We start from the raw sequence: 225,681 nt of genomic DNA on the forward strand, positions 1-225,681 counted from the left end.
GTGGTGGATCGTTCCGACCTCGATCAGCTCGGCGTCGATATCGGCCAGACCGCCACCATCAACGGCCATCAGGTGCGCGTGGTCGGCATCAGCAGCGGGCTGCGCGCACTCGGTGGCGTCAACGTGCTCTGCTCGCTGGATACGGCGCGCCGTCTCGACAGCGATGCCGAAGATATCGGGCCGACCTATCTGGTGGCCAAGCTGCGCGATCCGACCCAGGCCGATGCGGTCGCCGCGCGCCTGCGTGGCGACACGGCGTTCGGTCCGTACACGACCTGGAGCGCCGACGACTTTGCCGCCATCTCCGTGCGCTACTGGATGTTCGACACCGGGGCGGGCGCCGGCGTGCTGTTTCTGGCCGGCATCGTGTTTCTGGTCGGCGCGGTGATCACCAGTCAGACGCTGATCGCTGCCGTCAATGGCTCGGTGCGCGAGTACGCTACCTTGAACGCGCTGGGCGTGGGCGTGGGTGCCTTGCGGCGGGTGGTGCTCGAACAGGCTTTCTGGGTCGGCGCGCTGGGACTGCTTGGCGCCAGCGTGTTGGGCGTGCTGCTGCTGTTGCTCGCGCGCGGCCAGAATGTCCCGGTGGTGTTGAACGTGCCGGCCGCGCTGGGCTGCATTGTGCTGGTGATGGGGCTGGCCGCGGTTTCCGGCCTGGCCGCGATGCGCAGCCTGCGCGCCGCCGATCCCGCGACCTTGTTGAGGTGACGCGATGAACCCCGCGATCCAATCCCCCGCTGCCGTGCTCAGTGCAACGCCGATGGTTGCCCTGCAGGCCGAGAACATCAGCAAGGCGTTCGTCTCCGGCAAGCAGCGCACGCAGGTGCTCGACGGCCTGTCACTGCACATCAATGCGGCCGAGCTCACCCTGATTTCCGGGCCGTCCGGCTGCGGCAAAAGCACGTTGCTGGCGGTGCTCAGCGGCCTGCAGAAACTCGACAGCGGTCGCGTGCTGGCACTCGGTAGCGATCTGGGACAGCTCGATATGCGCGCGCTGGAGCGTTTCCGCCTGCAGCACACTGGCTTCGTGTTTCAGGGCTTCAACCTGTTTCCGGCGCTGAACGCCTTCGAGCAGGTCGAGCTGCCGCTGAATCACATGGGGCTGTCGCGCAGCGAAGCGCGCGAACGTGCGCGAGCCTCGCTCGAAGAAGTCGGCCTGTCGCACCGCGTGAAGCTGCGTCCCTCGGAGCTGTCCGGCGGCGAAAAGCAGCGCGTGGCGATCGCGCGCGCGCTGGCCAAAGAGCCCGAGCTGCTGTTCGCCGATGAGCCGACCAGCGCGCTGGATGCCGCCAACGGCCAGATGATCATCGACATCCTGCATCGCATTGCCCGCACCCACGGCACCACCGTGCTGTGCGTCAGCCACGACCCCCGTCTCGTCGTCCACGCCGATCGCGTGCTGGCGATGGAAGATGGCCGCATTCTCAGCGATCAGCGCAACCACGCGCCGGTCAGCGCCAGCAAGGGAACACACTGATGAAACCGCTCGCTCTCCACTGGCCATCGTACGCATGCCGCGCGATGCCGGCGCGTTCGGCCCGATTCGCGCAAATCGCCCGATCGGGCGGCCTGGCGATTTGCGCGTCGGTGCTGCTCGGCGCCTGCTCGAAATCCGCCGATGCCCCGGCGCCGGCCGCCGCCGCGCCTGTCCCGGCGTATGCCGCGGTGGCACGGGGCAAGGTCGATATCGAAGGCGGCCTGCTGACCTTGTCGATGCCGCGCGAGGGCACGCTGGCCAAGGTCGCCGTGCACGAAGGTGATCACGTCAGGCAAGGCCAGCTGCTGGCCTCGCTCGATACCGAGCCGTCGCAGCTGGCGATCGACGCGGCCCAGGCCCAGCTCGAACAGGCGCAGGCGCAGCTGAAGCTGCTCGCCGTCAAGCAGGCCGCGGCCAAGCAGCGCGCGCAGCGTCTGACGGCTGCCGTGGCAGCGGGCGCCGGCGACGGCCAGAGTGCCGACGATGCGCGCGAAGCCGCCGCACAGATCGATGCCGAGCAGGAAACCGACCGCGCCTCGGTGAGCATGGCCAACCAGAAGCTGGCCGAAGCGCGCTATGAGCTGAAGCAGCGCAGCCTGATCGCACCGTTCGATGCCGACGTCATCGAAGTGTCTGCACAGCCCGGCGCCACCGTGTCGCCGTCCTCCGGCCCGCTCTTTACCCTGCTGCCGCGCAAGCCGCGCATCGTTCGCGCCGAGCTCAACGAAAGCTTCGTCGGCCTGATCAAACCGGGCATGGTTGCGGAAGTCTCGGCCAATAACGATGCGTCGAACAATCACTGGAGCGCCCACGTGCTGCGCGTCGGCGGCGTGTATGGACCGGCCACGCTGGAAAACGACCCGCAGGTGCGCGCCAATTCACGCACGGTGGAATGCGTGCTGGCCTTCGATCAGCCGGATTCCGATCAAACGCGGAGCCTGCGCATCGGCCAGCGCGTGCTGGTGCGCTTTGCGCCGGCCGACGGCAAGGCACCGGCTGCGAAAGACTGAGGAAACTGCCGTTTGCCACACTACACGGTCACGAATGACGGCACTGAACCGCCGCCGTTCATCAGGTACGGGGCCATCGCGTGATCCAGCAGACTGATTTTTTCTTCGAGGGCGGACGCAGCGGCGTACTGCTGATCCACGGCCTGACCGGCACACCGATGGAGATGAAGCTGCTGGGCAAGGGCCTCAATCGCGCCGGTTTCACCGTGCACGGCATGCAGCTGGCCGGCCATTGCGGCAACGTCGAGGACCTGCTCGCCACCGGCTGGCACGACTGGTACGCCAGCGTGGAGAAAGCCGCTGACGAGCTGCGCGGCAAGGTCGATCACCTGTTCGTCGGCGGCCTGTCGATGGGCGCGCTGCTGGCGCTGAAGCTGGCCGCCGAACGGCCCGAGCAGGTCTGCGGCGTCGGCGTCTACGGCGCCACCTTCCGCTACGACGGCTGGAGCATTCCCGCCGTGGCGCGGCTGTCCTTTCTGCTGCCGCTGCTCAAGAAATTCGGCATCGGCCGCAACCGCAGCTTTATGGAAGCGCCGCCTTACGGTATCCGCGACGAGCGCCTGCGCGCCCAGGTCAGCACCGCCATGCTCGGCGGCGACAGCGCCGCCGCCGGCCTGCCCGGCAACCCGTGGTATTCGCTGGCCGACATGTACGAACTCGCCGCCGACGTGCGCCAGCGCCTGTCGCAGGTCACCGCACCGTGCCTGGTGGCACATGCCAGCGAAGACGACGTGGCCAGCGTGAAAAACGCCGAGCTGGTGATGCGCGAAGTCAGCGCGCCGGTCGAGCTGCTGCTGCTCAAGGACAGCTACCACATGATCACCATCGACAAGGAACGGCGCACGCTGATCGAGCGCTCGGCCGCCTTTTTCGAAGCCATCGCCGCCGGCGAAACCGCGCCCTGCATCGCGGCCTGACTGTCACTCACGCATGCCGGTCTCCACGCCCATCACTCCGCTGATCGCCACGCTGTGGTTGCTCAACGTGATCATCGATACCGTCGGCCAACTGGCGTTCAAGGCGGCCGCCGGTGATGAGGCGGCCGGCGATGGTCTGGCGCGATGGATCTATATGGCCCGGCGCCCGTGGATCTGGATCGGCATCGGCAGCTATGTGGTCGAGTTCCTGATCTGGATCGCCTTTCTGTCGCTGCTGCCGCTGTCCGAAGCGATCCTGCTCGGTTCGATCAACATCGTCGCGATCATGGTGGCCGGTCACTTTCTGTTCGGCGAAAAGCTCACGCGCCTGCGCCTGAGCGGCATTTTGCTGGTGACCCTGGGCGTGGCGATCGTCGGAGCGGTGGGATGAGGCGCGGCACGTTTTACCTGCTCGGCTTTGCGCTGCTGATGCTGTTCGACAGCGTCGGCGCGATCAGCTTCAAATACGCCGGCGAGCATGCGCTGCCGGTCGAGGCCAGCGTGGCGTGGCTGCTGCGCATCTTCGCTCACCCGTGGGTATACGGCGCCGTGATCGGCTACGTCGGCGCGTTTTTCACCTGGATGACCCTGCTCAAGCACGCGCCCATCGGCCCCGCGTTCGCCGCCTCGCATCTGGAAGTGGTGTCGGTGATGCTGCTGTCGGTCTGGCTGTTCAACGAACACCTTACGCTGGGACGCGTGCTGGGCGCGCTGGCGATTCTCGCCGGCATCGTCTGTCTCGGCTTTGCCGAAAGCCATGAGCATGTGCCCGAGCCCGAGGAAGTCGACTCGGCCACACGCCGCTGAGCTCGCGCGCTACCCTGCCCGCATGCTGCCGACTCGCCCCCAGGAACTGCCGCCCACCGCCGGGCTACCGCTGACGCTCGCCGATCTGCGGCCGGGACGTGCGACGCTTGCCGCCGATATAGCCGTCCAGATCGATGTGCCGGCGCTGCAGTTGGAATGTTCCGGCACCGCCTGCCTGCTGGTCACCCTGATCGCACTGCGCGAGCTGCAGCCGCAGCGCTGTCGCGTCGTGGTGCCGGCGTTTACCTGCCCGCTGGTCGCCATCGCCGTGCACCAGGCCGGGCTGGAACTGCAGCTGTGCGACGTGCGCGCCGGCCATTTCGATCTGGACCCGGCCGCGCTGCGCGCCGTGTGCGACGAACACACGCTGGCCATCATCCCCACGCATCTGGGCGGGCGCATCGCCGATGTCGCTGACGCCGTCGCCGTGGCGCGCCAGGTCGGTGCCTATGTGATCGAAGACGCCGCGCAAACGCTCGGTGGTCGTATCAACGGAGCGAGCATCGGCCTCACCGGCGACGTCGGTTTCTTCAGCCTCGCCGCCGGCAAAGGCTTGTCGATTTACGAAGGCGGCCTGCTGCTGGCGGGCGATCCAACGCTGCGCGAGCATCTCAAACAGACGTCCAAACGCATCGTGCCCCGCCGCCTCGGCTGGGAGCTTCGCCGCACCGTCGAGCTGCTGGGTTATGCGGCGCTGTATCGCCCCAACGGTTTGCGCATGGCTTACGGCGAGCCGCTGCGCCGTGCGCTGCGTCGGGGCGACCCGGTCGGCGCTGTCGGCGATGATTTTCCGCTGACGGTTCCGCTGCACAAGGTCGGCCGCTGGCGCCAGGCGATCGGCGCGCACGCCGCCGCGCGGCTGCCGGCTTTTATCGATCAGCTCACCGCCCAGGCCAAACGACGCCTGCCGCGGCTGCGTCAGATCAACAGCATCGACGTGCTCGACGATGCATCCGGCGAGAGTGGCACCTGGCCGTTCCTGCTGCTGCTGCTGCCGGACCAGACCCGGCGCGACGCGGCAATGTTCCAGCTGTGGCAGGCTGGCCTCGGCGTCAGCCGCCTGTATATCGACGCGTTGCCCGATTACGCCTATCTCGCCGAGATCGTGCCGCGCCAGCATGTGCCGAACGCGCGGGACTTTGCCGCGCGCAGCTTAAGCATCAGCAACAGCCCGTGGGTGACGGACGACGATTTCGAAACGATCTGCCGCACGCTGGAAACCATCGTCGCCTGAGCATCGATCTCAGTTCGAGCGCGCGCCGATGCCTTCGAGCAGCTGCAGGTTCAGCGCATGCTGCTGCGCCTGCCACTCGGCGAGCATGGCCGGATCGATTTCCGGCTGATCGTCCATCGCGGAAAGACGGCGCTTCCACCAGGTTATGTAGCGATAGTGCGATACCTCGCCGTTGATGTCGCTGCCGACCAGGCCGTTGCGCAAGCTGTCGATGATCGCCAGCGCGTGATCGACCTGCAGCTTGCCCTGATCCCAGTTGGTATGCGCCACGTTGGGTGCGAAGGCGTCCTTGTCGATCGACAGGTAGCTGGGCAGCGCCTGCGTGCGCTGCAGCTCGACGAACGCGTCGACCATCGCCTCGGGCGTGTCGAAGCCGCGAAACGCCCGGGCAATGCCCAGCTTGCGCGCCCAGCCCGTGTCCACGCCGATGTTCCAGTAGGTGAGCTTGCCCTGCTTCAGCGGCGTGAGGTAGTTTTCCCACGCGTGCCCGGCGCCGATGTCCGCCGAGGTTATGCCGAGCACGTGCACGTGGCTCACCGACGGCAGCATCGCCACGCGGCGCACCCACGAACCGCAGTGCACGCCGAACGGAAAGCGCATGTTGTCCGGATGGTTGTCCAACACCACGATCTGAATCGACTGATCGGTCTGCAATCGTTCGATCAGCGGCCAGCTCAGGTGATGGAAATCGCCGCTACCCATGAACACCGTGCCGTACTGCTGCGGCAGCAGCTCGTCGAGCATGGTGCGAAAGCGTTGCATGGTCGCGAGCGAGCAACCAAAACGAATCGACTCCTGCCAGTGTTCCAGCGGCAGCACCAGCCGCTGCGGCAGCGGCCCGACCGAGCGGTCGATATCGAGCACCACAGGGCGATGATCAAGACTGTGCATCAGCGGCCTCCGTCGTAGCCTGCCATTGGCGATCGCTTTCAAAATGGCTGCCGAGCCGGCGCAGCAGCGCGCGCAGCAGCGGATTTCGCGCATACACCGCGTGGCGCGTAAACGTCATGCGCGCACCGAGAAACGATTTCACCTGCGGGTCGGTCCAGCCGGCCACGTAATGGGTGAGACCACGTTGCCGCGCGTAGTCGAGATTGTGCATCCAGCTCACGAAATACAGGTTGTGCTCGCGCGCCTGCGGGTAGGCAAAGCCGATGTACTTGTCGATGAGCTTGCCGCCCTCTTCATAACAGAGGTTCCAGCCGATCATCTGGCCCGCGTGGCGATAGACGAACACTACACCGTTGCTTTGTGCATCGCGCAGCAGCGCGCGAAAAAAATCTTCGCTGAGGCGATCGAAGTGGATTTCACTCTGCGCGTAGACGTTGTCGAACAGCGTGTAGAACGCGCGCAGCGTGGCCTCGTCGTCGAATCGCGCATCGCCTGTGTGCACGATCTCGATATCCAGATCGACGCGCGAGCGCAGCTTGCGGCGGATGTTTTTCCGCCGACCCGATGAAAGCCGCGACAGGTATTCGTCGCCGCTGGCGAAATCGATCGGCACCCACGCCAGCGCCTGCCCTTCCAGCAGCACGTAACCCTCAGCCTCGCAGGCGCTGGCGAAGGCGCTGGCCTGGGCGTTATCTGCGTCGCTGAGCAGCGGCGAATCCTGCGCAATGTCCTTGACGATAAGCAGCTTGCAGTCGCTCGCGTAGGCGCCTTTGAGACCCTGAGCGAGCGCGATCGGCGACACGTTGCGCGGCAGCGGCGCGTATTCCGACACGGTGGTGCCGGCAAAGCGCGTACGCCAGCGCAGCGCCCGGCCCCACCATCGATACAGCGGCAGCGCAGCCACGTGCCGACGCAGATCGTCGTCTGCGGTGGTCAGCAAATCGAACGGGGCCACAAAGCACGGCATGCCCTGCGGCGACATCTCCACGCCAAACCCGATCGGCGGGTGGCTCATGAAGTGCGTCAGCAGGGCATCGGGTTCGAGTTGGGCGATGAAAGACATATGCAAGCGATAATGCCTAAACTAATGAGACCAAAATGTTTGCATCGGCAATGTTGCCGCTTGCCACCAGGAAACCACGCGCCATGAACGATTCGACCCAGCAGCAGGTGTTCGAGATCATCGCCAAACAGGCCAAGATCGACGTGACCACCATCACCCCGTCATCCACCTTGAAGGATCTGGGCATCGAATCGCTGGAGGCGATCGAATTGATCTTCGACATCGAAGAACATTTCGACATCACCTTCCCCGACCAGCAGGGCGCCAACTTCGACAGCGATACCGCGCAGAGCCTGGTCGACGCCGTGCAAACCGCGCTGGATGGCAAGGCGGCTGGCGAAGGAAGCAAGTAATGCCCAACGTTTCCACGCGCCGTGTCGTGATTACCGGCATGGGCGCGATCAGCGCGCTGGGCGTCGGTGCGGATGCATTGTGGCAGGGGCTGAGCGAAGGCCGTAGCGGTATTGCACCGCTGCGGCATCCCGACGCCGATCGCCTTCGCGTCAAGGTCGTCGCGGCGCAGGTACCGGCCAGCTACGACCCAACCGCGAACATCGACGAACGCGTGCTGCCTCAGCTTGATCGCACCGCATCGTTCGCGCTGCACGCGGCGCAGGAAGCCATTGCGCAGTCGGGCCTGGTTTTCGATGAGAGCATCGGCGCACGCACGGCCACCATCATCGGTACCGGCGTCGGCGGCGAGCATTCGCACGACGACCAGAGCCGTCGCCTGTACGGCGAAAATGCCGTGCGGGTGCATCCGCTGAGCATTGTGCGGGTGATGGCCAACGCCTCGGCCAGCCAGATCAGTCTTGCGCACGGCCTGCGTGGGCCGACCTTTGTGGTGTCCAGCGCCTGTGCCTCGGCCAATCATGCAATCAGCCAAGCGGCGCAGATGATCCGCTTCGGGCTGGCCGATGTCGCATTGACCGGCGGCACGGACGCCTGCATGAGCTATTCGGTTTTGCGCGCCTGGGAAGCCATGCGCGTGATGGCCGACGACACCTGCCGCCCTTTCAGCATCAACCGTCGCGGTTTGGTACTGGGCGAAGGCGCCGGCATCTTCGTGCTGGAATCGCTGGAGCATGCCCAGTCCCGCGGCGCCACCATCCTGGCGGAGCTGGGCGGCAGCGGCATGACCGCCGATGCCACGGATATCGTGATGCCCAGCGCCACCGGCGCTGCTGCGGCGATGACGCAGGCGTTGTCCGAAGCCGGCCTGAATCCGGCCGACGTCGACTACGTCAATGCCCACGGCACCGGCACGCAGGCTAACGACAGCACCGAAACGCGTGCGATCCGCCTCGCCTTTGGCGCCGACGCCGACCGGCTGGTCGTATCGTCGACCAAGTCGATGCACGGTCATGCGATGGGGGCCTCGGGCGCGCTGGAGCTGGTCGCGGTAGTCAACGCGATCCGCTACGGCATCGTGCCGCCGACCGCCAATTTCGATCAGGCCGATCCGGCCTGCGACCTGGACATCGTGCCCAACGTGGCCCGCGAGATGCCGGTGCGCGCTGCGCTCAGCAACTCGTTCGCGTTCGGCGGGCTCAACGCGGTGCTGGCAATCAAACGCGCGCCCTGACACGCTTTTTTGACGCGACAAACAAAAGAACCCGGCGAGCGATCGCCGGGTTCTTTTTGCGCGCGTGGTGCGCGCCTCGGACATCAGCCCTTCTTGGCTTTGGTCAGCAGCTGATCCAGCAGGGAAATGGCCAGGTCGATCTCTTCGTGGGTGATGTTGAGCGACGGCGCGAACGTGATCACGTTCTTGTACCAGCCGCCCACGTCCAGCACGAGGCCGATCTTCTTGCCGTTGTGCTCCAGATCGCCGGCCAGGCCGATGTCGACCATCTTGTCGAGCAGCGCCTTGTTCGGGGTGAAGCCGTCGTCCGTGCAGATTTCCGCACGCAGGGCCAGACCCAGGCCGTCGACGTCGCCGATTTCCTTGTGCTTCTTCTGCAGGTCGCGCAGACCGTCGAGGAAGTGGGCGCCCTTCTGCGGCACCGTGGTCTCGTAATCCAGCTCGTAGCCCATCTTGATCACTTCCAGACCCAGCGAGGTGCCCAGCGGGTTGGAGTTGAAGGTCGAGTGGGTCGAGCCCGGCGGGAAGATCGTCGGGTTGATCAGCTCTTCGCGCGCCCACAGGCCGGACAGCGGATTGAGGCCGTTGGTGAGCGCCTTGCCGAACACCAGGATATCCGGCGTCACGCCGAAGTTTTCGATCGACCACAGCTTGCCGGTGCGCCAGAAACCCATCTGGATTTCATCGGACACCATCAGGATGCCGTACTTGTCGAGCACCTTCTTCAGGCCCTTGAAGAAGCCCGGCGGCGGAATCACGTAACCGCCGGTGCCCTGGATCGGCTCGACGTAGAACGCGGCGTATTCGCACTGGTTCGTCTTCGGGTCCCACACGCCGTTGTACTCGGTTTCGAACAGGCGCTCGAACTGGCGTACGCAGCTGTCGGAATACTCTTCCGGCGTCATGCCCTTCGGGCGACGGAACGGATACGGAAACGGCAGGAACATCGCGCGCTCGCCGAAGTGGCCGAAGCGGCGGCGGTAGCGGTAGCTCGACGTGATCGACGAGGCGCCCAGCGTGCGGCCGTGGTAGCCGCCTTCGAAGGCGAACATCAGGCTCTTGCCGTTGCAGGCGTTGCGCACGACCTTCAGCGAATCCTCGATGGCCTGCGCTCCGCCGACGTTGAAATGCACGCGACCGTCCAGACCGAATTTCTTTTTCGCGTCGACGGCAATGGTCTTGGCCAGCTCGATGCGGGTCTGGTGCAGATACTGGCTGGCCACCTGCGGCAGCAGGTCGATCTGGTTCTTCAGCACATTGTTGAGGCGCTTGTTGGCGTAGCCGAAGTTGACCGCCGAGTACCACATCTGCAGATCGAGGAACGGCGTGCCCTCGGTATCGAACATGTAGCTGCCTTCGCAGCCGCGGAAAATCTTCGGCGGGTCAACGTAATGCACGGTATCGCCGAACGAGCTGTACTTGGCCTCGTCGGCCAGCAGCTGAGCGTCGTCGATCACGACCTGGGCGTTCTTGTCGAATGCGTTCATGGGCGGAGAGTCCGTGATAATGCAGTGGGAAGATATTTAGAAGGTGTATCGGTACAGAAGTTCAGCCAGTTTCGTAGGCTTGCCGGATCAGTACGGCACACTGAGCGCCGGCTGCGGCGCGTGATCTTCCAGCAGGCTGCCATCGAGCAGGCGCGGCAGCAGGTCTAGCGCGTCCTCGAAACCGGTGATCGGCGCGTAAGGAATACCTGCCGCCCGGCAATGCTCGATCAGGCGATGCTTGGCAAACACGAAGTCCACGCGATCCGCCGCGCAGAAATCCGACGCGCCGTCGCCGATCAGCAAGGTTTTCGTACCCGGGCCAGCAGCCCGAGCCTGGGCCACGCAGGCGCACTTGCAGGTGCCGCTGCGGCAACCGGCCGTCTGGAACGGCGAGGTCAGCTGCCACTGCTTCGGCGGCGGCGCCGGGGCCAGGTGGTTGGCGGCCAGCGGCAGATCGTCCAGGCCGTAGCGGCCGAGAATCTTGTGGATTGCATAATCCAGACCGTCGCTGACCACGCGGATCGGCACATTGAGCGCGCGCGCCTTGGCCACAAAGCCCGGAAACGCGTGATCGATCCACAAACCGGCCAAATGCACATCCAGCTCGTCGCGGGTCATCTTCAGCAGATCGACCTGGCCGGACATGCACTCGCGCGATCCGATGCGGCCCGCGCGCCAGTCCTGCTCCAGCACTTCCCAGCCCGGCCTGCCGAAACGGTCGAGCAGGGAGTCGATGACGTCCTCGACGGAAATGGTGCCGTCGAAATCACACAGGATGGTCCAGTTGGACAAAGGCATGTGTTGTTCACTGTTGTCGATCATCCGTGAAGGATAGAAACACTCCCTTTCGGCCTCCTTTCTCAAATTATTAACGAAAGGTGTCCATGCGTGCGGAGGCATGCATCCGTGCCGGTGAACAAATCACCTATGCTTGCCAGCCCTTGCTGCGCCTGCCTCCCCGACGTGCCCTCCCTCGCTGTGTACAAATTGCCACACCAGACCCTGCCCATCCGGCATATTCAGTTACCTGCAGGTTTGCTCGCTGCCTGCTTGCTGATGGCCCTGTTCTGGCCGCCCGAGAGCCATGCCGACAACAGCGACGAAACCACCGACCCGAACGCCATCACGATGGCGCTGGGAGCGGGCGTGGAGCGCTTGCCCAGCTTCGCCGGAGCCAAAGTCGACCGTGCCGAACCGATCCCATACGTCGATTTCGAATGGCCAGACCACGTCAGCCTATCCACGCTCGACGGCCTGCAGGTCGACCTGATCGGCGGCAGCGTGCTGCACGGCGGCTTTTTTGGCGACTACCAGTGGGGCCGCGATACCGAGGACCTGAGCCCGCGGCTGCGTGAAAAGCTCAACCCGCTTTCGCCACGGCTGACCGCCGGCGGTTATCTGGAGTGGCAGCTCACCAAGCAGATCGACATCGGTACCAACCTCAGCCACGACACCAACGGCGCCGGCGCCTATCTCAATGTCTACGCCGAATGGGATCTGCCCAAGGTATGGCTGATCGAGCATTCCCTGCAGGTGCGCTGGCAGGCGATGAACGGCTCGGCCATGAGCCGCTTTTTCGGCATCACGCCGAACCAGGCGAGCCTGCTCGATGTGCCGTCCTGGCATCCCGGCAGAGGCAGCCAGCTCGCCGATCTGGAGTACGACGTTTTCGTGCCGACTAGCCAGCACACCGGCGTGGCGCTGGCCCTGACCTATGGCCGCCTGCTCGGCAACGCTGCAGACAGCCCGCTGGTCACGCGATTCGGCTCAGCGACGCAGATCTCCGAAGCGCTGGCGTTCGTCTATCACTGGTAATCGGCAACCCGCCGTTATTTGCAGAAAAAGCGCCGCCGCGCGAAACCCGGCACCGATCAGGCCATGATTTTTGGCACAAACCTGCGGTAAATCCGCTCCATCAAAAACCACATCAGCAGGCCGAACACGGCGCCGCCGACCAGCCACAGCCCGGCAGATATCGCGATAAACCGTGCGCTCAGATCATCGCGATGGACGATAAACGTCATCACGATAAACATGGTCAGGCCATAGGACAGCACACCCCTGAGCAGCACGAAGCGTGTCATTCCGCCGGCCCGGGCTTTTTCCCAATGTCGAAAGCCTCTGGCTTTCACGCACGCCCCCATGCAGGTTCAGGCAAAAGCCGTTCAATACGTGTTCGATTCCGGATCATAGATGCCCCGGGCAGAGCCGCCTTAAAACCCCGAAGGCCGCTCGTCCGCAACGTTCATCGCCTGCTCCAGCGCCACGCCGGCCTGGGCTATCGTGCCTTCCTCAAATAGACGTCCAATCAAGGTCACGCCGTAGGGCACGCGGCGCGGTGGCGAAAAGGTGGGAAGCGGATGCTTGGGATCGGGTGCCCAGTCGCTGCGCGCCTGGGATACCTCGACGAAACCGGTGCGCAAGGTCAGCGACGGATGGCCGGTGTTGTTGCTGATCACCAGCATCTCATCGCGCAGGGACGGCACCAGCAGCAGGTCGACGGTGGCCATCACGCGAGCCATTTCGAGGGCGACCTTGCGGCGCAGCCGGTCGGCCTGCACGAAATCCACCGCTGACAGAAAGCGCGATTCGCGAAACAGGTTGGGCCATGCGTCCGGCACCTGCATGCTGAGCTCGTCGGCCTTGCCGCTGAGCGTGAGCTCTTCAAAGGCGGCAGCCGACTCGGCAAACAGAATGAGATTGAGCGAATCGTACGGCCAGTCCGGCAGGCTGACTTCGGTCGGCACCATGCCGAGCTTGCGCATCGCTTCGAGCGAGGCGCGGTCGACGTCGGTAGCCGGGTCTTCCTTCATCCACTTCGGAAAGTAGCCGACCTTGAGGCCCTTGACCGAGGCGCCTGCATCGTAGGCCAGATGGCTGGGCACGCCGGCCACGTCGATGCCATCCGGCCCGCTGATGGCGTGCAGCACCAGCATGGTGTCCTCGACCGAGCGCGTCATGGCGCCGAGTTTGTCCAGGCTCCAGCACAGCGTCATCGCGCCGGTGCGCGGCACGCGTCCGTAGGTCGGGCGCAGTCCGGTGACGCCGCAGCGCATCGACGGACTGACGATGCTGCCGCCGGTTTCACTGCCGATGGAAAAACCGACCAGCCCGGCCGCTGTGGCGGAGCCCGGCCCGGCGCTGGAACCGGACGCGCCTTCCTGCGGCAGCCAAGGGTTCATGGTCTGGCCGCCGAACCAGATGTCGTTGAGCGCCAGCGCGCCCATGCTGAGCTTGGCGATCAATACCGCGCCCGCGTCGCACAGGCGCTTGACCACGGTGGCGTCTTCCGTCGGCACGCGATCGCGGAACGGTTCGGCGCCGTAGGTCGTGCGAATGCCTGCGGTGTCGAGCAGATCCTTCACGCCAAACGGAATGCCGTGCAGCGGCCCGCGGTACTTGCCTGCCGCGATCTCCCGATCGGCCTGCGCAGCCTGGGCCAGCGCCTGCGTCTCCAGCAAAGTGATAATGCAGCGCAGCTGCGGATCGAATCGCTTGATGCGCGCGAGATAAATCTGGGTCAGCCGGGTCGAACTGAGCTGGCGCGTGCGCACCCAGTACGACAGGTGCGTCACCGGCGCAAAGGCGATGTCCTCGTCCTTCGCCGGCAGCGGACCGGGGTTGCGCTGGCTCGGCGAGAAACGATCCTTCGCCGGGCCGGAGGTATGGCCGGGCAGCGTCGGATTCCACACCGTGGCCGGCGGCAGGTTGTCCGGCAGCGCGACCTTGCGCGGGCCCGTGCGTCGCTCGAGCATGCTCGCCATCGACGTGCGCCAGTTCGCCGCCGCCATCGCGCGCTGTGCCGGGGTGAGCGTCACCTGCTCCAGCTTCTCCGCCTCGGCAAACGTGGCCGGCGTGACCTCGGGGCCAACCGCCGGCGCGGTATTGAACGCGCCGGGCGTGCCCGGCGGCGGCTTCACATCGTCAGCGCCCTTCGCCTCGATGCGCGATGCCACAGCAAGACCCAGCAAGCCCAGTGGTGCCTGAGCCAGAAAATCGCGACGCGTCTTCATGATGTCCCCTTCAATAAGATCGATACGCGCACTCAGGCGCCAAACGAGTCCATCCGTCGAGTATTACTTGCTGGAAGAGATAAAGGCCAGACGCGAGCTCAGAAAATTAGAGTCCTGCGACCATATGACAAGGAGCGAATTCAGTATAGGCCAGCTCGTACGAGAGCCGACGAGAGAAATAGATTGCCCAATCGCTTTTCCACCGTGCTGCAAGCCAGTATCTGCTGCCGTGCAGATCACACCCATGAAGAGTCGTTAGATGTCAGGTACCGTGTGATAAAACGGCAACACGGCCACATCAAGGCGCGCTATCGTGGCTTAACCAAAAACGGCGCGCTGGTGCTGACGCTGTGTGCGCTGAGCAATCGGTGGATGACCAGCCGTTGTCTGCTGGAAAAAGAAAGAATAGGTGCGCATGACTGGCGCATCGTGGCAGCAGTACGCGGCCAAGTGGGGCTAGAAGTCGCCGGGTACTTGCGCGGCTGGGGCTCACCGAAGCAATGCGTCAAGCGGCAAAAGGAGGGCGATTACGAATGCGGGTTAATCAGACCATCCCTAGAAATCCTGCGCTTGCGCCATATCCATGCGTCCATACATGGCGAACATCTGAGCTGACTTCATACACTGGGTCATCAACGCCACGTACCTGTAAGTCGAGGCTTATGCTCGTCGCGAGCGGGTGAGTTCAGGGGCTGTCGCAAGAGCTGAGCTGAAATGCAGAACACCTAATTTCGGCACTGCGGCGTCCAATGCAAGCGTTCTCATTGAACGTTCCGGCAGACGCTGTCGTAATGACCAAATAGTGCTTGGACTGGATATCGATGCGCCAACTAGCGCGCCATCCCGGGACTGGCTTGCTGCGGGTTTAGCTGAGCAGCTTGCTGCTGTATTTGCTGCTGAGCCTGCTGCTGCAACTGCTGATTGATCTGAGCCATCTGTTGCGAGCTGTGCTCGATAGGCGTGTGGACTGCCTGCATGGTGTCTACTCTAGCGAAACTGGTAGAACCGATCCTGCCATCTTTCTCAACAGCGAACGCGTTGGCGCCATCCTCGCTCAGAGCGACTACGTCGACCTGTCTTAAACCTCTCGCCTTAGCTTCGACCGTCAAAGCGCCGGCCAGGTTTAAGCTATGGTGATCCGGCACGCGGCCATGTTCGGCATCGACTTTCTTCACACCGTCATAGGCTTGCTGAAACAGTCGATGATCGGGATGTGCGGGATCATTAAGCAGAGGCGTGTGCGCAGACCAACTTTCCGGGCGTCTCTGAGCATAGGCCTCACCGACCGCTACAGCCCCCGCCTGAGTGCCCTGAGAAACCTCCTTTGCAACGTGTTCGGCAGCATGCGCCGTTGCTTCAATGCCACGTGAGGTGGCATCAACGACGGCGTCATAACCTTTGACCGTTTCGTGCGCAACATACCGCGCTCCGTGCACTGTCGCTTCAATGCCACGCGAGGTAGCGTCGACGGTGGCGTCGTACTTCTGAACGGCTTCATGCTCGACATATTGCGCAGCATGCACCGTCGCCTCAATGCCACGCGAGGTGGCATCAACAGTGGCCCGATACCCTTTGACCGTTTCATGTTCGGCGTATTGCGCCGCGTGCGCCGTTGCTTCAATGCCACGTGAGGTGGCATCAACGGCCCCGTTGTAGCCCTTGACCGCTTCGTTGCCGACGTATTGCGTCGCCCGTTCGACAGCGTGGGCGCCATCCACCGCCTTTTCACCGACGAAGCGGCCTGTTGCCATCTCAAGCTCGACAGCCTTTTTTTCTACCTCCCATCGAGCAGAAATCACGCTTCGCGCGACCAGGACATCGTGACGATACTGGTCGAACATGCCTTTGTGGGATTCGTATAGCGCCTCGTTCTCCTTGGAAATGATGGAGTGACCGAGACGCGGGTTATCCGGAAGGAAATTGGTCGCGCTATGTGCGTCCAAGTCCACACCTTTGATCGGCACGCGCGGACTCATCACACCGTTATCGTTGTGGTAGCCGGCCTTCTGAAGCCGTTCGATGTCTTGGGGGGACGCATAAATATGTGTCTCCCCAAAATGCTGACTCCCAGCACTGACCACATCGGTGGCGCGCACATAATTGATTACTTGATGACCACCCTCCGGAACGCCTTGGAAAAGGCCCGCCGCTCCATACGCGTTGAACGTTTCTCCGTGCAGGTGGTATTGATAGGCCGTTATTTCGGCCAACGTGCCGCCGAGCGAATGGCCGGTGACCGTTGCATGGAAAGGCAAATGTGATTGCTCGTCAAACTTCTTTCCTAGCTCCAGAGATTTCTTTGTAAATGCCATCGCGTCGAATGTCTGTGCGTTTACACCGGCAGTGACCATGCCAGCATCGGTCGCGATGTCTTGGTACTTCATCCGAGCGGTATCGGTTCCGCAGTGAGCGATGACGACATCACCAGTATCCTCTCGCACATAGGCCGTGCCCTGATACCCAGTCACCCGATCATGGACTTCGTTTATCACCTTGTAGTGAATCCCGCCCAGGGTAACCTCCGCACCAGGTACGTGGGTGTTGTAAGCGTCTGCGGCCAACATCGCATGGTCTTCGGTGCTTACCGTCATGGCATCACCTTCTTGGAAGACAACGTGATGACGAAAAAGTCACTCCTATGTTTTTTTATAGTGTCGGACAACTCCAGTCCGCCATCACCGAACGTTTGGGCACTGTCGTTTGAGAGGGCCACAATCGGTAGATAAAGATCCACAGACTTTTGAGCCAGCACGTCACTCAGACGAATACTCGGCGCAAAATCTGTGCCGTTGCCGTTGATTTTGAAAGTGGCCAAGGCTGACGACATGATCCAGTGACACACGCCCATGCCGTAATAGTCGGCATCGAGAAAATAATCCGTAACCACCGTTCCCTTGTAGGTATGCTCGTCCACCTTTCTTAGCTCGAACGGGATGAACTGCGCCAAATTACTCTGGTGCCCGCTTATCGGGTCTGGACGGACGCAAGTGCTGTTGTTCTGCACCTCGTAGATCATCGTTCCCTTGGCCGCGTCGAAGCCCCTGGGCGCGTCATGAATCGTAACGGTGATCTCGTAACGCTGCTTGGCGTTGGGGTTTTGCTTGATGTCAGGAGTTTTCATCGTCGAGGCGCCACATCCGGAAGTAATCAGGGTCAGAGAAAAAAGCAGCACGGCGTTCACGCGGCTAAGCATAGATTTGCAGCCTCTGTAGAAAGTCTTGATGAAGGTGGCGATTGGCGACCGCCTGGACACGGCTGGACTGTTCACAGCTGGGCGGCGCGTTACCTGGTTCAGCCATATTTCGGCTATGCATACTCGGCGCTCCATGCTCCGTTGACCAGAGTCTAGCGCCAAATTCAGGATCGTGTCTCTGCGGTCGTCACGCTCTATGAGACCGGGCCACCCTACTCTTCGCGCATGGGCAGAGAGCTTTACCCGATGGATTTACCGTGCGGTTGCGCCAGAGTCAGTATCCGTTGCCGGAGTTCAACGTTTCGATCCAGTCGCGTCGCAGAGGGATGCGCGCTGGCACGCATGCCCGCGATCGCCAAGGGACACCGATCACTAAACTCCTTGTCGATCATATGCCGCGCCAGCCCGCGCGCCGGTGCGCTCACCACTTTTTTCGCAAGCCATTCTCGACGAACTCGTTCTCGAGCACCCGCTCGGCCAGCCGCTTCTTCAGCCACCCGTTCTGGGTTGCCAGCTCCGTCAGCCGCTTAGCGTAGGGCACGGTCATGCCAACAAATTTGCTACGCCAAAGTTAGTACGAAGCCTCGCTGAAGCCGTGCTTGCGGCACATCTCCTTCCGGCATGCCCGCTTCGACCTCGCGCAGGCAGGGCTGCCGTTCAATGAGGACATTTCAAATAATGATGTAGCGTTTCTTTATCAGACGAAAATGAACACGGACGATACTCCAGCGACTCCGTCAACGATCATCTCTCGTCCAAATCGCCCCATCCTCTTCCTTCACCGGAAAGCTCGCAATCGGTTCGTAGGCCGGCGGCTTGGTGACGTTGCCGGTGCGCAGGTCGAAGCGGGCGCCGTGGCGGGGGCATTCGACTTCGAAGCCGTGGACGTCGCCGCCGGCGAGCTCACCGCCGTCGTGCGAGCAGATGTCTTCGATGGCGTAGAGGGCGCCGTCGATGTTGTAGACGGCGATGGCGGTGTCGCCGTCCCACACGACCTTGAACTCGCCGGGCAGGATCTCGCTGCGGGTGCCGACCTTGATCCAGCCGTTCATGCGGGCTGCGTCGGAAAGGTTTTTACCAGCACTTCGAAGCGCAGGTCCGGCCGGCGAGGAATGCCGAAGCGCTCGTCGCCATAGGGAAACGGCTCGTATTCCGCTGTGCGCAAATAGCCGCGGCGCTCGTACCAGGCGATGAGTTCGTTGCGCTGCTCGATCACCGTCATGCGCATGGCGCGGCACTGCCAGCGCTCGCGCGCCAGTTGCTCCGCTTCGGCCAGCACGGCCTTGCCCAGGCCGCCGCCCTGCTGCGCTGGATCGACGGCGAACATGCCGAAGTAGCCGAACTTGCCCTGGCGTTCGACGTGGCAGCTGGCGATCAGACGGCCGTCGCGTTCGGCCAGCAGCACGCAACTGTGCGGGCGCTTGATGACGGCAGCGACGTCTTCGTTGTTGGTGCGCCGGCCGTCGAGCAGGTGCGATTCGGTGGTCCAGCCGCGCAGGCCGGATTCGCCGCGGTAGGCGGACTCGACCAGCGCGACGATAGCTGGAATATCGGCCGCTTCAGCGGTGCGAAAAGAGAGATCGACAGAGGTATTCATCTGTCGATGATAGTGCGGGCGCGGGCGGTTCCACCATGCACCGCCGCAGGTCTTGTCGGGCGCCTGGCGCCCGCTCAAAAGCCGCACCCATGACCTTCGACACTGTCTGCCCACTGCCCCGGTTGACTACGGTCGGGGGCTTGCTGCCCGAGCCCGGGCGATCGAAACGCGCCACGGCGCAGAGGGGAAATCCATGACGTACCGATTCGTGAAACCGCTGGCCCTTGCCGTGGGCATGGCCCTTTCCATCAACGCGGTGGCCGCACCCACCGCATTCGACGTGAAAGAGCTCGACAGCAGCATCAAGCCCTGCGCCGACTTCAACGGCTTCGTCAACGCCAAGTGGGTGGCGAGCCACCCGATTCCCGCCGATCGCACGCGCTGGGGTTCGTTCGACGCGCTGCGCGAGGACAGCCTCAACGTGCAGCACAAGATCGTCGACGCGGCCGCTGCCAATGCGGCGAAGGCAACGCCTGGCTCGATCAATCAGAAGATCGGCTACCTCTATGCGTCCGGCATGGACGAAGCCAAGGTCAATGCTGCCGGTTTCGACCCGATTAAACCCCAGCTGGCGCAGATCGACGCGCTGAAGAACGCGGGCGATATCGCCGGCTATATCCGCAACAGCTACGCCAGCGGTGAGCCCGTGCTGTTCCGCTTCGGCGGCAGCGGCGATTTCAAGGATTCCAGCCAGGAGATCGCGTACGTCGGCCAGGGCGGCCTCGGCCTGCCCACGGTCGATTACTACAGCAAGCCGGAGTTCGAAAAGATCCGCACCGCCTACGTGGCGCACATCGCCAAGCTGCTCACGCTCACCGGCGTCAGCGCTGCGGATGCCCAGCAGCAGGCAAAAAATGTGCTGGCGTTCGAGACGCGCCTCGCCGCCGCCTCGCTGCCGCCGGTGCAGATGCGCAAGCCGGAAAACCGCTATCACTACGTCAGCATCGCCGATGCCGACAAGCTCACGCCCAGCTTTGACTGGGCGGCATTCTTCAAGTCGCAGAATGCCGATGTGAGCCAGGGCTTCTCGTTCTCGCAGCCGGCGTTCTTCACCGAAGTGCAGAAGATGTTCGGCGACGTGCCCGCCGCGCAGTGGCAGGCGTACTTCCGCTATCACCTGATCTCCAACGCGGCGCCTTACCTATCCACGCCGTTCCAGCAGGAGGATTTCGCGTTCGAGAACCAGACTCTCAACGGCCAGAAGGAAATGGAGCCGCGCTGGAAGCGCGTGCTGGCAGCCACCAACGACGGCATGGGCATGGCGCTGGGCCAACTCTATGTGGCCGACAATTTTTCGCCGGTAGCCAAGCAGCGCGCCGAAGAACTCGTTGCCAATCTGCGTGCGGCCTACAAGACGCGCATCGAGCATCTGGCCTGGATGAGCGACGCGACCAAGCAGAAGGCGCTGGAGAAGTGGGCCACGTTTGTGCCGAAGATCGGCTACCCGGACAAATGGCGCGACTGGTCCGGCCTCACCCTGATGCCGGACAACTACTACGCCAACGTGCAGGCCGCCGAGAAGTTCAACTACGACTACCGCATCGCCAAGATCGGCAAGCCGGTCGACCGCAGCGAGTGGGGCATGACGCCGCAAACGGTGAACGCCTACTACAACGCGCAGCAGAACGAGATCGTGTTTCCTGCGGCGATCCTGCAGCCGCCGTTCTTCGACGCCAAGGCGGATGACGCGATCAACTACGGCGGCATCGGCGCGGTGATCGGCCACGAGATGGGCCACGGCTACGACGATCAGGGCAGCAAGTTCGACGCCAAGGGCAACAACGTCAACTGGTGGACCGACGCCGACCGCAAGGCGTTCGAGTCGCGCACCGACAAACTCGCCGCGCAGTTCGACGCCTACGAGCCGCTGCCGGGCAAGCACGTCAACGGCCATCTGACCATGGGCGAGAACATCGGCGATCTGGGCGGCTTGAACGCGGCCTATACCGCCTTGCAGATGGCGCTGTCGAAGAACCCGGCCGAAGCCAAGCGCAAGATAGACGGCTATACCGAAGACCAGCGTTTCTTCCTCAACTGGGCTCGCGTGTGGCGCGGCAATATTCGACCCGAGGCGCAGATCACCCTGCTCAATACCGATCCGCACGCGCCGGCGCAATTCCGCGCGATCGGTGCACCGTCGAACATGCCGGAGTTTGCGCAGGCCTTCCAATGCAAGGCCGGCGATGCGATGGTGCGTTCGCCCGAGACGCAGGTGAAGATCTGGTAATCACGCTCCACGCCATCGTTGAAACGCAACACCCAAAACCGCAGCCTTCGGGCTGCGGTTTTTTCATGCAGGGAGGACAATGGTCTGTCAGCTCTGGAGGCATCATGCAAAACTCAGCACCAGCGGTCACCGCTGCCGATCCATCGATCACCATCGTGAGCATTCGCGGACTCGGCAAGGTCTACGCCTCCGGCCACGTCGCCCTGAAGCATATCGACCTGGATATCCGTCGTGGCGAAATCCTCGCCCTGCTCGGACCCAACGGCGCCGGCAAGACCACGCTGATCAGCATCATCTGCGGCATCGTGCGGCCGACCAGCGGCACGGTGCTGGCAAACGGCCACGACATCGTGCGCGACTATCGCGCCGCGCGCGCGCAGATCGGGCTGGTGCCGCAGGAGCTGTCCACCGATGCGTTCGAGTCGGTGTGGTCCACCGTCACCTTCAGCCGCGGCCTGTTCGGCAAGGCGCCCAACCCGGCGCATATCGAAAAGGTGCTGCGCGACCTGTCGCTGTGGGACAAAAAGGACAGCAAGATCGCCGCGCTGTCCGGCGGCATGAAGCGCCGCGTGCTGATCGCCAAGGCGCTGGCGCACGAGCCGCAGATCCTGTTTCTGGACGAGCCCACTGCCGGCGTCGACGTGGAGTTGCGCCACGACATGTGGGTGATGGTGCGCGCGCTGCGCGAGAGCGGTGTCACCATCATCCTGACCACGCACTACATCGAGGAGGCCGAAGAAATGGCCGACCGCATCGGCGTGATCAACAAGGGCGAACTGGTGCTGATCGAGGACAAGGACGTGCTGATGCGCAAGCTCGGCAAGAAGCAGCTCACGCTGCAGCTGCAGGTTCCGCTGCAGCAGGTACCTGAAGCGCTGGCCGACCTGCCGCTGGAGCTTGGCGACAACGGCGGCGCGCTGATCTACACCTTCGACGTGCAGGGCGAGCAGACCGGCATCGCGCCGCTGCTGCGCCGGCTCGGCGAGCTCGGCATCGACTTCAAGGATCTGCATTCCAGCGAGAGTTCGCTGGAAGAGATTTTCGTCAGCCTGGTGCATGCCGAAAAACCGTCCGCCCCTATCGGAGCCCGCGCATGAATATCCATGCCATCCGCGCCATCTACCGTTTCGAAATGGCGCGCACGTTTCGCACGCTGACGCAGAGCATTCTCTCGCCGGTGATTTCCACGTCGCTGTACTTCGTGGTGTTCGGCACGGCGATCGGCTCGCGCATGGGGCATATCGGCGGGGTGAGCTACGGCGCCTTCATCATCCCCGGCCTGGTCATGCTGTCGCTGCTCAACGAGAGCATCTCCAACGCCTCGTTCGGCATCTATCTGCCGAAGTGGTCGGGCACGATTTACGAGCTGCTGTCCGCGCCGGTGTCGTATATCGAGGTGGTGCTCGGCTATGTCGGTGCGGCGACGACCAAGTCGGTGCTGCTTGGTGTGCTGATTCTGATCACCGCGCGGCTGTTCGTGCCATACGAGATCGCGCACCCAATCTGGATGGTCGGTTTTCTTGTGCTGACCGCCATCACCTTCAGCCTGTTCGGCTTCATCATCGGCCTGTGGGCGGACGACTTTCAGAAGCTGCAGGTGATTCCGCTGATGGTGGTGACGCCGCTGACCTTTCTGGGTGGCGCGTTCTATTCGATCAGCATGCTGCCACCGCTGTGGCAGAACATCACCCTGTTCAATCCTGTGGTGTACCTGATAAGCGGCTTCCGCTGGAGTTTCTACGGTGTCGCCGACGTCAACGTGGCGGTAAGCCTGGGCGCGACGCTGGGCTTTATGGCGCTATGCCTGATGGCGATCGGCTGGATTTTTCGCACGGGTTACAAGCTCAGAAGCTGAGCTTGACGCAAAGAACGGCAGCCATTCACGTCGCTGTTTTCAAGCAAAAGGCCGAAGGTTTGCACCTTCGGCCTTTGCGGGTAGCGGCTCTGCGTTCACCGGCACAATTCATGTACGGCCGGCGAACGGCAGCGATACATCAATCGCGGCGCGCGAAGAGCATGCCCAGCACGAAGGCGACGCCGGCAGCGATAAGCACGGTACCCACCGGCTTCTCGGCGGCGAAATCCCGCACCTCGTCAAGCACCTCGCCAGCCTTGGCCTGGGCATTGCCGGCGACCTGACGCGCCTTGCCCTTGATCTGGTGCTCGGTATCCCCGGTGAGTGCACCGGCGGCGTCTTCGATCTTGCCGGCGACGTTGCGGATGGTGCCTTCAACTTCGTTCTTGTCCATGGTTTTATGTCCTGCAGTAGTTGAGTTGAGTGATGATTCAAAGGTGATTCAACCGAGCAGCGCGGGCGCTTTACCAGCGGCCGCGCCGGTCGGATGCGAAATTATTTCTTCAGCGTGTCGCGCACCTTGTCGGCCGCTTCGCCGGCTTTGACCTGCGCCTTGCCGACCTGCTTTTCGGCCGCACCCTCGAGCTGGGTTTTCTTGTCGCCGGTCAGCTTGCCGATCGCTTCCTTCACCGAACCCTTGACCTGCTTGGCGGTGCCGTCGATACGATTCTTGTCCATCGTCATCTCCTCGTCAGTCGAATGGTTGCCGGCAAGCCTTGGTGCTGCCGGTCTGATGATCAGGATGCGGGAATCGACGTGAAGGAAAAAGCACCATTTGAACCAAATGAATTAGTGCATTTGCATGCTCTGATGGCGGCGGTTAAGCCAAATGGAATCAGCGCACGCGGCGCGGCTTTTTCTTGGCCACGGCGCGCTCGCCCCTGTGACCAAACACGCCTCGCTCGCGCGCCCAGATAATGGCCTCGCTGCGGCTGTGCACGTCGAGTTTGGAATAGAGAGCGGCCACGTGGTTGCGCACCGTGTTGGGCGCCAGGCTCAACCGCGCCGCAATTTCCTTGTCGGCCAGACCTTCGCACATCAGCCCGAGCGTATCGCGCTCGCGCGCCGTGAGGTCGGCCAGCTCGGCGCTGGCCAGTTCACTCGGCGCGTTGGCGCGACGCACATTGGCCATTTTCTCGATCAGCGTCTGGCTGAACCATGAGGCGTCCTTCATCACCGCTTCGATCGCAGTAACCAGCTCCATTTCGCTGCGCTTGCGCTCGGTGATGTCGAGCAGGACCAGCAGGTAGCACGTGGTGCCGTGGATGCTGACCGTTTCGGCGGAGAGCAGGCAGTCCAGCAGCTCGCCGGTTTTCTTGCGGATGGCGTACTCGGTGTTTTGCAGGCTGCCCACCGTTTCCAGCAGCTTGCCCAGCTGGGTGTTGGCATGGCGATCGTCGAGCAGGCCGATTTCCGCGATGGACTTGCCCAGCACTTCCTCGGGCGCGTAGCCGGTGGTGCCCACGAAAGCCTCGTTGACCTCGACCACGTGGAAGCGATCCGAACTGCACACCAGCGTCGCCACCGGCGACATGCGGAAGGCCTTGGCGAAGCGCTCCTCGCTCTGGCGCAGCGCGTCTTCGGCCTTGCGCCGCGGCTCCAGGTCCATGAAAGAAAACAGCATGCATGCCTCGTCGCCGACCTCGATCGGCTGGCCGGCGACCACGACAAATTTGGTGCCACCTTCGGGCAGCTTCAGCTCCGCCTGCATCTGCGGAATGGTGGCGCCTTCGCCGAGCCGCTCGATCGCCAGCTCTTTATTTTCGGCGCGTTCCAGCACGTCGAGCTCGTACACCGAATGACCGATCACCTGCTCGCGCGTGTAGCCGGTCATTTCCATGAAGCCTTGGTTGACCTTGATATAGCGCAGGTCGCTGAGGCGGCAGATCACGGCCGGCGCCGGATTCGCGTTGAAGGTTCTCTCAAAGCGTTGCTCGGCGCTGGCCCAGTCGGTGGCATCGGCGATGATCAGCACCAGGCAGTCCGGTGCGCCGTCCGCATCGGTCAGCACCATGCTGCGCACGCGGTGCACCCAGCGCTTTTCTTCATCGGCGGTTGCCACCACTTCGACCACCACGTCGGTAAACGACTCGCCGGCGATCACCCGGTCAATCGGGTAATTGCCGGCGGCGAGGCGATGGTTGTTGCGGTAGCGCAGCTGGAACCGTTCGCGGTACTCGGTCACCGTGGCGCCGAGTTCGGCCACCTCGGTAATACCGTGCATGTCCAGCGCGGCCTGATTGGCCCACATGATCGTCTGATCCGGCTCGATCAGGATCACTCCGTCGCTTAGCCCGGTGATGATTTGCTGCAGCTGGCGGCGGTCGGTTTGGGTGCGGAGAACGTGGTCGGTCATGGAAGTAACTCGTGAGTAGCCGCCACCGCAGGCGGAATGGGAAGCGTGTTTTTGGCCCCGCCCGAACCTGCGCCGGCTTGAGTGCCTGGGCAGGTGCAGGTGCAGGTGCAGGTGCACCAAGAATATAGCCCAGCACCAGCAGAGCTTGAGACGAATGCACTAATCGCACTGGTGCATTTGCAAGGCGACGAGGCCTTACGCGACGCGCAAAATGTTCCCCCAGTCATCACACGATAGCTGTATTTGGACACCTAGACTGCCGCGCGCCCCGCCCGCCACCAGCATCCTGGGGACGCTAAGCGGCCGTGTTATCGCTCACATCGATCGCTCGACGGCAAACCCTGTGACCCAACTTTTCACATCACTTTTTCCACCGCTAAATCCATCTCAACTACAAGGAACTCGCATGGCCGCCTATGTAAACCCCCAGCCGCAACCGCGCATTTCATGGGGCGCGATTTTTGCCGGCTGCTTTATTTCGCTGGTCACCTACCTGGTGCTGAGCGTACTCGGCACCGCCATCGGTGCCAGCGCCATCGACCCACTCGGCGACGCCAACCCGCTGAGTGGTTTCGGCAAGGGCACAGGTATCTGGCTGGGTGTCACGACGCTTATTTCAATCCTGATCGGCGCTTTCATCGCCGGTCGCTCTGCACCTGGCCAGGGTGGCCTGCACGGCGTGCTGAGCTGGTCGCTGACCACGCTGATCACCACCTACCTCGTCGCCTCGCTGGCTTCCGGCGTCGCCGGTGCCGCGACCGGCGCCATCGGCAAGGGCCTGTCGCTGGCTGGTGACGGCGTCGCTGCCGCAGCTCCGCACATTGCTTCCGGCGTCAAGGACGAACTGCAGAAGAACGGCATCAGCTTCGATCCCAGCGAGCTGCAGAATCAGCTGGATACCCTGCTGCGCCAGACCGGCAAGCCGGAGCTCGACCCGTCCAATCTGAAGGCCACGACACAGCAGGCTGCTGCTGACGGCAAGCAGACCGCGCAGCAGACCGCTGCTACCCCGCAGCAAACCGACCAGCAGCTCAGCGATTGGTTTGCCCGTGTGAAGCAGGAAGGCCAGCCGGCCCTGAATGCCGCCGACAAGGATGCGCTCGTCAACATCGTGGCCGCCCGTACCGGCAAGTCGCACGACGAAGCGCAGCAGATTGTCGACAACTACGCGCAGACCTATCAGCAGGCGATGGCCAAGTTCCAGCAGCTGAAGCAGGAAGCCGAGCAAAAGGCTCGCGAAGCGGCCGATGCCACCGCACGTGGCGTGTCGAAGGCCGCCTGGGGCGCGCTGGTGCTGCTGATCATCGGTGGCCTGATCGCCTTCTTCGCCGGTGTGTTTGGCTTTGCCCGTCGCCCGGTGACCGCGGTGGTGGTGAAGCGTCCTTACGAAGTCGACTAAGACCTCTAGGACAACGATGGCGCTGACGCTTCGGCGCGGCGCCTAGTGCAAACGGCGTTGAAGCTATCGCCTTAAGACATCGCCCCGACGCTCACGCATCGGGGCGATTTTTTTGGGGTATCAAATACGGACTGCGGTTTACCGTGAACGCATGCTGCCAATCTGCGCATCCTTGTCCGCCCACAAGGTGTTGACCCAGGTCTGGAAGCTGGCGCGGAACGCGGGATCGGCCTCATAGTCGCCGCGCAGTGCCGAGGTGATTGGAAGCTCGCGCACGTGCACGCGAATTTCGCTGACCCGGCCGGCGATCAGATCCATCATCGTGTAAGGCCCATCGGGATAAACGATGGTGACGTCGAGCATCGCATCGAGCGCGTCGCCCATCGCATCGAGCACGAATGCCACGCCGCCGGCCTTGGGCCGCAGCAAATACTGGTAGGACGATTTCTGCCTGTCGTGCTTGGCCGGCGTAAAGCGCGTGCCTTCGACAAAGTTCATCACCGATACCGGCATGTGCCGAAATTTTTCGCAGGCGCGGCGCGTGGCCACCATGTCCTTGCCCTGCAGCTCCGGATGGGCGGCGAGCGTATCCTTCGAATAGCGCTTCATGAAGGGGAAATCCAGCGCCCACCACGCCGGCCCCAGCAGCGGCACCCAGATCAGCTGGCTCTTCAAGAAGAAGCGCAGGAACGGAATGCGCCGGTTGAAGATTTTCTGCAGCACCGGAATATCGACCCAGCTCTGGTGGTTGCACAGCACCAGATAATTGCCGTCGTAACGCGAGTTCCTCAGCCCTTCGAGCTCCCAGCGCGTTTTCGTGAACCCGTCGAACATCGCGCTGTTGACCGCGATCCAGCTCTCCGCGATCAGCACCAGGCCGCGCGACAGACCCAGTCGGATAGCGCGAATCGGCAGGATCACCTTGAACAGGGTGAGCAAAAACAGCGGCGTCACGTGCACGATAATATTCAGTGCAAGGAGCAGCATCACCAGCGGTACACGGATGAAACCAGGAAGCTTTGCGAACATGGAAGGCCAATCGCTCGGGAACAAGTTGCTGCAGAGTAACGCCACCATGTGACTGTGCGAAACCTGGCGTATCGCAACGCGCTACATCAGCAGCTTGCGCACCTTGATCAGCGCCGCAATAAACGCGTCGATTTCCTCGCGCGTGTTGTAGAACGCAAACGACACGCGCAGCGTGGCCGGCACGTTGAAAAACTGCATCAGCGGATGCGCGCAGTGATGGCCGGAGCGCACGGCCACACCCTGCAGATCGAGCAAGGTGGCCAGGTCGGTCGCCTGCGCGCCCTCGATCAGAAACGAGATCACCGCCTCTTTCTCGCTGGCCTCGCCGAACAGGCGCACGCCGGGAATCTCGCGCAGCCGCTCGGTGGCGTAGTGCAGCAGATCCTGCTCCTGCGCGTGGATGGCGTCGAACCCAATCGACTCGTAGTAATCGATCGCCGCACCGAGGCCGATAAAGCCCACGATATTCGGCGTGCCGGCCTCGAACTTGTGCGGCGGCGGCGCAAAACTGCTGCCGCTGAAGCTGACTTCGCGGATCATCTCGCCACCGCCGAAGAACGGCGGCATCGACTCTAGATGCTCGCGCTTGGCCCATAGCGCGCCGGTGCCGGTCGGCCCCAGCATCTTGTGGCCGGTGAGCGCATAGAAATCGCAGCCTAGCGCTTGCACGTCGACCGGCCGATGCGGCACCGCCTGCGAACCATCGACCAGCAACGGGATACCGCGCTTTTTGCACTCGCGCGCAATCTCGCGCACCGGATTGACCGTGCCCAGCACGTTCGACACGTGCGCCACGCAGGCGAGCTTCACCTCAGGCGTCAGCATGGCGACAAACTGCTCCACGATCAGCTCGCCGCTCTGATTGATCGGCGCCGCCTTCACCGTCGCTCCCGTGCGCGCCGCCATCAGCTGCCACGGCACGATGTTGGCGTGGTGTTCCATCACTGTAGTGAGAATCGCGTCCCCCGCTTTCAGCTGCGGCAGCACATAGCTGTAAGCGACCAGATTGATCGACTGCGTCGTACCCGACGTGAGGATCAGCTCGTTGCGCGACGTGGCGTTGATGAAGCGCGCCAGCTTGTCGCGTGCGCCCTCATATGCCGCCGTCGATTCCTCACCCAGCTGATGCACGGCGCGCGCCACGTTGGCGTTGGTTTCGCGGTAGTGCCGGTTCATCGCCTCGATCACCGCCTGCGGCTTCTGGCTGGTGTTGGCGTTGTCGAAGTACACCAGCGGCTTGCCATCGTGCACGGTACGCGAAAGCACGGGAAAATCCGCGCGAATGCGCTGGATATCGAACATGGGCGGCGTTTTGGGCTGTGCGTTCATGAGCAGGATGTCGTCTCTTTCAATGCGTGGGCAACTGCGCGATCAGCAGCTCCGCCAAATGTTCGCGCAGCGCGTCGTTCGGCAGATCGTCGAGCACGGCGCGACAGAAGGCGGTAGTCAGCAGCGCGCGCGCCTCGGCGAGCGGGATGCCGCGCGAGCGCAGATAGAACAGCGCACGCTCGTCGAGCTGGCCGACCGTGGCGCCGTGCGCGGCCTTGACTTCGTCGGCGTAGATTTCCAGCTCGGGCTTGGTGTCGATTTCGGCGTTCGGCGACAGCAGGAGATTCTTGTTGCTGAGGCTGGCGTCGCTGCCATCTGCGCCCGGCGCCACCACCATCGCGCCGCGAAACACGCCGCGCGCACGATCGCTGGCCACGCCGCGCCAGTTCGAGCTCGACCGCGTGTTCAGCGCCTGATGGCGAATCGCCAGCTGCGTATCGATATGCTGACGACCGTGCGGCATGAACACACCGCGCGTATCGAGCTGCGCGTCGTCACCGATCAGCTCGGCCTGCAGATCGTGGCGCACCAGCGCGCCGCCAAGCTCCAGCACATGCAGCGTGGCGTGCGCTTTCGCGTGCAGACGAAGGCGGCTCTGGCGAATCAAGGTGTCAGTGGCACCAGCGTTCTGCAGCAGCACGTGATGCAGCAACGCGCCTTCGCGCAGTTCGATATCGCTGACCAGCGTCGCCAGATGCGACGACTCACCGCCGCCGATGTGCTGTTCGACCAGACTCAGTTCGGCGTTGTCACCAAGCTCGATGACGTTGCGCAGATGCCACGCGACAGCTGTTTCGGCGGCCGCGCCGATAAACACCAACTGCACTGGAGCGGCGATTTTCTGATTGGCAGCCACGCGCAGCACTACGCCATCGGCTGCACTGGCAGCATTGATATGCGTGAACGCATCGCCGGCATCGTGCACGTGCGACGTGGAACGCGACAGCGCGAAACGCAGTGGCTCGGCATCGCCCTTCAAGGCTTGCGACAGCGGCTGCAACGTCAGCCCGGCCGGCAGCGCATTGATCGATGAAAGGTCAGCGCGAAACGCGCCGTTGACGAATACCAGCCGCGGACCATCAACGCCCGGTAAGGCCAGCATCGATGCGTCGACCGTGCGCGTCTGTGCGTCGGCATCGCCGGACACAAAACGGCGCTGCGACAGCGCGCGCAGGGCGGTGTACTTCCACGCTTCGACGCGCGTATCGGGCAAGCCGCCGGCCGCAAACGCCTCGCGATTTTCCTGGCGCAAGGCATCCAGCCACGCTATGCCGCTGGACGGCAACGGCGAGTCCAGCAGTGCATTCACCAGCGGCAGGTGTGCCCGCTGGTTCATGCCGACGCTCCGGCGGGGTGGCGCTCGGCAATGCCGGCGTAACCCTGCGCTTCGAGCTTCAGTGCCAGCGACTTGTCGCCGCTTTCGACGATGCGGCCATCGGCAAGCACATGCACAAAATCCGGTACCACGTAATCGAGCAGACGCTGGTAGTGGGTGATCATCAGGAACGCGCGCTCGGGCGAACGCAGCGTGTTCACGCCCTGCGCCACCTGCTTCAGCGCATCGATATCGAGACCCGAATCGGTTTCGTCGAGAATTGCCAGCTGCGGTTCCAGTACGGCCATCTGGAAGATCTCGTTGCGCTTTTTTTCGCCGCCGGAAAAACCTTCGTTGACCGCGCGATGCAGCAGCTCGTCGGAAATCTGCATCACCTTCAGCTTCTCGCGCACCAGCTTGAGAAACTGCATGGAGTCCAGCTCCTTTTCGCCGCGCACCTTGCGCTGCGCGTTGAACGCGGCGCGCAGAAAGTAGGTGTTGTTGACGCCGGGAATTTCCACGGGGTACTGAAACGCCAGAAATACGCCGGCCGCGGCGCGCTCTTCCGGATCCAGCGCCAGCAGGTCGATGCCGTTGTAGATCACCGAGCCGGCGGTCACTTCATAGCCGTCGCGACCGGACAGCACATTGCCCAGGGTGGATTTACCCGCGCCGTTCGGCCCCATGATGGCATGCACTTCGCCCGCGTTCACGGTAAGACTGAGGCCCTTGAGAATTTCCTTGCCCTCGACGCGGGCGTGCAGGTTTTCGATTGTCAGCATGCTCATTACTTTGATCCCACGACGGCCATGGAACACACGCCATGACCTTGCAATTGTTGGTAACCACCGATGCCACTGCTCACCGCCGATGACTTCAAGTCACAGATGGCGATGATGGGCTCGTCCAGTACAAATCCGTTTCCTGCAGTGTCCGACAACCAGCCGGCGCGCATCGGCTCGCCGTTGACGGAAAAACTTAAACCCCACGGCACGGGCCGATCACCGACATGAGATATCCATGCAAAACGGCGTATCGGCCCGATCTGAAAATGTCCTCTGGCGTCAGCGACAATGTCCAGAGTCTTCGCCTTCGCGAGGACGTGCCCGGACGCGTCAAGCCTGTCGCTCAGTTGGATATGCGCATGGGGTACCGGCGCACCGAAATTCTCGATACTGCCGATGATTTCGGGTGCGCTCAGCTCATGATGCGGCCACGGCACGCAGGCGCTCAGCGACGGCGCCGCGGCGCAAAGCAGGCTGAATCTGACGAGGCTCCGTTTCGCGCTCATGGTTTTGACGCTGCCGCAACTTTGAGCTTGCAGGGACCCATGCCGACGGCGGCGACATCGCCCTCGATCGTGCTGGATCTGCTTTCGGCCGCGAGATCGCACTCTGCGCTGACCGTCGCCTTCGGCACCTCGCCCAGCATGTCCGGATCGGACGCCCAGCCGACCTGCCAAGTTTGGCCGTCTTTCGACACGCGCAGGCCCCATGGCACGGTGTGCTGATCCACTTTGAGCAGCGGGTTGTCGACCCGATGCGCCAGCTGCTTGATCGGTCCCAGCGTGAAGTGGCCCTGTGCATCGGTCACTGCTTCCCGCGTCTGGGCTCCAGGCTGCGGTTCGCCCGTTGCATTCAATACGTCAACCAACTGCATGTGCATACCTTGCACCGGCTGGCCCGCACGCGTCACGGTGCCGCTGATCTGCGGCGCGATGAGGACCTGATGCTTGATCGGCACACTGCACCCGGTGGCGCCGGCGGCGGCGAGTACACACAGCAAAACCCTTGAATACGACGTCATGCCGCGATCCTTCTGAAGACTGAATGCATGATGGTTTTGAAACTCACGGCGACGTCTCGTCACTGGCGTAACTCGCTGCCAGCGCCTCGATCGCCTGGCGGCTCATGCGACAGGCGAGCCACTCGCGCATGACGTCGGCGCCCAGTGACTCATAGAACGCGATGGACGGCGCATTCCAGTCCAGTACCGACCACTGCAACCGCGACAAGCTTTCATCGATGCAGCGCTGTGCCAGATGGGCGATAAGCGCCTTGCCGACGCCGTTGCCGCGAAAGGCGGGCCGCACGAACAGGTCTTCCAGGTAGATGCCTGCGCGGCCGAGAAAGGTCGAGTAGTTGTAGAACCAGAACGCCATGCCGGCGACTTCGCCGTTCCACATGGCGATGTCGCAATGCGCGCGGGGCGCGGGGCCGAACAGGTCACGCGTGAGATCCGCTTGCGTCGCGTCGACTTCGTGCAGCAGCTTTTCGTAGTCGGCCAGCTCGCGGATCAGCGACAGAATCTCGCCCACATCCTGCGCGTTTGCCGGCCGCAGCTGCAGCCGCGATTCCGTTTTTTCCGCCACGACGCTCATCAGCCCACCGCGCCTTCGAGCGACACTTCCAGCAGCTTCTTCGCCTCTACCGCGAACTCCATCGGCAGCTCGCGGAACACCTGCTTGCAGAAGCCGTCGACGATCATCGACACGGCGTCTTCCTCGCTGATACCGCGAGCGCGGCAGTAGAACATCTGGTCATCGGAAATTTTCGACGTGGTCGCTTCGTGCTCGACGATGGCGGTCGAATTTTTCACTTCCATGTACGGGAAGGTGTGCGCGCCGCACTGCTTGCCGATCAGCAGGCTGTCGCACTGGGTGTAGTTGCGCGCACCGTCGGCGCCCTTCTCCATCTTGACCAGGCCGCGGTAGCTGTTGGAGCTGCGCCCGGCACTGATGCCCTTGGCGACGATCTTCGACTTGGTGTGCTTGCCGATATGGATCATCTTGGTGCCGGTGTCGGCCTGCTGGTGATGGTGGGTCAGCGCCACCGAGTAGAACTCGCCGACGGAACGATCGCCGCGCAGCACACAGCTCGGATATTTCCACGTGACCGCGGAACCGGTTTCCACCTGAGTCCAGGAAATTTTCGAATCGTCGCCGCGGCAGTCACCGCGCTTGGTCACGAAGTTGTAGATGCCGCCGACGCCGTTCTCGTCGCCGGGATACCAGTTCTGCACGGTGGAGTATTTGATTTGCGCCTTCTCCAGCGCGACCAGCTCCACCACGGCGGCGTGCAACTGGTTCTCGTCCCGACGTGGCGCGGTGCAGCCTTCCAGATACGACACGTGGCTGCCTTCTTCGGCCACGATCAGGGTGCGCTCGAACTGCCCCGTATTCTGCGCATTGATGCGGAAATACGTGCTCAGCTCCATCGGGCAGCGCACGCCCTTGGGAATGAAGACAAAGCTGCCGTCGGAGAACACGGCCGAGTTGAGCGCGGCGAAGAAGTTGTCGCCGGTCGGCACCACGCTGCCCAGGTACTGCCGCACCAGTTCGGGATGTTCGCGAATCGCTTCGCTCATCGAACAGAAGATCACGCCAGCTGCAGCAAGCTCCTTGCGGAATGTGGTACCGACCGAGACCGAGTCAAACACCGCGTCCACCGCCACGCCGGCCAGCTTGGCGCGCTCGTGCAGCGGCACGCCGAGCTTCTCGTACATTTCCAGCAGCTTGGGGTCGACTTCATCGAGCGACTTCGGGCCCGCCTTGGGCGCGGCGTAATAGCTCAGCGCCTGATAGTCGACCGGCTCGATCTTCAGCTTCGCCCAGTCTGGCGTCGGCATGGTCAGCCAGTGGCGATAGGCATCCAGGCGCCAGTCGGTCATCCACTGCGGCTCGCGCTTGATCGCCGAGAGCTGGCGGATGATGTCCTCGCTCAGCCCCGGCGGCAGGCTGGTCATCTCGATATCGGTGACGAAGCCGGCCGAATAGCTGCGGCCGAGCGCCTCGGCCACATCGGCGTTTTCGCGCAGCGCGGTGCTGGTGCTGTCGTTGGTCATGGTCTGGTTCATTCGGTGGTGACCCCGCGGGAGTTTGACCGGACTGCCGTGTTATCGACGGCCGTTGCGGCAATCCGCCGGGGTGCTGTTTTTTTGGGCGACGGCGGGTTGCTCAGATCGACAACCGGCAGGCGCGTTTTGAGCATGTCGGCCAGGCTAACCGCGCGCAGCGCGCTGTCCAGCACGCTGTTGACCTGCTGCCAGCTGCCGCGCACGCCGCACTGCGATTCGCGATCGCAATGGCCTTCGGCCAGACTGCACTCGGTCATGCCGATCGGGCCTTCCAGTGCCTCCACGATCTCGGCCAGCGAAATATCCGCGGCCGACCGCGCCAGCCGATAACCGCCGTTGACGCCACGAAACGACTCGACCAGCGAGGCGTGCCCGAGCGCTTTCAGCAGCTTGCTCACCGTCGGCAGCTCCAGCCGGGTTTCGTCGGCGATCTGACCCGTGGTGAGCACGTCACTCGGATGCGCCGCGATGCAGGTCATCACCACGGTGGCGTAATCGGTGAGTCGGCTGACGCGTAGCATAAGTGCGGTCTGGCCTGGAGGAATCGAATCGGGACTAAAATGGTACTGATTCAACCGGCTTGAGTCAATCGAGGCCGCCTGCCGCTGTTATCCAAGCGCACCATTGACAGGCAATGGCCGTATAGCGTTGCACGCTTTCGGTGCGCTCCGCATACCAGAAATCGCACGCATCGGCGCCGTGCCGGGGTGCAGCGGCCGACACGGCGTGGCATGCATCGTGCTGAATGCAACTATCCCAGTGCGAGAACCCAACATGAAATGGATTACGGCCATCATCAAACCGTTCACGCTGGACGACGTGCGCGAAGCCTTGAGCGAGGCCGGCGTGCAGGGCATGACGGTGACCGAAGTGAAAGGCTTCGGCCGCCAGCACGGTCATACCGAGCTGTATCGCGGCGCGGAGTACGTGGTCGATTTTCTGCCCAAGCTGAAAATCGAAGTGGCGGTGGCGGACGACCGGCTCGATCACGCCATCGAGGCGATCACCGGGGCCGCACGCACCGGCAAGATCGGCGACGGCAAAATCTTCGTGGCCGAACTCGAACAGGCGGTGCGCATCCGCACGCAGGAGGTCGATGGGGATGCGCTGTAGACAACAGCGAGAGCCAACGACGCAAGCTGCGTTGCCGACTACGGCCTTACCGCCGTGACTTCGATCTCGACCAGTGCCGCCGGAACCACCAGTGCGGCCACCTGCACGGCCGAACGCGACGGCAGATTTGGCTGCTCCTTGGTGCCGAAGAACTGCGTATAGCCGTCCATAAAGCCGGCGAAGTCGAGCTTGTCGCCCTTGTTCTTGTCGGCTACCAGAAACACCTGCATCTTCACCACGTCGCCCATCGTCAGATGCATGCCTTCGAGCTGCTTCTTGATATTGGTCAGCGCCGAGATGGTCTGCGTTTTGGTATCGCCCATCGACGCAGGCATACCCTTGCTTGCGCTGGCGTCCTTTGGCATCTGCCCCATCTGGCCGCTGAGATAGACGATGGCCTTGCCAGCCGGCACTTCGACCGCGGCCGAAATGGGAAAGGTGCTGTTGGGCAGCTTGTAGCGGATCACGTCGCCGGCGCTGGCTACGATCGGCAGCGTGCACAGCAGCAGGGGCAGAACGGTACGAGAGAGGCGATGCATGGGGTGTCCTTGTCAGTGAATGCCGCTGATGAAATCGAAAGATCTACGGATGCAGCGCCTTGACCTCGGCCGCCGTGACGGTGTCCTTGTAGTGGTTGCCGAAGTGCGTGCGGATGTAGTTGATCACGCTGGCGATCTGCTCGTCGGTGAGCCAGACCGGATCGATAAACGACTCGCTCTCGCTGTCGCCCGGATCCTTGGGCGCGAATGCGGGCATGTTGCGGCGGCCGTGCAGAATGGTCAGCGCCATATACGACGCCGATGACATCGTGGGGTTGTGCGCGAATGCCGGATAGTACCCTGCGCCGATGGCGCCCTGCCCGTTCGGCATGTGGCAGCCCTGGCAGATATGCGCGTAGATCTGTGCGCCGCTGTCGGTCTTCAGCGAGGCGTCGTTGCGGATACCCGCGCTGTCGGCAAATGCCGGCGTCGTGCTGAGCAAAAGCAGCGCGGCAAATGCGGAAAGTTTTGCGGTTGTGGCATGGCTGATTTTCATGCCGTTGCTCCCGCCGCTGCCGCGCGCTGATGCAGCCGACCGATCGCATCCAGCGCCGAGGTCACCGCGCCTTCCTGCCACGCCGGCAGGAGCGACGCATGCTCGCCGGCCAGCACGATGCGGCCATCGAACTGGCACAGGTTGTCATAATGCTGGGCGCGCGCCTGCTCCGACCACTGGGCGAAACAGCCGAGGGTGAAGGGCGAGCGATGCCAGGCGACCGCCATGCCGTTGTCGAACTCCTTGCGATACTGCGGGTGAATCTTGCTGCCCTGCTCGAGCGCGCGCTGGATGCGCTCGGCCGGCGACATCGCGGTAAACTCCATCGCATCCAGGCCCCAGATATACGCGCCGAGCAGCACGCCCTTGCCGCCGCTGAAATAGCCGGTGCTGGGGTAGCTGATATTGGTGATCGCCTGATCGGTGTAGCTGATGCCGCCGTAGATTTGGTCATCCTCTTCCCAGAAGCGCCGTTTGAACTGCAGGCCGACCTTCACTGCCGCCGCATACGGCACGGCGGCAATCGCCTCGGCCATCGCCTGACCCACGTTCATCGGAATCTGACCGAGGATCGACAGCGGCAGCGAGCATACGCACCAGTCGGCGCTCGCCGTGTGCTTGATGCCCGGTGCGGTGGTGTCTTCATAGGTCGCGGTGACGCCGCGCTCGTCCTGCTGGATCGCCGTCACCTTGGCGTTGTAATGGATCAGCGGACCCAGCTCGCGCGCAAACGCCTGACCGATCACGCCCATGCCGCCAATCGGCTGGAACAGCGTGGTCTGCATTTCGTAGTTGTCGCCGACCGGCAGGCCCTGCCACAGCCTGGAATCGAGGATGTCCTTCAGCGCAAACGGTTCCGACGGAATGGGATGACCACTCAAGCCACCGCCGGGATCTTTTTCGTAACCGCGCCGGTTGCTGCTCAGCTCGCCTTTGGCATAGGCATAGTTCCTGTCGAGCGCGCCCCAGCTGCGCAGCGAGTGCAGCAGTTTTTCCTGATCCTCTTTGCTGACCAGCGTATCGAGCTGATTCGCCTGCGTGGTCTTGGCCAGCAGCTCGGCAACGTGTCCCTGGTAGTCGGCCTTGACCGCGCGGAAGCGCTGCGGCTTGCCATCGAATGCTTTTGTGCTGTGCAGGTAGGCGTTGTAGTTGACCTGCACGAACGCTTCCAGCGGCACGCCGAGCTGCTTGCAGTAATGCAGGATGCCGTGATGGTGATACGGCAACCGCCAGGGACCGGGATTGATGTACAGGCCCTTGTCGAACTCGCAATGTTGCGTGGCGCCGCCGAGCTCGGTGTACGTATCGCCACCGCGCAGCGTCCAGTTGCGGCCGCCGGCGCGCGCGTTGTACTCGAGCACCTGCACTTTGTAGCCGGCCTGGCGCAATTCGTACGCCGCCACCATGCCTGCAATACCGGCACCCAGCACCAGCACGGAAGCACCCTTGGGCACACCGCCCACTTTCAGCGGCGCCTTGTACGGTGATTCAGCGGCAAAGCCCAGCCCGCTCATCGCCTGGTACATCGCCGCGCTGCCGGCCGTCATGCCGATCATGCGCAGCAGCTGGCGCCGGGTCATCGAGAAACCGCTGTCACTTGCGCCCATTCAACTCCCCTCGTTGGTTGCCCCGGAAGCCGTGCCTGCACGGCTTGCTGTTATTGAATGCACGCTCCCGTGTTGTGCTCCAAACCCATCGCTATGCCCTTATAACTACCACAGGCTGCTGCGCCGCACCAACGCCACCCGTGATCGCGATGCCGCTCACGTTGATCGGCGCAAACCATTAAGCTGATGTGCCGCCCTTCCGCATGAGTTTCATGGAACCGCACGATCGCGCCGCCGCCCGCCTCGCCTGGACCCGGGCCACCTTGCACGATGATTTGCTGACGCTCGAATCCGCGTCGGCCGATGCCAGCTTCCGCAGCTACTGGCGCACGTATCATCAGGGCCGCAGCTGGATCGTGATGGACTCGCCGCCGGCGCTGGAAAATCCGCGTCCGTGGCTGGCGCTCGGCGCCAAGCTCGCTGCCGCGGGTCTGCACGTACCGGCGGTTTACGCGCACGATGTGCAGCATGGTTTTCTGCTGATCGAGGATCTGGGAAACCGGCTCTATCTGGCCGAACTGCGCGACGACAACGTGGACGCGCTTTATGGCGCCGCCATGGATGCGCTGCTGCGGATGCAGGAACGCATCGACACCACCGACCTACCGCGCTTCGATCGCGCGATGGTGATGCAGGGCCTGGAGATCATGCCTGCGTGGTTTCTCGAACGGCATCTCGCAAGCGCACCGAACGACTCCGAAAGGGCCATCCTGGATGCCGCGTTCGAACTCATCGCGCGCAATCACGAAGACCAGCCGCACGGTTTCGTGCACCGGGATTTTCACAGCCGCAATCTGCTGGTGATCGAACCCGACAACGCGCAGGAAAACATCGGCGATCGACTCGATCGTCAGGGGATTATTCCCGATGGGCTCTTGAGCCCGGGAATAATCGACTTCCAGGGCGCCCTGCACGGCCCGCTGACCTATGACCTCGCCTCGCTGCTGCGCGACGCCTATATTGTGTGGGCACCGGCGCGCGTCGATACCTGGGTCGAGTCGTACCGGCAGTATCTTCTGGCCGCCGGGCGCCTCGACCGCAGCGTGGATCAGGCGCGCTTTCTGCGCTGGTTCGACCTGACCGGGCTGCAGCGCCATCTGCGCGTGCTCGGCCAGTTTTACCGGCTTTGGTATCGCGACGGCAAACCCGGTTATCTCGCCGACGTGCCGCGCGTTTATGACTACGTGATCAGCGTGTCGAAGCGCTATCCCGACCTCGCCGACCTTGCGGAATTGCTGCAGCGACGCGTCGGCGGTCGTGATCTTCGTACGGCGGAAGGTTTGTGAGACACGCGCTGATCTTTGCCGCCGGCCTCGGCGAACGCATGCGTCCACTGACCGACCACACGCCGAAGCCGCTGCTGCCGGTTGGCGGCAAACCGCTGATCGAATGGCATCTGGAAAAGCTCGCCGCGGCCGGCGTGCATTACGTGGTGATCAACACCTCGCATCTGGCCGACCAGTTTCCCGACGCGCTGGGTGACGGCTCGCGCTGGGGCCTGCGCATCCGCTACGCCTACGAAGGGACCACGCCGCTGGAAACCGGCGGCGGCATGCTCAACGCGCTGCCGCTGCTGGGCAGCGCGCCGTTTATCGCGGTCAATGGCGATATCTGGACTGACGCCGACTTCTCTGCCCTTCCCGCTGAACCTGCCGGCTTCGCGCATTTGCTTTTGGTCGACAATCCTCCGCAGCATCCGAATGGCGATTTCATGCTCGATGCGCAAGGCCTCGCGCACGGCGATGGCACGAGAAAACTCACCTTCAGCGGCATCGGCATGTACCGGCACGCGCTGCTGCAGAACTGGCGCGCGGTGATTGGCGATGCGCCCGGCGCCGCCATGAAACCGCCACGATTCAAGCTGGCGCCGCTGCTGCGCGCCGCCATGGCACAGGGGCAAATCAGCGGCAGCCATTATCGCGGCGCCTGGACGGATGTCGGCACGCCACAGCGGCTGGCGCAGCTGGCGTCCGAGCTGAGCCACTGAGCGTCGCAACGCCTTCGTCGCCAACAAAAAGCCCCGCACTCAGGCCTAATGCTGTTCACTTAAGCGGAGCAGCCTTTCGATTCACGGGGTAGCGAGTCTTGGATATTTTGACGGACCTTGGCCTGGAAGGCCGAGGTCGTCTATCCAGAAACAGGTTGCCGATTCCGGCCCTGAGTTGAGCCAGTCGCACTCCGGTGCGTGATAGAGGTTGCGCTGCCGCCATGACAATGAGTTGGGCGGCGATGTATTGATAGGCGAACTTGAAGCGCACTCGGGCTGGCTCTTGGCCGAGCGCCACGGCGGCCTGACTGGCCTCGCGACGGATCACGTTGTAGCCCAGGAGCAAACCCCAGACTTCCTGATAGATCAACGCGACGGTCTTGCTGCGCAGCGTGACGGCATTGTGTTGCAGGGAGCTCTTGATGTCCCGGAAGCCTAACTCGATTTCCCAGCGCTCCCGATACAACTGTGCAACGGCTTCGCTGGAGTAATGCTCGGCTGGCAGCGAGGTGTAGACCGTTCTTCGCTGTCCCTTGTGCATGTAGCTCACGGCTCGCACTTCCCAGACCGCAGGCAGTTCGGGGTTACGTTTGCGTGCCTGCGGCGAGACCTTCATCTGCACCCACTGATCATCGGCGTGGTAAGTCTCCCGTGTCTCGAACACCAGATTTTTGCGAGCAGGAATCAGCCAATGCCGTTGTTGGCCGCCACCGGCCAGACGCAGCAGCAGGTCAGCGCTCCAGAAGCCCTTGTCCAACAGGGTGATTGAGCGGTCCGGTATGCGGTCGATGAACTCATCGGCCAAGCGAATTTCGCTGCGCCGATAAGGACTAAGCTGGGCATCCAGCATGACGTGCGAACGGACATTCATCAGGGCGACCAGTCGCATCATCGGGAACGGTGTCTGGCGATCGGTGCCGGTATTGCCCGAGCCGAAGTGTTCACGCAATGCCGGGGTGTCCGGGGTGCGCAACACCGCGCCATCGGCGGCCAGCACCTGCAAGCCGTGCCAGTCATCGCCGGGATAGCGCTCCTTGCCCCAGCACTCGCCGGTCTGACGGAACAGGCATTGCAGCGGCTCGGCGCCAAGGCGCTGACGCGCCTGAGAGACGCCACTGCGCGCCAACAGACTGTCGCTGGCCAAGCCTTGTGCGCAGATGTTCAGCCGACGAGCCACCTCCGAGATCGACTCGTTACGAAACAGTGCCATGCCCAGCACCAGCCACAGCACTTGATCCGACGGCAAACGCCGGCGGCGAATTGTGGCCGAGGAGGAAAGATCCAGCGCCGAGGCTACCCACTCGACCGGAATGTGCTGCGCGAAGGTACTCAGATCAGAGAACGAGTGCAGCTCATCGATATCAAACAGAACACTTTGCAGGGACACAAAAAAATCCGGCCTTCAACACGTGAAGGCCAGATTCTTGGGACGCCTTGGCTACGATGCAATGCTTAAGTGAACAGCATTACGCACTCAGGCCGGGCTTTTGATGCTGAGCGATGCCGCGGCTCAGGGCCGACGCGCCAGCTCCGGATTCTCGCGCGTCACCGGCATCAGATCCTTTTTCGACACGCCCAGCCACAGCAGGATCGGGCTGGCCACAAAGATCGACGACAGCGTACCGACCAGAATGCCGATCAGCATGGTCACCGCGAAACCGTGCACCGCGGTGCCGCCGAAAAAGAACAGCGCGGCCATGGTGATGCTGGTGAACAGCGAGGTGATGATGGTTCGCGACAGCGTGTTGTTGATCGAGCGGTTGAGAATCTCCTCCGGCTCGGCCTTGCGCGCCAGGCGGAACAGCTCTCGGATACGGTCGAACACCACCACCTTGTCGTTGATCGAATAACCGATCACCGCCAGCACCGAAGCCAGCACGGTCATGTCGAACTCGCGCTGCACCAGCGCCAGGATACCCAACGTCACCAGCACGTCGTGGAATTCGGTCACGATGGCCGCAAAGGCGAAGCGACGCTCGAAGCGGATGCCCAGATAGAAGCCGATACCCAGCACCACGAACAGCGCCGCCCACAGGCCGTCGGTGCGCAGCTCCGCGCCAACCTCGGGGCTGATGAACTGCCTGTCCTTTACCTTGGCGTCCGGTCGAGCCGCCTGCAACATCTTGGTCACATCGGCCGATATGCGATCGAGATTGACCTTGCCGTCGGCCTGCTGCGCCGCCGGATCGTCCTTGGGCTGCATGCGGATCGACACTTCGCGCGTGCCGCCAAGGCTCTGCACGATCGGATTCTCGACGCCGCCCTTGGCCAGCGCCGCGCGCACGTCGGTGATCTGCACCGGCTGGTCGTAATCGATGGTGAGCGACACGCCACCGTTGAAATCCAGGCCGTAGTTGAGCCCCTTGGTCACGATCAGCGCGATCGAGGCAATCATCAAAAACGCAGCGATCGCGATGCTGTACTTGCGCATGCCAAGGAAGTTGACATTGCTGTTGTGATTGAAAATTTCCATGGTGATTCCTCAGACCGACAGCGTCTTGAGCTTGCGGTGGCCGTGGATCATGGCGGTAAACGCGTGGGTCAGCGTCACCGACGTGAACAGCGAGGTCAGGATGCCGATCATCAGGGTCACGCCGAAGCCCCTGATCGAGCCGGTACCCATGGTGGTCAGCGCCAGCGCGGCGATCAGGTGGGTGACGTTGGCATCGAGAATCGTCGCCCAAGCCTTTTCATAGCCGGCGCGGATCGACGCATGCGGGCTCGATCCGTTGCGCAGCTCCTCGCGTATGCGTTCGCAGATCAGCACGTTCGCGTCGATGGCCATGCCCAGCGTCAGCACGATACCGGCGACACCAGGCATGGTCAGCGTGACACCAATCAGCGACATCACCGCCACCAGGATCACCAGGTTGAAAAACAGCGCGATATCGGCCACCAGGCCGAACAGCTTGTAGTAGATCGCCGCGGCCAGCAGCACCAGGCCCAGGCCCAGCATCACCGCCAGAAAGCCCTTGTTGATGTTGTCCGCGCCCAGGCTGGCGCCGATCACACCCTCTTCGACGATGTCGACCGGCGCGGCCAGCGCACCGCCCTTGAGCAGCAGCGCAAGATCGGACGCGTCCTTCAAGCTGGCCAGGCCATTGGTCTCGAACTGCCGGCTGAAGGGGCTGGAGATGGTCGCGTCGTTGATCACCGACTCGGTGTCCTTGGACGTGCGCACTTCCTTGCCGTCGACGATCTTGGTGTCGGTGACGCGCTCGACGTAGACCACCGCCATCGGCTTGCCGACGTTGGCGTTGGTGAAGTCGCCCATCTTCTTGGCGCCCGCCGCGTTCAGGGTCACGCTGACGTTCGGCGTGCCGTTGCGCGTATCGGTACCCGACGACGCATCGACCAGCTGGCTGCCCGTGACGATCACGCGCTTGCTGACAAGGACGGGGATCCGCGTGTCACGCATGTAATAGAGGTTGGCATCCGGCGGAACGCTGCCCGTGCGCATGGCTTCCTGGGCACGCGGATCACCGGGGAAGCCAATGCCCGCGCGATACTCCAGCGTCGCGGTGGCGCCGATCAGCTTCTTGGCTTCGGTCGCGTCCTGCACGCCGGCCAGCTCGACCACGATGCGGCTGTCGCCCTGCTGCTGGATCAGCGGCTCGGACACGCCGAGCGCGTTGATGCGGTTGCGCAGTGTACTTAGGTTCTGCTGGATCGCGCTGCGCGAGAGATCGCGCAGCTTGTCCGGCTTGATCACCGCGTTGAGCAGAAAGCGATCGCCGGTGCTGCTGCCGTTGGACACGATGAGGTCGGTGAACTCGTTGGCGATGGCATCGGACGCCTTGCTGCGATCGTCGGCCGAACGCAGGATCACGGCGATGCCCTTACCGGCGACGGGATTACGCGCCACCGACTCGTATCGGATGTTCTTCTGCTGCAGCAGGGCGCGGATGTCCTCGGCGTAGCTCGTTTCCTGCTTGTCGACGATGCCGCTCTGGTCGACCTGCATCAAAAAGTGCACGCCGCCCTGCAGATCCAGGCCCAGCGGCATCGAGCGCGCACCGATCGCACGCAGCCAGCCCGGCACGGTGGACTGCAGCTTGAACGCTGTGGAATAACCGGTGCCCAGCGCGGTCTTGATCGCGTCGGCGGCGCTTTTCTGCGTATCGCCGTTGCCGAAGGTGGCGATCAGGTTGTCGCCCTGCACGCTCACGCTGGTGGCGGCGATGTGCTGCGCCGCGAGCGCCGCGGTCACCTTCTGCTGAATCGACTGATCGATCGGCGCGCTGCCGCGGTTGGCGCTGACCTGCACGGCGGCCACCGGGAAAAAAGCGTTCGGCAAGGCGTAGAGGACGCCGAACAGCATCACTATCGCGACCAGCGCGTACTTCCAGCGGGGAAAATCACTCATGCCTTGCATCCATCAGATAGCGTCCATCGAAGCCGCAGCAACCAGCCGGCGGTGTTAGCGAACATCGGAAAACATCCCGTGAAAAGCAGCCCCAAAAGCGGCCGGACCGAAGCCCGGCAACCGCCGATCAGACGGACTTCAGCGAGCCCTTGGGCAGCACCTGCGACACCGAACCCTTCTGTACCTTGACCACTACGTTGGTGGCGATCTCGACGCTGATAAAGGTGTCGCCGACCTCGTCGATACGGCCGGCAATGCCGCCGTTGGTCACCACTTCGTCGCCCTTGGCCAGCGCCGACAGCATGGTGCGCAGCTCTTTCTGGCGCTTCATCTGCGGGCGGATCATCAGGAAATAGAACACGCCAAACAGCACGATGATCGGCAAAAACGTGAAGATCGGGTTGCCACCAGGCGCAGCAGCCGGCGCGGCCTGGGCAAGCACGAACGGAATCGAAAACGTCATTAGGATCTATCTCGCAAGTAGTGGCGCAGCCCGAGAAGTCAGCTGCCGCCGGTCAAAGATCAACGATTATGCCATGCACCCCCCAGCCGTGCACGGCAGGTCACGACCGGAGCGGCTTCGGTACCGGGCACACCGACCGGGCGATGGCGAACCTTCCAGCCCAGCGGGCGCTCGCCGGACGTGGCATTTCCCTGCGACTCAAACCAACCGCAAAAGTTCGCCAGCCACGAGCGCCCGGCGGTTCGGTTACGCGGCGGCCGGGCGGCGCCTGGCGTAAAACTCGGCGGTGAACGCGTCCAGCGTCCCGTCGGCAATGGCCTGGCGCAGGCCGGCCATCAGCCGCTGGTAGTAGCGCAGGTTGTGCATGGTGGCGAGCTGGCTGCCCAGAATCTCATTGCAGCGGTCCAGGTGGCGCAGATAGGCACGGCTGAAGCCGCCGGCGCAGGCGTAGCAGTCGCAGCCCTCCTCGATCACCCGGGTGTCCAGCGAATATTTGGCGTTGCGGATGCGCAGCGTGCCCTCGGCGGTGAACAGAAAGCCGTTGCGGGCGTTGCGCGTGGGCATGACGCAGTCGAACATGTCGATGCCGCGGCGCACCGCCTCGACGATATCCTCCGGCCGACCCACGCCCATCAGGTAGCGCGGTTTGTCCTGGGGCAGCAGCGGCACGGTGAAATCCAGCGCGTGGTTGCGCTCGGCCTCCGGCTCGCCCACGGCCAGCCCGCCAACGGCATAGCCGTCGAAGCCGATGTTGATCAACCCTTCGGCGGAACGCGTGCGCAGGTTTTCGTACACGCTGCCCTGCACGATGCCGAACAGCGCGTTGGGATTCTTCAGGTCGTCGAAGCCGCGGCGCGAGCGCTCGGCCCAGCGCAAGCTCAGCTCCATCGAGTCGCTGGCGACCTTTTCCGTGGCCGGATACGGGGTGCACTCGTCGAAAATCATCGCGATGTCCGAATCCAGCGTGGTCTGGATCTGCATCGACACTTCGGGCGACAGAAACACTTTCGAGCCGTCCACCGGCGAGGCGAAGGTCACGCCCTCCTCGGTGATCTTGCGCTTGTGCGCCAACGAAAAAACCTGAAAGCCGCCCGAGTCGGTGAGGATGGGTTTGTCCCAGCCGATGAATTTGTGCAGGCCACCGAACTGCTCGACGATCTCCAGCCCCGGCCGCAAAAACAGGTGAAAGGTATTGCCGAGAATGATCTCCGCACCGATGTCCCTGACGTCGCGCGGCGTCATTGCTTTCACCGAGCCGTAGGTACCGACGGGCATGAAGGCCGGCGTTTCCACCGTGCCACGGTCGAACGTGAGGCGGCCGCGGCGGGCCGCGCCGTCGGTGGCGGAAAGCGCAAAAGTCATGGAAGTCATCCGGCCGATTATACGGGGCGGCAGTGGCCGGGCGACCGGCCTGCGCCCAGGGTCAGGCCGGACGCTTCATTGCAAAGCGATCGCGCGTGGTCGAATACCAGCTGCCGCTGAGGCGCCCGACTAGATCGAGCTTGGCCGGATCGACGTGCCGATCATCGGCCATCACCGCGTCGTCGATATGCGCCAGCCGCACGCGGGCAAAGATCAGAAACTGGCGCGGATGTTCCGCCGGGTACGGAATCACTTCGGCCAGCGTGCACTCGAACGCCACCGACGCGGCGGCGATGCGCGGCGGCTTGATCCGAACGCTGGGCAGCGTGGCGATGCCGACCGCGTCGAACTCGCTGTCGTCGTGCGGCAGCGTCGCCGCGGTGGCGTTCATATGCTCCGCTTCGGCCTTGCTGACCAGATGAATCACCAGCTCGCCGGTGGCGCACGCGTTACGCAAGGTGTCTTTCAACTCACCGTTGGCGCGCAGCCCGACGTTGATCATCAGCGTCGCCGGATCGTCGCAGATCACCTGGAAAAAACTGAAGGGCGCCAGGTTGGTGATGCCGTTGGCGGACACCGTGGACACCCAGGCGATCGGCCGCGGCGTCACCGTCGACGACAGCCAGCGGTAGGATTCGGCGGCGTCGAGCTGGCTGAAATCAAGCTGCATGGTGTTCCCTGCTCATTCGGTTCGAAAAGTCAGAGCCGCGCGCTCTAACGAAAGATTGCCCGTCATTGTGCACACGGCACGTCGACAGCGCGTTGGCGAGCGCCGATAGTGACGCCAATTCTTCCGGGAGCACCGCATGAAAAAACTGACAGGTATTCGCATGGCGTTCGCTGCAGCGCTGCTTTGGTTCGGCACCTCGCTGGCCGACCCACCCGACAACGGCTGGCTCAGCGCGGCGGAAGTCACGCAAAAGCTCGACGCGCAGGGTTTCAAGCATGTGCAGGCCCTTCAGGCCGTGCACGGCCACTGGGAGGGCGAGGCGTTCCAGAACGGCCAGCTGGTCAAGTTCCACGCCGACGCCAAAACTGGTCAGGTGACGTTTGAAAAAGCCAAGGACAACGCCAGAGGCAACAACTGACGCGTCGACTTACCTGCCCTTCGGCAGAATCAGCATCGCGTCGCCGTAGGAGAAAAAGCGATAACGCTGCGCCACCGCATGGCGGTAGGACTCCAGGATGAACTCGCGTCCTGCCAGCGCCGATACCAGCATCAGCAGGGTCGACTGCGGCAGATGGAAATTAGTCACCAGCGCATCGACGCTGGTGATGCGGTAGCCGGGGAAGATGAAGATCTGGGTTTCGCCCGCAAATGGCTGAAGTTCGCCATCGCGGGTCGCACTCTCCAGCGCGCGCACCACCGTGGTGCCCACGGCCACGACGCGGCCGCCGGCGGCGCGCGTGCGGCGGATCTTTTCCACCAGCGCTGCACCCACGTTGAGCCACTCGCGATGCATCACGTGATCGCGCACGTCGTCGGCGCGCATCGGCTGAAACGTGCCCGCGGCTACGTGCAGAGTCACGTAGCCGAAGTCGATGCCCTTGTCGCGCAGCGTCGCCAGCATCGCCTCATCGAAATGCAGGCCGGCGGTGGGCGCCGCCACTGCACCGGGCTCGCGCGCGTACACCGTCTGATAGCGCTCCATGTCGCTGGCGTCAGCATGCCGCTCGATGTATGGCGGCAGCGGCATCTCGCCCAGCTTCAGCAGCAGCTTTTCCAGCGGCTCGGGCGATTCGAAGCGCAGCCTAAAGAACGCATCGTCCCGCCCCAGCACGGTGGCGAAACTGCCGTCGGCCAGCTCGATCCGCGCGCCCTCTTTCGGCTTTTTGCTGACGCCCAACTGCACCGTGGCCTCGTGCGCGCCGGTGACGCGCTCGATCAGAATCTCCACCGCGCCGCCGGTGCCCTTGCGGCCGTAGAGGCGCGCGGGCAGCACGCGGGTGTCGTTGAACACCAGCAGATCGCCCGGCCGCAGAAAGTCGGGCAGCTCGCGAAACAGGCGATCCTCGCGCGTGCCGTTCTGTGCATCGAGCAGCAGCAGGCGGCTGGCCGAGCGTTCGGCCAGCGGCGCCTGCGCGATCAGCTCGGGCGGTAACTCGAAATCGAAATCGGACTTCTTCACGGTATGGACATTCTCAGGCGCGCGGCCGCTGGCAGAAAGGCGACGCCACGTCGAGGACGAAGCGTTTGCAGCGCGCCATTATCGCGCAGCCGAAGCCGTTCGTCTTTTGCACGCGCGATCAGGCCGGCGCGCGCCGGCGGCGACGGCGCAACCACCAGCCAACCAAGCCGGCCAGCACCAACACGAACGCAATGATTTCGACCGGCAGCCAATGCCGGATGAAATGCTTCGCCTTGACGATGCGCTGATGCCGCAGCAGCTGCCGCGCACGCTCGAAGTTCGGCGCTTGGCAATCGGCGCCGAAATTGTCGTTCCATTCCACGTAGGCGCCCTGCTTGATGTAACGCTGGTAATAGGTTTCCACGCGACGCTGCGCTTCCGATGGTCCGGTCGGCTTGGTGTCGCTATATCCCTGATAGTGGTCGTCGTAATCGGGCGGGCCTTCGCGCATCCAGCTAGCCGCTTTGCACAGCACGGCCGCGAAAGCTTGCGAGCGCGGCGGCAGCAGGTCGGCCGCGGCAACCGCCTCGTCGGCGGCTATATAGCGATAATGAAAACGCCAGTTGAGCTTTGCGGCGCTGTCGGCAAAGCGCTGGCGCTCGCCGTCGGTGACAAAGGTTTGTTTCAGGTCGGCGGCCGAGTGCCCGCTGCCACCCTGAAGGCCACCGCCGTTGTCCGCATAATCGGGGCCCTGCTCGAAGCCGAGCAGCTCCATGCCGTTTTCGCGGGCGATCACAGCGGCGGCATAGCGCGCCTGCGCCTTGCCGATATCGGTCCAGGCGCTGTCGGCATGATGAAGGTCATTGGCGTATTCGCTGGCCTTGGCGCGCAGATCGACGTCGCCGAAGCGCGGATCGCCGCTGGCCGGAAAATACGCCTGCGCCTCGTCGTAACGCTTCGCCCGCATCAGCCGGCGCGCCAGCAGCCAGCGCAGGTTGTCGGCCAGCGTGCCCGAGCCGTAGTGGTGATCCTTGTCCTTGCTCGGGGCGGGCACGGGCGTCGCGGCAGCATGCGCGTCGACAAAAGCCTTCAGTTCGTCGATGGTGAGCACGCGCTCGGCGACATAAAACGTGTCGTTGCCGTAGCCGATGCCGCCATCCTCGTCGGTATACGTATTACCGTCGCCGCCGGCGCGACTGGCCGCGGCATAGAGATGATCCATCGCCTCAACGTATTCACCGCGCGCTAGCGCCAGCACGCCCTGCTCCCCACCCAACAGCAGCACGTTGCTCGGCTCAATCGCCGCCTTGGGATCGTCCGATGCAGGAAAGGCTTTGGCAGCCTCCGCATAGGCGGCGGCGGCAGCGGCAAGATCGCCCTTGTGCAAGGCGAGTTTGGCGTCGACCCAGCTGGCCAACGGGCCCGGCGCCTTGGCCGCCAGTGTTGCCGCCAGGTCATAGCGCCCACTGCCATAGGCCAGCGCAGCCAGACGGTCGGCGCCAGCGACATGATCGAGACCCTGCTTTTCGATGGCCTGCACCAACGCCGGCAATACCGGATTGGGCTTGGCCGAAGCGCTCGTTGTCGCGTCGCTATCCGCGCCGTCGCCTACGCGGGCGAGCGCATAGGCCACCAGCAGGCGCTGCGAAAGCGGGCCATCCACCAGCGCGGCAGCGCGGTCGTCGTCACGCAGCACGTTATTGGCGAGAGTGGCCAGCGACTGCACCGCGCTATCCGAACCGTGCCCGGCCTGCGCCGCGTAAAGCGCGATCGCGTGCTTGAGATCGGCCACGGCGATGCCTGTGCCGCAGTCGTTATCGTCGACGTAGAGACTGGCCCAGCTGCACTGCTGTTTGCCGTTATACAGATACAACCGCGCCTCCTCGCCGAAGCTGGAGACGGCCAGCCCTTGCGTGTCCGTAGCGCCGGCGACGGCGCGAGTGCGCGCCAGCTGAAACGCCTTGGCAGCAGCCTCGCGCTCACGCTTGAACGCCGCCGCGTCGCTGATCGCGGCATTGGCGCGCTGCGCATGAATACGGCCCAGCGAATAAGCCGCCCACACCGAGCGCAGCGTCGCCTGGTCCGGCGGCAGCGCCAGCACTTTCTCGAAGCTGGCGATGGCCAGGTCCATTTTTGCCTGATCGGGTTTGTCGCACGCGGTGGTCGCGGCGGTCGCCGCCGTGGTGGACTCGGCGGGTTTCGACGCCGCGGCACACGCTTGATTGGCGGCGGCGTAATCCACTGCGCCGGCCACATACAGGCGCAGGTCCTCGGGCAGATCCTTGCCATCGTCATATGCCTTGCTGCCGCCCGCCGACCGCCGCAGCGCCAGCACGCGCTGCCACTGCGCCGCCGTCAGCCCTTGCGAGGCAGCGTCGTCGGCGGGCTTGGGCGCGTCGTAGGACGACACGTCCGATTCGTGCGCCTGCAGCTTGTCGGTGGCGGGCAGCAGATGCGCAGCTTCCCAGGCAAAGCTGTTCTGCGGCGTGGCCTTCAGCGTGGCATCGCGATGATCGAGCAGCTGACTGGGGAAATCCGGGCCGCACGCCCACACGGCGCCTACGGTAATCGCAGCGACAGCGCACACCACGCAAACCCCGTTACGGTTCCACATGCAGCTGCACTCCCTGTGTGGCGCAGCGGGCCCACCCCATGACCCGTTGCCCGTGTGCCCGCAGCAACCCCGGCTGCAAGCGTTCGATGCGTAGTGTGTCGCGACCGGCGTCCAGTGCATAGCCGTTGACGCCGTCGGCCAGCGTGCAGCCCTTGGGCAGCAGCGCCGCCGCCGGCAGCGGCTGGTCCAGCTCGCCCGCATTTTGCAGGATCAGATCGAGCGTGCCCGCCGTACTGCCGGGCCGCGCGCTGGCCGTCACTTCGCCGCGCAGCGGCTGCTGACGCATCACCGCCAGCCATGTCGGCAGGCTCCAGGCGCGATCATCGCTGGCGGTGGGCAGGCGGAACCAGACGATGCCGGCCAGGTGCGCCGGCGGATCGCGCTGCAGCCGCGCGAGAAAGTCGGCGATCTCCTGCGGCGTGGCGAGCAGCTCCCGGCTGTCGTCGCCGGCATCCAGCACGCCGGCTTCGCTCTGTACGCTGACCAGATGGCCCTGAGCATCCCAGCTCACGCGGGAGCCATACGTCGGCAGCGCTACGCGAAACGGTTTGCCGCTGCGCTGCGCGTAATCGTCCACCCAATGCAGGGCAAGCGTGCCGTCGAACAGCCCCGCCCGCGGATTGCGCACGGCATGCACCTGCAGCACCGACTCATCCACTTGCGCCAGCACGGCCGCGAGGTCCGGCGAATGCAGCCATGCCGGCAACGCAGTAATCGACAGCCTCACGCCTGGCAGCTCTGAGCGTAGCGCAGCGAGATAGTGCGCGTAGGCCGGCAGCCTCGCCGTGCCGCCGTCGTGATCGATCTCCAGCCCGGCGACGCGCATACCGTACCCCTGCCAACTCGTCCACAGCGCCAAGGTATCAGCTAGCAGCAGCGCCTCATTCCACTGCACCAATTGGCCGTCTATACGCACAACCAGAACGATCGGCTTGCCGCTGCTCGACAGCGCGGAAACATCCGGATGAAACACCTGCAGCCGCCCAGCGCGATCGGTCTGCGCCGCCAGCACGCGCCACTCGCGGACATCGGCGGCACCGTCATGCATCGCCTGCGTCACGGCCGGCGTCCATACGCGCTGCCAGATGTAGGCGTCGTTTGTCAGCGCGTCGGAACGATGGGTGCAAGCCACCAGCCACATCGACGCGACCAGGAGCGCGGTGCGAAAAAGCGCAGCGAGGCGAAACCGGATAACGATCATCAACCCCATGCCCCTGCACCGCCGTGCGACGTGAAGCTCATTCTAGCGATCCTTGGGCGAGTCACTTATCCACTGCAACGGTATTCTGCGAGGCAAATTTTTCAAGCACAAAAAAACGCCGCTCACGAGGAGCGGCGCCGCTTGCTGCAAACCCAGGGGTTGCCTGGGCTTCATCCTTTCACGCACAGCACCTGACGCAAGGTGTGCACCACCTCGATCAGATCGGTCTGTGCCGCCATCACGGCGTCGATCGACTTGTACGCCGCCGGCGACTCGTCGATCACCGCCGCGTCTTTGCGGCATTCGACATGCGCCGTCGCTTCACGATGCTGAGCCAGCGTGATCTGCTGACGCGCCGCGGTACGACTCATCACCCGACCCGCACCGTGGCTGCAGCTGTGGAAGCTGTCGTCATTGCCCTTGCCACGCACGATGTAGCTGCACGTGCCCATGCTGCCCGGAATGATGCCCAGCTCGCTCTCGCGCGCACTGACCGCTCCCTTGCGGGTCACCAGCAGTTCGTCGACACCGTGCGTCTCCTTCTGCACGTAGTTGTGATGGCAGTTCACCGCCATCTTGGCGAGCTGGAATGTGGGCAGGCGGTGACGCATTTCCGCCAGCACCCGCGACATCATCGCCTCACGATTGGCGCGGGCGTAATCCTGCGCCCAGGACACCGCTTCGACGTAGTCATCGAACAGCGCCTCTCCTTCCATGAAGAATGCCAGGTCCTTGTCCGGCAGATGGAATCCCAGCACCCGATGCGTCAGCTGCTCGCGCGCCCTCTCGATGAAGTAGCTGCCGATCAGGTTGCCGGTACCGCGCGAACCCGAATGCAGCATCACCCACACGGCATCGGACTCATCCAGACACACCTCAATGAAGTGATTGCCGCCGCCGAGCGTGCCGATCTGCTTGTCGACCTTGTCGGTGCGGATCTTGCGGTGCTTGGCCTTGATCAGCTCCAGCCTGGCAACCAGCCCGGACTGCGCCAGCCGCGTTTCGATGCTGTCGGGCATGCGCCCGTGATCGCCGCCGCGACCGTTGCCGACCGGCACGCCACGCTCAATGCTGGAACGCAGTTGCGCCAGGCTGTCGGGCAGGTCCTTCGCCGTCAGCGTGGTCCGCACCGCGGCCATGCCGCAGCCGATATCCACGCCGACAGCGGCGGGAATGATGGCGCCTTTGGTCGGCACCACGGAACCTACCGTGGCGCCCTTGCCCAAGTGCACGTCCGGCATCACCGCAACCCACGGACCGACGAACGGCAGCGCGGCGATGTTGCGCAGCTGCTGCATGGCGGATTCTTCCAGCGGCACGCCGTGCACCCAGCCCTTGATCGGCGTGGTGCTGCCTTCGGCGTGCAGCAGTTCATAGTTTTGCTTCATCATGACTCTTTCCTTGCATGATTCTTTCCTTGAATGAAATCGTGGGGATCGCGTCCGTGCGATCGCCACGCGGTGTTTACTTCAGACTGACCAGCTGGTTCAGCACGCCATCCAGGCCGCCGAACACGGTCAGCTTGTCGATCTTCTCGGTAACCTTTTCCAGCGCCTCGAGCTCCTTGAGGCGCATGAGGGTCGGGCTCTCCTCGATCAGGCGCGCGGTGTTGAGCAGCGAACGGGTGGCGTTGGACTCCTCGCGCCGACGGATGACGTTGGCCTGGGCGGCCTTCTCCGCCTGCACGACGCTGTTGAGGATGGTCTTCATCTCGCCCGGCAGGATCACGTCCTTCACACCGACACCGAGTACCTCCAGGCCCAGCTCGCTGACACGGCTACGCACGTAGGCAAAGATGTCCGCATCCAGCGACGCCTTGTCGCCGAGCAGTTCGTCCAGCGTCTTGTCCGAGACGGCCTTGCGCAAGCCGTACTGCAGCTCGCGATACAGGTAGTCGCCGTACTTGGCCACCTTCGTACGCGCCGCAACCGGATCGATCACGCGCACGCTGGCGGCCAGGTTCACCCGCAGGCTGACCTTGTCGCGCGTCAACAACTCCTGACCGGACACCTCCAGCGACTGCACGCGCAGCTCGATCACCTCGGCCGCCACGTTCTTCTGGAAATTCCAGAACGCGTAGGCACCGGGTGCCAGCGTACGCAGCAGCTTGCTGTCGACGAACAGCAGGCCCGCCGACTCCACCGGTACATCCACCGTTACCGCCACCTTGGCCAGCAGGCCAAGCTGACGCAGACGACTGGCCACGCGCGCATCAACCTCCAGCGAATCGGCCAGCGACACCGCCTGCACCTCGACCGGCACCAGACCCTTCCAGTACAGCTTGCGCGTACCCGGCGCGAGCACGTCTTCAAGCTTGCCGTTCTTCAGCACCAGACCGACTTCTAAGGTGCCAATGTCGGCCACCGTGAAGCATTCGGACAGCGGGCCATCCATTTGCGCCATCAGCACATCGGCATCCGCACCGGCGTACCCGGGTTTGGCCAGGTTGTGGATAGTTACGGCTACGCGGTTGCGCGGATCGAAGATCCGGTAGACGCCAGCAGGCAGGACGCGCTCGAAACGACGGTTGCGATACAGCAAACCGCGCTCGCCGTCGCCGATCACGATTTGCTTGAGCCAGAACATGATGATTCTCCTTTTTGGTTATTCTGGTTTCGATCCGATAGATAATCCGTAAGCGCCGCCGGATCGTTACGGCGCATACGTCGATTTGATAATCGGTAGATCCACGCAGGGATCTCCCTTTCGGGATAATCGATTCGCTATTAATAACGAATTGATAAAAAATAAGGTGGAAACGCCTCTTGACGTCAGCGAAGCGAAACCCGCATGCTTTCGCGGGGAATCGGTTATCTCGCCGAAAGCGTGCAATATTCCGCAGAGGCATCCGTCGCAATACCCGATCGCCCGGTTTCAGGACGTGGGTCCGGCTTCGCCTTCGCTGCCCTGCAACGCATATCGCCTTCCATGGCGTGTATGCCCTGCAACGCACGAGGCGTTTCCTGGTCGGAACTTTCGTTCCTGGTGTCATGACGCAACAGGTCATGGTGTTGGAGCGGGATTCGAACCCGCGACAATCGGTTTCTCAGGACCGATGCTCTACCCATCTGAGCTATCCAGTGGTTGACGTGCCGGAGTCGAACCGGCGGCCAGCAGCCGCGAGGCTGCCGCTCTACCTCTGAGCTAACGTCAGCTTGCGGAACACCGCCTGGCAGGCTCTGGCATACGCTATCGGCATGGCCGCGCGCACCGGATGGGGCTTAAACCCATACCGCGGGAACCTGCTGGTTCGATGCTCCGTATTGCCGGCTGTCGCCAACCGGCAATACGTGTGGACAAACGCGCCGCCCATTCGGCTGCACCTGTCCTATCCGGTGAATCCGTTTCCCGCACAGCCCGCGCGATAGAGCCTGTTCGGCACATCGGGACGCAGCGCAAAGGCGCCCGTCGCAGCTGCGCCCCTGCCTCGGCTGGGAGCAGCCGGATGCTTCAGGGCGAAACGCATTCCTTAAACGTTGGTCGATCCACGACTTTCCTTGCGAACGCCAAAAACAAAACGCCCCCGGGTAGCGACCCGAGGGCGTTCGCGTTGCCTCGGGAGATCGGGGTGACCGATCTCCACGAACGGAATCAGTCTGGTGAGTGAACGAAATCTTTTCCTGCCACGTATTCCGGGCGCGCGCGCCGGCCACCATCGCGCATTAGCGGCGACGTATTTGGCTGGACGACGATGGCGATATGGAATGACATGAATAAATGACTCGGTTATCGCCGGGAGTGGCGAGGTGACGGAGAATACGCGCGTTTATTTTCAATCGCAAGCGTTTTTTATAAATGGATTCGATTTATCTAATCTGGATTATTCAGAGCCAGCCTTTCTGTCGCGCCATGCGATACGCCTCGATGCGATTGGCCACGCCGAGTTTGCCGATGGCTTCGGAGAGATAATTGCGCACGGTGCCGTGCGACAGGTTCAGCTGGGTGGCGATATCGCTGGCCGACTGGCCTTCGCCGGCGAGGCGCAGCACCTGGCGCTCGCGATCGTTGAGGGGATCGGCTTCCGACCACGCTTCCAGCGCCAGCTGCGGATCGATGGCGCGGCCGCCACGATGTACGGTGCGCAGCGCTTCGGCCAGGTTCTCGGCCGGCGCGTCCTTCAAGAGATAACCGCCCACGCCGGCATCCAGCGCGCGACGCAAAAAGCCCGGGCGCGCGAAGGTAGTGACGATGATCACCTTGATCGGCAGCGCGTGCCGCTGGATCCGCTGCGCCAGCTCCAGCCCGGTCAGGCCGGGCATTTCGATGTCGGTGACCAGCACGTCGGGCTTCAAGCGCTGCAACTCGCGCCACGCAATTTCTCCATCGGCGGCCGAGCCGAGCACGTCGATATCGGATTCGAGGTTGAGCAGCGCAAACAGCGCGCCGCGCACCATCGCCTGATCTTCGGCCAGCAGCACGCGGATCACGCGATCGCCTCGTGGACTGATAAAAGCAAAGCAGGCAGCGATGGATTCATGCGGCGGGATTCCCGGATGCGTTGGCGTTCAAGGTTGGCCCCAGCGAAAGATCCGACGGGGCGCGCGACGTTTCGACCAATCGAAGAATCGGCACGGGAGCCACGATGCGAAGTTTCGTGCCGTGGCCGCGGGGCGACTCGATGGTGAGTGTGGCGCCCAGCGCGCGAACGCGTTCGCGCATACCGCACAGGCCATTGCCATCGCTGCTGATGCCGCCGCGGCCGTTGTCGCTGATCAGCATGCGCACGCTGGCATGCTCGCGGATGATCTCGATTTTTGCGGCGCTGGCTTCGGCATGGCGCGCGATATTGGTGGCCGCTTCGCGCACGATCAGCGAAAAGCCGCGCTCGATGTCGGCCGGCAGATCGGTCGGCAATTCGCTGTAATCGAAATGCACCCGCGAGGATTCCAGCAGCAGTCGCGCCGATGCCAGTTCAGCAGCAAGGTCGGTAGCACGTATGCCGCTGACGGCGCTGCGCACTTCGGCCAGCGCATGACGCGCGACTTTCTCGGCCTCCTCCATCTCGCGCCGCGCGGCTTCGCTATCGCGATCGAACAGTTTGCGCGAGAGCTCCAGCTTCAGCGTGATCAGCGATAAGGTGTGGCCAAGAAGATCGTGCAGATCACGGCCTATGCGCTCGCGCTCAGCCAGGCCTGCCAGACGACGCACTTCATCCTGCGATAGCGCAAGCATGGCGTTGCGCTCCTTGCTGATGCTCTCGACCATCACGATAGTACAGATGATGAAGATGGTGCCGGGCATGATCACAATCATCACAAGCGGATAGTCGAGCGACCAGGCCTCGCCCACAAAAATCGCGTTGATCGCCAGAAGGCCGGCCATATACGCGCGCCGGCTCATGTGGCAGTGGTAAAGCATGATGCAGCCAAAAACGAGATAACTCACGCTACTGGCGTACCAAGGCATCGAAGCAAAGCACAGCGCCACCATGGCCAGCGGGTACCAAAACAATCGTCGGCGGCTGACCAGCTGCACCTTGATGAACAGGTAGAGGAACAGTGGATAGGTGATGAACGTCATAAGCAGCCAGCGGCTCGTGTAACCGGTGAGGCCGCGCTCGAACATCGGTGTCACGAAAATCCACAGCGACCACAACAGGTGCACGCTATCTGCCAAGGGATTCCGGCCCCGACGAATGTCATCGGCATAACCCGAGTCCGGCGCGGGCGCAAACCATCTCGCAAGCAGGTTGGACTTCATGCGCCGGCCATCCGTTGATGTCTTGTTATCCACCATGCTACTTCAACCGACACGCCGCAGCTGACGTATGGCCAACAGCAGGAGGATGACGGTGTATCCCATCAGCGCCAGCACGTGCGGCAGCAGCGCGCCGTTGTTCAGGCCCACGGCAGATAAGGTGAGCTGATTGAGGTGATAGCTGGGCCAGATCGGCGCGATCTTCTGCAGCACCTGCGGCAGCATCGTCAGCGGGAGCCACAGGCCGGAGAGAAAGGCCATCGGCAGGTAGACCAGGTTGAGCAGACCCGGCGCGCCCTGCCCCTTGATCAGCGTGCCGACAAACATGCCCAGCGCGCAGAACGGCAGCACGCCGAACGCACCGGTCAGCATCAGCCTGGCTATCTGCACGGCGCTCAGAGTCACGTGCGCCAGAAACACGCCGATCAAAACCAGCAGCACGGTAACGATGGTGGCCGCAATCATCGCCATCATCATCTTGCCCAGCAGGTAAGCACCGGGCGGCATCGGCAGCGCGCGCTTGAGCGTAAGCAGGCCGCCGTCGCGTTCGCTCGCCAGCGACACGCCGAAGCCGAACAGTCCGGGTCCGATGATGCCGAACGCGCTGTAGCTGGCCAGCAGATAACGCGACGCTTCGCCGTGATTCAACAGCACGCCGAACATCAGATAGAACACGGTGGAAAACAGCAGCATCGGCAGTATGAAGCCCGGCGCGCGCATATAGCGCAGGCATTCGCTGCGTGCCTCAGCCACATAGGCGCCGAACACGCGCTGCCACGGCATCGCGCTGGCAGGTGCGGAATCATGGATCGACAGGACGGTTTCCATATCAGGCAGCCTCGCGCTGGTGGGTGGTGGACGACTGATCCGCATCGCGGGTGAGTTCGGTAAACGCTTCGGCGAGGCCGGCACGCTGCACCTCCAGCTCGCTGAGCTGTGCGTCGGCGTCGAGCAGTCGGCGTACCACGGCTTCGGCTTCGGCCGTGGTGACATGCAAACGCTCGTTATCGCGGCGTACGTCGGTAACGTGCTGCCAGCTGCGCACCAGTTCGACATCCAGCGCGCTGATGCAGCGAATGCGCTTGAGCGACACCCGCGAACGCAGCGCCTCGACCGTGCCTTCGTGGATCATCCGCCCGTGCGCCATCACGCAGACGCGATCGGCCAGCGCCTCGGCCTCTTCGAGGTAATGCGTAGTGAGCAGCACCGAGCAGCCTTCGGCGATCAGCTGGCGAATCGCCGCCCACAGCTTCTGACGTATCTCGATATCCATGCCGACGGTCGGCTCGTCCAGAAAAAGCAGCTCGGGATTGCCGCACAGCGCCAACGCAAACTGCACGCTGCGCTGCTGGCCGCCGGAGAGCTTGGCGTACGGCCGCGACAGCAGCGCGCCGATGCCGGCCAGCTCGGCGGTTTCGGCCAGCGATCGCGGCGACGGGTAATAGCTGGCCGTGAGCCGCAGCAGTTCACCGACGCGCAAGGTCGGCGGCAGCGCCGCGCTCTGCAGCATCACACCGATGCGGCGGCGCGCGTCGATGCGCTGCGGATTCTGCCCGAACAGCTCGACCTTGCCGCTGTCGGCGCGAATCAGGCCCAGCAGCAGCGCGATGGCCGTGGTCTTGCCCGCACCGTTGGGGCCGAGCAGCGCCAGCAGCTCGCCGCGGCGAATCTGCAGATCGGCGCCGTCCAGCGCGGTAAGCCGACCGTAGGTTTTGATGACGCCATCGAGGCGGGCGATCGGGGCGGTGATGTTGGGCATGAGTGCTCCTCCTGTGCTGCCCATGCTGGGCGTTGCCGCGCCTGATAAGCAGTCGCCAGCGTCAGTGATCGGGGGTGACAGCCGTCATGCAGGGGGTACCGGACCACCCCCTGCTCGCGCTATGCTCGACGCCTGCCTGAGCCCGCCAGCCCTTGTGCGGCGGTGCATCAGAGGGCTAAGAGCCCACGAGAAAGGGGCCGGGAATGCGCATCTGTTTCGGTGCAGCACACCCAACCCAGCGTCCGTACCAAGCATTGAAAAACCTGGCGGCCTGCTTTGCGTTCGGAGCGAGGCGCCGACGGGGTGAGGAGAAGCGTCATGCGTATGATTGAACAGCTGCGTGAACTGCGCGAATTCGGCGGCAAGCCACGTACCGCCGGCCTGGATGACGCCAGCATCGAGCGCATGGCCGCGATCGATCCCACCCTGGTCGAAGCGATCGCTGAAGCGGTGGTGCGTCACCGCGAACTGCGTACCGAGATGGCCGCGGCCGGTATGGGAGGTTTTCTCAAGCTCGATGAAGTCGAGCAGCTGGCGCAGGCGCAGGCCGGCTTCATCAATTTCTACCCCGACGACGCGATCAACCCCTACCTGCCTGCGGCGGCCAGCGGCCCGTGGGTGGTGACGCTGAAAGGCGCCGTGCTGCACGACAACGGCGGCTACGGCATGCTCGGCTTCGGCCACAACCACCATGGCATTGCCGCGGCCATGGCCAGGCCGCAGGTGATGGCGAATGTCATGACGCCGAGCGTGGCGCAAATGCGCCTCAGCAAGGCGCTGCAGCGCGAGCTGGGCCACACCCGCGGCGGCAGCCCGTACACGCACATCATGTGCCTGAACTCCGGTTCGGAAAGCGTGAGCCTTGCCGGCCGCCTGGCCGACGTCAACACCAAGCTGATGACCGACGAAGGCGGCCCGCACGCCGGCCGCAAGATTCGCCGTATTGCCGTGCGCGGCGCCTTCCACGGCCGCACCGAGCTGCCGGCGCTGTATTCGGACTCCACCCGCAAGACGTACATGCAGCACCTGGGCAGCTTCAAGTATCACAACGACCAGCTGCTGATCGTGGAGCCATACAACGTCGAGCAGCTGAAGAAAACCTTTGCCGACGCCGAACAGAACGGCTGGCATATCGAAGCAATGTTCCTCGAGCCGGTGATGGGCGAAGGCGACCCGGGCCGCGCCGTGACGCCCGAATTCTACGCCGCCGCGCGCGCGCTCACGAAAGCCCACGGCACGCTGCTGCTGGTCGACTCGATCCAGGCCGGCCTGCGCGCGCACGGCGTGCTGTCCATCATCGACTACCCCGGCTTTCAGGACTTCGAAGCGCCGGACATGGAAACCTATTCCAAGGCACTCAACGGCGGCCAGTATCCGATGTCGGTACTCGCCGTAACCGAGCGCACGGCCGCGCTGTATCGCAAAGGCATCTACGGCAACACGATGACGGCCAATCCGCGCGCGCTCGACGTGGCCTGCGCCGCGCTGGATCTGCTGACCGACGAACTGCGCAACAACATTCGCGACCGCGGCCACGAGTTTCTCGACAAGCTCAACGCGCTGAAGAGCGAGCTGGGCGGCATGATCACCAAGGTGCAGGGCACCGGCCTGCTATTTTCGTGCGAGCTGTCCAGCGACTACAAGTGCTACGGCGCCGGCTCCACCGAGGAATACATGCGCGAGCGCGGCGTCGGCGTGATCCACGGCGGCGTCAATTCGCTGCGCTTCACCCCGCACTTCAATGTAACCAGCGCCGAAGTGGATCTGATCGTGGCGAACCTGCGCAAGGCGTTGCTGGAAGGCCCGTGCAAGGCCCGGGCCGAAGCGGCCTGACGTCATCGCGGCGCGGCAATGCTGTTTCAATGACACATTGCCGCCGCTGTCTTGGTTCTCGGGCCAGCGCAGTGCGGCCAGTACTACAGCAAAAATAGAACTTCCCCCACTGCCCGTCTTCCGACGAGAGGCATAGACTGGCGCGGCCGGCGCTCGCCGGTCACCTAGGGAGGACTCCACGATGTCGATGACACTTCTTCGTACGTTGGCCATAAGCGCGGCATTCGCTTTCGCCGGTGCCGCTTTTGCGTCTCCGCAATCCAGCATGAGCGGTCCGGCCGCCAAGACACCGACGGCGCAGCAGCAGCGCATGAGCGACTGCAACAAGCAGGCGACCGGCAAGAAGGGCGACGACCGCAAAACCTTCATGAGCAGCTGCCTGAAAGGTCAGACGTCCGCCATGGCCGCACCGACAAAAATGACCCAGCAGCAGAAAATGACCAGCTGCAATGCCGACGCCAAGGCCAAGGCGCTCAAGGGCGCCGACCGCAAGACCTTCATGAGCTCGTGTCTGAAGAGCACACCGGCCACGCCATAACCGCAGCGTTAAACCTCAACCCCGCCTGCCGCTCTCGATCATCGAGGTGCGCATGCGGGGTTGCTTCGTTAAGCTCAGGCGTTATCGGCACGGATCAACTGCGGACCCGTGCATCGCCAACGAAGAGCATCGTGCATGAAGATTGTTGAAGTTCGCCATCCGCTGATTCGGCACAAGCTCGGCCTGATGCGCCGCGCCGGCATCAGCACCAAGGAATTTCGCGAACTGGCCGGTGAAGTCGCCGCCTTGCTGACCTACGAAGCGACCGCCGATCTGGAAACGGTCGAGGAATCCATCACCGGCTGGGCCGGGGATCCCGTGCCGGTGCAGCGCATCAAGGGCAAAAAGATCACCATCGTGCCGATCCTTCGCGCGGGCCTGGGCATGCTGCCCGGCGTGCTCGACATGATTCCGTCGGCCAAGGTCAGCGTGGTCGGACTGCAGCGCGACGAGCAGACGTTGCAACCCGTCACCTACTACGAAAAACTCAGCGGCCGCATGGACGAGCGCATCGCCCTCATCGTCGACCCCATGCTCGCCACCGCCGGCACCCTCATCGCGACCGTCGACATGCTCAAGGCCGCCGGCTGCAAACGCATCAAAGGCATCTTTCTTGTGGCCGCTCCCGAAGGCCTCAAAAACATTGAAGCCGCCCATCCCGACATCGAGATCTACACCGCCGCCATCGACGATCACCTCAACGAAAACGGCTACATCCTGCCAGGCTTGGGTGATGCGGGCGACAAGATTTTTGGAACGAAGCAGCTGCCGTCGAACGATTGAAATTGGCCCGACATCGAACAGGTGATTGTCGCGCATCATGCGCTTACCGGTTTCAGCACACGACCTTCGACTCCGGCCCTGCTGGCCTACGCTCAGGGTAAACGTATGTCGCTTCTCAAGAGCGCTAAAAGCGCGGTGCTTTTCAAACTCCCCTATGCGGCGGTGAATTGAAGACGACAGGCCCGCCAGGGGAATCGGCACGATGCCGATTCCTTTTCGCCAGCACACGGACGTGCTGTCGAAAAGCCCGGCTTCAATTCACGGACTTGTCGGGCAAAGCCCGGCAAGCGCCAAGTGGGGTGTCGTTTTCTCTGGGTTACTTCTCTTTTGGACAAGCAAAAGAGAAGTGACTCGCACTCCGCAGGAGGGCGAAAGCTGTAGCCTTAAAAATTCGAAACATGACGCATGCGATCAAGCCCGCCAAAAATTACTCACGACCAAATCGATCCGTCGCCTCCAGCAACTCATGCATGATGCCCGGCTCAAACGCCGAATGCCCCGCATCCTGCACGATCTTCAGATCCGCTTCGGGCCAGGCGCGATGCAAATCCCACGCGCTGCGCATCGGGCAGACCACGTCGTAGCGGCCCTGCACGATGACGGCGGGAATATGGCGAATGCGCTCGACATTGCGCAGCAGCTGATCGTCATGCTCGAGAAAGCCGCCGTTGACGAAGTAATGGCACTCGATGCGGGCGAACGCGAGCGCAAACTCGTCCTGCCCGCTGGAGGCGATGTGCGTGCGGTCTTGCCACAGATAACTCGTCGCGCCTTCCCACACCGACCATGCGCGCGCGGCAGCGACGCGGATCGCCGCGTCCGGGCTGGTGAGGCGGCGGTAGTAGGCGCTCATCATGTCGGCGCGCTCCACTTCGGGAATCGCGTCGCGATAGGTTTCCCAGGCGTCGGCATACAGCGCGTTGCAGCCTTGCTGATAGAACCACTCCAGCTCGGATCGACGCAGCAGAAAAATACCGCGCAGCACCAGCTCGGTCACCCTGGCCGGATGCGTTTGTGCATAGGCCAGCGCCAGGGTCGAGCCCCATGAGCCGCCGAACACCTGCCAGCGATCGATCGACAGGTGCGTGCGTATGCGTTCGATGTCGGCGACGAGATCCCAGGTGGTGTTGTCGGTGAGCTCCGCATGCGGCGTGGATTTGCCACAGCCGCGCTGATCGAACAGCACGATGCGATAGATTGCCGGATCGAAGAAGCGCCGACACTTCGGGTTGGTGCCGCCGCCCGGACCGCCGTGCAGAAACACTACCGGCTTGCCGTTCGGATTGCCGCTCTCTTCGTAGTACAGCGTGTGCAGCGGCGACACCGCCAGCGTGCCGCTGTTGAAGGGCTCGATCTCGGGATACAGCGAACGCAGGGTCGACGGCATGTTGGCTCCAGGAGGCGTGCAAACTTGGCGTCCAAGGCTACCACGCAAGCGCTGTCGAGCCGATTTCAGCCGTCGGTAAACAGCTTGCCGGGGTTGAGTATGCCGCGCGGATCGAACACCTTGCGCACGCCCTTCATCAGCAGAATTTCAGCCGCATCGCGCGTGCTTTCCAGATACGCGCGCTTGACCAGGCCGATGCCGTGCTCGGCCGAGATGCTGCCGCCGTGGTTCTTCAGCGTGGCGGCCAGCAGCTTGGTCACATGTTCGCACTGCGCGATGAACGCGTCCTCGTCCAGATCATCCGGACGCAGGACGTTGATGTGCAGATTGCCGTCACCGATATGGCCGAACCAGACCACCTCGATATGCGGATACTCCTGCGTCAGCAGCGCCTGCATTTCGTGCAGAAACGCCGGCACGGCGCTGACCTTTACCGACACGTCGTTCTTGTACGGCCGATGCGGCGCCAGGCTTTCGGTGATACCTTCGCGCAGCCGCCACAGCGCGGCGGCCTGCGCATCGCTCTGCGCCAGCACGCCGTCGCTGACCCAGCCTTTTTCCACCGCCTGCTCGAAAGTCGCCAGCGCGAGCTCCCGCGTCTTTTCGTCGACTGCATCGAACTCGGTAACCACGTAATACGGATGTTCTCCCTCGATCGCGCGCTGCCCACCGTGCGCCAGCACGTGATGCAGGGCGTGATCAGTAAAAAACTCGAAAGCCTGCAGCGACAGCTGCGCGCGAAACAGCGCAAACACCTGCATCAGCGCGTCCATGTCGGGCAGCGCCAGCAGCATCACCTGTGCGGGGAGCGGTCGATCGGTGAGCTTTAGCGTGGCTTCGACCACAATGCCCAGGGTGCCCTCCGAACCGATCATCAGCTGGCGAAAATCGTAGCCGCTGGAGTTCTTGATCAGACCGCGGTTGAACTCGAGCAGCTCGCCGTTGCCGGCAACCACCTTCAGCGAGGCAATCCAGTCGCGCGTGTTGCCGTAGCGGATCACCCGGATGCCGCCGGCATTGGTCGCGATGTTGCCGCCGATCGAACACGAGCCGCGCGCCGCGAAATCGACCGGATACATCAAATCGTGTTCCGCTGACGCATCGTGCACCGCCTGCAACGTAATGCCCGGCTGCACGGTCAGCGTGCGATCGACGGCGTTGAAGTCGAGCACGCGATTCATCCGCTCCAGGCTCAGCACCAGTTCGCCGTTGGCCGCCACCGCGCCGCCGGACAGGCCCGTGCGCCCGCCGGATGGCACCAGCGCAACGTTGCAGTCGTTGGCCCAGCGCACGATGGCCTGCACCTCGTCGATGCTCGCCGGCAGCGCGATCGCCAGCGGCGCGGGCGTCCACCGGCGCGTCCAGTCGCGGCCGTAGTGCTCGAGATCGCCCGGCTCGGTGAGCACGCGCAATGCGGGCAGGCGGTGGATCAGTTCGGCGAGCGGGTTGGGCGACATTCGGGGCTCCGGGTGACCAGGGAAGCCTGCCAGCCGCCCGCCACCGCGTCCAGTGTTGCATCGCCACACGGAGTACCGCGCTCTGGCATAGTAAAGACCTTCATTTCTGCAGAAGGTCGTCATGGAAACCTCGTATCCCCGCCAAGACATCAAGGTGCTGCTGCTCGAGGGCGTCAGCGCCAGCGGTGTCGAGGTGTTCCACCGGGCCGGCTACAGCCAGGTCGAACTGCACACGAAGTCGCTGCCCGAAGCCGAGCTCAAGCAGCGCATCGCCGATGCGCACATCGTGGGCATCCGTTCGCGCACCCAGCTTACCGACGACGTGCTGGCGCACGCCAAGCGGCTGATCGCGGTGGGCTGCTTCTGCATCGGCACCAACCAGGTGGACCTGGACGCGGCGCGCAAGCTCGGTATTCCGGTGTTCAACGCGCCCTACTCCAACACGCGCAGCGTGGCCGAGCTGGTGATTGCCGAGGCGATCATGCTGCTGCGTGGCATCCCGCAGAAGAACGCGCTGTGCCATCGCGGCGGCTGGACCAAGTCGGCCGCCGGCAGCTTCGAAACGCGCGACAAGGTGCTGGGCATCGTCGGCTACGGCCACATCGGTACCCAGGTCGGCGTGCTGGCCGAGGGGCTGGGCATGCGGGTGATCTTCTACGACATCGAAGCGAAGCTTTCGCTCGGCAACGCGCGCGCCGTGCACAGCCTGGACGAGCTGCTGGAACGCGCCGACGTGGTGACCCTGCATGTGCCCGAAACGCCGTCCACGCAGATGATGATTGGTGCCGAGCAGCTGGCGACGATGCGCGAGGGCGCGATGCTGATCAACGCCTCGCGCGGCACCGTGGTGGATATCGATGCGCTGGCCGAGGCGCTGCGCGCCGGTCATCTGGCCGGTGCGGCGGTCGATGTGTTCCCGGTCGAACCCAAGGGCAACGACGACGCGTTCGTCTCGCCGCTGATCGGCATGGACAACGTGATCCTCACCCCGCATATCGGCGGCAGCACGCTGGAAGCGCAGGACAATATCGGCATCGAGGTAGCCAGCAAGCTGATTCGCTACAGCGACAACGGCTCGACTTTGTCGGCGGTGAATTTCCCCGAGGTGACCCTGCCCGAGCACCCCAACAGCTACCGCCTGCTGCATATCCATCGCAACGTGCCGGGCATGCTCGCACGCATCAACGAGCTGTTCTCCAGCGGCAATATGAATGTGGACGCCCAGTTTCTTCAAACCGACAGCGAGGTCGGCTACGTCGTCATCGATGTGACCGCCGATGAAGCACAGGCTACCGCGCTGAAAAGCCAGCTGGCGGCGATACCCGGAACCTTGCGCAGTCGCGTGCTCTATTGAGCGGGCCTGTTCACCAGTAGACCACATCAACGGGCTTCAGGAGGGTGCCGATTTCAGCAACTCACTGACGCCCCGCGATCGATCTACCCTCACAAAAAAAGCGCCCATTGGGCGCTTTTTTATGGACAACCCGTCAAGCGATTTCAGTATGAAACGCCGAGCCGGGGAATGCCTCGATCAATCGTTGGCCTTCAGAATTTTCTCGATGTCTTCCAGCGTCGAATTGGTCAGCGTCTTGGCCAGCTCGCCGGTGATGCGCTTGCTCGTTTCAACATGCAGCTGCGGCCTTATCTCGCCCAGCGTCTTGGGATCGGCGATCAGGAAAAGATGCTCGAATTCCTGCTTCAGCGCCGCGGCGTTCAGGCGATGAACGAGCTGCTTGGCAAAGGTTGCTTCGTCATTCTGCTCGGGGCTCTCTTCGGGTGGACGATGCCCGGACGGACCCTGCCCCTGCTCGTCGACCATTTCGAACTTCATGATGTCTTCCTGCATCAGGCGAAGCGCATCACCCTTGCCAACATTGTGAAACAGGCGAGCGTGGGTGCCATCGGCGACCACGACCCAGGTACCCGAAGGAATCTTGTGCATCAGTTGCTCCTTTAAGCGGCGCACTGCAAACGTTGCGCCTAATCCATTACACCGTAGCCTTGGCGACGTGATGGAGCCGATAAAGAAGTGTGTTGAAACCCGCGGGTTCATGGCGTCGCGCCGGGTCACGTCATGCTGGCGCTGGATCCGCCGCTCGCGTTCGGCATGCGCATTGACGGGTGCCGCCAGCCAGATACCCGTTTCGCGATGTGCCTGCGCGCACAACAACGCATAATCCCGCATACGACTCATGCCGTCGACACGCATCGACTCGGCTAGCGGTGGCTTTTTGCTGACCGCTTGTCATCGCAGCATGGGACGACCCGGCTTTCCACGCCAACAAAAAAGCGCCCCAAAAGGCGCTTTTTCTTACTCGCTGAATTGGTCGGGGCGGCGGGATTCGAACCCACGACCCTCTGCCCCCCAGGCAGATGCGCTACCAGGCTGCGCTACGCCCCGACTGCATTCAAGTCGAACATTCTAGCAGGACGTCGCTACATCCCGGAAGCAAAAACACAGCGTGCTTTATCAGCGGCGCAGCAGCGTGAGTACTTCTTCCAGTTCCATGCGCACCTGACGCACGATCTGATGGGAAATGCTGGCTTCCATACGCGCCTGCGGGCCTTCCAGGCGCGCGCGCGCGCCGGTGATAGTGAAACCTTCGTCGTACAGGAGCGAACGAATCTGACGAATCATCAGCACGTCGTGGCGCTGATAGTAACGGCGGTTGCCGCGGCGCTTGACTGGATTGAGCGCAGGAAACTCCTGCTCCCAGTAGCGCAGGACGTGAGGCTTCACACCGCAGAGTTCGCCCACCTCACCGATGGTGAAGTAGCGTTTGGCCGGTATGGCAGGCAGTTCGGTGTTATTCCCTTGGTCCAGCATATCCTTCGACTCTTACCTTGAGTTTTTGTCCTGGACGGAACGTCACCACGCGCCGGGCAGAGATCGGAATCTCCTCACCGGTTTTTGGGTTGCGTCCAGGCCGCTGGTTTTTCAAACGCAGATCAAAGTTGCCGAAACCGGACAGTTTGACCTGCTCCCCGTTTTCCAAAGCGCCACGCACCTCTTCGAAGTACGCGTCCACGAATTCTTTTGCCTCACGCTTGTTGAGGCCCACTTCGAGGAATAGCCGCTCGGCCATCTCCGCCTTGGTCAGCGCCATGTCATCCCCGTAGCTTTGCCTTGCATATTTGCTCCAACGCAGCAATTGCTTCCCGTACGCAACGGTCCGCGTCGTCATCAGTAAGGGTGCGTGAAGCGTCCTGTAAAATCAAGCCCATAGCGAGGCTTTTTCGGCCGGCTTCGACGCCTTTGCCGCTGTAACGGTCAAATAGCAGAACTTCCTTCAGCCCTGTACCCAGGGTTGAACGCACGGTTTGCTCAATCTGCGACCAGCTCACTTCCTCGGGCAGGTCCATCGCGATATCGCGGCGCACCGTAGGGAATCGCGATACCGGCTGGGCGCTCGGCAGGCGCCGGGCGAGCACCGGCTCCAGCGCCAGTTCCAGCACGTGCACATCGGCGCCCAAATCCAGGGCCTTGGCCAGCTGGGGATGCAGCGCACCAAGATAGCCAACGGTTTGACCGTCGCGCGCCACCCGCGCCGCGCGACCCGGATGCAGCCAGCCCGGCAGGGCGTCGGCGCGGACCGACCAGCGCGATGGCTCGCCACCCCACGCGATCAAGGCATCGAGATCACCCTTGAGGTCATGGAAGTCGAGCGTGCGCGATGGCTCGCCCCACTGCTCTGCGCGCGCGTTGCCGCAGGCGACGATGGCCACGCTCGGCGTTTCCCGCGGCGGATCGCCCGCCTCGAACACGCTGGCGACTTCGAAAAGGCGTACACGCTCCTGCTGGCGCGCGCGGTTGTGCCGCAACGCTTCGATCAACCCCGGCAACAGAGACGGCCGCATGATCGCCAGATCGGCCGATAGCGGATTGGCCAGGGGAACCAGTCGATTGGTGAAACCCCAGCGGGTCAAAAGATCGGCCGCCACGAAAGAAAGGTTTACCGCTTCGTAATATCCGCGCGCGGCGAGCTGCTCACGCAGCGCCAGCTCGTTGATACGGGCCTCGGGCTCGACCGCCAGCACCAGCGCACCGGCCGGCGTATGCGTGGGGATATTGTCGTAGCCGAAGATCCGCGCAACTTCTTCGATCAGATCCTCCTCGCGCTCGATATCGAAGCGGCTGCTGGGGGCCGTGATGCGCCAGCCTTCACCGGTCGATTGCACTGTCATGCCCAGCGCGGTGAAGATGCGCGCTACCTCCGCGTCAGCCACCTCGACGCCGAGCACGCGCTTCAGGCGTGCGCGACGCAAGGTGACCGCCACGGGCGTTGGCAGATCGGCGAGATTCTCGGCTACCAGCACGGGGCCGGCCTTGCCGCCGGCGATAGACAGCAGCAGCTCGGTGGCGCGCTCCAGCGCACGCCGCGGCAGCTCGGGATCGACGCCGCGCTCGAAGCGATGCGACGCATCGGTATGCAGACCCAGCTTGCGCGCGCGTCCCATGATCGCTGCGGGGACAAAGTGCGCCGACTCGAGAAAAACGTTGTGCGTGGCGTCGGTCACCCGCGAATCGAAGCCGCCCATCACGCCGGCAACCGCGAGCGCGTTTTGCTCATCGGCGATCAGCACAAACTTTTCATCGAGCCTGGCTTCGCTGCCGTCGAGCAGTTTCAGGGTTTCACCCGCGCGCGCGTGGCGCACGACGATGTCGCCGTGCAATTTGTCGTTGTCGAACGCATGCATCGGCTGACCCAGTTCCAGCATCACGTACGCGGTGATGTCGACCACCGCGCTGATGGAGCGCAAACCGGAACGGCGCAAGCGCTCGGCCAGCCAGAGCGGGCTGCGCGCCGTCGGATCGATGCCTTCGACGATACGGCCCAGGTAGCGCGGCGCATCCTTGCCGGCTTCGAGACGAATGCCGCGACGGGTATCGGTGGTCACCGCTGCGGGCGCCTGTTCGGCGACTTTCACTCTGCTGCCAAACAAGGCGGCCACATCGTGCGCGAGGCCAACCAGGCCCAGGCAGTCGGGACGATTCGGGGTGAGCTTCAATTCGAAGCTGGCGTCGGGCAGGCCGAGATAAGCCGCCAGCGGCTGACCCACCGGCGCGTCGAGCGGCAGTTCCAGCAAGCCCGATGCATCGGTGTCGATAGCCAGTTCTTTCGCCGAACAAAGCATGCCGAACGATTCCACCCCGCGCAGCTTGGCCGCCTTGATCGCGATACCGTTGGGGAGATTCGCGCCGACCTTGGCCAGCGGCACCTTGATGCCGACGCGTGCGTTCGGCGCACCGCAGACAATCTGCAGCGGTTCGGCCAAGCCCGCGTCGACCTTGCACACCTGCAGACGATCCGCTTCGGGATGCTTTTCGGCAGCAATGATTTCGGCCACGACGACGCCATCGAGATGCTCGCCGAGCGCGGTCAGCTCCTCCACCTCAAGTCCGGCCATGGTCAGCGCGTGCGCCAGCTCGGCGCGGTCGGCCTTTATCTCAACGAGTTCACGCAGCCAGTTTTCGGAGAATTTCATGATTTGATAGCGGCTTGAAGGGTTGTGGATTGACTGACGGGAACGGGGAACGGCAGGCTATCGGAAATGCTTTTGTTCCCCGCCTCTCTATTCACTGTTCCCGCTCTACCTCAAGCAAACTGCTTGAGAAAGCGCAGATCGTTCTCGAAGAACGCGCGCAGGTCGGAGACGCCATAGCGCAGCATGGCGAAGCGCTCCACGCCCAGACCAAAGGCGAAGCCGGTGTAGCGCTCCGGATCGATGCCACAGTTCTTCAGCACGTTTGGATGCACCATGCCGCAACCCAGCACTTCGAGCCAGCGAGTGCTGCCGTCTTCAGCATCCCAGCGGATATCGACCTCGGCCGACGGCTCGGTGAACGGAAAATAGCTGGGGCGAAAGCGCATCTCGAAGTCGCGCTCGAAAAACGCGCGGATGAATTCGGCCAGCGTGCCTTTCAGATCGGCGAAGCTGGAAGTTTCATCGATCAGCAGACCTTCGATCTGATGAAACATCGGCGAGTGGGTCTGATCCGAATCGCTGCGATAGACCTTGCCCGGCGCGATGATGCGAATCGGCGGCTGCCTGTCCTTCATCGAGCGGATCTGCACCGGCGAGGTATGCGTGCGCAGCAGCCGGCCGTCACCGAAGTAAAAGGTGTCGTGCATGGCGCGCGCGGGGTGGTGCGGCGGAAAATTCAGCGCCTCGAAATTGTGCCAGTCGTCCTCGATCTCCGGACCGTCGGCGCGCTGGTAGCCCAGGCGCGAAAAGATCGACGCGATGCGTTCCAGCGCTCGCGTAATCGGGTGAATACCGCCGCGCTCGCCGTCGCGACCCGGCAGGCTGATGTCAAGCTTCTCCGACGCCAGGCGTCGATCGAGCTCGGCCTGCTCCAAAACCTGCTTGCGTGTGGCCAGTGCCTCGGCGAGACGATCCTTGACCGTGTTCACTTCGGCGCCGCGCGCCTTGCGCGCATCGGGCGCCAGCGTGCCCAGCGATTTCAAGGCGGCGGTAACGATGCCGCTCTTGCCGAGCAGGCTCACGCGCAGCGCATCAAGCGACTCCAGCGTGTCGGACTTGTCGATTTCTGCCAGCGCCTGCGTGGCGCGGCTTTCCAGGTCGTCCATCAATGCGACTCCGGTTTTGCCTAGTAAATAGATCCACTGAGCGGATCCGCGAATTCCCCAACCAGGTTCCTTAAAAACGCACGTCCAACAAACGCCGCGTTCCGTAAAAACCGTATTCCAGAAACGAAAGGGGGAAGAGGTTTTCGCCTCTTCCCCGCTTGCTTTCAATCACATCGCGCTGGCGCCGAAGCGCCTGACGATCAAGCGGCCTTAGTGGCCTTCGCTTTCTCGGCGATGCTGGCCTTGGCCTTCTCGGCGATCGCTTCGAAGGCCTTGATGTCATGCACCGCGATATCGGCCAGCACCTTGCGGTCGACTTCGATACCGGCGAGCAGCAGGCCATTGATCAGGCGGCTATAGGAAAGACCGAACATGCGTGCCGCTGCATTGATACGGACAATCCACAGCGCGCGGAACTGACGCTTGCGCTGCTTGCGGCCGATATAGGCGTACTGGCCGGCCTTGATGACGGCCTGGTTGGCAACGCGGAAGACCTTGCGGCGGGCGTTGTAATAGCCCTTGGCACGACCGATAACTTTCTTGTGACGACGACGGGCGGTAACGCCACGCTTTACACGAGCCATGGTTTATCTCCTCGTCTTACAAGTACGGCAACATGCGCGCTACACCCTTGGTGTCACACGCCTTGAGATGATTCGGTGCACGCAGACCACGCTTACGCTTGGTCGACTTCTTGGTCAGGATGTGTGACTTGAAGGCGTGGCCGCACTTGATCTTGCCCGACGCGGTCTTGCGAAAACGCTTCGCCGCCGCCCGGTTGGTCTTGATCTTGGGCATAACTATTTCCTTGGTGTGAGGACGCCTGTTGGAGTGGGCGTCCTAAGTTTCTGACTGATCTGGCGGTGCCTCGGAGTCTTTGGGAATCCGGCCACACTTTCCGTCCTGCCACGATCGGTGCACGACCCATCCGGCGGGTCGAACCGCGAATTGTACGGGCAAACGCGGCGACATGCCAGCCGCCGCTTGCCACATCATCCGATGATGAAAACGGCAGCCAGCGGCCGCCGAAGACCTCAGGATTTTTTCTTCGGACCGATCATCATGACCATCTGACGGCCTTCCAGACGCGGAAAAGACTCGATCTGGCCGTTGTCGCCGACGTCTTCCTGGATTTTCTTGGCCAGATTCTGGCCCAGGTCCTGATGCGACATCTCGCGGCCGCGGAAGCGGATGGTGACCTTGACCTTGTCGCCTTCTTCGAGGAAGCGAAGCATGTTGCGCAGCTTGATCTGGTAGTCGCCCACGTCCGTGACCGGACGGAACTTCACTTCCTTGATCTCGACCTGCTTCTGCTTTTTCTTGGCGGCCTGCGCCTTCTTCTGCGCTTCGAACTTGAACTTGCCGTAGTCCATGATGCGGCAGACCGGCGGATCGCCGTTCGGCTGGATCTCGACCAGATCCATGCCCGCTTCCTGCGCCAGCGCCAGCGCCTCGTCGCGGGTCAGAATGCCAAGCTGTTCGGCCTCGGCACCAATAACACGAACCCGTGGCACACGGATCTCCAGGTTGCGACGATTGCCTTTGTTGTCGGTGGTTGCGATACCACGATCCTCCAGAAAAATGAATTGAACTGACCGCCAGGCGCTCAGCGCTTGGTTTCGGTCACCAGTCGTTCGGCAAAGTCAGTCAGCGACATGCTGCCCAGATCCTCACCCGAACGGGTACGCACGGCCAGGGTACCCGTTTCCTTCTCGCGGTCACCGACCACGAGCAGATAAGGCACTTTCTGCATCGTATGTTCGCGGATTTTATAGCCGACCTTCTCATTGCGCAAATCCGATTGCACCCGGAAGCCTTTATCGACAAGGGTTTGCGTCACTTCGCGGACATAATCGCCCTGCGCGTCGGTGATATTGAGCACCACCGCCTGTACCGGAGCCAGCCAGGACGGCAGCTGTCCGGCGTAATGCTCGATCAGGATGCCGATGAATCGCTCCATCGAACCGACGATGGCCCGGTGCAGCATCACCGGGTGCTTTTTCTGCGAATGCTCGTCCACATACTCGGCGCCAAGGCGCTCGGGCATCATGAAATCGACCTGCATGGTGCCAACCTGCCAGGCGCGGCCGATCGAATCCTTCATGTGGTACTCGATCTTCGGACCGTAGAACGCGCCCTCGCCCGGCAGCTCTTCCCACTGCACGCCGGCCACCGACAGCGCCGCGCGAAGCGCCGCTTCGGCACGATCCCACACTTCGTCGGTACCGATGCGTTTATCCGGACGCAGCGCAATCTTCAGACCGATGTCCTGAAAGCCGAAGTCGCCGTAGACCTGCATGGCCTGCCGATGGAACGCCGTGACCTCGGACTCGATCTGCTCGGGTGTGCAGAAAATATGGCCGTCGTCCTGGGTGAACGCGCGCACGCGCATGATGCCGTGCAGTGCGCCCGAGGGTTCGTTGCGATGGCAGCCGCCGAACTCACCGTAACGGATCGGCAGCTCGCGGTAGCTGTGCAGGCCGGTGTTGAACACCTGCACATGACCGGGGCAGTTCATCGGCTTCAGCGCATAAGTGTGCTTTTCCGACTCGGTGAAAAACATGTTCTCGGCGTAGTTGTCCCAGTGGCCGGACTTTTTCCACAGCGAGACGTCCAGCACCTGCGGGCAGCGCACTTCCTGGTAGCCGCTGCGCTTGTAGACGTTGCGCATGTACTGCTCGACCTGCTGCCAGATCGCCCAGCCGTTGGGATGCCAGAACACCATGCCCGGACTCTCTTCCTGCTGATGGAACAGGTCGAGCTGTTTGCCGATCTTGCGATGGTCGCGCTTTTCAGCTTCTTCCAGCTGGAACAGATAGGCCTTCAGGTCCTTGTCGTTGAGCCAGGCGGTGCCGTAGATGCGGGTCAGCATCGCGTTGTTGGAGTCGCCGCGCCAATAGGCGCCAGCCACCTTCATGAGCTTGAACGCGCCCAGTTTGCCGGTGTTGGGCACATGCGGACCGCGGCAGAGGTCGGTGAACTCGCCCTGCGTGTAAAGCGACAGCGGCTGATCGGCGGGGATGCCTTCGATGATTTCGGCCTTGTACTCCTCGCCCATGCCGCGGAAAAACGCCACGGCCTCGTCGCGCGTTTTCACATCGCGCGTCACCGGCAACTGCTCGGCGACGATCTTGGCCATTTCGGCCTCGATCTTCGGCAGATCGTCCGGCGTAAACGGCCGCTCGTAGGCGAAGTCGTAGAAAAAGCCGTTGTCGATCACCGGACCGATCGTGACCTGCGCACCGGGGTACAGCCGCTGCACGGCCTGCCCCATCAAGTGCGCGGTGGAGTGGCGCAGAATCTCCAGCGCTTCCGGGCTCTTGTCGGTGATGATCTGCAGGCTGGCGTCGTGCTCGATCGGAAAGCTGGCGTCGACCAGCTGACCGTCGACCTTGCCGGCCAGCGTCGCCTTGGCCAGACCGGCGCCGATCGAGGCAGCCACGTCCTGCACGGTAACGGGATGATCGAACGGCTTTTTGCTGCCGTCGGGTAGCGTGATTTCAATCATGGGAAAACCCTGGACGTTCGCGCAGGTAGCGCACGTTGATGAAGTATTGGGCTGCAGGCCTTAGGCCACGCCTGCGGGTATCGGACAAAAAGCAAGGTGCTTCGCCCCTGCTTTCGAAACAAGGCGTGGAAAATCAGCAGTGGTAGCGGGTAGTTGCCATGTCGCACGCTCGGCCGGCGCGGGGCGCGGGCCACCTTGTCTCGTGGTCAATTATCGAAGCCTGAGTTTAGCGCAGTTCGTCGTCGAACAGGCTGCTCAGCCGTCCTCAAAACGGCTTGGCAATAGCCAGGTACAGCACGCCGAGCAGCAGCAGCACCGGCAACTCGTTAGTCCAGCGCAAAGCCTTCGAAGACGGCAGCGAGCCGCCCGCCGCCGCGCGCTTGAGCATGCGTCCGCAGAAGATGAAATAGATCAGCAACACAATCACCAAGGTGACCTTGGCATCGATCCAGTGCATCGGACCGACCACGTTCGGCAACGCCGATGGAAACACCCTCCAACCCTGCCACAGCGCCAGCCCGAGCACAAAAGCCAGCCCGAACATGACGTGACCGAAGCGATACAGCCGACGCCCCATCAGCTGCAGGCGCGCCTGCACTGGCGCCTGACCGACCGTCTCGGCCATGTTCACCAGGATTCGCGGCAGATAGAAAACCGCCGCCATCCACGCGACCACAAAAAGCACGTGCAGCGTTTCGACAAGCGTATACGTCATGGCGGGATCGACCCTGATCGCTGCAAAGCGCAGCCTTCCCGATAATAGCGCGGGCGTCGGGCCTTTCAATCGCGGGAGATGCGCCGTTATCGTCGCAGCGGCACGGCCGCCAGACTAATGTGTGACGGGCCCGATGCTGGACATAAGCGCCTGCAGCAGCCGTTCCTGCTGCGACACGGCGAGCGGCGCGTTGTGCCGATCGGTGATCTGGAAAAAATCCTCCACCCGCTCGCCGAAAGTCGCGATACGCGCATCGTGCACGCGCACCTCGGTGGCCAGCATCACCTGCGCTACCGCGGCCAGGATGCCGGGGCGATCGGTGCCTACCAGGGCGAGCTGGGTGCGGTCGCCGGCGGCATGAAAAGTGATCCGCGGCGGCGTCTGGAAATGCTTTTGATGACGCGTCATGTTGCGTTTGCACGGCTGCATGCCGGTGGGATGTTCCAGCTCACCCTGCAGCCGCTTTTGCAGCTCCTGTGCGCGTGCGGCGCTGGCCGGCTGCTGCGTGTCGGCTTCCAGCAAAAGAAACGTGTCCAGCGCCATGCCGGTCGGCGAACTGAGAATGCGCGATTCCATCACCGAAAAGCGCAGCCGATCGAGCACCGCGGTCACCGTGGCAAAAAGGCCGTCGCGATCGGGGGTGTAAACGAAAAGCTCGGTGCTGCCGCGAACGGAGAAAGGCTGCACTGCAACCAGCGGCACCTTGCCCTTCGCCGCCAGGATCGCCCACGTCTGCCAGGCGATCTGTTCCGGGCGATGGCGCATGAAACTCAGCGGCGGAAAATCGGCCCACACGCGAACCACGTCGGCTTCGGCGAAACCATCATTCATCAGCAGCGCCAGCGCGTGCTCCGAGCACTCGCGCACGCGCTCGGTCGCATCGCGCGGCAGGTTGACGTCGCTGCGCAGCGCGTAGCGCGTGGCGGTGTAGAGGTCGGACAGCAGCCGATCCTTCCACGCATTCCACAGGCGCGGACTGGTGCCGATGATGTCGGCGATGGTCAGCAGATAAAGCTGGCCGAGGCGCTCGCGATCACCGACAAGATCGGCAAAGCGCTGCACCACATCCGGGTCCGTAATGTCCTGACGCTGCGCCGTGGTGCTCATCAACAGATGCCAGCGCACGAGCCACGCGACGCGATCGATATCGCCGCGCGGCAGGCCGAGCTGCGCGCAGAACGCACGGGCGTCGTCCTCGCCCAGCACCGAATGATCCCCGCCCCGCCCCTTGGCAATGTCGTGAAACAGCGCCGCCAGCAGCAGAATTTCCGGCTTCGGCAGCGTGCCCCAGATCTGGCAGGCGACGGGAAATTCCACAAGCGCCGACGGCTCGGCGAAACGCGCCACGTTGTGCAGCACCCGCAAGGTGTGTTCGTCCACCGTGTAAACGTGGAAGAGGTCGTACTGCATGCGGCCGAACACTTTGCCGAATGCCGGAAGAATCGCTGCCAGCAGGCCGTGTCGATTCATGCTCCACAGCGCGTTGACCGCGGGCGCACCGCGGCGAAGCAGAAGCAGAAACGCCTCCAGCACGCCGCGATCGTTCGACAGCGATTCACCGTGCGCGGCGGTGGCCTGATGGATGCGGCGCATGGTGTCGGCGGTAAAACCGATCACGCCCGGCTGATCGAGCCGCGCAATGAACACGTCGACCAATGCCGACGGCCGCTGCAGGAAAAGCTCGGGATCGCGTGCCGCAAGCCGCTTGCCGAAACGCACAAAATCGGCTCCGGCCGGCTGCGCCTCCGACGGGGTCTCAAGCATTTCCTCGAAACGCTCGGCCACCTGCACACCGAGCCGCTCGATCTGCGTGGCGGCACGGTAATAGCCCTGCATGAACTGTTCGACGCCGAGATTTTTTTCGTGCTCGTCCTCAAAGCCCAGCCGCTGCGCCAGCGCGCGCTGGTAGTCGAACAGCAGTCGCTCCTCGGCGCGGCCGGCTTCCAGATGGAGCGCGTATCGATAGCGTTGCAGCGTCGCTTCGGATTCTTCCAGGGCCAGCTGCTCGGCTGAATCGAGCAGGCCCTCGGTCACCAGATCGGCAAAACCGTTCGCGTGCGCCAGCCGGCGGCCGAGCCAGCGCAGGGCGTCGAGCGTGCGCAGACCGCCCGGGCCGTCCTTGATATTCGGTTCGAGGTTGTGCGCAGTGTCGTCGTAGCGGGCGTGGCGCGCGTCACGCTCGGCCAGTCGCGCCGCCAGATACTTTGCCGGCGGCCACAGCGTCGGATCATCGATGATGCCGCGCAGCGGTTCGGCCAGCGCCGGATCCCCTGCCAGCCGGCGCGCGTCCAGCAGGCTGGTGAATACGCTGACATCGTGCGATGCCAGCTGGCGGCACTGCGCCACATCGCGCACGGCGTGACCGACTTTCAGACCCACGTCCCACAGCGTGGCGAAAAACTGCTCCAGCGCGCGCAGGCGCGCCGGCGCCGGCGCCTCGACGAGGGCCAGCAGGTCGACGTCCGAATAGGGGAAAAGCAGACCGCGGCCATAGCCGCCGACGGCAAAAAGCGCTGCACCACTGACGTCGCCCAGACAGGCCATCCATACATGCGCCACCACCCGCTCGACCGACTCGCTGCGGCGGCGTGCCAGCTCGGAGGCATCGCCACCGTTGCGAAAAGCCGTCGTCAGCGTGCGGTTGACGTCACCCAAGAGCTGCCGCAGCGCCAGTCTCGCCTCGGCCGATACGCCGGAACGCGGCACCGCCACAGGCAGGCGCGGCAGCGGCGGCAGTGCGGCGAGACTGGGTATGGACGACATGAGCTTAAGCGTGGCTCCGTGAGAAATTTGCGATACGCGCGCGTCGTTGGACCGAAGAATCATCGCAGCGAATCATCTCACCCGAGCAACCATCGCAGCGCCCTGTCCGACGCCTCGATTCAGGCGTATCACTCAGGCGTCGGGCCACGCCGTGAGGATTTCGTAACCGTCATCGGTCACCGCGATAGTGTGCTCCCACTGCGCCGACAGCGAGTGGTCCTTGGTCACGACAGTCCAGCCGTCCGGCAGCTGCCGGGTCTGCGGCTTGCCGGCGTTGATCATCGGCTCGATGGTGAAGGTCATGCCCTTCTTCAACTCGACGCCCGCACCCGGCTTGCCGTAATGCAGTACCTGCGGCTCGTCGTGGTAGACCTTGCCGATGCCGTGGCCGCAGTACTCGCGCACCACGCTGAAGCCGGCCGCCTCGGCGTGCTGCTGAATCGCGTGACCGACGTCGCCCAGCGTGGCGCCCGGACGCACGGCCCTGATGCCGTTCATCATCGCCTCGAAGGTAGTGTCGACCAGCCGCTTGGCCAGCACCGACGGCGTGCCGACGAAATACATGCGGCTGGTGTCGCCGTGCCAGCCGTCCTTGATCACGGTGACATCCAGATTGACGATGTCGCCATCCTTCAACACCTTGCCCTCGTTCGGGATACCGTGGCAGATCACATGATTGACCGAGGCGCACAGCGTCTTGGGAAACCCGTGATAGCCGACATTGGCCGGAATCGCCTGCTGCACGTTGACAATGTAGTCGTGTGCTAGGCGATCCAGCTCTTCGGTGGTCACACCGGGCTTGACGTGGTCCTTGAGCATGGCGAGCACATCGGCGGCCAGTTTGCCGGCGACGCGCATGCCTTCGAGGTCTTCGGGGGATTTCAGAGTAATAGCCATAAGTCCTGCCTAAATGGCGGCGCAGGTCGGTCGGTTCAACTGAGAATCCGCCGCAACTTGCCGCGCTGCCGGAGCACCGGCTACAATTCGGGAGTTTTGCTGACCTGATGCGGCCGGTTTCACCGGTGCGTACAGCGCAAAGCGTACCGGGATTGTAACCGTCACGCGGTGCAATACCCAACCAAACGCCACACACGTATCGGCACCGCCTTCGGGGTGCTGCGCTCGATCCCACCACTTATGGGACGTTCGCGGTCGAAGTCGGGGGTACGTGGAGGTCCCAACCCCCAGACCTTATAAAGGTCCATGCAAGGAGTTTCACCATGGCACAAGTCACCATGCGTCAAATGCTCGAAGCCGGCGTCCATTTCGGTCACCAGACCCGTTACTGGAACCCCAAGATGGCTCCGTACATCTTCGGCGCCCGCGGCAAGATCCACATCATCAATCTCGAAAAGACCCTGCCGCTGTTCACCGACGCGATGAATTTCCTGTCGGCGCTGGCGCAGAAGCGCGGCACCATTCTGTTCGTCGGCACCAAGCGTTCGGCGCGCGAGCCGTTGGCCGAAGAGGCTGCGCGCGCCGGCATGCCGTATGTCACTTCGCGCTGGCTCGGCGGCATGCTGACCAACTTCCGCACCGTCAAGCAGTCCGTCTCGCGCCTGAAGGAGCTGGAAGCGGCCGAGACCGACGGTTCGTTCGAGAAGCTGGTCAAGCACGAAGTGCTGTCTCGTCGTCGTGAGCGCGACAAGCTGCAGGCGTCTCTGGGCGGCATCAAGGACATGAACCGCCTGCCCGACGCGCTGTTCGTCGTGGACATCGGCCATGAAGACATCGCCGTGCAGGAAGCCAAGAAGCTCGGCATCCCGGTGATCGCCGTGGTTGACACCAACTACAACCCCGAGCTGGTCGACTACGCCATCCCGGGCAACGACGACGCCATCCGCGCCATCCAACTGTACGCCCGCGCCGCGGCCGACTCGATCTTGGAAGGCAAGGCCGCTGCGCCTGCTGCCGCCCAGGGCGACGCCGACGATTTCGTCGAACTCGACGAGGAAGGCAACCCGGTCGCCAAGGTCGACCGCAAGCAGGCCGCTCCGCGCCGCGATGCCGCCCCGAAGAAGGGTGCCGGCGCTCCGCGTCGTGATGGCGGCCGCGACGGTGGCCGTGGTTCGCGCGACGGCGCTTCCGCCAAGTAAGCCGGTGCAGCGACGGCCTCTGGCCGTCGTCTCGCCCTGAGATATCAACGCCGCGGCGGGCAACCGCCGCGGCGTATCCAATCTAAAGCTTTGGAGAAATACCCATGAGCAACATTTCCGCCCAGCTGGTTAAGGAACTGCGCGAACGTTCGGGCGCCGGCATGATGGAATGCAAAAAGGCCCTCGTCGAAAACAACGGCGATATCGAGACCGCGATGGAGTGGCTGCGCAAGTCCGGCCTGTCCAAGGCCGACAAGAAGGCCAGCCGCGTGGCCGCCGAAGGCCGCATCGTGGCCGCCCAGGCCGGCAAGACTGCCGTGCTGGTCGAAGTCAACTGCGAGACCGATTTCGTCGGCAAAGATGCCAGCTTCCTGAAGTTCACCGACACCGTCGCCGATATCGCGCTGAAGTCGGGCGCGACTGACGTAGACGCGCTGAAGGCCGCCGCTTACCCGGATGCCGGCAACGTCGAAGAAGCCGCCAAGGCCCTGATCGCCAAGATCGGCGAGAAGATCGACGTGCGCCGCATGGCCCGCGTCGAGAGCGATGGCGTAATCGGCAGCTACATCCACGGCGGCCGCATCGGCGTACTGGTGTCGCTCAAGGGCGGCTCCGAGGAGCTGGCCAAGGGCATCGCGATGCACGTCGCCGCCATGAACCCAGCGCACATCCGCGCCGAGGACGTGCCGGCCGATTTCGTCGCCAAGGAAAAAGAGATCGCGCTGAGCCAGATGACCGAGAAGGACAAGGCCAAGCCGGCCGAAATCCTCGAGAAGATCATCGCCGGCAAGATCAACAAGATCGTCTCCGAAGTCACCCTGCTGGGCCAGCCGTATGTGCTGGATACCAACACCACGGTGGCCGAGGCGCTGAAGAAGGAAGGCGCGGACGTGGTTACCGTCGTGCGTCTGGCCGTCGGCGAAGGCATCGAGAAAGTGGAAGAGGATTTCCACGCCGAAGTGATGAAGCAGGCCGGTCTGGCCTGAGTCAGCACCGCAAGCAAGCGAAAAAGCCGCGGAAACCGCGGCTTTTTTGTATCTGCCCTACCGCCGTAAAAACCCGCATACATGCCGCGCGACGCGGCGAAACCTCTCCCCGTCATTGACGACAGCCGTTACACTGCCGGTGTTTTGCCACACAAACCCGGAGACCCCATGAGCACCCCGCTGAATTACGGCCGCATTCTGCTCAAACTTTCCGGTGAAGCCCTGATGGGCCAGGGCGATTACGGCATCGACCCCAAGGTGATCGGCCGGCTGGCCGACGAAATCATCGAGGTCCAACGCGCTGGCGCCGAGATCGGCGTCGTCATCGGCGGCGGCAATATCTTTCGCGGCGCCGGATTGGCAGCCGCCGGCATGGACCGCGTGACCGGCGACCACATGGGCATGCTGGCCACGGTGATGAACGCGCTGGCGATGCAGGACGCGATCGAAAAGCGCAATGGCTTTGCCCGCGTGATGAGCGCTATTCAGATCCACGACGTCAGCGAGGATTTCGTGCGCCGCCGTGCGATCCGCCATCTCGAAAAGGGCCGCATCGTGCTGTTCGCTGCCGGCATCGGCAATCCGTTCTTCACCACCGACTCCGCCGCGGCGCTGCGCGCGGTCGAAATCGGCGCCGACCTGCTACTGAAAGCCACCAAGGTCGACGGCGTCTACACCGCCGACCCGGCCAAGCACAGCGACGCGGTGCGCTACGACCGGCTCGACTACGACGAGGTGATCGAGCGCAAGCTCGCCGTGATGGATACCGCCGCCATCGCGCTGTGCCGCGACCACGACATGCCGCTGCGCATCTACGACATGACCGTGCCGGGCAACCTCATGCGCATCATGCACGGCGAACCGATCGGCACCCTGGTCGACGGCGGCTGAACCGCCCGCGGTAGCGCGTTTATCGCTCACAGCTCGCCGTAACCCGGCTGCTATAATCATTTGCTAGCCAGATTCATCGGGAAACGTTTCATGATCAACGACATCAAGACCGACGCCCAGACCCGCATGGGCAAAAGCATCGAGTCACTCAAACACGACCTCACCCGCATCCGCACCGGCCGCGCCAGCACTGCGCTGGTCGACAACATCAAGGTGTCCTACTACGGCGCGGACATGCCGCTGACACAGGTCGCCTCGGTGTCACTGGCCGACGCGCGCACGATCATCATCACGCCGTGGGAAAAGCCGATGGTGGCGCCGATCGAAAAGGCGCTGATGGCCTCGGATATCGGCGTCACGCCGACCACCGCCGGCACGGTGATCCGCCTCAACATGCCGCCGCTGACAGAAGAGCGCCGCCGCGAGCTGGCCAAACATGTAGGCCACGAGGGCGAGAACGCGAAGATCGCCATCCGCAACGTGCGCCGTGACGCGCTTCAGCAGATCAAGGACCTGCTGAAGGAAAAGCTGATCACCGAAGACGACGAGCGCCGCGTCGACGACGAAATTCAAAAGCTCACCGACCGCGCCGTGAAGGACGTCGACGCCGTGGTCAAGGCCAAGGAAGAGGAGCTGATGGCCCTTTGATGATGCCGCGGTCGGAAGCTATTGCAGTACATGCTTCCGCGCTGCCTGTCGCGGCGAACCCGCTCGCCACATTGGCTCTCTCTCCCGGACGGGGAAAGAGTTGGAGTGAGGGGTGCACGCCGCCCTGCACTCCCGGACAACGAGCCCCATGACAAAAAAGCCCGAAGCCGCTCGGGTTCCGCGCCATATCGCCATCGTGATGGATGGCAATGGCCGCTGGGCGAAGGCACGCCATCGTCCTCGCAGTTTTGGCCACAACGCCGGTCGCAAGGCCGTGCGTGAAGCGATCGAGTCGTGCATGCGCGAAGGCGTGCAGGCGCTCACCGTTTTCGCCTTCTCCAGCGAAAACTGGCAGCGCCCGCCAGATGAAGTGATGGCACTGATGAGCCTGTTCGTGCGGGCGCTGGACAAGGAAGTAGACGAGCTGCACAACAACGGTGTGCGCCTGCGCTTTGTCGGTGACTTGAGCGCGTTCGATGAACCGCTGCGCGAACGCATGCATGCCTCGATGGAGCGTACCGTCGGCAATGACAAGCTGCACGTCAGCGTCGCGGTGAACTATGGCGGCCGCTGGGATATCGTGCAGGCGGCGCGGCAGGCGGCCGACGCGGTGAAGCGCGGAGATCTGCGCTCCGACCAGATCAACGAGGCGACGCTGGGCCGGTGGATGACGCTGGCCGAACTGCCGCCGCTGGATCTTTTCATCCGCACCGGTGGTGAAACCCGCATCAGCAATTTTCTGCTGTGGCAGGCTGCGTACGCCGAACTGTATTTTACCGACGTGCTCTGGCCCGATTTCGATCGGGAGTGCCTGCGCCGTGCCATCGACGACTATGCCCGCCGCGAGCGCCGATACGGCCGCACCGGCGAGCAGGTCGCTGAACTCAACTAAGGATTCCGATGCTGCTACAGCGCGCCATCACCGCTGCGATACTCGCCCCGCTGGTGATTCTTCTGATTTTGTTTGCGTCAACGGCGGTGTTTGCCGCGGTCGCAGCGGTGGCGTTTCTTGCCGCGCTGTGGGAATGGGCGCGCTTGAGCGGCCTGAAAAGCATCGCGCTGCAGGCGATCTGGCTGATCGTGTCGGCGGCTGTGTTCGCATGCCTGTGGATGGCCCGTCTCAGCCTCGTCGCGCCAGCGATGATTGGTCTGGGCGTACTGTGGTGGCTGTGCGCCTGCGTCTGGCTGCGTCACTTCGCTTATGGCGCCGCACCCACTTTGGAAAACCGTGCGCTAAAGCTGCTGGCCGGTGCGTTCGTCATTTTTCCCGCGTGGGTTGCCTTGATCATCATTCACGCCGGCCTGCCGCACGGACATGGTCTGGCGCTGCTCTCGCTGGTGATCGTATGGGCCGCCGATATCGGCGCTTATTTCAGCGGCCGCACCTTCGGCAAGCGCAAACTTGCCCCGCAGATCAGCCCCGGCAAGACCTGGGCCGGTGCCTACGGCGCGCTGGCCGCTGGCGTAGTGGTTACGGCGCTGGGCGGCTGGTGGCTGCTGGATGTTCGCGGCGGACAGCTGATCGGGCTGGCGGTGCTCGCCGCTGTCACCGTCGGCGCGTCGATTGTTGGCGACCTTATCGAAAGCCTGATGAAGCGCCACGCGCAGGTGAAGGATTCGGGCACCATGATCCCCGGCCACGGCGGCATGATGGATCGCCTGGACAGCGTGTTTGCCGCGCTGCCGGTATTTGCCGCCGGCGTCATGCTGCTGAACCTGTTCACGGTGGCTCGCTGACATGAAGAACGTTGCCGTACTCGGCGCCACCGGCTCGATCGGCGGCAATACGCTGGACGTGATCGCCCGCCATCCGGAGCGATTCCGCGCCACTGTACTGACCGCGCATCGTCAGGTCGACGCGCTGGTCGCGCTGTGCGCGCGGCATCGTCCCCAACTGGCGGTAATCGCCGACCCGGCGCTGGAAGCCGAACTGTCGCGCAAGCTCACGGCGGCCGGCGTTCGCTGTGACGTTGCCAGCGGCCACGATGCGCTTGCTGCTGCGGCTTCGGCCAGCCTGTGCGACACCGTTGTCGCGGCGATTGTCGGCGCCGCCGGGCTGGAATCCACCCTCGCCGCCGCCCGCGCCGGCAAGCGCCTGCTGCTGGCGAACAAGGAAGCCATTGTGATGGCCGGGCCGCTGCTGCTCGATGCGGTAGCTTCCGGCGGCGGCGTGCTGATTCCGGTCGATTCCGAACACAATGCGCTGTTCCAGTGCCTGCCCGCCGAGGGCCTGGCCAGCGGCAAGCCGGCCTTGCACAAGGGCGTTCGGCGCCTGACGCTGACCGCGTCCGGCGGTCCGTTCCGTGGCTGCAGCCGCGCCGAACTGGCCGACATCACGCCGGAGCAGGCCTGCAAGCATCCAAACTGGGTGATGGGCCGCAAGATCTCGGTCGACTCAGCCACGCTGATGAACAAGGGCCTGGAAGTCATCGAGGCGCATCACCTGTTCGGCGCCGCGCCCGACCTGATCAATGTCGTAGTCCACCCACAAAGCCTGGTGCACTCCTTTGTCGAATACGTCGACGGCTCGGTGCTGGCACAGCTGGGCAATCCCGACATGCGCACCGCGATCGCCCACGCGCTGGCCTGGCCCGAGCGCGTCGACGCCGGCGTGGCGCCGCTGGACCTGACCGCCTGCGCCCCGCTCGCCTTTGAACCGCCGGATCTGGCGACCTTCCGCTGCCTGGCGCTGGCGTTTCAGGCGCTGCGCGCCGGCGGCGACGCGCCGGCGGTGCTGAACGCGGCCAACGAGATCGCGGTGGAGGCTTTTTTGGCCGGGGTGCTGCCCTTTCTTTCGATTGCCGACGTGGTGGAGGCGGCTCTTGCGGAACTGCCGGCGCAGGCCGTGGTCGATGTTCAGACCCTGCTGGAACGTGACCGGGTGGCCCGGGAAGCCGCTCGCCGTATTCTGCGCAATGCTTGCTGATATTCTTGGGCTGATACCCTTGGCTTGACGTCCCCTCACAACGGCGATTGATGAATTCCTTTTTCGGCTCGGTTTTCTGGTTGGCCATCACGCTCGGCGTGCTGGTGACCTTTCATGAGTTCGGCCATTACTGGGTCGCGCGCCGCTGTGGCGTCAAGGTGCTGCGCTTCTCCGTCGGCTTCGGCAAAGCCATATGGAAGCGCACCGGTCGCGACGGCACCGAATACCAGATCGCCTCGATCCCGCTGGGCGGCTACGTCAAGATGCTCGATGCACGCGAGGGCGTGGTCGATCCGGCGCTGCGCGATCAGGAATTCACCGGCAAGTCGGTGTGGAAGCGTATCGCCATCGTGGCGGCGGGGCCCGGCTTCAATGTGATCTTTACGCTCGCCGCGTTCTGGCTGATGTTCATGCTGGGCCGCCCGGATTACGTGCCGGTGGTGACCGCCACGCCGCAAAGCATCGCCGCCAAGGCTGGCGTGCTGCCCGGCGACCGCATTCTGAGCATCGACGGTCAGCCGGTGACGACCATGGGCGATTCGCTCGATGCCATTGCCAACGGTCTGCTCAGCCGTGCGCCGCTGCCGATGACGGTCGTTGGCGCCGACGGCCACTCCCGCCGGCTGGTGCTCCCCCTGGATCAGCTGCCGCCGGGGCAACCGGTGGAAAAATATTTCGACACGCTTGGGCTGAAAGCCGCGGCACCGCCAGCAATTGCTGCGACGGTCACACCAGGTCAGCCTGCGTCGCTGGCCGGCATGCAGGGCGGTGATCGCCTGATCAGCGTCAATGGCCAACCCGTGGCCGATTTCGAGGCCTTCGGAAAACTGGTGCAGGCTGACGCCGTCAAATCGCCGACGCTTTCGGTGGTGGTCGAGCGCAATGGTCAGGCCAAAAAACTCAGTGTCGTCACCAAGTGGGAATCGCTGCAGGGCCAGCCGCAAAAGTGGGTGATGGGCATCGGCGCGCCGATGCCCGAGCAGGCGATGGTGCGCTACGGGCCGATCAGGGCGCTTGGTGCCTCGCTGCAGAGCACCTGGCGCAACACGACACAGACGTTCGCGATGTTCGGCAAGCTCATTACCGGTGAGGCGTCGACCCAGAATCTGCACGGCGTCATCGGTATTGCCCAGGTGGCCAACGCATCGGCCGGGATGGGCTTTGCCTCGTTCCTGCAGTTCCTCGCGCTGGTCTCGCTCAGCCTGGCCATTATCAACCTGATGCCGATTCCCGTCCTCGACGGTGGGCACCTGCTGTATTATCTGATCGAGCTGATCAAAGGCAGTCCGGTCAGCGAGCAGACGATGATTGTCGGTCAGTACATCGGCATCGCGCTGCTTTTTACCGTAATGGGGCTGGCGTTTTACAACGATATCCATGGCATCTTGTTGTCGTGACAGCGACGAAAGACGCATGGAATCGGTCGACGACGGGCTTCGCTGCTGCTGACGCGGCCGGTCGATGTGGTGGCTTTAACGATGCGTTTTTCCCGAGCGCATACCCTTTTTCGAAGCAGGGCGTTGCCTTGCTTCATGTGTTGATCGGAGCTGCCGCGCTGGCGGCTCCATCGAAATAACCCAACGGAACCGACGATGAAGCGTATCGCCGCGCTGATCCTGCTTGCCTCCCTCTCCGCCAATGCGTTCGCGTTCGACCCGTTTGTGGTCTCGGACATCCGCATCGACGGCCTCAGCCGCATTGCTCCCGGCACGGTTTACACCTACCTGCCCGTCAACAAGGGTGACCGGCTGACCAACGACCAGGCACAGAAAGCCATCCGTGCGCTGTATCAGACCAAGTTCTTCAGCGATGTGGAGATCGATCGCGAAGGCGACATCATGGTGATCAAGGTGGTCGAGCGTCCGTCGATCGCCAAGCTGACAATCCGCGGCAACAAGGACATCAAGACCGATGACCTGAAGAAGGGCCTGAAGCAGATCGGCCTGACCGAGGGCGAAACCTTCGATCGGCTGGCGCTGGATAACGTGCAGCAGGAGCTGGTGCGCCAGTACTACAACCGCGGCAAGTACAACGTCTCGGTCACGCCGCACGTGACCCAGCTGGAGCGCAACCGCGTCGCCGTGGATATCGAAATCCGCGAGGGCAAGGCCGCCAAGATCGAAGAACTCAACATCATCGGCAACCACGCGTTCACCGACAAGGAAGTGCGCGAGGGTTTTGAATCCAACACGCCCGGCCTGCTGTCCTGGTACTCGAAGGACGACCAGTACTCGCGCGAAAAGCTGTCCGGCGATCTGGAAAAACTGCAGTCGTACTACATGAACCGAGGTTACGCGGACTTCGGCGTGGATTCGACCCAGGTCAGCATCGCGCCGGACCGGCGCTCGATGTACATCGATGCCAGCGTCAAGGAAGGCGAGACCTACAAGATCGCCGACGTGAAGCTGCTTGGCACCCTGATCTTGCCCGAGGCAACGCTGCGCCAGCTGGTCTATGTCAAGCAGGGCGACCTGTTCAACCGCTCGGCGATCGAAGCCAGCACCAAGTCGATCAAGGCGATTCTGTCCAACATCGGCTACGCCTACGCCAAGGTCACGCCGATTCCGAAGCTGGACAAGGACAAGCGCACCGTCGACCTCACCCTGTTCGTCGAGCCGGGCCAGCGCGTCTACGTGCGCCGGGTGGTATTCCAGGGCAACACCCGCACCGAGGATCAGGTGCTGCGCCGGGAAATGCGCCAGCTCGAGGGCACGTTCTACTCGCAGGCCGCCCTCGACCGCTCCAAGATCCGCCTGCAGCGCCTGGGCTACTTCAAGACGGTCGATATCGACAAGAAGCTGGTGCCCGGCTCGCTCGATCAGGTCGACGTGACGGTCAAGGTGGAAGAACAGTCCGCCGGCAGCCTGCAGTTTGGCGTGGGCTACTCGCAGTATTCGGGCATCATCCTCAATGCGTCCGTCTCGCAGAACAACATCTTCGGCACCGGCGACAGCGCCTCGATCAGCGGCGAGCGCAGCAGCTACTACACCAAGTACACCCTCAGCTATTTCAATCCGTATCTGACGGACAGCAACATCGGCATCGGCTACAACGCCACGTACTCGAAGACCGACTACGGCAATACCGATTTTGCCAACTATTCGACCAGCGACCGCGCGTTCTCCACCTATCTGAGCATTCCGGTGACGGAGACGGATGGCGTACGCGTCGGCCTGGGCATCAGCAGCGACAAGGTCAGCCTGATTCCGGGCTTCAGCCCGCAGGTGCTGATCGATTATCAGAACGAAATCGGCAACGACACCCTGCATACCTGGACCGGTACGCTGGGCTGGAACCATGACACCCGTAACGCCTACTTCTCGCCGACGCGAGGCGGACTGATCTCGGCGCAGACGGACATCGCCCTGCCCGGATCCACCGTCCAGTACTGGAAGCTCACGGCGGAAGCCAATCACTACTGGCCCATCGGTGGCGGCTTCGTGCTGTATCTGGATGGCCAGGTTGGTTACGGCAAGACTTACGGCAACAACGGTATCAACGACGCGCAGTTCGCCGCCCTGAAAACCGCTACCACCGACCATACGCTGGTCGACATGCGGCAGGATTTCCCGTTCACGCAGAATTTCTATTCCGGCGGCGTACGTGACGTGCGCGGCTTCCAGGACAACACGCTCGGTCCGCGCGTCTGCGTCGCCTACACCGCTCCATCGAAGAACGGCTTCTGTCCCGACGGCAACTACGCCGAGCCGATCGGCGGTGCGTTCAAGGTGCTGGGCACGACCGAGGTCTATCTGCCGCTGCCGTTCCTGAAGGACATCAACACCGCGCGCGTCTCGGTGTTCATGGACGTGGGTAATGCCTATCAGAGCTTCAGCACGTTCAGCGCCAGCACGTTGCGCGCATCGGCAGGCATCTCGGTGCACTGGCAGGCCCCGATCGGGCCGCTGATCATCAGCCTGGCACATCCGTTCCGCACCCAGCCCGACGACGGTTACTACGAAGAAAAAATCCAGTTCACCTTCGGCAGCCAGTTCTGATGAACCAGACCGGCGCACCGGCGTCCCGCCGGGCGCCGATGCACGGAGGACGCCCTTGAGCGCATTGTCTTATTCACTGATCGAGCTGGCCGAGCGTTTCGGGCTGACGCCGCATGGCGACGGCGCACATCGTGTCGATGGCGTCGGCACGCTGGCCGGCGCGACTCCCAGCCAGCTCAGCTTTCTGTCCAACAGCAAGTACGATGCGCAACTTGCCGCCACGCGCGCCGGTATTGTGGTACTGCGCGAAGACAATCTCGCCACCTGCCCGACCGCAGCGCTGGTCGCCAGGGACCCTTACGTGGCGTACGCGAAAATCGCCGCATTGTTCGAACGGATCCCCGCCGCACCACCGGGCATCCATCCCAGCGCGGTGGTGGCGGCCAGTGCGCTGGTCAGCAAAAGCGCCAGCGTGGGGCCTTGCTGCGTGATCGAGGACGGCGCCGTGATCGAGGACGGCGCGGTGCTCGGCCCGCACTGCATCGTCGGCAGCGACTGCACCGTCGGCACACAGTCTCGTCTGGTGGCGCGCGTGACGCTGGTAACCCGCGTCACGCTGGGCAAGCGCGTGCTGGTGCATCCTGGCGCCGTGATCGGCTCGGACGGCTTCGGCCTCGCGTTCGATCGCGACGCCTACGAGCACGGCGGCTGGATCAAGCTGCCGCAGCTCGGCGGCGTGCGCATCGGCGACGACTGCGAGATCGGCGCCAATACCACCATAGATCGCGGCGCGCTCGAAGACACCGTGCTGGAAGAGGACGTCCGCCTGGACAACCAGATCCAGATCGCGCACAACGTATACGTGGGCGCGCATACCGCGATGGCCGGCTGCGCCGCCGTCGCAGGCAGCGCAAAAATCGGCCGCTACTGCCAGATCGGCGGCAACGCCGGCGTACTGGGCCATCTCGAACTCGCCGACCGCGTTACCATCACGGCAAAGAGCCTGGTCACCAGCTCGATCCGGGAGCCGGGCGAATACTCGTCCGGCGTACCGCTGCAGGCGAATCTGCCATGGCGCAAGAACGCGGCGCGCTTCAAACATCTCGATGAGTACGCGCGCCGGCTGTCGGCGCTGGAAAAGGACAGGAAACATGAGTGACAAACCCGCCGCCCTCACGATGCCGGTCACGATCGAGCAGATTCAGGAGTTGCTGCCGCACCGCTATCCCTTTCTGCTGGTGGACCGTGTCATCGAGATCGTGCCCGACGTCAGCGTGGTCGCGCTGAAAAACGTCAGCATCAACGAGCCGTTTTTCCAGGGTCATTTCCCCGGACATCCGGTGATGCCGGGTGTGCTTATCGTCGAGGCGATGGCGCAGACGGCCGGCCTGCTCACCCAGATCAGCAGCCGCATGAAAGGCAATACCGGCAGCCCGCTGTTCTACCTGGTGAAGGTCGACAACGCACGCTTCAGCGCCGTGGTTGCGCCCGGTGACCAGCTTCGCATCGAAGTCAGCCTGAAGCGGCTGATGCGCGGCATGGGCATTTTCGTCGCGCGCACTCTGGTGGACGGCAAGGAAGTGGCCAGCTGCGAGCTGATGTGCGCGGCGAGGTCCGATAAATGATTCACCCCACCGCGTTGATTGATCCCTCCGCCATCATTGGCGAAAACGTCAGCATCGGTGCGTACAGCGTGATCGGTGCGGATGTGGAAATCGGCGACGGCACCGTCATCGGACCGCACGTGGTCATCGAAGGCCCGACAAAAATCGGCCGCGACAACCGCATTGCCCAATTTGCCTCACTGGGCGGCGACCCGCAGGACAAGAAGTTCGCCGGCGAGCGCACCGAACTGATCATCGGCGATCGCAATCTCATCCGCGAATTCGGAACCATCAACCGCGGCACCGGCGACGGCGGCGGCGTCACGCGCATCGGCAACGACAACTGGCTGCTGGCGTATGTGCATATCGCGCACGATTGCCAGGTAGGCAGCAATGTCGTGTTCTCGAACTATGCAGCCCTGGCGGGACATGTAGAAATCGGCGACTGGACGATCCTGGCCGGCTACTCCGGCGTACACCAGTTCTGCAAGGTCGGTGCCCACGCCTTTATCGGCATGGGCTGCCTGGTCGGCTCGGACGTGCCGCCGTTTGTGATGATGGCCAACGAGCAGCACGGCCGTCCGCGCGGCATCAACAGCGAGGGCCTGAAGCGCCGCGGCTTCGACGCGCCGCGCATCTCGGCCATCAAACGCGCCTACCGCACGCTGTACATGGCCGGCCTGTCGCTGCCCGAGGCGCGCGAGCTGCTGGAGAAGCAGGCCAGCGAGAGCGATGACGTGCGCTCCATGCTCGACTTTCTCGATCGCAGCAAGCGGACGCTGGCTCGATAAGCGTCCCGCTTATCGATCATAAAAAACGCGCTCTTGCTCGCTTTACATCAGGAGACGAAATGCAAAACATCGACGTCTCCACCCATTCCCCACTCATCGCCCTGATCGCCGGCGAAGACTCCGGCGATCAGCTCGGCGCGGACCTGATTCTGGCCCTGCGTGAGCGCTATCCCAAGGCGCGCTTTGTCGGCATCGGCGGTGCGCGCATGCAGGCGCAGGGCTTCGAATCCTGGTACGACATCCGCGAGCTGTCGCTGTTCGGTTTCAGCGAAGTCATCCGGCACCTGCCGAGGCTGATACGGCTTCGCCGTGAGCTGATCGCGCGCTTGCTGGACGCGCAACCAGCGATCGTCGTCGGCATCGACGCGCCGGATTTCAATCTCGGGCTGGAGCGGCGCCTGAAAAATGCCGGTCTGAAAACCGTGCATTACGTCAGCCCCTCGGTATGGGCATGGCGCGAAAAGCGCGCGGAGAAAATCGGCCGCAGCGCCAACCGCGTGCTGTGCCTGTTTCCGATGGAGCCAGCGATCTACGCCAGGCACGGCATCGACGCGTGCTTTGTCGGTCACCCGCTGGCCGATCGCTTTGCGATGATCTCCGATCGCGTCGGCGCCCGCGAATTTTTGCAGCTGCCGCAGCAGGCGCCGATTCTGGCGTTGCTGCCCGGCAGCCGGGGCTCGGAGCTGTCGCGCATGGGCGAGGTTTTCATCGATGCGGCCATGCGCGTTGCCGGCGCCCTGCCCGGCCTGCGCATCGTGATTCCCGCGGCCAATCCGCAGGTGCACGCGAAGCTGAAAGATTTGCTGACCAAGCTCCCCCGCGACGAAACTGCGCCGCTGCTGCTGGACGGTCATGCGCACGAGGCGATGCTGGCCGCCGACGTGGTGCTGCTTGCTTCGGGCACGGCCACGCTGGAAGCGATGCTGGCCAAACGCCCGATGGTGGTGGGCTATCGCGTGGCGCCGATGAGCTATCGCATCGCGCGCGCCTTGAAGATGCTGAAGACCGACATCTACTCACTGCCAAACATCCTGGCGCGCGCCAGCGGCATCGAGGGCGAGCTGCTGGTGCCGGAGTTCATGCAGGACCACTGCACCGCTCCGAATCTTGCCGCCGCCACGCTGGCGCTGTTTCAGGACAGCGAGCGGCGCGGTCATGTGGTCAGCGCGTTCGAACAGCTGCATCGGGCGCTGCGCAGCGGCGTCGAAGGTCACGCCGGCGAACGTGCCGCCGCGGCGATCGCCGAGCTGATGGATGCACCCGATGCCGGCTGACGTGCTCGAGGCGCCCGCGTTGCACGAACAGGGCGTTTTGTTCGATCGCATGCAGTCCTCGCTGGCACCCGCAAAAAGCCTGCTTGTCGCGGGCGTCGACGAGGCCGGCCGCGGCCCGCTGGCCGGCCCGCTTTCCGTCGCCGCGGTCATCCTCGACCCGGACCGGCCGATTGCCGGCCTCAACGATTCGAAAAAGCTCAGCGAAGCGAAGCGCGAGGCGCTGTACCCCCTCATCGTCGAGCGCGCGCTGGCCTGGTGCGTGGTGCTGATCGAGCCGGAAGAAATCGATCGGCTGAATATTTTTCAGGCCACCATGACCGGCATGAGCCGCGCAGTCGCCGGTCTCGCACTGATGGCCGACGAGGCGCTGATCGACGGCAACAAGCTGCCGAAGGATCTGCCGTGCCGCGGTCGCGCCATCGTCGGCGGCGATGCGCTGGAGCCGGCGATCAGCGCCGCCTCGATTCTGGCCAAGGTCACGCGCGACCGGCTGATGGTGGCGATGGAGTCTCACCATCCGGGGTACGGCTTTGCCGCGCACAAGGGCTATCCCACGCCGGCCCATCTGGCCGCGCTGAGCCTGCTTGGCCCGTGCCAGCAGCATCGGCGCAGCTTTGCGCCGGTCAGACGGATGACCCAGCCATAGCGGCCAGCAGTCAATGATTGGCCGGCAATAGCTTTCATCTATGGCCGACATGCGCAGGATCACTTGGACAGAACTCGGCAGGATGCGTCTCAATGGAGGCGTCCGAATCCCTGCCCACGGCCATGTCCGCCTTCATCGAATCCTTGAGCTTTCTGCATCCCGTCAACCGCTCGGTATCCCCGGCGACCCGCCGCTCCCTGCGTCGGATGGTCGGGCCCGGGCTGCTGGTGGCGGTGGGCTATGTCGACCCGGGCAACTGGGCCACCGACATCGCGGCCGGCTCGAGTTATGGCTACACGCTGCTGGGTTCGGTGCTGCTGGCCAGCCTGCTCGGGCTGCTGTTTCAGACGATGGCGGCGCGGCTGGGCATGGCCACCGGCGAAGACCTCGCCGCGCTGACTCGCCGGCTGCTGCCGCGTCCGCTGGCGCTCAGCGCGTGGCTGGCCAGCGAGCTGGCCATCGTGGCGACCGCGCTGGCCGAGCTGGTCGGCGGCGCGATTGCCCTGCGCCTGCTCTTTGGTCTGCCGCTACAACTGGGCATGGTCATCGCGGCGCTGGGCACGCTGGCGATCATGGCGCTGTCGCAACAGCGCCGCCGCGCCCATGAATACGTGGTCAGCGCCCTCCTCGCGATCGTCTCGCTGACCTTCGTGTACCTGCTCATCAAGGCACGCCCGGACGGCGGTGAAGTGCTGCACGGTTTGGCGTCGAGCGCCAAGGTCTTCGGCAACCACGGCATGCTGGCGGTGGCGCTGGGCATCGTCGGCGCCACGGTGATGCCGCACAATTTGTTCCTGCATTCGGGCCTGATTGCCGAGCGCAGCAAGGATCTGCCGGCGCGCGAACGGCCGATGGCGCTGCGCGTGGTGGAAACCGATACGAGGGTCTCGCTACTGCTGGCCACGCTGGTCAACGCTGCCATGCTGACGGTTGCCGCCGCGTCGCTGTCGCACATCGGCATGGCGGTGAACAATCTGGACGATGCGTATCACGCCATCGCGCTCACGCTCGGCGCCGGCGCCGCGGTCATTTTTGCGGTCGCGCTCTACGCGGCCGGGCAAAGCTCCGCGATCACCGGCGTGCTGGCCGGGCGCATTCTGAGCCGCGGCTTTCGTGGCCGCGAAAGCCGCACCTGGCTGCGCGGCATCGTTACGCGGCTTGCGGGGGTCTGCATCGGCTTTGTGCTGCTCGCCGCGCGCCCCGGCATCGGTGCCGATACGCTGCTGGTGCTGAGCCAGTGCGTGCTCGGCGTCGCGCTGCCGTTCGCGCTATTGCCCATGCTGATGCTGGCGCGCAAGCGCGACCTGATGGGCTCGTATGGCTTCGGTCGCGCTTTCATGGCGCTGGCTGGCGCAGGCACAGCGCTAGTCATCGCACTGGACGGCTATCTGCTGATGACCGCCTTCGGCTGATCGATAGTTGTCACCGTCGGACGTAGCGCAAACGCGTTAGGCTAGGCGCCTCGACAGGGGAGTCCGCCAGATGCGCAAGATCGTTTTTGCCTGGGTCATGGCTTTGATGTGCGTGTCAGCCAACGCGCAAATGCAGCCGGGCGCGGTTCCGCCCGATGGGCTGGGTAAAACGCCCAACGGTGAAGCGGTGAGCCTGGCATCGATGCGCGACAAGGTCGTCGTCATCAGCTTCTGGGCCACGTGGTGTACCTATTGCATGAAGGAATTACCGGTATTGGCGGGCCTGCAGAAGCTGGCCACCGATCGCCATCTGCCGTTGCAGGTGGTCTCGATCGACCACAGGGAAGATCGCGACGTGTACATGCGAACCGTCCGCGTGCTGCGCCCGCGCCTGCCCGGCCTGCTGATGAGCTGGGATCGCGACGGCTCGATCGGCAAACCGTTCGGCACGAACAAGGGCATTCCGGTGATGGTGATGCTTCACCGTGACGGCACCGTGGCCGACATCCACGTGGGCTACAGCGAAGACGCGCTGGACGGCCTGATCGCCGAGATAAACACCTTGATGGCCGAGCCCTCCGCGTTGCCCGCGTCCAGCGCGTCGGCGCCCCAGAAAACGCTGACTTCGGTGAATTGAACGGCCGCGCCGCCCGGCGCAACGGATCGCGGAAAATCGGCACAAGTCAAACCTTGTCCGTGCGCAGCCGGGCGGGTAGCCTTCATGGACTCGCCGCGTGAGTTTCATGACCACCCGCTTCGTCCACCTCCATCTGCACAGCGAGTATTCGCTGGTCGATTCGACCATCCGCATCAAGGCGCTGGTCGACGCCTGCGTGCGCGCCGGCATGCCCGCCGTGGCGCTCACCGACGAATGCAACATGTTCGCGCTGGTGAAGTTCTACAAGGCCTGCAGCGCTGCCGGCATCAAGCCGATCAGCGGTTGCGACCTGTGGATTTCCGCGCCGGACGACCCGCGCCCGTGGCGGCTCAACCTGTTGTGCCAGAATCGCGCGGGATATCTCAATCTCTCGCGGCTGGTGTCGCGCGCCTGGCGCGAAGGCCAGCACAGCGGTCGCGCGCTGATCGACGCCGGCTGGCTGCACGCCGAGGCGACGCACGGACTGATCGCGCTACTCGGACGCGAGAGCGAAGTCGGCCGCATCGCCCTGAATCAGGGACTCGATGCCGCGCTGGCGAAACTGCGCCCACTGACGCGACTTTTTCCTGATCGGCTTTACCTCGAACTGACCCGCTGCGGCCGCGACGGCGAAGAAAACTGGAACACTCTCGCGCTGGCGCTGGCGGTCGAACTCGATCTGCCGGTGGTCGCCAGCAACGACGTGCGTTTTCTGCTGCAGGACGACTTCGAGGCGCACGAGGCGCGCGTGTGCATCAACCAGGGCCGCGTGCTGGCCGACAACAAGCGCCCGCGCGAGTACAGCAACCAGCAGTATCTGAAATCGCCCGACGAAATGGCGGCGCTGTTCGCCGACATTCCCGAAGCGCTGGAAAACACGGTCGAGCTGGCGCGACGCTGCAATGTCGAGCTGGAGTTCGGCACGTATTATCTGCCCGACTTTCCCGTGCCCGAAGGGCACGACCTGGGCACCTATATCCGCGAGCTGTCGCATGAAGGGCTGAAGCAGCGCCTGTCCGCGGCGCCGCTCGCCGCCAACTGCACGCCGGCCGACTACGAAAAGCGGCTCGACCGCGAGCTGGACGTCATCATCAAGATGGGTTTCCCCGGCTACTTTCTGATCGTGGCGGACTTCATCAACTGGGGCAAGGTACACGGCATTCCAGTCGGGCCCGGCCGCGGTTCGGGCGCTGGTTCGCTGGTCGCCTGGGCGCTGAAGATTACCGACCTGGACCCGCTGCAGTTCGACCTGCTGTTCGAGCGATTCCTCAATCCCGAACGCATCTCGATGCCCGACTTCGACATCGACTTCTGCATGGATCGCCGCGACGAGGTGATCGATTACGTCGCGCAGAAGTACGGCCGCGACCGCGTCAGCCAGATCATCACCTACGGCTCGATGGCGGCCAAGGCCGTGCTGCGCGACTCCGGCCGCGTGCTCAGCATGCCGTACGGCCAGGTCGACCGGCTGGCCAAGCTGGTGCCCCCGCGCCCGCTCGATCTGACTTTGTCGGATGCGCTGGGCCGTTCGGAAAAATCGAAGAAAGAAACCGATCGCGTCGTCAAGGAATTCTGCGAGGCGTACGAGAACGATGAGGACGCCCGCGCGCTGATCGATCTGGCGCTGAAGCTCGAAAGCCTCACCCGCAACGCCGGCAAGCACGCCGGCGGCGTGGTGATCGCGCCGACCGCGCTGACCGATTTCGCGCCGCTGTACTGCGAGCCGGGCGGCACCGGCGTGGTGACCCAGTTCGACAAGGACGACGTCGAAGCCGTCGGCCTGGTGAAGTTCGACTTTCTCGGCCTGCGCACGCTCACGATCATCGACTGGGCGGTGAAGGCGATCAACGCGCGCCGCGCGAAAGCGGGCGAAGCACCGCTGGATATCTCGCAGCTGCCGCTGGACGACCCCAAGCCGTATGAGCTGCTGAAAAAGGCGCAGACGATCGCGGTGTTCCAGCTCGAATCCTCCGGCATGCAGCGCATGCTGAAAGATGCCAAGCCCGATCGCTTCGAGGACATCATCGCGCTGGTGGCGCTGTATCGCCCCGGCCCGATGGACCTGATCCCCAGTTTCGTGGCACGCAAGCACGGCCGCGAGGAAGTGAGCTATCCCGATCCGCGCGTGCAGCCGATTCTGGAAGAGACCTACGGCATCATGGTCTACCAGGAGCAGGTCATGCAGATGGCGCAGATCGTCGGCGGTTACTCGCTCGGCGGCGCCGACCTGCTGCGCCGCGCGATGGGCAAGAAAGACGCCAAGAAGATGGCCGAGGAGCGCGCCAAGTTTCGCGACGGCGCGGCCAAGGATGGACTGGCCGGCGCCAAGGCTGACGAAATCTTCGACCTGATGGAGAAGTTCGCCGGCTACGGCTTCAACAAGTCGCACGCCGCCGCCTACGCCCTGGTCAGCTACCAGACGGCGTGGCTGAAGGCGCACTACCCGGCCGAGTTCATGGCGGCGACGATCTCGTCGGACATGGACAACACCGACAAGGCGGTGATCTTTCTCGATGAATCGCGCGCGATCGGCCTCACCGTGCAGCCGCCGGACGTCAACGCGTCGGAATACATGTTCGTCGCCATTGAACCGAAGAAAATTCAGTACGGCCTCGGCGCGATCAAGGGCGTTGGCCAGGGCGTGTGCGAGGCCATCGTCGCCGAACGCAAAAACGGCCGCTATACCGACCTGGCCGACTTCTGCCGCCGGGTCGATCCGACCAAGCTCAACCGGCGCGTGCTCGAGGCGTTGATCTATTCCGGCGCACTCGACGGTCTGGCGCCGACGCGCGCGAGCCTGATGCTGCAGTTGCCCGATACGATCAAGGCGGCCGAGCAGCATCTGCGCGACCGCCAGTCCGGCCAGAACGACATGTTCGGCGCATCCTCGGGCGCGCTGACGCCGGTGGTGCATATCGACCTGCCCACGGCACCAGAGTGGCCGCTGGAGCAGCTGCTGCAGGGCGAGCGCGACACGCTCGGCCATTATCTGTCCGGCCATCCCACCGACCCCTGGAAGGAGGAGCTGGCGCAGCTGTCGACCTGCCCGCTCGGCGAGATTTCGGTGCGCTACCAGCCGCCCAAGCCGCGGAAAAACGACAACGACGACGGCAACCGTTTCCGCCGCGGTCCGGACACGCCGTGGACGATCGCCGGCATGGTGACGGCGGTGCGCAAGCGCGGCGACAGCGATGCCTTCGTGCGCATCGAGGACGGCACCGGCAGCATCGAGGTGAGCTTCTTCGGCGAGCTGTATCAGCAGATCGCGCCGCTGTTGACCCGCGACGAAATGCTGGTGGTCGAAGGCGGCCTGCGCATTGATGATTTCTCCGGCGGCGGTTTTCAGATCCGCGCCCGCAGCGCCAGTTCGCTCACCGACGCCTGCCGCAAGCACGCGCGCCTGCTGCAGCTGAAATTGAACGGCGTGAAACCCGACTTCGTCGAAAAACTGCAGCACGCGCTGGCCGGCTACCGCGGCGGTCGCGCCACGGTGGTGCTACACGGCTATCACAACCAGAACGCCCAGGCCGACCTGGAGCTGAGCGAGGCCTGGCGCGTCGATGCGATACCTGCCTTGCTGCGCACGGTGCGCGCCCTGCCCGGCGTGCAGGCGGCGAAGCTGCGTATCGTCAAGCAGGCCGACTGACGACGCCGCGAGGGTTATTTCCTGCCGCGTTCCATCATCGCCTTCAGGTCGGCAAAGGGATTGCCGGTGGCCGGCGCGACGTCTTCCTGCACGCTGTAGCCGGCGCCGCGCACGTGGTCGATGTAGCGCGAATGCTCGTTGTCATGGCAATACACGCACAGCAGCTCCCAGTTGCTGCCATCGGCCGGGTTGAAGTCGTGATCGTGGTTGCGATGGTGCACCGTGAGCTCGGTCAGGTTGGTGCGGGTGAATTCGCGCGCGCAGCGGCCGCAGATCCACGGGTACATTTTCAGCGCCCGCTCGCGATAGCCCAGCTCGCGCTGCTCGGCGTTGCGGCGGGCTTCGGCTACGATGCGGTCGAGCTTGTTGTTGTCGATGGTCGGTTGGATCGGCATGGTCGGGTCCGGCAAAAGCGCGTGTTGGCGCGAACCATAGGGTAACCCAGCGCCGCGTCACTGCTCACGCGCGGACCATTTGCCCACGAGGTCGCCGTACGGCGGCGTTCTCGCCTTCACGCGTCTAACGGTATACTGCACCGCTCTGTGCAACGAAATGTCGCGAATGAACCCTAACTTCCTCGATTTCGAACAACCGATTGCCGACCTGGAAGCGAAGATCGAAGAGCTGCGCCACGCCAGCCAGGGTCAGGCGTTCAATATCGAGGACGACGTCAACCGTCTGCGCGAAAAGCTGAAGATCAAGACGGCCGAGATCTTCCGCAACCTCAATTCGTGGCAGATGACCCAGCTGTCGCGCCACCCGGCGCGGCCGTACACGCTCGATTACATCGGCGTGATCTGCGAAGAATTCCACGAGCTGGCCGGCGACCGCATGTACGCCGAGGACGCCGCCATCGTCGGCGGCCTGGGCCGCATCAACGGGCGCCCGGTCGTGATCATCGGCCATCAGAAAGGCCGCGATACCAAGACCAAGGTGCGCCGCAACTTCGGCATGCCGCGGCCCGAGGGCTATCGCAAGGCGCTGCGCCTGATGAAGATGGCCGAGCGCTTTCATCTGCCGCTGCTGACCCTGATCGACACGCCCGGAGCATACCCGGGCGTGGGCGCCGAAGAGCGCGGCCAGAGCGAGGCGATTGCGCGCAACCTGATCGAAATGGCCAGCCTCAAGGTACCGATCATCTGCACCGTGATCGGCGAAGGCGGCTCCGGCGGCGCGCTCGCCATCGGCGTCGGCGACCGCACGCTGATGCTGCAGTACTCGACCTACTCCGTGATCACGCCCGAAGGCTGCGCCTCGATCCTGTGGAAAAGCGCCGACAAGGCCCGCGATGCGGCCGAGGCAATGGGCATGACGGCGCCGCGGCTGTTCGAGCTCGGCCTGATCGACAAGGTGGTGCGCGAGCCGCTGGGCGGCGCCCATCGCAACCCGCGCTCCATGGCGGTGCGCCTGAAGGCCGTGCTGCTCAACCAGCTCGACGAACTGGAAGCCCTGCCGATCAACGATCTGCTGGAGCTGCGCTACAAGCGCATGCGCGGCTACGGCGCGTTCCAGGAATAAACCCATGGCCGGCGTGCGCGGACTGGATCACATCAATCTGCGAGTTTCCGCGGAGCTGCTTGAACCGGTACGTTCGTTTTACATCGACATGGTCGGCCTGCACGACGGCTTCCGGCCGGCGATGGGCTCCGGATCGCACGGTTACTGGCTGTACTCCGGTGAATCGGCGGTACTGCACCTGAGCGGTGGCGCCGATCATTCGATGCATCCGGACACCGGCTACTTCAGCCACGTCGCCTTTGCCTGCACCGATCTGGAAGCCACCCGCGCACGCCTGGAGTCGGCCGGTGTTCCGCACCGGACCGTGGTCCTGGATGAAGGCGCGCAGGTGCAGATTTTCGTCGTCGATCCGGCGGGCATTACGATCGAACTCAACTTTCGCCGTTGATTCGCAACGATCTTGAAATACCTTCGCCGTTCTCCCTGAGCGTCGCGCAGCAAAGTCGAAGGGCCAGCGTTCGTCGCATTTGCATTAACCCGTAACGTCGACAACGCCGGATCCGGAAAGCCCATGGTCAACGACAGCTCCACGCTTGCTCTGCCGATCGACGCCAAGCGGCAGCAAAGCAGTCATCGCAAGCCCTTTCATCTGCGCACTCGCGACAACAAGCCATGAGCGACGCGCTGAAGCAGCATCTCGCCTCTGCGCTGGCGCAAACACCCGCCCTGCCGCTATGCGTGGGATTCAGCGGCGGCCCGGATTCCACCGCATTGCTGCATGCGCTAGCCGAACTTCCCGAGTCACGGGCACGCGGCCTGCGCGCGCTGCACGTGGACCACGGCATGAGCCCGCAAAGCGCGGCGTGGGCCGAGCACTGCGAGCGCTTTTGCGAAACGCTGAACGTGCCGTGCGAAGTGATTCCTGTTCAGGTCGAACTCGACAAAGGCTTCGGGCTGGAAGCGGCCGCGCGCCACGCACGCTACGCGGCTTTCGAGTCGTCTTTGCAGCACGGTGAATATCTGCTGCTCGCCCACCATCGCGACGATCAGGCCGAGACGGTACTGCTGAAACTGCTGCGCGGCGCGGGGCCGGACAGTCTCGGCGGCATGCGCGCGCTGCGCCCGTTCGCGCGCGGCCAGCTGTGGCGTCCGCTGCTCGATCTGTCGCGGCAGCAGCTGCGCGACTATCTCGATGCCCGGCAGCTGCCCTCGATCGACGACCCGTCCAACGGCGACACGCGGTTCGCGCGCAATCATCTGCGCCACGACATCCTGCCGCGGCTGGAGCGGCTGTGGCCGCAGGCGGTGGATTCCATCGTGCATAGCGCCGCGCTCAGCCGTGCCGCCGCCGACGCGCTGCAAGTGCAATGGCTGGCCGCGTTCGACGCGCTGCACGATCCAGCCGTCCAAACGATCGACGCCGCCGGCTGGCTAGCCCTGCACCCTGCGCTGCGCGAACCGCTGCTCGATCACTGGCTGCACGGACTCGGCCTGCCCGCACCGACTACCGCACAACGCCAGCAGATCGAACACCAGTGCAATGCACGCGCCGGGCAGCAGCCGTGCGTGCAATGGCGTGGCGCCGAGCTGCATATCTGGCGCGGTCGGCTGTGGGCGCAGTCGCCGCCGCCAATCATCGACAGCGCCTGGCAAGCGACCTGGCACGGCGAACCGCTGGCGCTGCCCGATGGCGGCACGTTGTCGCTGGCCAATACGGAAATCCGCCTGGCGCAGCCGATCCAGGTGCGCCTGCGTCAGGGCGGCGAACGCATCAAACCGGCCGGCGATGCCTACACGCGCGAACTGCGCGACCTGTTCCAGCAGGCCATGATCCCCCCGTGGCGACGCCCTGGCGTGCCGCTGCTGTATATCGGCACTGAAATTGTCGGCGTGGCCGATCGGTGGCTTAGCGAACGAGGCAAACTTATCTTCGAGCAGGCAGGCACCCGGGCATGCTGGTCGCCTGCGCGTTGACGTCATCACACGTGCGCACCTTCGATGGCCTAACCGATTGATTCCGCGCGGTCACTCGGTTAGCTTTGCTGTCCATGGCCAAGACCGCTTCCGCTTCCACCAAGACGCCACCCGCCGTGGACTTCGAGCACTCGCTGGACGAGCTCGAACAGCTGGTTGCCAAGATGGAAGGCGGCGAGATGAGCCTCGACGAGTCGCTGGCCTCGTTCGAACGCGGCATCGGCCTGTACCGTCGCTGCCAGCAGTCGCTGGAAAAAGCCGAACTGCGCGTGCGCCTGCTGCTTGATCCCGACGCCCCCGAGAGCGCCGAACCGTTTGAACCCGAACTCTGAGCTGGGCCCCGCCCTCAAGGCGTTGATCACCCGCGCCGAGCGCGCACTGGAACAGCGGCTACCGTCCGCCGAACAATCGCCCGCCGCCCTGCACGGTGCGATGCGCTATGCCGTGCTCGGTGGCGGCAAGCGCCTGCGACCTCTGCTGGTCTATGCCGCGGCGCAGGCACTTGGCGAAAGCGGACCTTCGCTCGACGCTGCCGCCTGCGCGGTGGAGCTAATTCACGCCTATTCGCTGGTGCACGACGACCTGCCGGCGATGGATGACGATGCGCTGCGCCGAGGCCGCCCGACCTGTCACATCGTGTTTGGCGAAGCCATGGCGATTCTTGCCGGCGACGCGCTGCAGGCGCTGGCGTTCGAGATACTCAGCGACGACCAGGGCGACGCCGCGATCGGCATGGAAAAGCAGCGCGTGCTGGGCCGCGCCTGCGGTGCCGAGGGCATGGCCGGTGGGCAGGCGCTCGATCTTGCCGCCGTCGGCCGAACGCTCAGCCTCGCAGAACTGGAACATATGCATGCCTGCAAGACCGGCGCGCTAATTCGCGCATCGGTAAAACTCGGCGCGCTCACGGCGGGAGCCGATGCGCCGATACTGGCCTTACTCGATGGCTACGCCGACGCCGTTGGCCTGGCGTTCCAGGTGCGCGACGATATTCTCGACGTCGAGGGAGACGCTACCATCATCGGCAAGACCGCCGGAAAGGACGCCGCCGCCGACAAGCCGACGTTTCCGTCGATCATCGGTCTGGACGCCTCCCGCGATCGCCTGCGCGAGCTGACCGAGCTCGCGCTGACCGCCATTGCGCCGCTGGGCACATCCGGCTCGCTGCTGCGTGAGCTTGCGCAGTATGCGGCGCATCGCAACAGCTGACTTCGGCCATCCAGCCGTCCAAATAAAAAAGCCCGCCGAGCGGGCCTTTTTATTTATCTGAAATTCACCGATTGGGCGCAGCTCACTCAACTCACCAGTCGCAGCGCAAACGGATATCGATAGCTGCCTTCGGAACTCACCCTCACTGCCGCGACAATGCAAAACACCAGGTTCGCAATCCAGAGCAACCACAGAAGGAAAACGCCGATAAAAATGAAAACGAGAATCTTGCAAATGACGACACCGATAAGCACGGTAATCTGAAAATTCAGCGCCTCTTTCGCCTCGCTGACTAGATAGGCTTTCTCCGGCCGATCCTTGTGCATCAGCCATACGATCAACGGCACAATGATGCTCAGAACGAAGCCCGACAGATGCGTCAGCATCGCCAGGTTTTTATCGTCGTTGGAATGCACGCCTACGGGCGGCTCCGGCGGTATAGGCGAAAACTGGTCGGACGGTGTGCTCATGGCCCCTGCTCTCCCTGGTGGTGGTACCACTACAGCTTGCAGGCAACATCTTCGGCCTTGTGGTGGGCTACCGCAAGATGACCGTCGACCTACTCGCCCGCGATCGTCATCTGATTGATCAGGATCGAGCCGGTGAGCACGGCCGAACGCGCGTCGACATCCGTGCCCACCGCAAGAATGCCGGCAAACATCTGGCGCAGGTTGGCCGCGATGGTGATCTCTTCCACCGGATAGGCTATCCGGCCGTTTTCGACCCAGAAACCCGCCGCGCCGCGCGAGTAATCGCCGGTAATGGTCGACACGCCCTGGCCCATCAGCTCGGTCACCAGCAGCCCGGTACCCATGCGCTTGAGCAGCGCCGCAAAGTCATCTTTTGAATTGTCGACGTTGCCGGGTTCGACGATCAGGTTGTGGATACCGCCCGCGTTGCCGGTCGATTCCAGCCCCAGCTTGCGCGCCGAGTAGCTGCCCAGGATATAGCGCGAGAGCACGCCGCCTTCGATCAGCGAACTGTCACGCGTGGCCACGCCCTCGGCGTCGAAATTGCCCGAGCCCTGGCCGCCGATCAGATGCGGCCGCTCGTTGATATTGAGCCACGACGGCATGACCTGTTTGCCGATGTGGTCGAGCAGAAAACTCGCCTGGCGGTAAAGCGCGCCGCCGCTTACCGCGCCGAGCAGATGCCCGATCAATCCGCGCGCCAGCTCCGGTGGAAACAGCACCGGACTCTGTCGGGTCGACAGGCCCCGCGCGCCCATGCGCGCCAACGTGCGCTCGGCGGCGCGATCGGCCAGCGCCTTGGCACTGATGAAATCGCCTGCGCGGCGCACGCTGTCATACCAGTAGTCGCGCTGCATGCCGCTCTCGTCGCCGGCGATCAGCGACAGCGACAGCGAGTGGCGCGTGCCGCGTTCGCGTCCGACAAAGCCGTGCGAATTGGCATACACCGACACGCCGTGCCCGGCCTGCACGCTGGCGCCGTCCGAATTGGTGATGCCGGCATGCGCGCGGCCGATGTCCTCGATTTCGATGCCCAGCGCGATCGCGCGCGTGGTGTCGATATCCCACGGATGCCACAGATCGAGATCGGGAAAATGTGTCGCCATGCGCGCTGCATCGGCCAGGCCCGCTGCCGGGTCGGCTTCGGTGTAGCGCGCGATCGCGCAGGCCTGATCGAGCGTGGCCTGGATCGAGTCCGGGTGCAGGTCGGCGGTGCTGGCCGAGCCCTTGCGCTGGCCGAAATACACGGTCAGGCCAAAACCGCGATCGCGCGTGTGCTCGACCGTCTCCACCTCACCCAGCCGTACGTTGACGCTCAATCCGCTGTCGATGCTGGCGGCCACCTCGGCCTGGCTGGCGCCCGCGGCGCGGGCGCGGCGGATCACATCCTCGGCCAGCTCGGACAGGCAGTCGAGTTCTTCCAGGCTGCGGTCCTGACTGACGGCGTTCTGATCGATGGCGTTCGGACGGGTAACGAGTTCGCTCACGTTGGGCTTCCTGAAGGTTTGACGCGTAGAATAGTGGCTCGCCAAAGCCGGCCTGCCATTCCACGCGATCCCGAAACGGGTTGAGACCTTCAGATGGGGTCGCCGCGGCGGAATGAAAAGAGCCGCGGAGAACCCCCATGACAACCGTCCCCGGCACCTATCGGCACTACAAGGGCCAGCGCTACCGCGTGCTGGGCACCGCGCAGCACAGTGAAACGATGGAGCCGCTGGTGGTCTATCAGGCGCTGTATGGCGATTACGGCCTGTGGGTACGTCCGGCGGCGATGTTCGTCGAAACGATCGAACTGGACGGTGAGCCGATCCCGCGTTTCGCGCTCGAACAGGCCGACCCGCCCGATCCGGCCAGCGACCGTCCGGCGCAAACCTGATCCTCAACGCCCCATCCTGGAATTGAAACCGTGAGCCCGAGCCGCAGCCGCAACCAGACCGAACTCGACGAAGAAGACTACGGTCCCAGCCGCACCCAGCAGCGCCGCGAGGCGCTCGCCGTGCTGGCGCTGGCCAGCCAGCTCGTCGCCATGCAGCCCAGCCGGCTGGCGAAGCTGGAGCTGCCCGACGACGTGCGCGACGAGATCACTCGCACGCGCAACATCACCGCGCACATCGCGCACAAGCGGCAGCTCGCCTTTCTGGCCAAGGTCATGCGCCGCTACGAAGACGAAGTGTTTGCCTCGGTGCGCGCCGAACTTGGCGAAAACCGCGAAAAGCAGCGCCAGGAAAACGCCGCCATGCATCGCCTCGAAGCGATGCGTGACCGCCTGATCAACGAAGACGAAGCCGCGCTGTCCGAGCTCATCAACGAACACCCGCAGGTCGATCGCCAGCACCTGCGCTCACTGGTGCGCAAGGCGCGCCTCGAGAAAGAAACGCCGAACAAGCCGCCGCGCGCGTATCGCGAGATTTTTCAGCTGTTGAAGGATCTGGCGGGAACCAAGCAGGACGATTCCGGCGATAGTGCTGACATCGACAGTGAAGGCGACGACGCCCAGGAGTGATGGCGTCGCCGGGACTCAGCGTGCGTCGATGGGCTACGCATCGATTTGCTCCAGCGGTTTGAATCGGGCGCAGCCATCGTCCGGCGACACCAGCCGGTCGTGCAAAACACACAACCGGCTCGAGCCGATGCTCGCGCCATAGGCCGATCCGAAGACGGCCAGCCCCGAAATGCGCTGCTCGATTGCCTGACGGTCATTCAGGCCATGGCGGCAGTCGGCGCAACGAGCAACGGATACCGGCTCGCCGCGCGACAGACCGGGTTCATTCGCGACGATCATGGGCCTCGCCTGCCTCAGCGGCCCAGGCTGTCCCAGTAACTAGCGAACACGTGCACAGACATCACGTAGCCGACGACGATGTTGATCACCACGCCCGCCGTGAAGGCCACAAACGGCTTCCAGCCAGTCTTGCTCAGTGAACCCAGCCGCGTGGTCAATCCGATGCTGAGAAAGCAGAAGGTGAAAGCCCAGGTGCGCAGCGCGGCGATCGGCGCCACGAGATCCGGCGTCACCACTTTGCGGTAATCGGCCAGCGAATACCCACTGGCGACCCAGGTGATCAGCGCGGAGGCGATCACAAAGCCGATCACGAATTTCGGAAAGCGCGCCCGGATTTCGCCGGCGTCGACCTTCTTGACCTGCACGCCGTCATCGAAGGCATCCCAGCGCGTAGTCGCCACCCAGGCCAGCACGAATGCCCAGATGCCGATCCAGATATCGCGTCCGACGACCTTCATCAGGGTGAAATTTTGCAGCGCCGCTTCAGGCGCGCCGGCGATTGCGCCACCGGCGCTGCGCGCGATGTCACCGTAGGCCTGCGCCGCGGCGATACCGGCTGCGTCGGCGAATTCCGACGTGCCGATCCACGCACCGGCTACCCCGGTTGACAGGCCGAGTGCATGCGATGCGAACGGCAGCACGAAGATCATCACGATCGCCCACAGCACCACCAGGGTAATCGCCACCGACGCTTGCTCACGCTTGGCGCGCACGGCGCCGGCGATCGCTATCGCCGCCGACACCCCGCATACCGCACCGCCCACGCCAAGCACGGCAGCAAAGCGGCGATCCAGCCCCAGCGCGCGGCCGGTGAAAAAGATCACGAAGAAGGTCAGCAGCGACACCACGGTCGCCTGCCCCACCGCCACCGGCCCGGCCCACACCAACAGGGTGAACGGCAGCGTCGCGCCCAGCAGCACGATGCCCACCTTGATGAAAAACTCCACCCGCAAACCGGACACGAACCAGGCCGGCAGGCGAACCAGATTCGACAGCACCAGACCGAGCAGCAGTGCGACCAGCGGCGCCTCAAGGTTGTAGTGCGATGCCTGCGTCCACGCCGCCGTCTCAAAGATCAGCAGAGAAACCATGAACAGGATCAGAAACGCCGGCAGAAAATGCGCCAGTCGCTGCTTCAGCACCGTGAACGCGATGCCAAAAAGGACAGCGAAAACCGCGAACAAAGCCGCGTAGTTGGGCAGGTGAGCGGCGATATCTGCACCAGCCTGCGCCGCGCCGGTCCATTTTGCCGGCGCCGCGGCCAGCCACTTGATGCTGCTGCCCGAGGCAAAGGTCAGCCACGCGACAGCGACCAGCAGCAGCCCGACCCACACCGACCACCAGTCTTCGTTGGAGAACAAACCCCGCCTCGTGCCCGCGGCACGAGCGGCGAGAACATCGCTCTGCGTCAGCACGTCTCTCGTTACTTGATTCATCGTTGCACCCCTGGATAAAGCCGTGCCAAGCCTCGTCGAAAATCTGTGCCGGAGTCGCCCGCGTGAAGCAGAGACTCGACCATCGATACGGCTTACCGGCATTCAGTGTTGATCGACAGGCGGACCGCGCAAAATGATGTTTTGCTTTATCGATATGCTTGATCGTGATGGACGGCTTATCCCGCAGGGAAACACTGCTTCGCCGCAGAACCTTGAAAACGATGGGTGTGAGCAGGCCCGGCCGATCACACCCCCTTCGTCAGGGCGACCGAATCATCGGGCTACGTCAATTGACTGGCACACCGCCCTGACTTAGGCTCAGCTTTCTCCCACAATTTATTGCGAGTTGCCCGCATGAGCATGGATATCTGCATCACCCTGAGCGACTCGGACCTCAAACTGTTTGTGGAAGGCATGAAGAATGCCCAGAGCAAGGCGGAGAAGCTGGACGACGCCAGCATCATCGGCGCTGCGCGCCAGCTGGTGGAAGAAAGCACCCGCAAGGATCTACCCGACTTCGTCAGCACCCGACTCAAGCATCTGGACACCATGATCGCGATGGTCGAGGACGCCGGCTTCGGCCTGCCCGACGCCGATCGGGACAACGTGCTCGCAGCGTTGGCGTACTTCGCCAGCCCGGACGACATCATCCCCGACAACGTGCCGGTGCTGGGTTTCCTTGATGACGCGATCATGATCGAGCTGTGCTTCCAGGAGCTGAAACACGAGATCGAGGCCTACAACGATTTCCGCCACTGGCGCGACAACGAAGCCACGCGCCGCAACGAGAGCAAGGCCGGGCTCATGCTCTCCCGCGTCGAGTGGGCCGAGGCGCGCCGCCTGCAGACCCTCGAACAAATGCATCGCCGCCGCCAGGAATCCTACAGCAGCGGCAGCTGGTCGCCGGTGCTGTTCAAGGTGCGCTGATCGCAGCTCGCGAGCCGGCAAACAAAAAAGGCGCCGCGGCGCCTTTTTTGTTTGGTTAGGTTGGGCTGAGCGAAGCGATGCCCAACGTGACCTGGCGATGAGTGTTGGGTTTCGCTACGCTCAACCCAACCTAAATTCGCCCTTTCGTATAGCCGTCCAAACGGTTAGGACGCCGTACCGCCAACGGTCATGCCATCGATCTTCAACGTGGGCTGACCGACGCCGACCGGCACGCTCTGGCCGTCCTTGCCGCAGACGCCGATGCCTTCGTCGAGCGCCAGATCATTGCCGATCATCGAGACGCGGTTGAGCACTTCCGGACCGGAGCCGATCAAGGTGGCGCCCTTCACCGGACGCGTGATCTTGCCGTCCTCGATCAGGTAGGCCTCGCTGGCGCTGAAGGTGAACTTGCCGCTGGTGATGTCGACCTGACCGCCGCCAAAATTGGGCGCATACAGACCCTTCTTGACCGAGCGGATGATCTCGGCCGGATCGTGCTGGCCGGCGAGCATGTAGGTGTTGGTCATGCGCGGCATCGGCAGCGAAGTGAACGATTCACGGCGACCGTTGCCGGTAGGCGCCATGCCCATCAGGCGCGCGTTGAGCTTGTCCTGCATATAGCCCTTGAGGATGCCGTCCTCGATCAGCATGGTGCACTCGGTCGGCGTGCCTTCGTCGTCGATGCTGAGCGAACCGCGGCGACCCTGCAGAGTGCCGTCGTCGACGATGGTCACACCCTTAGCCGCCACGCGCTGGCCGATGCGGCCGGAGAACGCCGAGCTGCCCTTGCGGTTGAAGTCGCCTTCCAGCCCGTGACCGATGGCCTCGTGCAGCAGCACGCCCGGCCAGCCGGGGCCGAGCACGACGGTCATGTTGCCGGCCGGCGCATCGACCGAGTCGAGATTCACCAGCGCCTGGCGTACGGCTTCGTCGGCGAAAGCCAGCGCGCGGCCGTTGGCGATCAGCTCGCCGTAGCCGTATCGACCGCCGCCACCGGCGTGACCCTGCTCGCGGCGTCCATTCTGTTCGGCGATCACCTGCACGTTGAGCCGCACCAGCGGCCGCACATCGGCGGCCAGCGTGCCGTCGGAAGCGGCGATAAGAATCGTGTCGATGGTGGCCGCGATGCTGACGATGACCTGCTTGATGCGCGGATCGCGCGAGCGCGCGTACGCATCGACCTCGCGCAGCAGCGCGATCTTCTCCGGGTTCGGCAGGCTGTCGACCGGATCAATGGCCGGATACAGCTGGCGCGCGCCGTTCAGCGCCAACGGTTTGCCGGCACCGTTACCGTCGTGGGCGATGGCGCGCGCGGCGCGCGAGGCGTCCAGCAGCTGCGGCATGACGATTTCATCGGAATACGCGAAGCCGGTTTTTTCACCGCTGATGGCGCGTACGCCCACGCCTTGCTCGATCGAGTGGCTGCCGTCCTTGACGATGCCCTCTTCCAGCAGCCACGACTCGCTGCGCGAATGCTGAAAGTACAGGTCGGCGGCGTCGATCGACGGACCCATCAGCTGATTGAACACGCGGTCAAGGTCGGTCGCGGCGATGCCGCCCGGGGCGAGCAGCCGGCGTTCGGCCTGGGCAATCAATGAATCCATGGGTTTCTGCCGTTTCTGATGCGGTGGGACTAACGAGATATGGCCAAATCCTGCGGCTTAAAGCCCGCGGCCGCAAGCGCGACGGCAAGCCAGACAAGGCCGTCGCCGACATGCGCTTGGCCCGTACTTGGCGCTACCATGCGCTCGAGGGTCCGGATGGACCGCCCCGCATGCACTCTTTGACGCAGGAACGCTGATGATGCATCCCTCTGGACGCAAGTTCGCGCACAAACTGATTGATGCCGCCGTGATCGCACCGGCCGAACGTCTCGGCGTGGTGGTCGATGACACCCGCGAGATGTTCCGCGGCAGCGGCGAGCTGGAACCGGGCAAGGCGATGGTGACCACGGCGATCGCCATGTCGCTGGCGATCCTGTGCCTGCTGGGCGTGGTGGCTTTTCACTTTCCGCAGTATCTGACCACGCCCGAGCTGCGGGTGAAATATTCGGTGGACGTGCTGCGCCAGGCGCTGTTCGGTGCGCTGCTGGTTGCCGGCGCGCTGTCGCTGGGCAATCTGATCCTCAACCGCCAGCGAAATATCAATATTGCGGCGTTCGTCATGGTGATCGCCGCCGTGGCACTTGGCGGTTCACGCGTGCCGGTCGGCAACTTTCCCGACCACACGCCGTATATCGGGCTGGACTGGTTCATCCTCGATCTGCTCGGCTCCACGCTGATCTTTGTGGTGATCGAAAAGCTGTTCCCGCTGTACAGGGGCCAGCCGATCTTTCGGCCCGAGTGGCAGACCGACATGAAGCATTTCGCGGTGAATCATTTCATCGTCGGGCTGGCGCTGTTGACGGTGAATTTTCTACTGCACCATTTGTTTGGCTGGCTGGTGCGCAGCAACTTTCAGCAGTTTGTGCAGCACATTTGGTTCGTGCCGCAACTGCTGCTGTGCGTGCTGGTGGCCGACATGGCGCAGTACTGGACGCACCGCGCCTATCACGAGGTGCCGTTTCTGTGGCGCTTCCACTCGGTGCACCACAGCGTAAAAACGATGGACTGGCTGGCTGGCTCGCGTCAGAGCATGCTCGAGCTGATCGCCACCCGCGTCTGTGTGCTGGCGCCGCTGTATATCCTGGGCTTCAGCGAGTCGGTGATGAACGGCTACATCCTGATCGTGGGATTCCAGGCCGTCTTCAACCACGCTAACGTGCACCTTCCATGGGGGCCGCTGAAGTACGTCATCGTGACGCCCAATTTCCACCACTGGCATCACGCGTCCGACGATGTGGCGATCGACAAGAATTACGCCGCGCACTACGCCTTCATCGATCACCTGTTCGGCACGGCCGTGAAGACCGATGACAAGTTTCCTGCACGCTACGGCGTAGTGGGCGACTACATGCCGGACGGCTTCGTCAACCAGCAGCTGTTTCCGTTTCGCGGAAGCACCAAGCCGGCCGAACCGGCGGCCTGATTGGCTGGCGAGGCATCAGTAACCGATTGACTGCGCGGAGGCAGGCTCGACGTTCTTCGATGCGTTGACCGGCATCGGTGCAACCACTGCGGGCGGCAGCGCGGGGGACGTATGCTTTTCGATCAAGGTCATGATCGGCTTGTCCCAGCTGCCCGTGATTTTGTAGCGCGCGCCCACCGCCTTGTTGAGTCCATGACCCAGTAGACCTTGAACGGCAAAGCCCGCCGCAGCGCCAAGCGGACCACCGACCACGGCACCAACGATCGGCAGACTGTTGCCGGCGTGCGGCACCACGACAATTTGCTGGTCGAATTTCTTGGCGCGCATATCCGTACGGCCGGTGATGCTGATTTCCGCGGCGGAACTGTGGATCTTGAAATTGTCCGTCGTGGCGGTTCCGTTGGCCAAGCGGAAATCGCCAGCCATCGAGTCAAACGCCAGGCCTTTGCCGAATACGTCGCCGAAATCCAGAGTCATGCGACGTGGCAACTCGGCGACCGACGCCAGGCCCAGCAATCGGCCGGCGCCCGGCGACGAAACCTCGGGAATGCGACCGTTGCTGACATGCACGTTGAGGGTACCGTCCATGCTGGCCAGCGTCAGCGCACTGGGCGCACCCGGCCAGCTCGCCTCCAGCCGATCGCTAGTCTTGCCGCCATCGACCAGACCCTGAAAACCGAACGCACTCAGCATGCCGCCAAGATCGGCGGCAGCAAAATCGATTTTCATGTGTGTGTGGCTGTCGGTCGCCGAACCGTCCCAGTCGCCGCCGGCGGTGATCTGCACTCGGCTGGAGATTGCGCGCAGCTGCTCGATATGCAGGCCGGCCGCGGTCGGCCAGGTCTCCAGCCGCGCCTCACCGAGCCTGGCATCATCCAGCCGCAGGTCGGCGAGCCATAGATGGAAGGGCGGGAGCGCAGCGGGGTTGATGCCGGTGTTGGCCGGGTTGTCAGCTGGCATTGCTTCCGGCGCGGCAGTAACGGTCGGGGAACTTGAGCCGCTCGCCGCGGCGCCAGCAGGCGGCGAAGGATTGGGACGGCCATTTGCGTTGGCCGGAGTGGATGCTTCTTTTGGCCAATACAGTTTCTGCAGGCGTGCGGTGATGCCTCGCTTGCCCATCTCGCGCGTCGGTATGTTGAAATTGCCGACCATGGACGCCGCATCGACATCCACACTGATCGCATCAGCCTGTGGCTTCGCCTTGATCTGCATGGCGCCGAACGGATAACCGAATAGCGCAGCCTGCGCCGTACTGATGTCGAGACTTTCCAGCGAGGGACCGTCTCCGCTGCCGCTGGCAGCGACATGCTGCACCCAGCCGGTAATGTCCAGCTGTTCGGCATGCCCGCGAATGCGCAGCCCCTGCGCCGGCAGATCGTTCGGCATGTCGCTGCCCAGTGCTATGGTCCCTGCCAGCGGCTTCTGCGCGCCGTCGGCCAGGCGGAAATGCCCGCGCGCGACCTGCCCCAGGGCCAGCCGCAGATCGCTGCCGCTAACGGGCAGGCCCAGCGTCAGCTGCAGCGGCAGGCTTTCGGATGCCGACTTCTTCAAAGGCACAGGCAGGTTCAACGTCATGCCGGTCAGCGGAGAATCGACGCTCAGCGTCTGCGTCAGCGCGGTACTGCCTGCCGGATGCGCGATAGTGAAGCCGATGGTGAAATCGCTGCGGCCGTCGGCCAGCGGCACCAGCCATTTGAGCGTCGGGTAATCCTGCAGCAGCTCCGCCAACTGATAATTCCCGGTCAGCTGCGCCGAGAACGTCGTGTTGGGATCGGCGTTGCCGCCCGCAATGGCCAGCTGCAGTTTGGACGGCTGTCCGCGAAAGCCGACGTCCAGTGGGCCACCCTGCAGACCGTGCCCGTCGAAGCGCAAGGGTCCGTTGATCTTGTCGAGCTTGAGGTTCCACTCTGGCGCGGTAAGGTCGGCATCCTTCAACTGGGCGGTGCCAGTCACCTGCCCCTCGTTCGGCCGTGCCAGCGGCAATGCCAGATGGAAATCGACCGCGCCACTGCCGCCCAGATTGAGCTTGGCCAGCGTCTCGGCCTGCGCACTGCCGATCGGGCTCTTGCGCGCGAACTCCATCAGGCTGGCGCCGCTGCCGCTGCCCTGCACGGAGAGATCGAGCACGGGATCGGCAAAATCGGGAATCTGCGCCGCGGCATGATCGACTTTTACGCCCAGCACCTGACCCGCCGCGGCTTCGGCGGACAAACCGTTGTTCACGAAGCTGGCAACCAGATCGAGCCCTTCACCGCGCGGCCAGCCTTTGCCGTAGTCGAACACCAGACCGGAGACCGGCGCGCGCGCTTCGAAGCGGCCTTCGTTGTGCCGGAACGGCCAGTCGGCCAGGCTGCCGCGCACCAGCACCTGGGCCTGATCGATACTGCCCTCGACCAGCGCATTGTCGAGCCAGCTGACCGTGGCCGGCGGCAGCGCGTTGATCGGCAGGTAGGCCTTGGCCGCCTGCAGGTCGGCGTGGTCCAGGCTGGCGTACATATCCAGGAAGGGCGCGCCGCCGCGCGCCGGCAGCGCGATCTCGCCGCGCGCATCACCTGCGTAACCGGCGCCGGCGAAGTCCAACGCATCGACGCCGATATGCCAATCGCCGTTGTCCGGCCATACTGCCAGCGTGCCGCTCAGATTCGTCAATGCGAACGGCTGACGAAAGCCCTGCGGAAACTGCAGCGTGGCGGGTTGCGCCGGCAACTCCAGGGAGAACGCTTCCGTATCGCCGCGCAGCTCGCCATGCAGGCTGTTCACGCCGGGCAACTTGCCCACCGGATCAATCGCGAGCCCGGTGAATGCCACATCGATGGCCTGCACGCCATCGGTCTGATTCCATTGCAAGGCCAACCGATTGAGATCGCCGCGCGGGTGTCCGCTGCCCAGCCACTGTGCCAACGGCAGGCCGAGATCGGGCTTCAACGCGAGCCAGGGCAGCAGCGGCGCCACCTGCAGTTCACGCGCCGCAACGCCGACGCGGATCGGCTGACCCGCGGGCTGATGCAGATTCAGCGCCAGCAGGCTGCCGTCATCGCCAGCCCAGCGCACATTGTAACCATCGGCCGTGCGGCGCAACCCGGCCATGCCGTGCAGGGACGACACGCCAGCCCGCGCTCCGTCGGCATGCCTTACCGACAGCTGATCGAGATCGAGCCGAATCGTGCTGCCGACCACTTTTCCACGATACCAGTCGAGCCACGCAGCCAGCTTGCCGTGACCTTGTTCAGCCGTATAGCCGTCCATATCGATACCGAAAAGAAGCTGCTTGAGATCGATGTCGTCCGCGCCAAGCCACAGATGGCCAGAGCTCCCGTCTTCACGAAAACGCCCCGCTGTACGCAGCTGCGCGGACGCACCATCGCGCTGCAGCAGCCCACCGAAACGTATGTGATCGCCCTGCCGGCTCAGGCGAAGCTGCGGCGCCAGCAAGGTGTAATTTTTGCCGGGCTGCGCATCGGAGATGACGACGCGAAGATTTTCCAGCCAGAGGTCCATCGACAGCGGGCCCAGCGACAGCGGCTGCTTGCTTTTGCCACCCGCCACGCCAATGCCGTTGACATGCCAGCCGCCGTCGGCGCCGCGCACCAGATCCAGCTCCAGCCCGCGCACGTGCAGGTTGACCAGATGCCGCGACGGCGCCAGCCAGCCGCCGAAATCGAGCTTCAGTTCGGACTCGGGAACCTGCAGCGGCGCGCCGGCCCGGCCGTTCTGTGCACCGACGGTGACGCCATGCATCACGAACAGCGGCCCGGAGGGTGTCCAGCGGCCTTCCATCGAGGCGAAGCTGACCGGGCGCTGCAGCCGCTCGCTGAGCTGCGCGGCAACCCATTCGGGATGCTGCGCCAGCAGCGGCAGCAGCAGCTGGGTGAGCGCCATCACCACGGCCAGCAGAATCACCGCGCTGCCGCCGATCCAGCCCACTGCACGCGCACAGCCGTGCAGCCGCCGGTGCCACAGCGCCTTCACGCGCGGCTATCCGCGCCGAATGTGGCTCGGGGTTTTAGGCCGGACCTACAGCAAAACCACATCAAACTGTTCCTGCGAATAGTGCTCTTCGGCCTGGAATCGTATGCTTTTGGAGATGAACTCTTCCAATTCGGCGACCGCACCGGACTCCTCTTCAAGTATGCGGTTCACTACCGACGGACTGGCCATGACCAGCAATTTCTCGGCGTTGAACTGGCGCACGGCGCGGGTGATTTCGCGAAAAATTTCGTAGGTGACCGTTTCGGCGGTCTTCAGCTGACCGCGCCCGTTGCAGGTGGCGCAGGGTTCGCACAGCTGGCGCGCCAGGCTCTCGGTCGTGCGCTTGCGCGTCATCTCCACCAGACCGAGCGCGGACATCGGATACACCGTGGTCTTGGCGTGGTCGCGCGCCAGCCCCTTGCTCAACATCCGCAGCACCTGACGCTTGTGCTCCTCGTCGATCATGTCGATGAAGTCGATGATGATGATGCCGCCGAGGTTGCGTAGACGCAGCTGGCGCGATGCGGCCTGCGCCGCTTCGAGGTTGGTGCGATAAACCGTCTCTTCCAGATTGCGCGTGCCCAGATAGGCCCCGGTGTTGACGTCGATCGTGGTCATCGCCTCGGTCTGGTCGACGATCAGATAGCCGCCGGATTTCAGCGGCACTTCCTTTTTCAGCGCGCGCTGCATTTCATCCTCGACGCCATACAGGTCGAAGATCGGCCGCTCGCCGTCGTAATGCTCGATGCGGTCGTCCAGGTGCGGCATGAACTTGTGCACGAACTTCACCACTTTCTCGAAGGTAGCATGCGAATCGATGCGTACTTTTTCGATATCGTCGTTGAGCATGTCGCGCAGGCTGCGCAGCGGCAGCGACAGCTCTTCGTAAACGCGCTCGCCGACTTTTGCCTTGGCGATGTTTTCCTGCACCACGCGCCACACCTTGCCGAGGTAGGTCACGTCGAACGCCAGTGACTCGGCGCTCTGCCCTTCGGCATTGGTGCGCACGATGTAACCCAAGGGGTTTTCGCCGATCAGCGGTGTCAGCACGTCTTTCAGGCGCTGGCGCTCGGGCTCGTCCTCGATGCGCGTGGAAATACCCAGCGTGCGCGCATACGGCAGCAGCACCAGATAGCGCGACGGAATGGACAGATGCGCCGAGAGTCGCGCGCCCTTGGTGCTGATCGGGTCCTTGACCACCTGCACCACGATCTCCTGACCCTCATGCACCAGCTCGCTGATCGACGGCGTGTGGCCATTGCCATTGCCGCTGGGCTCGGTGCCATCGGCGGACGGCAGCGGCGCCGGCCGCACGATATCGGAAGCGTGCAGGAACGCGGCGCGATCCAGCCCGATCTCGACGAAAACGGCCTGCATGCCGGGCATCACGCGCTGCACGCGGCCCTTGTAAATATTGCCGACGTAGCCGCGCTTGGAGGCGCGTTCAACGTGCACCTCCTGCAGCATGCCGTTCTCGACAACGCCGACGCGCGTCTCGCGCGGCGTCACGTTGATCAGAATTTCTTCACTCACCGGACACTCCCCCAATTGATCTTCTTTATAGCCGTTGACGAGCCTGCCTGTCGATGAAACCTTTCGCCGGGTAGTCTGCAACATCAGTGATTTACGACGGCCTTCTCACTGATTGCTTGATTCAGTTCGGCGCCGGATCGATGGCCGGATCAGCCAGGGATCGCGACAGCGGCGGCTGCTCCAGCTCGGCGCGCAGGCGCGGCAGGCTCTGGGGGTAGTTGGCCTGGATGAACGCGATCAGGCCCTCACGCACGCGGCAGCGCAGGTCCCAGCTCAGCGGTGAGTCGGCCGAACTGACCAGCGCTCGCAGCTGCATGGCTTTTTCATTGGCGTCGGTGACCTGCAGCAGGCAGACCCAGCCATCCCATTCGGCCGCGCCCGCGCAGATGCGCTTGAGCTCCTCGCGCAGCGGCTCCAGCGGCAGGCTGTAATCAACCCACAGAAACACCGTACCGATCAGCTTGGAGCTGGTGCGCGTCCAGTTCTGGAACGGGTTTTCCATAAACCAGTTCAGCGGCACGACCAGGCGGCGCTCGTCCCAGATTTTCACCACCACGTAAGTGCCGGTGATTTCCTCGATGCGGCCCCATTCGTTCTCGATGATCACCACGTCGTCGAGCCGAATCGGCTGGGTCAGAGCGATCTGCAGACCGGCGATGAGATTACCCAGCACCGGCTTGGCCGCGAAGCCGAGCGCCAGGCCGGCCACGCCGGCCGACGCCAGCAGGCTGGTACCGATCTGGCGCACGTTCGGAAACGTCAGCAGGATCATCGACAGCGCGAGCAGCACGATCAGCACGTTGAAGGTTCGGCTGAGTACGCGAACCTGGGTGAGCACGCGGCGCGCGCGCAGGTTGTCGGCCTTGTTCATCGGATACTGGTGAATCGCCAGGCCTTCCAGCGCCCCCACGCAGCGCACCAGCAGCCACGCGCCCGTGGCGATCAGCGCAACCAGCAACATATGCTGCAAGAGGTCGAGCGCCAGCAGCCGATTGGCCTCGGGCGCGAGGCGCAGCGCAAGGCTCAGCATGAGCAGCGGCACCAACCACTCCATCGGCGCGCTGGCCCGGCGCAACACATCGGCCGCCAGCGGACGGCCGCGCGCCAGCCGTCGCATCACCGCCCAGCCGGCGCGGCGGATGATCACGGCGAGCACCAGCGCACCGCAGACTGCGCCGCCCAGCCGCACCCACGGATCCTGATTCCATAGTTCGGTCAATGACATCGCGCCAGTGTGGCGGTCGCGGCGTCCACGGCGCGTCGCCAAGGGGTACAGAACTCGTTCAAATACTCGCCAAGCATCGCGTAAAGTAGCGGCATGACCGCGACCCCGACACTACTGGCCTGGAGCGGCGGCAAGGACTGCCTGCTCGCGCTGCAGCGGCTGCTGGCCGATCCGCAGTGGCAGGTGGTGGGTCTGCTGACAACGGTCAACCGGCAGTATTCCCGCGTCGCCATGCACGGCATCAAGCGCGATATTTTGCTGGCGCAAACCGAAGCGCTGGGGCTGCCGCTGGTTGAAGTGCTACTCGACTGGCCTGGCAGCAACGAAGCCTATGAGGAGGCGCACTCGCAAGGGCTGGTCGAAGCCCGCATGCGCTGGCCGGGCATCCGCCACTGCGCGTTCGGCGACCTGTTTTTACAGGATGTGCGCGACTACCGCGTGCGCCAGCTGGGTCGCGACAACTGGCGCGCGGTGTTTCCGCTGTGGGGCGAAGATACCGCCGCGCTGTCGCGACGCTTTGTCAGCGAAGGGCATCGCGCCATGCTTTGCTGCGTGGACACCCAGCAGCTAGGCGCCGAGTACTGTGGCCGTGAGTTCAACAGCGCCCTGCTCGACCAGCTGCCGCCCGGCGTCGACCCCTGTGGCGAGCGCGGTGAATTCCACACGCTGGCTTTCGACGGGCCGCTGTTTCGCCAAGCGCTGAAGCTGCGCCGCGGAGAATCCGTGCTGCGCGATGGCCGTTTTCAGTTCACCGATTTTCTGCTCGACGACGCGCCAGCACGGCGTGCTCGGCTCGATGATTGATGACGCCAAAATTCATGCAAGCCGATAGCAGCCACATCTTGCCCGACGTGCTGAAACCCGGCCTCGCGCTGGTATTTTGCGGCACCGCCGCCGGTAAACGCTCGGCCGCCGAAGGCGCGTATTACGCGCATCCGGGCAACCTGTTCTGGCGGGCCTTGCATCAGGCGGCGCTGACGCCGCGCCTGCTGGAACCGGCCGAATTTCCGCAGCTGCCGAACTACGGCATCGGCCTGACCGATCTGGCCAAGCACCACATCGGCAATGACAATCAGCTGCCGCGCGACGCCTTCGATGCCGCCGCACTGCTCGCCAAGATCGAACATTACTCGCCGCGCGTGCTCGCCTTCACCAGCAAGAACGGCGCGCGCGCTGCACTCGGCCATTCGGTCGACTACGGCCTGCAACCCGGCACGATCGGCGACACGCAGATCTTCGTGCTGCCCTCGCCGTCGGGGCAGGCGCGCGGCCACTGGACGATCTCACCGTGGCTGGCCCTGGCCGAACTCACCCGCACGATGCGCGCCCAGCAAAGCCACTGACAAGCTCAGTCGACCGGCGTCGTGCGGTATTTGCTGACGTCGCGCTCTTGTACGACCGGTGCGTGATTCGACCAGGCCTGTCGAATGTAACTCACCACGGCGGAGACCTCGGTGTCGCTGAGCTGCTGCGCAAACGGCGGCATCGAATACGACCGCGGGTTGGCCGCGGTGCCCGGCGAAAAGCCGCCCAGCAGCACCACTCGAGTGGCATTCACACCCACCGGCTCGGTGACCGACGCGTTGCGGTCGAGCGGCGGATAGATGCCGGCGACACCGCTGCCGTCCTGGCGGTGACAGCTCGCACACTGCTGCGCGTAGATTTTCTCACCCTGATCGACCAGGGCCTTGTCGCGGAACGCTTCGTCCGGCGCTGCGGCCACGGCCCGCGCGGGCAGCGACTGCAGATATACGGCGATCGCCTGCAGATCGTCGTCAGTCATGTGCTGCGTACTTTCGGTCACGACCTCGGCCATCGGGCCGAACGCCGCGCCCTGGCGTGATTGGCCGGTCTTCAGAAGATCGACGATGTCCGCACGGCTCCAGCCCTGCAGCCCGCCGTTCTGCCGGGTGCTGAGATCGGGCGCGTACCAGTTCTGCGCGGGCATCTCACCGCCCGACAACGGCTGCTGGCTGGACGCGGCGCCGAGGCTGTTGCGCGCGTCGTGGCATTCGTTGCAGTGACCCAGGCCCTGCACCAGGTAAGCACCGCGATTCCACTGCGCGGATTGACTGACATCCGCTTTGTACTGGCCTTCATGGAAATACATGAGGCGCCAGCCGATCATCATGTCGCGCACGCTGTAAGGAAAGCGCAGGTTTGGCCGTCCAGACGGCTGATTCACTGGCGGTAGCGAGCGCAGGTAAGCGAAGATCGCCAACGCATCGTCCGCACTCACCTTGGTAAACGCCGTATAGGAAAAGGCCGGGTAAAGCAGCTTGCCGTTCTGGCCGATACCGCTGTGCAGAGCGCGCCAGAAATCCTCGAAGCGCCATGGCCCGATCCCTGTGGCGTTGTCCGGCGTGAGGTTGGGCGAAGGAATGTCGCCGAACGGCGTCACCACGCTGCGCCCGCCGGCATACGGCTGGCCGCCGGATGCCGTGTGGCAAACGCGGCAGTCGCCGACCGTGGCGAGGTATTCGCCGCGAGCAATCAGGGCGGGATTTTTCAGCGTCGCCGCACCGACGCTGCGCATCGCAGCGGGCAGCGGTTCGGCACGATCGCGGGAAAGCCAGAGCAGCAGCGCCGCCGCGAGAACCAGCAGCACCAGCAGAACCAGCAGGCGGCGCAGCCACTTCTTCATGCGCCGTCTCCCTTAGCACCCAGCACGCCGCACGCCAACGGCGGATTGACCGAGCCAGCCGCTTGCGCGTGCGTATCGGCCGGCGGCTGTTGACTGGCCAGCCACGCGGACACCGCCGTGATGTCGTCGGGGCTCAGGCGATTGGCAATTTGCGCCATGCAATCGGGCGCTCCCGACGCGCGCGTGCCGGTGCGCCACGAACCCAGCTGCGAGCTCACGTAGTCATACGGCAAGCCGACCAGCCCGGGAATGTTAGGCTCTACCCCGGTGAGCTGTTTGCCGTGGCAGCTTTGGCACGCCGGCAGCTTGGCCGATGGATTGCCCTGCGTGACGATCTGCTCGCCGCGCTGAAGCACCGCGGCGGAAAGCGTCGGCACAGGCGAGCTTTTGTACGGCACCACCTGAGCCGAAAAATACGCAGCCATCTCATGCATGTACGCCGGGCTCAGCGGCTTGGTGATGTACTGCATCGGCGCATACTTGCGCTGGCCACTCTGAAAATAACTCAACTGCCGCGCGAGATAGTCGGCAGGCTTGCCCGCCAACCGAGGAAAGAAACGACTGTCCGCCGCGCCCTCGCCATGATCGCCGTGGCAGGCAGTGCAGGCCGCCATGCGTTGCTGCAAGGTGTCGGGGATCGGCGCTGGCGCGGTAGCGTCAGCCGCCATGCCGGGGCGCAGCGCCAGCAGCATCAGAAGCAAAGCCGTCGAACGCCAGCTGCCGAAAGTACCGGCTACTGTTTTCAGCATGTTGCGAACATTCATCCCTGCATTCTCATCGATATCGTGCGCCGGTGCCTGCGTCGCGCAATCGCAGGGTCACCGCAACACCGCTGACCCACGATACCCTGTGTAACAACCGCCCGGAGTCCACCATGGTCCGCATGATTTTTGCCGTCGTCTTGTCTTGTGCAGCATGCGCGTCCAGCGCCGCGGAGGATGTGCCTTACGTCTACGCATCCATAGCCCAGCTGCAGCAGCAGATGGACGCAGGCCACCTCAGCACTGCCCACCTGGCTCAACAGTTCGGCCAGCGCATTAAGCAAATCGATCAGAGCGGCCCGATGCTGCGCGCCGTGCTGGAGGTCAATCCCGACGCGGCAAGCCTGGCGACGGCGCTGGACAAGCAGCGGCCAAAAACGCACGGGCCGCTATATGGCATTCCGGTGATGCTGAAAGACAACATCGACACCGGCGACCGCATGCAGACCAGCGCCGGATCCCTGGCGCTGATGGGCGCACCGGCGTCGCAGGATGCGGCACTCGTCACGCGTCTGCGTCGCGCAGGCGCCCTGATCCAGGGCAAGACCAATCTCAGCGAATGGGCGAACTATCGCTCGACCCATGCCAGCAGCGGCTGGAGCGGTCGCGGTGGACAGACGCATAATCCTTACGCGCTGGACCGCAATCCCTGCGGCTCCAGCGCCGGCTCGGCCGCGGCAGTGGCCGCCGGCCTGACGACGGTGGCTATCGGTAGCGAAACGGACGGTTCGATCATCTGCCCGTCATCGATGAATGGCGTCGTCGGCATCAAGCCCACGCTCGGTTTGGTCAGCCGCAGCGGTATCGTGCCGATCAGCCACAATCAGGATACGGCCGGTCCCGTCGCGCGGAATGTCGCCGATGCGGCCGCTCTGCTGAGCGTCATCGCCGGCAGCGATGCCGCCGATCCGGCAACAGTTGACGCTGACAAACACGCGACCGACTACACCCGATTTCTCGATCCGAACGGCCTGCGCGGCAAACGCATCGGCGTGGTGCGTCAGCTCGCCGGCGCCGAGCCAAATGCCGATCGCGTTCTCGATGCGGCGATTGCCGTCATGAAGGCGCAGGGCGCCATCATCATCGATCCGGTTACGTTGCCGCATCTGAGCGAACTGGGCGAGCCGGAGTCCACCGTGATGCAGTACGACTTCAAGCACGATATCAACGCTTATTTGGCCACGCGCCACGGACTGAGCGTGCATACGCTGTCGGACCTGATCGCCTTCGACAAGCGCGAAGCCGCGCGCGAAATGCCGTGGTTCGGGCAGGAGCTGTTCGAGCAGGCCGAAGCCAGGGGGCCACTCACGGACGCGGCTTATACGCAGGCGCTGGAAAAGGCCAAACGGCTGGCCGGGCCGGAAGGCATTGACGCGGCGTTGAAAGCCGACCATCTCGATGCCCTGCTGGCGCCCTCGTGGGGCCCGGCCTATATGACCGATCCGGTGCTGGGCGATCATATCGTGAGCGGCGATCCGACGGTTGGCGGCGCGTCACAGCCCGCGGCCGTTTCCGGCTATCCGTCAATGACCGTGCCGGCCGGATGGGCGCACGGTTTGCCCGTCGGCATCGTGCTGTTTGGCGCCAAGTGGAGCGAGCCGACGCTGGTCGCGATCGGCTACGGTTTCGAGCAGCATACGCATGCGTGGCGAGCGCCAACGTTTCCCCGCTCGATCAACGATGCGCCGACCGCTCAGTAGCGACAGGCACAGTGCTGGGTGGCGAGCCCGACGGGCTCAGTCGCGATGGTCGCATCAGGTGCCCGTCGTGCCGACCGACTTGCGCACGATGAGCATCGCCAGCTCCAGCGACTGTTCGTAGTTCAGGCGCGGGTCGACCATCGACTTGTACGCACGATCCAGGTCGGTTTCGGACAAATCGCGCGCGCCGCCCATGCATTCGGTGACGTCTTCACCGGTAAGCTCCAGGTGCACACCGCCCAGCCGCGTGCCGGCGGCAGCATGAATATCGAACGCCTGATCGAGCTCGCCGGCGATATTGTTGAAGCGGCGGGTCTTGTGTCCGTTCGAGGTGCTCTCGGTATTGCCGTGCATCGGATCGGCCACCCACAGCACGCGCCGACCTTCGCGCTTCACCGCCTGCAGCAGCGGCGGCAGCCCTTCGGCGATCTGCGCGTTACCCATGCGATGGATCAGCGTCAGCCGGCCCGGCTCGTCATGCGGATTCAGCGCTTCGATCAGCGGCAACAATCTTTCTGGCGTGACCGTCGGGCCGATCTTCACCGCGATCGGATTGCTGATGCCGCGGAAATATTCCACGTGCGCGCCGTCCAGCGCGGCCGTGCGCATGCCGATCCAAGGAAAGTGCGTGGACAAGTTGAACCAGCCGCGGTGCCGCGGTACCTGGCGGGTCAGCGCCTGCTCGTAGTGCAGCAGTAGCGCCTCGTGCGAGGTGAAAAAATCGACGCGCGAAAACCCGGCGATGGGCCCGGCCAGCGTCTCCATGAAGCGCAGCGAGTCGCCGATGTTAGTCACCATCTCGCGGTACTCGGCCGCGAGTGGTGAACTCTCGACCCAGGCCAGATCCCAGTACTCCGGATGATGCAGATCGGCAAAGCCGCCGTCGATCAGCGCGCGCACGAAATTCATCGTCAGCGCCGAATGCGCATGCGCTTGGATCAGCCGCTGCGGATCGGCCCGGCGCGCTTCAGGAGTGAACGCCTGACCGTTGATCAGATCGCCGCGGAAACTCGGCAAGGTCACGCCGTCGCGCGTTTCGTTGTCGGTCGAGCGTGGCTTGGCATACTGCCCCGCAAAGCGACCCACCCGCAGCACCGGCTTTTTCAGCCCGTGCACCAGCACCAGACTCATCTGCAGCAGCACTTTGAGCCGGTTGGAAATGATCGGACTGGTGCAGTCGTTGAAGCTCTCCGCGCAGTCGCCACCCTGCAATACAAAACGGTGCCCGTCCTGCGCCTCAGCCAAAGCCTGCTTCAGCGCCAGCACTTCCCACGACGTGACCAACGGCGGCAGTCGCGACAAATGAGCGCTCGCCTCTGCAAGCTCGGCCGCATCCTCGTAACTTGGCTGCTGCAATGCCTCGCGCCGCTGCCAGGTATCCGGCGACCAATCCACGGCCTGCGGAAGCGCGGGGCTGGTCGAATCCGTCGATGTCACATTCAACTGTCGCACATTCATCGCAGCGCACTCCGTCGACGCGTGGCAACGGTCGCCAGTATCGCCAGCAAGACAAACCACAAAAGACTCCATGCAGGTATGGGCAAACCGAGTATGGGTTCGACCTTGGCGCACTCACCGGAGCCGGTAAAAACCAGCTTCAGCACCTTGGCAAACGGAAAGGCGCCAAACATGTAATCCAGCGGCGGTCCGCACGAAGGAACCTGATCAGCCGGCAACGACTGAATCCACAGATGCCGGCTGGCCACGCCGATACCGAAGAGCGCAGCCAGCAGGGCGCCGCCGGTGGTAATCCATCGACCGCCCGCACGAGGCCCTACGATGGCGCCCAGGAGAAAGAACGCGCCCATCACGATGAAAGCGATGCGCTGGAAAATGCAAAGCGGACAGGGATTCATGCCCCACGCGTGCTCGGCATACAGCGCGAAACCGAGCAGTCCGACGCAGATGAAAAAGCCGAGCAGGAAACAGAGGCGGTACGACCAGCGGAATGGGTTCATGGCGTGTTGATGCCTTGCGGGGACGATGACATTACCTGCTCACCAAGCCGCTGTCAGCATCGCAGAGACGCCGGCAGCCTGTGCAGAAAACAAAGACAACAAAAAACCCGGCGCGTTACCTGCCGGGTTTTATTTTTGGCGCGACACGGCGGGATGCAAGCGATGCAAAACCGCCAAACCGATTACTCGGCGTCGACAGCCTCGACCTGCGGGCGACCAACCAGCTCGACATACGCCATCGGCGCGTTGTCGCCCGGACGGAAGCCGCACTTGAGGATGCGCAGATAGCCACCGGCGCGCTCGCGGTAACGCGGGCCCAGCTCGACGAACAGCTTGCCTACGGCCTCTTTGTCGCGCATGCGTGAGAAAGCCAGGCGGCGATTGGCCACGCCGTCGACCTTGGCGAGCGTGATCAGCGGCTCGGCAACGCGGCGAAGTTCCTTCGCCTTGGGAAGGGTGGTGCGGATCAACTCGTGCTTGAACAGCGAGGAAGCCATGTTCTTGAACATGGCTTCGCGGTGCGAGCTGGTGCGGTTGAGTTTGCGACCGGATTTTTGATGGCGCATGGCAAAAGTCTCTGAAGTCTGTTGTTATGAAAAACCGGCGCTTGTGTCCGGGTTCCCGCGGTTACCCGCTATGAGGAGCCTTTTAAACACGGGCTCTTATTGGAAGTACGGCCGTACATCGCCGTCTTGGGCGGCTGGCTCAGCGGCAAACGCCTATCGGCCAAACCGCATACTCGGCGATCAAGACGGATCGCCAAATTAAGCTGCGGCCACGAATAGCCGCTGTTTCCATTTTAGCTGGAGCGCTCTAAGCACTCCAGCTAAAGGCTTACTAGTAGGCGATCAAGGACGATCGCACTACATACTCAACCCAACTGCATACCGTGCGACAGACCCGGCGGCGGCCAGTTCTCAAGCTTCATGCCGAGGGCCAGACCGCGGCCACCGAGCACATCCTTGATCTCAGTCAGCGACTTCTTACCAAGGTTCGGCGTCTTCAGCAGCTCGACTTCGGTCTTTTGAACCAGATCGCCGATGTAGTAGATGCTCTCGGCCTTGAGGCAGTTGGCCGACCGCACCGTGAGCTCCAGATCGTCGATCGGGCGCAGCAACAGCGGATCGAAGCCGCTCTTCTCGGCCTTGTCGGTGGCGCTCTCGCGACGCGAAAAGTCACCGAACACGGACAGCTGATCGTTGATGATTTCAGCAGCCTTGCGGACCGCATCTTCAGCGCCGATGGTGCCGTTGGTCTCGATATCCAGCACCAGCTTGTCGAGGTTGGTGCGCTGCTCAACGCGAGCGGCGTCCACTTCGTAGGCCACGCGCAGGATCGGCGCGAACGATGCATCGAGCTGCAGACGACCGATCGGCCGCGCCTCGTCATCCGGATGCTGACGCGTGCTGGCGGGCTGGTAGCCGACGCCGCGACGCACCTTCAAACGCATGTTGAGCGCAATGTCCTTGGTCAGATGGCAGAGCACGTGCTCCGGGTTGATGATCTCAACCGTGTGATCGACGACGATGTCGCCGGCCGTGACCACACCCTTGCCCTTCTTGGACAGAGTAAGCGTTACTTCATCGCCGGAATGCTGACGAATGGCCACGTCCTTCAGGTTGAGCAAGACTTCGATCACGTCCTCCTGCAGACCTTCGAGCGTGGTGTACTCGTGCAGCACGCCGTCGATTTCCACTTCGACGATGGCGCTGCCGGGAATCGAGGACAGCAGCACGCGGCGCAGCGCATTGCCCAGGGTGTGGCCGAAACCACGCTCGAGCGGCTCTACCACGACCTTGGCGCGATTGGCTCCGAGCTGTTCGACGCTGAGGCCCCGAGGCCGCAGCACACTAGTTGACGAAACTGCCATGCAGAGCTCCGGTAAAATTACTTCGAGTAAAGCTCGACGATCAGGGCTTCATTGATGTCGGACGGCAGATCACTGCGTTCCGGCACCGACTTAAACGTACCTTCAAATTTCTTGGCATCGACTTCGACCCAGATCGGACGCAGATCCATGGTGTCGAAGATGGTCGACGCTTCCTGCACGCGCAGCTGGGTACGTGCGCGCTCGGTCAAAGCAATCGCGTCGCCCGGGCGCACCTGGTAGGAAGGAATGTTGACCTTCTTGCCGTTCACCAGGATGGCCTTGTGGGCAACCAGCTGACGAGCCTGGGCGCGGGTAACCGCAAAACCCATGCGATAGACGACATTGTCCAGACGGCTCTCAAGCAGCTGCAGCAGGTTTTCACCCGTGTTGCCCTTGGTCGTTGCCGCTTTGGAGTAATAGTTGGCGAACTGGCGCTCAAGCACACCATAGATGCGCTTGACCTTCTGCTTTTCACGCAGCTGCACGGCGTAGTCCGACATGCGCATGCGCTTGTTGGCGCCATGCTGGCCGGGCTTGTTTTCCAGCTTGCACTTGGAATCCAGCGCGCGCGCCGGGCTCTTCAGGCTGAGATCTGCACCCTCACGACGGGCGAGTTTGCAGGTAGCTCCACGATAACGGGCCATGGGTATGCTCCTTAGACTCGACGCTTCTTGGGGGGACGGCAGCCGTTATGCGGAATCGGCGTAACGTCAATGATGTTGAGCACCTTGTAGCCCAACGCGTTCAGCGAACGCACGGCCGACTCGCGACCCGGGCCTGGGCCCTTGATGCGCACTTCGACCGTTTTTACACCGTAATCGCCTGCAGCACGGCCGGCCTTTTCGGCAGCGACCTGGGCAGCGAACGGGGTGGACTTGCGCGAACCACGAAAACCGGCGCCGCCGGCAGTGGCCCACGACAGAGCATTACCCTGACGATCGGTGATGGTGACAATGGTGTTGTTGAAAGAAGCCTGCACGTGGGCCACGGCGTCCGTGACAACGCGCTTGATCTTCTTCTTGGTTTTAACCGGCTTAGCCATATTCGAAATCCGTTACTTCTTGATCGCGCGACGGGGACCCTTGCGGGTACGTGCGTTGGTACGCGTGCGCTGGCCGCGCACCGGCAGACCGCGACGATGGCGCAGGCCGCGATAGCAGCCCAGATCCATCAGACGCTTGATGGCAATACCCACCTCACGGCGCAGATCGCCTTCGACGGTGTACTTAGCGATTTCGTGGCGGATTTTCTCCACCTCGCCCTCGCTGAGTGATTTGATCGGCGTGGTCGGAACCACTCCGGCATCCACGCAGACCTTCTTGGCCCGGCTGCGGCCGATACCGAAAATGCTCTGCAGACCAACCCAGACATGTTTCTGGACCGGCAAATTGACACCCGCAATGCGCGCCATGATGTGTTATCTCCGATGCTTTCGTGCGCGGTAAACGCGCAATTCTAACCTGAATTAACTTCACTGGAAAGCCCTGCGGCATCCACTGCCGCAGCTCTCACCACCTTTAGCCCTTTACGTACAACCTTAGCTGCGACGCAAATTGGCCTTCTTGAGCAAACTCTCGTACTGGTGACTGACTAGATGCGCCTGCACCTGAGCCGTGAAATCCATCACCACCACCACCACGATCAGCAGCGAGGTGCCACCGAAGACGAACGGAACATGCCAGGTAGCCTGCATGAACGATGGAACCAGACAGACCAGCACCAGATACAGCGCACCCACGCCAGTCAACCGCGTCATGACCGAATCAACGTAGTTGGCGGTAGCGCGACCCGGCCGAATGCCTGGGATCAAAGCGCCTGAACGCTTCAAATTGTCAGCCGTCTCCTCAGCGTTGAACACAATCGCCGTATAGAAGAACGCAAACGCAATCACCAGCACCGCAAAAACGATATCGTGCAATGGATTGCCCGGACTCAACTGCTGCGTTAGATCCTGCAGCCAGCGCGACTGGTGATTGGCACCGAACCAGGCCACAGCAGTTGCCGGAAACATCAGCAAGCTGGAAGCGAAGATCGGCGGAATAACGCCAGCCATATTGATCTTCAGCGGCAGATGCGAGGTCTGGTTCATGTAGGCACGCTGGCCGCCGGAGCGTCGTGCGTAATTCACGGTGATACGCCGCTGGGCGCGCTCCATGAACACCACGAACGCCGTCACGGCTAGAACCAGCGCTACCACCATCAGCAGCTTCAGTACCGTCAGCTCACCATTGCTGGCCATGCCAAGCGTGTGCACCACTGCCGCCGGTAAACCAGCAACGATACCGGCAAAGATCAGCAGCGAAATACCGTTGCCGATACCGCGCTCCGTCATCTGCTCGCCCAGCCACATCAGAAACATCGTGCCTGCAGTCAATCCAACAACCGATGACATGATGAAACCGAAGCCCGGCGTGTAGACCACCGGTGCACCACCGGCCGCTACCTGACTCTGCAGCGCCACCGCAATACCGAAGGACTGAAACGCTGCCAGACCAACCGTCGCATAACGCGTATACATCGTCATCTTGCGCTTGCCTGACTCGCCTTCCTTGCGCAGGCCCTGCAGGCTAGGAATCACCGAGCCCATCATCTGGAACACGATCGATGCCGAGATGTACGGAATCACGCCGAGTGCGAATACCGAAAAGCGTGACAGCGCGCCGCCGGAGAACATGTTGAACATGTCCATCAGGCCGTTGCCGTTGACCAGGTTACTCATCGCCTCCGGATTGACGCCGGGTACCGGTATGAACGAACCCAACCGGAACACCACCAGCGCCGCAATCACGAAGAAGATGCGCTGACGAAGCTCCGTCAGCTTGCCGAGCTTGCCGAGCGAGTTGCCCTTGGCTTCAGCCACGGCCGATTACTCCACGCTTCCGCCGGCCGCTTCGATCGCTGCCCTGGCGCCGGCGGTAGCCAGCAGACCAGTCAGCTTCACGGCACGACCGATTTCACCCTTCAGAACGACCTTGACCTTTTTCGCGCGGCTGCTGATCAGGCCAGCCTTGTGCAGCACGACGGTGTCGATCACGTCTTCCTTAATGTTCGCCAGCTGATACAGGAACACTTCCTGGCTCTCAGCCTTCTTCAACGAGCGGAAGCCGACCTTCGGCAACCGGCGCTGCAGCGGCATCTGGCCGCCCTCGAAACCGTACTTATGGGTACCACCGGCGCGAGCGTGCTGACCCTTGTGTCCGCGGCCAGCCGTCTTGCCCATGCCCGAACCGATACCGCGACCGACACGCAGACGCGTTTTGTGCGAACCAGCGTTTGGCTTAAGTGTATTGAGATGCATGACTTACTCCTCGACCCGGACCAGGTAATAGACCGTGTTGATCAGGCCACGTACCTGCGGGCTGTCCTTCAGTTCACGGACGTCGTTGATCTTGCCCAGACCCAGCGCCTTGACGCTGAGGCGATGACGCGCCTGCACGCCACGCAGGCCCTTGACCAGGCGCACGCGCACGGTCGCATCGGCGGTTGCTTTTGACTTAGCCATTGCCCAGCACCTCTTCCAGAGTCTTGCCACGCTTGGCGGCGATTTTCTTGGGCGAGGCAACAGCCTGCAGGCCCTTGATGGTTGCGCGCACCAGGTTGATCGGGTTACGTGAACCGACCGCCTTGGCCAGCACGTTCTTCACGCCAACCACTTCCAGCACAGCGCGCATGGCGCCACCGGCAATCACACCGGTACCTTCGGAAGCTGGCTGCATGTAAACCCGCGCCGCGCCGTGGTTGGCCTTGATGGCATACCACAAGGTGCCGTTGTTCAGCTCGATGTCGACCATCTGGCGGCGGGCACGCTCCATCGCCTTGGAGATGGCCACCGGCACTTCACGCGCCTTGCCATAACCGAAGCCGACCTTGCCCTCGCCGTCACCGACGACGGTCAGTGCGGTAAAGCTCATCTGGCGGCCGCCCTTTACGGTCTTGGCCACGCGGTTGACGGCAATCAGCTTTTCAAGCAGGCCATCTGAATTTTCGCGATCGTTAGAAGACATGTTCTTTTCCATGTGCCCGGCAAACGCCAGGACTTTGCTTGCGGCTTAGCCGCTTGGAGTTGTAGTTGACTCTGTGGCGCAAGACTGAACTGCACCGGTACCGCTTAAACAAATTCTTAGAACTTCAGACCCGCTTCGCGAGCCGCATCGGCCAAAGCCTTGATGCGACCGTGGTAACGAAAGCCCGAGCGATCGAACGCAACCGACTCGATACCGGCAGCGACGGCGCGCTCTGCAATCGCCTTACCGACAGCAGCAGCAGCCTCGCAATTCTTCGTACCCTTCAGGCTCTCCGCGACGGACTTCTGCACGGTCGAGGCAGCGGCAACCACGTTCAGGCCGCTGGCGTCAAAAACCTGCGCATAGATATGCTGCCCGGTCCGATGCACCGACAAACGGGGCACGGCCAGCTTGCGGATATGGCTGCGCGTCGACTTGGCGCGGCGGATGCGATTTTCGTTTTTCGTCTTGTTCATCGTGATATCTCCAGAAAGCGGATCGGCTTAGTTCGGCAGCTGCTGGTGAAGAGAGCGGCCACGGATGGCCGCCCCTACACGCAAGGCTGCGTATTTACGCCTTCTTGGCTTCCTTCAGCGTGATCTTCTCACCGGCATAGCGTACGCCCTTGCCCTTATAAGGCTCCGGCGGACGGAAGCCGCGAATTTTTGCCGCTACCTGACCCACGACCTGCTTGTCTGTGCCCTTGATCAGCACTTCTGTCTGCGTAGGAGTCTCAAGGCTGATGCCTTCCGGCGCCTCGAACAGGACCGGATGCGAAAAACCCAGGCTCAGGTTCAGCGCCTTACCCTGCATCGCAGCGCGGTAACCGACGCCGACCAGCTCGAGCTTACGCTCATACCCTTCGGAGACGCCCTTGACCAAATTGGCCAACAGCGCACGCGCGGTACCGCCGAACTTGTCGTCGGTGCCCTCGTCCAGACCGATGTTGGCCACACCGTTTTCCTGGGTGATGGACACGCCAGGGAGGTGATGCATCGAAAGCGTGCCCTTGGGACCCTTGACGGAGATCTTGTCGCTAGCGACGGTCAGCTCAACGCCCTTGGGCAGGGAAATAGGTTGTTTGGCTACACGTGACATCGATAGTCTCCTTACGCCACGCGGCCGATGACTTCGCCGCCGAGACCCTTAGCACGGGCCTGAGCGTCGGTCAGCAGACCGGCCGAAGTCGAAATGATCGAAATACCGAGACCGCCAAGCACCTTGGGCAGCTCGTCCTTGCCGCGATAAACACGCAGACCGGAGCGGCTGACACGGGCAATGGTCTCGATGGCCGGCTGGCCGTCAAAATACTTGAGCTTGATCTCGAGCACCGGCTTGCCCTCCTCGCTGGAGGTCTTGGCGTCGAGGATATAGCCCTCATTCTTGAGAAGGTCGGCGATAGCCACCTTCAGTTTCGACGACGGCATACTCACGACCGGCTTGCCCATGGCTTGGGCATTGCGGACGCGCGTAAACAGATCGGCGATGGGATCAGTCATGCTCATGAAAAGTCCTTCCTGAGTGCACCGATATCCGATAAAACCGGAAATCAATTAGATTGTGAGCCGACCGAGAACGCCGGCCTGCCTTGCGCAGACCGCCGACTATATCAGCATTGCCAGGTTTTAGCGAACATTGATGCGGTAATCGCATTTGCCGGCAGCGGGAAGGCCGCCGGTCGAATCAAAGTGGGCCGCCGGCACACTTTGATTCAGTAAGAGTCTTTGTTACCAGCTGGCCTTGCGAAGACCCGGCACGTCACCGCGCATGGTTGCTTCACGCAGCTTGTTACGGCCGAGGCCAAACTTTGCATACACAGCGCGCGGGCGGCCCGTCAGGGCGCAGCGCGTGCGCTGACGCGACGGGCTGGCGTCACGTGGCAGCTTCTGCAGCTTCGCCTGTGCGTCCATTTTCTCCTCGTAGGAGGCCGTGGTGCTCAGGACGATCGCCTTGAACTCGCTGCGCTTGGCAGCGTACTTCTTGACGAGCTTGGTCCGCTTGATATCGCGGTTCACCATTGATGTCTTAGCCATGGATATCGCGCCTAATCAGTTACGGAACGGGAAGCTGAAAGCAGCCAACAAGGCTTTGGCCTCTTCGTCGGTCTTGGCGGTGGTGGTAATGGAGATGTCCATACCGCGCAGCGCGTCGACCTGGTCGAAGTCGATTTCAGGGAAGATGATCTGTTCCTTGATACCAAAGTTGTAGTTGCCACGACCATCGAACGCGCGAGCCGACACACCGCGGAAGTCGCGCACGCGCGGCAGCGAGATGTTGATCAGGCGATCCATGAATTCCCACATCTGGGCGCGGCGCAAGGTGACCTTGCAGCCGATCGGCCAACCGTCGCGGATCTTGAACGAGGCGACGGAAACACGGGCCTTCGTGGTGATGGGCTTCTGACCGGCAATCTTCGCCATGTCGGCCACCGCGTTCTCAAGCACCTTCTTGTTGCCAGCGGCTTCGCCCACGCCCATGTTCAGCGTGATCTTGGTGATGCGGGGAACCTGCATCACGTTCTGGTAGCCGAACTGCTCGGTGAGCTTGGCGACTACCTGTTCTTTATAGAAATTTTCAAGGCGGGTCATGATCGTGTTCCTTACGCGTCCACGACCTCGCCATTCGAACGGAACACGCGGACCTTGCGCCCATCTTCGAGCGTTTTGATGCCGACGCGTTCACCCTTATTCGTGGCGGGGTTGAACAGCTGCACATTGGAGAGATGGATCGAAGCTTCACGCTCGACGATGCCGCCAGCCACGTTGGCCTGGGGATTCGGCTTGGTGTGACGCTTGACCAGATTCACGTTGGAGACGAATACACGATCGTCTGCAACACGCAGCACATCGCCGCGCTGACCCTTATTTTTGCCGGTGATCACGAGGACCTGATCACCTTTGCGGATACGGTTCATTTCTTTAACTCCGCTCAGAGCACTTCGGGAGCAAGCGAGACGATCTTCATGAACTTCTCGCTGCGCAGCTCGCGGGTGACCGGCCCGAAGATACGGGTACCGATCGGCTCGAGCTTGTTGTTGAGGAGCACCGCTGCATTGCCGTCGAAACGGATCAGCGAGCCATCGGGACGACGTACACCCTTGGCGGTGCGAACCACCACGGCGTTGTAAACCTCGCCTTTCTTTACCTTGCCGCGCGGAATGGCATCCTTCACGGTCACTTTGATCACATCGCCGATGGCGGCGTAACGGCGCTTGGAGCCGCCGAGCACCTTGATGCACATCAGTTCTTTCGCGCCGCTATTGTCCGCTGCGGAAAGCGTGCTTTGCATCTGGATCATGGCTGCACCCTCCCTTAGACGTTGGCGCGCGTGATGATTTCAACCACGCGGTGATGTTTGGTCTTGGACAACGGACGGCACTCGGCGATACGGACGACATCGCCCTCGTTCGCACCCAGATCGTCCTGCGCATGCAACTTGGTCGAACGGCGGATGATCTTGCCGAGCAGCCAGTGCTGAACCTGACGCTCGACCAGCACGGTCACCGTCTTGTTCATCTTGTTGCTGGTCACGCGACCCTCAAGGGTGCGCACCTGCTTTTTGTTTTCTACTACTTCTTGATTAGCGCTCATGTCAGCCGTCCTTACTTCTTGCCGCCGAGCACAAACTTCGTGCGGGCGATGTCACGCCGAACGCGGCGAAGCTGGTGCGGCTGAGTGAGCTGACCGGAACCCTTCTGCATGCGCAGATTGAACTGCTCCTTGCGAAGGTCCAGCAAATGCTGCTGCAACTCGTCGGCCGACTGGTTGTTGATATCTTTGGTGGCCATCACATCACCGCCCTGGTCACAAACTGGGTCTGCACGGACAGCTTCGCTGCCGCCAGACGGAATGCCTCACGCGCCGTCAATTCGTCGACGCCCTCGATTTCATAAAGCATGCGGCCGGGCTGGATGGGGGCAACCCAGAATTCCACGCTGCCCTTGCCGGCGCCCATGCGCACTTCGATCGGCTTCTTGGTGATCGGCTTGTCGGGGAACACGCGGATCCACAACTTGCCGCCACGCTTGACGAAACGCGTGATGCAACGACGAGCCGCCTCGATCTGGCGCGCGGTAAGCGCGCCGTGCGTGGTCGCCTTCAGGCCGTACTCGCCAAAGCTGACGAGGTTGGAGCATTGGGCCAGGCCGTCGTTACGGCCCTTGAACTGCTTACGGTATTTGGTTCGCTTCGGTTGCAACATGGCAACTCTCCTTACTTGGCCGTCCGCTCGCGGCGGCCGTCACCGGCCTCGCGACGCGAATCATTACGACGACCTTCGCCACCTTCGCGGCGCGGCTGCGCGGATGCCGGCTCATCTTTCTGCTCTTGGCTGGCAGCGGCCAGATCAAAGATCTCGCCCTTGTAGATCCAGACCTTGATGCCGATGATGCCGTACGTGGTTTTCGCTTCGGCGGTGCCGTAGTCGATGTCGGCGCGCAGCGTATGCAGCGGCACGCGACCCTCACGGCTCCACTCGGAGCGGGCAATCTCGGCACCGTTCAGACGACCGGACACGTTGATCTTGATACCCAGCGCACCAAGGCGCATCGCGTTACCGACCGAGCGCTTCATCGCGCGGCGGAACATGATGCGACGCTCGAGCTGCTGCGCGATCGACTCCGCGACCAGCTGCGCATCGATTTCCGGCTTGCGCACTTCGCTAACGTTGATGTGCGTCGGAACGCCCATCATGTCGCTGACTTCCTTGCGCAGCTTCTCGATATCCTCACCCTTCTTGCCGATCACCACGCCCGGACGGGCGGTGTGGATCGTCACGCGTGCGGTCTTGGCCGGACGCTCGATCTGGATGCGGGAGATACCGGCAGCAGCCAGCTTCTTCTTCAGCATGTCGCGCACTTTGATGTCGGCAACCAGGTAGGTTGCGTAATCGCGCTTGTTGGCGAACCACTTGGAATTCCAGTCCTTGGCAATGCCGAGGCGGATACCGGTGGGATGAACTTTATGACCCATCGTCTCTATCCTCGGTTAGTTGCCAACAACCACAGTGATGTGGCTGGTGCGCTTGAGAATGCGCGAACCGCGGCCTTTGGCGCGGGCGTGCATGCGTTTCATGGCAGGACCCTCATCGACGAAGATGCTGGACACTTTCAGCTCGTCCACGTCAGCGCCGAGATTGTTCTCAGCATTGGCGACGGCCGACAGCAGCACCTTTTTGACCAGGAGCGCGGCTTTCTTGTTGGTAAAGGTCAGCACGTCGCTGGCGCGGCCCACGGGGAGTCCGCGGACCAGATCAGCTACGAGGCGGGCCTTTTGCGCCGAGATGCGGGCGCCGCGCAGAATTGCTTTGGCTTCAGTGCTCATCACTTGCCCTTCTTGTCGCCGACATGGCCCTTGAACGTACGGGTCACCGCGAACTCGCCGAGCTTGTGCCCGACCATGTTCTCGTTGATCAGTACGGGTACGTGCTGACGGCCGTTGTGGATAGCGATGGTCAAGCCGACCATTTCCGGCAAAATCATCGAGCGGCGCGACCAGGTCTTGATCGGACGCTTGTTATTGGCGGAAACCGCAGCTTCCACCTTCTTGACGAGGTGAAGGTCGACAAACGGACCTTTTTTCAGAGAGCGTGGCATGTCGGTTTCCTGTTACTTGCGACGACGCACGATGAACTGCTGCGTGCGCTTGTTGTTACGGGTCTTGTAGCCCTTGGCCGGCGTGCCCCACGGGCTGACCGGATGACGACCACCTGAAGTCTTGCCTTCACCACCACCGTGCGGATGGTCGACCGGGTTCATCACCACACCGCGAACGGTCGGGCGAATACCCAGCCAGCGCTTGGCGCCGGCCTTGCCGAGCTTCTTCAGGCTGTGCTCGCCGTTGCCGACTTCACCGATGGTGGCGCGGCACTCGACTGGCACCCGGCGCATTTCGCCGGAGCGAAGACGCAGCGTGGCGTAACCGGATTCGCGAGCGACCAGCTGTACCGATGCACCGGCGCTGCGCGCAATCTGCGCACCCTTGCCCGGGCGCAGCTCGATGCAGTGGATCGTGCTACCCATCGGGATGCTGCGCAGCTGCATGCAGTTACCCGACTTGATCGGCGCTTCACGACCGGAGAGCAGCACGTCGCCTACCGCCACGCCCTTAGGCGCAATGATGTAGCGACGCTCGCCGTCGGTGTAGCAAAGCAGGGCAATGTGCGCGGTGCGGTTCGGATCGTATTCGATCCGCTCGACCTTGGCCGACACGCCTTCCTTGTCACGCTTGAAATCGATGATGCGGTAATGCTGCTTATGACCACCGCCACGATGACGCACGGTGATGCGGCCATGATGGTTGCGACCACCGGTGCGCGACTGCGCCTCGACCAGCGGCGCATACGGCGCGCCCTTGTACAGACCTTCGGTGCGGACGCTTACCGCGTCGCGACGGCCCGGCGAGGTCGGCTTGTGAGTAATTAATGTCATCTCAAAATACTCCTGGCTCAGGCCTTGGCGGAAACGTCGATGGTCTGGCCATCGGCAAGACGCACATAGGCCTTACGCTTGCCCTGACGGCTGCCAGCGCGCTGACGGAAAGCCTTGACCTTGCCCTTGGTGTTCACCAGGTTCACCTGCTTGACGGTCACGTCAAACAGCTTTTCCACGGCAACACGGACGTCGGCCTTGGTTGCGGTAGGAGCAACCACGAAGACGTACTGGTTGTGTTCGGCCAGACGGGCCGACTTCTCCGAGATGTGCGGCGCGCGCAGCGTATCGAGAATGCGTTCGTTGTTCATGCCAGCCACTCCTCGATCTTCTTCACCGCGTCGACCGTCATCACCACGTGGTCGGAACCGACCAGGCTTACCGGGTTCAGCGCCATCACGTCCAGCACATGGATGTACGGAATATTGCGCGCACCCAGGAACACGTTCTCGGAAGCGTCTTCGGACACCAGCAGCACGCGACCGGTCACTTCCAGCTCGGCCAATTTGGCGACCATGGTGGTGGTCTTTGGGTTGTCGATGCCGAAGCTCTCGACCACTTTCAGACGACCGGCACGGTTCAGCTCAGCCAGGATGGAGCGGATCGCCACGCGATACGCCTTGCGGTTGACCTTCTGCTCGTAGCTGCGCGGCTTGGCAGCAAACGTGCGGCCACCGCCCACGAAGATCGGAGCGCGGTAATCGCCGTGGCGTGCACCGCCGCCCTTCTGCTTCTTGAATTTCTTGGTCGTACCAGACATCTGGCCGCGCGAGAGCTGCGACTGGGTGCCTGCACGGCCGGCTGCCTGGTAGGCAACCACAACCTGATGGATCAGGGCCTGCTTGAACTCGGCACCGAACACTTCGTCCGACACGCTGAGCGCGGCCTTGTCAGGCGATGTTGCGCCAATAACGTTAAGTTCCATGGCGTACTCCTCAGCTCTTCGTCGTCGGGCGGATGATGACGTCGCCACCGGTTGCACCCGGTACCGCACCCTTCACCGCAATCAGATGACGCTCGGCGTCGACCTTGATCACTTCCAGACCCTGCTGCGTGCGGTTCACTGCACCCATGTGGCCGGACATCTTCTTGCCTGGGAACACGCGTCCCGGCGTCTGGCGCTGGCCGATAGAACCCGGCGCGCGATGCGACAGCGAGTTACCGTGGGTGGCATCACCCATCTTGAAGTTCCAGCGCTTGATCGTGCCCTGAAAGCCCTTGCCTTTCGACACGCCGGCAACGTCAACGATCTGACCGACGGTGAAAACCTCGTCAGCCTTGATCTCGTTACCCACGGCATACTTGCCGAGATCGTCGGCAGACACGCGGAACTCCCACAAACCCCGGCCCGGTTCAACCTTGGCCGAGGCGTAATGACCTTTCAGCGGCTGGGTCAGCAGGTTCGCACGCTTGGTGCCAACTGCAACCTGGACAGCGCTGTAGCCATCGTTATCTTCCGTCTTCAACTGGGTCACCCGGTTCGGCGTCGCCTCAATCAGCGTCACCGGAATCGAACGGCCATCTTCAGTGAAGAGTCGGCTCATGCCGCATTTGCGGCCAACCAATCCGATACTCATCTTCGTATCCTGTCTATCGCTCAACCGAGCTTGATCTGAACATCGACGCCAGCGGCGAGATCAAGCTTCATGAGCGCGTCCACGGTTTTGTCGTTCGGGTCAACAATGTCCAACACGCGCTTGTGAGTACGGGTTTCGTACTGGTCGCGTGCGTCTTTGTCGACGTGCGGAGACACCAGAATGGTGTAACGCTCGATCTTGGTCGGCAGCGGAATCGGGCCGAGGACCGTGGCGCCTGTGCGCTTGGCCGTCTCGACGATCTCGCTGGCTGAGCGGTCGATCAAACGATGATCGTACGCCTTCAATCGAATCCGAATCTTCTGGTTCGCCATAACCGTGTCCTATTGTCGAAAGAACGTAATGTGAAACAGAACGGCTTCTCACCGCCCTGCACAACCCTTGTATTACATGGCTGCCACGCCTATTGCAGGTATGGCAAGCCGCACAGCTTACATCAATTTTATAGAAAAGTCGCGCTTTTTTGTTTCAGCTATCGTCCTTGATAGCAAGGCCAAAACCGGCATCCATGCCTGACGTTTCGTAAGAGATTCAAACAACTGGGCTTTTACTCGGAGCCCGTTTGGCGCAGCTCTCCCCGGCGTTATCTGACCCAACAGGTCGGATCAACGGCGGGAGTCATCCCGGCAGCGCGCTGCCGGGATAACTGTTACTTGATGACCTTGGCCACGACGCCGGCGCCGACGGTACGACCGCCTTCGCGGATCGCGAAACGCAGGCCTTCGTCCATCGCGATCGGGTGGATCAGGCTCACCACCATCTTCACGTTGTCACCCGGCATCACCATTTCCACGCCCTCGGGCAGCTCGCAAGCGCCCGTCACGTCGGTCGTGCGGAAGTAGAACTGCGGGCGGTAACCCTTGAAGAACGGCGTATGACGGCCACCTTCATCCTTCGACAGCACGTACACCTCGGCCTCGAAGTCCGTGTGCGGGGTGATCGTGCCCGGCTTGGCCAACACCTGGCCGCGCTCGACGTCGTCACGCTTCAGGCCGCGCAGCAGCAGACCGGCGTTGTCGCCCGCCTGACCCTGATCCAGCAGCTTGCGGAACATTTCCACGCCGGTGACCGTGGTTTTCTGCGTATTGCGGATACCGACCACTTCGATTTCGTCGCCGACCTTGATGATGCCGCGCTCGATACGACCGGTCACCACGGTGCCGCGGCCGGAGATCGAGAACACGTCCTCGACCGGCATCAGGAACGGCTTGTCGATCACGCGCACCGGCTCGGGGATGTACGCATCCAGCGCATCGACCAGCTTGATGATCGACGGCACGCCGATCTCGCTCTGGTCACCTTCCAGCGCCAGCTTGGCCGAACCGTGGATCATCGGGGTGTCGTCACCCGGGAAGTCATACTTGCTCAGCAGCTCGCGCACTTCCATCTCGACCAGCTCGAGCAGCTCGGCGTCGTCGACCATGTCCGCCTTGTTCAGGTAGACCACGATGTACGGCACGCCCACCTGACGCGACAGCAGGATGTGCTCGCGCGTCTGCGGCATCGGGCCGTCCGCGGCCGAGCACACCAGGATCGCGCCGTCCATCTGCGCTGCACCGGTGATCATGTTCTTCACATAATCGGCGTGGCCCGGGCAGTCGACGTGCGCGTAATGGCGGTTCGGCGACTCGTATTCCACGTGGGCGGTCGAGATCGTGATGCCGCGCGCCTTCTCTTCCGGCGCCGCGTCGATCGCGTCATAGGCCTTGAACTCGCCACCGAAACGTTCTGCACCGACTTTCGTCAGCGCCGCTGTCAGCGTCGTCTTGCCGTGATCCACGTGACCAATCGTGCCGACGTTGACGTGCGGCTTGGTGCGTTCGAATTTACCCTTTGCCATGACCTAAACCTCTAAATTGAATAATACGAAATACGAAAAAAGTTGGATTATGCCGCTGAATCCTCAGGCCCTTTTCATGACCTGCTCGGCGATGTTGTTCGGCGCCTCGGCGTAGTGATCGAACACCATAGTGTACGTGGCGCGGCCCTGGGTCTGCGAACGCAAACTGGTGGCGTAACCAAACATCTCACCAAGCGGAACGGTCGCGTTGATCACCTTGCCCGAATTGGTGTCTTCGGAGCCCTGCAACACGCCTCGGCGGCGGCTCAGGTCACCCATGACATCACCCATGTAATCCTCGGGCGTAACTACTTCTATTTTCATGACGGGCTCCAACAACGCCGGGCTGGCCTTGTGGAAACCCTCCTTGAAGCCGATGGAACCGGCGATCTTGAACGCCATTTCGTTGGAGTCAACCTCATGATACGAGCCGTCGATCAGCCGGATCTTGACGTCAACAACCGGAAATCCGGCCAGCGGACCCGCGGTCATCGCTTCCTGAATGCCCTTGTCGACCGCAGGAATAAATTCCTTCGGAATCACGCCGCCGACGATGGCATTCTCGAATACATAACCATGCCCGCGCTCCTGCGGAAGAATCTCCAGCACCACGTGGCCAAACTGACCTTTGCCACCGGACTGGCGAATAAACTTGCCTTCCTGCTTGACCGGCTTGCGGATGGTCTCGCGATAAGCCACCTGTGGCTTGCCGACGTTTGCATCCACCTGATATTCGCGCCGCATCCGATCAACCAGAATATCCAGATGCAGCTCGCCCATGCCGGCAATGATGGTCTGACCCGACTCCTCGTCGGTACGCACGCGGAAGGACGGATCCTCCGACGCCAGACGACTGAGCGCCACACCCATCTTCTCCTGGTCCGACTGGGTTCTCGGCTCGACCGCCATGGCAATGACGGGTTCCGGAAAAACCATCCGCTCCAGCGTGATCAGGTGGTCCTGAGCACATAGGGTATCGCCAGTGGTCACATCTTTCAGGCCTACTGCCGCCGCAATGTCGCCGGCGCAAACCTCTTTCAATTCCTGCCGATCGTTGGCGTGCATCTGCAGCAGGCGACCGATTCTTTCTTTCTTGCTCTTGGTCGGGTTGTATAACGCGTCACCGGACTTCAAAACACCCGAATAGACGCGAAAAAACGTCAGCGACCCGACGAACGGATCCGTCATGATCTTGAAGGCCAGCGCCGCGAATGGCTGATCGTCACCCGCCATACGCGTGACTTCGCGTTCGTTCTCGTCAAGACCTTTGACCGGCGGGCGATCCGCCGGCGATGGCAGGAATTGCACGACCGCATCGAGCATTGCCTGCACGCCCTTGTTCTTGAACGCCGAACCGCAGAACACCGGAATCAGGGTTGCCGCTAAAGTCCCTGCGCGAATGCCGGCGAGAATGTCTTCCTCAGCCAGGTCACCCTCTTCCAGGTACTTGTCCATCAGCGCTTCGGACGTTTCCGCCGCTGCCTCGACCATAAAGCTGCGCGCTTCGATGGCAGCGTCTTTCAAGTGCGCCGGAATTTCCCGGTAGTCGAACTTCATGCCTTGGGATTCCATATCCCAGATCACCGCTTTCATCTTGAGCAGATCGACAACGCCCTGGAAACCTTCTTCGGCGCCGATCGGCACCTGCATCGGTACCGGATTGGCGCCCAAACGGGTTTTCAGCTGGCTGACAACACCGTCAAAGTCGGCACCGGTGCGATCCATCTTGTTGACGAAAGCCAGCCGAGGCACTGAATATTTGTTCGCCTGGCGCCACACCGTCTCGGACTGCGGCTGCACGCCGCCCACGGCGCACAAGACAAAAACCGCGCCATCCAAAACGCGCAGGGACCGCTCAACTTCAATGGTGAAGTCAACGTGCCCCGGCGTATCGATGATGTTGAATCGATGCTCAGGCATGGACTGGTCCATGCCCTTCCAGAACGCCGTCGTTGCCGCCGACGTTATGGTGATACCCCGCTCCTGCTCCTGTTCCATCCAGTCCATCGTGGCCGCACCGTCGTGCACTTCCCCGATCCTGTGGCTTACGCCGGTGTAGAACAGGATGCGCTCCGTTGTCGTGGTTTTCCCGGCATCAATATGGGCCATGATGCCGAAGTTACGATAACGGTCGATGGGAGTGGTGCGTGCCACAGGAAAGACCTCGGAAAAGCTCGTAGCACTTGCAGATACCGCTGAAAATTACCAGCGGTAGTGCGAGAACGCCTTGTTGGCCTCGGCCATACGATGCGTTTCTTCGCGCTTCTTGGCAGCGCCACCGCGGCTCTCGGAAGCTTCCAGCAATTCAGCGGCCAGCTTCTTCGGCATCGAGGTCTCGCCACGCTTGCGCGCCGCGTCGATCACCCAACGCATGGCCAGCGCCATACGACGGCCCGGACGAACTTCGACCGGAACCTGGTACGTGGCACCACCAACGCGACGCGACTTCACCTCAACGGCGGGCGCGATGTTGTTGAGAGCTTTCTCGACCAGCGCTACCGGCTCGCCGTTCTTCTCACCAATGTGCAGCAGTGCGCCGTAGACAATGCTTTCGGCGACCGACTTCTTGCCGCTCTTCATCACCATGTTGATGAAACGGGCGATGAGCTGGCTTCCGTGCTTCGGATCCGGAAGGATCTGGCGGGCGGGATGTGAACCTTTACGCGACATGTTTGTTGTCCGTTATTTTTTGCAGGCATCCCTGCCTGCGTAGCGAAAGCAGCCGTCAATGGCTGCACTCTTCAATTAAGACTAATTACTTTTTCGGGCGCTTGGCGCCGTACTTCGAACGCGACTGACGACGCTTGGTGACACCAGCGCAGTCGAGGCTGCCGCGCACCGTGTGGTAGCGCACACCCGGCAGGTCCTTGACGCGACCGCCGCGGATCAGCACCACCGAGTGCTCCTGCAGGTTATGACCTTCACCACCGATGTAGCTGATGATCTCGAAGCCGTTGGTCAGGCGCACCTTGGCAACCTTGCGCAGCGCCGAGTTCGGCTTTTTCGGGGTCGTTGTGTAAACGCGCGTGCAGACGCCGCGGCGCTGCGGGCTGCTCTGCAGAGCCGGCGACCCACTCTTGTAGGTCTTGGGGCTGCGGGACTTGCGCACCAATTGGTTGACTGTCGTCATGCGAAACTATTCCTGAGAAACGTAAAGGCAGACCGATGAGCCGGCCTGCCAGAAGCGGTTATTAGCGTGGGCGGGTCACCAGAAGCAACCCGAAACCCTGCCGTCCTTGAGCCGAACACGAGGTGCATCCTTGCACCTCACTCGTATGTCAGCGAATAAAACCTTGAGCAGGCTTATTCTGAACCGTCATCGCTACCGGCCGGCGCCTCGGCAAACGACACAACCGGAGTGGAGCCCGACAGCGCATCCAGTTCCGAATCAGTCAAGCCACCCTGGCGACGACGCGCCGCGTGGTATGCCAAGCCCGTACCAGCCGGAATCAAGCGGCCGACAATAACATTTTCCTTAAGGCCACGCAAGGTGTCGCGCGTGCCGCGAACGGCTGCCTCGGTGAGAACGCGGGTGGTTTCCTGGAACGACGCTGCCGAGATGAACGACTCGGTGGCCAGCGACGCCTTGGTGATACCCAGCAGTACCGACTGATACTCGGCCGGACGCTCACCCTTAGCGATCGCACGATCGTTCTCGCCGTTGATGCGCACGCGCTCGACCTGCTCGCCGCGCAGGTAGTGGCTCTCGCCCGGCTCGACGATCTCGACCTTGCGCAGCATCTGGCGAATGATCGCTTCGATGTGCTTGTCGTTGATCTTCACGCCCTGCAGGCGGTACACGTCCTGAATTTCCTTGACCAGATACGAGGCCAGCGGTTCCACGCCCAGCAGGCGCAGGATGTCATGCGGGCTCGGCTCGCCGTCGACGACGGTTTCGCCCTTCTCCACATGCTCGCCCTCGAACACGATGACCTGACGCCACTTCGGAATCAGCTCCTCGTGCTCGTTGCCGTCCACGTCCTTGATGATCAGGCGCTGCTTGCCCTTGGTGTCCTTGCCGAAGCTGATGATGCCCGAGCGCTCCGCGAGGATCGCCGGCTCCTTCGGCTTGCGCGCCTCGAACAAGTCGGCCACGCGCGGCAGACCGCCGGTGATGTCACGGGTCTTGGAAGTCTCCTGCGGGATACGGGCAACCACGTCGCCCACGCCCACTTCGGCGCCGTTCTGGATCGACACGATGGCACCGGCCGGCAGAAAGTACTGCGCGGCGATGTCCGTACCCGGCAGCTTGAGCTCGCGGCCCTTGCTGTCTTCCAGGCGCACGATCGGACGCAGGTCCTTCGCCTGCGCACCGCGACGCTTCGGATCGGTGACCACCGCCGACTCCAGGCCGGTCAGATCATCGGTCTGGCTCTGCACGGTGACGCCATCGAGGAAGTCGATGAAGCGCACCACGCCGGCCACTTCGGTGACGATCGGATGGGTATGCGGATCCCAGTTGGCTACCGTCTGGCCGGGCTTGACCGGCGCACCGTCCTTGACCGCGATGATGGCGCCGTAAGGCACCTTGTAACGCTCGCGCTCACGGCCGCTGGTATCGATCACGCTCAGCTCGCCTGAACGCGACACGGCCACCAGATGACCCTGCTTGTGCTGCACCGACTTGAGGTTGTTGAACTTCAGCGAACCGGTCGTCTTTACCGTCACGTTGTCCACGGCCGCCGCACGCGAAGCCGCGCCGCCGATGTGGAACGTACGCATGGTCAGCTGGGTACCGGGCTCACCGATGGACTGTGCGGCAACCACGCCGACGGCCTCACCCATGTTGACCAGGTGACCACGGGCCAGATCGCGGCCGTAGCAGAACTTGCACACGCCATGGGCGGCGGCGCAGGTGATCGGCGAACGGACCTTGATGATCTGCACGCCGGCCTTGTCCAGCTTCTCGACCAGCGCCTCGTTGAGCAAGGTGTCGCGGGTGACGATCGGCTGATCGTCGTCGCCGGGGCCATAAACGTCCTCGACCACCACGCGACCGAGCACGCGCTCGCGCAGCGGCTCGACCACATCGCCGCCTTCGACGATCGGCTGCATGATCACGCCATTCTCGGTGCCGCAATCGTCCATCGTGATCACAACGTCCTGCGCCACGTCGACAAGTCGACGGGTCAGGTAACCGGAGTTCGCGGTCTTCAATGCCGTATCCGCCAGGCCCTTACGAGCACCGTGTGTGGAGTTGAAGTACTGCAGCACGTTCAGGCCTTCGCGGAAGTTCGCCTTGATCGGCGTCTCGATGATCGAGCCATCGGGACGCGCCATCAGGCCGCGCATGCCGGCCAGCTGACGAATCTGCGCCACGGAACCACGGGCGCCGGAGTCGGCCATGATGTATAGGGAGTTCATCGACTTCTGGTTGACCGTCTTGCCGTCGACATCCTTGACCTTCTCGGTACCGATGCCGTCGATCATGGCCTTGGCCACCAGTTCGCTGGTACGCGACCAGATGTCGACCACCTTGTTGTAACGCTCGCCGGCCGTGACCAGACCCGACTGATACTGCTGCTGGATCTCGACGACTTCCTTTTCGGCTTCTTCCAGGATCGGCTTCTTCTCGTCGGGAATCAGCATGTCGTCGATGCCGATGGAGATACCGGCGCGCGTCGCGAAACGGAAGCCCGTGTACATCAGCTTATCGGCGAACACGACGGTTTCCTTCAAGCCCAGCAAACGGTAGCTGGAGTTGATCAGGCGCGAGATCGCCTTCTTGGTCAGCTCGGTATTGGCCAGCTCGAACGGCAGACCCTCGGGCAAAATTTCAGCCAACAGGGCGCGGCCGACGGTGGTGTCGACGATCTTGGTTTCGTGGGTGCGCGTGCCGTCCTCGGCAATGTTCACCAGCTTCAGGCGAACCTTGACCTTGGCGTGCAGCTCGACGGCACGGTTGTCGTAGGCGCGGCGCACTTCGGCGATGCCGGAGAACACCATGCCGCCGCCCTTGACGTTGATCAGCTCGCGGGTCATGTAATACAGACCCAGCACGACGTCCTGCGTCGGCACGATGATCGGCTCGCCGTTGGCGGGGCTGAGGATGTTGTTGGACGACATCATCAGCGCGCGCGCTTCCAACTGCGCCTCGATCGAGAGCGGCACGTGCACGGCCATCTGATCGCCGTCGAAGTCGGCGTTGAATGCAGTACAGACCAGCGGATGCAGCTGGATCGCCTTGCCTTCGATCAGCTTCGGCTCGAACGCCTGGATGCCCAGACGATGCAGCGTCGGCGCACGGTTCAGCAGCACCGGATGTTCCCGGATCACCTCTTCGAGGATGTCCCAGACCTGGGCTTCTTCGCGCTCGACCAGCTTCTTGGCCGCCTTGATGGTGGTGGCTTCGCCACGCGCCTGCAACTTGGCGAAGATGAAGGGCTTGAACAGCTCGAGCGCCATTTTCTTCGGCAGACCGCACTGGTGCAGACGCAAGGTCGGACCGACCACGATCACCGAACGACCGGAGTAGTCCACGCGCTTGCCGAGCAGGTTCTGACGGAACCGGCCCTGCTTGCCCTTGATCATGTCGGCCAGCGACTTCAGCGCGCGCTTGTTGGTGCCGGTAATGGCACGGCCGCGGCGGCCGTTGTCGAGCAGCGCATCGACCGATTCCTGCAGCATGCGCTTTTCGTTGCGCACGATGATGTCCGGCGCATTAAGTTCGAGCAGACGCTTCAGGCGGTTGTTGCGGTTGATCACGCGGCGGTACAGATCGTTCAGATCGGAGGTCGCAAAGCGGCCACCGTCCAGCGGCACCAGCGGACGCAGGTCCGGCGGCAGCACGGGCAGTACGGTCAGCACCATCCACTCCGGCTTGTTGCCGGATTCCAGGAACGCCTCGATCAGCTTCACGCGCTTGGTCAGCCGCTTCAGCTTGGTCTCGGAGTTGGTGGAGGTGATCTCTTCCTTCAGACGAATGACTTCGCCCGGCAGGTCGAGCGACTTCAACAGGTGGAACACGGCCTCGGCGCCCATGCGGGCATCGAACTCGTCACCGTGCTCTTCGGTCGCTTCCAGGTACTGGTCTTCGCTGAGCAGCTGGCCGCGCTCAAGCGCCGTCATGCCCGGATCGATCACCACGAAGGCTTCGAAGTACAGGATGCGCTCGATATCGCGCAGCGTCATGTCCAGCATCAGGCCGATGCGCGAGGGCAGCGACTTGAGGAACCAGATATGCGCCGTCGGGCTGGCCAACTCGATGTGGCCCATGCGCTCGCGACGCACCTTGGCCAGCGTCACTTCCGTGCCGCACTTCTCGCAGACTACGCCGCGATGCTTCATGCGCTTGTACTTGCCGCACAGGCACTCGTAATCCTTCACCGGTCCGAAGATGGCGGCGCAGAACAGGCCGTCGCGCTCGGGCTTGAAGGTACGGTAGTTGATGGTTTCCGGCTTTTTGACTTCGCCGAATGACCACGAACGGATCAGCTCGGGCGACGCCAGCGCGATCTTGATCGCGTCAAAATCCGGCGTGGCGCGCTGCTGATTGAACAGATTGAGCAGGTCTTTCATTGCTTGGCTCCTGTAGGCGCGCGGGTCACTTGATCTCTTCCAGATCGATATCGATGGCGAGCGAGCGGATTTCCTTCACCAGCACGTTGAAGGATTCCGGCATGCCGGCCGACATCTCGTGGTTGCCGTCGACAATGTTCTTGTACATCTGGTTGCGGCCCTGCACGTCGTCGGATTTCACCGTCAACATTTCCTGCAGCGTGTATGCCGCGCCGTAAGCTTCCAGTGCCCACACCTCCATCTCGCCGAAGCGCTGACCGCCGAACTGCGCCTTGCCGCCCAGCGGCTGCTGGGTAACGAGCGAGTACGGACCGGTCGAACGGGCATGCATCTTGTCGTCGACCAGATGGTTGAGCTTGAGGTAATGCATGTAGCCGACGGTGACCGGACGATCGAACGCTTCGCCGGTACGGCCGTCGAACAGGATGGTCTGACCGGACTCGGGCAGATCGGCCAGCTTCAGCATCGCCTTGATTTCGGACTCTTCGGCACCGTCGAACACCGGCGTCGCCATCGGCACGCCTTCCTGCAGATTGGTGGCGAGGGTGAAGATTTCCTTGTCGGTGAGCGACTTCAGGTCGACGTGCTGTACGGCACCGGCCACATGGTGGTTGTAGATCTGGTCGAGGAACTCGCGGATCTGCGCCACCTTCGCCTGCGCTTCGAGCATCTTCTGGATCTTCTTGCCCAGGCCCTTGGCGGCCCAGCCCAGATGCACTTCCAGAATCTGCCCGATATTCATGCGCGACGGCACGCCCAGCGGGTTCAGCACGATGTCGACCGGCACGCCGTCGGCGGAGTACGGCATGTCTTCGACCGGCACCACGTTGGAGACGACACCCTTGTTACCGTGACGACCGGCCATCTTGTCGCCGGGCTGGATGCGACGCTTCACGGCCAGGAACACCTTGACCATCTTCAGCATGCCCGGAGCCAGATCGTCGCCCTGGGTGATCTTGCCCTGCTTCTCCTTGAAGCGCTTGTCGAACTCTTCCTTGTGGCGCTTGACCTGATCGGCCGCGCGCTCGAGGAACTCGGTGACGTCCTCGTCCTTGACGTTGATCTTGAACCAGTCGTCCTTCTTCAGGCCGTCGAGATAGGCATCGGTGATTTCCGTGCCGCGCTTGAGGCCGCCCGGACCGCTCATGGCCGACTTGCCGACCAGCGCGGTGCGCATGCGGCTGTAGATCGCCCCTTCGAGGATGCGGAACTGATCGTCCAGATCCTTGCGGACCCGCTTGATCTCGGTCTCTTCGATCTGCTTGGCGCGCTTGTCTTTGTCGATACCGTCGCGGGTGAAGACCTGCACGTCGATGACGGTGCCGTCCATGCCCGGCGGCACGCGCAGCGAGCTGTCCTTCACATCGGACGCCTTCTCGCCAAAGATCGCGCGAAGCAGCTTCTCTTCTGGCGTGAGCTGGCTCTCGCCCTTCGGCGTGACCTTGCCGACCAGGATGTCGCCCGCCTTTACTTCCGCACCGATGTAGACGATGCCGGACTCGTCGAGCTTGGCCAGCGCCTGCTCGCCCACGTTCGGAATGTCCGCGGTGATTTCCTCGGCACCGAGCTTGGTGTCACGCGCAGGGCACGACAGCTCCTCGATGTGGATCGAGGTGTAGCGGTCTTCCTGCACGACGCGCTCGGAGAGCAGGATCGAGTCTTCGAAGTTGTAGCCGTTCCACGGCATGAAGGCGATCAGCATGTTCTGGCCGAGCGCGAGCTCACCCAAATCGGTCGACGAACCGTCGGCCAGCGTGTCGCCCTTCTCCACCACGTCGCCGACGTTCACCAGCGGACGCTGGTTGAGGTTGGTGTTCTGGTTGGAACGGGTGTACTTGGTCAGCGTGTAGATATCGACGCCGGCGTCGTTGTCACCGACTTCGTCTTCGTTGACTCGCACCACGATACGGGCCGCATCGACCTGGTCGATCACGCCGCCGCGCTTGGCGGTGGCAATGACGCCGGAGTCGCGCGCCACGGCGCGCTCGATGCCGGTACCGACCAGCGGCGTCTGCGAACGCAGCGTCGGCACGGCCTGACGCTGCATGTTGGCGCCCATCAGGGCGCGGTTCGCATCGTCGTGCTCGAGGAACGGCACCAGCGCCGCCGCGACCGACACGGTCTGCATCGGCGAGACATCCATGTAGTCGACTTCGGCCGCCGGACGCAGCTCGGACTCACCGCGGAAACGGCAGGACACGAAGTCCTCGATGAAGCCACCGTTCTTGTCCAGCGGGGAGTTCGCCTGCGCGATCACGTGATCGCCTTCTTCGATCGCCGACAGGTAATCCACCTTGTCGGTGACCTTGCTATTGGCGACCTTGCGGTACGGCGTCTCGAGGAAGCCGTAGGAGTTGGTGCGGGCGTACACGGCCAGCGAGTTGATCAGGCCGATGTTCGGGCCTTCCGGCGTTTCGATGGTGCAGACGCGGCCGTAATGGGTCGGATGCACGTCGCGCACTTCGAAGCCGGCGCGCTCGCGGGTCAGACCGCCTGGTCCAAGCGCCGACACGCGGCGCTTGTGCGTCACTTCCGACAGCGGGTTGTTCTGATCCATGAACTGGGACAGCTGCGAGGAGCCGAAGAACTCCTTCACCGCCGCCGCCACCGGCTTGGCGTTGATCAGATCCTGCGGGGTCAGGCCATCGGCCTCGGCCAGCGACAGGCGCTCGCGCACGGCGCGCTCGACGCGCACCAGACCGATGCGGAAGGTGTTCTCGGCCATTTCGCCGACCGAACGCACGCGACGGTTGCCCAGATGATCGATGTCATCCACGGTGCCGTGGCCGTTCTTGATGTCGATCAGGACCTTAAGCACGTCGAGGATGTCGGACGTTTCGCCCTGCTCCTTGACCAGCGCCTGGGAAGCCTCTTCCTTGCGCTCGCTGAAGAACTTGTGGTCATACAGCACGCCCGGACCGAGGATGTCCTTGCGGCCCACGCGGCGGTTGAACTTCATCCGGCCGACGCTCGACAGGTCGTAGCGATCGAAGGTGAAGAACAGATTGAAGAACAGGTTCTGCGCGGCATCCTTGGTCGGCGGCTCGCCCGGACGCATCATGCGATAGATTTCCACCAGCGCCTCGAGCGGCGTCTTGGTGTTGTCGATGCGCAGGGTGTGCGAGATGTACGCGCCGCGATCCAGATCGTTGACGTACAGCGTCGGCACGACTTCGATACCGGCCTTGCGGAAGTTTTCCAGCTGCTCGGCAGTGATCTCGTCATTCGCCGACGCCAGCAGCTCGCCGGTGGCGGGATCGACGATGTCGGTCGCCACGATGCGGCCGACCGGATAGTCGTCCGGCACTTCCAGCGCTGTGATGTTCTCGGCCGCCAGCTGACGCACGTGACGCGCAGTGATGCGTTTGCCAGCTTCCACCAGCACGTTGCCACCGACCGCGAGGTCGAAGCTCAGCGTTTCGCCGCGCAGACGCTCGGCCACTAGCTCCAGCGTGGTGCCACCCTTCTTGCCCAGGTGGAACACGTTGTGCTCAAAGAAAATGCCCAGCATCTCCTCGTTGTTGTAGCCAAGCGCGCGCAGCAGTACGGTCACCGGCAGCTTGCGGCGACGATCGATACGGGTGAACAGCGCATCCTTCGGGTCGAACTCGAAATCGAGCCACGAGCCACGGTAAGGAATCACGCGCGCAGAGAACAGCAGCTTGCCCGAGCTGTGCGTCTTGCCGCGGTCGTGATCGAAGAACACGCCCGGCGAACGATGCAGCTGCGAGACGATGACGCGCTCGGTGCCGTTGATGATGAAGGTGCCGGTGTCGGTCATGAGCGGAATTTCGCCCATGTAGACCTCCTGCTCCTTGATGTACTTGACCACCTTCTTCGAGGCCGGGCTGTCCTTGTCATAAATGACCAGACGCACCGTGGTGCGCAGCGGCGCACCGTAGGTCATGCCGCGGTTTCGGCATTCGCGTTCGTCGAACGCCGGCTCGCCAAGGCGATACTCGACGTACTCCAGCGCGGCATTGCCCGAATAGCTGGTAATCGGAAACACCGACTTCAGCGCTGCATGCAGGCCTTTTTCGGCGCGCTGCTTGGGCGAAATTTCCTCTTGGAGAAACTCGCGGTAGGAATCGGTCTGGATGGTCAGCAGGTTGGGTACGCCCAGTACGGGCGGACGCTTGCCAAAGTCCTTGCGGATGCGTTTCTTCTCGGTAAACGAGTAGGCCATGATCGGGAGCGCCTCGGTTCGCAGTGACGCCGGTGGTGCACACACCGGCTAAATGGTAAGAACTGTGGATGCCGCTATGAATCGGAAAACGATGGCTTGTTCGCCGGTTCGTCAAAAGGCATGAATCAAAGATCGTGGAGCCAATGTCGTCGATCTTTCAGTGCTGACTTTTGAGCCGTGTTACGGATGCTGCTGTTGCGAGTATCGGTTGCGAGTGCCTGATGTCGCTTCTTTTTGGATCGCCGATACCATTTCGATGCCGCCAATCCCTTGAAGTTCACCGTTAACAGGCAAAGCCCGGGAGCTTTCGCCCCCAGGCTTGCTTGACGTCAGGTCGAACTATCGGCGCGCAAACGCCGATTACTTCAGTTCGACAGTGGCGCCGGCAGCTTCGAGATCCTTCTTGAACTTGTCGGCGTCTTCCTTCGACAAGCCTTCCTTCAGGACGCCACCGGCCTCGGTGAGGTCCTTGGCTTCCTTCAGGCCCAGGCCGGTGATGGCGCGAACGGCCTTGATCACGTCGACCTTCTTGGCGCCGGCGGTCTTCAGGATCAGGTCAAACTCGGTCTGCGCTTCCGCCGGAGCAGCAGCGGCGGCGGCTGGGCCGGCAGCAGCCACGGGGGCAGCGGCGGACACGCCAAACTTCTCTTCGATGGCCTTGACCAGCTCCATCACTTCCATGAGCGACTTGGCGGCAACGGCTTCAACGATCTGTTCGTTGGAAAGGGACATTTTATTTACCTCTGGAAATGGATTCAGTTAAATAGAAAGCGAACTTAAGCGGGCTCGGCTTCGACCGGAGCTTCGGCGGCAACTTCGCCACCACCGTCCTGCTTGTCGGCCACGGCCTTGACGGCGCGGGCGAACATCGCAGCGGGCTCGGCCAGCACGCGTGCCAGCATGGAAAGCGCCTGCTCACGGGTCGGCAACGAGGCCAGCACATCGACGTGCTCGGCGGCAAACAGCTTGCCTTCGACCGAAACGACCTTCGGCTTCAGCTTGTCGTTGCTCTTGGCGAACTCCTTGATCAGACGCCCGGCAGCGCCGGGTTCTTCGGTCGAGAACGCGTACAGCAGGGGACCGACCAGAGCGTCTTGAACGACCTCGAAGTCGGTACCGGCTACAGCGCGCGAAGCGAGCGTGTTCTTGACAACGCGCAAGTACACGCCGGATTCGCGAGCCTGCTTGCGCATCGCGGTCATCTGAGCGACCGTGGTGCCCGCATACTCGGCAGCGATCAGGGAGTGAGCCTTCGAGGCAACTTCTGCCAGTTCGGCAACTACTTCTTGTTTCTGGGACAGATTTAGAGCCATTGCACTCCTCCAAATGAACTCCGCTTACGGCTCCTGCCGCTTGCGGTCCTGGGCGACGCCGTCCGTGACGTCGGGGACGTGGGGTCCCGGGTGTCGGCCTTTCCAGAAAAACATTCCAGAATGGGCAGCACCATCTACGCTGGCCGGATAGGGATACATCCGATTAAGCGGCCCCGCTGGCGACAACGGCGATTCCCTGCCATTTGCGAGCCTCCTGCCCGTCGTCGTCGCACGCTGGTCGCGCCTGCGGTCTTTGACAGCCGCCCCGATCGCGAATGGCATCAGAGCTGCCCTCAAAAACTGCCTATACCTGGCTAGGCCGGTATAGGACTTGATCTCTTACTTGGCGGCGGTGGCCAGCGTCGAGGTATCGACGGCGACGCCGACGCCCATCGTGCTGGACAGAGCAACCTTCTGCAAAAACTGACCCTTCGCCGTGGACGGCTTGGCCTTCAGCAGATCGGCAATCAGGGTGTTCAGATTGTCCGCGAGCTGCGAAGCGTCAAAGCTGGCCTTGCCGATGGTGGCGTGGATGATGCCCGCCTTGTCGTTGCGGAACTTCACCTGGCCCGCCTTGGCGTTCTTGACCGCCGTGGCGACGTCGGCGGTGACCGAGCCGTCCTTCGGATTCGGCATCAGGCCACGCGGGCCCAGCAGCTGACCAAGCTTGCCGACCACGCGCATGGCGTCCGGCGTTGCGATAACGCGACCGAAGTCGAGATCGCCAGCCTGCATGCGCTCGGCCAGATCGTCCATACCAACGGCGTCGGCACCGGCGGCCTTGGCAGCCTCGGCCTTTTCACCCGGCGGGCAGAACACGGCGACCTTGACGGTCTTGCCGGTGCCGTGCGGGAGCAGCGAAGAACCGCGCACGCCCTGGTCCGACTTCTTCGCGTCGATGCCCAGGCGCACGGCCACGTCCACCGACTCGGGGAACTTGGCCTTGGCGTTGTCCTTGATGATCTTCAGCGCTTCATCCAGACCGTAGAACTTGCCCGGCTGCACCGCGCCCTGCGCGGCCTTCATACGTTTTGTGAGTTTGGTCGTCATGTCTTAACCCTCCACTACCAGGCCCATGGAACGGGCGCTGCCGGCGATTGTGCGAACCGCGGCTTCGAGCTCGGCGGCCGTGAGGTCGGCGCTCTTCTGCTTGGCGATCTCTTCGAGCTGGGCGCGCGTGACCTTGCCGACCTTGTCGGTATTCGGCTTGGGCGAACCCTTGGCCGTATTGGTCAGCTTCTTCAGCCAGAAGGTGGCGGGCGACGTCTTCATCGCGAAGGTGAAACTGCGATCGGAGTAGGCGGTGATCACCACGGGAATAGGAGCACCCGGCTCCATTTTCTGCGTAGCAGCGTTGAACGCCTTGCAGAATTCCATGATGTTCAGGCCGCGCTGACCGAGTGCCGGACCCACCGGCGGCGACGGGTTGGCCTGACCGGCCTTGACCTGCAGCTTGATATAACCAGTAACTTTCTTTGCCATGGTATTTTTCCTCGCGAGTTCAGGCGCCTTGCGGCTCCTCGCTGCTCACCGATCCCTGGATGGAAGGAAGGTCTGCATCGTGCAAACCCTGAAACACGGACACGCCGAGATCGTTAGACCTCGACGTGAACCGCGCAGTATAGAGATTGACCTGGTTTTCAGCAAGCCCCGTGCCAAAGGCACGGATTTAGCCACCGAGGACGAGGCTGAGGCTTGACTGTCAGGCTTTCTCGACCTGCCCGAATTCCAGCTCGACCGGGGTCGACCTGCCGAAAATCAGCACCGCCACGCGCAGGCGGCTCTTGTCGTAGTTGACTTCCTCGACCACGCCATTGAAGTCGTTGAATGGACCTTCGGTGACCCGAACCATCTCGCCCGGCTCGAACAACACCTTCGGACGCGGCTTTTCGACACCTTCGCGGACGCGGCTGAGAATGGCTTCGGCCTCGCTGTCCTTGATCGGCAGCGGACGGTCGGCGGTACCGCCGATAAAACCCATCACCTTCGGCGTTTCCTTGATCAGATGCCAGCATTCGTCGTCGATCCGCGGCGACTTGCCCTCGGTATTCGTCTCGATCTGCACCAGCACGTATCCTGGGAAGAATTTGCGCTCGCTGCGACGCTTCTGTCCGCCGCGCATCTCGATCACTTCTTCGGTCGGCACCAATACTTCGCCGAACTTCTCTTCCATCTCGGCGCGCTTGATGCGCTCGTCGAGGGAACGTTTCACCTGATTCTCGAAACCCGAATAGGCGTGCACCACATACCAACGCTTGCTCATGTTTTCCACCTCAGGTACCCAACTTGAGCAGCCAGTCGAGGATGACCGACTTCAGGATCAGATCGATCAGACCAAGCAATAGCGACAACACCACCACGACCACGATGATGATGCCGGTAGTCTTGATCGTCTCATCTTTGGTCGGCCAGACCACCTTGCGCAATTCGAACTGCGACTCGCCGATGAAATTGCGCACCCGGCGACCGAGCGCCGTGAATGCGGCTATCGCCAGCGCGATGACCAGCGCCGCGAGTACGCCGAGCAGGCGCACGGATGAGGGGATGCTGGCGTCGTTACCGAACCAGGAATAGGCGAAGATGCCGCCAACCAGTATCAGCCCTGCCAATACCAGCTTGGCAACATCGGCGGCATTCGTGCCTTTGGGCTGCTGTTCTGCCTTGGTATTCATGCACAGTGATCAAGTGTCAGCGGCTTACCGGCCCTATTCGGGCGGCCTTGCCATCGTCACCCGTCATCGATCCTCGGGAAAGTGGCACGCCAGGAGGGACTTGAACCCCCAACCTGCGGTTTTGGAGACCGCTGCTCTGCCAATTGAGCTACTGGCGTACATGACTTGAACTGTAAACACGACAGCGAGCGGTTTTAGTCCGCTCGCCCCGTGAAGAGATTTGTATCAGCCAACCGCTATTTTAGCCTTCATCCTTGATGGCGAAGATCAATACCCGGCATCCATACCGGACTTTTCATAAGAGCGCCGCTTGTTGGACGGCGCTCTTAATGTGGCTACTTACTTGATGACCTTGGCGACGACGCCGGCGCCGACGGTGCGACCGCCTTCACGGATGGCGAAGCGCAGGCCTTCGTCCATCGCGATCGGGTGGATCAGGCTCACCACCATCTTCACGTTGTCACCCGGCATCACCATTTCCACGCCCTCGGGCAGCTCGCAAGCGCCCGTCACGTCGGTCGTGCGGAAGTAGAACTGCGGGCGGTAACCCTTGAAGAACGGCGTATGACGGCCACCTTCATCCTTCGACAGCACGTACACCTCGGCCTCGAAGTCCGTGTGCGGGGTGATCGTGCCCGGCTTGGCCAACACCTGGCCGCGCTCGACGTCGTCACGCTTCAGGCCGCGCAGCAGCAGACCGGCGTTGTCGCCCGCCTGACCCTGATCCAGCAGCTTGCGGAACATTTCCACGCCGGTGACCGTGGTTTTCTGCGTATTGCGGATACCGACCACTTCGATTTCGTCGCCGACCTTGATGATGCCGCGCTCGATACGACCGGTCACCACGGTGCCGCGGCCGGAGATCGAGAACACGTCCTCGACCGGCATCAGGAACGGCTTGTCGATCACGCGCACCGGCTCGGGGATGTACGCATCCAGCGCATCCACCAGCTTGATGATCGACGGCACGCCGATCTCGCTCTGGTCGCCTTCCAGCGCCAGCTTGGCCGAACCGTGGATCATCGGGGTGTCGTCACCCGGGAAGTCATACTTGCTCAGCAGCTCGCGCACTTCCATCTCGACCAGCTCGAGCAGCTCGGCGTCGTCGACCATGTCCGCCTTGTTCAGGTAGACCACGATGTACGGCACGCCAACCTGACGCGACAGCAGGATGTGCTCGCGCGTCTGCGGCATCGGGCCGTCCGCGGCCGAGCACACCAGGATCGCGCCGTCCATCTGCGCTGCACCGGTGATCATGTTCTTCACATAATCGGCGTGGCCCGGGCAGTCGACGTGCGCGTAATGGCGGTTCGGCGACTCGTATTCCACGTGGGCGGTCGAGATCGTGATGCCGCGCGCCTTCTCTTCCGGCGCCGCGTCGATCGCGTCATAGGCCTTGAACTCGCCACCGAAACGTTCTGCACCGACTTTCGTCAGCGCCGCTGTCAGCGTCGTCTTGCCGTGATCCACGTGACCAATCGTGCCGACGTTGACGTGCGGCTTGGTGCGTTCGAATTTACCCTTTGCCATGCGCGCTAAACCCCGATGGAGTCAATCAATTGAAGGAAAAAAACCGACCGTATCCGACCTGAGCCATTACGGGCGTAGTGAAATGGTGCTCATAACAGGAATCGAACCTGTGACCTCTTCCTTACCAAGGAAGTGCTCTACCGACTGAGCTACATGAGCAGATACTTCAGCCATCCTCCATGATGGCAAAGAACAGACCGGCATCCTGCCGGACAATTCAAAAAAAGCGTCGACTTCCGCAATGCAGGCAAAAGTCCACCGTTTGGCCGATGCAGCGCAATGGAGCGGAAGGCGGGAATCGAACCCGCGTAATCAGTTTGGAAAACTGATGTTCTACCATTGAACTACTCCCGCCCTGCGCGGAACTCGCTTGATAAACGGGGCCGGCTGATGATCCATATCGAATCAAGCCACCTGCCTCATCCATCAGGGCCGCGCCGCTTGCGCGTCGCGATCAAGACTGCATCCATGCAACCCTGCCAAAACTCTTTTTTTGTCACAGCAACCCGGTACGGCATTGCCTTGTCGAAAAACTTAACTCTTCACCACTCTAAAAAATCTTCGAGTGGAGTCCAAGCTGGTGGAGGGAGGTGGATTCGAACCACCGAAGGCGTAAGCCAGCAGATTTACAGTCTGCCCCCGTTGGCCGCTTGGGTATCCCTCCAACAAAGAACGCGTATTGTGTGGATCGGGCCTTGAGCTGTCAACACCTGAGGCGTCCGAATGCGCGTATTTCGCACAGTATTTGCGTGTGCGGCGCGCAGGTCAGCTCGCGGACGCGCCGTGCGTATCGATCAGCTGCTCCATACCTTTGGAAAGTTCCAGCAGCTGTTTTGCCTGCAGCTGCAGGCGGCGCTCGCTGTCGTTGCTCGGCTCCCAGCGCGGCACCGCCGTGGGTTTGCCGTCCTGCCCGTCGAGCGCCACGAACACCATGACGCAGCTGGTTGCCAGCCGCTGCTCGTCCTTGCGCAGATCGCGCGCCAGCACGTCCACCGCCATATGCATGCTCGATGTGCCGGTGTGAATCAGACGAGCCCGCACCGTGACCAGATCGCCGATCAGGATCGGCGCCACGAACTGGATACCGCTGACCGACGCGGTGACGCAATACGCGCCGCTCCAGCCCACCGCGCAGGCGTAACCAGCCTGATCGATCCATTTCATGGCCATGCCGCCATGCACCTTGCCGCCGAAATTGACGTCGGTGGGCTGGGCGAGAAAACGGAAAGTGACTTCGTGCTGCTGGCCAGACATAGGAACTCCGACTAAAGGTCGAACAAACTCGCGCCGACGCGCGTCAGACGTTGAACAGGAAATTCAGCACGTCGCCGTCCTTGACGACGTAATCCTTGCCCTCGGCGCGCATCTTGCCCGCCTCCTTGGCGCCCTGCTCGCCGCGATAGCGGATGAAATCGTCGAAACCGATCGTCTGCGCGCGGATGAAGCCACGCTCAAAATCGGTATGAATCACGCCAGCCGCTTGCGGCGCGGTATCGCCGATGTGGATGGTCCAGGCGCGCACTTCCTTGACACCGGCAGTGAAGTACGTCTGCAGGCCGAGCAGCCCGAAGGCGGCGCGCGCCAGCCGATTGAGGCCTGGCTCCTTCAGGCCCATCTCGGCGAGAAACTCCGCTTTGTCGGCGTCGTCCATCTCGGCCATGTCCGACTCGATGGCCGCGCACACGGCGACGACCGGCGCACCCTCGATGGCCGCATGCTCGCGCACCTTGTCCAGCAGCGGATTGTTCTCGAAACCGTCCTCGGCCACGTTGGCCACGTACATTGCCGGCTTGATGGTGAGAAGAGACAGCGGCTTGAGCGCCAGCCTTTCTTCATCGGATAGCGGCGCCGAGCGCGCCGGGTTGCCCTGATCAAGATGCGGCACGACCTTCTCCAGCGCGGCAACCATCAGCTTGGCGTCCTTGTCGCCCGCGCGGGCTTTTTTCTGCTCGCGCTGCAGCGCCTTGTCGGCCGTGGCCAGATCAGCCAGCGCCAGCTCGGTGCCAATCACGATGATGTCATCGAGCGGATCGATGCGGCCGGCGACATGGATGATGTTGTCGTCGTTAAAACACCGCACGACGTTAACGATGGCGTCGGTCTCGCGAATATTGGCCAGAAACTGGTTGCCCAGGCCCTCGCCCTTCGATGCTCCCGCCACCAGTCCGGCGATATCGACGAATTCGACCACCGCCGACACGATTTTCTGCGGCTTGACGATCTCGGCCAGCTGCGCCAGTCGCGCGTCCGGCACTTCCACAATGCCGACGTTGGGCTCGATGGTGCAGAACGGATAGTTGGCCGCCTCGATACCCGCCTTGGTCAGCGCATTGAACAGGGTGGACTTGCCGACGTTGGGCAGACCGACGATGCCGCATTTGATACCCATGATGATTCCGTGCCGTGAAACGTGAGGCGCAAATCGATCCGGTGGCTCGGCTTGCGCATCGCGTCTGCTGTGAATGAAAACCTATTTTTTCGCGGCGCTGGTTTCCGCGCTATGTAGCTGGTGCATCGCCTTTTCAAACTCGCCATCGGTGGCCAGCGGCAGCACATCAAGCGCCCTGCCCATGCCGAACAGCATGGCGTCCTCATCAGTCGGCGAAGGCCGGCCCAGCACCCAGGGTGTCACCTGGTCCCTATGCCCGGGATGGCCGATACCCACACGCAACCGATGGAATTTCCCGTGCCCGAGATGGGCCATGATGTCGCGCAAACCATTCTGACCGCCGTGACCGCCGTCGAACTTGAGGCGAACCACGCCCGGCGGAAGATCCAGATCGTCGTGCGCGACCAGGCACTGCTCCGGTTCGATCCTGTAGTAGCGCAGTGCGGAAGCCACCGCGATGCCGCTTTTGTTCATGAAAGTCGAAGGCTTCAGCAGCCAGACCGACGCGCCACCGATGGTTACCTTGCAGGCCTCGCCGTGCAGCTTGCCATCGAAACCGAAGCGCTGGCCCTGCGCGCTGGCCAGGGCGTCCACAAACCAGAACCCGGCGTTGTGCCGGGTTCTGAGGTATTCGGTACCGGGGTTGCCCAGTCCGACAATAAGTCGCAAACCTGCCATGACGGAAGGCAAGCAGCGCGGCCCGCACAGTTTCCAGTGCGGGCCGCAGCAGCTTACTTCTTGTCGTCCTTCTTCTCGTCTTTCTTGGCGTCGCCGGCCGTTGCATCGGCGCCCTCACCCTCGCCCGCTTCCTGCTCTTCGTCCACTTCTTCCTGGACGAACATGACCGTGACCACCGCGATGTCGTGATCCTCGCCCAGCGCAAGCGCCGGAATCTCGACGTCGGCCGGCAGCTTCAGCTGCGACAGATGGATGATGTCGCCTTCCTTCAGGTCAGCCAGGTCGAGCTCGATGAACTCCGGCAGATCCTTCGGCAGGCAGGAAACTTCGACTTCCGTCAGGTTGTGCGAGATCACCAGACCGGAGGTCTTGGCGGCCGGCGAGGTTTCCTGGTTGAGGAAATGCAGCGGCACGTTGACGCGAACCACTTCGTTCTCGTTGATGCGCAGGAAATCCATATGCATCATCAGCTGTTTGAACGGATGCTTCTGCCAGTCACGCACCAGCACCTTCTGCACCTTGCCGTCGACGTTGAGGTCGAGCACCGAGGAGAAGAACCACTCGTGCTTGGCAGCGAGCAGGATGGTGTTGTGTTCGATCTGGATGCTCTGCGGATCCTTGCCGGCGCCGTAAACGACGGCAGGCACGAAGCTCGCATGACGCAGGCGGCGGCTCGCACCTTTCCCCTCGTCTTTGCGGCTCTGCGCCTTGATTTCGTGTGTCTTAGCCATGTTGGTATTGCCTTGGTTAGGTAGTAACCGCTTCGCAGCGGTCGAGTGACTTTCCCGCGACCAGAAAAGTCGATGATGCGATGGCGAATGCCACCGCGTTTGAAGCCAAAAACTGAGGGTGGAGCAACTTCAGCTCACCAGTATGAACCCATGCGACTGAATCAATCCCGCCGCATCAGTCCACGTACAGCGAACTCACCGACTCGCCAAAGGCGATGCGGCGAATAGTTTCAGCCAGCAGCTCGGCGACCGAGAGCTGACGAATCCGGGTACAGGCCTGCACCTGCGGACTCAGCGGTAGGGTATTAGTGACCACCAGCTGATCAAGCTGGGAACCTTCGATATTGCTGACCGCCGCGCCCGACAATACCGGATGCACGCAGTAGGCAACCACCTTGCGGGCGCCGCGCTCTTTCAGCGCAGCGGCGGCCGCACACAGGGTTCCGGCGGTGTCGACGATGTCGTCGATCAGCACGCAGGTCTTGCCGTTCACGTCGCCGATGATGTTCATCACCGTGGCCACGTTGGCTTTCGGGCGGCGTTTGTCGATGATCGCCAGATCCGCATCGTCCAGGCGCTTGGCCAGCGCCCGCGCACGCACCACGCCACCGACGTCCGGGCTGACCACGATCACGTCGTCCATGCTGTGATGGCGCCAGATATCGGCCAGCAGCACGGGCGATGCATACACGTTGTCGACCGGAATATCGAAGAAGCCCTGAATCTGGTCGGCGTGCAGATCCACCGTCAGCACCCGGTCGACGCCCGCGGCGCCGATCATCCGGGCGGCCAGCTTGGCGGTAATCGGAACGCGGGCCGAGCGCGGCCGGCGATCCTGCCGGGCATAGCCGAAATACGGCATCACCGCGGTCACGCTCATGGCCGACGCGCGCTTGAGCGCATCGACCAGCGCCAGCAGCTCGAACAGGTTTTCCGCACTCGGCGCGCCGGTGGGCTGGATGACGAAAACCTCCTGCCGGCGGACGTTTTCCTCGATTTCGATCTGGACTTCGCCGTCGCTGAACGTGCTGACCAGCGCCTTGCCAAGCGGCACGCCGAGTCGATGGGCGACGTCCTCGGACAGCGCGCGGTGCGCATTGCCGGTAAAAAGCATCATCGGGGTGGACGTATCCACAGTGGTTACCTCGGAACTCAAGCCATCAGGAATGGCTGGGGCGGCAGGATTCGAACCTGCGTATGCGGGAATCAAAATCCCGTGCCTTAACCAGCTTGGCGACGCCCCAGTAGTAGGTTGTTCGATTGTGCTTTTGTTCGTACTCGTTTGGCCTCGCCGTACCGCCAACGAACGCCGTGTGTCGTTTCACCCCATACGCGATTCATGCCGCGCCAGAGCCTGCTGCAGCGGCGAGACATCGACCCCCGAGGCCACGTGGGCCGTGAAGGCTGCCGGACATTGCCCGGCGATCGATACCGCCCGCTCGAATGATTTCGTTTCCAGAAACACGCAGCCGCCACTGCCGGACAGTCGCGCCTGACCGAAACCGCCTAGCCAGTCGAGCGCGGCGGCCACCCGCGGGTGACGCGCGCGGACCACCGGCGCAAAGGCGTTTTCCGTCGTTTCGCCAGAAGCAAAGGACGAAATTGTCGCCCGCGGTGCATTTCGTGTCAATTCAGGCGCCTGAAAAAGCGCCGCCGTCGGCACATGCTCATGCGGGTCGAGCACCACGTACGTTCGCCGCGGCAGCGGCTGCGGCGTGAGCTGCTCGCCGATGCCCTCGGCCCACGCCGAACGGCCGCGTACGAACACCGGCACGTCGGCGCCGAGCTGACGACCCAGCTCGGCCAGGGCGTCCTCGTCCAGATTCAGCCGCCACAGCCAGTTCAGCGCCACCAGCACGGTGGCCGCATCGGAGCTTCCGCCGCCCAGGCCGCCGCCCATGGGTACACGCTTGTTGACCTCGATGTCGGCGCCAGCGGGCGAGCCCGAGTGCATCTTCAAAAGCTGCGCAGCGCGCACCGTCAGGTCGGATGACTCCGGTACGCCTGGCACCTCGTGCGGCCGCCGAACTTTGCCATCGTCACGCGCACGCAGACGAATCTCGTCGCCCCAGTCGAGGATCCGAAACACCGTCTGCAGCTCGTGGTAGCCGTCCGGCCGCCGCCCGGTGATGCGCAAAAAGAGGTTCAACTTGGCCGGCGCGGGCCATATCGTCCACTCGTCCCGAGCAGAAGGCGCCAAAGCACGGCTCATGAACACCCGCAGTGCGTCGGGGAACCCATTTTCGCGGTCGCGCTGCCGCGCAAAGGCAAACGCCGGATCGTTTTTGTCGACCTCGGCAAAGCCCCGTTTCGCATAGAAAGGCGCGTTCCAGGGCACATCGGCCAGCGTCCCCAGGTCGATCCGACGATAGCCGGCGGCCCGCGCCCACTGGCAGGCGTGTTCCAGCAACGCGACACCGATGCCGCGCCGGCCGTAATCCGGCAGCACGTCGATTTCGGCGATGCCAATGGCCTCATCAGCCGCCCCACGGTCGATCTCCGCTTCCAGCCAGATAAATCCCACCGGCTGCGCTGCCGGGCTCAGCGCGACCCAGACCAGGCCGCGGCCGATCGCCCGGTGCAGCAGCTCGGGCGGAATCGGCATAGCGGCATAGATCGGCCACGCCGGGTGGCCGCGAAAAAGCTGCACGGCTTTTCGCTCGATCGCGCACAGCGCTGCGACCTCATCAGGCCGCGCACGTTCGATGGAAAAGGCGCTTTCGGTCGGATGATCGGGCATGACAGGACTCGCCACTCAACGCGTCAGCGCGCCGGATATATCCCCAACCAGCCGGCGGAACGCCATCACTGGAACTGCCACGATTCGATCGACAGCTTGACCTTGTACGGCGGCTTGCTGGCATAGACCTTGGTCGGCAGCGCGGGGTGGCGCATGCTGTCCCATTCGCGATACTCGACCGACCAGCCATCCTGCACCAGCAGCGACGGCAGCGCGTTGTCGCCAAAGCTCACCTCGGCCGCGCCGCTGTCCGCGCGCAAGCCAAGTACCCAGGCTTGCAGATCGCGCAGCGGCACCTCCCAGCCCAGCGCCTTGCGCATCAGCGCCTCGGCGTCGGGGCCGCTGATCGGGCCGGACTTGAGGCCCTGCAGCTGCGCGCCGCCCGGCCCGCCGCTGAGGCGGAAGTCCGCGCCACTGATCGCCGGGCCACGCAGCACGAATTCATAGTGATCGCCGTTCTGCGTCCAGCTGAAGCTGCCGCTGCCGCCGTTCCTGCCGTCGGACACACCCAACCTTCCCTGCATGACCCAGTGATCGGCATGGGCCAGCGACTGTTCGCGCGCCTGCTGCGCCGCCAGCTGGCCGGCATCGCCCTTCGTTCGCACGGCCGGCGCCGGCGCGCAGGCGGCGAGCAGCAGCGGCAGCAACACGACAGCGCATCGAGAAACCCGGTTCATCGCAACAGCTTTCATGCGTGCAGGCGCCGCAGCGCGTCCTGCAGATTCTTGTTGGTCGGGTCGAGCTTGCGCACGTCGTCAAAAATACGCCGGGCCTGCTGCTGGTGGCCCAGCTTCCACAGCACTTCGCCCAGATGTACGCCGACGTCGGCGTCCTTCTGCGCCTGCCACGCGCTGCTGAGCACCTGCGCCGCCTGGTCGAGATGACCGAGCCGGTACTGCAGCCAGCCCCAGGAGTCGGCGATGGCTGGATCGTTCGGCTTGGCCGCGCGGGCCGTCTGGAGCAACTGCTCGGCTTCGGGCAGGTCACGATTGGCGTCGGCCAGCGTGAAACCCAGCGCGTTGCTGGCGTCCACGTCACCGGGCTTGATCTTCAGCAGGCGGTGAAAATCCTTGACCGCCAGATCGACGTCGTTCGCTTCGGCGTATGCCAGCCCGCGCCCGTAAAGCAGATCCGGATCGTCCGGCACCACCTGCAGCGCGCGACTGAAGGCCGCGATCGCCTGCGGGAATTTGCGTTCGCGCATGTACAGTTCGGCGTCGACCTGGTAAGCCTGGCGCAGCTGGGTGGGCTGATCGAGGTAGTCGATCTGCATCTGCTCCAGCGTCTGATGCGCCTCGTTGCTCTTGCCCTGCGACTGCAGGATGACCGCACTGCGCAGGTCGGCGTCGAAGGCGTGGGTATCGTCATCATCGACCTGGCTGTACCACGCCAGAGCCTCGTCGTTGAGGTGCTGCGCCTCGGCCAGCTGACCCAGCAGATACGCACTTTTTGCGCGCACCTCCGGCGGCGCTTTCTGCAGCTGCTGATACAGCGTTGCCAGCCCGGTGCCGTTGCCACTCTGCGCCGCCAGCGCCACGCGCAGCGCGTAGGTGTCGGCGTTCTGCGGGCCGTGATCGAGCACCTTGGACGCACCGGCATAGTCGCCGGCCTGGCTCAGCATGCTGGCGTAGGCCAGGCGCAGCGGGATATTGTCGGGCGCCTTGGCGATCGCCTTTTGCAGCAGCGCGCGAGCGCCGTCGTGATCGCCGTCCTTGAACTTCATCTGCGCCAGCCAGGCGTAGGTTTCGGCGCTCTTGAACCGCTGCACGGCCGCTTCGGCGATGGCCAGCGCGTAGGCGTGCCGGCCGAATTTGTCGCCCATCTCGCTCATCGCCAGCCACGCCTGCGGGTCCGCTGGCAGCCGCCGCGGCGTGGCCAGTTCAACCAGCAGGCCGGCCGCCTGCGCCTGATCCCGGGCGCCGAGCATCACGCGGCCGAACTGGCGCCAGGCGTTCTTGTCGCTGCTGCTGATAAGAACGGTGAGCTGGCGACGCGCCTCGTCGGCATCGCCCCGATCGAGCGCCAGCTCGGCGCGAGCCTCGGCCATGCCGACCGGTGTGGCGCCGAGCACCTGCCAGCGATCCAGCGCCCGCTGGGCCGCGATGTCGTCATGCACGGCGATGGCCAGACGCGCGGCGCGTTCGGCCACTTCGGGGTCCAGGCTGAGGCCGGCGGCGTGGCCGTAGGCCGTCGAAGCGGTTTTGAGATCGTTCCGGCTCAGCGCCATTTCGCCGGCCAGCAGCTGGGCCAGCAAATCGTGCTCGGCGTCGGGCGTGGCAACCACCAGATGAGCCAGCGGCTGCGCGTCTGCGGCAGCCTGGCGCGGCGAACGCGCGGACATCGGAGCGCAGCTGCACAAAATCAGCACCGAGGCCGTCAGTGCCGTAAAATGCCGCAGTTGCTTGAACCTGGCCGACCCGCTCCGCACATCCACCTTCATCGTCCTACCTTTTGTTTGTCTGCCGCCGCGTGACCGGTCGAAACCGACGTCGGTCACCGCGCGGACACTGCGCCAAGCTTAGTCTACGTCGTCGCTGCATCGCGCCGAAAACGTCGAAGCGACATCCACGCCGGAATTTTCACACCTTCATGCCGCTGATCGCCCTCGGAATCAACCACCTCACCGCGCCGGTCAGCCTGCGCGAGCAGGTGGCGTTCGATCCGGAGGCCGCCGGCGAGGCGCTGCACGAGCTGACGCGCGAGCCGGGCGTGGAAGAGGCGATGATTCTCTCCACCTGCAACCGCACCGAGCTTTACGTCGGCGTGGCGGCCGGCGCCGAGAGCATTCCGCAGGCTTGGCTGAGTCGTCACCACCGTCTGACTCCGGGCAAGCTGGACGAGTTCCTGTATCGGCACGATGAGCGTGAGGCCGTACGCCACATGTTCCGCGTCGCCACCGGGCTGGACTCGATGGTGCTGGGCGAACCGCAGATTCTCGGTCAGGTGAAGGACGCCTATCAACAGGCGCGCGAGGCGCATTCGCTGCGCGCGCCGCTGGATCGACTGTTGCAGCACACCTTCGCGGTCGCCAAGCGCGTGCGCACCGACACGCGGATCGGCGCGTTTACCGTGTCGGTCGCCTTTACCGCGGTGCGGCTGGCCGAGCAGGTCTTTGCGGACCTGTCCGACGCGTGCGTGCTGCTGATCGGCGCCGGCGACACGATCGAGCTGGCGGCCAAGCATCTGGCCGACAAAAAGGCGCGGCGGCTGATCGTGGCCAACCGCACGCTGGAAACCGCACAGGAGCTGGCCGGCCGCTACGGCGGCTACGCCATTGCGCTGGCCGATCTGCCGCAGCACCTGGCCGAGGTCGATATCGTGATCTCCTCCACCGCAGCGCGACAGCCAATCCTCACTTGCGCCATGGTCGAAAAAGCCATGGCCACGCGCCGGCGCAAGCCGATGTTCATGGTCGACATTGCCGTGCCGCGCGATATCGAGGACGGCGTGGGCGACCTGCCCGACGTCTATCTCTACGGTATCGACGACCTGCGCCAGGTCATCGACGACAACCGCCGTTCGCGCGAAGCCGCCGCGCACGAGGCCAGTGACATCATCGATCTGCAGGTCGATCGCTACATGGCCTGGCGCCGTGCACTCACGCTGAAAAACCCCGCGCTCGACATGCGCCAGCACGCCGAGGTCTACCGCGACGAGGTGCTGGACAAGGCGCGCGCCATGCTCGCGCGCGGCAAGACGGCCGACGAGGCGCTGGCGTTTCTCGCCAATACGCTGACCAACAAACTGCTGCACCACCCCAGCGCCCGGCTGCGCGAAGCGGCGCTCACCGGCGATCTCGACCTGCTGCACGCGGCCGGTCGTTTGTACGGGCTCGACGAAGAAAAAGACGCGAGCGGCGAGTCCCCCAAAAGGGATAAATAGCGAGGGCGGCTGGCTGCCGCTTTCTTGCATGCCCCGATCACGCACAGGCCGACGCGCCCGTTGCATATCCGTCGCCCCTCTTATTCGTCCATTCTCCCATGACCCCATCGATTCGCCGCAAGCTCGAAGCACTGGCCGAGCGCCACGAGGAAATCGGCCTGCTGCTAAGCCAGCCCGACGTGCTCGCCGACAACACCCGTTTCCGCACGCTGTCGCAGGAATACGCCCAGCTCGAACCGGTCGCGATCTCGCTGCGCGAGCACGATCAGGCCGAGCGCGAGCTGGCCGACACGCGCGCCATGCTCGACGATCCCGAACTGCGCGACATGGCCAGCGAGGACATCGATCGGCTGCAGCAGCGGCTGCTGGATCTGGACAGCGAACTGCAGCTGCTGCTGTTGCCGAAAGATCCGCGCGACGAGGCGAACCTCTATCTCGAAGTGCGCGCCGGCGCCGGCGGCGACGAAGCGGCGATCTTCGCCGGCGATCTGCTGCGCATGTATCTGCGCTATGCCGAGAGCCGCCGCTGGCACGTGGAAATTCTCAGCGAGCACGCCGGCGAGCACGGCGGCTTCAAGGAGGTGGTCGCACGCGTCGAAGGCGCCGGCGCGTATTCCAAGCTGAAGTTCGAATCCGGCGCACACTGCGTCAAGCGCGTGCCGGTCACCGAGTCGCAGGGCCGCGTGCACACCTCCACCGCCACCGTCGCGGTGTTGCCGGAACTGGACGAGATCGATGACGTCGTCATCAACCCGGCCGATCTGAAAACCGACACCTTTCGCGCCTCCGGCGCCGGCGGCCAGCACGTCAACAAGACCGACTCGGCGATCCGCATCACCCACCTTCCCACCGGCACGATCGTCGAGTGCCAGGAAGAGCGCAGCCAGCACAAGAACCGCGCCCGCGCGATGAGCCTGCTGAAAGCGCGACTGCTCGACGCCGAACGCAGCAAACAGAGCGAAGCGCAGGCGCAGTCGCGCCGGCTGCAGGTCGGCACCGGCGACCGCAGCCAGCGCATCCGCACCTACCGCTACAAGGACAATCTGGTGACCGATCACCGGATCGGACTGAATCTTTATCGCCTCACCGAAATCATGCAGGGCGATCTGGCCGAACTTGTCGATACGCTGACCCGCGAGCATCAGGCCGATGAGCTGAAGTCGCTGAGCGGCGGCTGACGATGCGCTCATGCCACGGCGCTTGGCGCCCATCCGATCCTACGCTAGCGTGAACCCATGACCAATCTCTTCCAATCCGAACTCGACGGCTATCTGGCGCGCCTGACCACGCTGCTCGAAGGCCAGGCCTTCGCCGACGCCGTACCGGTCGCCGAAGAAGCGACAAAGCGCTTCCCCGACTCGGCCGAGCTGCTGCGCCTCTACGCCATCACCCTGCACCAGCTCGATCGTCGCGACGAAGCGCTGCGCCTTTTGTACAAGGCCGAGAAACTGAGCCCTGACAGCCTCGAAGTGCAGTGCAATCTGGCCAGTCTCGAAGTCGCCGATAGCCGCGCGGACGAAGCGATCGGGCGCATGCGCGCCGCGCTGCGCGTCACACCCGGCAACCCGCTGATTCTGCTGACGCTGGGCAACGCGCTGATGGCGGCGGCGCGCTTCGAACAGGCCCGCAACTCTTACGCCATGGCGACCCACGGCGCGCCAAGCCATCCGGGCATTCGTCTCAATGTGGCGGCTGCGGAACTGGCAATCGACCATCCCGCCCAGGCCGAAGTGCACGCGCGCGAGGCCCTGCAGATCGCGCCGAACATGGGCCCGGCGCACGCCATGCTGGCGCATACGCATCGGGCGCGCGGCCAGTTCACCGAAGCATTTCAGGCTTACCTGCGGGCCGAGGCATTGGAGCCGCGCAACGGCGAGCACCCCTACCACGCCGGCATGATGCTGGATGAATTGGGTAGGCTCGACGACGCCCAGGCCGCCTTCGCACGATCACTGCAGCTCAATGAAAACAACGGAGCGGCGCTGAGCCAGCGGATTTTCACCCTGCGCCAGCTGTGCCAGTGGAGCGAACTGGAAGCTCTTGCCGCGCGGTTGCGCGTCGCCGTGGCCGACGGCATGCCCGGCATCACGCCCTTCAGCTTTCTGGCCGAGGACGCCAGCGCACAAGAACAGCGCCACTGCGCCGAAACCTTTGCCGCGGCCATCGACGCCGAAATGGCGCCGCTGCGCCGGCAGCTGGCTTTCACCCACGCCATGCCGGCAGCAAATACACCCATACGGGTCGGTTTTGTCTCCAACGGCTTCGGCGAACACGCAACCGGCCTGCTGATGGTCGCGATGATCGAGGCGCTGGCCGAGAGCGAGCTGGAGCTGCACCTGTATGCCACCGCGCCGAGCGATGGCGGCACCATCCGCCAGCGGCTCGAAGCCGCCTGCCATGTCGACGACGTCAGCGGCCTGGGCCACGGCCCGCTGGCCGAGCGCATCCACGCCGACCGGATCGAGCTGCTGGTCGATCTCACCGTGTATTCCAGCGGCGCCAACGCCAAACTCTTCGCGCTGCGGCCGGCGCCGCTGCAGCTCAACTGGCTCGGTTATCCGGGCACCTCCGGCGCGGCCTGGATGGATTATCTGCTCGCCGACGCCGTCGTCGCGCCGCCATCGCTGCGCTCGACAATCAGCGAAAAGCTGGTGCTGCTGCCGCGCTGCTATCAGCCGAGCGACCCGACCCGAAAAATTCCGCCGGCGCCTTCGCGCGAAGCCTGTGGATTGCCGGCGCAGGGCACGGTGTTTGCGTGCTTCAACGCCAGCTACAAGATCAATCCGCCGTCGTTCAACCGCTTTCTCAGCATTCTCGATCAGACGCCGGGCAGCGTGCTGTGGCTGCTGAGCGGGCCGGAAAACGCCGATAAGCGCCTGCGCGAACACGCGGTCCAGGCGGGCATCGACGCTGATCGCCTGGTCTTTATGGCCAAGCTGCCGCATGCGGACTATCTGGCGCGTTATGCGCACGTCGATCTGTTTCTCGACACCCTGCCCTACAACGCGCATACCACCGCGTCCGACGCGCTGTGGGCCGGTTGCCCGCTGCTGACGCTGGCCGGCGACACGTTTGCCAGCCGCGTGGCAGCGAGCCTGCTGCAGCACGCCGGCCTGCCCGAGCTGGTGACCGACGAAGAGGACAGCTTCATCGCGCTGGCAGTGAGCCTGGGCAGCCATCACGAAGCCTTGCAGCTGCTGCGTCAGCATCTCGAACAGCAGCGCCAGCACGGCAAGCTGTTCGACATGGCCGGTTATGCCGCCGATTTCCGCCGCGCCGTGCAGGCGATGGTGGCGCGGCGCCGCATCGGCCGGCCGGCCGCCGACATCACCATCACCTAGCCGCTCGGAATTCCCATGGGCAAGAAAGCCAAGCACCACTACCGCAAGGCCATGAAAGAGCTGCAGCTGGAGCTGATACGCTTGCAGCACGGTCTCAAGCGCAGCGGCAAGCGACTGGTGGTGATCTTCGAGGGGCGCGACGCGGCCGGCAAAGGCGGCACGATCAAGGCCATTACCGAAAGCCTGGATACGCGCAGCTACCGCATTGCCGCCCTGTCCAAGCCCAGCGAACACGAGTCGACCCAGTGGTATTTCCAGCGCTACATCGAACACCTGCCGAGCGCGGGCGAGTTCGTGCTGTTCGATCGCAGCTGGTACAACCGCGCCGTGGTCGAGCCGGCCATGGGTTTTTGCAGCAAGGACGAATACAAGGCCTTTCTCGACGCCGTGCCGACCTTTGAAAAACTGCTCACCGACGACGGCATCATCCTATTGAAGTACTGGCTGGCGGTGGACCAGGAGGAGCAGGAGGAGCGCTTCAACCAGCGCGCCGAGAATCCGCTGAAACGCTGGAAGCTGTCGCCGGTGGATATGGCCGCGCGCCAGAAATACGTCGAGATGGGCAAGCTGCGTGACACCATGATCAAGCGCACCGACGCCAAACACGCGCCGTGGTTCGTGGTGGATTTCAACGACCAGAAGCGCGGCCGCGTAAACCTGATCCGTCATCTGCTGAAGCAGCTGCCATTCGACGACGAGCCGATCGCCGAAGTCGAACTCTCCGCGCTGAAAGGCGAGCCTGCGCATGAGAACGTCACCGACAAGGCCGTGTGGGTACCCGATACGTTTGGCGACAGCTAAGGCGAAGCTAGCGGATGTGGAAGTCCTGCCGTACGGTCTCACCGATCATGTCGTCAGCCAGATCCTCGCGACTCACTGACATGACTTTGGCCGCAGGCGGGCCCTGCTGGAGCCACTGCTCCAGCGCATCCAGCGCGGCGACGTCGCCGACAGCCAGCACTTCGACCTCGCCGCTGGAAAGATTTTTCGCGTGGCCAGCTAGGCCGAGATTCGACGCATGCTCGCGCGTGCTGGCCCGGTAGAACACGCCCTGCACCCGGCCGCTGACGATGAATCTCGCGGCTGGCATTACTTGCCGCCGATCGCCGCAGCGAGCATCGACGCCGTCACCGGCCCCACGAAAGGCTTGGCTACCTTGCCCTGCGGATCGATCAGCCAGGTCGTCGGCAAACCGCGTGGCTCGTCGAAATCCTTGACCGGCTTGTCCATCGTCACCTGCGCAATCGGGTACACCACCGGGTGCTTGGCCACAAAGGCCCTGATGTCCGCCGGCGCGCTGTCGTCGAACGCCAGGCCAATCGCGGCGACGTTCTTGTGAGTCGCCACGAATTTTGAAATATCGGGCATCTCCTTGATGCAGGGCACGCACCAGGTCGCCCAGTAATTGACGATGACCCACTTGCCGCGCTCGGCCGCCAGATCGAAGGTCTTGCCGTCGATCGTGGTGACTTTCAGCGTGGGTTTTTCCGGCATCGCGGCGTGCGCCGGAATAGCGACGAGCAGTCCAAGAGACATCGCGACAAAGGCGAGTTTGCGAGGCAGAGAAATCATGCGGGTAGTTCCTTGGTATCGGCCGCGCGGTTCGCGTCCGGGGGATAAACGGTGTTGAGACGGGTCGCCAGTGTGGCGGCCACTTCATCAGCCAATGTCGCCAGCAGTCCAAGCAGCGGCTGCGGCAGCGCGATGCCGAGCTCAGCCGCCTCTTCCACCGGATTCAATGGCAGACGATAGCGGGAATGTTCGTACGCGCGCAGCAGGTCGGTGCTGTCCAGGCTTCGGCTCAGCAGCCAGTGGCCCAGCTCACTCTGCGTGATCAGTTCGGCCTGCTCGAGCTCCAGAAAATAGTCGGCAATGATTCCGCGATGCAGATACGGCGCGTACTGCCGTATCTTGGCGTGGTCCAGCGTGTCGCCGCTGCGCTGTGCGTCGATAAACAGTCCCAATACCACCAGCAGGCCGAGAAACTCGGCACCGGCCGGCAGACGCTCTTTCGGCGCATGAAAATCGAACGCCGACACCGACGCCGCAATCGACGCGGACAGAATCACGATCACCCACGACAGATAAATCCACAGCAGAAAAATCGGAATCGCCGCCAGTGCCGCGCCGTAAATCTGCTGATACGTCTGCGCGTGCCGCACGAACAGGGTGAAGCCCCAGCGCACGATTTCGAAGAGTATCGCCCCTAGCGTGGCGCCGATCAGCGCGTCACGCCGGGACACATTGCAGTTGGGCACCACCGCATACAGCAGCCAGAGCGTAAAAAAAGTCACCACGAACGGCAGCACGCTGAACAAGCTACGGCCGATGCCGTCGATCTGCGTCGCTGCGCCCTGCAGCAGCGGTAGCGCTGTGACGTAAGAGGTTACCGCGATGCCGCCAACGACGAGTATCGGCCCCAACGTCAGCGCCGCCCAGTACAGCAGCAGTCGCGAGCCCCAGCCGCGCGCCTTGTGCACACGCCAGATCTGGTTGAGCCGGTCCTCGATGCTGATCATCATCGACAGCGCACTGAACAGCATCACCAGGATGCTGATACCGGTGAGCTTGCTCGCGTTATCGGCAAAACTCTGGATCGCTTTCTGCACCGTCTCGCCGGCCGCCGGCACAAAGTTGTTGAACACGAAATCGACCAGCGTGGTGCGCGCGCCCTGAAATACCGGGAACGCCGAAAACATCGCAAACACCGCCACCGTCAGCGGCACCAGCGAAACCAGCGTGGTGTAAGACAACGCACCGGCCGTCTCGAAGCACTTGTCGTCGACAAAGCGCTGCCACAAGAAGCGGCTGAACTGCATCACGCGATTGCGGTTGAAACGCAAGACCATCGGTTTTCTCAAAGGAGTTCGCGTCGCAGCGGCCGACGCTCTGGATATCGATAGGTACACTAGCGTATCGCCTGTGAAAGCCTCAACGCATTCGCCTGGCATGCAAGTCACCACACGGATCCCACCGCATGAGCCACGACATTCTCGTTCTGTACTACAGCCGCACCGGCAGCACCGCGCAGCTGGCCCGACTGGTGGCGCGCGGCATCGAAGAAGTGCCCGGCATGCGCGCGCGGCTGCGCCAGGTACCGCCGGTGGCACCGGTCACGGAAACCGCGCAGCCTCCCGAGCCGGACGAAGGAGCACCCTACGTGCAGAAGCACGATCTGCTCGAATGCATCGGCCTGGCAATGGGCAGCCCCACCCGCTTCGGCAATATGGCCGCACCGCTGAAATACTTCCTCGACAGCACCGGCGCCGAGTGGGCCAACGGCACCCTGGTCGGCAAGCCGGCCGCGCTGTTCACCTCCACCAGCACGATGCACGGCGGCCAGGAATCCACCCTGCTGACGATGGCGCTGCCGCTGCTCCACCACGGCATGCTGCTGCTCGGCCTGCCCTATACGGAAGCCGCGCTTAGCGCCACGCAAACCGGCGGCACGCCCTACGGCGCCAGCCACGTCGCCGGCGGCAAGGGCGACAACCCGATCAGCGAACACGAACGCGACCTGGCCCGCGCGCTGGGCCGCCGCCTGGCCGACACCGCGCGCCGACTGGCGGCCGGCGCGTGACGACACCCGTCACTTCCGAGCAGCGCTGGGGCCTCTGCGCCTGGGCCGGCCTGCTTGCGCTGCAGCTGATCTGGCACGCGTGGCTGGTGCCGCCGCAGACGGTGCCCGTGTGGCTGGTGCTTGCCATCACCGTCGTACCACTGATGCTGCCGCTGCTGGCTATCCGCAGAATTCGCCGCGCGCTGCTGTGGGTCGGCATACTCAGCCTGTTCTATTTTTGCCACGGCGTCGCCGAGTCGTGGAGCTCGCCCGGCGAGCGCTGGCTCGCGCTGGTGGAAGTGCTGCTGACGCTGCTGCTGATCGGCACCTTGGGTGCAGGCGTACGGCGCAGCCCGAAGCCAGCCGCAAAGCCGCCCCTGGCCTGATCTGAACTTAAGACATTGCAGCACCCACGAGCGTGGACCAATAAAGCTCAGGCGCCCGTACTTTCGACGATACCCTGATGCAGGCTGCTGGCGTGGCCATCGAGCGACATGCGGAACACGAAGCGGGTGACCGCGTTGTTCGATATCGCCTGCAGCGTCCCGCCGTGCGCCTTGGCGATCTCGGCGGCAATGTACAGACCAAGCCCGAGTCCGGGTTTCGGCGAGGCAAACGTGCCCCGCGTAAACGGCTGAAACAGGCGCTCGATCGCGTCCTCGGCGATAGGCTTGCCCGCATTTTCCACGGCGAGCTCGAAATGCGATGCATTGCTGAGAATGAAAACCTGCACCGGCGACGCGGGCGATCCGTGCGTGATCGCGTTGGAAAGCAGATTGCCGAGCAGCTGGCCGATGCGCCGCTGATCGCAGGCAAACGTTTGCTGCAGCGACGTGGTGACGATGATTTCGCGATCAGGGTGCGCACGCTGTATTTCCGATACGACGTGCTCCAGATCGCCGGCAAGGTCGGGCGACCGCTCCATCGATGCGGCAATACCTTCGCCAAGCTTGCCGAGCGCAAAATCCATGATGTTGCTGATCAGCTCGCTCATGCGCTGGCAGCTGCGCTGAATGTGTCTGGCGATGCGCCGCTCGCGCCCGTCAGGCAGATCGCGTTCGAGCATGTCTGCGCCCATGGTGATCGACTGCACGGGGTTGCGCAGGTCGTGTCCCAGCACGGCGACAAACTGGTCGCGCAGCCGCGCCGTAGATTGCTCGTCGAGCAGGGCCAACTCCGCCGTGTCGCTGCGTCGCTCGGCCTCGTATTGGGCTGCAATCAGCTGGGCGAACAGCTCCAGCGTCTTCAGCAGCTCGGGATCGTCCAGTTTTGCCGGCGCCGGATCGATCGCACACAGCGTGCCGAAAAAACTTTCGTCCGACAGGAAAATGGGAATCGAAATATAGCTTTCGAAGCAGTACAACTTCGGCGTGGGGTGATTGGCAAACACCTCATGCTCGCTGGCATGCCCGAAAATCACCGGCTGATGGTGCTCGCGAATCTCGTTGCAGATGGTCGAGTCGAGCACCAGCTCACCGCCGGGCTTCAGTCCAAACTCGATCCGATCGTAGACCGCGCAGGCGGTCCAGTGAGTGTCAGTCACTCTGGCGACCGCGGTGAAACGCATGCCGGTGGTGCGCGCCACCACTTCCAATATCGTGGGCACGGCATTGGATCGGGAAATCAGCGCGATATCGCGCTCGATGGAGGATTGGGTGGACATCACTTGCCGAGGATCGTATGACGAGGTAACGCAGTCAGAGGCAGGCCAACAGCCCCCTACAAGCGGAATCAAACGCCAAGGGGAAGCCGACTCTTACTGGGATGGTTGACGCGGCGGTGCGTCAATATGCCCGGAAAACCCCGCATCGCCTAGATTTATCGCGCCCGCGATCGGCGCGCTCGATTCACGGGCCATGGGGAATCCTGTCCTGGCGCCGCACAGAGCTATGGAAAACACAGGAAAAAACAGGAGCAACCACCTCGATCAGCCAAGCTCTACCCGGCTCTAGCTGTCGGCGAGCACCACCAGTTTTCCGCGCGCTTCGCGCCGGGCCATGCGCTGCAGTGCGTCGACGGCGCCCGACAGCGGCAGCTGCTCGGTGACCGGCGGCGCAATCTTTCCGCCGCGGAACCACTCCAGCAGCTGCAGCATATGCTCCTGCTGCAGCTTCGGGTTGCGCTTGGCCCAGTCGCCCCAGTAGACGCCGAGAATCTGACGCTCCTTCAGCAACGCCAGATTCAACGGCAGCCGCGGAATGTCGCCCGTCGCAAAGCCGACCACCAGCAGGCGACCGCCCCAGGCCGTCGCGCGCAACGCCGCCTCACTGTAGGCCCCGCCCACCGCGTCGTACACCACATCGACGCCGCGCTTTTCGGTGAGGGCGTCGACGCTCTCGCGCAGGTCATCGCGCGCGTAGTCGATGGTCTCGTCGGCGCCGTGCTCACGGCACAGCGCCAGCTTCTCGTCGCTGGAGGCGGCCGCAATCACCCGCGCGCCCATCAGCTTGCCGATTTCGATCGCGGCGATACCCACGCCGCCGGACGCGCCGAGCACCAGCAGCGTCTCGCCCGCGGCCAGCTTCGCCACATCCTTCAGCGCGTGCAGCGACGTGCAGTAGGTCAGCAGCAGCGCCGAACCGGTGGCGAAGTCCATGTCCTCGGGCAAGGGAATCACGCCGCGCGCGTCGACAGCGCACTCTTCGGCCAGCGCCCCGTGCGGCACCAGCGCTATCACGCGATCACCGGCCTTCACATGGCTCACGCCCTCACCCACCGTTTTCACCACGCCGGCAAACTCGGCGCCGGGCGAAAACGGCAGCGTCGGCTTGACCTGATACAGGCCCTGCACGATCAGCGCATCGGGAAAGTTGAGCGCGGCCGCCTTGACCGTCACCACCACCTGACCAGGCCCGGCGGTCGGCGCTTCGACTTCCTCGACCCTGAGATTTTCAATCGGACCGAACGTTTTGCAGAGAAGAGCTTTCACGGGAAATCCTTTGGCAATGCGGCGGCCGATGACATCGCTTATTCGGCGTCGTTGAACTGGTCTTGCGACATCTCGGTATTGCAGCGGTTCTTCAGGAACGCGGCGTTGTCCGACTTGTCCTGCGCGATCATCGCCACACGCGCTTCTTTCAGCCTCTGGCCAAGATCGCTGCGCAGCTTGGTCTTGTCGAAGCGCTCGTCTTCGGCGTCTTTCGCGTGCTCGGTGTGTTTCTTGGCTTGATCGTAAAGCTGGAAGCGCTCGGATGCCGCGACGCACTGGGTTTCGCGCAGAATCGACGCGTCGTACGTCTCACTGCCCTGATGATCCTTGCCGCAGCCGGCCAGCACCAGGGCACCAGCCAGAACAATCCAACGTGCTTTCATGCGATGTCCTCTTCGTTCAAATGAGTGGTGATGGAGACAGCGTGGACGATTCGCTGCGGCGCTAGAGTCTAGCCGCGCACCATGCGGCGAGCTTTCGCTCAGCGAACTTCACCACGATAGCGTTTCAGCTGAGTCTCGTGCTCGGGCTCGGCAGGGCGAATCGCCTGCACGCCGCGCTCCTCGCGCCAGACCGAAAACTGCATATGACAGGCCGCACATCCACACTCCCCGCCGCAACGCGACTTGCAGGCCGGGGTGCAGGTACATGGCTTGTCCAGATCGGGAGACAGCTCTGTGGAAGGCAACTCGGGAAAATAGCCCTCCGTGCGCGGATAGCGCCGCACACCTTCGGCGGTGGGTAGCGTTAACGGCTCTGTCATCATCTTGTCCATGCGTTCACTCAGCTGTCTGGCTCATCTTGCCAATGTGTCAGGCGGTTGAACAAGAGTTCGTGACGGCCTAAAGGGAGCACGGGGCAGATGCGGCAACCCGCCACGGAAAATCCCGATGCCGGTAGCGGAAGCTAACTGACGCTATCCGATTTCGGTCTCGCCGTGCTCCAGGCGATAAGCGCTAGCAGCGCGACCTGCACCGGCAGCCGCAGGATCAGCGCCCAGTACGGAACGCCGAACAGCTCCGGATGCTGCAGCATGTAGAAATGCGGCGGCGTCACCGCCAGCGTCAGAACGAAAAGACCGATACCCGCCGCGCGCCGCGTTCTGCCCCAGAGCAACCCTGCCGCACCGATCAGCTCGAAAATGCCGCTCACCAGCACAGCAGCATGCGGCCACGGAATATAGGGCGGCACGATGCGCATCTCGGTTTGCGTCAATGCGAAATGCGCGATGCCGCCGAGAAAAAACCACAGGAACACGAAAACGATACCGGCTACGCGCCAGCGGCTGAGTTCCGTAACAGCGGTAAATCGGGCCGTGGCAGAGGAAAGTGGCATGGGTGCTCAAAGCGGCTGGAGTTGTTCCACTGGCAGCCTACACCCGGACAAAACGCCGCTGACACAAGTGCAACTCATTACCCAAACACCACCATGCTCTGCCGACTGAGCGCCACCGGCTCACCACGAGGACCCCACAGCATCACACTCTGGTTGGTGTAGCCATCGCGCGCGGCGATCAGCTGGGCGTCGATGCGCCAGTTGTCCAGGCCGAGATCGTCATAGCGGTCGCGCAGCAGCTCGATCATCCACGTCAGCGAGCTGCCCGGCGTGGGCTGCTTGAACATGCCCAGGGCGATCGGCGGAATGAAATCGGCGAAGGCCAGCACGTGGGTTTCTTCCGGCGCTCCCTCATCACGCAGCGACACCTGCAGAACGCTTTCCCGACTGTGGCCGCCGGTAAACGGCAGATCGCCGCGCAGCCAGCGCGCGCGAAAGTGCTGCGTGAAGGCGGGCATCCGGCCTTCCACGTAGCGCAGTTCGCGCGGCACGTCACTCTCGACCGCCGGCTGTTCGGGCTGAAAGTCGAGCACCGAAGGCCGCGCGCTGCCGAATACGCCGACCAGTCGGCACAGCGTCTGCTCGCCGTCGCCGAAGCTGGCTTCGATCTGCGTGGCGCTGCGCCCCTTGCGCAAGATTCGCGCGTGAATGGCGACCGGACCGGGCGGCACCGGCGCGACAAACGTCGTCTGCAGGCTGCGCAATGGCATATCCGCACTCACCAGCTCGCGCATGGCACGCAGCGCCAGCGCCGCCTGCATGCCACCGAATGCGCTGCGCCCCTGCAGCCAGTCCTCGCCAATCGTCGCCTGCCAGCCGTCGCCGTGACGAATAACGGATTGCATCGCTTCAGAAAATCGCATGTCGTTCTCTGCCAGGGAAACCTGCGGCCGATGATGCCAGCACGGCAGCCCAACTGCTTGCGTGCTTATACTTTGGTACTTCGACAGTCGATGGAGAGCGTCATGGCCTTCCTGCAGGATGCACCGCAGCTGGCTCACCCGTATCGCACCGATCGATCGCTGCGCGCGCTGCTCGATCGCGTCGTGCCGACGGCACGCATGGCGGCGCTGGATGCCGACCTCGATGCGCTGGGTGATTACGCGCAGATGGCGTGGCAGCGGGTGGGCAGCAGCACGCGGCGCAAACCGGTGCTGACGCAGTGGGATGCATGGGGTCGTCGGGTCGACCGCATCGAATTGACTACCGCGTGGCTGGAAGGACCGCAGCTCACCACGCGCCACGGCGTGCTTGCATCAGGCCATGCCGACAATGAACACGCGCGGCTGGAGCAGTTCGCCCGCGCCTATCTCTATCACGTGGCCAGCGAGTTCTATACCTGCCCGCTGGCGATGACTGACGGCGCGGCGACTGCGCTCAAGGCCTCCGGCAACAAAGAGCTGATCGATCGCGCGTTGCCGCATTTTCTCAGCCGCGACGCGTCAAGCTTCTGGCTCAGCGGGCAGTGGATGACCGAGAACGCCGGCGGTTCCGACGTCGGCAACACTGAAACCATCGCGCGACAGGATGCCGATGGCCAATGGCGCTTGTACGGGCGCAAGTGGTTCAGTTCGGCTGTGGTGGGCGAAGCCGCGCTCGCGCTGGCGCGCCCGGAGGGTGCCGGCAGCGGCACCGGCGCACTGGCGCTTTTCTATGTCGAAACGATGGAGAGCGACGCGGCCACCAACGGTAACCAGCGCAAAGCCGGGCTCGTCATCGACCGGCTCAAGGACAAGCTCGGTACGCACGAACTGCCCACGGCAGAAATCCATCTGGAAGGATTGCCCGCCTGGCCGCTGGGCGAGCTGGCCAACGGCGTGCGGCAGATTGCACCGATGCTCAACGTCACACGCACCTGGAACGCCGTATGCGCTATCGCCAGCATGACGCGCGCGATCAGCCTGGCGCGCGATTACGCGCAGCGGCGGGAGTCGTTTGGACGTCTATTGATCGAGCAGCCGCTGCACGCGCAGACGCTGGCCGACATGCAGGCCGAGTTCGAAGGCGCCTTCGCTTTAACGTTCGAAGTCGCGCATCTGCTGGGCCGCGTCGAGCAGCGCGTCGCCGCGCCGCACGAAGCGCTGCTGCTGCGCCTGCTTACGCCGCTGACCAAGCTGTGGACCGGCAAGATGGCGGTCAAGATCTGCTCCGAGGCGCTGGAGTGCTTCGGTGGCGCGGGCTATATCGAGGACACCGGCCTGCCGCAGCTTTTGCGCGATGCGCAGGTGTACTCGATCTGGGAAGGCACCACCAACGTGCTGTCGCTGGACAGCCTGCGCGCGCTGGCCGGCGACAGTTTCAGCGCGCTGCGCACCGCCATCGAAGGCTGGCTGGACAGCTGCGAAGATGCCACTGCGATCCAGGCAATTCGCGCAGCGCTCGATGCGGCGGCGGGCTTCACTGATACCGAGCATACGAACCGCGACTTGCTGGAAGCCGGCGCGCGCGGATTGGCGACCACTCTGGCACGTTGCGCGGCAGCCGCTCTACTCGCGCGGCAGGCCACGTGGTCCAACGCGCGCGGCGACGCGCGACCGGCCGCCGCGTTACGCCGCTTTGTCGGGCACGGCCTGCTGCGGCTGAGCACGCAGGACGCTGACGACACGGCGCTGCTGTTGACTTAGTGCGCCACTGTGACCCTGCATGACGCAAGATCGCAGCCGTAAAAAATTCCTAGATCAAGCGTCGAAGGCACGGCGCGGGCGCAGCAGCTAAAATGTCGGAATTCCCACCCTGGCTATCCTCATGCAGCATCTGACCATCGTCACCACCGGCGGCACCATCGACAAGATCTATTTCGACGACAAGTCGGACTACAAGATTGGCGCACCGCAGATCGGCGAGATACTCGCGCAGCTCGGCGTGGCGTTTCAGTTCGAGGTGATTCCGATTCTGCGCAAGGACAGCCTGCACATGGGTGCGGACGATCGTGCCCTGGTGCGCTCGACCATCGAAGGCCAGGCCAACCGGCATGTGCTGGTGACGCACGGCACCGACACCATGGTGGAAACCGCCCGCGAGCTTGCGCAGATCGAAGGTAAGGTCATCGTGCTGACCGGCGCGCTGAATCCCGCGCGCTTTCAGGGCTCCGACGCGGTGTTCAATATCGGCTGCGCCGTGGCCGCCGTGCAGACTTTGCCCGACGGCGTGTATATCGCCATGAACGGCCGGGTGTGGGATCCGGCCAAGGTGCGCAAGAATCGTGATGCAAATCGCTTCGAGGAAGCGGCGGACTGAAGTTTTTCCTGTCGATCGTTCGACAGCGCGACGAACGCGGAAAACAAGAAAAGGGCCTGACGAAATCTCGTCAGGCCCTTTTCTATTCCACTTGGCGATCAATAGTGGGGCAGATAGCCCCTTCCAACTACCAACTGGCTTTCAGCGAAACCCCCGAGAACGCGGCGTACGCATTGAGCTTGATGTAGTACGTGCCGGATGACGCGGTAAAGGTGCAGCTTTCCGCATTGCCGGTCTTGTACGGGCGGCAGGTGTAGCTGCTGGTGGTTGGCGCAGAGCCGAGCTTGACGTAGAGGTCCGCATCACCCGTACCGCCGGAGGTGGCGATGGTCAGTGTGCCCGAACCCGCCGGCACGGTCACCGTGTAGTTCAACGAAGTCCCTTTGGCGGCGCTCAATCCCGTCACCGCCACGCCGTTTTGCAGGCCACCTGTGCTGTCACCGCCGCCCGTGCCCGGGCAGGTCACGCCGACGCCGTTGAAGGCCGCGATCACGTCGTTCTTGTTGTAACCCAGATCGGTCGCCGCCGACTCCACGCCGCAGGCGCCGGAGTTGAATGTTGACGTGGCCGTCCAGTACACCTTGTTGGCCAGCGCATAAACCTGGAAGGCCTTTTTGGTATCCCAGCCGGAGGTCTTGGCCAGCAGGCAGAACGACTTGTTGTAGACGCCGCTGGAGTAATGCACGTCGAGGCTCGACGTGTAGTTGGCGGCGTTGTCGATCGAGCCACCGTCCTGCGGCGGGTTGCACATATAGCGCAGCGCCGTGCCGTTCTTGATGATGTCCGCACCCACCAGAAAGTCGTTGCTGCCGCGGTCGAAATACTCCGACGCCTCACCGGCCATATCCGAATAGGCCTCGTTCATGCCGCCGGACTGCCCCGTGTACTGCAATGCCGAATGCTGCTCGGTATAACCGTGGCTGATCTCGTGACCGGTCACATCCAGCGACACCAGCGGATAGAACGTGGTGGCGCCGTCGCCGAAGCTCATCACCGAACCGTCCCAGAACGCGTTCTCGTAATTCTTGCCGTAATGCACCTTCATCACCAGCGAAAAGCTCAGCGGATTGCCGCCGGTGTAGCCCTGATACATGTCGTGCACGACGCTGCCAAAGTGGTGCGCGTCGTTGGCCGGCGAGTACGCGCCGTTGATCGCATCGGTGTTGCTGGTCGGGCAGATAAAGCTGACAAGGGTGCCAGCGCCGGACGTGGCGTTCTTGAGGTTGTAGGTGGCCACGTCGGTATTTTTCAGCGTGCAGGTCGTGCCCGACTGGGTGACGTTGAGCGCGGCGAAATCCGTGCCGTAAGCGTATTTGCCGGTCTTGCTGTTGCCGCCCGGGCCGTTGGCGCTGGCATCGGTGAGGCCGTCCCAGCTCTGGATCACCTCACCGGTATCCGCATCGATGATGGCGGTAGGACGGCTCGGCTTTTGCGGGTCATTCACAAAGTACGACACGCTATACACCAGCCGCGTCGGGCCGTTCTCCTGCGGATACACGAATAGATCGGTCTTCGGGTTCTGCATGGTGGTGCCCGCCACCAGCACGGTGTGCGCGTGCCCTTTGAGGATGTCGATGGCAGCCGCGGGCGTCAGTTTGGGGACGACCGAAATCAAGTCGGCCGCGGTGCTTTGCATCAGCTCGCCGGTGGCGCGCAGCGCATTCCCGCTGGCATCCTGCACCACGGCAATGCTGCGGCCATACACCGGCACGCCGCGATAAAGCTGCTGCTGGCGCACGACCTGAGCGCCATTGGCCAGCGGCACGGCGTTGCGCGCTACCAGGCTCATGTCCTGACCGAGATTCAAACGCGCGGCCAGCGTGCTGACCGGCTGCGCAGCGAGGTTTTGCGCACGCAGGGTTTGTGTGGTGGCCGCGGTGGCGGTTGACGCGGCAACCATGCCGATCGTTGCAAGCATCAGCTTTGAGCGAAAAGTGTTGAGCATTAGGTGAGAACTCCACGATGTGTGGGGACAAAACCGCCCGATGCGGCCGTGTGGACCCCATTCCAGTTCGCCGTGCTGGCGGCACGGCCTCGCACTCGTTGACTGCCCGGCGCTCCCGGAGCAGGTTCTGCTCGCGTCCCATCCCCCGCGTGCTTGTGGCGGGGCTCGATTGCTGACGCGGCGCTGGCTAGGGGCGGATATGGACAGGTGTTCGTCGATCCATCCGCTGTCAGCCAGACAATTTGACGTTATTACTTGCGCCTTCGCCAGGCAATACGAATATTTCTTACGATTGTCGACCAGCTCACGGAACGCTCGTGCCGGCCGCAATTCAGGCCCGTCGACGCTCGCACAAGCAAACGGCCCGCCGGAGGAGGGGGCGAGCCGTGGAGGCTTTCGTTATATTTTGCGAATCAGAGAACACCGACCGTGCATCGAACCACGACGTTTCGCGACTACCCGCTCAGAGCATGCCGGTTTCGAGCTTGGCCGCGTCGGACATCATCGAATGCGTCCAGGGTGGATCGAACACCAGATCCACGTCCGCTTCGACGATGGTGGGGATCATCTCCAGCTTGGTTCGCGCGTCGTCCACCAGAATGTCGCCCATGCCGCAGCCCGGCGCGGTGAGCGTTAGCTTGACATAGACCTTGCGCGCGCCGGATTCGGTCTGTTCCAGGCTGAGGTCGTAGACCAGGCCGAGCTCCACCACGTTGACCGGAATCTCCGGATCGAACACGGTGCGCAGCTGATCCCACGCGACCTTCTCTACGTCGGCGTCGGAAGCGTTGGCCGCCAGCTCGATGGCCGGCGGCAGCTCCTTGCCCAGCGCGTCGGCCTCCTTGCCGGCAATGCGGAAAAGATTGCCTTCCACGTAGACGGTAAAGCTCCCGCCCAGCGCCTGCGTGATGTAGCCGATCTGACCGGCCGGCAACACCACCACTTCGCCCTGCGGCACCATCACCGCGCTGCAGTCGCGCTGCAGGGTGAAAGGCTCGCTGCTCAAACTGAAACCGCTCATGCCACCTGCCAATGCGCTGTCTGCGAAAAATGTCGGCGGACCGGCGAAACGCCGCGCCCAGTCGCCCATTATGCCGCCCGCGACGCGGGCTGGCGTGAGAAAGATCAGGTCGGAATTGCGGAACTCAAGAATTTGACCTGAGAAGAGCCCGTGGCCAGCCGCGTTATGATGGCGACTTTGCCCGATGGATGAATGCCTGATGGCGCACTGTATGACCCGACACAGCCCGATCCGTCAGCACCTGCCGAGCGTGCACACGCAGCGGATCGGCGCATGAGCGCGCGCTCGGTTTTCGGCATCGTCGTCGCGGTCTTTATCGCCGCCATGCTCGGACTGGCGGCGGGCGCGCTGTGGATGGTGGTCACGCTTTATCAGCGTCACCCGCTGCCGTGGCTGGTGCTGCCAATCGCGGTCATTCTGGCCTGGGCGATTCGCCATGGTGTGCACAAGCCGGGCAACGGGGCCGCCCTGCTCGCGGCGCTGGCGACGTTGCTGGCATCGATCTACGTCAGCATGCTGATTGCGGCGGCGCAGATCGCCGGCAGCATGGGTCTTGGCCTGCTGGAAACGCTGCAGACCGCCGGCGCAGGCATGCTGTGGCAGCTGGCGCGCATCGGCTTCTCGGTGTCGGAAGGCGTATGGACCGTGCTCGCGATACTGCTGGCGGCCTGGCTGGGTCGCCGCCCGGCACCGATCAAAAAGCTGCCGACATAGCCGTCAGGCGTCCATCGACTTCAGTTCGCTGACCAGTTCGCCAGCCGCCGCCTGCCCATCGCCGTAAAGCATGCGGGTGTTGTCGGCGTAGAACAGCGCATTCTCGATGCCGGCAAAACCGGTGCCCTTGCCGCGTTTGACCACGATCACATGCTTGGCGTTGCTGACGTCGAGAATCGGCATGCCGTAGATCGGCGAGGCCGGATCGGTCTTGGCCAGCGGATTGACCACGTCGTTGGCGCCAATCACCAGCGCCACGTCGGTGGCCGGAAACTCCGGGTTGATCTCGTCCATGTCGGCGATCAGATCGTACGGCACGCCGGCCTCGGCCAGCAGCACGTTCATGTGGCCCGGCATGCGGCCGGCGACAGGGTGGATGGCGAACTTCACCTTGACCCCGCGCTTGATCAGCAGCTGGGCGAACTCCCACACCTTGTGCTGCGCCTGCGCCACGGCCATGCCATAGCCCGGCACGATCACCACGCGCTCGGCGTAGGCCATCATCACGGCAGCATCGGCCGCGTCGACCGGCTTTTGCGCGCCGTCGATCGCCTGCGCTTCGCCGCCAGCGGCACCGAAGCTGCCGAAAAGCACGTTGCCGATCGAGCGGTTCATCGCCTTGGCCATCAGCTGGGTCAGCAGCGTGCCAGCCGCACCGACCACGGTGCCGGCGATGATCATTGTCTCGTTGCCCAGCACAAAGCCTTCAAACGCAACCGCCAACCCGGTAAACGCGTTGTACAGCGAGATCACCACCGGCATGTCGGCGCCGCCGATCGGCAGCGTCATCATCAGGCCGAACAGCAGAGCCAGCGCAAAAAATGCCGCAATCAGCGGATAGCTGGCATAACCGCTGGTCAGAAGCACGCCGATCACTACCGCCGCCGCGAGCAGCAGCAGATTCACCGCGCGCTGTGCCGGAAACACGAAGCGCTTGTCCAGCCAGCCCTGCAGTTTGGAAAACGCGATCAGCGATCCGGAAAAGCTCACCGCGCCGATCAGCGCACCGAGCACACCCAGCGCCAGCTCGATCGGCGACAGCGCCACCACGGCAACAACCGGATGCAGCGCATCGGTGGCCCAGGCCTCCGGCCGCAGCGGCGCCGTATCGGGAATACCCTGCACCAGCAGCAGATGGCGCACATAGCCGATCAGCTCGACCGCGCCGATCGCCGCCGCCGCACCGCCGCCCATGCCGTTGTAAAGCGCCACCATCTGCGGCATGGCCGTCATGGCCACCCGCTTGCCGCTCCACCAGGCCGCGCCTACGCCAATGACCACCGCCGCAATGATCAGCCCGCGATTGTGCATGTCCGGCAGGAAAAACGTGGCCAGCACCGCGACCAGCATGCCGTAGCCCGCCCACACGATGCCACCACGCGCCGTGCGCGGTGAGCTCATGCGCTTCAGGCCGAGAATGAAAAGTAGTGCCGCGAGGAAATAGCAGGCCTTGATCAACGTCGGCAGCCAGGTCATCACTTGGACTCCTTGGCGGCCGCTTTACCGGCATCGGGCTTGCTGGACTTGAACATTTCCAGCATCCGCTCCGTCACCACGTAACCGCCGGCGGCGTTGCCGGCGCCGAGCAGCACGCCGATGAAACCGATAGTCATTTCCAGCGGGGTTTCGGCGCGACCTAGCGCGATCATGGCGCCAACCAGCACAATACCGTGCACGAAATTGGACCCGGACATCAGCGGCGTGTGCAGGATCACCGGCACCCGCGCGATGATTTCATACCCGGTAAATGCCGCAAGCATGAAGATGTACAGCGCCAGGAAACCGTCGATCATGACCCCACCCCGCCAGGACTTAGTTGTTCGCACACTATACGGTTGCCAGTCAACCCGTGCGAGCGTGCTGCGTTGAATACGGGTGTCGAACCGATGGAGCCTGCGCATGCATCAACCGACGATGCGGATGCCGTGGCCATGAGCACGGTGGCCGGAACCCTTGAAACCGATATGCTGATGGACGGCGTGCAGGAGACCCCCGCCACGCTGGATGCGTTTCTGGCGCAGGTCGAACGTCGCGCCTTTCGCATGGCGGAACTCAATCTCCGCCACCGCGAGGATGCGATGGATGCGGTGCAGGACGCCATGCTGCGGCTGGTCAAGCACTACCGCGAGAAGCCAGCGGCCGAATGGCCGCCGCTGTTCTGGGGCATCCTGCGCCGGCGCATCGTCGATCTGCAGCGCCGCCGCAAGGTGCGCTCGATCGTGGTGGGCTGGCTGGGCGGCGGCAAGGATGACGAAGGCAGCGAGATGCCGGTATGGGAGCCGGCCGATCATAGCCCCGGCCCGCTCGACCGGCTGCACGATGCGCAGTCCTACGCCGACATGGCAGCGGCGGTGAAACAGCTGCCCCAGCGCCAGCGCGAGGCCTTCATGCTGCGCATGCTGGAAGGTCTGGACGTGGCCGAAACCGCCCGGGCCATGGGCTGTTCGGAAGGCAGCGTCAAAACACATCTGTCGCGTGCGATGCATCATCTGCGCGACCAACTGGAGGACTGGCGATGACTGCGCCTGGCAACAACACATCCGATCATCCCACCGCGGAGCCCGCCGATTTGCGCGATCAGCGAATCGCGCGCCGCGCGCGCACGCTTTACCGCGAAGCCGGCCAGCGCATCGATCCGGCTACCGCCGGGCGCCTGCGCGCTGCACGGCGGCAGGCGCTGACTGCAGCCTCGGCGCCGCAACGTCATACCGCACGCTGGCTGGTACCGACCGGCGCGTTTGCGGCGATTGCCTTCGCCATGCTGATGGTATGGCAGCCCTTGTCGCACGGTCCGACGGTCCCGACCAGCCAGACCAGCAGCACCGAGCAAAGCGCGGAAGTGGACAGCGATCTGCCGCCGGACGCGGAAAAGGCCGATCCGAGCCTTTACCAGAACCTCGACTTTTACGGCTGGCTGGCGGCAAACAATGCGGTGACCAGTCAGCCGGCGAACCGCTGAGCCATGCGTCAGGTTTTTTCATGGATCCTGCCGCTGCTCTTGGCCGTGCTCCTGGCCGGACCGGCGGTCGCTCCACTGCATGCGCAGGGTCTTCCGGTGTCCCCGCAAAACATGCCGCCGCCGCGTCCGTGGAGCAGCCTCACCCCTGCGCAGCGCGACGTACTGTCGCCGCTGCGCGAAAAATGGGACACCCTGCCGCCGCGTCGACAGCAGAACATGCTGCTGAAGTCAGAGCACTGGGTAACGCTACCGCCGGAAAAGCGTGATGAGGTGCGCCTGCGTATCGCGCACTGGCAGGCCATGACGCCGGAACAGCGCAGGGAAGCTCGCGCCAACCTGCAGCAGTTCCGGCAGCTGCCGCCGGAAGAGCGCGCCAGGCTGCACGCCACGTTCGAGCATTTCCAGGAGCTGCCGCCCGAGCAGCGCGAAAAACTGATGCAGCAGTTTCGACAGCTGCCACCGGCGCAGCGCATGCGATTCCAGGGACAGCCCCCTGCGAAACCCGGCGGGCGTTGAGCCACTCAACCCGCGGTTGAAGTCGCCACAGACGACCTTACCGCAGCGCCAACGCAGCGCTCAGCCGGTAAAGCGCGTTTCGCCGGCGTGGCTCAGGCAGCTCCTGGCCACCAGCTCATCGTTGAAATCCGGTTGCAGCGCACCGTCGCGCACCAGCAGCTCGACGAAATTGTAGACATTGCGTGCGTACATTTCCGACGCGTGCAACGGCGCGCCAGCGGAAAGATTGAGCGGCCCGAGGATCACCACGCCACCGTGCTCGACCCTTTCACCGGGTCGGGTCAGCTCGCAGTTGCCGCCACTTTCGGCGGCCAGATCCACGATCAACGCGCCGGGCTTCATGCCGTCGACCATCGCTGCGGTGAGGATCTTCGGCGCCGATCGACCCGGCACGGCCGCAGTGGTGACAATCACGTCGATCGTCTTCAGATGCTCGCCCAGCGCCTGCTGCTGCGCTGCGCGCTCCTCGGCGGAAAGCTCGCGCGCATAGCCGCCGCTGCCGGCGGCGCTGACGCCGAGGTCCAGAAATTTGGCGCCCAGCGACTCGACCTGCTCGCGCGTTTCCGGCCGCACGTCGTAGCCTTCGGTCTGCGCACCGAGCCGGCGCGCGGTAGCGATTGCCTGCAGTCCGGCCACGCCGGCGCCGATCACCAGCACTTTGGACGGCCGGATGGTGCCGGCGGCAGTCGTCAGCATGGGAAAGAATTTCGGCGACGACTCGGCCGCGATGAGCATCGCGCGATAGCCCGCCACGGCCGCCTGCGAACTGAGCACGTCCATCGCCTGTGCTCGCGTGGTCCGAGGCAGCAGCTCCAGCGAAAAGGCGGTGAGCTTGCGCGCGGCCAGCGTGGCGACACGCTCGGGTGCGCCATACGGCCGCAGCTGGCCCACGACCACCGCGCCTTCGCGCAGCTGCGAAAGCACGGCATCCTCAGGCGGCAGCACACAGGCGAGCAGATCTGTCTGAGCCAGCACACCAGCCGCATCGGCAAATTCGATATCGGCATAAAGGCTGTCCGGAAACCCCGCCGCGCGTCCGGCGTCGTGCTCGAGCAGAATCCGCAGGCCCTTGCCGCGCAGTTTTTTCGCCATCTCCGGCGTGATGGCCACGCGGCGTTCTCCGGCGGCGGTTTCACGCAAGGCGGCAACGGTAATCGGCATGAGACGGTTCCCTTCAGAAGGTCCAGCTATCTTAGCGGCACTCGGCAGCACGCGTTCTGCCGGGTTTGCGCCGTGCAGCCGGCAGAGTAAGCTGGCCCACCGAAAGCGGTCGCCCACGCCATCAGCGCGGCGCGACGGTATCGATATTTCGGGGTCACCGGAGACTTCGATGCCCGTACCGAACGTATTTGATCCACTCCTGGCCGCCGCACGTCGCGCGCGAGAGCTGGCCTACGCGCCCTACTCCCGCTTTCAGGTGGGCGCCGCCCTGTTGACCAAGGACGGACGGCAGTTCCATGGCTGCAACGTGGAGAACGCAGCCTATGGCTTGTGCAACTGCGCCGAGCGCACGACGCTGTTCGGCGCCATCGCCGCCGGCTGCAGGCCCGGGGATTTTGCCGCCATTGCTGTCATCGCCGACTGTTCCGGTCCGGTCAGCCCCTGCGGTGCCTGCCGTCAGGTCATGGCCGAACTCTGCGATGAGGACATGCCGGTACTGCTGACCAATCTGCACGGTGACTTGCAGCAGACGACGGTTGCCTCGCTGCTGCCCGGCTCGTTCAAGTTTCCCGCGTCGATCTGATCATCGATGTCATATGTTGTGTTCGCGACGGGTCGCGGGCACCAGCCGCGCCTGCGAAAGTCCGGCTCTGCGCGCAGCCAACCAAGCCGCCTTTTTGAGAAAGCCAGACCATGTTCGACTACGCCCTGCACTTCATTCCGCTGGCTTTCGCCGCGCTGCTGCCGATCATCAATCCGGTGGGATCGGCGCTGATCTTTCTTGGCATTGTCGGGCCCGAGCCGCCGGCGGTGTATCGCCAGCTGGCGCTGCGCATCGCCGTCAACATGCTGATCTTCATTGCGGTGATCGAGCTGATCGGCGCCTGGATTCTGAAGTTTTTCGGCATCTCTTTGCCGATTCTGCAGGTGGGCGGAGGCATCACGCTGGCGGCGATGGGATGGCGCATGCTCAATGTGCCGGATGTCACGCCTGCTGCTGCCGCCATCGAAAGCGACAGCCATGCGGCGATCGACAAGGTTTTCTATCCACTGACCTTCCCGCTGACCGTCGGCCCCGGCACCATCGTGGTAGTGCTGACGCTGAGCGCCAATGCGTCGGGCCATGGCTGGTCGGATATCTTGCTGGCCCACGTTTCGATTTTCGTGGCCTCGGCGCTGCTGGCCCTGCTGGTGTTTCTCAGCTACGGCTACGCGCCCGCGCTGGCGCGCAAGATTCCCGAGCACGCGTTCAACGGCGTGCAACGACTGATCTCGTTCATCCTGCTGTGCATCGGCGTGCAGATCGCGTGGGGCGGACTGGATACACTGCTGCGGTCGCTGCCGCATTGACGGCGCGGGACCGTCCAAAAACGAAACGGCGCGGCAGGCGCCGTTTCGTTTCACTGCAAAGCCCGGCGTTTACTGGTATTTGGTGCCATTGACCACGACATAGCCGGCGTGGGGCCACGAGCTGCTGGTTCCATGGTGGGTCCAGTCGATGCCCTGGCTGTCGTCGTTGTCGTAGTAATAACGACCCTGCACGTATGTCGTATCGCCCACGGCGACCCACGGCCACTTCGGCGCGTTCATCTGGTCCAGATCGGAGACGATTTCGATGGTGACGCCTGACGCGACCTGCACGTAGAAGTAGCCGTGGTTGCCGCTCCTGGTTTTCTTGGCAGGCAGCACGGCGGTGACCATACCGCAGACATCTTCGGGCTGGTCAGCCGTGATCTGGCCGTTTTCAAAGGCCTGCTGATCCTGCAGAAACTGGGTGTTGTTGCACGGAAACGTCTTGCTCGTTTTCGCCGGTGAAAATACGCCGGTGCTGTAACTATCCTGGGCATGCGCTGCCGTACCGATCATCAGCGTCGCGCCGAGCAGCGCGTATGACATGTAACGAAGCTTCATGACTACCTTCCTTTGTATGTGTTGTCCCCCCGCGCCGGCCACGATAGAAGAACTCCTTTGCGGTTTCTTTAAGAAAAAAAGACATGCGGCGACAGCGCAGCGCAGCAAGAGGCAGGCGCAAACGTCGTTGCAGCGGCACGCGGCAAAGTCGCCACGATAACGTTGGGCCGGTTAGCATGGGCTTCCCTGCTTCTGCGCCATCGAGCCTCCGCATGCCCGAACCACTCTCGCTGCTGATGCAGCGCCATTCCACGCCATCGCGCCAGCTTGGCGAGCCGGCGCCGGACAAAGATCAACTCAAAGCCCTGCTGAAGGCCGCCATCCGCGTGCCCGATCACGGCAAGCTGGCGCCGTTTCGCCTGATCAAGCTGAAGGGCAAGTCAAAACTGCGCTTTGGCGAATTGGTCGCCGATATCGCCGCGCGCAACGATCCGGACATGTCCGAAGCCAAGCTCGACAAGGAACGCCATCGCTACACCTTTGCGCCGCTAGTGATGGTGCTGGTGGCGTGCATCGACAGGCACAGCAAGGTGCCGGCGATCGAACAGCAGCTGACGGCCGGCTGCGTCGCGCAGAACATTCTGCTGGGTGCTTTCGAGCTCGGCATTGGCGCGCAGTGGCTGACCGGCTGGGCCGCTTACGATGCCAACGTGGCGAGGCTGTTGAAGCTGAAGGACAACGAGCAGGTGATTGCCTTTATCCATATGGGTACGCCACAGATCGAGGTACCAGACCGCGATCGACCGGCGCTGAAAAGTCTGCTCAGCACATGGAAGCCGTGAACGCGGCAGCCCACGCGACACCAGCGGCGCATCTGGTCGATGGAAGCCTGTATGTGTTCCGTGCCTGGCATTCCATGCCGAACGAGTTTTTTGATGTCGATGGCCATCCGGTCAACGCCGTGCATGGTTATGCGCGCTTTCTTTGCGAACTGCTCGAACGCGCGCAACCCGAATACATTGCCGTCGCCTTCGATGCCTCGCTGACCAGTTCCTTTCGTAACGCGATCTACCCCGCCTACAAGGCCAATCGCGAACTGCCGCCGCGGGATCTGGAGCGCCAGTTCGTGATGTGTCGCGCCATTACCGAGGCGCTCGGCATTCACCTGATGATCGACCACAGCTTCGAGGCCGACGACCTGATCGGCAGCACGGTGTGGAATTTACGCGCGCTGGGCTGGCGCAGCGTGATCGTCTCGGCCGACAAGGATTTCGGCCAGCTGCTGGGCGAGCACGACGAGCAGTGGGACTATGCGCGCGGTCTGCGCTGGGGGCCGACCGGCGTGCACGAGCGGCTCGGCGTGCATCCGCATCAGGTAGCCGATTATCTTGCCTTGTGCGGCGACGCGGTGGACAACATTCCCGGCGTGCCCGGCGTGGGCGCAAAAACCGCCGCCGCGCTGCTGGCGCATTTCGGCAGTCTCGACGTTCTGCTCGAACGCGTCGATGAAGTCGGCTTCCTGCGCTTTCGCGGCGCCGCCGCCTGCGCGCTGAAGCTGCGCGAACACGGCGAAAAGGCGCGCCTGTATCGTCGACTCACGCGCATTGCGCTCGACGCGCCGGGTGCCAGTACCGCCGAAACCCTGCGGCGCAAGCCCGACCCGCAGAACCGCCTCGACTCTCTCTGCGATCAGCTCGGCTTCGGCGCCTTCACGCGTAGCCGACTGCGATCACTGCTTCGCTGAATTTCTCTGAACTCTACTGAAAAGCCCATGACCACCAGCACGAAACATCTGCCACCCGACGCTGACGCGCCGACCGAAACCCTCTACGAAGGCCGCTGGCTGAGCCTGCGCAAACGCGGCCGCTGGGAGTACGCCGAACGCACCAATCCTGCGGGTGCGGTGATCATCATTGCGGTCACGCCAGACGACAAACTGCTGTTTGTCGAGCAGTACCGCGTGCCGATTCAGCAGCGCACCATCGAGATGCCGGCAGGCCTCGTCGGCGATATCGCCGGCCAGGCCGACGAAGGCGCCCTGCTCGCCGCCCAGCGCGAACTGGAAGAAGAAACCGGCTATCGCTGCCGGCGCGTGGCGTTCATCCATCGTGGCCCGTCGTCATCGGGCATGAGCACCGAGATGATCGCCTTTGTGCGCGCCTACGAACTGGAAAAGGTTGGTGCCGGCGGCGGGGACGCCTCGGAAAACATCATCGTGCACGAGGTACCGCGCAACGAAGCGGGCGCTTGGCTGTTTGCGCGGGCCGATGAAGGCTATTCAATCGACCCGAAGCTGTTTGCGGGGTTGTGGTTTGTCGAACACGAAGGTCAGTTCAGCAGGCCGTGAATAGCCGTCCAGACGATGGGCGGCTGACAAGGTCCACGGCTCGCCAAAAAGGCAAGCCGCTGCGGACGGCGCTCAAAGCCGATCGGTCGACCGCCGCTTGTGCCAGCGCAGCCGCCAGACGGCCAGCGCGGTACCAAGCAGGGTCACCAGCAACCAGACCGCCATGGTCGACGTGTCATGACCGAGCCACAGCACGGTCGACACGGCGCCGACCACCAGTGTGCCGAGGCCGAGCGCCAGCAGCGGGTCGCGGCGACGGTTGCGCGCCACCAGCATCACGAACGCACCCAACGCAGCAAGAAGCACCGAGGCGATGCGGCGCATCATTAGGTGTTCCGGCGGTAACGGCATGTCGGGCAACAGGTTGATCAGCGACACATCGCCTATCTCGATGTCGAAGCCCTTGCCGTCGGGAGCATCCGCGGCGGGAACCAGTTTGTCGCCATCGATGCGCGCGAAAACCGTCATCGGCTGCAGCGGAATCTCTTCCCAACTCACGCGCAGGTCGCCGAGTCGCGGACTATCCGGCTGCGAACTGGTGGTCAGGTAGTTCTGGTTGGGTCCGAAGCTTGCGGCGAGATTTGCCGGCAGCGACTTCACGTCCGGCTGCACCGCGGCGGTGCCCGGCAGCGCGCGTATCAGTTCAGGCGAGAGCCTGAAGCCGCCGATCTGTACGAGCCCGGCCTCGAACTTCTTTTTCGTGATGGGGAAACTTGCCGGGTTGGTATGACCGGCAGGCTGAGCGAAGGTGCTGGCATCGATGAGATGATCCACCCACGCGAGTTCGTAACTCACGTCGCCACCAAAATGCAGCTCGTGCCACTGGAACATTTCCACATGACGCACCAGCAGCGGAGTAGCCGTCTTCAGGCCGAACTCCGGATCGCTCGGCGGCTCGAGCACGCTGGGCGTGCCGACAACTCTCGCCATGCGACCGTACTGGCCTGGCTGCAGACTGGCGTCGCCGCCCAGATCGATCGTTTCGCCGCCGTGTCGTTCAGCCGCCACGCGGTAATTCATCAGGCTGTGCGCGGTGAGCGCCGCCAGGCCCACACCGGCAAGTATCAGCAGCACGCCGATGACATGCAGCACGACGCAACGTATGGATGCGCCGCTGAGTCCACTCATCGGATCGGGCCTGTCACGCAGGGCACGGCGGCTGCAGCGTTTGTCACCACGTCACTACTGCACCTTGCCCAGGCCCGACGGATGACGCGGGTCGCTGGCGGCGTCGAGCTTATTCGCCTTGCGATCCCAGGTAACCACGTTCATGTAGCCCCACGATTCGCGCTGCTTCAGCGCATAGCCCATCGCCGTGAGCGCAGCGGTGGTCGACGGATCGAAGGTGCCCGCTTCGACCATCACTTCGTCGGGCAGGTACTGATGGTGATAGCGCTTGTCGGCGACGATCTGCCTGGCGGTTTCGCCGTCGATGAAATGCAGGATGCCTTCGAGCACCTGGGTGATGATGGTGGAGCCGCCCGGCGAGCCGATCACCGCCGTGCGATCGGCACCAATCACGATGCTCGGCGACATCGACGACAGCGGGCGCTTGCCGCCCTTCGGCGCATTGGCCACGCTGCCCAGCAGGCCGTAAACGTTGGGCTTGTTCGGCACCAGCGCAAAATCGTCCATTTCGTCGTTCAGCAGCACACCCGTACCTGCGGCAACGAATGTCGAACCCAGCACGTAGTTCACCGTCGAGGTGATGCCGACCATATTGCCGTCGGCGTCGATGATCGAAAAATGCGTGGTGTGCATGCCGGGCTGACTCGCTTCGGCTACCGGCAGCATGGACGACGGCGTGGCCTTGTCCGGCAGGATGCTCTGACGCAGTCCGTCGGCATAAAACGGCGACAGCAGCATCTGCAGCGGCATGCTGACGAAATCCGGATCGCCCAGATAGTCGTTGTGGTCGCGGAAGGCGCGGCGCATTGCCTCGACGATGTAATGCACATGGTGCGCCTGATCGAGCTTGGCCAGATCCACGCCGGAAAGAATGTTCAAGATCTCCGCAATCGCCACGCCACCGGACGACGGCGGCGGCGCGGTAATGATGCGATAGCCGCGGTAGGTCACCGTGATCGGCGTGCGCTCCTTGGCCTGATAGCTGGCCAGATCGGCGAGCGTCCAGTTGCCGCCGGCCGCTTTCACAGCGGCGATCAGCTTGGCCGCGGTTTCGCCGTGATAGAAACCGTCATTGCCTTTGGCCGCAATCAGTTCGAGCGTACGCGCCTGATCGGGATCACGCCACAGCGCGCCCTGTGCCGGCGGCGCACCGTTGGGCAGGTATTTGGCGGCCGAGGCGGGCCAGCGCTGCAGATCTTTTTGCTGCTCGTCGATGGCGCCCAGCAGGCGCGGATCGGGCTGAAACCCGTCTCGCGCAATGCGGATCGCCGGCGCCAGCGACTGCTGCAGTGACAGCCTGCCGTAGCGCTTGGCGATCAGTACCAGGCCCGCCGGTTCGCCCGGAATACCGGCCGAAAGCGGGCCCTTCAACGCGGTATCGCGATTGGGGCTGCCGTCGGGGTTGAGGTAATCCTTGCTGTTGACCGCCGCCGGCGCGGTTTCGCGGGCGTCGATAAAGGTGTCCTTGTTGTCCTTCGCCCGATGCAGTACCGCCATGAAACCGCCGCCGATGCCGGAGCTCTCCGGCTCGACCACCGACAGCGCAGCCGCTACGGCGATCGCCGCGTCAAACGCATTGCCGCCCTTGGCCAACACTTCGAGGCCGGCATTGGTGGCGAGAAAATTGGCGCTAGCTATCGCTGCGTGCCCGGGCCGCTGGCTGGTGCCGGACTGGACAGACGTTGTCGTGGACTCCCTTACAGGGACATCAGCAGCACAGGCAACGCCTGCCACCATAACCACTCCGGCAAAAAACAGACCGCACGACAATGCGCGCCAGCGCAGCGATACCTTCATGCAGCGGACTCCTTGGCCATCAGATGCTGATATTTGAGATCGAGCTGCTCGTGCGACTCGATGTTTTCGGGATCGGTGATGATGCATTCGACCGGACACACCACCACGCACTGCGGCTCGTCGTGATGGCCCACACACTCGGTGCACAGATCCGGATCGATGACATAGAACTCCTCACCCAGCGAAATCGCCTTGTTCGGACAGGCCGGTTCGCAGACGTCGCAGTTGACGCAGGTATCGAGGATTTTGAGAGACATGCATCGAATAATACATGTTGGGCGAGTGATCCCCGCGGCCAGGGCCGGGAAATCGCGCCGCATTTCAGCCGCGCACGGGCACCGCATAAGCCGAAAGCCTTGCGGGTTTGCCCGGCAGGCCAGGGCAAACCCGCAAATCGCGGCCGCGCGAAGGCGGCCACGGGACGTGCCGCAGGAAAAGTTACATCGCCACGAAGTGGAACGTGGCACCGCTGGGCTTGATCGCATCGGTCACGCGCTGCTCGTCGGCCTTGTCGCCGATGAAGAGCACGATCACGTCCTTGAACGAACCGGGCTTGACGTCCTGGAACGCGGCAATCAGCAGATCGGCGGTCTTGGCCGAGTTGGCGCCGGCGAAGGCCATCAGGTTGCCCGGCAGCACGCCGCGCGCGACCGTGTCTTTCACGTTGGAGAGCTGCCGGTCGTTATTGGCCTTGGCTTCGTCCGTGTCGGCCGCATCCACCAGATAGGCAAACGGCTGGCTGGCGGTCATCCCCTGCAGGTTTTTCTGCACCAGATCGCCCAGGTAGGCGTTCCAGCCCTTGGTGTCGTTCGGGTTGGTCGGCTTGGGCACCGCCTGCTCGGTTGGCTGGGCGGCCTGCTGATCGTCCTGCGACTTGTTGCAGGCGCTCAGGGAGAGAGTAGCGGCCAGCGCGAGGGCAGCGATGAGAGCGAACTTACGCATAGTGATCACCTTCTGTTTCGGGTTGCTTGTGGGAGCCGGCTCGGCTCTTTTGCCAGCGCTGCCGCATGGCCTGTTGTACCGCCGGATGGACGAAACCGGAGATGTCGCCACCGAGGCGGCCGATCTCGCGCACCAGCGACGAGGAAATAAAGCTGTATTGCTCCGCCGGCGTCAGAAACAGCGTTTCCGCCTGCGGGATAAGATGGCGGTTCATGCTTGCCAGCTGAAATTCGTATTCGAAATCCGACACGGCGCGCAGGCCGCGGATGATCACACCCGCGCCAACTTCCTCGATGAACGTGGCGAGCAGGCAGTCGAAGCCGCGCACCTCCACGTTCGGCAGATCGCCCAGCGCCAGTCGTGCCAGGGTGATGCGCTCGTCGATGCTGAAGGCCGGCCCCTTGCTGGAACTGTCCGCCACCGCCACCAGCACGCGATCAAACAGCGGCGCGGCGCGCGCCACCAGATCGGCGTGGCCGTTCGTGATCGGGTCGAACGTGCCGGGATAAACGGCAAAACGCGGGTTTCCCAAAGGTTTGTTCACGAGTCGGAGTTCTTGAATACGGGGGTTGGGGTGAAAAGCCCGCGTAGCTTAGCCCAAGCCACGCGGCGTTGGCTCATTCGCGCGGCCATGTGCGGACGCGTGCAGAAACTGACGTCCACCCGGCTCAGCGCCGATAAAGGGCAAAGCGCACCTCGCCCGCGCGAGCTTCCTTGTGCAGTTGCCAGGTTGGCGGCAGCGAAGGAAGCAACGCTCGCGGGCTTTCCAGATAAACGGTAGCGCCCTTCGTCAGCCAGCCGCCCTGCTCCAGTTGTTGCGCCAGCGTGCTCCACAAATCCAGCGCGAACGGCGGGTCGAGAAACACCAGATCCACCGGCTGTGGTGATCCGCCGAGAAACGACTGCGCATCGACAACGGCCACGCTGGCGGCCGCAACCTTGAGCCTTGTAAGGTTTTGCCGCAGCGCCTGCGCGGCACGCGCGTCGCGTTCGACAAACTGCGCGCTCGCGGCGCCGCGCGACAGAGCCTCGATACCCAGAGCACCGGTGCCGGCGCACAGATCGAGGCAGCGCGCGCCCTGAATCGTGGGCGCCAGCCAGTTGAACAAAGTCTCGCGCACGCGCTCGGGCGTGGGCCGCAGGCCGGGCAGATCGGGCACCTCAAGCCGCGAATTGCGCAAATTGCCGCCGATGATGCGTATTCGTCCCGAGCTGGGGCCGCGCGGCGCGCTCATGCGCGCGCGCCCGGTACGGAATCCTCACCGGCCATTACAGATTGGAGTGATAGCATGCCGGCCATTGTCTTTGAATCGCCGCCGCAATGCTCAAGTTCTGGAAGAAGAAGCTCGCCGAGACCGCGTCGGAGCCGCCCGCTGCACCGACGCTGGCCGATATTTCCGCGTCTGACCGCGCCGACGCCGTAACACAGGAAGTGATCGCCGAGCTTGCGCCGCCGCCCGGCCTGCCGCTCGACAGCGGGCACATGACGACGGTGAACGACCAGACCAGCAGCGGCGACACAGCCGCCGAGCCGGCGGCACCGGCCAAGCGCAGCTGGCGCGACCGCCTGTCCGGCAATGCCTTCTCGCGCGGCCTCACCTCGCTGTTCGTCCGTCATCCCAAGCTCGATGACGATTTGCTCGACGAACTCGAAACCACGCTGATTACCGCCGACGTCGGTATCGAGGCCAGCACCGAACTGGTGGAAAACCTGCGCAAGCGCATGCACAAGCGCGAGTTTGCCGATGCGCCGGCGCTGTTGAAGGCCCTGCGCGAGTCGCTGATCGCCATGCTCCGGCCGATCGAGAAGCCGCTGGATATCTCAGGCCGCAAGCCTTTCGTCGTGCTCACCGTGGGCATCAACGGCGCCGGCAAGACCACCACGATCGGCAAGCTGGCGCGGCGCTGGAGCGATGAAAAACGCGCCGTGATCCTTGCGGCAGGTGACACGTTCCGCGCCGCCGCCGTCAACCAGCTGAAAACCTGGGGCGAACGCAATCAGGTGCCGGTGATCTCGCAGGGCCAGGACGCCGATTCGGCCAGCGTGATCTTCGATTCGCTGCAGGCCGCCCGCTCGCGCGGCGCCGACGTGCTGATCGCCGATACCGCCGGCCGCCTGCACACGCAGGGCGGCCTGATGGACGAACTGGGCAAGATCGCCCGCGTGCTGAAAAAAATCGACGCCGATGCGCCGCACGAGGTGCTGATGGTAATCGACGGCACCACCGGTCAGAACGCGGTGAATCAGGTGCGCCAGTTCCGTCAGATCGTCGGCGTCACCGGACTCGTCGTCACCAAGCTCGACGGCACGGCCAAGGGCGGCGTGATCTTTGCACTGGCGCGCGAGTTCGGTCTGCCGATCCGGTTTGTCGGGCTGGGTGAAACCGCAACCGATCTGCGCACATTCGATGCCGAAGCCTTTGTCGATGGCCTGTTGCCGGCCAGCCTCGGCCGCGATGAGCGCAGCCATGACTGACCGCCTGCCACGGCGCGGTTGATCGATGCGGCGCCGCTGGCGGCTGACCTTGCTGGTGCTGGGCGGCGTGGCGCTGACGGTGGCGCTTACGGCTGTCGTGGCCGTCTATCTGCTGCTGCGCCCCGAGCGCTTCACTGCGATGCTGCAGGCCCAGGCGCGCGCCGCCGGGCTGGAGCTGAATCTCGCCAGCCCGGCCAGCCCCACGCTGTTCCCGCGGCCGGCGCTGGATCTCAGCGGCATCACTATCAATGCGCAGGACGCGAGCGTGCCGATCCTGCTGGCGGCGCGCGGGCAGCTCGCCCTGCCGTGGCGCACCTTGCTGGGCGGTCCAACCGTTATCTCGCAGCTTCAGATCGACGCGCCCCGCGTCGATCTTGAAGCACTGCAGGCCTGGCTGGCTGAGCTGCCAGCCCAGCCGCAAGGTGCCCCAACCAATATCCCGCGGATCGATACCGGCATAAGCGTCATCCGCGGCAGCATCGTCCGCGGCGACGAGCTGCTGCTGGGCAACGTCTCGCTGGACGCCGGAAGCCTGATTTCGGGCCGGCCTTTTCCGCTCAACCTGTCGGCAACGACGGCTTCTGGGCTGCCGCTGCAGCTTCGCCTGCTGGCGACGCCACGCATCCAGGAAAACTCGCTGCAGCTCGACCATATCTCGCTGCATCTCGCGCAGGGCAGCTCGCTGGCTCTGGCGCTGAAAGGCACGGCGCGCTGGCATGGTGCCGCCGATGCGGCCGCCGAGCTGACTGGCACGCTTGATCGCCTCGATACCGGGCAATACGTCATCTCTGTAAAGCTCAATCCCGCCGATCAGACCAATCCCCTGCTGCTTGCCCTGAAACTGGATGGCCCGGGCAACCACGCGGATCTGCGCCTCCCGCCGCTGGCGCTTGCCGGCTGGTGGCGTCAGCTCGCCGGTGCGCAGGCGCTTCCGCTGACGGTTCCGCCTGCAAATGGACATCTGGAAATGTCCAGATTCGAGGCTGCCGGCATCAGCGTCGATGGACTCACGCTCGATACCGGAGACACCACGCCGGCGGCGGCCAGCACGGCAACGGCTGCCAAGACTGGTCCCACAAAACCGGCCGTCAAGAAAAACCCATGACCTCACCCTTCGCACAACGCCTGCTGCGCTGGTTCGACCAGCACGGCCGCAAGGATCTGCCGTGGCAGCATCCGCGCAACGCCTATCGCGTGTGGCTGTCGGAAGTGATGCTGCAGCAAACCCAGGTAAGCACGGTCATCGGCTACTTCGAGCGCTTCGTTGGCGCTTTGCCCACACTGCGCGACCTCGCTTGCGCCGATGAAGACACGGTGCTCGCCCTCTGGTCCGGTCTGGGCTACTACCGTCGCGCGCGCTTCCTGCATCGCGCGGCGCAACTTTGCGTCGAACGGCACAATGGCGAAATGCCGCGCGAATACGAGGCACTTGCGGCGCTGCCCGGCATCGGCCGATCCACCGCCGGGGCCATCCTCGCGCAAGCGTACGGCCTGCGTTTCCCGATACTCGACGGCAACGTCAAACGCGTGCTGACTCGCTACCACGGCATCCACGGCCAGCCCAGCCAAAGCGCTGTGGAGAAACAGCTGTGGCAGCACGCAGACAGTCACACGCCGGCAGAGCGCGTGGCCGACTACACGCAGGCGATCATGGATCTGGGCGCCACGGTCTGCGTACGTTCGAGGCCGGCGTGCGAGGCGTGTCCGCTGCACAGCGACTGCATCGCCTATCGCGACAACCTCACCACGCAGCTGCCCAGCCGAAAGGCCGGGAAGACCCTTCCCACACGCGCCACCGTCATGCTGATTCTCAGAGACGCGCAGCGACGCGTGCTGCTCGAACGGCGCGGCCCGGTTGGCGTATGGCCTGGGCTGTGGAGCCTGCCGGAGGCGGCCGATGCGGACAGCGCGTGGTCCGTAGCGCAGAAATTCGCGCGCATTGACGACGCGCAAGCCCTGGCCTCATTTGTCCACGTGTTCAGCCACTATCGCCTGACTATCGAACCCTTGCTGTTTGATGAAGCCGCAGCGCACCGCTGCGTGGCCGACGACTCGCAGCAGCGCTGGTGCAGTGCCAGCGAACTGACCACACTTGGCCTTCCTGCACCCGTCCGCGAGCTGCTGCTGAAGATCAATGAAGTAGTCTGAGCACTGGCCCGCTCAAGCCGACGCTGCGGCTGCTGCGCCTTTGGCCCCCACAACAAAGGAAAACGATGAGTCGTACCATCCACTGCAGCAAACTCGACATCGATGCCGAGGGCCTGGACTTCGCGCCGTGGCCCGGACCGCTCGGTCAGCGCATTTACGCGCAGATATCCAAACCCGCCTGGCAGCAGTGGCTCAGCCACCAGACCATGCTGATCAACGAGTACCGGCTCAATCCACTCGACCCGAAGACGCGCAAGTATCTCGGCGAGGAAATGGAAAAGTTTCTCTTCGGCGGCGAGGTCGCCAAACCCACCGGTTACGTCGATCCCGATAATGAGCCTTGACGAAAACCCGAGTATTCGGTTTAATGCGCGGCTCTACATGGAACGAACAACCCGCGCGGTTGTGCATCTTCGGCCGGGTAGCTCAGTTGGTAGAGCAGGGGATTGAAAATCCCCGTGTCGGCGGTTCGATTCCGTCCCCGGCCACCATGTAGAACAATGACTTAGGCCATCCTAGCGGGTGGCCTTTTCCGTTGCGTGAGGTCTGCGCACGAACTGCGTCCGGCGGCGCATCGGCAGAACCTGCAACATCACGTTTTGCGCAACGTCATTGCGCTGAAAACACGCCGCGCCATGTGTTTCGGCAGCGACGCTTTGACATCTTTTGGTGGATTATTTCTGACGCGTGCTGCCGGAGAGTTCTACGCGCCGATTCGGCGAGAGACAGGCGATCAACGCCGTGCGGTTTTTGTCTGAGCACTGCACTACCGGACTTGCCTCACCTCGTCCTTCGCTGTGGATGGCGTTTGCTGGAACGCCGCCCTGGATCAGGTAGCCCTGCACCGATTCCGCGCGCTGCTTGGACAGCCGCAGGTTGGCTTTGTGGCTGCCGATACGGTCGGTGTAACCAACCACCAGAATATCCTGCAGCTGGCTGGCGACCAGCACCTCTTGCATGAACTGACCGAGGCTCTCTCGACCTTCTTCCGTCAGATCGGCGCTGTTGAATGCAAACAACGCATCGGCCGATAAACGGATGGGCTCCGTGGGCAGCGTCGGCATCGGCGCGGGCACTGCAGAGGCCACCTGCGGGGCGGGAGCCTCAACCGGCTTCGGTTTGTCCACGATCAGCCGGCAGGACTCCGGTTTCCAGTGCGTTGCCTGGACTCGATGCTTGCCATCGAAGTCGATCTGATACTGACAGCGCGAGAAATCGGCCTCACCATCGTCACGTCGAAAGTTGAGGATGTAGTTCCACTGCTTTACGCCAAACACGCCTTCGTCGAAATGCGGCGCACCCAGCAGTTTGTACAGCTGATTCTTGGTCATGCCGGACGTGACCTGCCGCAGGTTCTCCGGACTGACGTAGGCACCTTCGGGCAGCGTGGACTTGGCCGGATCCGGGAACGCAACTTCGTCCGCCGACTGGCTTGCGGGTGGCGCATGCCGGCTCAACATACTGCACCCGGTGGTCAGCAACAGCCACGTGCAGGCGACTGGCAGAACCACCCAAGGGTGTGCTTTGAACCGTTGCATGATGTCCCCTGAATTCCAGTCGGTAAAAATTATGCTTCCGGCGATGAATATCTCACCATTGCACTCCTGCGCCAATCGTCAGGCCATCGTCGCCACGACTATCGGAGGAACCTGTTGCCTTGTAAACCCAGCGTCCGCTTTCAGAAATGGTCGAAACGCCCACGGCAACGCCGGACTGATTGCGGAACGTGCCGGCCGAAGCCGCGGCCATCGTCTTGCCCGGCAGGTAAGCCTGCGGCAGTCCTGCCATGGCCATGGCTCCGGCCACGCCAGCGTTCGCCTGATTGCCTATCCGCTGGACCTGGCTGCCGACCGCCACAGCACGCTGGTCAGCGTAACTTTTCGCCCAGTTTTCTGACTGTTGGACACCGGCATTCAATTGGCCCACGTTCGCCGCATCGGTACTGATGACGCCGGCGGCCACGTTGGTGATCTGCCGTTCGTCGCCGACGCTGCCGACAGAAACGGCATTGTCGCGACTGGCTGTCGAATTGGCCCCCAACGCCACGGAACCGTCGGCCATGGCCGACGCGCCATCGCCAACAGCGACAGCATTGGTCGCCGTCGCCGCGGACCCGACGCCGATGGCCACACTGTTGGCCCCGCCGGCGTTGGCCCGCGGCACATCAGGCAAGAGAACCGATGTTCGCGCGAGTGCCGGATTCGAGGACGACGATGCAGCAACGACGGGCTGCGTCACATCGCGTGTCGACGCGGATTGCTTCTGCGGGGCTCCGAAACAGAGCATCGGTAGCAGCGTGACCAAAACAAACGGCAGCACTTTACGGGGGGCGTGTTCCAGCACTCGAAGGAGTTTCATCAGGGTCCGATCGAAGAAAATTGCGCAGTTCTGTGCGCAATATCTCATTATCCGCTACTGACGCCAATCGCGTAGCGTCAATCAGCGCGAACGTGGACCTGCTGGATATTCGATAACGGGTCGGCATGCCTCAAAAGTGGAATCCGGGCGCGCAGAACGGGCGCCCGAAAGTAGAGTCACATTAAACAGCGCAACGCGAGATACGCCAGGCAACCCTTTGCCGGGCGAGACCCGCAAGCGCGCCATCCCCACACAAGCTTGCCCGTCGACTTTTACTGCCATCTGGCCGCTTGAGCCGCGCCACCCACCGATCACCGGCGCGCTATTCCCGATATTTCGACACGGCGATTGGGAGCGAGGCACTTGATCAGAGCCTCGCGGTTGATGTCGGTGCACTGGACTACAGCGTCCGCGTTTCCACGTCCCTCACTTCGCATGGCGGCTTCCGGTACGCCACCCGCTGCCAGGTAGCGCTGAACTGACTCGGCGCGACGCCTGGACAGTGCCAAATTGTATTGATCGTTGCCGATGCGATCGCTGTAGCCAACGATGGATACATTCTCGACCTGGCTCGCCTGCTGGATCATCCGCAGAAACTGCGCCAGATCCTGCCGGCCGACCTCGGTCAAATCCGAGCGATTGAAAGCAAACAGAGCATCACCCGACAAGCGGATCGGCTCTTGCGGCAAAGGCCGTGGCTCAGGCACGTTGGCCGCGACGGCTTGAGCCGGCATGTCGAGCTCGGATTTGCAGTCTTCAGGCTTCCAGTAGACCGCCTGCGCTCGATGGTCCTTGTCGAAAACCACCTGATACTGGCAGCGGGAAAAATCATCAGCCGCTCCACCGACTTTGCGGAAATCGAAAATATAGTTCCACTTTTTTACCCCGACCACGCCCTCATTGAAATGAGGTGTTCCGAGCAAGTCATAGAGCTGGTCCTTGGTCATGCCGGGCTGAACTTTCCTGAGGTTCTCCAGATTCACGAACGCGCCTTCCGGCCTCGTCGATTTGGCCGGATCCGGAAAAACCACGTCGGCAGCATTGCGGTCGGCACCCGGATGCGTTGAGGCCGTGCTGCATCCGGCGATCGTCAGCATCCCCGTAAAAACGAACGACAGAGCGGTGCATCTACCCCGTTGAAACAGTGACATGGCGCACCTCCAATCCGAATCGAAAAGAGTTAGCTCGCTGCTGTGCCGCGCCCTACCACTGCATGCCGGCGCCGATCGCTACGCCGCCGTCTCCGCGGGTGTCAACGGAACCCGTCAACTTGTAGACCCAGCGTCCGCCCTCGGAGATTGTTGAAACACCGACAGCGAGGCTGGATTCGCTGCGGAAGGTACCTGCAGCAACCGCTGCCATGCTCTTGCCCGGCTCATACGCCTGCGGCAATCCCGCCATCGCCATCGCTGAAGCTACACCTGCGTTGGCGCGATTGCCTATCTGCTGAATCTGGCTGCTGAGCGCCCCGAACTTCTGATCGGTGTAGCTGCTCGCCCAGTTCTCGGCCTGCTGAACGCCCGAGTTCACCTGACCCACGTTTGCGGCGTCCGTATCGGACGTGCCCGCAGCCACATTGGTGATCTGACGTTCACTACCGGGGCTGCCAACCGACACGGTGTTGTCGCGATTGGCAACCGATCCGGCGCCAAGCGCGACGGAATTGTCGGCGGCCGCCGATGCTCCATTGCCCACTGCCACACTGTTTGTGCCACCCGCGCTGGCAACCGGGCCAATCGCCACGCTATTCGACCCGCCCGCCACCGCACCGCCAAGTGTGGAATTCACCTGCACATATTTGCTGTTGCCACCGCCACCCTGATTCAGACTGGTGATGTCGTTGTACAGGCTGTAATTGCTGTACATGTTGCTGCCGTCTTGCGTCCAGTGCCACAGCTGCGAGCCATTAACGGCATCCGTACTGGATGCGGTCTCCGCTCCCGCAGCAACATTGGTGACCGTGACTGGCGCCCCGCTGCCGTTGCCTGTGAGGGTGATCGTATTGGTAGGATTCCCGGACGCGTCCGCGTCATAGAGCACGGCTAAGTTACTCGCACCTCCGCCTCCACCCGAAGTCACTGCTTCGAGCTGAGCCAGGTTTACCGCGTCATTCGGAGCGGAGCCTGCTGCCACGCCGGTAATCTGGCGATTGCCTATATTCAATTCGCCCGCCGATGTTTGCGGAGCTGTCAGACCGTACGCAACGTAATTGATCTGCGCGCCGACAATGGTCGCCGACCCGGCACCCAGGGCAATGCTGTTGGCAAAGCTGGCGGTTGCCCCGCTTCCCACGGCAATGCTGTTGGCTCCGGTCGCCAGTGTGTTGTCGCTGACAGCCAGCGAATAATCGCCCTGCGCCGTTGCTCCGTTCCCCATGGCGAAGCTGTCCGTACCCGCGGCGTTGGCATTCGGGCCAGCCGCGGCCGCGTTCAATCCTGTCGCTACCGATCCAGGCAAGGTCGATTGCACTGCGTAATATTTGCTGCCGGCATTATTGGTGAGGTCGTTATAGAGGCTGTAATTGCTGTACTGATTCGCCGTGTCCTGCGTCCAGTGCCACAGTTGCGAGCCGTTGACGGCGTCTGTACTCGTAGAACTCAATACGCCCTGGTGAAGGTTGGTCAGGGTGGTGCCGTTGGTGAGGCCGCCGTCGGTGCTGACAATTCCCGCCAACGTCACGCTGGTTCTTGCCGCGTTGTCGTACTGCACCGAGTTGGCGGCATCGGCCGAAACGCCTGCCAATTGGGCAACGTTCACTGCATCGGAGTTGGCTTTGCCCGGCGCCAGTCCCGTGATCTGACGATTGCCTATATTGAGCTCGCCCGCGGAATTTTGCGGTGCGGTCAGCCCGTAGGCGGTGTAGCCCGTGAGTGCACCGACGGTGGTCGCTGACCCCGCACCCAGGGCGATGCTGTTGGCAAAGCTGGCGTTGGCTCCGGTGCCGATGGCGATGGCATTGTCGTTACCCGCGCCGGTCACCGAGCCACTACCTACGGCAATCGACCCATCGCCCGTGGCCACGGCGCCTGGACCTGCCGCAATCGCATCGGTCCCAGCCGCATCACTGCCGGTGCCGGTACTGTTGGCCTGGAAGAATTTGCTGGTCGTATTGTAAATATTGCTGACGGTATTGTTTGTCGCGTAGAGCTGGGCGCCGTTCACCGCATCGGTGCTGGTGGCGCTCAGCGCGCCCTGCTGCACGTTGGTGATTCTGGTGCCGCCGGTCACTCCTCCGTCTGTGCTGACGGGACCGGCGAGAGTGATACTCGTCTTCGTGGGGTCGTCGTACTGCACCGAGTTGGCGGCGGTGGTCGCCACGCCCTGAAGCTGTTCAACGTTCACGGCGTCGGTGCCTAGCTCGCCTGGCGCGACTCCCGTGATTTTGCGATTTCCGATATTGAGCTCACCGGACGACGTCTGCGGTGCCGCCAGTCCAAACGCGTTGTAGTTGGCCTGGGCTCCAACCGTAGTCACTGATCCACTGCCCAGCGCAATGCTGTTGGCAAAGCTGGCGTTGGCGCCTGTGCCAATGGCGATGGCGTTGTCGTTGCCCGAACCGGTGACTGCGCCGCTACCCAGAGCAATCGACGCATTGCCCGAGGCGACGGCACCAGGACCTGCCGCAATGGCATCGGTACCCGCTGCATCGCTCCCAGCACCGGTGCTGTTGGCCTGGAAAAATTTGCTGGTGGTGTTGTAGATGTTGCTGACGGTATTGTTGGTCGCGTAGAGCTGGGCGCCATTCACCGCATCGGTGCTGGTCGCGCTTAGCGCCCCCTGCTGCACATTGGTAATCCTGGTACCGCCTGTCACGCCGCCATCGGTGCTGACCGGCCCGCCGAGCGTGATGCTGCCTTTGCTGGCGCCATCGTATTGCACCGAATCCGCGGCAACACCCTGCAGCTGTTCCACATTGACGGCATCCGTGGCGGCGCTGCCGGGAGCAACACCGGTGATTTGCCGATTGCCTACATTGATTTCGCCACTGGAAGTCTGCGGCGCGGTCAGCGCGTACGCGGTGTAGCCGGTTTGCGCGCCGACCGTAGTGACCGAGCCACTACCCAACGCGATACTGTTGGCAAAGCTGGCATTGGCGCCGGTGCCGATGGCGATGGCGTTGTCGTTGCCCGTCGCCGCGCCGCTACCCAAAGCAACGGACGTGTTGCCTGTCGCTATGGCGCCTGGGCCGGCGGCGATGGAATCCACGCCAAGCGCGCTGCTGCCGATACCGGTGCTGTTGGCCTGGAAAAATTTGCTGGTGGTGTTGTAGATGTTGCTGACGGTGTTGTTAGTCGCGTAGAGCTGGGCGCCGTTTACTGCATCGGTGCTGGTCGCGCTCAGAGCGCCCTGGTGCAGATTGGTTACCGTGGTTCCGTTGGTGAGGCCGCCGTCCGTACTCGGCGTACCCGCCAGCGTGATGCTGGTTTTGCCGGCATTGTCATACTGCACGGAATTGCTTGCATCGGCAGCCACGCCCTCGAGCTGTGCAACGTTGACGGCGTCCGTGGCGGAACTGCCTGCCGCCACATTGGTGATCTGGCGCTCCTGACCCGGCGATCCGATGGACACCTCGCCGGCCGATTGCTGCAGAGCCGTCAAGCCGAAGGCGGTGTAGTTGCTCACAGCCCCACGATTGGCCGCGGATTGATAACCCAGTGCGACGCTGTTCGCTGCGTTTGCCGTTGCCTCAGCGCCGAGGATGACCTGTGCGTTTGCCGTACCCGACGCACTATCGCCGATCACCACGGAGTGGCCTAGGCGTGCCTCGTAATCCGCTGTCGGCACGCCCGTTGGATTGGTCGGATCGTTAACGCCGCTGCCCGGAAAGGCCGTATCGGCGTTGACCGGTGGAAGCGTGTGACTGGCGTTGGTGCCGATCACCACTTCCTTCGAACCGTTGGCGGTGGCGCCGTCACCAACGAGCACCTGGTAGTCCTGCGCCGCATTGATACCGTAACAGGCGACGGTGACCACAAGAGCATTGAGACAGGTCGACGCGAAGGCTGGCGCCTGGCTGGGCAACAGCAGGCCTAGCACTCCACTCTGGGTACCGTTGTTGATGTTGTAGATGTAGCTACTGGAGCTTACCCCGCCGAGCAGGGTGAGATGCGAGTTCACGCCTGTACCACCGACCAAGGCGCCGGAGGTTGAGGTCAGCAGCGTGCCGACCGGATCCAGGGTGAGCGTTGGGATGCCCAGCACATTGACGACGGAATAGCCCTGGCTGAAGTTGGCATTGCTGACCTGCAGGGAGCCGTTGGTGACGTAGCCGTTGCCGCCGGCAAAAAGGCTGTTGGTCGAAGGTCCCAGCAACTGCGTTGCTGTGCCCACCACCCCGCCGTTGCCGACGATCAGTCCCGTAGGTGAGCTGCTGGGCGTTGGGAAAATCGGCACAGCTGCAGTAATCGATCCCGATAACGCGGCGTTCGTGTCCAGCGTGGGGAGCAGCGCGGTCGTCGTCGGCGCTGCGATTGCATTCAGCGGAGTGAAGGAAAGCGGAGACACGCCGGCGCCCGTGGTGGAGGCAACGCTCTGTGCAGCGTCAGCGTCATCGGTCACATCGCTGGATTTCGCATCGAGCGAAGCTGTAGCCGCCGCATACGTGGGATGTTTTAGGCGACGGTCAGCGCTTTCGCTCGCGAAAGCGACGGCGCCGGACGAACCGCTCGCCGTAGCGGGATGGGTGCCAACGCCTGGACCCGCTTCGGTCTTTGCGACGGAGGTGGGTGCCAGTGCGGCCGCCGCCGAACTTCCCGTGAGAGAAGCCGACGTCGCCACTGTGCTTGCCTTATCTGCGGCATCCGCGGCGGCGGTCGCCGTGACCGGTGCCTTCTGTGGAAGCGTGGCGGCATCGGTTAGTGGTGCCGATGAAAGCGCGGGTATGGATGCTACGGGACTTGATTTGTCCACCGCGTCTGCTGCGATCGCCGTAACCAGCGGCGCCTTGGGGATTGGCGTCGATGCCGTTGATGCCGTTGATGCCGCCGGCATCGAGGGCACGGATGGGGATATTAGGGGCATTGCAACGGCAGCTGCGGCAGGCTCTGGGTTTGACACCGGCTTGGACTCGACCAGAGCGACGCTGTCCTGCGCACTCACCGTGCTTTCCAACGGCTGTGATGGATTTGCCATCGCCGGCGCACTGTCGACGGGCGCTGAGCCCGAGCTGATCTTTGCGGTGCTCGACTGCTGCGCAAGTTGACCGCCAGTGGACTGATCGAGCTTTCGGTCAGCCGTATCGGCAATCACGATGGAAGCCCGATCGGTTTGGTTTGGATCGGCCGACGTGCTTGTAACCGCCGTCTGGCGCACACTCTGTGGAGTGACGTCGGGCGCGTTGTAAGCCGTCGTTTTGGCGAACGCCGCAGGCGGCGCCATCGTGGACGAAGCAGTCAGCTTTTCCGTCGAGGCGGAAGGCCCTTGTGCGGTTGCTAATTCACGTCGCGCCGGTTTGGGGCGTGCGCTTGCCGTTGGCGCAAGTGACGACGCTTCAACTTTATTTGCCGCATTGCTGGCGACATCAGACGTGTTCATGACCGCCGTCTGGACCGGCGCCGCGCTGGCACGACTCGTGTCGTATTTAGCGATCAGCGACTGCAGGTCATCCAGCTTCGCATCACGGGTGGACTGAGCCGCCGCGCCCGATGCAAAGAGCAGGCCGCCTGCGGCCATGAGGGCAACCAGTAACAGCTTGCGCGTGGCACCAAGCGCGCGTCGATCGACCTTGCCTGCGCCACTGGAGCCGCCGCCGTGGTGAGAGGATGCCAGTTCCGACGCTACGACCAAAACCCGGCGCGAACGGCACCACACCAGACGATAGATACGATTCATAGCTGCCCCCAATACGTGATTCATGCTAGATGGCGCATAGCATCTACGCAACCGAAACAGCATTTGCGCGCTGCTGATTCTTCGACATCTGTTGCGTTGACTCTGCTTGTATCGAAGCGCGAAGCCGAACCCGCTTATATGCCGATTCGGCAAGACACGTGGAAAAGTGCGTTATTTGTTGAAGGTCAATCGAGCCGGTCAAGATTTGCCCTGGCCGCCAAGCGACACGACCAGGCGTTGCCCGCAAAACCTGGCAGATGAGCATCGCTCTTTCGAATATCGCGAGTACGCTTCAGCTGTAAGCCAATTCGCGCGCGGCGGGTGGCGTGCTTATCTCAGCTGGCGGCGCACGCATCAAGGTGTCGCGCGGCAGTTCGCCAAACGTATGGCGATAGTGGTCGGCAAAACGCGAGAGGTCCCAAAGTCCGCAGCTGAGTGCGACCGACTTCACCGAACGCCGGCTGGCATCGGCGACGGCCAAGGCTTTAAATGCCGTGCACAAGCGCAGCATGGAGAGATAACGGTTGGGCGAAAGCCCGAGCAGGTCGTCGAACGCATAGCGGAGCGCACGTTCGCTGACACCAGCCGCCTTGCATAGCTCGTCGAGATAAATCACCCGACGCATGTTGTCGCGCATGTACTGTTCGGCGCGCTGCACGATCTGATAGTGGGCACGTCGTCCCCGCGAGCAGTGCGGCCGATCATCGGCCTGTGCACTGAGGCCGGCAAGCAGGTGATTCTCCAACAGGGTCTCAAGCTCGCTTTCGATCAGAGAAACAGGAGCGTAGTCGCGCGACTGATGGAAGAGATGGTTCTGCACCTTTTCGAAATTGGCCAACAGCGTAGTACCCAGCTGTGAACCGGCAAGGTTGAACATGGCCAGAAGGCGGGCAGGAATTTCCAGATCAGGATGTACGAGTTGGGCAAATTTCTTCCGGAGTCGTTGGAGAGGTACCAGCATCAGGATGGCCCTGCTGTCGGCACCGAACACAAACTCGCTGACACCGCCCGGAAATACGGTAAATGCAGTACCCGAATGTATCGGCGTACCGTTGCATCCGCTGGCGTTGTTCGCGTCGTGCAGGCAGCCGAGCAGACACCATTCGGTTGGCATGGTGAAACGGCCGCGGAAAGAGAAATCCGTTTCGATTTGGCAGAACACCGAGTCGCCCACTATTTCAGAATCGATGGCGGCTCGTTTGAGATGGGCACCGAGCACCACGGTCTCCATGTCACAGACCTTGAGTACGCCGGCCAGCGATATGAGATCTTGTGGAAGTAACGCGCCTGCGCTATCTGCAATCATGATGCCCTGCTCCCTTTGGCGACCAAGCTCTCGACAAATCGAATCGACAGCGATTTGAACCCGGCTCCTGGTTCGACCCGTCTGCCTCCGTGGCGATCGGTAAACCCGTTCAACTATTCGGAATATTTCCTGATCGACGGCTTCTTCCCGATTGAATCCATGCGCCCCGATGAAGAGTGCGCAAATTCGGCAATATCTCGCTTTTCGTTTGATGAGGTTTCACTGAATGCGATTCCCATCACAAAATTTCCGGTTTTTCCATTCCATTTTGCGAAGTAGCTCACTGTTCATCATTGGCACGCTTGCCGAAAACTGCCCTGCGCGCCCCTCGTCGCCTTAGACCCCGCCACGCAAACATGACACACCACTGGCGTGTCCTGCACGGGGCGATCCGGCCAGCCGCTCTTGACCCGCCGCGCCGCACCATTAGACTCGCCGCATCGGGGCTGCATGAAATGGGCCATCCACCCGCGGCGGACACTGTCCCCGACGGGCCTCAGCGTGCTCAAACGATGTAAGGGGTTGATTCGATGACTGACAGCGGGCACGGACGGCAACTTTCCCGATGGTTGGTCGCATTGACCTTTACCGGCGCCTCAGCGTGCGCCGCCCCTGTTCATCATTCCCAAGCACCGGTCGCACAAAACACGCCAGCGCCGGCGCAGGCCTCTGCAGGAACAGTTGCCTACCTGCGTCAGCTTGTGGACAGCCATCAGCTGACGCAACTGCGCACGACCTTCAGCGGCAATTACGGCGCCACGCTGTTTTTTCAACCGGACAAGCTCAGCTACTACGTCGCCTTGTTTCACGGCGATGTCTACTGGCGCGTCATCCAGACCGATTCGGAGCCAAGCGCGGAGTCGATCTATCGCGCCTTCGCCGACCAGTCCGAAAAGCTGGCCCAGGTCGATATCGACGCACTGCGGCTGAAGGCCGGCAACAGCTACGCCGAGCAGATGGTCGCGCTGAACGAAAAGCGCCTGCGTAGCCTGCAGCAGGATGCCAATCGTCAGCAGCAGCAGGCGCAGGAGGTAGCCGCCCAGCAGCAGCAGTCGCAGCAGCGGGCCGTTGCGCTTTCGAACGATTTACGCAACACCCGCAACCAGCTCGACGCGGTGAAGGCGCGAATCCGTGCGCTTGAGGCGCAACAGGCCAACCCCGAGATGGTTCTGCCGCAGCCTTCGCCACCTGATACCGGCAAGCCATCGCCCGCCAGTCCGTCGAACTGAAGCAAGGCGCTCGCGCACGCATTGGAGCGTTCGAACGGCGCTGAATCGCACGCTTGCCTTACAACAGTCTCATTCGGCCCCATCCAGTGAATCCCGGGTCTACTGCAGGCTCACCATGAAGTAACCCTGCGCCTTCACGCGTCGAATGCTTTCATGCGCCCGTTGCGAAGCCGCCCACCTGGCCTGCCCATGCCCGACCAACCTGTGACCCGAATGATTTCTGCCAGCGAAGCGGAGCAGCTGATCGGCGTGCACCTGAATACGTTCACGACCGCCACGCGATCCATTGATGAGGCGGCGGGCTGCGTCCTGCGCCAGCCCATAGTCGCCGAGCGCGACCAGCCGCCGTTCGACCGCGTGACCATGGACGGTATGGCGATCCGATTGGAGGATTTCTCGCGCGGCACGCGCCGCTTCGATATCGGCGGCATGCAGGCGGCCGGCATGCCGCCGACGGCGATGCAGCAGCAGGACGCCTGCATCGAGGTGATGACCGGCGCCGTGATGCCCGACGGCTGCGACACCGTGATCGCCGTCGAACAGACCCGACGCGAAGGATCGCAGCTAGTGATCGCCGCGGACTGCGAGCCACAGCGCGGGCAGTTCATTCACCGTCGTGGCAGCGATTGCCAAGCCGGCGACACGCTTGTCGAGGCCGGCGCCAGGCTGCGTGCGCCCGAGATCGCCGTGATCGCCGCCAACGGCTACGGCTCGGTCGAGGTGTCCACCCAGCCGCGCGTGACGATCCTCGCCACCGGCGACGAGCTGGTGGACGTGGAGGCGCCGGTAGCCGCCTGGCAGATTCGCCGATCCAACGATCGGGCATTGGCCGCGCTTCTCGCCAGCCGCGGCCTGAGTGAGGTCAGGCTCAAGCATGTCACCGACGACCGCGACATGCTCAAAGCGGCCATCGCCCAGCAGCTCGATACGCGCGACGTGCTGATCCTCTCCGGCGGCGTGTCGATGGGCCAGCGCGACTTCGTGCCCGGCGTACTCAGCGAGCTCGGCGTACAGCGCGTGTTCCACAAGATCGCCCAGCGCCCGGGCAAGCCGATGTGGTTCGGCGTGGGCCCTAAAGGTCAGGCGGTCTTCGCGCTGCCCGGAAATCCGGTGTCGGTGCTGGTCTGCGCCACCCGCTACGTGATGCCGGCGCTGCTTGCCGCCATGGGACGAACGGCGAGCCCCCCCACTCGTGTTGTCCTGGCAGGCCCGATCGACTTTGCCGCTGCTCTTACCTATTTCGTTCCCGTGCGGATGCAGCCCGACGCCGCCGGCCTGCCCGTCGCCGCGCCCATGCCGACGCAGACCTCGGGCGACTTCTCCGCGCTGACGCAAACCGATGGTTTTGTCGAACTGCCGCCCGAAAGGTCGCACTTTCCCGCCGGTTTCATCGCCACCTACTATCCTTGGTGAGATGAATACGACGTACACCCTCCCCGACGCCCTCCGCACCCGGCTTGCTCCTCCGCTGGACATGCGCGGCCGTCCGCTGCACGACCTGCGCATTTCGGTGATGGATCGCTGCAACTTCCGCTGCCCGTACTGCATGCCGGAAGCAAAGTACGGCAAGGACTTCGCGTTTTTGCCGACCGCCGAGCGGCTCGATTTCGCCGAGATCGTGCGGCTGACCCGGCTGGCTGCGCTGCTCGGCGTGCGCAAGGTGCGCATCACCGGCGGCGAGCCTTTGTTGCGACCAAATCTGGCCGAGCTGATCAGCGAACTGCGCGCGATTGAATCGATCGACGATATCGCGCTGACCACCAATGGCGTGCTGCTGGCCCAGCAGGCGCCGGCTTTGATGGCCGCAGGCCTGAACCGCGTCACTGTGAGCCTGGACTCGCTCAATCCTGCGGTGTTTTCGCGCATGAACGGCGGCCGCGGCGAGCTGGAGCGCGTGCTGCAGGGCATCCGCGCGGCGAGCGCGGCCGGGCTCGGTGACCTAAAGGTCAATACGGTGGTGCAGCGCGGCGTCAACGATCACACCCTGCTCGACATGCTGAACTACTTCCGCGGCAGCGATGTGGTGGTGCGCTTTATCGAATTCATGGACGTGGGCAATCTCAACCACTGGTCGATGGCCGAAGTAGTGCCGTCGGCGGAGCTGTTGCAGCAGATCGAGCAGCGCTGGCCGCTCGAAGCCCTGCCCGGCCACTACAAGGGCGAGGTGGCAAAACGCTACCGCTACCGCGACGGCCAGGGCGAGATCGGCTTCATTTCGTCGGTGACGGCACCGTTCTGCGGCGCCTGCACGCGTGCGCGCATTTCGTCGGATGGCTCGCTGTATACCTGCCTGTTCGCCGAGCGCGGCATGGATCTGAAACAGCCGCTGCGCAACGGCGCCTCGGACGAACAGTTGCTCGACATGATGCGCAGCGCCTGGCTGCAGCGCACCGATCGCTACAGCGAAGAGCGCGCCACGCCGCAGGCGCAGCATCACAAGAAAATCGAAATGTATTACATCGGAGGCTGAATGCTCTCGCACGTGGATTCGGACAATCAGCCGCGCATGGTCGACGTGGGCGACAAGCTCGCCACGCAGCGCGTCGCACGGGCTCAGGCGCGCGTGCTGCTGCCAGCCGACGTGGCCGCGCAGCTGCGCGAGGCCGGCCACATGACGCCCAAGGGCCCGGTGCTGACCACGGCCAACCTGGCCGGCGTGATGGGCGCCAAGGCCACGCCGCAGCTGATTCCGCTGTGCCATCCGCTGATGCTGCAGCGCTGCCGCGTCGATCTGAGTGTCGAAGGCGACGAGATCGTCATCGTCTGCGAGGTCGCCTGCCACGGCACCACCGGCGTGGAGATGGAAGCGCTCACCGGCGCCAGCATCGCCGCGCTGACGGTGTACGACATGTGCAAGGCGATGTCGCACGACATCGTGATCCGCGACGTGCGCCTGCTGCATAAATCTGGCGGCAAGCGCGATCTCGATACCACGGCGAAGTCGGCATGAGCGCATCGGTTCTTTCATCAGCATCCAACGTCTATGGCCTGGTGCTCAGCGGCGGCGCCAGCCGGCGCATGCAGCACGACAAGGCGCTGATCGACTACCACGGCGAACCGCAGCTTCTGTGGACCTATCGCCTGCTTTCATCGGTTTTGGATCGGGTCTTCATTTCGGTGCGCAGCGACCAGCGCGACGAACCGGTGCGTCGGGACCTGCCGCAGATCGTCGATGCCTTCGAGGATGCCGGCCCCGCCGCGGGCATCCTGTCGGCCCAGGCGCTCCACCCCGACGTGGCGTGGCTGGTGGTTGCCTGCGACCTGCCGCGGCTGGATGCTGCAACCTTGCAACATCTGCTGCAGTCGCGCGACCCGAGCCGCGACGCGACGGCTTTCATCAGCAGCCATGACGGCCTGCCCGAGCCGCTGTGTGCGCTGTGGGAGCCGGCCAGTCACAGCAAACTTCTGGAACGCGTTCTGGCCGGCCGCAGCTGCCCGCGCAAGGCGCTGATCCAGGGGAACACGCAACTGCTGCAGCCTTACACGGCGCACGCGCTGGACAACATCAACACACCCGAAGAACTGGCCACACTGCGAGCTGCCCTCTGATGACCTCCGTTACCGTGGAATACTTTGCCCAGCTGCGCGAGCAGGCCGGGCAAGGTCGCGAAACCGTTTCCAGCGCCGCCGAATCCCTCGCCGCGCTTTACGCCGAGCTGCGCGAGAGGCACGGCTTTCGGCTGGACACCGCGCAGCTCAAGGTCGCTGTGAACGCGCAGTTTCGCGACTGGCAGCAGCCGTTGGCCGAAGGCGACGTGATCGTTTTCATTCCGCCGGTGGCCGGCGGATGAGCCGCGTCAGCATTGCCGCGCAGCCGGTCGACACAAATACGTTGCGGCGTGAACTGCAGCGGCCGGGCTGCGGCGGCTTTTGCGTATTCGAAGGCTGGGTGCGCGAAACCAACGAAGGTCGCGAAGTCAGCGGCCTGGATTACGAAGCCTATAACGAGCTGGCGATCAGCGAGGGCGAGCGCATCATCGACGAGGCCGTGCAGCGTTTCGGCATTGCCGACGCCCGCTGCGTGCATCGCGTCGGCAGCCTGGCCGTCGGCGATACCGCGGTATGGATCGGGGTGGTCTCGCCGCATCGCGACGAGGCGTTCCGCGCCTGCCGCTACATCATCGACCAGGTCAAGATGCGCCTGCCGATCTGGAAAAAGGAGCACTATCTGGTTGGCGAGTCGTCCTGGGTCGCCTGCTCGCACGGGCCAGCGGACGAACACGACCATGCGCACCATGGCTGATTGAAACTTTACCCGCGTACGGATGGCAGGTAACCCCGCAGGGATCCGCGGCGAATGGATCAGAGACTTACCTCGTAACCTCGATATATCAAGCCGTTGATTCGCTGCCAGGGAACCCTTCCATGACCACGGAAACCGTGACTGAAAACGTGATGGGCCCGAGCGCCGCGGCGGTCGCGTCGCCCACGCCGACGAAATCCAAGCGGCTGGTTTACCGCCACTCGCTGCCGATCCGGCTGATGCACTGGATCAACGTGATCAGCCTGTCGCTGATGTTCTTCAGCGGGCTGCAGATATTCAATGCGCACCCAAGCCTGTCGTGGGGCAACTACAACAACCCGGACAAGCCGCTGCTGGCGCTGGACGCGCGCGAGGACGCCAACGGCAACCTCACCGGCATCACCCGCATCGGCAAGCACGAGTTCAATACCACCGGCGTGCTCGGTGTTTCCAAAGGGCCGGATGGCACGCCGACCGCGCGCGGTTTTCCCTTCTGGCTCACCGTGCCCGGTCCGGGCTGGCTGTCGATGGGCCGGCAATGGCATTTCTTCTTTGCCTGGATCTTCGTGCTCAACGGCATCTGCTACATCGGCTATTCGCTGGCGAAAAAGCACGTGCAGCGCGACCTGTGGCCGACTAAGGCGGACTGGCGCGGTATCGGCCAATCGATCGCCGACCACGTGCGCTTCAAGCATCCGCACGGTGACGAAGCGCTGCGCTACAACATCCTGCAGCGGCTGGCGTATCTGATCGTGATCTTCGTCTTCGGTATCGGCATCGTGCTGATGGGCCTGGCCATGTCACCGCGGATGGATGCGGTGCTGTCGCCGATGGTGGAGTTCGTCGGCGGCCGGCAGGCGGCGCGCACGATCCACTTCATCATCGCCTGGGCCTTCGTCGCCTTCGTGCTGATCCATGTGTTCGAGGTGTTGATCAGCGGCGTGTTCAACCAGCTGCGCGGCATGATCACCGGCTATTACAAGGTCGACGTGGCGCCCGTGAACGCGGTCAAACCCGAACCGGTGGCGGTGATCAAGGAGACCTCCCATGACTGACCGTCGGACGTTTCTGCGCATGGCCATCATGGGCACCGCCGGCCTGCTGGTCGCCGGCTGCGACAAGATCTCGCAAAGCAGCTGGGGTCCGAAAGTACTCGGCAAGGCTCAAGGGCTGAACCGGCGCGTGCAGGCGCTGCTGTCGCCATCCAGCGCGATGGCCAAGGAATACACCGAAGCCGATATCTCGCCGACCTTCCATCCGAACGGCACCACCATGCCGGACACGGACGAATACCAGGCGCTGATGGCGAACAACTTCCGCGATTACAAACTCAAAGTGACTGGCCTCGTGACGACCCCAGGCGAGTTCTCCATCGACGATCTGAAAAAACTCGACAATCGTACGCAGATCACCCGCCACGACTGCGTCGAGGGCTGGAGCGCCATCGGCAAATGGCAGGGCACGCAGCTGTCCGCCCTGCTCGATCACGTCGGCGTCGATCCCAAGGCGCGCTTCGTGGTGTTCCACTGCCTGGACAATATGGACGTGGACACGCCGTACTACGAAAGCGTCGACATCGAGGAAGCGCGCCATCCGCAGACGCTGCTCGCCTTCAACCTCAACGACAAGCCGCTGCCGGTCTCCAACGGCGCGCCGCTGCGCCTGCGCGTGGGTCGCCAGCTGGGCTACAAGCAGGCCAAGTACATCGGCAGCATCGAGCTGGTCGACACCTTTGCCAAGATCGGCAGTGGCAACGGCGGCTACTGGGAAGACCAGGGATACGAGTGGTACGCGGGTATCTGAGCCGGCGGCGATTGCGCGAACAACCGCCTGCTAGACCTGTCGGCGTCCGCTCCCTACTATCGGAGCGGATTCCCACGACAGGTAGCTGCTCTTGAAACGACTGATTCTTTCTACCCTTGCCCTGGCCATATCGACGGCCGTGATGGCTGGCGCCGTCCAAGCGCCCACCTTCGATCCGCACCGTCTATCCGACGAGGTCAAGACGCTGTCCTCCGATGCATTCGAAGGCCGCGGCCCGGCCACGCCGGCCGAGAGCAAAACCATCGACTACGTCGTCGCGCAGATGAAGGCAGCCGGCCTGCAGCCTGGCGGCGATCTGTCCAACGGCAAACGCGCCTGGACCCAGGCCGTGCCGCTGCTGCGCACCGAGATCATCGGCACACCGACGCTCACGCTGTCCGGCGACGGCAAATCGCGGTCGCTGACCCAAGGCAACGAAATCGCCGTACTCGCACCGATGGACGGCTCGACGTCCGTAACGATCGCCAACGCACCGCTGGTGTTCGTCGGCTACGGCGTCAGCGCGCCGGAGCGCCACTGGGATGATTTCAAGGGCGTCGACCTGCACGGCAAGATCGCCGTGGTGCTGATCAACGATCCCGACTTCGAAACCGGCGTCGGCGATTTCGGCGGCAAGGCCATGACCTATTACGGCCGCTGGACCTACAAGTACGAGGAAGCCGCGCGCCATGGCGCGCTCGGCATGCTCATCGTGCATGAAACCGCGCCGGCGTCGTACGGCTGGAACACGGTGAAGAACTCCAACATCATCACCATGTTCGACATCGTGCGTGACAAGCCCGCCGCCGTGCATCCGCAGCTGGAAGCATGGATTCAGCGCGACCTCGCGGTCGACATGTTCAAACGGGCCGGGCTCGATTTCGAGGCGCTGAAAAAACAGGCGCAGACGCGTGCATTCAAGCCGGTCACGCTGAAGGGCGAAAGCTTCTCGGCCAATTTCAAGGTCGACTCCAAAGTCATCACCTCGCACAACATCGTCGGCCGTATCGAGGGCAGCAAGCATCCCGATCAGACGGTGATCTACAGCGCGCACTGGGATCATCTGGGCGTCGGCC

Annotated in this window: 224 protein-coding genes, 8 tRNA genes and 2 pseudogenes (2 of these 234 running past the window's edge); 85 read left to right on the forward strand and 149 right to left on the reverse strand. The window is 63.2% G+C overall.

The features are described 5' to 3' along the window. The 7 genes from ACDK93_RS13905 to ACDK93_RS13935 all read left to right on the forward strand — a co-directional run. Positions 1–708 carry the 3' portion of an ABC transporter permease gene (locus ACDK93_RS13905; RefSeq protein ID WP_458069418.1) on the forward strand. The gene continues 423 nt to the left of window position 1, outside the view, so only the last 708 of its 1,131 coding nucleotides appear in the window; the start codon falls outside the window, past its left edge; its stop codon occupies positions 706–708. Positions 709–712: 4 nt separating this feature from the next. Continuing rightward, positions 713–1,477, forward strand: coding sequence for an ABC transporter ATP-binding protein (locus tag ACDK93_RS13910; protein ID WP_458069420.1), 765 nt, complete (start codon positions 713–715; stop codon positions 1,475–1,477). After that, complete coding sequence (locus ACDK93_RS13915) at positions 1,477–2,487, forward strand: efflux RND transporter periplasmic adaptor subunit (RefSeq protein ID WP_458069421.1); 1,011 nt, start codon at positions 1,477–1,479, stop codon at positions 2,485–2,487. The genes ACDK93_RS13910 and ACDK93_RS13915 overlap by 1 nt, the downstream gene beginning before the upstream one ends. Before the next feature lie 80 nt (positions 2,488–2,567). Beyond that, positions 2,568–3,404 (forward strand): alpha/beta hydrolase, encoded by an 837-nt coding sequence (locus ACDK93_RS13920; RefSeq protein WP_458069422.1) that lies wholly within the window; start codon positions 2,568–2,570, stop codon positions 3,402–3,404. Positions 3,405–3,417: 13 nt separating this feature from the next. Then, positions 3,418–3,795, forward strand: coding sequence for a hypothetical protein (locus tag ACDK93_RS13925; RefSeq protein ID WP_458069423.1), 378 nt, complete (start codon positions 3,418–3,420; stop codon positions 3,793–3,795). Further along, positions 3,792–4,211, forward strand: coding sequence for a DMT family transporter (locus ACDK93_RS13930; RefSeq protein ID WP_458069425.1), 420 nt, complete (start codon positions 3,792–3,794; stop codon positions 4,209–4,211). The genes ACDK93_RS13925 and ACDK93_RS13930 overlap by 4 nt, the downstream gene beginning before the upstream one ends. A 22-nt stretch (positions 4,212–4,233) precedes the next feature. Next, positions 4,234–5,445 carry a DegT/DnrJ/EryC1/StrS family aminotransferase gene (locus tag ACDK93_RS13935; RefSeq protein ID WP_458069427.1) on the forward strand — a complete coding sequence of 404 codons (1,212 nt, stop codon included), beginning with the start codon at positions 4,234–4,236 and terminating at the stop codon, positions 5,443–5,445. Positions 5,446–5,454: 9 nt separating this feature from the next. Here ACDK93_RS13935 and ACDK93_RS13940 read toward each other — a convergent pair whose 3' ends face one another. After that, complete coding sequence (locus ACDK93_RS13940) at positions 5,455–6,336, reverse strand: arginase family protein (protein WP_458069428.1); 882 nt, start codon at positions 6,334–6,336, stop codon at positions 5,455–5,457. Then, the gene (locus ACDK93_RS13945) at positions 6,323–7,399 is read right to left on the reverse strand and encodes a peptidogalycan biosysnthesis protein (protein ID WP_458069430.1); all 1,077 of its coding nucleotides are present in this window, start codon (positions 7,397–7,399) and stop codon (positions 6,323–6,325) included. Before ACDK93_RS13945 ends, ACDK93_RS13940 begins: the two co-directional genes overlap by 14 nt. A gap of 83 nt (positions 7,400–7,482) precedes the next feature. On the opposite strand from ACDK93_RS13945, the gene ACDK93_RS13950 reads away from it, so the two are divergent. Together ACDK93_RS13950 and ACDK93_RS13955 are read left to right on the forward strand one after the other, a co-directional pair. Beyond that, entirely contained in the window at positions 7,483–7,752 is a 270-nt protein-coding gene (locus tag ACDK93_RS13950) for an acyl carrier protein (RefSeq protein WP_458069432.1), read from the forward strand. Next, positions 7,752–8,984, forward strand: coding sequence for a beta-ketoacyl-[acyl-carrier-protein] synthase family protein (locus ACDK93_RS13955; RefSeq protein WP_458069434.1), 1,233 nt, complete (start codon positions 7,752–7,754; stop codon positions 8,982–8,984). Before ACDK93_RS13950 ends, ACDK93_RS13955 begins: the two co-directional genes overlap by 1 nt. Positions 8,985–9,067: 83 nt before the next feature. On the opposite strand, the gene ACDK93_RS13960 is transcribed toward ACDK93_RS13955, so the two are convergent. Together ACDK93_RS13960 and ACDK93_RS13965 are read right to left on the reverse strand one after the other, a co-directional pair. Next, positions 9,068–10,471, reverse strand: coding sequence for an aspartate aminotransferase family protein (locus ACDK93_RS13960; RefSeq protein ID WP_458069435.1), 1,404 nt, complete (start codon positions 10,469–10,471; stop codon positions 9,068–9,070). 87 nt (positions 10,472–10,558) lie between these two features. After that, a complete protein-coding gene (locus tag ACDK93_RS13965; protein WP_458069437.1) occupies positions 10,559–11,269 on the reverse strand; it encodes an MtnX-like HAD-IB family phosphatase in 711 nt (236 codons plus the stop codon). Between the two features lie 258 nt (positions 11,270–11,527). Here ACDK93_RS13965 and ACDK93_RS13970 point away from each other — a divergent pair, with 258 nt between their 5' ends. Further along, positions 11,528–12,286, forward strand: a complete 759-nt coding sequence (locus ACDK93_RS13970; protein ID WP_458069438.1) for a MipA/OmpV family protein — start codon at positions 11,528–11,530, stop codon at positions 12,284–12,286. A gap of 56 nt (positions 12,287–12,342) precedes the next feature. Here ACDK93_RS13970 and ACDK93_RS13975 read toward each other — a convergent pair whose 3' ends face one another. Further along, the gene (locus ACDK93_RS13975; RefSeq protein ID WP_458069440.1) at positions 12,343–12,555 is read right to left on the reverse strand and encodes a hypothetical protein; all 213 of its coding nucleotides are present in this window, start codon (positions 12,553–12,555) and stop codon (positions 12,343–12,345) included. A 129-nt stretch (positions 12,556–12,684) separates the two neighbouring features. Next, on the reverse strand, positions 12,685–14,484 hold the full coding sequence (locus ACDK93_RS13980; protein WP_458069441.1) for an amidase: 1,800 nt from the start codon (positions 14,482–14,484) through the stop codon (positions 12,685–12,687). Between the two features lie 270 nt (positions 14,485–14,754). On the opposite strand from ACDK93_RS13980, the pseudogene ACDK93_RS13985 reads away from it, so the two are divergent. Beyond that, positions 14,755–14,877 (forward strand): annotated as a pseudogene (locus ACDK93_RS13985) (IS5/IS1182 family transposase); the annotation flags it as partial. 437 nt (positions 14,878–15,314) lie between these two features. Here ACDK93_RS13985 and ACDK93_RS13990 read toward each other — a convergent pair. The 5 genes and pseudogenes from ACDK93_RS13990 to ACDK93_RS14010 all read right to left on the reverse strand — a co-directional run bounded on the left by ACDK93_RS13990 (position 15,315) and on the right by ACDK93_RS14010 (position 19,274). Further along, a complete protein-coding gene (locus ACDK93_RS13990) occupies positions 15,315–17,075 on the reverse strand; it encodes an XVIPCD domain-containing protein (protein ID WP_458069443.1) in 1,761 nt (586 codons plus the stop codon). Next, positions 17,072–17,665 carry a hypothetical protein gene (locus ACDK93_RS13995; protein ID WP_458069444.1) on the reverse strand — a complete coding sequence of 198 codons (594 nt, stop codon included), beginning with the start codon at positions 17,663–17,665 and terminating at the stop codon, positions 17,072–17,074. The genes ACDK93_RS13990 and ACDK93_RS13995 overlap by 4 nt, the downstream gene beginning before the upstream one ends. A gap of 269 nt (positions 17,666–17,934) precedes the next feature. Beyond that, a pseudogene (locus ACDK93_RS14000) lies at positions 17,935–18,300 on the reverse strand (transposase); the annotation flags it as partial. 114 nt (positions 18,301–18,414) lie between these two features. Continuing rightward, the gene (locus ACDK93_RS14005) at positions 18,415–18,729 is read right to left on the reverse strand and encodes a non-heme iron oxygenase ferredoxin subunit (RefSeq protein WP_458069445.1); all 315 of its coding nucleotides are present in this window, start codon (positions 18,727–18,729) and stop codon (positions 18,415–18,417) included. Beyond that, positions 18,726–19,274, reverse strand: coding sequence for a GNAT family N-acetyltransferase (locus ACDK93_RS14010; protein WP_458069447.1), 549 nt, complete (start codon positions 19,272–19,274; stop codon positions 18,726–18,728). The genes ACDK93_RS14005 and ACDK93_RS14010 overlap by 4 nt, the downstream gene beginning before the upstream one ends. A 193-nt stretch (positions 19,275–19,467) precedes the next feature. On the opposite strand from ACDK93_RS14010, the gene ACDK93_RS14015 reads away from it, so the two are divergent. The 3 genes from ACDK93_RS14015 (at position 19,468) to ACDK93_RS14025 (ending at position 23,356) form a co-directional block, all read left to right on the forward strand. Next, positions 19,468–21,501 (forward strand): M13 family metallopeptidase, encoded by a 2,034-nt coding sequence (locus ACDK93_RS14015; protein WP_458069448.1) that lies wholly within the window; start codon positions 19,468–19,470, stop codon positions 21,499–21,501. Between the two features lie 104 nt (positions 21,502–21,605). Next, on the forward strand, positions 21,606–22,598 hold the full coding sequence (locus tag ACDK93_RS14020) for an ABC transporter ATP-binding protein (protein ID WP_458069449.1): 993 nt from the start codon (positions 21,606–21,608) through the stop codon (positions 22,596–22,598). Next, positions 22,595–23,356: an ABC transporter permease gene (locus ACDK93_RS14025; protein WP_458069451.1), complete on the forward strand. Its 762-nt coding sequence runs from the start codon at positions 22,595–22,597 to the stop codon at positions 23,354–23,356. The genes ACDK93_RS14020 and ACDK93_RS14025 overlap by 4 nt, the downstream gene beginning before the upstream one ends. Positions 23,357–23,495: 139 nt before the next feature. Here the strand turns inward: ACDK93_RS14025 and ACDK93_RS14030 are convergent, their stop codons facing one another. The 3 genes from ACDK93_RS14030 to ACDK93_RS14040 form a co-directional block, all read right to left on the reverse strand. Then, the gene (locus ACDK93_RS14030; protein WP_458069452.1) at positions 23,496–23,750 is read right to left on the reverse strand and encodes a CsbD family protein; all 255 of its coding nucleotides are present in this window, start codon (positions 23,748–23,750) and stop codon (positions 23,496–23,498) included. A gap of 101 nt (positions 23,751–23,851) precedes the next feature. Continuing rightward, positions 23,852–24,034, reverse strand: a complete 183-nt coding sequence (locus tag ACDK93_RS14035; protein ID WP_458069454.1) for a CsbD family protein — start codon at positions 24,032–24,034, stop codon at positions 23,852–23,854. Positions 24,035–24,191: 157 nt separating this feature from the next. Beyond that, positions 24,192–25,712: a PAS domain S-box protein gene (locus ACDK93_RS14040; protein ID WP_458069455.1), complete on the reverse strand. Its 1,521-nt coding sequence runs from the start codon at positions 25,710–25,712 to the stop codon at positions 24,192–24,194. Between the two features lie 406 nt (positions 25,713–26,118). Between ACDK93_RS14040 and ACDK93_RS14045 the strand changes: the two genes are divergently transcribed. Then, positions 26,119–27,111, forward strand: coding sequence for a hypothetical protein (locus ACDK93_RS14045; protein WP_458069456.1), 993 nt, complete (start codon positions 26,119–26,121; stop codon positions 27,109–27,111). Between the two features lie 138 nt (positions 27,112–27,249). On the opposite strand, the gene ACDK93_RS14050 is transcribed toward ACDK93_RS14045, so the two are convergent. The 9 genes from ACDK93_RS14050 to ACDK93_RS14090 form a co-directional block, all read right to left on the reverse strand. Further along, complete coding sequence (locus tag ACDK93_RS14050; protein WP_458069457.1) at positions 27,250–28,140, reverse strand: acyltransferase; 891 nt, start codon at positions 28,138–28,140, stop codon at positions 27,250–27,252. Between the two features lie 81 nt (positions 28,141–28,221). Beyond that, positions 28,222–29,469: an aminotransferase class V-fold PLP-dependent enzyme gene (locus tag ACDK93_RS14055; protein WP_458069458.1), complete on the reverse strand. Its 1,248-nt coding sequence runs from the start codon at positions 29,467–29,469 to the stop codon at positions 28,222–28,224. A gap of 19 nt (positions 29,470–29,488) precedes the next feature. Beyond that, positions 29,489–30,805 (reverse strand): Fe-S cluster assembly protein SufD, encoded by a 1,317-nt coding sequence (gene sufD, locus ACDK93_RS14060; protein WP_458069459.1) that lies wholly within the window; start codon positions 30,803–30,805, stop codon positions 29,489–29,491. Beyond that, positions 30,802–31,566 carry a Fe-S cluster assembly ATPase SufC gene (sufC, locus tag ACDK93_RS14065; protein WP_458072474.1) on the reverse strand — a complete coding sequence of 255 codons (765 nt, stop codon included), beginning with the start codon at positions 31,564–31,566 and terminating at the stop codon, positions 30,802–30,804. Before sufC ends, sufD begins: the two co-directional genes overlap by 4 nt. A gap of 5 nt (positions 31,567–31,571) precedes the next feature. Then, entirely contained in the window at positions 31,572–32,075 is a 504-nt protein-coding gene (locus ACDK93_RS14070; RefSeq protein WP_458069461.1) for a hypothetical protein, read from the reverse strand. Further along, complete coding sequence (locus tag ACDK93_RS14075; protein ID WP_458069462.1) at positions 32,072–32,590, reverse strand: carboxypeptidase-like regulatory domain-containing protein; 519 nt, start codon at positions 32,588–32,590, stop codon at positions 32,072–32,074. Before ACDK93_RS14075 ends, ACDK93_RS14070 begins: the two co-directional genes overlap by 4 nt. 43 nt (positions 32,591–32,633) lie before the next feature. After that, positions 32,634–33,164 carry an N-acetyltransferase family protein gene (locus tag ACDK93_RS14080; RefSeq protein WP_458069463.1) on the reverse strand — a complete coding sequence of 177 codons (531 nt, stop codon included), beginning with the start codon at positions 33,162–33,164 and terminating at the stop codon, positions 32,634–32,636. Next, complete coding sequence (gene sufB, locus ACDK93_RS14085) at positions 33,164–34,627, reverse strand: Fe-S cluster assembly protein SufB (RefSeq protein WP_458069464.1); 1,464 nt, start codon at positions 34,625–34,627, stop codon at positions 33,164–33,166. Before sufB ends, ACDK93_RS14080 begins: the two co-directional genes overlap by 1 nt. Before the next feature lie 8 nt (positions 34,628–34,635). Then, entirely contained in the window at positions 34,636–35,160 is a 525-nt protein-coding gene (locus tag ACDK93_RS14090) for an SUF system Fe-S cluster assembly regulator (protein ID WP_458069465.1), read from the reverse strand. A gap of 253 nt (positions 35,161–35,413) precedes the next feature. On the opposite strand from ACDK93_RS14090, the gene ACDK93_RS14095 reads away from it, so the two are divergent. Beyond that, entirely contained in the window at positions 35,414–35,752 is a 339-nt protein-coding gene (locus tag ACDK93_RS14095) for a P-II family nitrogen regulator (protein ID WP_179479461.1), read from the forward strand. 38 nt (positions 35,753–35,790) lie between these two features. Here the strand turns inward: ACDK93_RS14095 and ACDK93_RS14100 are convergent, their stop codons facing one another. Genes ACDK93_RS14100 through ACDK93_RS14110 form a run of 3 tightly spaced genes read right to left on the reverse strand, consistent with a single transcriptional unit; the run spans position 35,791 to position 38,367 of the window. Beyond that, positions 35,791–36,291, reverse strand: a complete 501-nt coding sequence (locus ACDK93_RS14100) for a RidA family protein (protein ID WP_458069466.1) — start codon at positions 36,289–36,291, stop codon at positions 35,791–35,793. 43 nt (positions 36,292–36,334) lie between these two features. Continuing rightward, positions 36,335–36,787 (reverse strand): c-type cytochrome, encoded by a 453-nt coding sequence (locus ACDK93_RS14105; RefSeq protein ID WP_458069467.1) that lies wholly within the window; start codon positions 36,785–36,787, stop codon positions 36,335–36,337. Continuing rightward, complete coding sequence (locus ACDK93_RS14110; protein WP_458069468.1) at positions 36,784–38,367, reverse strand: flavin monoamine oxidase family protein; 1,584 nt, start codon at positions 38,365–38,367, stop codon at positions 36,784–36,786. The genes ACDK93_RS14105 and ACDK93_RS14110 overlap by 4 nt, the downstream gene beginning before the upstream one ends. A gap of 239 nt (positions 38,368–38,606) precedes the next feature. Between ACDK93_RS14110 and ACDK93_RS14115 the strand changes: the two genes are divergently transcribed. Together ACDK93_RS14115 and murU are read left to right on the forward strand one after the other, a co-directional pair. Next, on the forward strand, positions 38,607–39,680 hold the full coding sequence (locus ACDK93_RS14115) for an aminoglycoside phosphotransferase family protein (protein ID WP_458069469.1): 1,074 nt from the start codon (positions 38,607–38,609) through the stop codon (positions 39,678–39,680). Continuing rightward, a complete protein-coding gene (murU, locus tag ACDK93_RS14120; protein ID WP_458069470.1) occupies positions 39,677–40,381 on the forward strand; it encodes an N-acetylmuramate alpha-1-phosphate uridylyltransferase MurU in 705 nt (234 codons plus the stop codon). Before ACDK93_RS14115 ends, murU begins: the two co-directional genes overlap by 4 nt. Positions 40,382–40,436: 55 nt before the next feature. On the opposite strand, the gene ACDK93_RS14125 is transcribed toward murU, so the two are convergent. The 6 genes from ACDK93_RS14125 to ACDK93_RS14150 all read right to left on the reverse strand — a co-directional run bounded on the left by ACDK93_RS14125 (position 40,437) and on the right by ACDK93_RS14150 (position 47,242). Beyond that, entirely contained in the window at positions 40,437–41,768 is a 1,332-nt protein-coding gene (locus ACDK93_RS14125) for an IS4 family transposase (RefSeq protein WP_458069471.1), read from the reverse strand. A gap of 123 nt (positions 41,769–41,891) precedes the next feature. Further along, a complete protein-coding gene (secF, locus tag ACDK93_RS14130; protein ID WP_458069472.1) occupies positions 41,892–42,854 on the reverse strand; it encodes a protein translocase subunit SecF in 963 nt (320 codons plus the stop codon). A gap of 9 nt (positions 42,855–42,863) precedes the next feature. Then, positions 42,864–44,747 carry a protein translocase subunit SecD gene (secD, locus tag ACDK93_RS14135; RefSeq protein WP_458069473.1) on the reverse strand — a complete coding sequence of 628 codons (1,884 nt, stop codon included), beginning with the start codon at positions 44,745–44,747 and terminating at the stop codon, positions 42,864–42,866. Between the two features lie 127 nt (positions 44,748–44,874). After that, positions 44,875–45,210 carry a preprotein translocase subunit YajC gene (gene yajC / locus ACDK93_RS14140; RefSeq protein ID WP_458069475.1) on the reverse strand — a complete coding sequence of 112 codons (336 nt, stop codon included), beginning with the start codon at positions 45,208–45,210 and terminating at the stop codon, positions 44,875–44,877. Between the two features lie 246 nt (positions 45,211–45,456). Further along, positions 45,457–46,581 (reverse strand): tRNA guanosine(34) transglycosylase Tgt, encoded by a 1,125-nt coding sequence (gene tgt / locus ACDK93_RS14145; protein WP_458069476.1) that lies wholly within the window; start codon positions 46,579–46,581, stop codon positions 45,457–45,459. Between the two features lie 52 nt (positions 46,582–46,633). Further along, entirely contained in the window at positions 46,634–47,242 is a 609-nt protein-coding gene (locus ACDK93_RS14150) for a flavin reductase family protein (RefSeq protein ID WP_458069477.1), read from the reverse strand. Positions 47,243–47,378: 136 nt separating this feature from the next. Between ACDK93_RS14150 and ACDK93_RS14155 the strand changes: the two genes are divergently transcribed. Then, positions 47,379–47,660, forward strand: a complete 282-nt coding sequence (locus ACDK93_RS14155; RefSeq protein ID WP_458069478.1) for a PepSY domain-containing protein — start codon at positions 47,379–47,381, stop codon at positions 47,658–47,660. Between the two features lie 9 nt (positions 47,661–47,669). On the opposite strand, the gene queA is transcribed toward ACDK93_RS14155, so the two are convergent. The 10 genes from queA to ACDK93_RS14205 all read right to left on the reverse strand — a co-directional run bounded on the left by queA (position 47,670) and on the right by ACDK93_RS14205 (position 59,912). After that, the gene (gene queA, locus ACDK93_RS14160) at positions 47,670–48,701 is read right to left on the reverse strand and encodes a tRNA preQ1(34) S-adenosylmethionine ribosyltransferase-isomerase QueA (protein WP_458069479.1); all 1,032 of its coding nucleotides are present in this window, start codon (positions 48,699–48,701) and stop codon (positions 47,670–47,672) included. 118 nt (positions 48,702–48,819) lie between these two features. Next, positions 48,820–51,255 carry a hypothetical protein gene (locus ACDK93_RS14165; RefSeq protein ID WP_458069480.1) on the reverse strand — a complete coding sequence of 812 codons (2,436 nt, stop codon included), beginning with the start codon at positions 51,253–51,255 and terminating at the stop codon, positions 48,820–48,822. Further along, entirely contained in the window at positions 51,242–52,465 is a 1,224-nt protein-coding gene (locus tag ACDK93_RS14170; protein ID WP_458069481.1) for a DUF3142 domain-containing protein, read from the reverse strand. Before ACDK93_RS14170 ends, ACDK93_RS14165 begins: the two co-directional genes overlap by 14 nt. A 161-nt stretch (positions 52,466–52,626) precedes the next feature. Continuing rightward, entirely contained in the window at positions 52,627–53,847 is a 1,221-nt protein-coding gene (locus tag ACDK93_RS14175) for an RtcB family protein (protein ID WP_458069483.1), read from the reverse strand. A 73-nt stretch (positions 53,848–53,920) separates the two neighbouring features. Continuing rightward, positions 53,921–55,042: a slipin family protein gene (locus ACDK93_RS14180; RefSeq protein ID WP_458069485.1), complete on the reverse strand. Its 1,122-nt coding sequence runs from the start codon at positions 55,040–55,042 to the stop codon at positions 53,921–53,923. Positions 55,043–55,537: 495 nt separating this feature from the next. Beyond that, a tRNA-OTHER gene (locus tag ACDK93_RS14185) sits at positions 55,538–55,609 on the reverse strand. Between the two features lie 671 nt (positions 55,610–56,280). Beyond that, positions 56,281–56,883, reverse strand: coding sequence for a response regulator (locus ACDK93_RS14190; protein WP_458069487.1), 603 nt, complete (start codon positions 56,881–56,883; stop codon positions 56,281–56,283). Positions 56,884–56,929: 46 nt separating this feature from the next. Then, a complete protein-coding gene (locus ACDK93_RS14195) occupies positions 56,930–58,156 on the reverse strand; it encodes a sensor histidine kinase (RefSeq protein ID WP_458069489.1) in 1,227 nt (408 codons plus the stop codon). Between the two features lie 42 nt (positions 58,157–58,198). Beyond that, complete coding sequence (locus tag ACDK93_RS14200; protein WP_458069490.1) at positions 58,199–58,981, reverse strand: ABC transporter permease; 783 nt, start codon at positions 58,979–58,981, stop codon at positions 58,199–58,201. Position 58,982: 1 nt separating this feature from the next. Beyond that, positions 58,983–59,912, reverse strand: coding sequence for an ABC transporter ATP-binding protein (locus ACDK93_RS14205; protein WP_458069491.1), 930 nt, complete (start codon positions 59,910–59,912; stop codon positions 58,983–58,985). 318 nt (positions 59,913–60,230) lie between these two features. Between ACDK93_RS14205 and ACDK93_RS14210 the strand changes: the two genes are divergently transcribed. The 3 genes from ACDK93_RS14210 (at position 60,231) to upp (ending at position 63,066) form a co-directional block, all read left to right on the forward strand. Next, positions 60,231–61,745 (forward strand): aminotransferase class III-fold pyridoxal phosphate-dependent enzyme, encoded by a 1,515-nt coding sequence (locus ACDK93_RS14210; protein ID WP_458069493.1) that lies wholly within the window; start codon positions 60,231–60,233, stop codon positions 61,743–61,745. Between the two features lie 181 nt (positions 61,746–61,926). Then, positions 61,927–62,283, forward strand: coding sequence for a PsiF family protein (locus ACDK93_RS14215; protein ID WP_458069494.1), 357 nt, complete (start codon positions 61,927–61,929; stop codon positions 62,281–62,283). A 135-nt stretch (positions 62,284–62,418) separates the two neighbouring features. Then, positions 62,419–63,066 carry a uracil phosphoribosyltransferase gene (upp, locus tag ACDK93_RS14220; RefSeq protein ID WP_458069496.1) on the forward strand — a complete coding sequence of 216 codons (648 nt, stop codon included), beginning with the start codon at positions 62,419–62,421 and terminating at the stop codon, positions 63,064–63,066. Between the two features lie 427 nt (positions 63,067–63,493). On the opposite strand, the gene pip is transcribed toward upp, so the two are convergent. Both pip and ACDK93_RS14230 read right to left on the reverse strand, forming a co-directional pair. Further along, the gene (gene pip / locus ACDK93_RS14225) at positions 63,494–64,441 is read right to left on the reverse strand and encodes a prolyl aminopeptidase (protein ID WP_458072475.1); all 948 of its coding nucleotides are present in this window, start codon (positions 64,439–64,441) and stop codon (positions 63,494–63,496) included. Between the two features lie 77 nt (positions 64,442–64,518). Beyond that, on the reverse strand, positions 64,519–65,910 hold the full coding sequence (locus ACDK93_RS14230; protein WP_458069498.1) for an FAD-binding oxidoreductase: 1,392 nt from the start codon (positions 65,908–65,910) through the stop codon (positions 64,519–64,521). Positions 65,911–66,031: 121 nt separating this feature from the next. On the opposite strand from ACDK93_RS14230, the gene serA reads away from it, so the two are divergent. After that, on the forward strand, positions 66,032–67,264 hold the full coding sequence (gene serA, locus ACDK93_RS14235) for a phosphoglycerate dehydrogenase (protein WP_458069500.1): 1,233 nt from the start codon (positions 66,032–66,034) through the stop codon (positions 67,262–67,264). Between the two features lie 177 nt (positions 67,265–67,441). On the opposite strand, the gene ACDK93_RS14240 is transcribed toward serA, so the two are convergent. The 13 genes from ACDK93_RS14240 to map all read right to left on the reverse strand — a co-directional run bounded on the left by ACDK93_RS14240 (position 67,442) and on the right by map (position 80,386). Continuing rightward, on the reverse strand, positions 67,442–68,119 hold the full coding sequence (locus ACDK93_RS14240; RefSeq protein ID WP_458069501.1) for a host attachment family protein: 678 nt from the start codon (positions 68,117–68,119) through the stop codon (positions 67,442–67,444). Between the two features lie 115 nt (positions 68,120–68,234). Beyond that, positions 68,235–68,311 (reverse strand) — tRNA-Pro (locus ACDK93_RS14245). 69 nt (positions 68,312–68,380) lie between these two features. Next, on the reverse strand, positions 68,381–68,737 hold the full coding sequence (locus ACDK93_RS14250; RefSeq protein ID WP_056386704.1) for a MerR family transcriptional regulator: 357 nt from the start codon (positions 68,735–68,737) through the stop codon (positions 68,381–68,383). Then, positions 68,718–69,017 (reverse strand): integration host factor subunit alpha, encoded by a 300-nt coding sequence (ihfA, locus tag ACDK93_RS14255; protein ID WP_458069503.1) that lies wholly within the window; start codon positions 69,015–69,017, stop codon positions 68,718–68,720. The genes ACDK93_RS14250 and ihfA overlap by 20 nt, the downstream gene beginning before the upstream one ends. Before the next feature lies 1 nt (position 69,018). Next, positions 69,019–71,397: a phenylalanine--tRNA ligase subunit beta gene (gene pheT / locus ACDK93_RS14260; RefSeq protein WP_458069504.1), complete on the reverse strand. Its 2,379-nt coding sequence runs from the start codon at positions 71,395–71,397 to the stop codon at positions 69,019–69,021. 110 nt (positions 71,398–71,507) lie between these two features. Beyond that, positions 71,508–72,503 (reverse strand): phenylalanine--tRNA ligase subunit alpha, encoded by a 996-nt coding sequence (gene pheS, locus ACDK93_RS14265; RefSeq protein ID WP_458069505.1) that lies wholly within the window; start codon positions 72,501–72,503, stop codon positions 71,508–71,510. A 200-nt stretch (positions 72,504–72,703) separates the two neighbouring features. Continuing rightward, positions 72,704–73,087 carry a 50S ribosomal protein L20 gene (gene rplT, locus ACDK93_RS14270; RefSeq protein ID WP_458069506.1) on the reverse strand — a complete coding sequence of 128 codons (384 nt, stop codon included), beginning with the start codon at positions 73,085–73,087 and terminating at the stop codon, positions 72,704–72,706. 16 nt (positions 73,088–73,103) lie between these two features. Then, positions 73,104–73,301, reverse strand: a complete 198-nt coding sequence (gene rpmI, locus ACDK93_RS14275; RefSeq protein WP_077445148.1) for a 50S ribosomal protein L35 — start codon at positions 73,299–73,301, stop codon at positions 73,104–73,106. Between the two features lie 236 nt (positions 73,302–73,537). Continuing rightward, positions 73,538–74,065: a translation initiation factor IF-3 gene (gene infC, locus ACDK93_RS14280; protein WP_458072477.1), complete on the reverse strand. Its 528-nt coding sequence runs from the start codon at positions 74,063–74,065 to the stop codon at positions 73,538–73,540. A 44-nt stretch (positions 74,066–74,109) separates the two neighbouring features. Then, positions 74,110–76,011 carry a threonine--tRNA ligase gene (gene thrS / locus ACDK93_RS14285; protein WP_458069508.1) on the reverse strand — a complete coding sequence of 634 codons (1,902 nt, stop codon included), beginning with the start codon at positions 76,009–76,011 and terminating at the stop codon, positions 74,110–74,112. 265 nt (positions 76,012–76,276) lie between these two features. Beyond that, complete coding sequence (locus ACDK93_RS14290; RefSeq protein ID WP_458069510.1) at positions 76,277–76,726, reverse strand: CopD family protein; 450 nt, start codon at positions 76,724–76,726, stop codon at positions 76,277–76,279. A 114-nt stretch (positions 76,727–76,840) separates the two neighbouring features. Further along, entirely contained in the window at positions 76,841–79,489 is a 2,649-nt protein-coding gene (glnD, locus tag ACDK93_RS14295) for a [protein-PII] uridylyltransferase (RefSeq protein ID WP_458069512.1), read from the reverse strand. A 132-nt stretch (positions 79,490–79,621) separates the two neighbouring features. Then, entirely contained in the window at positions 79,622–80,386 is a 765-nt protein-coding gene (map, locus tag ACDK93_RS14300) for a type I methionyl aminopeptidase (RefSeq protein WP_179479399.1), read from the reverse strand. Between the two features lie 323 nt (positions 80,387–80,709). On the opposite strand from map, the gene rpsB reads away from it, so the two are divergent. From rpsB to dnaE, 17 genes are all read left to right on the forward strand, one after another. Further along, positions 80,710–81,585 carry a 30S ribosomal protein S2 gene (rpsB, locus tag ACDK93_RS14305; RefSeq protein WP_458069513.1) on the forward strand — a complete coding sequence of 292 codons (876 nt, stop codon included), beginning with the start codon at positions 80,710–80,712 and terminating at the stop codon, positions 81,583–81,585. Between the two features lie 104 nt (positions 81,586–81,689). Next, positions 81,690–82,571 carry a translation elongation factor Ts gene (tsf, locus tag ACDK93_RS14310; protein ID WP_184506990.1) on the forward strand — a complete coding sequence of 294 codons (882 nt, stop codon included), beginning with the start codon at positions 81,690–81,692 and terminating at the stop codon, positions 82,569–82,571. 168 nt (positions 82,572–82,739) lie between these two features. Beyond that, a complete protein-coding gene (pyrH, locus tag ACDK93_RS14315) occupies positions 82,740–83,462 on the forward strand; it encodes a UMP kinase (protein WP_179479393.1) in 723 nt (240 codons plus the stop codon). A 90-nt stretch (positions 83,463–83,552) separates the two neighbouring features. Then, positions 83,553–84,110 carry a ribosome recycling factor gene (frr, locus tag ACDK93_RS14320; RefSeq protein WP_179479391.1) on the forward strand — a complete coding sequence of 186 codons (558 nt, stop codon included), beginning with the start codon at positions 83,553–83,555 and terminating at the stop codon, positions 84,108–84,110. Positions 84,111–84,258: 148 nt separating this feature from the next. Continuing rightward, positions 84,259–85,002 (forward strand): polyprenyl diphosphate synthase, encoded by a 744-nt coding sequence (gene uppS / locus ACDK93_RS14325; protein ID WP_458069514.1) that lies wholly within the window; start codon positions 84,259–84,261, stop codon positions 85,000–85,002. An 8-nt stretch (positions 85,003–85,010) separates the two neighbouring features. Then, entirely contained in the window at positions 85,011–85,847 is an 837-nt protein-coding gene (locus tag ACDK93_RS14330; protein WP_458069515.1) for a phosphatidate cytidylyltransferase, read from the forward strand. Position 85,848: 1 nt separating this feature from the next. Then, on the forward strand, positions 85,849–87,036 hold the full coding sequence (locus tag ACDK93_RS14335) for a 1-deoxy-D-xylulose-5-phosphate reductoisomerase (RefSeq protein WP_458069516.1): 1,188 nt from the start codon (positions 85,849–85,851) through the stop codon (positions 87,034–87,036). A 50-nt stretch (positions 87,037–87,086) separates the two neighbouring features. Beyond that, positions 87,087–88,433 carry an RIP metalloprotease RseP gene (gene rseP, locus ACDK93_RS14340; RefSeq protein ID WP_458069518.1) on the forward strand — a complete coding sequence of 449 codons (1,347 nt, stop codon included), beginning with the start codon at positions 87,087–87,089 and terminating at the stop codon, positions 88,431–88,433. A gap of 195 nt (positions 88,434–88,628) precedes the next feature. Further along, the gene (bamA, locus tag ACDK93_RS14345) at positions 88,629–91,034 is read left to right on the forward strand and encodes an outer membrane protein assembly factor BamA (RefSeq protein WP_458069519.1); all 2,406 of its coding nucleotides are present in this window, start codon (positions 88,629–88,631) and stop codon (positions 91,032–91,034) included. Positions 91,035–91,089: 55 nt separating this feature from the next. Continuing rightward, entirely contained in the window at positions 91,090–92,133 is a 1,044-nt protein-coding gene (gene lpxD / locus ACDK93_RS14350; RefSeq protein ID WP_458069520.1) for a UDP-3-O-(3-hydroxymyristoyl)glucosamine N-acyltransferase, read from the forward strand. Continuing rightward, positions 92,126–92,599, forward strand: coding sequence for a 3-hydroxyacyl-ACP dehydratase FabZ (fabZ, locus tag ACDK93_RS14355; protein ID WP_458069522.1), 474 nt, complete (start codon positions 92,126–92,128; stop codon positions 92,597–92,599). Before lpxD ends, fabZ begins: the two co-directional genes overlap by 8 nt. Beyond that, a complete protein-coding gene (gene lpxA / locus ACDK93_RS14360) occupies positions 92,596–93,369 on the forward strand; it encodes an acyl-ACP--UDP-N-acetylglucosamine O-acyltransferase (RefSeq protein ID WP_458069524.1) in 774 nt (257 codons plus the stop codon). The genes fabZ and lpxA overlap by 4 nt, the downstream gene beginning before the upstream one ends. A 59-nt stretch (positions 93,370–93,428) precedes the next feature. Continuing rightward, positions 93,429–94,643, forward strand: a complete 1,215-nt coding sequence (gene lpxB, locus ACDK93_RS14365; RefSeq protein WP_458069525.1) for a lipid-A-disaccharide synthase — start codon at positions 93,429–93,431, stop codon at positions 94,641–94,643. A gap of 49 nt (positions 94,644–94,692) precedes the next feature. Beyond that, complete coding sequence (gene rnhB / locus ACDK93_RS14370) at positions 94,693–95,289, forward strand: ribonuclease HII (RefSeq protein WP_458072479.1); 597 nt, start codon at positions 94,693–94,695, stop codon at positions 95,287–95,289. Positions 95,290–95,381: 92 nt separating this feature from the next. Further along, positions 95,382–96,701, forward strand: coding sequence for an Nramp family divalent metal transporter (locus ACDK93_RS14375; RefSeq protein ID WP_458069527.1), 1,320 nt, complete (start codon positions 95,382–95,384; stop codon positions 96,699–96,701). 70 nt (positions 96,702–96,771) lie between these two features. Further along, positions 96,772–97,338, forward strand: coding sequence for a TlpA family protein disulfide reductase (locus tag ACDK93_RS14380; protein WP_458069528.1), 567 nt, complete (start codon positions 96,772–96,774; stop codon positions 97,336–97,338). A gap of 106 nt (positions 97,339–97,444) precedes the next feature. Next, positions 97,445–100,984 (forward strand): DNA polymerase III subunit alpha, encoded by a 3,540-nt coding sequence (gene dnaE, locus ACDK93_RS14385; protein ID WP_458072481.1) that lies wholly within the window; start codon positions 97,445–97,447, stop codon positions 100,982–100,984. Positions 100,985–100,998: 14 nt separating this feature from the next. On the opposite strand, the gene ACDK93_RS14390 is transcribed toward dnaE, so the two are convergent. After that, positions 100,999–101,379, reverse strand: a complete 381-nt coding sequence (locus ACDK93_RS14390; RefSeq protein ID WP_458069529.1) for a YajD family HNH nuclease — start codon at positions 101,377–101,379, stop codon at positions 100,999–101,001. Between the two features lie 166 nt (positions 101,380–101,545). Between ACDK93_RS14390 and ACDK93_RS14395 the strand changes: the two genes are divergently transcribed. The 5 genes from ACDK93_RS14395 to ACDK93_RS14415 all read left to right on the forward strand — a co-directional run bounded on the left by ACDK93_RS14395 (position 101,546) and on the right by ACDK93_RS14415 (position 105,622). After that, entirely contained in the window at positions 101,546–102,502 is a 957-nt protein-coding gene (locus ACDK93_RS14395) for an acetyl-CoA carboxylase carboxyltransferase subunit alpha (protein ID WP_458069531.1), read from the forward strand. A gap of 4 nt (positions 102,503–102,506) precedes the next feature. Beyond that, positions 102,507–102,890, forward strand: a complete 384-nt coding sequence (locus tag ACDK93_RS14400; RefSeq protein WP_458069532.1) for a VOC family protein — start codon at positions 102,507–102,509, stop codon at positions 102,888–102,890. A 224-nt stretch (positions 102,891–103,114) separates the two neighbouring features. Further along, positions 103,115–104,416, forward strand: a complete 1,302-nt coding sequence (gene tilS, locus ACDK93_RS14405) for a tRNA lysidine(34) synthetase TilS (RefSeq protein ID WP_458069534.1) — start codon at positions 103,115–103,117, stop codon at positions 104,414–104,416. 74 nt (positions 104,417–104,490) lie between these two features. Beyond that, complete coding sequence (locus tag ACDK93_RS14410; protein WP_458069536.1) at positions 104,491–104,748, forward strand: exodeoxyribonuclease VII small subunit; 258 nt, start codon at positions 104,491–104,493, stop codon at positions 104,746–104,748. Beyond that, on the forward strand, positions 104,732–105,622 hold the full coding sequence (locus tag ACDK93_RS14415) for a polyprenyl synthetase family protein (RefSeq protein ID WP_458069538.1): 891 nt from the start codon (positions 104,732–104,734) through the stop codon (positions 105,620–105,622). The genes ACDK93_RS14410 and ACDK93_RS14415 overlap by 17 nt, the downstream gene beginning before the upstream one ends. A gap of 86 nt (positions 105,623–105,708) precedes the next feature. On the opposite strand, the gene ACDK93_RS14420 is transcribed toward ACDK93_RS14415, so the two are convergent. Both ACDK93_RS14420 and pmbA read right to left on the reverse strand, forming a co-directional pair. Continuing rightward, the gene (locus ACDK93_RS14420; RefSeq protein ID WP_458069539.1) at positions 105,709–106,092 is read right to left on the reverse strand and encodes a DUF4870 domain-containing protein; all 384 of its coding nucleotides are present in this window, start codon (positions 106,090–106,092) and stop codon (positions 105,709–105,711) included. An 89-nt stretch (positions 106,093–106,181) separates the two neighbouring features. Further along, on the reverse strand, positions 106,182–107,579 hold the full coding sequence (gene pmbA / locus ACDK93_RS14425; protein WP_458069541.1) for a metalloprotease PmbA: 1,398 nt from the start codon (positions 107,577–107,579) through the stop codon (positions 106,182–106,184). A gap of 137 nt (positions 107,580–107,716) precedes the next feature. Between pmbA and ACDK93_RS14430 the strand changes: the two genes are divergently transcribed. Beyond that, entirely contained in the window at positions 107,717–107,968 is a 252-nt protein-coding gene (locus ACDK93_RS14430; RefSeq protein ID WP_458069543.1) for a DUF1653 domain-containing protein, read from the forward strand. 30 nt (positions 107,969–107,998) lie between these two features. Next, positions 107,999–108,595 (forward strand): ribosome biogenesis factor YjgA, encoded by a 597-nt coding sequence (yjgA, locus tag ACDK93_RS14435; RefSeq protein WP_458069545.1) that lies wholly within the window; start codon positions 107,999–108,001, stop codon positions 108,593–108,595. Positions 108,596–108,628: 33 nt separating this feature from the next. Here yjgA and ACDK93_RS14440 read toward each other — a convergent pair whose 3' ends face one another. Together ACDK93_RS14440 and ACDK93_RS14445 are read right to left on the reverse strand one after the other, a co-directional pair. Further along, the gene (locus tag ACDK93_RS14440; protein WP_458069546.1) at positions 108,629–108,874 is read right to left on the reverse strand and encodes a hypothetical protein; all 246 of its coding nucleotides are present in this window, start codon (positions 108,872–108,874) and stop codon (positions 108,629–108,631) included. A gap of 14 nt (positions 108,875–108,888) precedes the next feature. Then, complete coding sequence (locus ACDK93_RS14445; protein ID WP_458069548.1) at positions 108,889–110,310, reverse strand: YeiH family protein; 1,422 nt, start codon at positions 110,308–110,310, stop codon at positions 108,889–108,891. A 354-nt stretch (positions 110,311–110,664) separates the two neighbouring features. On the opposite strand from ACDK93_RS14445, the gene ACDK93_RS14450 reads away from it, so the two are divergent. After that, a complete protein-coding gene (locus ACDK93_RS14450) occupies positions 110,665–111,237 on the forward strand; it encodes a YkvA family protein (RefSeq protein ID WP_458069549.1) in 573 nt (190 codons plus the stop codon). Positions 111,238–111,401: 164 nt separating this feature from the next. Here ACDK93_RS14450 and tldD read toward each other — a convergent pair whose 3' ends face one another. Continuing rightward, positions 111,402–112,841, reverse strand: coding sequence for a metalloprotease TldD (tldD, locus tag ACDK93_RS14455; protein ID WP_458069550.1), 1,440 nt, complete (start codon positions 112,839–112,841; stop codon positions 111,402–111,404). Positions 112,842–113,037: 196 nt separating this feature from the next. Between tldD and ACDK93_RS14460 the strand changes: the two genes are divergently transcribed. Further along, complete coding sequence (locus tag ACDK93_RS14460) at positions 113,038–114,264, forward strand: sterol desaturase family protein (protein ID WP_458069552.1); 1,227 nt, start codon at positions 113,038–113,040, stop codon at positions 114,262–114,264. A gap of 15 nt (positions 114,265–114,279) precedes the next feature. On the opposite strand, the gene ACDK93_RS14465 is transcribed toward ACDK93_RS14460, so the two are convergent. The 3 genes from ACDK93_RS14465 to ACDK93_RS14475 form a co-directional block, all read right to left on the reverse strand. Next, positions 114,280–118,233, reverse strand: a complete 3,954-nt coding sequence (locus ACDK93_RS14465; protein ID WP_458069553.1) for a YhdP family protein — start codon at positions 118,231–118,233, stop codon at positions 114,280–114,282. Between the two features lie 45 nt (positions 118,234–118,278). Next, complete coding sequence (gene rng, locus ACDK93_RS14470; protein ID WP_458069555.1) at positions 118,279–119,766, reverse strand: ribonuclease G; 1,488 nt, start codon at positions 119,764–119,766, stop codon at positions 118,279–118,281. Between the two features lie 121 nt (positions 119,767–119,887). Beyond that, positions 119,888–120,991, reverse strand: coding sequence for a mechanosensitive ion channel family protein (locus ACDK93_RS14475; RefSeq protein WP_458069556.1), 1,104 nt, complete (start codon positions 120,989–120,991; stop codon positions 119,888–119,890). A 93-nt stretch (positions 120,992–121,084) separates the two neighbouring features. Between ACDK93_RS14475 and ACDK93_RS14480 the strand changes: the two genes are divergently transcribed. Both ACDK93_RS14480 and ACDK93_RS14485 read left to right on the forward strand, forming a co-directional pair. Continuing rightward, complete coding sequence (locus tag ACDK93_RS14480; protein WP_458069557.1) at positions 121,085–121,795, forward strand: Dph6-related ATP pyrophosphatase; 711 nt, start codon at positions 121,085–121,087, stop codon at positions 121,793–121,795. Beyond that, positions 121,795–122,334 (forward strand): mismatch-specific DNA-glycosylase, encoded by a 540-nt coding sequence (locus tag ACDK93_RS14485; protein WP_458069559.1) that lies wholly within the window; start codon positions 121,795–121,797, stop codon positions 122,332–122,334. Before ACDK93_RS14480 ends, ACDK93_RS14485 begins: the two co-directional genes overlap by 1 nt. 5 nt (positions 122,335–122,339) lie before the next feature. Here ACDK93_RS14485 and ACDK93_RS14490 read toward each other — a convergent pair whose 3' ends face one another. Further along, complete coding sequence (locus ACDK93_RS14490) at positions 122,340–123,635, reverse strand: c-type cytochrome (protein WP_458069560.1); 1,296 nt, start codon at positions 123,633–123,635, stop codon at positions 122,340–122,342. Beyond that, on the reverse strand, positions 123,632–124,384 hold the full coding sequence (locus ACDK93_RS14495; protein ID WP_458069562.1) for a c-type cytochrome: 753 nt from the start codon (positions 124,382–124,384) through the stop codon (positions 123,632–123,634). The genes ACDK93_RS14490 and ACDK93_RS14495 overlap by 4 nt, the downstream gene beginning before the upstream one ends. A gap of 125 nt (positions 124,385–124,509) precedes the next feature. Between ACDK93_RS14495 and ACDK93_RS14500 the strand changes: the two genes are divergently transcribed. Next, a complete protein-coding gene (locus ACDK93_RS14500) occupies positions 124,510–126,096 on the forward strand; it encodes an amidase (protein ID WP_458069563.1) in 1,587 nt (528 codons plus the stop codon). A 54-nt stretch (positions 126,097–126,150) separates the two neighbouring features. Here ACDK93_RS14500 and ACDK93_RS14505 read toward each other — a convergent pair whose 3' ends face one another. From ACDK93_RS14505 to rpsJ, 29 genes are all read right to left on the reverse strand, one after another. Next, the gene (locus tag ACDK93_RS14505; RefSeq protein ID WP_458069564.1) at positions 126,151–127,554 is read right to left on the reverse strand and encodes a class II 3-deoxy-7-phosphoheptulonate synthase; all 1,404 of its coding nucleotides are present in this window, start codon (positions 127,552–127,554) and stop codon (positions 126,151–126,153) included. Further along, on the reverse strand, positions 127,551–128,054 hold the full coding sequence (locus ACDK93_RS14510; protein ID WP_458069566.1) for a disulfide bond formation protein B: 504 nt from the start codon (positions 128,052–128,054) through the stop codon (positions 127,551–127,553). Before ACDK93_RS14510 ends, ACDK93_RS14505 begins: the two co-directional genes overlap by 4 nt. Before the next feature lie 182 nt (positions 128,055–128,236). Next, on the reverse strand, positions 128,237–128,620 hold the full coding sequence (gene rplQ, locus ACDK93_RS14515) for a 50S ribosomal protein L17 (protein WP_179479318.1): 384 nt from the start codon (positions 128,618–128,620) through the stop codon (positions 128,237–128,239). Positions 128,621–128,925: 305 nt separating this feature from the next. Next, positions 128,926–129,924 (reverse strand): DNA-directed RNA polymerase subunit alpha, encoded by a 999-nt coding sequence (locus tag ACDK93_RS14520; protein WP_179479316.1) that lies wholly within the window; start codon positions 129,922–129,924, stop codon positions 128,926–128,928. Between the two features lie 17 nt (positions 129,925–129,941). Then, positions 129,942–130,568, reverse strand: a complete 627-nt coding sequence (gene rpsD, locus ACDK93_RS14525) for a 30S ribosomal protein S4 (protein ID WP_458069567.1) — start codon at positions 130,566–130,568, stop codon at positions 129,942–129,944. Between the two features lie 11 nt (positions 130,569–130,579). Continuing rightward, positions 130,580–130,966: a 30S ribosomal protein S11 gene (gene rpsK / locus ACDK93_RS14530; RefSeq protein ID WP_007513384.1), complete on the reverse strand. Its 387-nt coding sequence runs from the start codon at positions 130,964–130,966 to the stop codon at positions 130,580–130,582. A gap of 12 nt (positions 130,967–130,978) precedes the next feature. Further along, a complete protein-coding gene (gene rpsM / locus ACDK93_RS14535; protein ID WP_179479306.1) occupies positions 130,979–131,335 on the reverse strand; it encodes a 30S ribosomal protein S13 in 357 nt (118 codons plus the stop codon). Between the two features lie 126 nt (positions 131,336–131,461). Continuing rightward, positions 131,462–132,784 carry a preprotein translocase subunit SecY gene (secY, locus tag ACDK93_RS14540; RefSeq protein ID WP_458069569.1) on the reverse strand — a complete coding sequence of 441 codons (1,323 nt, stop codon included), beginning with the start codon at positions 132,782–132,784 and terminating at the stop codon, positions 131,462–131,464. 6 nt (positions 132,785–132,790) lie between these two features. Further along, positions 132,791–133,222: a 50S ribosomal protein L15 gene (gene rplO, locus ACDK93_RS14545; protein WP_458069571.1), complete on the reverse strand. Its 432-nt coding sequence runs from the start codon at positions 133,220–133,222 to the stop codon at positions 132,791–132,793. A gap of 3 nt (positions 133,223–133,225) precedes the next feature. Next, positions 133,226–133,426 carry a 50S ribosomal protein L30 gene (rpmD, locus tag ACDK93_RS14550; protein WP_179479300.1) on the reverse strand — a complete coding sequence of 67 codons (201 nt, stop codon included), beginning with the start codon at positions 133,424–133,426 and terminating at the stop codon, positions 133,226–133,228. Next, on the reverse strand, positions 133,419–133,928 hold the full coding sequence (rpsE, locus tag ACDK93_RS14555) for a 30S ribosomal protein S5 (RefSeq protein ID WP_077515254.1): 510 nt from the start codon (positions 133,926–133,928) through the stop codon (positions 133,419–133,421). Before rpsE ends, rpmD begins: the two co-directional genes overlap by 8 nt. A gap of 116 nt (positions 133,929–134,044) precedes the next feature. After that, positions 134,045–134,404, reverse strand: coding sequence for a 50S ribosomal protein L18 (rplR, locus tag ACDK93_RS14560; RefSeq protein WP_458069573.1), 360 nt, complete (start codon positions 134,402–134,404; stop codon positions 134,045–134,047). Positions 134,405–134,498: 94 nt separating this feature from the next. Continuing rightward, positions 134,499–135,026, reverse strand: a complete 528-nt coding sequence (rplF, locus tag ACDK93_RS14565) for a 50S ribosomal protein L6 (RefSeq protein WP_458069575.1) — start codon at positions 135,024–135,026, stop codon at positions 134,499–134,501. A gap of 11 nt (positions 135,027–135,037) precedes the next feature. Further along, positions 135,038–135,433 (reverse strand): 30S ribosomal protein S8, encoded by a 396-nt coding sequence (gene rpsH / locus ACDK93_RS14570; protein ID WP_184600949.1) that lies wholly within the window; start codon positions 135,431–135,433, stop codon positions 135,038–135,040. 222 nt (positions 135,434–135,655) lie between these two features. Then, positions 135,656–135,961: a 30S ribosomal protein S14 gene (gene rpsN / locus ACDK93_RS14575; protein ID WP_458069576.1), complete on the reverse strand. Its 306-nt coding sequence runs from the start codon at positions 135,959–135,961 to the stop codon at positions 135,656–135,658. A gap of 15 nt (positions 135,962–135,976) precedes the next feature. Next, positions 135,977–136,519, reverse strand: a complete 543-nt coding sequence (gene rplE / locus ACDK93_RS14580; protein WP_179479735.1) for a 50S ribosomal protein L5 — start codon at positions 136,517–136,519, stop codon at positions 135,977–135,979. 8 nt (positions 136,520–136,527) lie between these two features. Continuing rightward, positions 136,528–136,842, reverse strand: coding sequence for a 50S ribosomal protein L24 (gene rplX / locus ACDK93_RS14585; protein ID WP_458069577.1), 315 nt, complete (start codon positions 136,840–136,842; stop codon positions 136,528–136,530). 14 nt (positions 136,843–136,856) lie between these two features. Further along, the gene (gene rplN, locus ACDK93_RS14590; RefSeq protein WP_007513359.1) at positions 136,857–137,225 is read right to left on the reverse strand and encodes a 50S ribosomal protein L14; all 369 of its coding nucleotides are present in this window, start codon (positions 137,223–137,225) and stop codon (positions 136,857–136,859) included. A gap of 14 nt (positions 137,226–137,239) precedes the next feature. Then, positions 137,240–137,518, reverse strand: coding sequence for a 30S ribosomal protein S17 (gene rpsQ, locus ACDK93_RS14595; protein WP_179479285.1), 279 nt, complete (start codon positions 137,516–137,518; stop codon positions 137,240–137,242). Between the two features lie 11 nt (positions 137,519–137,529). Next, positions 137,530–137,715 (reverse strand): 50S ribosomal protein L29, encoded by a 186-nt coding sequence (rpmC, locus tag ACDK93_RS14600; protein WP_179479283.1) that lies wholly within the window; start codon positions 137,713–137,715, stop codon positions 137,530–137,532. After that, on the reverse strand, positions 137,715–138,128 hold the full coding sequence (gene rplP, locus ACDK93_RS14605) for a 50S ribosomal protein L16 (protein WP_056386829.1): 414 nt from the start codon (positions 138,126–138,128) through the stop codon (positions 137,715–137,717). The genes rpmC and rplP overlap by 1 nt, the downstream gene beginning before the upstream one ends. Before the next feature lie 11 nt (positions 138,129–138,139). Beyond that, positions 138,140–138,898, reverse strand: a complete 759-nt coding sequence (gene rpsC, locus ACDK93_RS14610; protein ID WP_179479279.1) for a 30S ribosomal protein S3 — start codon at positions 138,896–138,898, stop codon at positions 138,140–138,142. A 15-nt stretch (positions 138,899–138,913) separates the two neighbouring features. Next, positions 138,914–139,249 (reverse strand): 50S ribosomal protein L22, encoded by a 336-nt coding sequence (rplV, locus tag ACDK93_RS14615; protein ID WP_179479277.1) that lies wholly within the window; start codon positions 139,247–139,249, stop codon positions 138,914–138,916. Then, on the reverse strand, positions 139,249–139,521 hold the full coding sequence (rpsS, locus tag ACDK93_RS14620) for a 30S ribosomal protein S19 (RefSeq protein ID WP_007082178.1): 273 nt from the start codon (positions 139,519–139,521) through the stop codon (positions 139,249–139,251). The genes rplV and rpsS overlap by 1 nt, the downstream gene beginning before the upstream one ends. A gap of 12 nt (positions 139,522–139,533) precedes the next feature. After that, positions 139,534–140,355 (reverse strand): 50S ribosomal protein L2, encoded by an 822-nt coding sequence (gene rplB / locus ACDK93_RS14625; RefSeq protein WP_458069580.1) that lies wholly within the window; start codon positions 140,353–140,355, stop codon positions 139,534–139,536. Positions 140,356–140,372: 17 nt separating this feature from the next. After that, positions 140,373–140,666: a 50S ribosomal protein L23 gene (rplW, locus tag ACDK93_RS14630; protein WP_179479268.1), complete on the reverse strand. Its 294-nt coding sequence runs from the start codon at positions 140,664–140,666 to the stop codon at positions 140,373–140,375. Then, complete coding sequence (rplD, locus tag ACDK93_RS14635) at positions 140,663–141,280, reverse strand: 50S ribosomal protein L4 (RefSeq protein ID WP_458069582.1); 618 nt, start codon at positions 141,278–141,280, stop codon at positions 140,663–140,665. The genes rplW and rplD overlap by 4 nt, the downstream gene beginning before the upstream one ends. Before the next feature lie 10 nt (positions 141,281–141,290). Continuing rightward, positions 141,291–141,932: a 50S ribosomal protein L3 gene (gene rplC / locus ACDK93_RS14640; protein ID WP_179479264.1), complete on the reverse strand. Its 642-nt coding sequence runs from the start codon at positions 141,930–141,932 to the stop codon at positions 141,291–141,293. Between the two features lie 20 nt (positions 141,933–141,952). Beyond that, the gene (rpsJ, locus tag ACDK93_RS14645; RefSeq protein ID WP_017461875.1) at positions 141,953–142,264 is read right to left on the reverse strand and encodes a 30S ribosomal protein S10; all 312 of its coding nucleotides are present in this window, start codon (positions 142,262–142,264) and stop codon (positions 141,953–141,955) included. 76 nt (positions 142,265–142,340) lie between these two features. Between rpsJ and ACDK93_RS14650 the strand changes: the two genes are divergently transcribed. Then, the gene (locus tag ACDK93_RS14650) at positions 142,341–142,466 is read left to right on the forward strand and encodes a hypothetical protein (protein WP_458069584.1); all 126 of its coding nucleotides are present in this window, start codon (positions 142,341–142,343) and stop codon (positions 142,464–142,466) included. Positions 142,467–142,599: 133 nt separating this feature from the next. Here ACDK93_RS14650 and tuf (ACDK93_RS14655) read toward each other — a convergent pair whose 3' ends face one another. The 26 genes from tuf (ACDK93_RS14655) to ACDK93_RS14780 form a co-directional block, all read right to left on the reverse strand. Beyond that, positions 142,600–143,790 carry an elongation factor Tu gene (tuf, locus tag ACDK93_RS14655; RefSeq protein ID WP_179479240.1) on the reverse strand — a complete coding sequence of 397 codons (1,191 nt, stop codon included), beginning with the start codon at positions 143,788–143,790 and terminating at the stop codon, positions 142,600–142,602. Between the two features lie 63 nt (positions 143,791–143,853). Then, complete coding sequence (gene fusA / locus ACDK93_RS14660) at positions 143,854–145,944, reverse strand: elongation factor G (protein WP_458069586.1); 2,091 nt, start codon at positions 145,942–145,944, stop codon at positions 143,854–143,856. Between the two features lie 48 nt (positions 145,945–145,992). After that, a complete protein-coding gene (rpsG, locus tag ACDK93_RS14665; protein ID WP_179479260.1) occupies positions 145,993–146,460 on the reverse strand; it encodes a 30S ribosomal protein S7 in 468 nt (155 codons plus the stop codon). Positions 146,461–146,545: 85 nt separating this feature from the next. Next, positions 146,546–146,920 carry a 30S ribosomal protein S12 gene (rpsL, locus tag ACDK93_RS14670; protein ID WP_056386848.1) on the reverse strand — a complete coding sequence of 125 codons (375 nt, stop codon included), beginning with the start codon at positions 146,918–146,920 and terminating at the stop codon, positions 146,546–146,548. 173 nt (positions 146,921–147,093) lie between these two features. Further along, positions 147,094–151,308, reverse strand: coding sequence for a DNA-directed RNA polymerase subunit beta' (gene rpoC / locus ACDK93_RS14675; protein ID WP_179479253.1), 4,215 nt, complete (start codon positions 151,306–151,308; stop codon positions 147,094–147,096). A gap of 25 nt (positions 151,309–151,333) precedes the next feature. Beyond that, on the reverse strand, positions 151,334–155,497 hold the full coding sequence (gene rpoB, locus ACDK93_RS14680; protein WP_458072483.1) for a DNA-directed RNA polymerase subunit beta: 4,164 nt from the start codon (positions 155,495–155,497) through the stop codon (positions 151,334–151,336). Positions 155,498–155,854: 357 nt separating this feature from the next. Beyond that, positions 155,855–156,226, reverse strand: a complete 372-nt coding sequence (rplL, locus tag ACDK93_RS14685; RefSeq protein ID WP_179479251.1) for a 50S ribosomal protein L7/L12 — start codon at positions 156,224–156,226, stop codon at positions 155,855–155,857. A gap of 44 nt (positions 156,227–156,270) precedes the next feature. After that, positions 156,271–156,807 (reverse strand): 50S ribosomal protein L10, encoded by a 537-nt coding sequence (gene rplJ, locus ACDK93_RS14690; RefSeq protein ID WP_458069589.1) that lies wholly within the window; start codon positions 156,805–156,807, stop codon positions 156,271–156,273. Between the two features lie 339 nt (positions 156,808–157,146). Further along, the gene (gene rplA / locus ACDK93_RS14695; RefSeq protein WP_179479248.1) at positions 157,147–157,857 is read right to left on the reverse strand and encodes a 50S ribosomal protein L1; all 711 of its coding nucleotides are present in this window, start codon (positions 157,855–157,857) and stop codon (positions 157,147–157,149) included. Positions 157,858–157,860: 3 nt separating this feature from the next. Next, on the reverse strand, positions 157,861–158,289 hold the full coding sequence (gene rplK, locus ACDK93_RS14700; RefSeq protein WP_179479246.1) for a 50S ribosomal protein L11: 429 nt from the start codon (positions 158,287–158,289) through the stop codon (positions 157,861–157,863). A 220-nt stretch (positions 158,290–158,509) separates the two neighbouring features. Next, a complete protein-coding gene (gene nusG / locus ACDK93_RS14705; protein WP_179479244.1) occupies positions 158,510–159,070 on the reverse strand; it encodes a transcription termination/antitermination protein NusG in 561 nt (186 codons plus the stop codon). Between the two features lie 10 nt (positions 159,071–159,080). Beyond that, positions 159,081–159,479: a preprotein translocase subunit SecE gene (secE, locus tag ACDK93_RS14710; protein WP_184600927.1), complete on the reverse strand. Its 399-nt coding sequence runs from the start codon at positions 159,477–159,479 to the stop codon at positions 159,081–159,083. Between the two features lie 82 nt (positions 159,480–159,561). Beyond that, positions 159,562–159,637 (reverse strand) — tRNA-Trp (locus ACDK93_RS14715). A 181-nt stretch (positions 159,638–159,818) separates the two neighbouring features. Then, positions 159,819–161,009 carry an elongation factor Tu gene (gene tuf, locus ACDK93_RS14720; protein WP_179479240.1) on the reverse strand — a complete coding sequence of 397 codons (1,191 nt, stop codon included), beginning with the start codon at positions 161,007–161,009 and terminating at the stop codon, positions 159,819–159,821. An 83-nt stretch (positions 161,010–161,092) separates the two neighbouring features. Continuing rightward, positions 161,093–161,168: transfer RNA gene (locus ACDK93_RS14725), tRNA-Thr, on the reverse strand. 121 nt (positions 161,169–161,289) lie between these two features. Continuing rightward, positions 161,290–161,363, reverse strand: a tRNA-Gly gene (locus ACDK93_RS14730). 224 nt (positions 161,364–161,587) lie between these two features. Then, positions 161,588–161,673: transfer RNA gene (locus ACDK93_RS14735), tRNA-Tyr, on the reverse strand. A gap of 101 nt (positions 161,674–161,774) precedes the next feature. Then, the gene (locus tag ACDK93_RS14740) at positions 161,775–162,263 is read right to left on the reverse strand and encodes an acyl-CoA thioesterase (RefSeq protein WP_458069590.1); all 489 of its coding nucleotides are present in this window, start codon (positions 162,261–162,263) and stop codon (positions 161,775–161,777) included. A 43-nt stretch (positions 162,264–162,306) separates the two neighbouring features. Then, complete coding sequence (gene ychF / locus ACDK93_RS14745) at positions 162,307–163,398, reverse strand: redox-regulated ATPase YchF (RefSeq protein ID WP_458069592.1); 1,092 nt, start codon at positions 163,396–163,398, stop codon at positions 162,307–162,309. A gap of 81 nt (positions 163,399–163,479) precedes the next feature. Next, positions 163,480–164,076: an aminoacyl-tRNA hydrolase gene (gene pth / locus ACDK93_RS14750; protein ID WP_458069593.1), complete on the reverse strand. Its 597-nt coding sequence runs from the start codon at positions 164,074–164,076 to the stop codon at positions 163,480–163,482. 53 nt (positions 164,077–164,129) lie between these two features. Continuing rightward, the gene (locus ACDK93_RS14755; protein WP_458069595.1) at positions 164,130–164,807 is read right to left on the reverse strand and encodes a 50S ribosomal protein L25/general stress protein Ctc; all 678 of its coding nucleotides are present in this window, start codon (positions 164,805–164,807) and stop codon (positions 164,130–164,132) included. A 175-nt stretch (positions 164,808–164,982) separates the two neighbouring features. Then, positions 164,983–165,924 carry a ribose-phosphate diphosphokinase gene (locus tag ACDK93_RS14760; RefSeq protein ID WP_179479731.1) on the reverse strand — a complete coding sequence of 314 codons (942 nt, stop codon included), beginning with the start codon at positions 165,922–165,924 and terminating at the stop codon, positions 164,983–164,985. A gap of 50 nt (positions 165,925–165,974) precedes the next feature. Further along, positions 165,975–166,051 (reverse strand) — tRNA-Gln (locus ACDK93_RS14765). Positions 166,052–166,128: 77 nt separating this feature from the next. Continuing rightward, entirely contained in the window at positions 166,129–167,547 is a 1,419-nt protein-coding gene (gene ispE / locus ACDK93_RS14770) for a 4-(cytidine 5'-diphospho)-2-C-methyl-D-erythritol kinase (protein WP_458069596.1), read from the reverse strand. A gap of 65 nt (positions 167,548–167,612) precedes the next feature. Then, positions 167,613–168,197: a lipoprotein insertase outer membrane protein LolB gene (lolB, locus tag ACDK93_RS14775; RefSeq protein WP_458069598.1), complete on the reverse strand. Its 585-nt coding sequence runs from the start codon at positions 168,195–168,197 to the stop codon at positions 167,613–167,615. A gap of 38 nt (positions 168,198–168,235) precedes the next feature. Next, entirely contained in the window at positions 168,236–169,888 is a 1,653-nt protein-coding gene (locus ACDK93_RS14780; protein WP_458069600.1) for a tetratricopeptide repeat protein, read from the reverse strand. Positions 169,889–170,136: 248 nt separating this feature from the next. Between ACDK93_RS14780 and hemA the strand changes: the two genes are divergently transcribed. The 4 genes from hemA to ppk2 all read left to right on the forward strand — a co-directional run bounded on the left by hemA (position 170,137) and on the right by ppk2 (position 175,571). Further along, the gene (gene hemA, locus ACDK93_RS14785; protein ID WP_458069601.1) at positions 170,137–171,429 is read left to right on the forward strand and encodes a glutamyl-tRNA reductase; all 1,293 of its coding nucleotides are present in this window, start codon (positions 170,137–170,139) and stop codon (positions 171,427–171,429) included. 98 nt (positions 171,430–171,527) lie between these two features. Further along, on the forward strand, positions 171,528–172,607 hold the full coding sequence (gene prfA / locus ACDK93_RS14790; RefSeq protein WP_458069602.1) for a peptide chain release factor 1: 1,080 nt from the start codon (positions 171,528–171,530) through the stop codon (positions 172,605–172,607). A 57-nt stretch (positions 172,608–172,664) separates the two neighbouring features. After that, a complete protein-coding gene (locus ACDK93_RS14795; protein ID WP_458069603.1) occupies positions 172,665–174,770 on the forward strand; it encodes an O-linked N-acetylglucosamine transferase, SPINDLY family protein in 2,106 nt (701 codons plus the stop codon). Between the two features lie 15 nt (positions 174,771–174,785). After that, entirely contained in the window at positions 174,786–175,571 is a 786-nt protein-coding gene (gene ppk2, locus ACDK93_RS14800) for a polyphosphate kinase 2 (protein WP_458069605.1), read from the forward strand. 7 nt (positions 175,572–175,578) lie between these two features. On the opposite strand, the gene ACDK93_RS14805 is transcribed toward ppk2, so the two are convergent. Genes ACDK93_RS14805 through ACDK93_RS14815 form a run of 3 tightly spaced genes read right to left on the reverse strand, consistent with a single transcriptional unit; the run spans position 175,579 to position 177,619 of the window. After that, positions 175,579–175,860 carry an acylphosphatase gene (locus ACDK93_RS14805; protein ID WP_458069606.1) on the reverse strand — a complete coding sequence of 94 codons (282 nt, stop codon included), beginning with the start codon at positions 175,858–175,860 and terminating at the stop codon, positions 175,579–175,581. After that, positions 175,860–176,342, reverse strand: a complete 483-nt coding sequence (locus tag ACDK93_RS14810; RefSeq protein WP_458069607.1) for a TlpA family protein disulfide reductase — start codon at positions 176,340–176,342, stop codon at positions 175,860–175,862. The genes ACDK93_RS14805 and ACDK93_RS14810 overlap by 1 nt, the downstream gene beginning before the upstream one ends. After that, positions 176,339–177,619 carry a YihY family inner membrane protein gene (locus ACDK93_RS14815; protein WP_458069608.1) on the reverse strand — a complete coding sequence of 427 codons (1,281 nt, stop codon included), beginning with the start codon at positions 177,617–177,619 and terminating at the stop codon, positions 176,339–176,341. Before ACDK93_RS14815 ends, ACDK93_RS14810 begins: the two co-directional genes overlap by 4 nt. Positions 177,620–177,747: 128 nt before the next feature. Here ACDK93_RS14815 and wrbA point away from each other — a divergent pair, with 128 nt between their 5' ends. Beyond that, positions 177,748–178,350, forward strand: coding sequence for an NAD(P)H:quinone oxidoreductase (wrbA, locus tag ACDK93_RS14820; RefSeq protein ID WP_458069609.1), 603 nt, complete (start codon positions 177,748–177,750; stop codon positions 178,348–178,350). Beyond that, positions 178,347–178,715 carry a DUF2069 domain-containing protein gene (locus ACDK93_RS14825; RefSeq protein WP_458069611.1) on the forward strand — a complete coding sequence of 123 codons (369 nt, stop codon included), beginning with the start codon at positions 178,347–178,349 and terminating at the stop codon, positions 178,713–178,715. The genes wrbA and ACDK93_RS14825 overlap by 4 nt, the downstream gene beginning before the upstream one ends. Before the next feature lie 47 nt (positions 178,716–178,762). Here ACDK93_RS14825 and ACDK93_RS14830 read toward each other — a convergent pair whose 3' ends face one another. The 6 genes from ACDK93_RS14830 to ACDK93_RS14855 form a co-directional block, all read right to left on the reverse strand. Continuing rightward, positions 178,763–179,992, reverse strand: a complete 1,230-nt coding sequence (locus tag ACDK93_RS14830) for a GAF domain-containing sensor histidine kinase (protein ID WP_458069613.1) — start codon at positions 179,990–179,992, stop codon at positions 178,763–178,765. Between the two features lie 285 nt (positions 179,993–180,277). Further along, entirely contained in the window at positions 180,278–181,258 is a 981-nt protein-coding gene (locus tag ACDK93_RS14835) for an NADPH:quinone oxidoreductase family protein (protein WP_458069615.1), read from the reverse strand. A gap of 38 nt (positions 181,259–181,296) precedes the next feature. Next, positions 181,297–181,641 (reverse strand): hypothetical protein, encoded by a 345-nt coding sequence (locus ACDK93_RS14840; RefSeq protein ID WP_458069617.1) that lies wholly within the window; start codon positions 181,639–181,641, stop codon positions 181,297–181,299. A 98-nt stretch (positions 181,642–181,739) separates the two neighbouring features. Beyond that, positions 181,740–182,033 carry a hypothetical protein gene (locus tag ACDK93_RS14845; protein WP_458069619.1) on the reverse strand — a complete coding sequence of 98 codons (294 nt, stop codon included), beginning with the start codon at positions 182,031–182,033 and terminating at the stop codon, positions 181,740–181,742. Positions 182,034–182,164: 131 nt separating this feature from the next. Further along, complete coding sequence (locus ACDK93_RS14850) at positions 182,165–182,593, reverse strand: DoxX family protein (RefSeq protein WP_458069621.1); 429 nt, start codon at positions 182,591–182,593, stop codon at positions 182,165–182,167. A gap of 77 nt (positions 182,594–182,670) precedes the next feature. Beyond that, on the reverse strand, positions 182,671–183,456 hold the full coding sequence (locus tag ACDK93_RS14855) for an acyl-CoA thioesterase (RefSeq protein WP_458069623.1): 786 nt from the start codon (positions 183,454–183,456) through the stop codon (positions 182,671–182,673). Between the two features lie 102 nt (positions 183,457–183,558). Here ACDK93_RS14855 and ACDK93_RS14860 point away from each other — a divergent pair, with 102 nt between their 5' ends. After that, on the forward strand, positions 183,559–185,217 hold the full coding sequence (locus ACDK93_RS14860; protein ID WP_458069624.1) for an acyl-CoA dehydrogenase family protein: 1,659 nt from the start codon (positions 183,559–183,561) through the stop codon (positions 185,215–185,217). Between the two features lie 121 nt (positions 185,218–185,338). Further along, positions 185,339–185,830 (forward strand): asparaginase domain-containing protein, encoded by a 492-nt coding sequence (locus tag ACDK93_RS14865; RefSeq protein WP_458069625.1) that lies wholly within the window; start codon positions 185,339–185,341, stop codon positions 185,828–185,830. Between the two features lie 127 nt (positions 185,831–185,957). On the opposite strand, the gene ACDK93_RS14870 is transcribed toward ACDK93_RS14865, so the two are convergent. Both ACDK93_RS14870 and sufT read right to left on the reverse strand, forming a co-directional pair. Next, positions 185,958–187,775: a M4 family metallopeptidase gene (locus ACDK93_RS14870; protein WP_458069626.1), complete on the reverse strand. Its 1,818-nt coding sequence runs from the start codon at positions 187,773–187,775 to the stop codon at positions 185,958–185,960. Between the two features lie 463 nt (positions 187,776–188,238). Further along, positions 188,239–188,796, reverse strand: a complete 558-nt coding sequence (gene sufT, locus ACDK93_RS14875; protein ID WP_458069627.1) for a putative Fe-S cluster assembly protein SufT — start codon at positions 188,794–188,796, stop codon at positions 188,239–188,241. A gap of 273 nt (positions 188,797–189,069) precedes the next feature. Here sufT and ACDK93_RS14880 point away from each other — a divergent pair, with 273 nt between their 5' ends. Further along, positions 189,070–189,510, forward strand: a complete 441-nt coding sequence (locus ACDK93_RS14880; RefSeq protein WP_458069628.1) for a hypothetical protein — start codon at positions 189,070–189,072, stop codon at positions 189,508–189,510. Positions 189,511–189,513: 3 nt separating this feature from the next. Here ACDK93_RS14880 and ACDK93_RS14885 read toward each other — a convergent pair whose 3' ends face one another. Together ACDK93_RS14885 and ACDK93_RS14890 are read right to left on the reverse strand one after the other, a co-directional pair. Continuing rightward, positions 189,514–190,986, reverse strand: coding sequence for an NAD(P)(+) transhydrogenase (Re/Si-specific) subunit beta (locus tag ACDK93_RS14885; protein ID WP_458069630.1), 1,473 nt, complete (start codon positions 190,984–190,986; stop codon positions 189,514–189,516). After that, complete coding sequence (locus ACDK93_RS14890) at positions 190,986–191,303, reverse strand: NAD(P) transhydrogenase subunit alpha (protein WP_458069632.1); 318 nt, start codon at positions 191,301–191,303, stop codon at positions 190,986–190,988. Before ACDK93_RS14890 ends, ACDK93_RS14885 begins: the two co-directional genes overlap by 1 nt. A gap of 138 nt (positions 191,304–191,441) precedes the next feature. Between ACDK93_RS14890 and ACDK93_RS14895 the strand changes: the two genes are divergently transcribed. Genes ACDK93_RS14895 through ACDK93_RS14905 form a run of 3 tightly spaced genes read left to right on the forward strand, consistent with a single transcriptional unit; the run spans position 191,442 to position 192,985 of the window. Continuing rightward, positions 191,442–192,029, forward strand: a complete 588-nt coding sequence (locus ACDK93_RS14895) for an RNA polymerase sigma factor (RefSeq protein WP_458069634.1) — start codon at positions 191,442–191,444, stop codon at positions 192,027–192,029. Continuing rightward, a complete protein-coding gene (locus ACDK93_RS14900) occupies positions 192,026–192,469 on the forward strand; it encodes a hypothetical protein (RefSeq protein WP_458069635.1) in 444 nt (147 codons plus the stop codon). Before ACDK93_RS14895 ends, ACDK93_RS14900 begins: the two co-directional genes overlap by 4 nt. 3 nt (positions 192,470–192,472) lie before the next feature. Continuing rightward, complete coding sequence (locus tag ACDK93_RS14905; protein WP_458069637.1) at positions 192,473–192,985, forward strand: DUF3106 domain-containing protein; 513 nt, start codon at positions 192,473–192,475, stop codon at positions 192,983–192,985. Between the two features lie 60 nt (positions 192,986–193,045). Here ACDK93_RS14905 and ACDK93_RS14910 read toward each other — a convergent pair whose 3' ends face one another. Continuing rightward, positions 193,046–194,146 (reverse strand): NAD(P) transhydrogenase subunit alpha, encoded by a 1,101-nt coding sequence (locus tag ACDK93_RS14910; protein WP_458069639.1) that lies wholly within the window; start codon positions 194,144–194,146, stop codon positions 193,046–193,048. Between the two features lie 169 nt (positions 194,147–194,315). Here ACDK93_RS14910 and cdd point away from each other — a divergent pair, with 169 nt between their 5' ends. Together cdd and ACDK93_RS14920 are read left to right on the forward strand one after the other, a co-directional pair. Continuing rightward, entirely contained in the window at positions 194,316–194,729 is a 414-nt protein-coding gene (cdd, locus tag ACDK93_RS14915; protein WP_458069640.1) for a cytidine deaminase, read from the forward strand. A gap of 110 nt (positions 194,730–194,839) precedes the next feature. Further along, complete coding sequence (locus ACDK93_RS14920; protein WP_458069642.1) at positions 194,840–195,496, forward strand: MarC family protein; 657 nt, start codon at positions 194,840–194,842, stop codon at positions 195,494–195,496. A 69-nt stretch (positions 195,497–195,565) separates the two neighbouring features. Here the strand turns inward: ACDK93_RS14920 and ACDK93_RS14925 are convergent, their stop codons facing one another. After that, entirely contained in the window at positions 195,566–196,057 is a 492-nt protein-coding gene (locus ACDK93_RS14925; protein WP_458069644.1) for a DUF3465 domain-containing protein, read from the reverse strand. A gap of 212 nt (positions 196,058–196,269) precedes the next feature. Here ACDK93_RS14925 and ACDK93_RS14930 point away from each other — a divergent pair, with 212 nt between their 5' ends. From ACDK93_RS14930 to ACDK93_RS14940, 3 genes are read left to right on the forward strand one after another with little or no spacing between them, the layout of a single operon-like run. Next, a complete protein-coding gene (locus ACDK93_RS14930) occupies positions 196,270–196,839 on the forward strand; it encodes a nitroreductase family protein (protein WP_458069645.1) in 570 nt (189 codons plus the stop codon). Further along, on the forward strand, positions 196,827–197,741 hold the full coding sequence (locus ACDK93_RS14935) for a 5'-3' exonuclease (protein ID WP_458069647.1): 915 nt from the start codon (positions 196,827–196,829) through the stop codon (positions 197,739–197,741). Before ACDK93_RS14930 ends, ACDK93_RS14935 begins: the two co-directional genes overlap by 13 nt. A 27-nt stretch (positions 197,742–197,768) precedes the next feature. Continuing rightward, positions 197,769–198,344 (forward strand): NUDIX hydrolase, encoded by a 576-nt coding sequence (locus ACDK93_RS14940; RefSeq protein WP_458069648.1) that lies wholly within the window; start codon positions 197,769–197,771, stop codon positions 198,342–198,344. A gap of 72 nt (positions 198,345–198,416) precedes the next feature. Here ACDK93_RS14940 and ACDK93_RS14945 read toward each other — a convergent pair whose 3' ends face one another. The 6 genes from ACDK93_RS14945 to rsmD form a co-directional block, all read right to left on the reverse strand. After that, complete coding sequence (locus tag ACDK93_RS14945) at positions 198,417–199,472, reverse strand: TMEM43 family protein (protein ID WP_458069649.1); 1,056 nt, start codon at positions 199,470–199,472, stop codon at positions 198,417–198,419. A gap of 54 nt (positions 199,473–199,526) precedes the next feature. Continuing rightward, on the reverse strand, positions 199,527–201,269 hold the full coding sequence (gene ggt, locus ACDK93_RS14950) for a gamma-glutamyltransferase (protein WP_458069651.1): 1,743 nt from the start codon (positions 201,267–201,269) through the stop codon (positions 199,527–199,529). Further along, a complete protein-coding gene (locus ACDK93_RS14955; RefSeq protein ID WP_458069652.1) occupies positions 201,266–201,526 on the reverse strand; it encodes a YfhL family 4Fe-4S dicluster ferredoxin in 261 nt (86 codons plus the stop codon). The genes ggt and ACDK93_RS14955 overlap by 4 nt, the downstream gene beginning before the upstream one ends. A 181-nt stretch (positions 201,527–201,707) precedes the next feature. Beyond that, positions 201,708–202,211 carry a hypothetical protein gene (locus tag ACDK93_RS14960; RefSeq protein ID WP_458069653.1) on the reverse strand — a complete coding sequence of 168 codons (504 nt, stop codon included), beginning with the start codon at positions 202,209–202,211 and terminating at the stop codon, positions 201,708–201,710. Then, entirely contained in the window at positions 202,204–202,743 is a 540-nt protein-coding gene (gene coaD / locus ACDK93_RS14965) for a pantetheine-phosphate adenylyltransferase (protein WP_179479727.1), read from the reverse strand. Before coaD ends, ACDK93_RS14960 begins: the two co-directional genes overlap by 8 nt. 136 nt (positions 202,744–202,879) lie before the next feature. Next, positions 202,880–203,446, reverse strand: a complete 567-nt coding sequence (gene rsmD, locus ACDK93_RS14970) for a 16S rRNA (guanine(966)-N(2))-methyltransferase RsmD (protein WP_458069654.1) — start codon at positions 203,444–203,446, stop codon at positions 202,880–202,882. Between the two features lie 86 nt (positions 203,447–203,532). Here rsmD and ftsY point away from each other — a divergent pair, with 86 nt between their 5' ends. From ftsY to ACDK93_RS14995, 5 genes are all read left to right on the forward strand, one after another. After that, complete coding sequence (gene ftsY / locus ACDK93_RS14975) at positions 203,533–204,687, forward strand: signal recognition particle-docking protein FtsY (protein WP_458069656.1); 1,155 nt, start codon at positions 203,533–203,535, stop codon at positions 204,685–204,687. Between the two features lie 25 nt (positions 204,688–204,712). Continuing rightward, positions 204,713–205,792, forward strand: coding sequence for an AsmA family protein (locus ACDK93_RS14980; RefSeq protein WP_458069657.1), 1,080 nt, complete (start codon positions 204,713–204,715; stop codon positions 205,790–205,792). Continuing rightward, complete coding sequence (gene mutY / locus ACDK93_RS14985; protein WP_458069658.1) at positions 205,789–206,835, forward strand: A/G-specific adenine glycosylase; 1,047 nt, start codon at positions 205,789–205,791, stop codon at positions 206,833–206,835. The genes ACDK93_RS14980 and mutY overlap by 4 nt, the downstream gene beginning before the upstream one ends. Before the next feature lie 65 nt (positions 206,836–206,900). Next, positions 206,901–207,179 carry an oxidative damage protection protein gene (locus ACDK93_RS14990; protein WP_458069659.1) on the forward strand — a complete coding sequence of 93 codons (279 nt, stop codon included), beginning with the start codon at positions 206,901–206,903 and terminating at the stop codon, positions 207,177–207,179. Between the two features lie 71 nt (positions 207,180–207,250). Continuing rightward, positions 207,251–207,326 (forward strand) — tRNA-Phe (locus ACDK93_RS14995). Positions 207,327–207,509: 183 nt separating this feature from the next. Here the strand turns inward: ACDK93_RS14995 and ACDK93_RS15000 are convergent. The 5 genes from ACDK93_RS15000 to ACDK93_RS15020 all read right to left on the reverse strand — a co-directional run bounded on the left by ACDK93_RS15000 (position 207,510) and on the right by ACDK93_RS15020 (position 217,330). Next, a complete protein-coding gene (locus ACDK93_RS15000) occupies positions 207,510–208,448 on the reverse strand; it encodes an OmpA family protein (protein ID WP_458069660.1) in 939 nt (312 codons plus the stop codon). Next, positions 208,426–209,193 (reverse strand): YadA family autotransporter adhesin, encoded by a 768-nt coding sequence (locus tag ACDK93_RS15005; RefSeq protein WP_458069661.1) that lies wholly within the window; start codon positions 209,191–209,193, stop codon positions 208,426–208,428. Before ACDK93_RS15005 ends, ACDK93_RS15000 begins: the two co-directional genes overlap by 23 nt. Before the next feature lie 311 nt (positions 209,194–209,504). After that, on the reverse strand, positions 209,505–210,344 hold the full coding sequence (gene bamE / locus ACDK93_RS15010) for an outer membrane protein assembly factor BamE domain-containing protein (protein ID WP_458069663.1): 840 nt from the start codon (positions 210,342–210,344) through the stop codon (positions 209,505–209,507). A 52-nt stretch (positions 210,345–210,396) separates the two neighbouring features. Then, complete coding sequence (locus tag ACDK93_RS15015) at positions 210,397–216,024, reverse strand: YadA-like family protein (RefSeq protein ID WP_458069665.1); 5,628 nt, start codon at positions 216,022–216,024, stop codon at positions 210,397–210,399. A gap of 292 nt (positions 216,025–216,316) precedes the next feature. After that, positions 216,317–217,330, reverse strand: a complete 1,014-nt coding sequence (locus tag ACDK93_RS15020) for a helix-turn-helix domain-containing protein (RefSeq protein ID WP_458069666.1) — start codon at positions 217,328–217,330, stop codon at positions 216,317–216,319. Positions 217,331–217,908: 578 nt separating this feature from the next. Here ACDK93_RS15020 and ACDK93_RS15025 point away from each other — a divergent pair. The 10 genes from ACDK93_RS15025 to ACDK93_RS15070 form a co-directional block, all read left to right on the forward strand. After that, on the forward strand, positions 217,909–218,559 hold the full coding sequence (locus ACDK93_RS15025; RefSeq protein ID WP_458072484.1) for a DUF2968 domain-containing protein: 651 nt from the start codon (positions 217,909–217,911) through the stop codon (positions 218,557–218,559). Between the two features lie 189 nt (positions 218,560–218,748). Continuing rightward, positions 218,749–219,972 carry a molybdopterin molybdotransferase MoeA gene (locus ACDK93_RS15030; RefSeq protein ID WP_458069668.1) on the forward strand — a complete coding sequence of 408 codons (1,224 nt, stop codon included), beginning with the start codon at positions 218,749–218,751 and terminating at the stop codon, positions 219,970–219,972. A 1-nt stretch (position 219,973) separates the two neighbouring features. After that, positions 219,974–221,029: a GTP 3',8-cyclase MoaA gene (moaA, locus tag ACDK93_RS15035; RefSeq protein ID WP_458069669.1), complete on the forward strand. Its 1,056-nt coding sequence runs from the start codon at positions 219,974–219,976 to the stop codon at positions 221,027–221,029. Next, complete coding sequence (gene moaC / locus ACDK93_RS15040; protein WP_458069670.1) at positions 221,030–221,509, forward strand: cyclic pyranopterin monophosphate synthase MoaC; 480 nt, start codon at positions 221,030–221,032, stop codon at positions 221,507–221,509. After that, positions 221,506–222,108: an NTP transferase domain-containing protein gene (locus tag ACDK93_RS15045; RefSeq protein ID WP_458069671.1), complete on the forward strand. Its 603-nt coding sequence runs from the start codon at positions 221,506–221,508 to the stop codon at positions 222,106–222,108. The genes moaC and ACDK93_RS15045 overlap by 4 nt, the downstream gene beginning before the upstream one ends. Beyond that, on the forward strand, positions 222,108–222,350 hold the full coding sequence (locus tag ACDK93_RS15050) for a MoaD/ThiS family protein (RefSeq protein WP_458069673.1): 243 nt from the start codon (positions 222,108–222,110) through the stop codon (positions 222,348–222,350). The genes ACDK93_RS15045 and ACDK93_RS15050 overlap by 1 nt, the downstream gene beginning before the upstream one ends. Next, positions 222,347–222,802, forward strand: a complete 456-nt coding sequence (locus ACDK93_RS15055) for a molybdenum cofactor biosynthesis protein MoaE (RefSeq protein ID WP_458069674.1) — start codon at positions 222,347–222,349, stop codon at positions 222,800–222,802. Before ACDK93_RS15050 ends, ACDK93_RS15055 begins: the two co-directional genes overlap by 4 nt. Before the next feature lie 122 nt (positions 222,803–222,924). Then, a complete protein-coding gene (locus tag ACDK93_RS15060) occupies positions 222,925–223,857 on the forward strand; it encodes a cytochrome b/b6 domain-containing protein (RefSeq protein ID WP_458069676.1) in 933 nt (310 codons plus the stop codon). After that, positions 223,850–224,605 carry a molybdopterin-binding protein gene (locus tag ACDK93_RS15065; protein ID WP_458069678.1) on the forward strand — a complete coding sequence of 252 codons (756 nt, stop codon included), beginning with the start codon at positions 223,850–223,852 and terminating at the stop codon, positions 224,603–224,605. Before ACDK93_RS15060 ends, ACDK93_RS15065 begins: the two co-directional genes overlap by 8 nt. A 142-nt stretch (positions 224,606–224,747) precedes the next feature. Continuing rightward, positions 224,748–225,681, forward strand: the 5' portion of a protein-coding gene (locus ACDK93_RS15070; RefSeq protein ID WP_458072486.1) for a M28 family metallopeptidase. 674 nt of this gene lie beyond the right edge of the window; 934 of the gene's 1,608 nt are visible here — the first part of the coding sequence; it begins with the start codon at positions 224,748–224,750; its stop codon lies off the right edge, out of view.

This window comes from Rhodanobacter sp. BL-MT-08 (genome assembly GCF_054161255.1).

Coding starts and splice junctions, on each gene's coding strand:
- sufD (WP_458069459.1), bottom strand. CDS start 30,805: ATGAACCAGCGGGCACACCTGCCGCTGGTGAATGCACTGCTGGACTCG.
- ACDK93_RS14830 (WP_458069613.1), bottom strand. CDS start 179,992: ATGTCCACCCAATCCTCCATCGAGCGCGATATCGCGCTGATTTCCCGA.
- rplT (WP_458069506.1), bottom strand. CDS start 73,087: ATGGCTCGTGTAAAGCGTGGCGTTACCGCCCGTCGTCGTCACAAGAAA.
- ACDK93_RS14170 (WP_458069481.1), bottom strand. CDS start 52,465: ATGGGGTTGATGATCGTTATCCGGTTTCGCCTCGCTGCGCTTTTTCGC.
- ACDK93_RS14500 (WP_458069563.1), top strand. CDS start 124,510: ATGGTCCGCATGATTTTTGCCGTCGTCTTGTCTTGTGCAGCATGCGCG.
- ACDK93_RS14210 (WP_458069493.1), top strand. CDS start 60,231: ATGCGTATGATTGAACAGCTGCGTGAACTGCGCGAATTCGGCGGCAAG.
- tsf (WP_184506990.1), top strand. CDS start 81,690: ATGAGCAACATTTCCGCCCAGCTGGTTAAGGAACTGCGCGAACGTTCG.
- ACDK93_RS14780 (WP_458069600.1), bottom strand. CDS start 169,888: ATGTCCGCGCGTTCGCCGCGCCAGGCTGCCGCAGACGCGCAGCCGCTG.
- ACDK93_RS14900 (WP_458069635.1), top strand. CDS start 192,026: ATGACTGCGCCTGGCAACAACACATCCGATCATCCCACCGCGGAGCCC.
- serA (WP_458069500.1), top strand. CDS start 66,032: ATGGAAACCTCGTATCCCCGCCAAGACATCAAGGTGCTGCTGCTCGAG.
- rpsB (WP_458069513.1), top strand. CDS start 80,710: ATGGCACAAGTCACCATGCGTCAAATGCTCGAAGCCGGCGTCCATTTC.
- rplQ (WP_179479318.1), bottom strand. CDS start 128,620: ATGCGCCATCAAAAATCCGGTCGCAAACTCAACCGCACCAGCTCGCAC.
- tuf (WP_179479240.1), bottom strand. CDS start 161,009: ATGGCAAAGGGTAAATTCGAACGCACCAAGCCGCACGTCAACGTCGGC.
- rplW (WP_179479268.1), bottom strand. CDS start 140,666: ATGAACAACGAACGCATTCTCGATACGCTGCGCGCGCCGCACATCTCG.
- ACDK93_RS14490 (WP_458069560.1), bottom strand. CDS start 123,635: ATGAAGAAGTGGCTGCGCCGCCTGCTGGTTCTGCTGGTGCTGCTGGTT.
- ACDK93_RS14290 (WP_458069510.1), bottom strand. CDS start 76,726: ATGACGTATACGCTTGTCGAAACGCTGCACGTGCTTTTTGTGGTCGCG.
- ACDK93_RS13935 (WP_458069427.1), top strand. CDS start 4,234: ATGCTGCCGACTCGCCCCCAGGAACTGCCGCCCACCGCCGGGCTACCG.
- rnhB (WP_458072479.1), top strand. CDS start 94,693: ATGCAGTCCTCGCTGGCACCCGCAAAAAGCCTGCTTGTCGCGGGCGTC.
- ACDK93_RS14110 (WP_458069468.1), bottom strand. CDS start 38,367: ATGACCCGGCGCCAGCTGCTGCGCATGATCGGCATGACGGCCGGCAGC.
- ACDK93_RS14430 (WP_458069543.1), top strand. CDS start 107,717: ATGACAACCGTCCCCGGCACCTATCGGCACTACAAGGGCCAGCGCTAC.
- ftsY (WP_458069656.1), top strand. CDS start 203,533: ATGCTCAAGTTCTGGAAGAAGAAGCTCGCCGAGACCGCGTCGGAGCCG.
- rplN (WP_007513359.1), bottom strand. CDS start 137,225: ATGATCCAGATGCAAAGCACGCTTTCCGCAGCGGACAATAGCGGCGCG.
- rpmC (WP_179479283.1), bottom strand. CDS start 137,715: ATGGCCACCAAAGATATCAACAACCAGTCGGCCGACGAGTTGCAGCAG.
- rseP (WP_458069518.1), top strand. CDS start 87,087: ATGAATTCCTTTTTCGGCTCGGTTTTCTGGTTGGCCATCACGCTCGGC.
- ACDK93_RS14920 (WP_458069642.1), top strand. CDS start 194,840: ATGTTCGACTACGCCCTGCACTTCATTCCGCTGGCTTTCGCCGCGCTG.
- ACDK93_RS14100 (WP_458069466.1), bottom strand. CDS start 36,291: ATGCATCGCCTCTCTCGTACCGTTCTGCCCCTGCTGCTGTGCACGCTG.
- ACDK93_RS14935 (WP_458069647.1), top strand. CDS start 196,827: ATGGAAGCCGTGAACGCGGCAGCCCACGCGACACCAGCGGCGCATCTG.
- thrS (WP_458069508.1), bottom strand. CDS start 76,011: ATGATTGAAATCACGCTACCCGACGGCAGCAAAAAGCCGTTCGATCAT.
- ACDK93_RS15045 (WP_458069671.1), top strand. CDS start 221,506: ATGAGCGCATCGGTTCTTTCATCAGCATCCAACGTCTATGGCCTGGTG.
- ACDK93_RS14215 (WP_458069494.1), top strand. CDS start 61,927: ATGTCGATGACACTTCTTCGTACGTTGGCCATAAGCGCGGCATTCGCT.
- ACDK93_RS14960 (WP_458069653.1), bottom strand. CDS start 202,211: ATGCGTAAGTTCGCTCTCATCGCTGCCCTCGCGCTGGCCGCTACTCTC.
- rpsE (WP_077515254.1), bottom strand. CDS start 133,928: ATGTCTTCTAACGATCGCGAAAATTCAGATGGCCTGCTTGAAAAGCTG.
- pheS (WP_458069505.1), bottom strand. CDS start 72,503: ATGGACGACCTGGAAAGCCGCGCCACGCAGGCGCTGGCAGAAATCGAC.
- rplX (WP_458069577.1), bottom strand. CDS start 136,842: ATGAACCGTATCCGCAAAGGTGATCAGGTCCTCGTGATCACCGGCAAA.
- ACDK93_RS14505 (WP_458069564.1), bottom strand. CDS start 127,554: ATGAATGTGCGACAGTTGAATGTGACATCGACGGATTCGACCAGCCCC.
- ACDK93_RS14805 (WP_458069606.1), bottom strand. CDS start 175,860: ATGCCAGCCGCGAGATTCATCGTCAGCGGCCGGGTGCAGGGCGTGTTC.
- rpsL (WP_056386848.1), bottom strand. CDS start 146,920: ATGACGACAGTCAACCAATTGGTGCGCAAGTCCCGCAGCCCCAAGACC.
- rplC (WP_179479264.1), bottom strand. CDS start 141,932: ATGAGTATCGGATTGGTTGGCCGCAAATGCGGCATGAGCCGACTCTTC.
- ihfA (WP_458069503.1), bottom strand. CDS start 69,017: ATGGCGCTGACCAAGGCGGAGATGGCCGAGCGGCTATTCCTCGAAGTG.
- upp (WP_458069496.1), top strand. CDS start 62,419: ATGAAGATTGTTGAAGTTCGCCATCCGCTGATTCGGCACAAGCTCGGC.
- cdd (WP_458069640.1), top strand. CDS start 194,316: ATGCCCGTACCGAACGTATTTGATCCACTCCTGGCCGCCGCACGTCGC.
- map (WP_179479399.1), bottom strand. CDS start 80,386: ATGGCTATTACTCTGAAATCCCCCGAAGACCTCGAAGGCATGCGCGTC.
- ACDK93_RS14885 (WP_458069630.1), bottom strand. CDS start 190,986: ATGACCTGGCTGCCGACGTTGATCAAGGCCTGCTATTTCCTCGCGGCA.
- ACDK93_RS14845 (WP_458069619.1), bottom strand. CDS start 182,033: ATGGACAAGATGATGACAGAGCCGTTAACGCTACCCACCGCCGAAGGT.
- ACDK93_RS14445 (WP_458069548.1), bottom strand. CDS start 110,310: ATGAATCAAGTAACGAGAGACGTGCTGACGCAGAGCGATGTTCTCGCC.
- rsmD (WP_458069654.1), bottom strand. CDS start 203,446: ATGAGCGCGCCGCGCGGCCCCAGCTCGGGACGAATACGCATCATCGGC.
- ACDK93_RS13945 (WP_458069430.1), bottom strand. CDS start 7,399: ATGTCTTTCATCGCCCAACTCGAACCCGATGCCCTGCTGACGCACTTC.
- ACDK93_RS14015 (WP_458069448.1), top strand. CDS start 19,468: ATGACGTACCGATTCGTGAAACCGCTGGCCCTTGCCGTGGGCATGGCC.
- moaA (WP_458069669.1), top strand. CDS start 219,974: ATGAATACGACGTACACCCTCCCCGACGCCCTCCGCACCCGGCTTGCT.
- bamE (WP_458069663.1), bottom strand. CDS start 210,344: ATGTCACTGTTTCAACGGGGTAGATGCACCGCTCTGTCGTTCGTTTTT.
- ACDK93_RS13925 (WP_458069423.1), top strand. CDS start 3,418: ATGCCGGTCTCCACGCCCATCACTCCGCTGATCGCCACGCTGTGGTTG.
- rpsM (WP_179479306.1), bottom strand. CDS start 131,335: ATGGCGCGCATTGCGGGTGTCAATTTGCCGGTCCAGAAACATGTCTGG.
- ACDK93_RS14375 (WP_458069527.1), top strand. CDS start 95,382: ATGGAGGCGTCCGAATCCCTGCCCACGGCCATGTCCGCCTTCATCGAA.
- ACDK93_RS14910 (WP_458069639.1), bottom strand. CDS start 194,146: ATGCCGATTACCGTTGCCGCCTTGCGTGAAACCGCCGCCGGAGAACGC.
- tuf (WP_179479240.1), bottom strand. CDS start 143,790: ATGGCAAAGGGTAAATTCGAACGCACCAAGCCGCACGTCAACGTCGGC.
- rplA (WP_179479248.1), bottom strand. CDS start 157,857: ATGACGACCAAACTCACAAAACGTATGAAGGCCGCGCAGGGCGCGGTG.
- ACDK93_RS14075 (WP_458069462.1), bottom strand. CDS start 32,590: ATGACGTCGTATTCAAGGGTTTTGCTGTGTGTACTCGCCGCCGCCGGC.
- ggt (WP_458069651.1), bottom strand. CDS start 201,269: ATGAAGGTATCGCTGCGCTGGCGCGCATTGTCGTGCGGTCTGTTTTTT.
- ACDK93_RS14090 (WP_458069465.1), bottom strand. CDS start 35,160: ATGCTACGCGTCAGCCGACTCACCGATTACGCCACCGTGGTGATGACC.
- ACDK93_RS14740 (WP_458069590.1), bottom strand. CDS start 162,263: ATGTCTGGCCAGCAGCACGAAGTCACTTTCCGTTTTCTCGCCCAGCCC.
- ACDK93_RS14250 (WP_056386704.1), bottom strand. CDS start 68,737: ATGCTGGACCAAGGGAATAACACCGAACTGCCTGCCATACCGGCCAAA.
- rpsN (WP_458069576.1), bottom strand. CDS start 135,961: ATGGCTAAGACATCAATGGTGAACCGCGATATCAAGCGGACCAAGCTC.
- ACDK93_RS14850 (WP_458069621.1), bottom strand. CDS start 182,593: ATGCCACTTTCCTCTGCCACGGCCCGATTTACCGCTGTTACGGAACTC.
- ACDK93_RS14990 (WP_458069659.1), top strand. CDS start 206,901: ATGAGTCGTACCATCCACTGCAGCAAACTCGACATCGATGCCGAGGGC.
- ACDK93_RS14115 (WP_458069469.1), top strand. CDS start 38,607: ATGGAACCGCACGATCGCGCCGCCGCCCGCCTCGCCTGGACCCGGGCC.
- ACDK93_RS14760 (WP_179479731.1), bottom strand. CDS start 165,924: ATGATGCTTTTTACCGGCAATGCGCACCGCGCGCTGTCCGAGGACGTC.
- sufT (WP_458069627.1), bottom strand. CDS start 188,796: ATGAGCGGTTTCAGTTTGAGCAGCGAGCCTTTCACCCTGCAGCGCGAC.
- ACDK93_RS14945 (WP_458069649.1), bottom strand. CDS start 199,472: ATGAGTGGACTCAGCGGCGCATCCATACGTTGCGTCGTGCTGCATGTC.
- ACDK93_RS14205 (WP_458069491.1), bottom strand. CDS start 59,912: ATGCCCAACATCACCGCCCCGATCGCCCGCCTCGATGGCGTCATCAAA.
- ACDK93_RS14460 (WP_458069552.1), top strand. CDS start 113,038: ATGATGCATCCCTCTGGACGCAAGTTCGCGCACAAACTGATTGATGCC.
- pyrH (WP_179479393.1), top strand. CDS start 82,740: ATGAGCACCCCGCTGAATTACGGCCGCATTCTGCTCAAACTTTCCGGT.
- ACDK93_RS13975 (WP_458069440.1), bottom strand. CDS start 12,555: ATGACACGCTTCGTGCTGCTCAGGGGTGTGCTGTCCTATGGCCTGACC.
- pth (WP_458069593.1), bottom strand. CDS start 164,076: ATGGCAGGTTTGCGACTTATTGTCGGACTGGGCAACCCCGGTACCGAA.
- ACDK93_RS14865 (WP_458069625.1), top strand. CDS start 185,339: ATGCAGCATCTGACCATCGTCACCACCGGCGGCACCATCGACAAGATC.
- ACDK93_RS14095 (WP_179479461.1), top strand. CDS start 35,414: ATGAAATGGATTACGGCCATCATCAAACCGTTCACGCTGGACGACGTG.
- wrbA (WP_458069609.1), top strand. CDS start 177,748: ATGAGCCACGACATTCTCGTTCTGTACTACAGCCGCACCGGCAGCACC.
- sufB (WP_458069464.1), bottom strand. CDS start 34,627: ATGACCAACGACAGCACCAGCACCGCGCTGCGCGAAAACGCCGATGTG.
- ACDK93_RS14050 (WP_458069457.1), bottom strand. CDS start 28,140: ATGTTCGCAAAGCTTCCTGGTTTCATCCGTGTACCGCTGGTGATGCTG.
- ACDK93_RS14980 (WP_458069657.1), top strand. CDS start 204,713: ATGCGGCGCCGCTGGCGGCTGACCTTGCTGGTGCTGGGCGGCGTGGCG.
- ACDK93_RS14035 (WP_458069454.1), bottom strand. CDS start 24,034: ATGGACAAGAATCGTATCGACGGCACCGCCAAGCAGGTCAAGGGTTCG.
- ACDK93_RS14240 (WP_458069501.1), bottom strand. CDS start 68,119: ATGCGTGTCGACGGCATGAGTCGTATGCGGGATTATGCGTTGTTGTGC.
- ACDK93_RS14175 (WP_458069483.1), bottom strand. CDS start 53,847: ATGATGAAGCAAAACTATGAACTGCTGCACGCCGAAGGCAGCACCACG.
- ACDK93_RS14940 (WP_458069648.1), top strand. CDS start 197,769: ATGACCACCAGCACGAAACATCTGCCACCCGACGCTGACGCGCCGACC.
- rpmD (WP_179479300.1), bottom strand. CDS start 133,426: ATGGCTAAGTCAAAAGCAACCGCCGATGCGACCGTGCGCGTGCGCCTG.
- rpsK (WP_007513384.1), bottom strand. CDS start 130,966: ATGGCTAAGCCGGTTAAAACCAAGAAGAAGATCAAGCGCGTTGTCACG.
- sufC (WP_458072474.1), bottom strand. CDS start 31,566: ATGCTGACAATCGAAAACCTGCACGCCCGCGTCGAGGGCAAGGAAATT.
- ACDK93_RS14055 (WP_458069458.1), bottom strand. CDS start 29,469: ATGAACGCACAGCCCAAAACGCCGCCCATGTTCGATATCCAGCGCATT.
- ACDK93_RS13965 (WP_458069437.1), bottom strand. CDS start 11,269: ATGCCTTTGTCCAACTGGACCATCCTGTGTGATTTCGACGGCACCATT.
- yajC (WP_458069475.1), bottom strand. CDS start 45,210: ATGACGTTTTCGATTCCGTTCGTGCTTGCCCAGGCCGCGCCGGCTGCT.
- tilS (WP_458069534.1), top strand. CDS start 103,115: ATGAGCGACGCGCTGAAGCAGCATCTCGCCTCTGCGCTGGCGCAAACA.
- fabZ (WP_458069522.1), top strand. CDS start 92,126: ATGAGTGACAAACCCGCCGCCCTCACGATGCCGGTCACGATCGAGCAG.
- rplJ (WP_458069589.1), bottom strand. CDS start 156,807: ATGGCTCTAAATCTGTCCCAGAAACAAGAAGTAGTTGCCGAACTGGCA.
- ACDK93_RS13980 (WP_458069441.1), bottom strand. CDS start 14,484: ATGAAGACGCGTCGCGATTTTCTGGCTCAGGCACCACTGGGCTTGCTG.
- ACDK93_RS14855 (WP_458069623.1), bottom strand. CDS start 183,456: ATGCGATTTTCTGAAGCGATGCAATCCGTTATTCGTCACGGCGACGGC.
- ACDK93_RS14520 (WP_179479316.1), bottom strand. CDS start 129,924: ATGGCAGTTTCGTCAACTAGTGTGCTGCGGCCTCGGGGCCTCAGCGTC.
- ACDK93_RS14165 (WP_458069480.1), bottom strand. CDS start 51,255: ATGTGGAACCGTAACGGGGTTTGCGTGGTGTGCGCTGTCGCTGCGATT.
- pheT (WP_458069504.1), bottom strand. CDS start 71,397: ATGAAATTCTCCGAAAACTGGCTGCGTGAACTCGTTGAGATAAAGGCC.
- ACDK93_RS15050 (WP_458069673.1), top strand. CDS start 222,108: ATGACCTCCGTTACCGTGGAATACTTTGCCCAGCTGCGCGAGCAGGCC.
- ispE (WP_458069596.1), bottom strand. CDS start 167,547: ATGCCCGATCATCCGACCGAAAGCGCCTTTTCCATCGAACGTGCGCGG.
- ACDK93_RS15005 (WP_458069661.1), bottom strand. CDS start 209,193: ATGAAACTCCTTCGAGTGCTGGAACACGCCCCCCGTAAAGTGCTGCCG.
- ACDK93_RS14330 (WP_458069515.1), top strand. CDS start 85,011: ATGCTGCTACAGCGCGCCATCACCGCTGCGATACTCGCCCCGCTGGTG.
- tgt (WP_458069476.1), bottom strand. CDS start 46,581: ATGACTTCCATGACTTTTGCGCTTTCCGCCACCGACGGCGCGGCCCGC.
- ACDK93_RS13940 (WP_458069428.1), bottom strand. CDS start 6,336: ATGCACAGTCTTGATCATCGCCCTGTGGTGCTCGATATCGACCGCTCG.
- ACDK93_RS14155 (WP_458069478.1), top strand. CDS start 47,379: ATGAAAAAACTGACAGGTATTCGCATGGCGTTCGCTGCAGCGCTGCTT.
- frr (WP_179479391.1), top strand. CDS start 83,553: ATGATCAACGACATCAAGACCGACGCCCAGACCCGCATGGGCAAAAGC.
- ACDK93_RS14400 (WP_458069532.1), top strand. CDS start 102,507: ATGGCCGGCGTGCGCGGACTGGATCACATCAATCTGCGAGTTTCCGCG.
- ACDK93_RS15060 (WP_458069676.1), top strand. CDS start 222,925: ATGACCACGGAAACCGTGACTGAAAACGTGATGGGCCCGAGCGCCGCG.
- ACDK93_RS14030 (WP_458069452.1), bottom strand. CDS start 23,750: ATGGACAAGAACGAAGTTGAAGGCACCATCCGCAACGTCGCCGGCAAG.
- ACDK93_RS14180 (WP_458069485.1), bottom strand. CDS start 55,042: ATGTTCTGGCTCAAGCAAATCGTGATCGGCGACGGCGAGCGCGGTTTG.
- rpsG (WP_179479260.1), bottom strand. CDS start 146,460: ATGTCGCGTAAAGGTTCACATCCCGCCCGCCAGATCCTTCCGGATCCG.
- ACDK93_RS14890 (WP_458069632.1), bottom strand. CDS start 191,303: ATGATCGACGGTTTCCTGGCGCTGTACATCTTCATGCTTGCGGCATTT.
- rpsC (WP_179479279.1), bottom strand. CDS start 138,898: ATGGGTCATAAAGTTCATCCCACCGGTATCCGCCTCGGCATTGCCAAG.
- ACDK93_RS14480 (WP_458069557.1), top strand. CDS start 121,085: ATGACCGCGACCCCGACACTACTGGCCTGGAGCGGCGGCAAGGACTGC.
- ACDK93_RS15065 (WP_458069678.1), top strand. CDS start 223,850: ATGACTGACCGTCGGACGTTTCTGCGCATGGCCATCATGGGCACCGCC.
- ACDK93_RS14200 (WP_458069490.1), bottom strand. CDS start 58,981: ATGGAAACCGTCCTGTCGATCCATGATTCCGCACCTGCCAGCGCGATG.
- ACDK93_RS13970 (WP_458069438.1), top strand. CDS start 11,528: ATGGCCCTGTTCTGGCCGCCCGAGAGCCATGCCGACAACAGCGACGAA.
- ACDK93_RS14930 (WP_458069645.1), top strand. CDS start 196,270: ATGCCCGAACCACTCTCGCTGCTGATGCAGCGCCATTCCACGCCATCG.
- rplP (WP_056386829.1), bottom strand. CDS start 138,128: ATGTTGCAACCGAAGCGAACCAAATACCGTAAGCAGTTCAAGGGCCGT.
- rpmI (WP_077445148.1), bottom strand. CDS start 73,301: ATGCCCAAGATCAAGACCAACCGGGCGGCGGCGAAGCGTTTTCGCAAG.
- ACDK93_RS15055 (WP_458069674.1), top strand. CDS start 222,347: ATGAGCCGCGTCAGCATTGCCGCGCAGCCGGTCGACACAAATACGTTG.
- rplD (WP_458069582.1), bottom strand. CDS start 141,280: ATGGAACTTAACGTTATTGGCGCAACATCGCCTGACAAGGCCGCGCTC.
- ACDK93_RS14795 (WP_458069603.1), top strand. CDS start 172,665: ATGACCAATCTCTTCCAATCCGAACTCGACGGCTATCTGGCGCGCCTG.
- lpxB (WP_458069525.1), top strand. CDS start 93,429: ATGCAAAACATCGACGTCTCCACCCATTCCCCACTCATCGCCCTGATC.
- ACDK93_RS14895 (WP_458069634.1), top strand. CDS start 191,442: ATGAGCACGGTGGCCGGAACCCTTGAAACCGATATGCTGATGGACGGC.
- ACDK93_RS14860 (WP_458069624.1), top strand. CDS start 183,559: ATGGCCTTCCTGCAGGATGCACCGCAGCTGGCTCACCCGTATCGCACC.
- ACDK93_RS13990 (WP_458069443.1), bottom strand. CDS start 17,075: ATGACGGTAAGCACCGAAGACCATGCGATGTTGGCCGCAGACGCTTAC.
- rpsS (WP_007082178.1), bottom strand. CDS start 139,521: ATGCCACGCTCTCTGAAAAAAGGTCCGTTTGTCGACCTTCACCTCGTC.
- ACDK93_RS14880 (WP_458069628.1), top strand. CDS start 189,070: ATGAGCGCGCGCTCGGTTTTCGGCATCGTCGTCGCGGTCTTTATCGCC.
- ACDK93_RS14485 (WP_458069559.1), top strand. CDS start 121,795: ATGACGCCAAAATTCATGCAAGCCGATAGCAGCCACATCTTGCCCGAC.
- rpsD (WP_458069567.1), bottom strand. CDS start 130,568: ATGGCCCGTTATCGTGGAGCTACCTGCAAACTCGCCCGTCGTGAGGGT.
- ACDK93_RS14230 (WP_458069498.1), bottom strand. CDS start 65,910: ATGTCGCCCAACCCGCTCGCCGAACTGATCCACCGCCTGCCCGCATTG.
- secF (WP_458069472.1), bottom strand. CDS start 42,854: ATGGAAATTTTCAATCACAACAGCAATGTCAACTTCCTTGGCATGCGC.
- ACDK93_RS13915 (WP_458069421.1), top strand. CDS start 1,477: ATGAAACCGCTCGCTCTCCACTGGCCATCGTACGCATGCCGCGCGATG.
- ACDK93_RS14080 (WP_458069463.1), bottom strand. CDS start 33,164: ATGAGCGTCGTGGCGGAAAAAACGGAATCGCGGCTGCAGCTGCGGCCG.
- prfA (WP_458069602.1), top strand. CDS start 171,528: ATGACCCCATCGATTCGCCGCAAGCTCGAAGCACTGGCCGAGCGCCAC.
- rpsQ (WP_179479285.1), bottom strand. CDS start 137,518: ATGAGCGCTAATCAAGAAGTAGTAGAAAACAAAAAGCAGGTGCGCACC.
- rplF (WP_458069575.1), bottom strand. CDS start 135,026: ATGTCACGTGTAGCCAAACAACCTATTTCCCTGCCCAAGGGCGTTGAG.
- ACDK93_RS14440 (WP_458069546.1), bottom strand. CDS start 108,874: ATGATCGTCGCGAATGAACCCGGTCTGTCGCGCGGCGAGCCGGTATCC.
- secE (WP_184600927.1), bottom strand. CDS start 159,479: ATGAATACCAAGGCAGAACAGCAGCCCAAAGGCACGAATGCCGCCGAT.
- ACDK93_RS14755 (WP_458069595.1), bottom strand. CDS start 164,807: ATGGCTAAGACACACGAAATCAAGGCGCAGAGCCGCAAAGACGAGGGG.
- dnaE (WP_458072481.1), top strand. CDS start 97,445: ATGACCACCCGCTTCGTCCACCTCCATCTGCACAGCGAGTATTCGCTG.
- ACDK93_RS14395 (WP_458069531.1), top strand. CDS start 101,546: ATGAACCCTAACTTCCTCGATTTCGAACAACCGATTGCCGACCTGGAA.
- ACDK93_RS13960 (WP_458069435.1), bottom strand. CDS start 10,471: ATGAACGCATTCGACAAGAACGCCCAGGTCGTGATCGACGACGCTCAG.
- ACDK93_RS14390 (WP_458069529.1), bottom strand. CDS start 101,379: ATGCCGATCCAACCGACCATCGACAACAACAAGCTCGACCGCATCGTA.
- ACDK93_RS14475 (WP_458069556.1), bottom strand. CDS start 120,991: ATGTCATTGACCGAACTATGGAATCAGGATCCGTGGGTGCGGCTGGGC.
- ACDK93_RS15020 (WP_458069666.1), bottom strand. CDS start 217,330: ATGATTGCAGATAGCGCAGGCGCGTTACTTCCACAAGATCTCATATCG.
- tldD (WP_458069550.1), bottom strand. CDS start 112,841: ATGGATTCATTGATTGCCCAGGCCGAACGCCGGCTGCTCGCCCCGGGC.
- ACDK93_RS14955 (WP_458069652.1), bottom strand. CDS start 201,526: ATGTCTCTCAAAATCCTCGATACCTGCGTCAACTGCGACGTCTGCGAA.
- secD (WP_458069473.1), bottom strand. CDS start 44,747: ATGAGTGATTTTCCCCGCTGGAAGTACGCGCTGGTCGCGATAGTGATG.
- rpoC (WP_179479253.1), bottom strand. CDS start 151,308: ATGAAAGACCTGCTCAATCTGTTCAATCAGCAGCGCGCCACGCCGGAT.
- ACDK93_RS14510 (WP_458069566.1), bottom strand. CDS start 128,054: ATGAACCCATTCCGCTGGTCGTACCGCCTCTGTTTCCTGCTCGGCTTT.
- ACDK93_RS14070 (WP_458069461.1), bottom strand. CDS start 32,075: ATGAGCGCGAAACGGAGCCTCGTCAGATTCAGCCTGCTTTGCGCCGCG.
- glnD (WP_458069512.1), bottom strand. CDS start 79,489: ATGTCGTCCATACCCAGTCTCGCCGCACTGCCGCCGCTGCCGCGCCTG.
- ACDK93_RS14025 (WP_458069451.1), top strand. CDS start 22,595: ATGAATATCCATGCCATCCGCGCCATCTACCGTTTCGAAATGGCGCGC.
- rplB (WP_458069580.1), bottom strand. CDS start 140,355: ATGACATTAATTACTCACAAGCCGACCTCGCCGGGCCGTCGCGACGCG.
- ACDK93_RS14815 (WP_458069608.1), bottom strand. CDS start 177,619: ATGGTCTTGCGTTTCAACCGCAATCGCGTGATGCAGTTCAGCCGCTTC.
- rpsH (WP_184600949.1), bottom strand. CDS start 135,433: ATGAGCATGACTGATCCCATCGCCGATCTGTTTACGCGCGTCCGCAAT.
- ACDK93_RS13930 (WP_458069425.1), top strand. CDS start 3,792: ATGAGGCGCGGCACGTTTTACCTGCTCGGCTTTGCGCTGCTGATGCTG.
- ACDK93_RS14380 (WP_458069528.1), top strand. CDS start 96,772: ATGCGCAAGATCGTTTTTGCCTGGGTCATGGCTTTGATGTGCGTGTCA.
- ACDK93_RS14650 (WP_458069584.1), top strand. CDS start 142,341: ATGGCTGCCACGCCTATTGCAGGTATGGCAAGCCGCACAGCTTACATC.
- ACDK93_RS13955 (WP_458069434.1), top strand. CDS start 7,752: ATGCCCAACGTTTCCACGCGCCGTGTCGTGATTACCGGCATGGGCGCG.
- ACDK93_RS15030 (WP_458069668.1), top strand. CDS start 218,749: ATGCCCGACCAACCTGTGACCCGAATGATTTCTGCCAGCGAAGCGGAG.
- mutY (WP_458069658.1), top strand. CDS start 205,789: ATGACCTCACCCTTCGCACAACGCCTGCTGCGCTGGTTCGACCAGCAC.
- lpxA (WP_458069524.1), top strand. CDS start 92,596: ATGATTCACCCCACCGCGTTGATTGATCCCTCCGCCATCATTGGCGAA.
- rplL (WP_179479251.1), bottom strand. CDS start 156,226: ATGTCCCTTTCCAACGAACAGATCGTTGAAGCCGTTGCCGCCAAGTCG.
- rpsJ (WP_017461875.1), bottom strand. CDS start 142,264: ATGGCGAACCAGAAGATTCGGATTCGATTGAAGGCGTACGATCATCGT.
- ACDK93_RS14495 (WP_458069562.1), bottom strand. CDS start 124,384: ATGCTGAAAACAGTAGCCGGTACTTTCGGCAGCTGGCGTTCGACGGCT.
- rplV (WP_179479277.1), bottom strand. CDS start 139,249: ATGAGCACTGAAGCCAAAGCAATTCTGCGCGGCGCCCGCATCTCGGCG.
- ACDK93_RS14195 (WP_458069489.1), bottom strand. CDS start 58,156: ATGAAGTCCAACCTGCTTGCGAGATGGTTTGCGCCCGCGCCGGACTCG.
- ACDK93_RS14420 (WP_458069539.1), bottom strand. CDS start 106,092: ATGAGCACACCGTCCGACCAGTTTTCGCCTATACCGCCGGAGCCGCCC.
- ACDK93_RS14810 (WP_458069607.1), bottom strand. CDS start 176,342: ATGATTTCTCTGCCTCGCAAACTCGCCTTTGTCGCGATGTCTCTTGGA.
- hemA (WP_458069601.1), top strand. CDS start 170,137: ATGCCGCTGATCGCCCTCGGAATCAACCACCTCACCGCGCCGGTCAGC.
- ACDK93_RS14105 (WP_458069467.1), bottom strand. CDS start 36,787: ATGAAAATCAGCCATGCCACAACCGCAAAACTTTCCGCATTTGCCGCG.
- rplO (WP_458069571.1), bottom strand. CDS start 133,222: ATGCATCTCAATACACTTAAGCCAAACGCTGGTTCGCACAAAACGCGT.
- ACDK93_RS14005 (WP_458069445.1), bottom strand. CDS start 18,729: ATGAACGGCTGGATCAAGGTCGGCACCCGCAGCGAGATCCTGCCCGGC.
- rplR (WP_458069573.1), bottom strand. CDS start 134,404: ATGAACAAGACGAAAAACGAAAATCGCATCCGCCGCGCCAAGTCGACG.
- ACDK93_RS14410 (WP_458069536.1), top strand. CDS start 104,491: ATGGCCAAGACCGCTTCCGCTTCCACCAAGACGCCACCCGCCGTGGAC.
- ppk2 (WP_458069605.1), top strand. CDS start 174,786: ATGGGCAAGAAAGCCAAGCACCACTACCGCAAGGCCATGAAAGAGCTG.
- ACDK93_RS14020 (WP_458069449.1), top strand. CDS start 21,606: ATGCAAAACTCAGCACCAGCGGTCACCGCTGCCGATCCATCGATCACC.
- ACDK93_RS14925 (WP_458069644.1), bottom strand. CDS start 196,057: ATGAAGCTTCGTTACATGTCATACGCGCTGCTCGGCGCGACGCTGATG.
- ACDK93_RS14450 (WP_458069549.1), top strand. CDS start 110,665: ATGAGCATGGATATCTGCATCACCCTGAGCGACTCGGACCTCAAACTG.
- bamA (WP_458069519.1), top strand. CDS start 88,629: ATGAAGCGTATCGCCGCGCTGATCCTGCTTGCCTCCCTCTCCGCCAAT.
- uppS (WP_458069514.1), top strand. CDS start 84,259: ATGACAAAAAAGCCCGAAGCCGCTCGGGTTCCGCGCCATATCGCCATC.
- ACDK93_RS15015 (WP_458069665.1), bottom strand. CDS start 216,024: ATGAATCGTATCTATCGTCTGGTGTGGTGCCGTTCGCGCCGGGTTTTG.
- ACDK93_RS14040 (WP_458069455.1), bottom strand. CDS start 25,712: ATGACCGACCACGTTCTCCGCACCCAAACCGACCGCCGCCAGCTGCAG.
- ACDK93_RS14840 (WP_458069617.1), bottom strand. CDS start 181,641: ATGAAAGCACGTTGGATTGTTCTGGCTGGTGCCCTGGTGCTGGCCGGC.
- ACDK93_RS14870 (WP_458069626.1), bottom strand. CDS start 187,775: ATGCTCAACACTTTTCGCTCAAAGCTGATGCTTGCAACGATCGGCATG.
- ACDK93_RS14150 (WP_458069477.1), bottom strand. CDS start 47,242: ATGCAGCTTGATTTCAGCCAGCTCGACGCCGCCGAATCCTACCGCTGG.
- rplK (WP_179479246.1), bottom strand. CDS start 158,289: ATGGCAAAGAAAGTTACTGGTTATATCAAGCTGCAGGTCAAGGCCGGT.
- ACDK93_RS13950 (WP_458069432.1), top strand. CDS start 7,483: ATGAACGATTCGACCCAGCAGCAGGTGTTCGAGATCATCGCCAAACAG.
- ACDK93_RS14010 (WP_458069447.1), bottom strand. CDS start 19,274: ATGAATACCTCTGTCGATCTCTCTTTTCGCACCGCTGAAGCGGCCGAT.
- ACDK93_RS13910 (WP_458069420.1), top strand. CDS start 713: ATGAACCCCGCGATCCAATCCCCCGCTGCCGTGCTCAGTGCAACGCCG.
- ACDK93_RS14335 (WP_458069516.1), top strand. CDS start 85,849: ATGAAGAACGTTGCCGTACTCGGCGCCACCGGCTCGATCGGCGGCAAT.
- ACDK93_RS14045 (WP_458069456.1), top strand. CDS start 26,119: ATGGCCGCCTATGTAAACCCCCAGCCGCAACCGCGCATTTCATGGGGC.
- ychF (WP_458069592.1), bottom strand. CDS start 163,398: ATGGGTATCAAATGCGGCATCGTCGGTCTGCCCAACGTCGGCAAGTCC.
- nusG (WP_179479244.1), bottom strand. CDS start 159,070: ATGAGCAAGCGTTGGTATGTGGTGCACGCCTATTCGGGTTTCGAGAAT.
- ACDK93_RS14905 (WP_458069637.1), top strand. CDS start 192,473: ATGCGTCAGGTTTTTTCATGGATCCTGCCGCTGCTCTTGGCCGTGCTC.
- moaC (WP_458069670.1), top strand. CDS start 221,030: ATGCTCTCGCACGTGGATTCGGACAATCAGCCGCGCATGGTCGACGTG.